At 37.8% G+C, this 230,686-nt stretch carries 204 protein-coding genes, 1 tRNA gene, 3 rRNA genes, 1 other RNA gene, 1 pseudogene and 1 other annotated feature (2 of these 211 only partly in view); of the genes and pseudogenes, 187 read left to right on the top strand and 23 right to left on the bottom strand.

Features of this window, described 5'->3' with window-relative positions; all coding sequences use genetic code 11:
* The 3 genes from putP to P0092_RS01345 all read left to right on the top strand — a co-directional run.
* Nucleotides 1–305, top strand: the 3' portion of a protein-coding gene (putP, locus tag P0092_RS01335; RefSeq protein WP_004619674.1) for a sodium/proline symporter PutP. 1,258 nt of this gene lie to the left of the window's left edge; only the last 305 of its 1,563 coding nucleotides appear in the window; its start codon lies beyond the left edge, outside the window; its stop codon occupies nt 303–305.
* A 158-nt stretch (nt 306–463) separates the two neighbouring features.
* Nucleotides 464–940: an NUDIX domain-containing protein gene (locus P0092_RS01340; RefSeq protein WP_004619676.1), complete on the top strand. Its 477-nt coding sequence runs from the start codon at nt 464–466 to the stop codon at nt 938–940.
* A gap of 226 nt (nt 941–1,166) precedes the next feature.
* A complete protein-coding gene (locus P0092_RS01345) occupies nt 1,167–3,317 on the top strand; it encodes a glycoside hydrolase family 9 protein (protein ID WP_004619679.1) in 2,151 nt (716 codons plus the stop codon).
* A 293-nt stretch (nt 3,318–3,610) separates the two neighbouring features.
* Here P0092_RS01345 and P0092_RS01350 read toward each other — a convergent pair whose 3' ends face one another.
* Nucleotides 3,611–4,198 carry a dienelactone hydrolase family protein gene (locus P0092_RS01350; RefSeq protein ID WP_004619680.1) on the bottom strand — a complete coding sequence of 196 codons (588 nt, stop codon included), beginning with the start codon at nt 4,196–4,198 and terminating at the stop codon, nt 3,611–3,613.
* Between the two features lie 114 nt (nt 4,199–4,312).
* Between P0092_RS01350 and P0092_RS01355 the strand changes: the two genes are divergently transcribed.
* Nucleotides 4,313–4,783, top strand: a complete 471-nt coding sequence (locus P0092_RS01355; RefSeq protein WP_004619683.1) for a C-GCAxxG-C-C family protein — start codon at nt 4,313–4,315, stop codon at nt 4,781–4,783.
* 31 nt (nt 4,784–4,814) lie between these two features.
* On the opposite strand, the gene P0092_RS01360 is transcribed toward P0092_RS01355, so the two are convergent.
* From P0092_RS01360 to P0092_RS01370, 3 genes are read right to left on the bottom strand one after another with little or no spacing between them, the layout of a single operon-like run.
* Entirely contained in the window at nt 4,815–6,671 is a 1,857-nt protein-coding gene (locus P0092_RS01360) for a heavy metal translocating P-type ATPase (protein ID WP_004619684.1), read from the bottom strand.
* A gap of 31 nt (nt 6,672–6,702) precedes the next feature.
* Nucleotides 6,703–6,921: a cation transporter gene (locus P0092_RS01365; RefSeq protein ID WP_004619686.1), complete on the bottom strand. Its 219-nt coding sequence runs from the start codon at nt 6,919–6,921 to the stop codon at nt 6,703–6,705.
* A 31-nt stretch (nt 6,922–6,952) separates the two neighbouring features.
* Nucleotides 6,953–7,315, bottom strand: a complete 363-nt coding sequence (locus P0092_RS01370) for an ArsR/SmtB family transcription factor (protein ID WP_004619688.1) — start codon at nt 7,313–7,315, stop codon at nt 6,953–6,955.
* Nucleotides 7,316–7,530: 215 nt separating this feature from the next.
* Here P0092_RS01370 and P0092_RS01375 point away from each other — a divergent pair, with 215 nt between their 5' ends.
* The 26 genes and pseudogenes from P0092_RS01375 to wecB all read left to right on the top strand — a co-directional run bounded on the left by P0092_RS01375 (nt 7,531) and on the right by wecB (nt 33,633).
* Nucleotides 7,531–8,349 (top strand): sporulation peptidase YabG, encoded by an 819-nt coding sequence (locus P0092_RS01375; RefSeq protein ID WP_276187043.1) that lies wholly within the window; start codon nt 7,531–7,533, stop codon nt 8,347–8,349.
* A 294-nt stretch (nt 8,350–8,643) separates the two neighbouring features.
* Nucleotides 8,644–9,642 carry a hypothetical protein gene (locus P0092_RS01380; RefSeq protein ID WP_004619691.1) on the top strand — a complete coding sequence of 333 codons (999 nt, stop codon included), beginning with the start codon at nt 8,644–8,646 and terminating at the stop codon, nt 9,640–9,642.
* Nucleotides 9,643–9,670: 28 nt separating this feature from the next.
* Nucleotides 9,671–10,270, top strand: coding sequence for a hypothetical protein (locus P0092_RS01385; RefSeq protein ID WP_004619692.1), 600 nt, complete (start codon nt 9,671–9,673; stop codon nt 10,268–10,270).
* 18 nt (nt 10,271–10,288) lie between these two features.
* Nucleotides 10,289–11,188 carry a DUF350 domain-containing protein gene (locus P0092_RS01390; RefSeq protein WP_004619695.1) on the top strand — a complete coding sequence of 300 codons (900 nt, stop codon included), beginning with the start codon at nt 10,289–10,291 and terminating at the stop codon, nt 11,186–11,188.
* Between the two features lie 400 nt (nt 11,189–11,588).
* Nucleotides 11,589–11,852, top strand: an RNA gene (gene ffs / locus P0092_RS01395) — signal recognition particle sRNA large type.
* Between the two features lie 113 nt (nt 11,853–11,965).
* A complete protein-coding gene (gene dnaX / locus P0092_RS01400; RefSeq protein WP_004619696.1) occupies nt 11,966–13,654 on the top strand; it encodes a DNA polymerase III subunit gamma/tau in 1,689 nt (562 codons plus the stop codon).
* Between the two features lie 62 nt (nt 13,655–13,716).
* Entirely contained in the window at nt 13,717–14,076 is a 360-nt protein-coding gene (locus P0092_RS01405) for a YbaB/EbfC family nucleoid-associated protein (protein ID WP_004619698.1), read from the top strand.
* Nucleotides 14,077–14,118: 42 nt separating this feature from the next.
* On the top strand, nt 14,119–14,718 hold the full coding sequence (recR, locus tag P0092_RS01410) for a recombination mediator RecR (RefSeq protein WP_004619700.1): 600 nt from the start codon (nt 14,119–14,121) through the stop codon (nt 14,716–14,718).
* 156 nt (nt 14,719–14,874) lie between these two features.
* Nucleotides 14,875–15,546: a response regulator transcription factor gene (locus tag P0092_RS01415; protein ID WP_004619703.1), complete on the top strand. Its 672-nt coding sequence runs from the start codon at nt 14,875–14,877 to the stop codon at nt 15,544–15,546.
* A complete protein-coding gene (locus P0092_RS01420) occupies nt 15,536–16,993 on the top strand; it encodes a HAMP domain-containing sensor histidine kinase (RefSeq protein ID WP_004619705.1) in 1,458 nt (485 codons plus the stop codon). The genes P0092_RS01415 and P0092_RS01420 overlap by 11 nt, the downstream gene beginning before the upstream one ends.
* Nucleotides 16,994–17,075: 82 nt before the next feature.
* Nucleotides 17,076–18,722, top strand: a complete 1,647-nt coding sequence (locus tag P0092_RS01425; protein ID WP_004619706.1) for a putative manganese-dependent inorganic diphosphatase — start codon at nt 17,076–17,078, stop codon at nt 18,720–18,722.
* Nucleotides 18,723–18,904: 182 nt separating this feature from the next.
* Nucleotides 18,905–19,591 (top strand): polyphosphate polymerase domain-containing protein, encoded by a 687-nt coding sequence (locus P0092_RS01430; protein WP_004619708.1) that lies wholly within the window; start codon nt 18,905–18,907, stop codon nt 19,589–19,591.
* Nucleotides 19,592–19,615: 24 nt separating this feature from the next.
* On the top strand, nt 19,616–20,287 hold the full coding sequence (locus P0092_RS01435; protein WP_004619709.1) for a DUF4956 domain-containing protein: 672 nt from the start codon (nt 19,616–19,618) through the stop codon (nt 20,285–20,287).
* A gap of 15 nt (nt 20,288–20,302) precedes the next feature.
* Nucleotides 20,303–22,405 carry a CotH kinase family protein gene (locus tag P0092_RS01440; protein ID WP_004619711.1) on the top strand — a complete coding sequence of 701 codons (2,103 nt, stop codon included), beginning with the start codon at nt 20,303–20,305 and terminating at the stop codon, nt 22,403–22,405.
* Nucleotides 22,406–22,558: 153 nt separating this feature from the next.
* Complete coding sequence (locus P0092_RS01445) at nt 22,559–23,863, top strand: hemolysin family protein (RefSeq protein WP_004619713.1); 1,305 nt, start codon at nt 22,559–22,561, stop codon at nt 23,861–23,863.
* Nucleotides 23,864–24,143: 280 nt separating this feature from the next.
* Entirely contained in the window at nt 24,144–24,512 is a 369-nt protein-coding gene (locus tag P0092_RS01450; protein WP_004619714.1) for a DUF2089 domain-containing protein, read from the top strand.
* A gap of 36 nt (nt 24,513–24,548) precedes the next feature.
* Entirely contained in the window at nt 24,549–25,751 is a 1,203-nt protein-coding gene (locus P0092_RS01455; protein WP_004619716.1) for a DUF4097 family beta strand repeat-containing protein, read from the top strand.
* Nucleotides 25,752–26,006: 255 nt separating this feature from the next.
* Nucleotides 26,007–27,086: a peptide chain release factor 1 gene (gene prfA / locus P0092_RS01460; protein ID WP_004619718.1), complete on the top strand. Its 1,080-nt coding sequence runs from the start codon at nt 26,007–26,009 to the stop codon at nt 27,084–27,086.
* 58 nt (nt 27,087–27,144) lie between these two features.
* Nucleotides 27,145–27,927 (top strand): ZIP family metal transporter, encoded by a 783-nt coding sequence (locus P0092_RS01465; protein ID WP_004619721.1) that lies wholly within the window; start codon nt 27,145–27,147, stop codon nt 27,925–27,927.
* 28 nt (nt 27,928–27,955) lie between these two features.
* Nucleotides 27,956–29,020: an L-threonylcarbamoyladenylate synthase gene (locus P0092_RS01470; protein WP_004619722.1), complete on the top strand. Its 1,065-nt coding sequence runs from the start codon at nt 27,956–27,958 to the stop codon at nt 29,018–29,020.
* A 20-nt stretch (nt 29,021–29,040) separates the two neighbouring features.
* Nucleotides 29,041–29,547 (top strand): low molecular weight protein arginine phosphatase, encoded by a 507-nt coding sequence (locus P0092_RS01475; RefSeq protein WP_004619724.1) that lies wholly within the window; start codon nt 29,041–29,043, stop codon nt 29,545–29,547.
* A gap of 79 nt (nt 29,548–29,626) precedes the next feature.
* Nucleotides 29,627–30,076, top strand: coding sequence for a ribose 5-phosphate isomerase B (rpiB, locus tag P0092_RS01480; protein WP_004619725.1), 450 nt, complete (start codon nt 29,627–29,629; stop codon nt 30,074–30,076).
* 10 nt (nt 30,077–30,086) lie between these two features.
* Nucleotides 30,087–30,716 carry a uracil phosphoribosyltransferase gene (upp, locus tag P0092_RS01485; RefSeq protein WP_004619727.1) on the top strand — a complete coding sequence of 210 codons (630 nt, stop codon included), beginning with the start codon at nt 30,087–30,089 and terminating at the stop codon, nt 30,714–30,716.
* Between the two features lie 60 nt (nt 30,717–30,776).
* Complete coding sequence (locus P0092_RS01490; protein WP_004619728.1) at nt 30,777–31,214, top strand: deoxycytidylate deaminase; 438 nt, start codon at nt 30,777–30,779, stop codon at nt 31,212–31,214.
* A gap of 259 nt (nt 31,215–31,473) precedes the next feature.
* Nucleotides 31,474–32,073, top strand: a pseudogene (locus tag P0092_RS01495) (MraY family glycosyltransferase); the annotation flags it as partial.
* Nucleotides 32,074–32,481: 408 nt separating this feature from the next.
* Nucleotides 32,482–33,633, top strand: a complete 1,152-nt coding sequence (wecB, locus tag P0092_RS01500) for a non-hydrolyzing UDP-N-acetylglucosamine 2-epimerase (protein ID WP_276187208.1) — start codon at nt 32,482–32,484, stop codon at nt 33,631–33,633.
* Nucleotides 33,634–33,714: 81 nt separating this feature from the next.
* Here the strand turns inward: wecB and P0092_RS01505 are convergent, their stop codons facing one another.
* Both P0092_RS01505 and P0092_RS01510 read right to left on the bottom strand, forming a co-directional pair.
* A complete protein-coding gene (locus P0092_RS01505) occupies nt 33,715–34,491 on the bottom strand; it encodes a flagellar motor protein MotB (protein WP_004619731.1) in 777 nt (258 codons plus the stop codon).
* 2 nt (nt 34,492–34,493) lie between these two features.
* On the bottom strand, nt 34,494–35,294 hold the full coding sequence (locus P0092_RS01510; protein ID WP_004619734.1) for a motility protein A: 801 nt from the start codon (nt 35,292–35,294) through the stop codon (nt 34,494–34,496).
* A gap of 395 nt (nt 35,295–35,689) precedes the next feature.
* On the opposite strand from P0092_RS01510, the gene P0092_RS01515 reads away from it, so the two are divergent.
* The 38 genes from P0092_RS01515 to argS all read left to right on the top strand — a co-directional run bounded on the left by P0092_RS01515 (nt 35,690) and on the right by argS (nt 86,470).
* Complete coding sequence (locus P0092_RS01515; protein WP_004619737.1) at nt 35,690–35,941, top strand: hypothetical protein; 252 nt, start codon at nt 35,690–35,692, stop codon at nt 35,939–35,941.
* Nucleotides 35,942–36,652 carry a F0F1 ATP synthase subunit A gene (locus tag P0092_RS01520; protein WP_004619739.1) on the top strand — a complete coding sequence of 237 codons (711 nt, stop codon included), beginning with the start codon at nt 35,942–35,944 and terminating at the stop codon, nt 36,650–36,652.
* A 14-nt stretch (nt 36,653–36,666) separates the two neighbouring features.
* On the top strand, nt 36,667–36,891 hold the full coding sequence (gene atpE / locus P0092_RS01525; protein ID WP_004619742.1) for an ATP synthase F0 subunit C: 225 nt from the start codon (nt 36,667–36,669) through the stop codon (nt 36,889–36,891).
* Nucleotides 36,892–37,038: 147 nt separating this feature from the next.
* Nucleotides 37,039–37,524 (top strand): F0F1 ATP synthase subunit B, encoded by a 486-nt coding sequence (atpF, locus tag P0092_RS01530; protein ID WP_004619744.1) that lies wholly within the window; start codon nt 37,039–37,041, stop codon nt 37,522–37,524.
* Entirely contained in the window at nt 37,524–38,051 is a 528-nt protein-coding gene (locus P0092_RS01535) for a F0F1 ATP synthase subunit delta (RefSeq protein ID WP_004619746.1), read from the top strand. Before atpF ends, P0092_RS01535 begins: the two co-directional genes overlap by 1 nt.
* A gap of 32 nt (nt 38,052–38,083) precedes the next feature.
* Entirely contained in the window at nt 38,084–39,592 is a 1,509-nt protein-coding gene (gene atpA / locus P0092_RS01540; RefSeq protein WP_199398949.1) for a F0F1 ATP synthase subunit alpha, read from the top strand.
* Between the two features lie 95 nt (nt 39,593–39,687).
* Nucleotides 39,688–40,572, top strand: coding sequence for an ATP synthase F1 subunit gamma (gene atpG / locus P0092_RS01545; RefSeq protein ID WP_004619749.1), 885 nt, complete (start codon nt 39,688–39,690; stop codon nt 40,570–40,572).
* Nucleotides 40,573–40,632: 60 nt separating this feature from the next.
* Complete coding sequence (gene atpD, locus P0092_RS01550) at nt 40,633–42,027, top strand: F0F1 ATP synthase subunit beta (protein ID WP_004619750.1); 1,395 nt, start codon at nt 40,633–40,635, stop codon at nt 42,025–42,027.
* A gap of 59 nt (nt 42,028–42,086) precedes the next feature.
* A complete protein-coding gene (locus tag P0092_RS01555) occupies nt 42,087–42,491 on the top strand; it encodes a F0F1 ATP synthase subunit epsilon (RefSeq protein WP_004619753.1) in 405 nt (134 codons plus the stop codon).
* Between the two features lie 241 nt (nt 42,492–42,732).
* Complete coding sequence (locus P0092_RS01560; RefSeq protein ID WP_276187045.1) at nt 42,733–46,770, top strand: hypothetical protein; 4,038 nt, start codon at nt 42,733–42,735, stop codon at nt 46,768–46,770.
* A gap of 158 nt (nt 46,771–46,928) precedes the next feature.
* Entirely contained in the window at nt 46,929–49,277 is a 2,349-nt protein-coding gene (locus tag P0092_RS01565) for an S-layer homology domain-containing protein (protein ID WP_004619757.1), read from the top strand.
* Between the two features lie 20 nt (nt 49,278–49,297).
* Nucleotides 49,298–51,787, top strand: a complete 2,490-nt coding sequence (locus tag P0092_RS01570) for a BslA/BslB family hydrophobin (protein ID WP_004619760.1) — start codon at nt 49,298–49,300, stop codon at nt 51,785–51,787.
* Between the two features lie 207 nt (nt 51,788–51,994).
* Nucleotides 51,995–53,242 (top strand): SGNH/GDSL hydrolase family protein, encoded by a 1,248-nt coding sequence (locus tag P0092_RS01575; protein ID WP_004619762.1) that lies wholly within the window; start codon nt 51,995–51,997, stop codon nt 53,240–53,242.
* A 321-nt stretch (nt 53,243–53,563) separates the two neighbouring features.
* A complete protein-coding gene (locus tag P0092_RS01580) occupies nt 53,564–54,922 on the top strand; it encodes a B12-binding domain-containing radical SAM protein (protein WP_004619764.1) in 1,359 nt (452 codons plus the stop codon).
* 31 nt (nt 54,923–54,953) lie between these two features.
* Complete coding sequence (locus P0092_RS01585; RefSeq protein ID WP_004619766.1) at nt 54,954–56,444, top strand: class I adenylate-forming enzyme family protein; 1,491 nt, start codon at nt 54,954–54,956, stop codon at nt 56,442–56,444.
* A gap of 32 nt (nt 56,445–56,476) precedes the next feature.
* Nucleotides 56,477–56,911, top strand: coding sequence for an acyl-CoA thioesterase (locus P0092_RS01590; protein ID WP_040758935.1), 435 nt, complete (start codon nt 56,477–56,479; stop codon nt 56,909–56,911).
* 62 nt (nt 56,912–56,973) lie between these two features.
* Nucleotides 56,974–57,372: an acyl carrier protein gene (locus P0092_RS01595; RefSeq protein WP_004619770.1), complete on the top strand. Its 399-nt coding sequence runs from the start codon at nt 56,974–56,976 to the stop codon at nt 57,370–57,372.
* Between the two features lie 74 nt (nt 57,373–57,446).
* Nucleotides 57,447–57,920: a hotdog fold domain-containing protein gene (locus P0092_RS01600; RefSeq protein ID WP_004619772.1), complete on the top strand. Its 474-nt coding sequence runs from the start codon at nt 57,447–57,449 to the stop codon at nt 57,918–57,920.
* Nucleotides 57,921–57,993: 73 nt separating this feature from the next.
* Nucleotides 57,994–58,773 (top strand): cyclase family protein, encoded by a 780-nt coding sequence (locus tag P0092_RS01605; protein ID WP_004619775.1) that lies wholly within the window; start codon nt 57,994–57,996, stop codon nt 58,771–58,773.
* 59 nt (nt 58,774–58,832) lie between these two features.
* Nucleotides 58,833–59,312, top strand: a complete 480-nt coding sequence (locus P0092_RS01610) for a 3-hydroxyacyl-ACP dehydratase FabZ family protein (protein ID WP_004619777.1) — start codon at nt 58,833–58,835, stop codon at nt 59,310–59,312.
* A 60-nt stretch (nt 59,313–59,372) separates the two neighbouring features.
* Nucleotides 59,373–60,128, top strand: coding sequence for an SDR family NAD(P)-dependent oxidoreductase (locus P0092_RS01615; RefSeq protein ID WP_004619778.1), 756 nt, complete (start codon nt 59,373–59,375; stop codon nt 60,126–60,128).
* Between the two features lie 40 nt (nt 60,129–60,168).
* On the top strand, nt 60,169–61,452 hold the full coding sequence (locus tag P0092_RS01620; protein WP_004619781.1) for a beta-ketoacyl-[acyl-carrier-protein] synthase family protein: 1,284 nt from the start codon (nt 60,169–60,171) through the stop codon (nt 61,450–61,452).
* Between the two features lie 2 nt (nt 61,453–61,454).
* Nucleotides 61,455–62,705, top strand: a complete 1,251-nt coding sequence (locus P0092_RS01625) for a beta-ketoacyl-[acyl-carrier-protein] synthase family protein (RefSeq protein ID WP_004619783.1) — start codon at nt 61,455–61,457, stop codon at nt 62,703–62,705.
* 40 nt (nt 62,706–62,745) lie between these two features.
* A complete protein-coding gene (locus P0092_RS01630; protein WP_004619785.1) occupies nt 62,746–63,387 on the top strand; it encodes a CatB-related O-acetyltransferase in 642 nt (213 codons plus the stop codon).
* Nucleotides 63,388–63,406: 19 nt separating this feature from the next.
* Nucleotides 63,407–63,943 (top strand): flavodoxin family protein, encoded by a 537-nt coding sequence (locus P0092_RS01635; RefSeq protein ID WP_004619786.1) that lies wholly within the window; start codon nt 63,407–63,409, stop codon nt 63,941–63,943.
* Nucleotides 63,944–63,961: 18 nt separating this feature from the next.
* Nucleotides 63,962–64,630, top strand: a complete 669-nt coding sequence (locus P0092_RS01640; protein ID WP_004619789.1) for a flavodoxin family protein — start codon at nt 63,962–63,964, stop codon at nt 64,628–64,630.
* Nucleotides 64,631–64,747: 117 nt separating this feature from the next.
* Entirely contained in the window at nt 64,748–66,298 is a 1,551-nt protein-coding gene (locus P0092_RS01645; protein ID WP_004619791.1) for an ABC-F family ATP-binding cassette domain-containing protein, read from the top strand.
* 99 nt (nt 66,299–66,397) lie between these two features.
* The gene (locus P0092_RS01650) at nt 66,398–68,755 is read left to right on the top strand and encodes an AMP-binding protein (protein ID WP_276187046.1); all 2,358 of its coding nucleotides are present in this window, start codon (nt 66,398–66,400) and stop codon (nt 68,753–68,755) included.
* A gap of 127 nt (nt 68,756–68,882) precedes the next feature.
* Nucleotides 68,883–73,775 (top strand): hypothetical protein, encoded by a 4,893-nt coding sequence (locus tag P0092_RS01655; RefSeq protein WP_004619795.1) that lies wholly within the window; start codon nt 68,883–68,885, stop codon nt 73,773–73,775.
* Nucleotides 73,776–73,829: 54 nt separating this feature from the next.
* The gene (locus tag P0092_RS01660) at nt 73,830–77,786 is read left to right on the top strand and encodes a fibronectin type III domain-containing protein (RefSeq protein ID WP_004619798.1); all 3,957 of its coding nucleotides are present in this window, start codon (nt 73,830–73,832) and stop codon (nt 77,784–77,786) included.
* 19 nt (nt 77,787–77,805) lie between these two features.
* On the top strand, nt 77,806–78,654 hold the full coding sequence (locus P0092_RS01665; RefSeq protein ID WP_004619800.1) for an S-layer homology domain-containing protein: 849 nt from the start codon (nt 77,806–77,808) through the stop codon (nt 78,652–78,654).
* 134 nt (nt 78,655–78,788) lie between these two features.
* Nucleotides 78,789–79,541: a YwmB family TATA-box binding protein gene (locus P0092_RS01670; protein WP_004619802.1), complete on the top strand. Its 753-nt coding sequence runs from the start codon at nt 78,789–78,791 to the stop codon at nt 79,539–79,541.
* Nucleotides 79,542–79,581: 40 nt separating this feature from the next.
* Nucleotides 79,582–80,844, top strand: coding sequence for a UDP-N-acetylglucosamine 1-carboxyvinyltransferase (gene murA, locus P0092_RS01675; protein WP_004619804.1), 1,263 nt, complete (start codon nt 79,582–79,584; stop codon nt 80,842–80,844).
* Between the two features lie 181 nt (nt 80,845–81,025).
* The gene (spoIID, locus tag P0092_RS01680; protein WP_004619806.1) at nt 81,026–82,063 is read left to right on the top strand and encodes a stage II sporulation protein D; all 1,038 of its coding nucleotides are present in this window, start codon (nt 81,026–81,028) and stop codon (nt 82,061–82,063) included.
* A 69-nt stretch (nt 82,064–82,132) separates the two neighbouring features.
* Nucleotides 82,133–82,951, top strand: coding sequence for a M23 family metallopeptidase (locus P0092_RS01685; protein ID WP_004619807.1), 819 nt, complete (start codon nt 82,133–82,135; stop codon nt 82,949–82,951).
* Between the two features lie 193 nt (nt 82,952–83,144).
* Complete coding sequence (locus P0092_RS01690) at nt 83,145–84,275, top strand: D-alanine--D-alanine ligase family protein (protein WP_004619808.1); 1,131 nt, start codon at nt 83,145–83,147, stop codon at nt 84,273–84,275.
* Between the two features lie 70 nt (nt 84,276–84,345).
* A complete protein-coding gene (locus P0092_RS01695; RefSeq protein WP_004619809.1) occupies nt 84,346–84,813 on the top strand; it encodes a YwiB family protein in 468 nt (155 codons plus the stop codon).
* The gene (gene argS / locus P0092_RS01700; RefSeq protein WP_004619810.1) at nt 84,776–86,470 is read left to right on the top strand and encodes an arginine--tRNA ligase; all 1,695 of its coding nucleotides are present in this window, start codon (nt 84,776–84,778) and stop codon (nt 86,468–86,470) included. The genes P0092_RS01695 and argS overlap by 38 nt, the downstream gene beginning before the upstream one ends.
* Before the next feature lie 81 nt (nt 86,471–86,551).
* Here argS and P0092_RS01705 read toward each other — a convergent pair whose 3' ends face one another.
* Together P0092_RS01705 and P0092_RS01710 are read right to left on the bottom strand one after the other, a co-directional pair.
* Nucleotides 86,552–87,478 carry a polysaccharide deacetylase family protein gene (locus P0092_RS01705; RefSeq protein WP_004619811.1) on the bottom strand — a complete coding sequence of 309 codons (927 nt, stop codon included), beginning with the start codon at nt 87,476–87,478 and terminating at the stop codon, nt 86,552–86,554.
* Nucleotides 87,479–87,782: 304 nt separating this feature from the next.
* The gene (locus P0092_RS01710; RefSeq protein ID WP_004619812.1) at nt 87,783–89,477 is read right to left on the bottom strand and encodes a methyl-accepting chemotaxis protein; all 1,695 of its coding nucleotides are present in this window, start codon (nt 89,475–89,477) and stop codon (nt 87,783–87,785) included.
* Between the two features lie 270 nt (nt 89,478–89,747).
* Between P0092_RS01710 and P0092_RS01715 the strand changes: the two genes are divergently transcribed.
* From P0092_RS01715 to ilvB, 16 genes are all read left to right on the top strand, one after another.
* A complete protein-coding gene (locus P0092_RS01715; RefSeq protein WP_004619813.1) occupies nt 89,748–92,471 on the top strand; it encodes an S-layer homology domain-containing protein in 2,724 nt (907 codons plus the stop codon).
* Between the two features lie 28 nt (nt 92,472–92,499).
* Nucleotides 92,500–94,110 (top strand): S-layer homology domain-containing protein, encoded by a 1,611-nt coding sequence (locus P0092_RS01720; RefSeq protein WP_004619814.1) that lies wholly within the window; start codon nt 92,500–92,502, stop codon nt 94,108–94,110.
* A gap of 26 nt (nt 94,111–94,136) precedes the next feature.
* Nucleotides 94,137–95,603, top strand: coding sequence for a S41 family peptidase (locus tag P0092_RS01725; protein WP_004619815.1), 1,467 nt, complete (start codon nt 94,137–94,139; stop codon nt 95,601–95,603).
* 177 nt (nt 95,604–95,780) lie between these two features.
* Nucleotides 95,781–97,385, top strand: a complete 1,605-nt coding sequence (locus P0092_RS01730) for a CTP synthase (protein WP_004619816.1) — start codon at nt 95,781–95,783, stop codon at nt 97,383–97,385.
* 235 nt (nt 97,386–97,620) lie between these two features.
* Nucleotides 97,621–98,307, top strand: coding sequence for a stage II sporulation protein R (spoIIR, locus tag P0092_RS01735; RefSeq protein WP_004619817.1), 687 nt, complete (start codon nt 97,621–97,623; stop codon nt 98,305–98,307).
* A gap of 142 nt (nt 98,308–98,449) precedes the next feature.
* Nucleotides 98,450–99,145: an MgtC/SapB family protein gene (locus P0092_RS01740; protein WP_004619818.1), complete on the top strand. Its 696-nt coding sequence runs from the start codon at nt 98,450–98,452 to the stop codon at nt 99,143–99,145.
* 124 nt (nt 99,146–99,269) lie between these two features.
* Nucleotides 99,270–101,996 (top strand): cation-translocating P-type ATPase, encoded by a 2,727-nt coding sequence (locus P0092_RS01745; protein ID WP_004619819.1) that lies wholly within the window; start codon nt 99,270–99,272, stop codon nt 101,994–101,996.
* Nucleotides 101,997–102,308: 312 nt separating this feature from the next.
* Nucleotides 102,309–103,256: an ABC transporter ATP-binding protein gene (locus P0092_RS01750; protein ID WP_004619820.1), complete on the top strand. Its 948-nt coding sequence runs from the start codon at nt 102,309–102,311 to the stop codon at nt 103,254–103,256.
* A 2-nt stretch (nt 103,257–103,258) separates the two neighbouring features.
* Complete coding sequence (locus tag P0092_RS01755) at nt 103,259–103,963, top strand: ABC transporter permease (RefSeq protein WP_004619821.1); 705 nt, start codon at nt 103,259–103,261, stop codon at nt 103,961–103,963.
* Nucleotides 103,964–103,968: 5 nt separating this feature from the next.
* On the top strand, nt 103,969–105,387 hold the full coding sequence (locus tag P0092_RS01760) for a GldG family protein (RefSeq protein WP_276187047.1): 1,419 nt from the start codon (nt 103,969–103,971) through the stop codon (nt 105,385–105,387).
* Between the two features lie 3 nt (nt 105,388–105,390).
* Nucleotides 105,391–106,809 carry a DUF4340 domain-containing protein gene (locus P0092_RS01765; protein ID WP_004619823.1) on the top strand — a complete coding sequence of 473 codons (1,419 nt, stop codon included), beginning with the start codon at nt 105,391–105,393 and terminating at the stop codon, nt 106,807–106,809.
* A 113-nt stretch (nt 106,810–106,922) separates the two neighbouring features.
* Nucleotides 106,923–107,945 carry a YkvI family membrane protein gene (locus P0092_RS01770; RefSeq protein WP_276187048.1) on the top strand — a complete coding sequence of 341 codons (1,023 nt, stop codon included), beginning with the start codon at nt 106,923–106,925 and terminating at the stop codon, nt 107,943–107,945.
* A gap of 99 nt (nt 107,946–108,044) precedes the next feature.
* Nucleotides 108,045–109,241 carry a DUF5711 family protein gene (locus P0092_RS01775; RefSeq protein ID WP_004619825.1) on the top strand — a complete coding sequence of 399 codons (1,197 nt, stop codon included), beginning with the start codon at nt 108,045–108,047 and terminating at the stop codon, nt 109,239–109,241.
* A 21-nt stretch (nt 109,242–109,262) separates the two neighbouring features.
* Nucleotides 109,263–109,961 (top strand): CvpA family protein, encoded by a 699-nt coding sequence (locus P0092_RS01780; protein WP_004619826.1) that lies wholly within the window; start codon nt 109,263–109,265, stop codon nt 109,959–109,961.
* Between the two features lie 261 nt (nt 109,962–110,222).
* Nucleotides 110,223–111,881, top strand: a complete 1,659-nt coding sequence (gene ilvD, locus P0092_RS01785) for a dihydroxy-acid dehydratase (RefSeq protein WP_004619827.1) — start codon at nt 110,223–110,225, stop codon at nt 111,879–111,881.
* 44 nt (nt 111,882–111,925) lie between these two features.
* The gene (gene ilvB / locus P0092_RS01790; protein ID WP_040758943.1) at nt 111,926–113,605 is read left to right on the top strand and encodes a biosynthetic-type acetolactate synthase large subunit; all 1,680 of its coding nucleotides are present in this window, start codon (nt 111,926–111,928) and stop codon (nt 113,603–113,605) included.
* A gap of 70 nt (nt 113,606–113,675) precedes the next feature.
* Here the strand turns inward: ilvB and P0092_RS01795 are convergent, their stop codons facing one another.
* On the bottom strand, nt 113,676–115,304 hold the full coding sequence (locus tag P0092_RS01795) for a DEAD/DEAH box helicase (RefSeq protein WP_004619829.1): 1,629 nt from the start codon (nt 115,302–115,304) through the stop codon (nt 113,676–113,678).
* Between the two features lie 223 nt (nt 115,305–115,527).
* Between P0092_RS01795 and rpmG the strand changes: the two genes are divergently transcribed.
* From rpmG to P0092_RS01930, 27 genes are all read left to right on the top strand, one after another.
* Nucleotides 115,528–115,677, top strand: a complete 150-nt coding sequence (gene rpmG / locus P0092_RS01800; protein WP_004619830.1) for a 50S ribosomal protein L33 — start codon at nt 115,528–115,530, stop codon at nt 115,675–115,677.
* Nucleotides 115,678–115,781: 104 nt separating this feature from the next.
* Nucleotides 115,782–116,012, top strand: a complete 231-nt coding sequence (gene secE, locus P0092_RS01805) for a preprotein translocase subunit SecE (RefSeq protein ID WP_004619831.1) — start codon at nt 115,782–115,784, stop codon at nt 116,010–116,012.
* A gap of 59 nt (nt 116,013–116,071) precedes the next feature.
* Nucleotides 116,072–116,590, top strand: a complete 519-nt coding sequence (gene nusG, locus P0092_RS01810; protein WP_031341765.1) for a transcription termination/antitermination protein NusG — start codon at nt 116,072–116,074, stop codon at nt 116,588–116,590.
* 88 nt (nt 116,591–116,678) lie between these two features.
* Nucleotides 116,679–117,104 carry a 50S ribosomal protein L11 gene (gene rplK, locus P0092_RS01815; RefSeq protein WP_004619833.1) on the top strand — a complete coding sequence of 142 codons (426 nt, stop codon included), beginning with the start codon at nt 116,679–116,681 and terminating at the stop codon, nt 117,102–117,104.
* A 113-nt stretch (nt 117,105–117,217) separates the two neighbouring features.
* A complete protein-coding gene (gene rplA, locus P0092_RS01820) occupies nt 117,218–117,910 on the top strand; it encodes a 50S ribosomal protein L1 (protein ID WP_004619834.1) in 693 nt (230 codons plus the stop codon).
* Nucleotides 117,911–117,964: 54 nt separating this feature from the next.
* Nucleotides 117,965–118,119: a sequence feature (ribosomal protein L10 leader region), on the top strand.
* 40 nt (nt 118,120–118,159) lie between these two features.
* Nucleotides 118,160–118,690, top strand: coding sequence for a 50S ribosomal protein L10 (gene rplJ, locus P0092_RS01825; RefSeq protein WP_004619835.1), 531 nt, complete (start codon nt 118,160–118,162; stop codon nt 118,688–118,690).
* Nucleotides 118,691–118,756: 66 nt separating this feature from the next.
* Complete coding sequence (gene rplL / locus P0092_RS01830) at nt 118,757–119,140, top strand: 50S ribosomal protein L7/L12 (RefSeq protein ID WP_004619836.1); 384 nt, start codon at nt 118,757–118,759, stop codon at nt 119,138–119,140.
* A 497-nt stretch (nt 119,141–119,637) separates the two neighbouring features.
* Nucleotides 119,638–123,378, top strand: a complete 3,741-nt coding sequence (gene rpoB, locus P0092_RS01835) for a DNA-directed RNA polymerase subunit beta (RefSeq protein WP_004619837.1) — start codon at nt 119,638–119,640, stop codon at nt 123,376–123,378.
* A 16-nt stretch (nt 123,379–123,394) separates the two neighbouring features.
* Nucleotides 123,395–126,892: a DNA-directed RNA polymerase subunit beta' gene (gene rpoC, locus P0092_RS01840; protein WP_004619838.1), complete on the top strand. Its 3,498-nt coding sequence runs from the start codon at nt 123,395–123,397 to the stop codon at nt 126,890–126,892.
* Nucleotides 126,893–127,479: 587 nt separating this feature from the next.
* A complete protein-coding gene (locus P0092_RS01845; protein ID WP_004619839.1) occupies nt 127,480–132,654 on the top strand; it encodes a leucine-rich repeat protein in 5,175 nt (1,724 codons plus the stop codon).
* 369 nt (nt 132,655–133,023) lie between these two features.
* Nucleotides 133,024–133,266, top strand: a complete 243-nt coding sequence (locus tag P0092_RS01850) for a ribosomal L7Ae/L30e/S12e/Gadd45 family protein (protein WP_004619840.1) — start codon at nt 133,024–133,026, stop codon at nt 133,264–133,266.
* Between the two features lie 78 nt (nt 133,267–133,344).
* Complete coding sequence (gene rpsL, locus P0092_RS01855; RefSeq protein ID WP_004619842.1) at nt 133,345–133,773, top strand: 30S ribosomal protein S12; 429 nt, start codon at nt 133,345–133,347, stop codon at nt 133,771–133,773.
* A 222-nt stretch (nt 133,774–133,995) separates the two neighbouring features.
* Nucleotides 133,996–134,466, top strand: coding sequence for a 30S ribosomal protein S7 (rpsG, locus tag P0092_RS01860; protein ID WP_004619844.1), 471 nt, complete (start codon nt 133,996–133,998; stop codon nt 134,464–134,466).
* 56 nt (nt 134,467–134,522) lie between these two features.
* Nucleotides 134,523–136,601, top strand: coding sequence for an elongation factor G (fusA, locus tag P0092_RS01865; protein ID WP_004619847.1), 2,079 nt, complete (start codon nt 134,523–134,525; stop codon nt 136,599–136,601).
* Nucleotides 136,602–136,733: 132 nt separating this feature from the next.
* Complete coding sequence (gene tuf / locus P0092_RS01870; protein ID WP_004619849.1) at nt 136,734–137,936, top strand: elongation factor Tu; 1,203 nt, start codon at nt 136,734–136,736, stop codon at nt 137,934–137,936.
* A gap of 115 nt (nt 137,937–138,051) precedes the next feature.
* Entirely contained in the window at nt 138,052–138,597 is a 546-nt protein-coding gene (locus P0092_RS01875; protein WP_040758977.1) for a D-lyxose/D-mannose family sugar isomerase, read from the top strand.
* A gap of 223 nt (nt 138,598–138,820) precedes the next feature.
* Nucleotides 138,821–140,011 carry an oxygen-binding di-iron domain-containing protein gene (locus tag P0092_RS01880; protein WP_004619854.1) on the top strand — a complete coding sequence of 397 codons (1,191 nt, stop codon included), beginning with the start codon at nt 138,821–138,823 and terminating at the stop codon, nt 140,009–140,011.
* Between the two features lie 228 nt (nt 140,012–140,239).
* Nucleotides 140,240–140,932, top strand: coding sequence for an iron-sulfur cluster assembly scaffold protein (locus tag P0092_RS01885; protein ID WP_004619858.1), 693 nt, complete (start codon nt 140,240–140,242; stop codon nt 140,930–140,932).
* Between the two features lie 21 nt (nt 140,933–140,953).
* Nucleotides 140,954–141,952, top strand: a complete 999-nt coding sequence (locus P0092_RS01890) for a GGGtGRT protein (protein WP_004619859.1) — start codon at nt 140,954–140,956, stop codon at nt 141,950–141,952.
* A gap of 272 nt (nt 141,953–142,224) precedes the next feature.
* The gene (locus tag P0092_RS01895; protein WP_004619860.1) at nt 142,225–142,683 is read left to right on the top strand and encodes a CtsR family transcriptional regulator; all 459 of its coding nucleotides are present in this window, start codon (nt 142,225–142,227) and stop codon (nt 142,681–142,683) included.
* A 42-nt stretch (nt 142,684–142,725) separates the two neighbouring features.
* Nucleotides 142,726–143,214, top strand: a complete 489-nt coding sequence (locus P0092_RS01900) for a UvrB/UvrC motif-containing protein (protein WP_004619861.1) — start codon at nt 142,726–142,728, stop codon at nt 143,212–143,214.
* Nucleotides 143,211–144,233 (top strand): protein arginine kinase, encoded by a 1,023-nt coding sequence (locus P0092_RS01905; RefSeq protein WP_004619864.1) that lies wholly within the window; start codon nt 143,211–143,213, stop codon nt 144,231–144,233. The genes P0092_RS01900 and P0092_RS01905 overlap by 4 nt, the downstream gene beginning before the upstream one ends.
* Nucleotides 144,234–144,253: 20 nt before the next feature.
* On the top strand, nt 144,254–146,686 hold the full coding sequence (locus P0092_RS01910; protein ID WP_004619865.1) for an ATP-dependent Clp protease ATP-binding subunit: 2,433 nt from the start codon (nt 144,254–144,256) through the stop codon (nt 146,684–146,686).
* Nucleotides 146,687–146,887: 201 nt separating this feature from the next.
* A complete protein-coding gene (gene ccpM, locus P0092_RS01915; protein WP_004619867.1) occupies nt 146,888–148,294 on the top strand; it encodes a Cys-rich peptide radical SAM maturase CcpM in 1,407 nt (468 codons plus the stop codon).
* Complete coding sequence (locus P0092_RS01920) at nt 148,287–149,369, top strand: TIGR04066 family peptide maturation system protein (protein WP_004619869.1); 1,083 nt, start codon at nt 148,287–148,289, stop codon at nt 149,367–149,369. The genes ccpM and P0092_RS01920 overlap by 8 nt, the downstream gene beginning before the upstream one ends.
* A 13-nt stretch (nt 149,370–149,382) precedes the next feature.
* Nucleotides 149,383–149,658 carry a hypothetical protein gene (locus P0092_RS01925; protein WP_004619871.1) on the top strand — a complete coding sequence of 92 codons (276 nt, stop codon included), beginning with the start codon at nt 149,383–149,385 and terminating at the stop codon, nt 149,656–149,658.
* A gap of 64 nt (nt 149,659–149,722) precedes the next feature.
* Nucleotides 149,723–149,920 (top strand): CLI_3235 family bacteriocin precursor, encoded by a 198-nt coding sequence (locus tag P0092_RS01930; protein WP_004619873.1) that lies wholly within the window; start codon nt 149,723–149,725, stop codon nt 149,918–149,920.
* A gap of 55 nt (nt 149,921–149,975) precedes the next feature.
* Here the strand turns inward: P0092_RS01930 and P0092_RS01935 are convergent, their stop codons facing one another.
* Nucleotides 149,976–151,238 carry a glycosyltransferase family 2 protein gene (locus P0092_RS01935; protein WP_004619875.1) on the bottom strand — a complete coding sequence of 421 codons (1,263 nt, stop codon included), beginning with the start codon at nt 151,236–151,238 and terminating at the stop codon, nt 149,976–149,978.
* A 124-nt stretch (nt 151,239–151,362) separates the two neighbouring features.
* On the opposite strand from P0092_RS01935, the gene P0092_RS01940 reads away from it, so the two are divergent.
* The 3 genes from P0092_RS01940 (at nt 151,363) to disA (ending at nt 155,895) form a co-directional block, all read left to right on the top strand.
* On the top strand, nt 151,363–153,297 hold the full coding sequence (locus P0092_RS01940; protein ID WP_004619877.1) for a glycoside hydrolase family 15 protein: 1,935 nt from the start codon (nt 151,363–151,365) through the stop codon (nt 153,295–153,297).
* Between the two features lie 36 nt (nt 153,298–153,333).
* Nucleotides 153,334–154,725 (top strand): DNA repair protein RadA, encoded by a 1,392-nt coding sequence (gene radA / locus P0092_RS01945; protein ID WP_004619879.1) that lies wholly within the window; start codon nt 153,334–153,336, stop codon nt 154,723–154,725.
* Between the two features lie 84 nt (nt 154,726–154,809).
* Entirely contained in the window at nt 154,810–155,895 is a 1,086-nt protein-coding gene (disA, locus tag P0092_RS01950) for a DNA integrity scanning diadenylate cyclase DisA (protein ID WP_004619881.1), read from the top strand.
* A 54-nt stretch (nt 155,896–155,949) separates the two neighbouring features.
* Here the strand turns inward: disA and P0092_RS01955 are convergent, their stop codons facing one another.
* A complete protein-coding gene (locus tag P0092_RS01955; RefSeq protein ID WP_004619882.1) occupies nt 155,950–156,345 on the bottom strand; it encodes a hypothetical protein in 396 nt (131 codons plus the stop codon).
* Between the two features lie 337 nt (nt 156,346–156,682).
* Here P0092_RS01955 and P0092_RS01960 point away from each other — a divergent pair, with 337 nt between their 5' ends.
* Nucleotides 156,683–157,162, top strand: coding sequence for a CarD family transcriptional regulator (locus tag P0092_RS01960; protein ID WP_004619883.1), 480 nt, complete (start codon nt 156,683–156,685; stop codon nt 157,160–157,162).
* Here P0092_RS01960 and P0092_RS01965 read toward each other — a convergent pair.
* Complete coding sequence (locus P0092_RS01965) at nt 157,134–157,337, bottom strand: hypothetical protein (protein ID WP_276187049.1); 204 nt, start codon at nt 157,335–157,337, stop codon at nt 157,134–157,136. The genes P0092_RS01960 and P0092_RS01965 overlap by 29 nt on opposite strands.
* A 10-nt stretch (nt 157,338–157,347) precedes the next feature.
* On the opposite strand from P0092_RS01965, the gene P0092_RS01970 reads away from it, so the two are divergent.
* The 3 genes from P0092_RS01970 to P0092_RS01980 are packed head-to-tail and all read left to right on the top strand — an operon-like array spanning nt 157,348 to nt 160,620.
* Nucleotides 157,348–158,226, top strand: a complete 879-nt coding sequence (locus tag P0092_RS01970) for a PIN/TRAM domain-containing protein (RefSeq protein ID WP_276187050.1) — start codon at nt 157,348–157,350, stop codon at nt 158,224–158,226.
* Nucleotides 158,227–158,254: 28 nt separating this feature from the next.
* The gene (gene ispD / locus P0092_RS01975) at nt 158,255–158,962 is read left to right on the top strand and encodes a 2-C-methyl-D-erythritol 4-phosphate cytidylyltransferase (RefSeq protein ID WP_004619897.1); all 708 of its coding nucleotides are present in this window, start codon (nt 158,255–158,257) and stop codon (nt 158,960–158,962) included.
* Nucleotides 158,963–158,985: 23 nt separating this feature from the next.
* The gene (locus P0092_RS01980) at nt 158,986–160,620 is read left to right on the top strand and encodes an ABC transporter ATP-binding protein (protein ID WP_004619904.1); all 1,635 of its coding nucleotides are present in this window, start codon (nt 158,986–158,988) and stop codon (nt 160,618–160,620) included.
* Between the two features lies 1 nt (nt 160,621).
* Here the strand turns inward: P0092_RS01980 and P0092_RS01985 are convergent, their stop codons facing one another.
* Nucleotides 160,622–160,744, bottom strand: a complete 123-nt coding sequence (locus tag P0092_RS01985; RefSeq protein WP_276187051.1) for a hypothetical protein — start codon at nt 160,742–160,744, stop codon at nt 160,622–160,624.
* 169 nt (nt 160,745–160,913) lie between these two features.
* Nucleotides 160,914–161,384: a 2-C-methyl-D-erythritol 2,4-cyclodiphosphate synthase gene (ispF, locus tag P0092_RS01990; RefSeq protein WP_004619906.1), complete on the bottom strand. Its 471-nt coding sequence runs from the start codon at nt 161,382–161,384 to the stop codon at nt 160,914–160,916.
* A 192-nt stretch (nt 161,385–161,576) separates the two neighbouring features.
* On the opposite strand from ispF, the gene proS reads away from it, so the two are divergent.
* From proS to P0092_RS02005, 3 genes are all read left to right on the top strand, one after another.
* A complete protein-coding gene (gene proS, locus P0092_RS01995; protein WP_004619907.1) occupies nt 161,577–163,013 on the top strand; it encodes a proline--tRNA ligase in 1,437 nt (478 codons plus the stop codon).
* A gap of 173 nt (nt 163,014–163,186) precedes the next feature.
* Entirely contained in the window at nt 163,187–163,972 is a 786-nt protein-coding gene (locus P0092_RS02000) for a CAP domain-containing protein (protein ID WP_004619911.1), read from the top strand.
* A gap of 66 nt (nt 163,973–164,038) precedes the next feature.
* Nucleotides 164,039–164,221 carry a hypothetical protein gene (locus P0092_RS02005; protein ID WP_040758948.1) on the top strand — a complete coding sequence of 61 codons (183 nt, stop codon included), beginning with the start codon at nt 164,039–164,041 and terminating at the stop codon, nt 164,219–164,221.
* 36 nt (nt 164,222–164,257) lie between these two features.
* Here P0092_RS02005 and P0092_RS02010 read toward each other — a convergent pair whose 3' ends face one another.
* From P0092_RS02010 to P0092_RS02025, 4 genes are all read right to left on the bottom strand, one after another.
* Nucleotides 164,258–165,169, bottom strand: coding sequence for an RluA family pseudouridine synthase (locus P0092_RS02010; RefSeq protein ID WP_004619912.1), 912 nt, complete (start codon nt 165,167–165,169; stop codon nt 164,258–164,260).
* Nucleotide 165,170: 1 nt separating this feature from the next.
* Entirely contained in the window at nt 165,171–167,603 is a 2,433-nt protein-coding gene (locus tag P0092_RS02015) for a mannose-1-phosphate guanyltransferase (RefSeq protein ID WP_040758951.1), read from the bottom strand.
* A gap of 64 nt (nt 167,604–167,667) precedes the next feature.
* Nucleotides 167,668–167,964: a hypothetical protein gene (locus P0092_RS02020; protein ID WP_004619915.1), complete on the bottom strand. Its 297-nt coding sequence runs from the start codon at nt 167,962–167,964 to the stop codon at nt 167,668–167,670.
* 73 nt (nt 167,965–168,037) lie between these two features.
* Nucleotides 168,038–168,451 (bottom strand): GtrA family protein, encoded by a 414-nt coding sequence (locus P0092_RS02025; RefSeq protein WP_004619917.1) that lies wholly within the window; start codon nt 168,449–168,451, stop codon nt 168,038–168,040.
* 156 nt (nt 168,452–168,607) lie between these two features.
* Between P0092_RS02025 and P0092_RS02030 the strand changes: the two genes are divergently transcribed.
* The 5 genes from P0092_RS02030 to P0092_RS02050 all read left to right on the top strand — a co-directional run bounded on the left by P0092_RS02030 (nt 168,608) and on the right by P0092_RS02050 (nt 173,804).
* Nucleotides 168,608–169,294, top strand: coding sequence for a DUF2238 domain-containing protein (locus tag P0092_RS02030; protein WP_004619919.1), 687 nt, complete (start codon nt 168,608–168,610; stop codon nt 169,292–169,294).
* 17 nt (nt 169,295–169,311) lie between these two features.
* Nucleotides 169,312–170,274, top strand: coding sequence for a UV DNA damage repair endonuclease UvsE (uvsE, locus tag P0092_RS02035; protein WP_004619922.1), 963 nt, complete (start codon nt 169,312–169,314; stop codon nt 170,272–170,274).
* A 120-nt stretch (nt 170,275–170,394) separates the two neighbouring features.
* Nucleotides 170,395–170,523 (top strand): hypothetical protein, encoded by a 129-nt coding sequence (locus P0092_RS02040; protein WP_004619926.1) that lies wholly within the window; start codon nt 170,395–170,397, stop codon nt 170,521–170,523.
* Between the two features lie 160 nt (nt 170,524–170,683).
* Nucleotides 170,684–172,840, top strand: coding sequence for a Tex family protein (locus tag P0092_RS02045; protein WP_004619929.1), 2,157 nt, complete (start codon nt 170,684–170,686; stop codon nt 172,838–172,840).
* A gap of 76 nt (nt 172,841–172,916) precedes the next feature.
* Nucleotides 172,917–173,804 (top strand): hypothetical protein, encoded by an 888-nt coding sequence (locus P0092_RS02050; RefSeq protein ID WP_004619932.1) that lies wholly within the window; start codon nt 172,917–172,919, stop codon nt 173,802–173,804.
* On the opposite strand, the gene P0092_RS02055 is transcribed toward P0092_RS02050, so the two are convergent.
* The 4 genes from P0092_RS02055 to P0092_RS02070 form a co-directional block, all read right to left on the bottom strand.
* Complete coding sequence (locus P0092_RS02055; RefSeq protein WP_004619934.1) at nt 173,801–174,184, bottom strand: hypothetical protein; 384 nt, start codon at nt 174,182–174,184, stop codon at nt 173,801–173,803. The genes P0092_RS02050 and P0092_RS02055 overlap by 4 nt on opposite strands.
* A gap of 51 nt (nt 174,185–174,235) precedes the next feature.
* Nucleotides 174,236–174,637 (bottom strand): hypothetical protein, encoded by a 402-nt coding sequence (locus tag P0092_RS02060; protein ID WP_004619936.1) that lies wholly within the window; start codon nt 174,635–174,637, stop codon nt 174,236–174,238.
* Nucleotides 174,638–174,673: 36 nt separating this feature from the next.
* On the bottom strand, nt 174,674–174,988 hold the full coding sequence (locus tag P0092_RS02065; protein ID WP_004619937.1) for a hypothetical protein: 315 nt from the start codon (nt 174,986–174,988) through the stop codon (nt 174,674–174,676).
* 155 nt (nt 174,989–175,143) lie between these two features.
* A complete protein-coding gene (locus P0092_RS02070) occupies nt 175,144–175,350 on the bottom strand; it encodes a hypothetical protein (protein ID WP_004619939.1) in 207 nt (68 codons plus the stop codon).
* A 172-nt stretch (nt 175,351–175,522) separates the two neighbouring features.
* Here P0092_RS02070 and P0092_RS02075 point away from each other — a divergent pair, with 172 nt between their 5' ends.
* From P0092_RS02075 to P0092_RS02085, 3 genes are all read left to right on the top strand, one after another.
* The gene (locus tag P0092_RS02075) at nt 175,523–176,398 is read left to right on the top strand and encodes an NAD(P)/FAD-dependent oxidoreductase (protein ID WP_004619942.1); all 876 of its coding nucleotides are present in this window, start codon (nt 175,523–175,525) and stop codon (nt 176,396–176,398) included.
* Between the two features lie 150 nt (nt 176,399–176,548).
* A complete protein-coding gene (locus tag P0092_RS02080) occupies nt 176,549–177,955 on the top strand; it encodes a sensor histidine kinase (protein ID WP_004619944.1) in 1,407 nt (468 codons plus the stop codon).
* Between the two features lie 150 nt (nt 177,956–178,105).
* Complete coding sequence (locus tag P0092_RS02085) at nt 178,106–178,843, top strand: GerMN domain-containing protein (RefSeq protein ID WP_004619946.1); 738 nt, start codon at nt 178,106–178,108, stop codon at nt 178,841–178,843.
* Nucleotides 178,844–178,954: 111 nt separating this feature from the next.
* Here the strand turns inward: P0092_RS02085 and P0092_RS02090 are convergent, their stop codons facing one another.
* A complete protein-coding gene (locus P0092_RS02090) occupies nt 178,955–179,170 on the bottom strand; it encodes an FmdB family zinc ribbon protein (RefSeq protein ID WP_004619948.1) in 216 nt (71 codons plus the stop codon).
* A 113-nt stretch (nt 179,171–179,283) separates the two neighbouring features.
* On the opposite strand from P0092_RS02090, the gene ku reads away from it, so the two are divergent.
* The 58 genes from ku to rpsH form a co-directional block, all read left to right on the top strand.
* Nucleotides 179,284–180,216 (top strand): non-homologous end joining protein Ku, encoded by a 933-nt coding sequence (gene ku, locus P0092_RS02095; protein WP_004619950.1) that lies wholly within the window; start codon nt 179,284–179,286, stop codon nt 180,214–180,216.
* The gene (locus tag P0092_RS02100; protein WP_004619951.1) at nt 180,213–181,187 is read left to right on the top strand and encodes an ATP-dependent DNA ligase; all 975 of its coding nucleotides are present in this window, start codon (nt 180,213–180,215) and stop codon (nt 181,185–181,187) included. Before ku ends, P0092_RS02100 begins: the two co-directional genes overlap by 4 nt.
* Nucleotides 181,187–182,098, top strand: a complete 912-nt coding sequence (ligD, locus tag P0092_RS02105) for a non-homologous end-joining DNA ligase (RefSeq protein WP_004619952.1) — start codon at nt 181,187–181,189, stop codon at nt 182,096–182,098. Before P0092_RS02100 ends, ligD begins: the two co-directional genes overlap by 1 nt.
* 117 nt (nt 182,099–182,215) lie before the next feature.
* Nucleotides 182,216–183,229 (top strand): UDP-glucose 4-epimerase GalE, encoded by a 1,014-nt coding sequence (galE, locus tag P0092_RS02110; protein WP_004619958.1) that lies wholly within the window; start codon nt 182,216–182,218, stop codon nt 183,227–183,229.
* 29 nt (nt 183,230–183,258) lie between these two features.
* Complete coding sequence (locus P0092_RS02115) at nt 183,259–184,188, top strand: nucleotidyltransferase family protein (protein ID WP_004619962.1); 930 nt, start codon at nt 183,259–183,261, stop codon at nt 184,186–184,188.
* Between the two features lie 139 nt (nt 184,189–184,327).
* Nucleotides 184,328–184,591, top strand: a complete 264-nt coding sequence (locus tag P0092_RS02120; RefSeq protein ID WP_004619965.1) for a zinc-ribbon domain containing protein — start codon at nt 184,328–184,330, stop codon at nt 184,589–184,591.
* 400 nt (nt 184,592–184,991) lie between these two features.
* Nucleotides 184,992–185,522 carry a ribosome hibernation-promoting factor, HPF/YfiA family gene (gene hpf, locus P0092_RS02125; RefSeq protein WP_004619967.1) on the top strand — a complete coding sequence of 177 codons (531 nt, stop codon included), beginning with the start codon at nt 184,992–184,994 and terminating at the stop codon, nt 185,520–185,522.
* Nucleotides 185,523–185,721: 199 nt separating this feature from the next.
* The gene (locus P0092_RS02130) at nt 185,722–187,599 is read left to right on the top strand and encodes an LTA synthase family protein (protein ID WP_004619968.1); all 1,878 of its coding nucleotides are present in this window, start codon (nt 185,722–185,724) and stop codon (nt 187,597–187,599) included.
* Nucleotides 187,600–187,617: 18 nt separating this feature from the next.
* Nucleotides 187,618–188,121, top strand: a complete 504-nt coding sequence (locus P0092_RS02135) for a shikimate kinase (RefSeq protein ID WP_004619969.1) — start codon at nt 187,618–187,620, stop codon at nt 188,119–188,121.
* Nucleotides 188,122–188,237: 116 nt separating this feature from the next.
* Nucleotides 188,238–190,589: a DNA helicase PcrA gene (gene pcrA / locus P0092_RS02140; RefSeq protein ID WP_004619970.1), complete on the top strand. Its 2,352-nt coding sequence runs from the start codon at nt 188,238–188,240 to the stop codon at nt 190,587–190,589.
* Between the two features lie 23 nt (nt 190,590–190,612).
* Entirely contained in the window at nt 190,613–191,965 is a 1,353-nt protein-coding gene (locus P0092_RS02145) for a GH1 family beta-glucosidase (protein ID WP_004619971.1), read from the top strand.
* A 105-nt stretch (nt 191,966–192,070) separates the two neighbouring features.
* Nucleotides 192,071–192,640 carry an RNA polymerase sigma factor gene (locus tag P0092_RS02150; RefSeq protein WP_040758957.1) on the top strand — a complete coding sequence of 190 codons (570 nt, stop codon included), beginning with the start codon at nt 192,071–192,073 and terminating at the stop codon, nt 192,638–192,640.
* Between the two features lie 2 nt (nt 192,641–192,642).
* A complete protein-coding gene (locus P0092_RS02155; protein ID WP_004619973.1) occupies nt 192,643–193,053 on the top strand; it encodes a zf-HC2 domain-containing protein in 411 nt (136 codons plus the stop codon).
* 21 nt (nt 193,054–193,074) lie between these two features.
* The gene (locus P0092_RS02160; protein ID WP_004619974.1) at nt 193,075–193,776 is read left to right on the top strand and encodes a DUF2953 domain-containing protein; all 702 of its coding nucleotides are present in this window, start codon (nt 193,075–193,077) and stop codon (nt 193,774–193,776) included.
* Complete coding sequence (locus P0092_RS02165) at nt 193,743–194,132, top strand: GerW family sporulation protein (protein ID WP_004619975.1); 390 nt, start codon at nt 193,743–193,745, stop codon at nt 194,130–194,132. Before P0092_RS02160 ends, P0092_RS02165 begins: the two co-directional genes overlap by 34 nt.
* Nucleotides 194,133–194,435: 303 nt before the next feature.
* Nucleotides 194,436–196,634: a X2-like carbohydrate binding domain-containing protein gene (locus tag P0092_RS02170; protein WP_004619976.1), complete on the top strand. Its 2,199-nt coding sequence runs from the start codon at nt 194,436–194,438 to the stop codon at nt 196,632–196,634.
* A gap of 188 nt (nt 196,635–196,822) precedes the next feature.
* Nucleotides 196,823–198,082 carry an ATP phosphoribosyltransferase regulatory subunit gene (gene hisZ, locus P0092_RS02175; protein ID WP_004619977.1) on the top strand — a complete coding sequence of 420 codons (1,260 nt, stop codon included), beginning with the start codon at nt 196,823–196,825 and terminating at the stop codon, nt 198,080–198,082.
* A 50-nt stretch (nt 198,083–198,132) separates the two neighbouring features.
* Nucleotides 198,133–198,777 carry an ATP phosphoribosyltransferase gene (gene hisG, locus P0092_RS02180; RefSeq protein ID WP_004619978.1) on the top strand — a complete coding sequence of 215 codons (645 nt, stop codon included), beginning with the start codon at nt 198,133–198,135 and terminating at the stop codon, nt 198,775–198,777.
* 4 nt (nt 198,778–198,781) lie between these two features.
* A complete protein-coding gene (gene hisD / locus P0092_RS02185; RefSeq protein ID WP_004619979.1) occupies nt 198,782–200,086 on the top strand; it encodes a histidinol dehydrogenase in 1,305 nt (434 codons plus the stop codon).
* Between the two features lie 36 nt (nt 200,087–200,122).
* Nucleotides 200,123–201,199: a histidinol-phosphate transaminase gene (gene hisC, locus P0092_RS02190; protein WP_004619980.1), complete on the top strand. Its 1,077-nt coding sequence runs from the start codon at nt 200,123–200,125 to the stop codon at nt 201,197–201,199.
* 61 nt (nt 201,200–201,260) lie between these two features.
* Nucleotides 201,261–201,845 carry an imidazoleglycerol-phosphate dehydratase HisB gene (gene hisB / locus P0092_RS02195; protein ID WP_004619981.1) on the top strand — a complete coding sequence of 195 codons (585 nt, stop codon included), beginning with the start codon at nt 201,261–201,263 and terminating at the stop codon, nt 201,843–201,845.
* Between the two features lie 34 nt (nt 201,846–201,879).
* Nucleotides 201,880–202,776 (top strand): phosphoribosylaminoimidazolesuccinocarboxamide synthase, encoded by an 897-nt coding sequence (locus P0092_RS02200; protein WP_004619982.1) that lies wholly within the window; start codon nt 201,880–201,882, stop codon nt 202,774–202,776.
* On the top strand, nt 202,773–203,381 hold the full coding sequence (gene hisH, locus P0092_RS02205; RefSeq protein ID WP_004619983.1) for an imidazole glycerol phosphate synthase subunit HisH: 609 nt from the start codon (nt 202,773–202,775) through the stop codon (nt 203,379–203,381). The genes P0092_RS02200 and hisH overlap by 4 nt, the downstream gene beginning before the upstream one ends.
* A 24-nt stretch (nt 203,382–203,405) precedes the next feature.
* Complete coding sequence (gene hisA / locus P0092_RS02210; RefSeq protein ID WP_004619984.1) at nt 203,406–204,116, top strand: 1-(5-phosphoribosyl)-5-[(5-phosphoribosylamino)methylideneamino]imidazole-4-carboxamide isomerase; 711 nt, start codon at nt 203,406–203,408, stop codon at nt 204,114–204,116.
* 21 nt (nt 204,117–204,137) lie between these two features.
* Nucleotides 204,138–204,899 carry an imidazole glycerol phosphate synthase subunit HisF gene (hisF, locus tag P0092_RS02215; RefSeq protein ID WP_004619985.1) on the top strand — a complete coding sequence of 254 codons (762 nt, stop codon included), beginning with the start codon at nt 204,138–204,140 and terminating at the stop codon, nt 204,897–204,899.
* A 79-nt stretch (nt 204,900–204,978) separates the two neighbouring features.
* Nucleotides 204,979–205,614: a bifunctional phosphoribosyl-AMP cyclohydrolase/phosphoribosyl-ATP diphosphatase HisIE gene (gene hisIE, locus P0092_RS02220; protein WP_004619986.1), complete on the top strand. Its 636-nt coding sequence runs from the start codon at nt 204,979–204,981 to the stop codon at nt 205,612–205,614.
* Nucleotides 205,615–207,033, top strand: a complete 1,419-nt coding sequence (locus P0092_RS02225; RefSeq protein ID WP_004619987.1) for a tetratricopeptide repeat protein — start codon at nt 205,615–205,617, stop codon at nt 207,031–207,033.
* 215 nt (nt 207,034–207,248) lie between these two features.
* On the top strand, nt 207,249–207,533 hold the full coding sequence (groES, locus tag P0092_RS02230; protein WP_004619988.1) for a co-chaperone GroES: 285 nt from the start codon (nt 207,249–207,251) through the stop codon (nt 207,531–207,533).
* 21 nt (nt 207,534–207,554) lie between these two features.
* Nucleotides 207,555–209,186, top strand: a complete 1,632-nt coding sequence (gene groL / locus P0092_RS02235) for a chaperonin GroEL (RefSeq protein WP_004619989.1) — start codon at nt 207,555–207,557, stop codon at nt 209,184–209,186.
* A gap of 169 nt (nt 209,187–209,355) precedes the next feature.
* Complete coding sequence (locus P0092_RS02240; RefSeq protein ID WP_004619990.1) at nt 209,356–209,859, top strand: DUF6106 family protein; 504 nt, start codon at nt 209,356–209,358, stop codon at nt 209,857–209,859.
* Between the two features lie 115 nt (nt 209,860–209,974).
* Nucleotides 209,975–211,477 (top strand): IMP dehydrogenase, encoded by a 1,503-nt coding sequence (locus P0092_RS02245; RefSeq protein ID WP_004619991.1) that lies wholly within the window; start codon nt 209,975–209,977, stop codon nt 211,475–211,477.
* A gap of 322 nt (nt 211,478–211,799) precedes the next feature.
* Nucleotides 211,800–212,276, top strand: coding sequence for a transcription elongation factor GreA (gene greA, locus P0092_RS02250; RefSeq protein WP_004619992.1), 477 nt, complete (start codon nt 211,800–211,802; stop codon nt 212,274–212,276).
* A 132-nt stretch (nt 212,277–212,408) separates the two neighbouring features.
* On the top strand, nt 212,409–213,908 hold the full coding sequence (gene lysS / locus P0092_RS02255; protein ID WP_004619993.1) for a lysine--tRNA ligase: 1,500 nt from the start codon (nt 212,409–212,411) through the stop codon (nt 213,906–213,908).
* A 90-nt stretch (nt 213,909–213,998) separates the two neighbouring features.
* Nucleotides 213,999–214,910 (top strand): hypothetical protein, encoded by a 912-nt coding sequence (locus tag P0092_RS02260; RefSeq protein WP_040758962.1) that lies wholly within the window; start codon nt 213,999–214,001, stop codon nt 214,908–214,910.
* Between the two features lie 39 nt (nt 214,911–214,949).
* Complete coding sequence (locus P0092_RS02265; RefSeq protein ID WP_004619997.1) at nt 214,950–215,267, top strand: STAS domain-containing protein; 318 nt, start codon at nt 214,950–214,952, stop codon at nt 215,265–215,267.
* 88 nt (nt 215,268–215,355) lie between these two features.
* Nucleotides 215,356–215,742, top strand: a complete 387-nt coding sequence (locus P0092_RS02270; RefSeq protein WP_004620003.1) for an ATP-binding protein — start codon at nt 215,356–215,358, stop codon at nt 215,740–215,742.
* Between the two features lie 2 nt (nt 215,743–215,744).
* On the top strand, nt 215,745–216,494 hold the full coding sequence (locus P0092_RS02275; RefSeq protein ID WP_004620005.1) for a SigB/SigF/SigG family RNA polymerase sigma factor: 750 nt from the start codon (nt 215,745–215,747) through the stop codon (nt 216,492–216,494).
* A gap of 69 nt (nt 216,495–216,563) precedes the next feature.
* A complete protein-coding gene (locus P0092_RS02280) occupies nt 216,564–216,998 on the top strand; it encodes an ATP-binding protein (RefSeq protein WP_004620006.1) in 435 nt (144 codons plus the stop codon).
* Between the two features lie 462 nt (nt 216,999–217,460).
* Nucleotides 217,461–218,982: ribosomal RNA gene (locus P0092_RS02285) — 16S ribosomal RNA — on the top strand.
* Between the two features lie 193 nt (nt 218,983–219,175).
* A tRNA-Ile gene (locus P0092_RS02290) sits at nt 219,176–219,252 on the top strand.
* 516 nt (nt 219,253–219,768) lie between these two features.
* Nucleotides 219,769–222,821: ribosomal RNA gene (locus tag P0092_RS02295) — 23S ribosomal RNA — on the top strand.
* 111 nt (nt 222,822–222,932) lie between these two features.
* Nucleotides 222,933–223,049, top strand: a 5S ribosomal RNA gene (rrf, locus tag P0092_RS02300).
* Together the 16S, 23S and 5S rRNA genes with 1 tRNA gene alongside form the textbook arrangement of a ribosomal RNA operon.
* 383 nt (nt 223,050–223,432) lie before the next feature.
* The gene (rpsJ, locus tag P0092_RS02305; RefSeq protein ID WP_004620876.1) at nt 223,433–223,744 is read left to right on the top strand and encodes a 30S ribosomal protein S10; all 312 of its coding nucleotides are present in this window, start codon (nt 223,433–223,435) and stop codon (nt 223,742–223,744) included.
* Between the two features lie 108 nt (nt 223,745–223,852).
* Nucleotides 223,853–224,491, top strand: a complete 639-nt coding sequence (gene rplC, locus P0092_RS02310) for a 50S ribosomal protein L3 (RefSeq protein WP_004620874.1) — start codon at nt 223,853–223,855, stop codon at nt 224,489–224,491.
* A 24-nt stretch (nt 224,492–224,515) separates the two neighbouring features.
* A complete protein-coding gene (gene rplD / locus P0092_RS02315) occupies nt 224,516–225,139 on the top strand; it encodes a 50S ribosomal protein L4 (protein ID WP_004620872.1) in 624 nt (207 codons plus the stop codon).
* Nucleotides 225,139–225,492, top strand: coding sequence for a 50S ribosomal protein L23 (gene rplW / locus P0092_RS02320; protein ID WP_004620871.1), 354 nt, complete (start codon nt 225,139–225,141; stop codon nt 225,490–225,492). Before rplD ends, rplW begins: the two co-directional genes overlap by 1 nt.
* Before the next feature lie 31 nt (nt 225,493–225,523).
* Nucleotides 225,524–226,357, top strand: coding sequence for a 50S ribosomal protein L2 (gene rplB / locus P0092_RS02325; protein ID WP_004620868.1), 834 nt, complete (start codon nt 225,524–225,526; stop codon nt 226,355–226,357).
* 84 nt (nt 226,358–226,441) lie between these two features.
* A complete protein-coding gene (gene rpsS, locus P0092_RS02330) occupies nt 226,442–226,723 on the top strand; it encodes a 30S ribosomal protein S19 (protein ID WP_004620867.1) in 282 nt (93 codons plus the stop codon).
* A gap of 184 nt (nt 226,724–226,907) precedes the next feature.
* On the top strand, nt 226,908–227,252 hold the full coding sequence (rplV, locus tag P0092_RS02335; protein ID WP_479692060.1) for a 50S ribosomal protein L22: 345 nt from the start codon (nt 226,908–226,910) through the stop codon (nt 227,250–227,252).
* A gap of 19 nt (nt 227,253–227,271) precedes the next feature.
* Nucleotides 227,272–227,940 carry a 30S ribosomal protein S3 gene (rpsC, locus tag P0092_RS02340; protein ID WP_004620862.1) on the top strand — a complete coding sequence of 223 codons (669 nt, stop codon included), beginning with the start codon at nt 227,272–227,274 and terminating at the stop codon, nt 227,938–227,940.
* On the top strand, nt 227,940–228,377 hold the full coding sequence (gene rplP / locus P0092_RS02345) for a 50S ribosomal protein L16 (RefSeq protein ID WP_004620860.1): 438 nt from the start codon (nt 227,940–227,942) through the stop codon (nt 228,375–228,377). Before rpsC ends, rplP begins: the two co-directional genes overlap by 1 nt.
* Nucleotides 228,367–228,567 carry a 50S ribosomal protein L29 gene (gene rpmC, locus P0092_RS02350; RefSeq protein ID WP_004620858.1) on the top strand — a complete coding sequence of 67 codons (201 nt, stop codon included), beginning with the start codon at nt 228,367–228,369 and terminating at the stop codon, nt 228,565–228,567. The genes rplP and rpmC overlap by 11 nt, the downstream gene beginning before the upstream one ends.
* 120 nt (nt 228,568–228,687) lie before the next feature.
* Entirely contained in the window at nt 228,688–228,945 is a 258-nt protein-coding gene (gene rpsQ, locus P0092_RS02355; RefSeq protein WP_004620855.1) for a 30S ribosomal protein S17, read from the top strand.
* Between the two features lie 43 nt (nt 228,946–228,988).
* Nucleotides 228,989–229,357, top strand: coding sequence for a 50S ribosomal protein L14 (gene rplN / locus P0092_RS02360; protein WP_004620853.1), 369 nt, complete (start codon nt 228,989–228,991; stop codon nt 229,355–229,357).
* Nucleotides 229,358–229,375: 18 nt separating this feature from the next.
* Nucleotides 229,376–229,726 carry a 50S ribosomal protein L24 gene (rplX, locus tag P0092_RS02365; RefSeq protein ID WP_004620851.1) on the top strand — a complete coding sequence of 117 codons (351 nt, stop codon included), beginning with the start codon at nt 229,376–229,378 and terminating at the stop codon, nt 229,724–229,726.
* Nucleotides 229,727–229,753: 27 nt separating this feature from the next.
* A complete protein-coding gene (gene rplE, locus P0092_RS02370) occupies nt 229,754–230,296 on the top strand; it encodes a 50S ribosomal protein L5 (RefSeq protein WP_004620849.1) in 543 nt (180 codons plus the stop codon).
* Between the two features lie 15 nt (nt 230,297–230,311).
* Entirely contained in the window at nt 230,312–230,497 is a 186-nt protein-coding gene (locus P0092_RS02375) for a type Z 30S ribosomal protein S14 (RefSeq protein ID WP_004620848.1), read from the top strand.
* A gap of 24 nt (nt 230,498–230,521) precedes the next feature.
* Nucleotides 230,522–230,686: the 5' portion of a 30S ribosomal protein S8 gene (gene rpsH, locus P0092_RS02380; protein WP_004620845.1), read on the top strand. The gene runs 234 nt beyond the window's last position; only the first 165 of its 399 coding nucleotides appear in the window; its start codon is at nt 230,522–230,524; its stop codon lies beyond the right edge, outside the window.

Consider the following 230,686-nt stretch of genomic DNA (forward strand, 5'->3'; position numbering starts at 1 on the left):
TATTTAAGGTTGTTGCATTTGCATGGGCAGGATTTGGAGCAACCTTTGGCCCTATCATGTTGTTTTCACTGTTCTGGAAGAGAACCACAAGAGCAGGTGCTATTGCCGGAATGCTTACAGGCGGAGGAATGGTTTTTGTATGGTCATTGCTTATAAAGCCAATGGGCGGGATTTTTGGTATTTATGAACTGTTTCCGGCATTCGTTCTGTCCTGTATTGCCATTGTACTGTTTTCACTTATGTCAGATGCACCTTCAAAAGAAATTCAGGATGATTTTGAACTGGCAAAGACATTGGAGTGCTAAAAAACCTCAATTAATTTAGGAAAAATGTTGTTTACGAAAAGAGACCGTTCTTATTCAAATAGACGGTCTCTTTTCATATTGCTCACTCATTCGCATATACTTTTATTTTATGATATCCTGTTAGGGACAAATTATTTAATAGCCGGAGGAACTATACAGTGGACGGAAAAAAAGATGAGAACACAAACTGGTGTCAATCCGTAGGAGGAATCGTATTAAAAGGAAATGAAGTACTCCTGGTTCGACATACGTATGGAGCAGGTAAGGGAAAACTTATTATTCCCGGCGGATACGTTAAAATCAACGAAACACCACAGGACGCATTATGCAGAGAGGTTTTAGAGGAAACTACCGTTATTGCAAAAACAACGGGGTTGGTAGGCGTACGATTTAATTTAAAAGACTGGTATGCAGTGTTTCTGATGGATTATGTTGAAGGAACACCAAATTCAGATAACAGAGAAAACAGTGAGGCTTTGTTTATGGATATACACGAAGCTGTAAAGTCTCCCGATGTACCTGACTTGACAAGAGTAATCCTGCAGGGGGTTATAGAAAACAAAGCTAATGCATTTGAAAATAAACCTTTTGTTTCTCGTGAGAAACATGGAGAATACTCATTTTACGGAATCTAATTAAATTTAACAGAGCTAAGAACAACGCACAGTAGCGTTGTTCTTTTTTTAATGTTTTATCTCAATATTTTATGCTTAAATCTGTACAAACTACAGGGTTAAATTGTATAATTAAGAAAGTAAAGTAATATTTGTATTAATTTAAATTCTACTCTTAAACACTCTTCGTTTATTGATATAATCCCAGCCTGAAGCACAAAATTAAATTTGCAATGGAGGTATTATCATGAGGAAAAAATTCCTTAAAACAACCAGTTTCATGCTAATCACGTCACTGCTGTTGTCACTCTTTATTTATGCTCCGACAACTGCAAAAGCAGCAACTTCGCCACGTGTGGGAGGCTCATTTTACAATTATGGCGAAGCTATGCAGAAGTCAATTCTCTTTTACAAAGCTAATCGACTTGGAGATTTACCGGACAACTATGTTCTGCCGTACAGAGGAGATGCTGCAATGACTGACGGCAAGGATGTAGGCCTTGACCTGACAGGTGGATGGGCAGATGCAGGAGACGGAATCAAATTTACGCACCCTATGTCATATGCTGCAGGACAATTGGGATGGGCTGTTTACGAATATCGTGACGCCTTTGAAAAGTCAGGGCAGCTGGACGATATCCTTGATGAGATAAAATGGGCTACGGACTTCTTTATAAAGGCACACCCAAGCCCGGATGTGTTGTATTACATGTGTGGCTACGAGGAATCAGACCATTCTGTATGGATACCCCATGAGATGCTGGATTACAAAACCGACAGAAAGTCCTTTAAGGTTGATCCTACGACACCGGGGTCGGATGTAGCAGGCCAAACGGCTGCAGCATTGGCTATTGCATCAATTATATTTGAGCCTACAAACCCCACGTATGCCGAAACCTGTCTGACACATGCAAAGCAGCTCTTTAAGTTTGCTGATACATACAGAGGTAAAAATCCTCTGAAATCACTATATCCGTCAGGAAGTTATGTGGATGACCTTGCTTGGGGTGCAATCTGGCTGTATATAAAAACACAGGATGCAACATATCTGGATAAGGCAAAGTCAATTCTTCCCGCCACTGTTTTAGGCGGACAACATACACACTGCTGGGATGATGTAAGTTACGGTGCAGCTTTAAAAATAGCCCAGGCAAGTCATGATGAGAGTTATGCTGCGATGGTTGAAAAGAATCTGGATTACTGGATGCCGGGAACAGGAATGAAATATACTCCTGGAGGACTGGCATGGCTTTCGCAATGGGGTTCACTCCGTTACGCAACAACTGCGGCATTTTTAGCATTTGTTTGGTCTGACGACAAAACCATAGGAACTGCTTCTAAAAAGCAGACATATCACGATTTTGCAGAAAGACAGATAAACTATGCACTTGGAGATAATCCCAGAGGAGGCAGCTACGAAGTAGGGTTCGGAGAAAATGCACCTGAACATCCTCACCACAGAACCGCTCATGGTTCTTGGACAAGTATGCTTAATGTCCCAACCTTCCACAGACATATACTTTACGGAGCGTTGGTTGGAGGGCCTTCTTCTGATGACAGCTGGAAGGATGATATCAAAGATTATACCCTCAATGAAGTAGCTACAGATTATAATGCAGGCTTTGTAGGCTGTCTGGCTAAAATGTACGGTATGTACGGAGGAAATCCTCTGGAAAACTGGCCAAAGCCCGAAGATTTCAGGTCACCTCAGGATAACCTGAACGAATATTTTACAAGAGGTTGGATTATATATGAGGGTTATGGCAAACTGAAGGTTATGTTCCAGATTAATAATCGTTCGGCTTGGCCTGCAACAATGAAGGATAAAATGTCAACCCGTTACTTTATGGATTTATCTGAAATATTTGAAGCCGGAGGAACGGTGGATGACGTTGAATTAACCCTTGAGGACAGTCAAGGAGCAAAGCTTATAGGACTGAAGCAATACAAGGATAATATATATTACTTTACCCTTGATTTTACAGGTACACAGATAATGCCGGCAGAGTGGGAAATGTGCGAAAAGGATGCAACAGTACAGATTGAATACAAAAAAGGTGTGGGTTCCAATAAAAACGACTGGTCATACCAGAACCTAAGCGGTCCGCCGGACTTTGATGCAGTATCCTTTGCAGGAATGTCAAAGTACATACCCGTATATGACAACGGTAAGCTCCTTTGGGGAGAAGAACCTGAAGGTGGAACACCTGAAATAAAGTATGGTGACATAAACGATGACGGAAACGTTGATGCAATAGACCTTGCCCTGCTTAAAAAAATAATTATGGGAAATACATCGGGCAACGTCAATTTGGCTGCCGCTGACTTTAACAAGGATGGGGATATAAATTCCATTGATTATGCGGCATTAAAGAGCTATTTACAGAGAGGCTATTAAAATAATAAAAGGGTTGTTGCAGAATAGAAAGCTTTTCTATTTTAATACCGTACTCCCGTATAAAATTGTATCAATGGTTGCTTCCAAGATATTTGCAAGAGTTTCTAGCGGCTCATCACAGGATATTTACCGTCGCTCAAATTCATCCTCCATGAATCATTGTGTCGCTAATACCTACATCGTGTAGGTATTACGGTAAAATATCCTTGTTCGCCTATAAACATCTGCAAATATCTTTAACCAAGCTTCCATTGATACAATTTATACTCACGTACATGTTTTGCGACAACCCATTATTCTATAAACTCTTTAATCAAATCAAAAGCCTTCTTTGCAGAAGCCTCATTGTAGCCGGTTGAATAAGAATCTGCAAAGCCGTGATTACCTTCTAATAAATGTACTTTAACGCCGGGCTTCTTAAAACCGCTGGCAAAAGCCCTTACGTTAAAGGCTTTCTCATGGCTTGGGAAAAGAAGCAAAGCAGGGCAAACCGGAGCTATCCCGGTGAAATCCCGTATTCTTGAGCCATAACAGCAGACGACACTGGAAAAAAGTTCTGCTTCACTGCAAAGCCATGCAATAGTAGCGCCAACACTAAAGCCTATCAAAAAGATACGATTATAGCTGCTCCCAAGTTGCTTGGCAAGGGCTATGACAATATCAGTTCCTTTGTAAAAACCTATATTGTCAGAGAAATACCTATAGGCAGTCTCTTCTTCACTATAATCAAAGGGTTGCTCCAGACCACACAAATCAGGACACACAACGTCATAGCCGTACAAAGCAAATCTATTGGCGGTATCTGTTATAAAACCGTTGACACCGTAAATTTCATGTATAAGAATTATTAAATCTTCTGAATTATTAATTATACTTAACATAATTCCTCGCCAGACTTTGTTTTCATACTAATATAATACTACTATAAAATTTGTTGACACTCAAAAGTACAAAAAGTAAACTTAAAATAAAATACAAAATTTAGGAGAGGTCATATGGAAACAAAATCAGAAAAGGCCCGGCTGCTGTTTGAAAATGGATATAACTGCTCACAGGCGGTCTTTGGAGCTTTTTGCGATGACATAGGAATAGAATTTAAAAGTGCTTTAAGAATAGCATCCTCCTTCGGTGGAGGAATGGGAAGGCTGAGAGAGGTCTGCGGTGCCGTAAGCGGTATGTTCATGGTTGCAGGCATGATATACGGATATGATGAACCAAAGGATGCTGAAGGAAAAAAAGAACATTACAAGCTCATACAGGAGCTTGCTCAAAGGTTTACAACCGTAAATGGAACAATAGTTTGCAGAGAACTGCTAGGACTGGGAAAGGGGCCGGATAACCCTATTCCCGAGGAAAGAACGGAGAGCTATTATAAAAGACGTCCCTGTTCAGAATATGTTAAGTGTGCTGCTGAAATAATGGAGCAATACATAAGTCAGAAAAAAGCGGAGGCTTTGTCAGAATGACACCTCCGCTTTTAAACTTACCTATTTAAATCTATTTAAATTTATTATCTACTCTTAAAGCACGTGCAGAGTTAAGAATAGCTATCACCGACACTCCAACATCTGCAAATACCGCCTCCCAAAGAGTTGATATTCCGAAGGCACCCATTGCCAAAACAATTGCCTTCACTCCAAGAGCAAAAACTATATTCTGATTAACTATGCGAAGGGTCTTTTTGGAAATAGCGATGGCAGTTGCTATTTTAGAAGGTTCATCATTCATAATAACCACATCAGCTGCTTCGATAGCAGCGTCAGAACCAAGTCCTCCCATTGCAATTCCTATATCTGCCCTTGAAAGAACAGGAGCATCATTTATACCGTCCCCTGCAAAAGCCAGATTGCCTTTTGCAGATTTTTCAGCAAGGAGCTTTTCAACCTTTTCAACCTTGTCTATTGGAAGAAGTTCAGTGTATACCTCATCAAGACCCAGAGTTTTGGCAACTGCTTCACCAACATCCTTAGCATCTCCCGTGAGCATTACGGTCTTATGTATACCGCATGCTTTCAGTTTTGCAATGGCTGAGGCAGAATCTTCCTTTATTTCATCTGATATAACTATATATCCTGCGTAAATATCATTTATTGTTACGTGAACAACTGTCCCAACCGTTTTATTATGAGAATAAGTTGCCCCGACTTTATCCATTAACTTGGAATTGCCGGCATATACTGTTTTCCCGTCAATAACTGCCTTGACACCATGTCCGGGTATTTCTTCAACATCTGTAATTCTGGAATTATCAATTTCAGAATTAAAAGCATTTTTTAGAGACTGAGAAATCGGATGATTTGAATAGCTTTCAGCATGGGCGGTAAGCTCCAATAATTCAGTATCTGAAATACCTACGGGATTAATATCAGTAACCTTAAAGGTTCCTTTTGTAAGGGTTCCTGTTTTATCAAAAACAACCAGTTCCGTATCTGCAAGAGCTTCCAGATAGTTTCCGCCCTTTATGAGAATCCCAAGTTTTGAGGCCCCGCCAATACCTCCGAAGAAGCCCAGAGGAATAGAAATTACAAGAGCGCAGGGACAGGAAACAACCAGAAAAGTTAATGCCCTGTAAATCCAGTCACTGAAGGTTGCTCCCGGAACAAGAAGCGGTGGCACAACTGCAAGAATGACTGCCACTATAACAACAACTGGAGTGTAATACCTTGCAAATCTGGTAATAAAATTCTCACGCTTTGCTTTTTTGTTGCTTGCATTTTCTACCAAATCAAGAATTTTAGAGACGGTGGATTCACCAAACTCTTTGGCGACTTCAATTGTAAGAAGACCATTAAGATTTATACATCCGCTCAAAACGTCGCTCCCCACATCAATCTCCCTTGGAACAGATTCCCCTGTTAATGCAGAGGTATCAACCAAAGAATGGCCTTCAATGACTTTACCGTCAAGAGGTATCTTTTCGCCGGCTTTAACAACTATAATCTCATTTATGGAAACTTCCTCAGGGTCTACCGTAACAAGCTCCCCATTCCGCTTAACATTTGCATAATCAGGGCGTATGTCCATTAATGAAGATATGGATTTTCTGGAGCGGTTAACGGCATAATCCTGAAACATTTCTCCAACTTGGTAAAAAAGCATTACGGAAACAGCTTCGGGATACTCTCCTACAAAAAATGCTCCGACTGTTGCAATACTCATTAAAAAGTTTTCATCAAATACCTGACCGTGAAATATATTCCTAATAGCTTTCCATAAAACATCTCCGCCGATTATAAAATAGGCTGTAAGAAAAAAAGCAAGATTAATATAAGGCGGAAATGATACTGCTACTGCAATTATCAAAACCAAAGCTCCCGCACCTATACGAATTAGTTCCTTTTTAGCTTTGCTCATAAAAATCTCCTTGTAAATAAAGTCACCAGTGTTACATCTTTACAATACAATCAGGCTCAATTTTTTTTATGATTTTCTGAACTGATGCCATAACATCGTCAAAACCCTCATCAACTGCATCGATAGTAAGCTTTTGCATCATAAAGTTTACAGTGGCACTATTAACGCCATCTAACTTACCAATTTCTCTTTCCATTTTAGAAGCACAGTTTGCACACCCTAAATTATTAAGTCTGTAATTTTTTTTCATAATAAATACCCCCTTGTTGTTATTCCTCAAATTATTCCTCAATATGTTCAAAACCCTGATCAATTATTGTTCTTACATGTGAATCTGACAATGAATAAAAAATAGTCTTTCCGTCACGCCTTGATTTAACCAGCTTTGCCTGCTTTAATATACGCAACTGGTGAGAAATAGCGGACTGACTCATATTCAGCAGTTGAGCAATATCGCAGACACACATTTCTGCTTGAAAAAGGACATACAGAATCTTGATTCTTGTTGTATCACCGAAAACTTTAAACAGTTCCGCAAGATCATATAACTGAGTTTCTTCAGGTAAATGTGACAGTACCTGATCTATCACATTCTCATGAAGACATATATACTCACAGCGTTCAATATCCTTTTCTGTATTCATATAACCTTCCTTTCTTAGTACAAGTTAAATGTATAACTACATACGTTCATATGAATGATTGTTCATATATAATAATATACCTTGATTTTTAGAATGTCAACCAGAAATTTTCAAAAATAAACCAATTATTTTACATAAAATTTCTTAGTAATTGATGTTGTACAAGCCCCAAATGGAATTTGGTTGCATATTATGCAATAAAAAGTTAATTTGGAGTGATTTTTTTGGCTAAATTTCATATCGGAGATATTGTTATCAGAAGGTCTTATGGCGGAGACATACTTTTTAGGGTAGTAAACATAAAAACAAACTTTAACGGATTGGAGTACTATGTACTAAGAGGTTTGTCATACAGAATCGAAGCTGATTCACAAGGGGATGACCTTGTTAAGCAGGATGCAAGGATAGCATATACAAGGGCAATAAATGAGCTTGCTCAGGTAAAAAAAAGCATTGATTCTTGCAGGCCTGTATTCAAAACATTTTTGTCGAGAATCAAGCACAGACCGGGTAGAATACTGCATATAGATTCTGCTGAGGATTTTATGAGCCAATGTTTGGACTTCTATAAGAAGAGTAAGATTAGTTGTTCCGGTAAATGGGTAAGCGAAAACAGGCAACCTTCAGTAGTAAAGCAATATCTGGAAGCATACAATCCGGATATACTGGTGCTGACGGGACATGACGGTTTGAAAAAAGGCGCAAGTAATTTACAATCCTTAGATAGCTATGCCAATTCATCATACTTTATTGAAGCTGTAAGAATAGCCAGAGCATATGAGTCCGATCCTGATAAGTTGTGTATATTTGCAGGAGCATGTCAGTCATATTATGAAGCAATTATGCAAGCGGGAGCCAATTTTGCCAGCTCTCCCAAAAGAATACTGATAAATGCTTTAGACCCTGCAATTGTTGCACAGAAAGTGTCCATTACAGACAATTCGGTTGTACTTGCATCTAAGTCAGTAATAGAATTGACAATTACAGGCAGTTCCGGTATAGGAGGAAGAGATACAAGAGGGCAGATGAGATAAATTGTCAAGAGCAGTCAGATTTATTAAATACAGTAAAAAAGAGTTTGCTAGTTAATAATATCAGCAGACTCCTTTTTTATGTATAAAAAAAATGCCCGGCGTAAAGCCGGAGCATTTTTAGGGGGTTAAAATGTATTTTGTGGGGTCAGTTATAGTTATTGCCTTATTTAGATTTTCTTATACATTTATACTAAAATAAAAAGAATATATATATTCTAAAAAGTGTTCATGATATAATACTAAAAATAATACTAATTTTACATGTAAATACATTTAAAAATGTGAGGGATAGCTGTGAAAAAAAGAATATTAGCCATACTGCTTATTTTTGCATTTGTTTCTGCTTCATTTATGGGAGTTGATGCAAAAGGTGCTCGTTCTTTCGGCAGAAGCAGCAGCAAGTCGTTTTCAAAATCTTTCAGTAGTAGTAAGAGTTCTTCATCAAGGAGCTCCGGCCTTTTTAGTTCGTCTAAAGCGAAAAGCAGCACTTCGAAAAGCAGCTCGAAAAGCTTTAGTCTATTCGGTTCGTCAAAATCCAAAAGCAGCAATTCCAGGAGTGTACCGGGCTCAAAATCTTATACCGATTCATCAAGTAAGAAAGCCAATACCTCGGGGTTTACTGCAAAGGCAGCTTCAAAAAAGAAATCCTATATGCAGGATACCTACAAGAGTCAGATTTCAAGCAAAAGTTACAAAACCTATAAGCAAAAATTAAACAGCCAACAGCAAAAGGTTTATAATGACTCTATGAAAAAAAGCTATGGCTCAAGTTCAAGGAAAATGAATTTTGAGGATGCAATGAGAACCCGATCCTCCAGAATAAATGTTTTCAACAACAGGCCTATATTTATCAATGTAAACAGATCTATGTTCGGAAGTTCTTTTTCTTACGGATATGCATATGTTGGCCCATGGGATTTGTGGTTTCTGATGAGGGCATCGGATTTGTTCTGGTATCATCATTGGAATGAAATTTCTCCTTATAGGAGTTATTTTGATCAAAGCCAGTACCAAAAATTGGAGAACAGGGTAAGCCAGTTGGAGAAACAGGGAGTACAAAGAGACCCTAACTATATGGAAGAAGGGGTTGACCCGGATTTACAGCTTTCAGAGCAATATCAGGAAAAGAATCCTGACAACGTATACTATACCGATAAGTATCCTACAAATTCATCCAGAAATACCGGAGCAGTTGTGGTAGTTATCATTATAACGTCGGTAGCGTTGATAATTGTAATAAGAAAACTGTCAAAGCCAAAACCTAAAAAGTCCCGCCAAAGCAGGATATATTAGAAATAAAACTTTAATGGAATAGGACGTGATGTCGGTGTTCGGTTTCAAAAAAAAAGATGGACAGGATATACTGAACCCATTGAACATAAATAAAAACTCAATGGTAGAATTTAAACTCAAGGAACTTGAGGAACAGGGTTTTTTTACTTTTGGTAAAATAATACAAATGGATGTAGGCCGGAGGCCTTTTACCAGATACCTTGTTTATTCCCGGTCTGAAGAGACGGAGTATGTTTTTGAGGTATACACGGGTGAAGAGGACGGCCAAATGGAAACATACCTTTACTTTCTGGATGACACTGTTCCGTTTTCAGAAGAATTTTTGGATGTTGTAGGTCAGAAGAGTATAACCACTCCTGACGGCACAGAGTATGAAAGGTGTACAATGCCGGAATATGATTACAGGATAGACGGCGTACAGGGTTCTCTGAAGGTTTATGATCTGGAATCTGAAAAAATAGAATACGAATCAGAAGTTGAGGTATGGGACTATCAGAGAGATGCAGAAGGGATTACAGAGTATCTTAACATAGAAATGCTTAAAACTAATGGAATGTTCAGAATATTTATAGGTCAGAGGTTCGAGGGGTCACTTTACAAGGTTTACCAAGGAATGGAAGAAAAATAGCTTTAGGAGGATAATAGGATGTTTGAATATTTTAGTTTTTTCTTGAAAGACTTGTCATTTAGTTTTGTTATATTAACTGTAGGCTTTATATTGGGGTGGGTTATTTACAATAATCTGGTTCTGAGAGATGTATCTCTTAAAGATGCACTGTTCACCAAGGATAATTTTGCAGCATGGATAGAGTTCATCGGTGCTTTTGTTTTTCCTGTGCTTTATCTGTCATCACATGCCATAAAGGGAGCTGCCAGCGATAATATTCTGGTTGATCTTGCGGTTTGTACAGGATATACCGTTTTCTATGTAGTAATATTGACACTTTTAAGACTTTTGTCCAAAGCAATAGTAAGTCTTATAAATGCTGAAGACAGTCACGGCAAAGTGTGTCTGAATAAAGAGATATGCGAGCAGAAAAACATCGGTGCAGCTCTGTTTTCCGTTACTCTTTCAGTTATATTTGTGTCTTTCATAAAGTATATTGATTTTATAGATATAATTGAAGGAGAAGGAGCAACCATATTAATAAAGGTTCTTCTGTTTATAGTGTTTGTCTTAATTGCATTGGTGTGCTACAGCATGGTTTTGAGAAGAAAGACTACTTTGTTTAAGGAAATATTTATAGACAATAATTCAGCTGCGGGCATTGGACTTTTGGGTTTTGTTTTTGCAGCACAGACAATTATTACAGGAATAATTGATGGATATGCAACTGACTTTGAAATAATTACAGTTGCCTTGGTAATCGCGGTTTGTCTTGCAATATACGGTATAATATCCATACTGTTCAAGAAGATTTTTACAGCCATAGTAAAGGTTGATGTATGGAATGAAATATATGAACAGAATAATGTAGGAGCAGCAGTGGGACAAGCTGCACTTTACGTTGGAATTGCCATGATAATAGTAAATTTCATAATGTAAAAGCAACATATTATCAGGAGGGACAAAGCAAGCTAAATGCATTCACATATTGTTAATATTTGTTATACAATTTTAATAATCAGTTGCAGAAATTAGTGATATAATACAAAGTGTAAAGCCATTAAAAAGCTTTTTCATTTTGTTCCTCCTTTAAACATATTGATTTTATTTTTTGTTACATAGGGCACCTATTTATCAGGAATTATTATAAATTATATACTGAGGTGCTTTTTTTCTGTCCTAAAATAAAGTGGGTATATATGAAATTAACTTACATTTAATACATAAAATGTAAAAATAATATCTCTTGATATAGGACACCATTTAAGTTATAATGTTAAAAGTGCACCGAACGTATTTGCTTTATTGGTTCGGGAACACATTAAAAAGCCAGTTTTGGTCGTACTAGACGGGGAGGCAGCGGTGCCCTGTACCTGCAATCCGCTATAGCAGGGTTGAATTCCCGTTTGAGGTTTTAGTGTGTAGTGCCTGCCCTTTACAAGTGGCAATGACAATTGGGTCTTGCGCAATAGAATTCTGTGAACCTCGTCAGATCCGGAAGGAAGCAGCGATAAGCAGTAAATTCTGTGTGCCGCTGGGTTACCTGATTAGAGCTAACTGTAAAGGTAACGGCTATATGCTTCTATCGATAACGGGTGTACGGCCATTCAATTTATAAAAAATCAAGCCTGTTCAAATGAACAGGCTTGTATTATATTGTAGGTAGAACATCTATAGTCCTTGAACTGCAGTGTACATAAAAGGAGGAGTTGGGATATGTCCTATACGGCACTCTATAGAAAGTGGAGGCCTCTTGTATTTGAAGATGTTGTTGAGCAGGAGCATGTTGTCAGAACAATTAAGAATACCGTAAAATCCGGGAGAGTAGCTCATGCTTATCTTTTTTGCGGTACAAGAGGAACAGGCAAAACCACAATGGCAAAAATATTTGCCAGAGCTATCAACTGCCTTAACCCCAAAGATGGAGACCCTTGTAATGAATGTGAGGTTTGCAGAGGAATTCTGGATGAATCAATTCTGGATGTTGTTGAAATAGATGCTGCATCAAACAATAGTGTTGACAACGTAAGAGAAATAAGGGAAGAGGTTGTCTATGCCCCCTCACAGGCAAGATATAAGGTTTATATAATAGATGAGGTGCATATGCTATCTTCGGGTGCATTTAATGCACTGCTGAAAACCCTTGAAGAGCCTCCGGGACATGTTGTATTTATATTGGCAACAACAGACCCTCATAAACTCCCTGCAACTATTCTATCAAGGTGTCAGAGATTTGATTTCAAGAAAATAACGCCTGCAGGTATTGCTGAACGAGTGAAGGTTATTGCCCGGGCAAGTGGTATACAGCTGGATGATGACGGTGCATTATTAATTGCAAGACTGGCAGACGGCGCACTAAGAGATGCTCTTAGTATTCTTGACCAGTGTATTGCAGAGGGCAACAATAATATAACCCATGAAAATGTACTTGATGCCATAGGAATAGTAAGTGATGATTTTATATCGGAAATAGTGGACAATATACAGAGTAAGAATGTTGAAGGACTTGTAGCAGATGTGGAAAAACTCTCTGCCAGCGGAAGGGATATTTTGAGGTTTGCATCAGATTTGGTGCTGTATTTCAGGAATCTTTTGATTTGTAAGCTGAGTAAAAACCCCGAAAATATTCTGGACATGGGAAACCAATACTTAGACAAGATGATTTTACAATCAGAGGTGTTTTCAAAAGAGCAACTGATTGGAATTATAAAGGAGTTGTCTTCCTTTGAAACACAGCTTAAATATGCGTTAAACCAAAGGGTTTTCCTTGAAGTTATGCTTATTTCAATTAGTGTAGGAAGTTACGGCAGGAGTGGAAGCGATAATAATCTGGCAGATAGAATAGCTAACCTTGAAAGTGCAGTTAGAACAGGGAATGTCGCTTTAGCAGGTTCTGTAAAAGATGGAAGCGGTATACCGGTTCAAACAAAGCCGGAGAGCAGCAGTTCTGTTTCCGCGGGAAAAAAGTTTGACAACCTGCCTCCTGTATCCGGCAGTTCAGCTCCGAAAGCTTCAGCTAAGGGTAAATCCTACAATGAACTGGAGGAATGGTCAAATGTACTGTCTGACCTTAAAGCCAACAGGAGAATGATGCTTTTATCATATCTTACTTCTACGAAAGCAGTAGCTGCTGATGAGTCGACGGTTCTTGTTGTATTTCCTCCGGCAGCCATCTCGCTGAAAGAGATTGTATCAAAGGCAGAACATATCGACGTCCTTGAAAATGCTTTGGAGAGTAGACTTGGGAGACGTATCCGTGTAAAGGTAGTAGATGAGGAATCTCTTGAGAGTATGGTTCAAAGTGAACCTTCCTCTGCAAAGAATTCAGAAGAAAACCCATTGGTAAAGCTGACAAGGGAAATTTCAGACAGATTGAATGTCCCGCTTGATATAATAGACGAATAGGATATAATATAAATTGATAAATTTGTAAACTATTAAATTTAAAATAACAGGAGGAAGTACAGATGGCAAGAGGTGGATTCCCAGGAGGCGGTTTCGGAGGCGGTATGGGCGGTAATATGAACAACCTGATGAAACAAGCCCAGAAGATGCAGAAGGATATGGAGAAAGCACAACAGGACTTGGAAAACAAGACTATTGAGGTTTCTGTTGGAGGTGGAGCAATAAATATAGTTGCTACCGGTAAAAAGGAAATCAAGGAAATTACTATCAAGCCTGAGGTTGTTGACCCTGATGATGTTGAAATGCTTCAGGATTTGATACTGAGTGCTGTTAATGAGGCAATAAGAAAGGCTGAAGAACTGGCTAATTCTGAAATGAGTAAAATAACTGGCGGATTAGGCGGTTTGCCGGGAATGTTTTAATAAATGCAGTCATTCAGAGCATGTCTCTGTGGAGGTTAATAAATGGAATATTATGCAGTTCCCGTTGCAAAGTTGGTAGAGGAATTTCAGAAACTTCCGGGCATTGGACACAAGTCGGCACAACGTCTGGCTTTTCACGTGATAAATATGCCTATGGAAAAGGTTCAAAAGTTGTCAGAATCCATATTGGAGGCAAAACAAAAGACCAGATACTGCTCAGTGTGCAGTAATCTTACTGATGTTGACCCTTGTCCACTGTGCAGCGGAACTTCGAGAGATAAAACGGTTATATGCGTGGTTCAAGACCCTCGTGATGTTGTGGCTATGGAGAGGACACGCGAATTCAAAGGACTTTATCATGTTCTGCATGGTGCTATTTCTCCAATGCAGGGAATTGGGCCTGAGGAAATACGTATCAAGGAATTGATTGCAAGATTGGGAAGCGGAGAAGTAACAGAAGTAATTCTTGCAACTAATCCTAATGTTGAAGGTGAAGCAACTGCAATGTATATATCAAAGCTCATTAAGCCTTTAGGAGTAAAAGCAACAAGAATAGCACATGGTATACCGGTAGGCGGCGATTTGGAGTATGCCGATGAGGTTACACTTGCAAAGGCTTTGGAAGGCCGGAGAGAGATATAGTTAAAATAAAGTATATAATGTAAAATCATGGTTAGAAGGATAAATAGAACCTCCTTCGGGCCATGATTTTTTTGTTGCCCGGTTATCAAAGTCATCTTTTTGAGGGCATAATGATGTATAATTAGTATATTGTACTATTTGTTTAGTGGAGGATTCATGTATAAAATTCTGATTGTTGATGACGAAGCGGGGATACGGGATATCATTAAAAAATATGCGGTTTTCGAGGGGCATGAGGTTGTAGAAGCAGCAGACGGAATGGAAGCGATTCAAGTATGCAGGGAAATGGAATTTGATATTATTGTGATGGATGTAATGATGCCGGAACTTGATGGCTTCTCAGCCTGTAAGGAAATCAGAAAGTTTTGTATGACTCCGGTTCTGATGCTCTCTGCCCGAGGAGAAGAATACGACAAAATCCACGGTTTTGAACTTGGGATAGACGATTATGTAGTTAAGCCTTTTTCTCCAAAAGAACTTATGATGAGAGTAAATGCCATTGTAAAAAGAAGCAGTGGTGACAAAGGAAACAAAAAGGATATTTTTACCATAGAAGGTTTAACCGTGGATTTTACGGGAAGGCTTGTATATATTGATAACGAAAAAATTGATATGTCACCCAAGGAATACGATTTGTTTTTCTATATGGTTAAAAACAGGGGAATTGCACTTACAAGAGAGAGGCTTATAACGGATGTCTGGGGATATGATTTTTTCGGAGATGACCGTACACTGGACACTCACATAAAGCTACTAAGAAAAAGTCTGGGTGATTACAGCAAAAATATAGTTACCCTAAGAGGGGTGGGCTATAGATTTGAGACGTGACAAAATTAGCATAAAGTATAAAATATTCCTTTACCTTTCAGCCTTTGTTGCAGTGATGCTCATTTTACTATGGCTGTTTCAGATAGTTTTTCTTGACGATTTCTACAAGCAGATTAAAATTCATAATATTAAATCAATGGCGGAGACTATTGAGAAGAACGTAGATAACGAGAAATTTCAGGAATTTCTTGATACATTATCCCAAGAAGAGGATGTCTGTATAAAAGTATTGGATACCAGCGGAAAAACAAAATATTCGGCAGCAGCCCGGCCGGATGGTATAATACACAAATTGCCCCCTTCTGAATTATTCAGGCTATACAACAGTGCGGAGCAAAATGGAGGTACATATCTTGAAGCATTCTCAATGAATAAGACAATGGAAAAACGTGCCCCGACAGGTTACCCCTATAATAGTGAATTTGTACCGCCGGGAAATATGATTTACGTTAAAATAGTAAATTCAGACAATGGTGCACATTTAATTGTAATGTTGAATTCAACTATAACTCCCGTAAATGCCACCGTAAATACATTGAGAATCCAGTTAATATGGGTTACCGGAATAACCTTACTACTGGCTTTGTTAATGGGGCTTTTCATTTCGAGAAAGGTTTCTGACCCTATAATCAAGATTAACAGCTCCGCAAAGGAGCTTGCAAAGGGCAATTATAAAACTTCCTTTCGGGGACGGGGATATCTGGAAATAACTGAGCTTAACGACACTCTCAATTACGCTGCAATGGAACTCTCAAAGGTGGAGGGCTTGCGCAGAGAGCTAATTGCGAATATATCTCATGATTTGAGGACTCCTCTTACAATGATTACTGGGTATGGCGAAGTTATGAGGGATCTTCCCGGAGAAAACACCCCTGAAAATGTTCAGATAATAATTGATGAAGCAAAAAGGTTGACCACACTTGTAAATGATATTCTGGATATTTCCCAGCTTCAATCAGGTACCCGTAAAATTAATGTTGAAATCTTCAATATTACTGAGAGCATTAGAAAAATACTTCAAAGGTATAATAAACTTATTGAACAGGAAGGCTACAGAATTGATTTTAAAAGTGATAAAGATATATGGGTAATTGCTGATGCGGTTAAAATATCACAGGTAATATATAATCTGATTAATAATGCCATAACATATACCGGGGTAGATAGAACGGTTACTATTACTCAAAGCAGTACTGCCAAGGGCGTAAAGGTTGAAATTACAGATACAGGAGAAGGTATAGAAGAGGAAATGCTCCCGCTTATTTGGGACAGGTACTACAAGGTTGACAAGGCTCATAAAAGAGCTGCAATGGGAACGGGGCTGGGACTTTCCATAGTAAAATCAATATTGGATATGCACGGAGCACAATACGGAGTTGAAAGCAAGCTAGGTAAAGGGAGCACTTTTTGGTTTGAGTTGACATTAAATACAAACATTGAGCCATGAGATTACATAAGCTTATTGCAGTCAAAATTCTATTAGTGTAAAATAAAACTGCAAATAACCGTAATTTGGAGGAGTGCTTTAATTGAATGATATAATATATATTACCGGACATAAAAATCCGGACACAGACTCTATATGTTCAGCTATTGCCTACGCAGAGTTGAAAAAAAGACATGCTGCCCATGCTGTACCCATTAGAATAGGAGATATAAACAAAGAAACGGAATTTGTACTGAAATATTTTGGAGTAGAGGTGCCGGAATATCGTGAAACAGTCAGAACACAGATTTCAGACTTGGATATTGACATAATAAGTCCTGTTTCGGAGGATATATCCATTAAAGCAGCTTGGAGCATAATGGTAAAGAACAATGTAAAAGTTCTCCCGGTAGCAGATGTTAAGGGTAAGCTTACAGGCATAATTACACTGTCCGATATTACCGGAAGCTATCTGGATGCCTTGGAAAACAATATTCTAAGTGCCAGCGGAACACCTTACAGAAATATAATGGATACGCTTGCAGCAAAATTGGTTTGCGGAAATGAAGAAGAGTTTAAATCTGCAGGCAAAGTTGTGATAGCAGCTATGGCGCCTGAGGATATGACTCCTTTTGTTGATAAAGGAGATATTGTTCTGGTGGGAAGCAGAAAGGACAGTCAGCTTAAAGCCATAGAGATTGGTGCAAGCAGTCTGATAATTACCTGCGGGGCAACGGCAGATGAGGAAGTTATACAGTATGCAGAGGAAAAAGGTTGCATAGTGATGGACACCTACTACGATACCTTTACTACTGCAAGGCTTATTAACCAAAGCATCCCTGTCAGTCACATTATGACAAAAGAACAACTAATCAGCTTCAATATCAATGACTATATAGACAATATCAAAGATAAAATGCTTAAAACCAGATACCGCAGTTACCCTGTGGTTGATGATAATGGTATTATCAAGGGTTTTATTTCACGTTATCATCTTATTACCCAACGTCGTAAAAAGGTAATTCTGCTTGACCATAATGAAAGAGCACAGACCATTGACGGTATAGATCAGGCGGACATACTTGAAATAATAGACCATCATAGAATAGGGGATATACAGACCGGGTACCCTATATTCTTCAAAAATGATGCGGTAGGCAGTACTTCTACATTAATTGCCAATATGTATTTTGAAAACGGTATGAACCCGTCTAAAAGTGTAGCAGGACTTTTATGTGCAGCCATTATATCCGATACTATGAAATTTAAATCCCCCACAAGCACATACGCAGACGAGTTGGCTGCAAGCAGACTTGCAAAAATAGCGGACATTAATATAGACGAATTTGCTACATCATTGTTTAAAGCAAACGCATCCCTTCAGGGAATGACTCCTCAGACAATCCTTGACTATGACTTTAAGGATTTTGTATTCAACAAATATAAAATCGGAATAGGGCAAATAAATTCCAGCGATGCAGAAGGTCTTCACAAGATAAAGGACGAATTGCTGAAGCATATGAGAACTGTTCTGGAAAACAAGGGTTACAACCTAATTTTGCTTTTGATTACAAACATAATAAAAGAAGGCTCAGAACTTCTGTTTGTAGGTGATGACCACGCCGCTCTGATGGAAAAAGCCTTTAATATAAAAACAGGGGAAAGCAGTGCATTTCTAAAAGGCGTAGTTTCCAGAAAAAAACAGGTTGTTCCCCAAATCTCAAGTACCATTCAAAGAGAATCTATTTAAAAAACCGTATTTAATAAAAGGTATCAGTACACATAAGTGTGTAACTGGTATCTTTTTTTGTTTTCAGTTTAGTAACAATTCTACTTCCAGAATTCATCCAACGTTCAGAAAACCATCACATTTAAAAGTTAATATTTTTATGTAATCTCTACACGCCAGATTAAAAAATCAGGAGGTGAAACATGGAAAAATTAAAATTAAGGCATGAAATAAAGCATGAAATTTCAATATCTGACTACATTGCCTTGCGGAATCGGCTCAAGTTTATAGCCCAAAAAGATTCAAATACAGATGAAAGAGGCAGATATAGAATCAGGAGTTTATATTTTGACAATGCCGATGATAAGGCACTTAAAGAAAAAATATTAGGCCTGAATAACAGAGAGAAATTCAGAATTCGTTATTATAATGGCGATATCCGGTACATTAAACTGGAGAAAAAAGGAAAGATAAACGGATTATGCTACAAAAGATACACTCCATTGACGGTGGGACAGTGTGAGCAAATAATAAATGGTGACATAAAGTGGATGAGATTTTCTGAAAATTCGTTATTAGTTGAATTGTATGCCAAAATGAATTTTCAACAGTTAAGACCCAGAACTCTGGTGGACTATATCAGAGAACCTTATATTTATAAACCCGGTAACGTGAGAGTTACTTTTGACAGCGGCATAACAACAGGACTCAATTCAAAGGAGCTCTTTAATCAGCAAACTGCTGCCATGAATTCTCATGCAGTTAAAAAAATAATAATGGAAGTGAAATTTGATGAGTTTCTGCCTGAAATAATCAGGGACATAATTCAGCTTGGACAGAGGCAGAATTCAGCATTCTCAAAATATGCAGCCTGTAGGATATTTGGCTAATAAAAAATCAGGAGGATTAAGTAAATGACTTTTAATGATATATTTAAATCCAATTTTGTTGAGAAGGTATCTTCTTTTTCACCCTTGGATATGGTAATCGCATTGGCGGTGTCTTTTGCACTTGGACTGTTTATATTTTATGTATACAAAAAAACCTTTAATGGGGTAATGTACTCAGCAAGCTTTGGAGTTTCACTGCTGGCAATGACGCTTATAACTACTCTAATAATATTGGCGGTAACATCCAATGTTATTCTATCCCTTGGTATGGTGGGTGCATTGTCAATTGTACGTTTCAGATCAGCTATAAAGGAACCCATGGACATAGCATTTTTGTTCTGGTCCATATCAGCAGGTATTGTCACAGGTGCAGGTCTTATACCTCTGGGCGTATTTGGCTCGTTGTTTATAGGAGTCGTTATGGTATTGTTTGTAAACAAAAAAACCACTGATAATCCCTACATCCTGGTAGTAAATTGTGCAGACGAAAAAGCGGAAAAGCAGGTTAACAGTGCTATAAGTGATAGTGTAAAAAAGCACATGGTTAAATCAAAGGCTGTTACTACAAGCGGAATTGAACTCACTCTGGAAGTCAGACTAAAAGACAGTACTACTGAGTTTGTAAACAAAATTTCAGATATTGGAGGGGTAACAAATACAGTACTTGTAAGCTATAACGGGGAGTATATGTCATAGATTTGGAGGCAGCTTATGATAACAGGCAAATATATAAATATAATTATTGCTGGTGTTCTGCTTGTGGTGATTGTTTTTACCGGAATCTTTATGACTGTTCCCGGCTTAATAGGGATAAGCGGTGATAATTCACAGCCTGAATATGTCACAAAGTTGTTTAATAAGGATAAGATAATTTCAATTGACATAAAGGCAGATAAGAAAGAATGGGAGAACATGTTGAAAAATGCCACAAGTGAAGAGTACATTCAATGTGATGCAACTATCAACGGTATTACCTATAAGTCAGTTGGAATAAGGCCTAAAGGTAATTCGAGCCTATCAATGGTAGCAAACAGCAATTCAGACAGATACAGCTTTAAACTGGAGTTTGACCACTATATAAAGGGACAAACCTGCATGGGGATGGACAAAATGGTTATAAACAATATACAGGCCGATTCCACATATATGAAGGAATACCTTTCTCTTGACATGATGTCCTACATGGGTGTTACTACGCCTTTATATGCCTACACTGATGTAAAAGTAAACGGAGAGAAGTGGGGGCTCTATCTTGCAGTTGAGGCTATGGAGGATGCCTTCGCCGAGAGAAACTATGGAGATGATTTTGGGAAACTGTACAAGCCTGAAACAATGGGGGGCAAGGGAAATGGAATGATGAAGGATTTTCCGGGAAATCAGGAGGGGCAGAAGGACACTAAACGGGAAAACGGAAATCAGCAGCAACAATCAGAAGCAGTTAAAGGTGCCACTGTACAAGGTAATGGAACGAATGACAAATCAAAAACAGCTGATACAAAAAATAATCAGAATCAGAGTGCAAATGAAGGAGGCCGCGGTTTCGGTGGGTTTGGAAATAACCAAGGCGGAGGGGCTGACCTTAAATATGTTGATGATAAAATAAGCAGTTATTCAAATATATTTGACGGGGAAATATTTAAAGGTACTGATGCAGACTATAAAAGAGTTATAAAAGCTATTAAGAATCTAAACAACGGAACAGAGCTTGAAAAATATATTAATGTTAATGAATGTCTTAAATATTTTGCAGTAAATACAGTTGTAGTTAATCTGGACAGTTATTTCAGCAATATGAAGCATAACTATTATCTTTATGAGGATAACGGGCAGCTCACAATACTTCCGTGGGATTACAATCTTGCTTTTGCAGGCTTTCAGTCCGGCTCGGCATCTGCAGCCGTAAACTTTCCCATAGACACACCCGTATCGGGTATTGAAATGTCGGAGAGGCCTATTTTGAACAAACTCCTCGAAGTTGACGAATATAAAGTGCAGTACCACAAGTATTTGCAGGAAATACTCAATGGCTATTTTAATGACGGTAAATTTGACAAAACAGTAGATGGACTGAATTCACTAATCGGGGAGTATGTTAAGAATGATGCAACGGCATTTTTTTCATATGACAAGTATACCGCCGGTACAGCTATGCTGAAAGAATTTGGCAAGCTAAGAGCAGAAAGTATTCAGGGACAACTTGACGGAAGTATTCCATCGACTACCCAAGCACAGTCAAAGGCCTCTGACAAGTTAATAGATGCATCTGCAATAAACCTTTCGGTTATGGGGACGCAAGGTGGCGGTGGCAGAATGGGTAAAGACGGTGAAAATCAACCGCAGCAAGAACAGCAACAAGGTAATAATCAAAGGCCCCGGGAAGGTGTGGATTCAGCACAGGGAAACCAGCAGCAAGGCAAGGAACAAATGCCGCAGGGAGGCATGGAACCGCCTCAAGACAACCAACAACAGGGGGGCGGTCAGGGCTTCGGGGATATGCCTGACAGGGATGTGATGATGCAGGCCATGAAGATAATACAATCTGCCAACGGAAAAGATTTGACTGAGCAACAGCTACAGCAGTTAAAAGCACTTGGAATGACTGACGAACAGATAAAATTTGTCCAGAATATGCCCTTTGGAAACGGAGAAATGAGGGAAGGAAGATTTCCGGAACAAAAAAGCAAAAATGATATAAAAATGCAGTCAGTGACACAAATATCGGTAGAGGATGCTGTAATACTGGGAGTGTGCATGGTATTTATGTCAGTAGGAATGCTGTTTGTCGCAAAATTCAGACGTAGAAAAAGCAGTTGATAAATATATCTGACTAAAATGAGAAAGCTATATAAAACAAGGTTTTTAGACTGTTTCCAAGAGTTGACACTAAATATGCTTTTTAGTATATTAGCTTTATACGAGACGGTTGCGTAAATAAACTTTGCATATATGGCGTGGAGGTTGGATTACTTGTTAACTAAAGTTTTACTGCTTGTGGTTCTTGTACTGTTAAATGCATTTTTTTCGGGATCTGAGATTGCCCTCATATCTTTGAATGACAAAATAATTAAGAAGCAGGCAGAAGAGGGAGATAAAAAAGCAAAACAGCTCTATAGCTTTCTTAGTGAGCCCAGCAGATTTTTGGCAACCATTCAGATAGGTATAACATTGGCTGGTTTTCTTGCAAGTGCATTTGCGACGGAAAGTTTTGTGGATGACTTAACAGGATTATTAGTAAAGACCGGGTTGCCGGTTGCTGAATCAGTTATCAGGAGTGTTTCACTTGTAGTGATTACCATAATTCTTTCCTATTTTACATTAGTTTTCGGTGAATTGATACCTAAGAGATTAGCGATGCAAAAGGCTGAGTTTTTGGCCAACATAGCTGTAGGTCCATTGATGTTTTTATCACGTGTTACAAATCCTTTTGTAAGATTTCTGACGGTTTCAACAAACTTCTTTATTAAGCTTTTTGGTGGAAATCCCGCAGGCGGGGACGATGAAAAAGTAACCGAGGAAGAAATCAGGATGATGATGGAAGTCGGTGAAGAAAGAGGAGTTATTCAGGATTCTGAGAAGGAAATGATAGACAACATATTCGAGTTTGATAATAAACATGTTTCTGAGATAATGACCCATCGTACCGATATAGACGGTATTCCTGTGGATTCAGACCTTGAATATGTTTTATACGTCATGAACCGTGACAAATATACCAGAGTTCCTGTTTATAGTGAAAACTTGGATAATATAGTGGGCATACTGCATGTAAAGGACTTATTGGAGTACACCCAAAATAACGCGAAGGATTTTAGTCTGGAGAAAATTACAAGAAGTGCCTACTTTGTTCCTGAATCAAAGAGAACTGACGAGTTATTCAAAGAAATGCAGAAGAACAAGGTTCATTTGGCGGTTGTAATAGATGAGTACGGCGGTACAGCAGGGATTGTTACAATAGAAGATTTACTTGAAGAAATAGTTGGAAATATTTTTGACGAATACGATATAGAACAAAAAGATATTGAATATCTTGAGAATGATACTTATGTTTTCGATGGTGCCATAAGTCTTGACAGGGTTGAGGAAGTATTGGACGAAGAGCTTCCCGTGGACGATTTTGATACCTTGGGAGGTTTTATTCTAAAACTTCTGGGCCGAATACCAAAGGTTGACGAGAAACCTGTTGTTCAATATGAAAATATAGTTTTCAGAGTAACCGAAATGGAAGGTATGAGAATAGCAAAGGTACAGGCAAGTAAAAAGGAAAATGTATAAAAAAGAGTTACCAGACTGTCTCACAATGACAATTAACCTTGTTGAGGCAGTTTTTTTATGCCTTTATTAAATAATTTAATATACATATCAAAAATATTAATAAATAAATTAAAAAAATTAAAAAATAATATTGACATTATATGAGAATGAGCATAATATATTAATATAAGATTAATAATATTAATTGACGGATTAAAAAAATTAATTAATTGTCTGGGAAAATTAACTTTGGCAAATATAAGCAAGATTTATAACTTTATTAAATTCAAGAGGTGATTTTATGGCAAGAGAAGCTATCGGCAAATGCCCGGTCTGCGGAAATGAGACTGAAGTAACAAGGATAACATGTAACAGCTGTGATACTGTTATAGAAGGGCATTTTAAACTATGCAAGTTCTGCAAACTCACAAATGATCAAAGAACATTTTTAGACGTATTCATAAAGTGCAGAGGAAATATAAAGGAAGTTGAAAAAGAGCTGGGCGTTTCATATCCCACAGTAAAGAATAAGCTGGAAGATGTAGCGGCCGCACTTGGACATAAAGGTGAACCGCAACCTGAAGTTCCGGGTAGAAAGAAGGAAATACTTGATAAGCTTAACAGCGGAGAAATTAGTGTTGAAGAAGCAATTGAACTGATGAAGGAATAACATTTTTCTATCTGAATTTTAGGAGGGATTTAAATAATGTCTATAAGTGAAGAAAAATTATTAATACTAACGATGCTTGAAGAAAAGAAAATCACAAGCGAAGAGGCTGCAAAATTGTTGGCAGCACTTGATGCAAAGGCAGAACAAGAATCTGCTAATGGATTTAAAGGTAATCAAAAGGCAAACGGCTTTACAGAAGAGGCTGCAAAAGTAAGAGATAAGGTTAATGAGTGGAAAAAAGGCTTTAAGAACAATTATAATCAGGCTGATTTTGATAATATGATTGATGATTTTGCAAATAAGGCTGAAAAAATCGGTAAAAACGTTGCTTCAACAACATTTGGAATTGTAGACAAGGTAATAGATTATGTTGGAAGTTTTGTAGATACAAATTCCTTTAATGTTTTCGGAAGCTGTCAAACGGTTCAAAAGAACTTTGAGGTATACCCTTCCGAAGATGCAACCTTTGACATATCGGGAGTAAATGGGGCAATTACAATAAAGAAGCATCTGGATTCAAAGATTGTTATTATATCAAGAATTAAAAGCTCAGCACCGGACGGAGAAGGAGTTGTTACATTTTCTGATGATCCTTCCAATATTTCAATAAAGGTTAACAGTACCGCTTTCAATGTTAGTGTATCCCATGAAATATTTATTCCTGACATTAAGTTCAAAAAAATAGCTATTCAGAATTCAAATGGTAAAATCTATATTGAAGATTCAATTTCTGAAGAAATTACAGCTGTTACAAAAAATGCACATATTGAGCTAATGGGAGTCAATAGTGACAATATTTCCGTAAACACAAAAAATGGCAGGATTCAGTTGAATTACATTATCGGAGAAACCATTGATATAAATACCTCAAATGCTGTTATAGATATAAAACACATAAAAGCAAAATCTGTTAATGCAGTTACAAAGAACGGCAGAATTAGTATAGAAAACGCCCAGAATGTTGATGGGGAAACTGATATGGATATGTACCTCAAAACCTCAAATGGAGGCATAAAGGTGAATATGAATGATATGGACAGCAGGGTTTACAAAGTTAAGGCCCATGCAACCAATGGAACTATCAACTTGTTGGTTCCGGAAATTCTATATCATAATGTTAATCGTCAGGGCACAGGCGGAAGCTTTATTGAAGCGGAAAGCAAAAATTATGAGTCCGGGCTATGCAAGGTTAATATAATCGCAGAAACCATGAACGGACAGGTAGAAATAGTAAAGTAGTATAAACCACCACCATAAACATACCTACACTTTAAAATAGATATCTTCCACCAAGATAAACAGTCTGAAAGTAAGCTTTTCAGACTGTTTATTTTTTGTAGATTAAATTAATTGTTCATGATATAATATTGAATTGCGTATGGAATTTTACTGTGTATTCAGCTAATATGCATATTAATGTATATTAGCCAATTTATATATAAAACTATTACTTGAAAGCCAAAAAATAGAAACTGTTGTTTTACGGAGGAATTTATGTTTGACAAACTTCAGGCTGCAGAAGACAGATACGAGGAGATAAGCCACAAGCTTAGTGACCCCGATGTCATTAACAACCAGGATGAGTATAAAAAATATATGAAAGAGTATTCCGATTTAGAAGAAATCGTTCAGAAGTACAGGGAATACACAAAAGTATCAAAAGAAATTGAAGAGGCAAGAGAGCTTCTTGACCAGACTTTGGATAAGGACTTTAGGGAAATGGTTCAGCAGGAGTTTCAGGAAGCTCAGGAAAAACTTGAGGTAATAAAGAGACAGTTGAAAATATTAATTGTCCCCAAAGACCCCAATGATGATAAAAACGTTATTGTTGAAATTCGTGGTGGTGCAGGCGGTGAAGAAGCAGCACTCTTTGCAGGAGTACTTTTCAGAGCCATGACAAAGTATGCCGAAAAAAAACGTTGGAAGTATGAAATTATGGACTCCAATCCTACCGAACTTGGAGGGTTCAAGGAAGTTGTGTTTTCTATAGAAGGAAAAGGTGCGTACAGCAGGCTTAAATTTGAAAGCGGTGTACACAGGGTTCAGAGAGTACCTTCTACAGAATCAAGCGGACGTATTCATACATCAACAATAACTGTTGCCGTTTTGCCGGAGGTTGAAGAAGTTGATGTGGATATCAATCCAAATGATTTAAGGATAGACACCTACAGGGCCAGCGGTGCAGGAGGACAGCATATTAACAAGACTGATTCTGCAATAAGAATAACCCATATGCCTTCAGGAATAGTCGTAAGCTGTCAGGATGAACGCTCACAGCACAAAAACAAAGATAGGGCAATGAAGATACTTCGTTCAAAACTTTACGAAATAGCTCAGGAACAGCAAATAAACGAAGTTGCTCAGGATAGAAAGAGTCAGGTCGGAACAGGTGACAGAAGTGAAAGAATCAGAACCTACAACTATCCTCAGGGTCGAGTAACCGACCATCGTATCAATCTTACACTGTACAAGCTGGAGCAGGTACTTGACGGAGATCTTGACGAACTGATAGATGCTCTCATAACTACAGACCAATCCGAGAAGCTCGGAAGCGGTGCTGATGATGAGGATTAAGAATTTCAAACAAAAAAGCAGGACAATTTAATACTATTCCACACCTAGAAGGAATAGTATGTTTAGTAGACATACTATTTTTGAAAGAGGAATTAATGTGGAACATATTTTGAAGATAACATTTATAGGCTTGATATCAGGCATTACCGGAACGGGTATTGGCGGGTTGATAGCCTTTTTTGTGGATAAAAGGATAAGTAACAGGCTGCTTAGCTCTATTTTAGAATTTTCAGCAGGACTGATGACTGCTGTAGTATGTTTTGAGCTTGTGCCGGAAGCCTTTGAAATTGCCGGCCTGAATTTGACCATAATAGGAATAGGTCTGGGAATACTGATTGTAATGATTCTTGATGATATGGTAAAAAGAATTGATAGTGTAAAAAATACAAAAGGCAACTCCGGTTTGCTTCGAGCAGGAATACTGGTATCGGTGGGTCTTGCACTCCATAACCTGCCCGAAGGTTTTGCCGTTGGTTCGGGCTTTGAAGCTTCTGTAGAACTGGGGCTTACTCTTACTGTTATAATTGCAATTCATGATGTACCCGAAGGTATTGCAATGGCACTTCCTATGAAACTAGGAGGGTTTTCAGCCAAAAAGGCTTTTTTGCTGACTGTACTTTCAGGGGTGCCAATGGGCTTGGGAGCATTTATCGGAGCGGTTCTGGGTCATGTCTCTCAGCAATTTATTGCTCTGTGCCTTGGATTTGCGGGTGGAGCAATGCTGTATGTGGTCTTTGGTGAACTTATCCCTGAATCAAAGAGGATTTACCTGGGGAGAATGTCATCGGTAGGCAATATATTGGGAATAGTATGTGGTATAATAGTAACGATGCTCAATTAGCACCAAAACCATATTAGAGGTGAAATGTTTGAAAACAAAGGTTATTAAAATAGATGCAGAAAATATAGACAAAATTGCATTAGAACCGGCTGCAGAAGCGTTAAAAGAGGGCATGACCGTGGCTTTCCCAACAGAGACTGTGTATGGGTTGGGAGCCAATGCCCTTGACGGAGCAGCTGTGAGCAAAATATTCAAGGCTAAGGGAAGGCCTTCCGATAATCCTCTTATAGTACATATAGCAGACAGGGAGAAAGTTTCGGAGCTGACTTCCTTTATCCCTGCCAAAGCAGTTGCATTAATGGACAAGCTTTGGCCCGGGCCTCTTACCCTTGTAATGAAAAAAAGCTCTGCTATTCCAAGAGAGATAACAGCAGGACTGGATACGGTTGCCATAAGAATGCCGGGACACCCTGTTGCCCTTGAACTAATAAGGCTGGCAGGAATTCCTGTTGCCGCCCCGAGTGCAAATGTTTCAGGTAAGCCGAGTCCCACTACTGCACGGCATGTGCTGGATGATCTGGAAGGGAAAATAGAAATAATAGTGGATGCAGGCAGTTCCAGTGTAGGACTTGAATCCACAGTGCTTGATGTTTCAGTAGACCCTCCTGTTCTTTTAAGGCCGGGAGGAATAACCCCACGCCAAATAGAAGAAATTATAGGACAGATAGACATTGATAAGACCATTATGGGGAAAGTTACTGCGGATAATGTGCCAAAGTCACCTGGGATGAAGTACAAGCACTATTCACCCAAGGCCCATGTTATTATAGTTGAAAGCAATGATATGGACAAGCAGACTGAAGTAGTGTGTCGTTTAGCTGAAAAGTATATAAAGGAAGACAAAAAAGTAGGAGTATGCTCTACGGACCAGACCTTTGACAGGTATAAACTCTTTGAGACCATATCCATGGGGGACAGAAATCACCCTGAAACTATTGCATCCAGCCTGTTTTCAATTTTAAGAGAGTTTGATGACAGAGAGGTGGATATTATTCTGGCAGAAGCTGTTGATCAAAATGGTGTAGGATTGGCAATAATGAATAGGATGGTAAAAGCAGCCGGATATGATATTGTCAAGGCAGACCTTGTCTAGTTTTATTTTGGAGGTTGACAATGAAGGAAAGTAACTCATTAACGGATTCTCTGAAGATAATATTCGTTTGTACCGGTAATACATGCCGAAGTTGTATGGCAGAAGGATTAATGAAAGAAGCTTTAAAGGATTTGAAGGATTCCCAGAGAATAATAACAGCCTCAAGGGGAATAAGTGCATTTGACGGTGAGCCCGCCTCAGGACACTCCATAAAGGCACTGAAAACCCTGTGGGATATTGATATATCATCTCATCAGGCAAAAATGCTCAGCGACACGGATGCTGAACAGGCGGATTTGATTCTGACAATGACACGACAGCACAGGGATATCATTAAAAGATTATGCCCCCGGAAAAAAGCTCAGATTTTTACATTAAAAGAGTATGTTTATCCTGATTTAAACCCGGACAGCAGTGCGGCTGATATTAGTGATCCATACGGAATGCCATATGGCGTATACGAGGCTTGTGCCAAGGAATTACAGGAATGTATAAAACTACTTTTAAACAAATTGAGTTTTTTTTGACATGTAATAATTTATACTATAAAATAATTAAAGATGTGATTATAGTTATAGAATGATTTTGTCAATTTATGGAGGAATTATGATTGCAATTGGAAGTGACCATGCGGGATATCTGTTAAAAGCAGATATTATAAAGTTTTTGGAGAGCAAGGGACTTGAGGTAAAGGACTTTGGTACAAACTCACCGGATTCAGTTGATTATCCTGATTATGGACGAGCTGTGGCAGAGGCTGTAGCCGGTAAAGAATGTGAAAAAGGTATTTTAATATGCGGTACCGGGATTGGCATTTCAATAGCTGCCAATAAGGTTCCGGGTGCAAGAGCTGCATTGTGTACCGACAGCTATATGGCAAAAATGTGCAAGCAGCACAATGATGCCAATATAATCGCTATAGGCGAAAGAGTTGTAGGACCGGGACTAGCTCTCGATATAATTGAAACATGGCTGGAAACAGAATTTCTTGGTGGAAGACACCAGAACAGGCTTGAAAAAATTTCAGACATTGAAAAAAAATATTTGACAAAGTGAGGAATTTATAATGGAGAATGTATTTGTTTTTGACCACCCGCTAATACAACATAAGATATCACTGCTTAGAGATAAGAACACAAATACAAAGGAATTCAGAGAATTAGTATCAGAGATAGCAATGCTTATGGGTTATGAAGTTACAAGAAATATGCCATTGAAAGAAGTGGAAATTGAGACTCCTATAGGAATGGCTAAAACCAATGTGATCTCAGGTAAGAAACTTGGAATAATTCCAATATTGAGAGCCGGATTGGGAATGGTTGACGGTATGCTGAGACTTATCCCGATGGCTAAAGTAGGACATATCGGGTTATATAGAGATCCTGAATCACTACAGCCTGTTGAATACTACTGCAAACTTCCTGTTGATGTTGAGGAGAGAGAGATTGTTGTTCTTGACCCAATGCTCGCTACAGGCGGTTCGGCATCGGCTGCAATTCAGTTTATTAAAAACAGAGGCGTAAAGAATATAAAGCTTATGTGCCTTATTGCTGCAAAAGCCGGAATTGAGAGAATGCAGAAGGATCATCCGGATGTTGAAATCTACTGTGCAGCAGTTGACGAAATTCTTAATGACCATGCTTATATTGTACCCGGACTTGGAGATGCAGGCGACAGATTATTCGGAACAAAATAATTAGACAGTTAATTTTGCGGATTGTAGCTTCAGCAAAAGTTTAACTTTAGGGGGTGCTTTATGAGACCGTCTTGGGATGAGTATTTCATGCAGATTGTGGAGCTGATTAAGACCAGGTCTACCTGTATAAGGAGACAAGTAGGCGCCGTTATCGTAAAGGATAAGAGAATACTTGCTACAGGATATAACGGTGCTCCGGTGGGCTGTAAGCACTGCTCTGAAGTTGGATGCATGCGAGAAAAGCTGAATATCCCGTCGGGGCAGCGACATGAATTATGCAGAGCAATTCACGCAGAGCAGAACGCAATTGTTCAGGCTGCATATAGCGGCACCAGCGTAAGCGGAGCTACGTTATATGTTACAAATCAGCCTTGCGTTCTGTGTGCCAAACTGGCCATTAATGCGGGCATTGTCAGAATTGTATTTAATGGTGAATATCCTGATGAACTGGCGATGACGCTGCTTAGTGAAGCCGGTATAGAGGTTGTTAGATTATAGAACTATGACCTTGGGCAGACACTTAAAACAAGATAATAAACAGAGGGGGACTGCCTCCCTCTATTTTGATGTTTGGATGGTATGTTTTTATGTGGCTTTGCCTAGGGTTGTAATACAAGAAGGTGTTTAAATGTCGAGTGTATATGAGTATTTTATTTCTTTCACCCTTGCGTTTATAGTTGCTTTTTCAGCTACTCCTGCAGTAAAAAGCCTTGCTTTTAAATTAGGGGTTGTTGATGTTCCTAAGGACAGTCGAAGGATGCATAAGAGGCCAACTGCATTGTTGGGCGGTTTGGCTATAATTGCAGGATTTTTTGTTTCAATACTATTTAGTATAGTCAGCTCCAAACTATTAAAGGTAGAAACTGCGTTGGTTTTTGACAAGCGTTTTCTAGGCTTAATAGCAGGTAGCTTAATTATTGCAGTATTGGGTTTTATAGATGATAAATATGCATTAAGCGCACAACTCAAATTTCCTATCCAGATAGCGGCAGCTCTTATAGTTGCATTTACCGGTACTAGAATTGAATTTGTAACTAATCCTTTTTCAGTCATTGGAATATCGACCTTTGGGCCATGGATTTCTTACCCGTTGACTGTGATATGGATAGTTGGTATTACAAACGCTATTAATTTTATTGATGGATTGGACGGATTGGCGGCAGGAGTATCGTCAATTGCTTCCATGTCACTATTCTTTGTTTCTGTAATGAGGGGTGATCCCGATATTCGTACAGCAGTACTGGCTGCAATTCTTGCAGGGTCTGTTCTGGGTTTCTTGCCTTATAATTTTAATCCTGCAAAGATTTTTATGGGAGATACGGGAGCAACATTTTTAGGATTTGTACTGGGAACCATATCTATTCAAGGTACATACAAGTCTTATACGGCCATAGCCATAGCCGTACCGTTGCTGGTTCTGGCACTGCCCTTGTTTGATACGCTTTTTGCCATTCTCAGAAGAGTTGCAAGCGGTAAATCACCAATGGCAGCGGACAGAGGGCATTTGCACCACAGGCTTGTTGATATGGGGCTTACCCAGAAACAATCAGTTTTGGTTATATATGTTGCAAGTGCGGCACTGGGGTTATGTGCGGTAGTACTTGACTATAAAGGGCCCGTTAGTGCCATTATATTGGTAATAGCGGTAGCTATATTCATAGTAGGCGGATCAATGTATATGAGTGAAGTGAACAGTGCAAGTAGGGCAAAAGAGGTTCACTACCTGTACAACCCGTCAAGAATGTCTATAATAGGAGGTAGAAAGTTGGACAGACTAAAGGTAATGACAATATTCGGTACAAGACCCGATGCCGTTAAAATGGCACCTCTTGTAAAGGAACTGGAAAGGTGCGATAAGATTGATTCCATTGTGTGCGTAACAGCTCAGCATAGAGAAATGCTTGATCAGGTATTGAAAATGTTTGAGATTACGCCTCAGCACGATTTGAATATAATGCAGAGCAGACAAACCTTAACAGGCATTACGACAAGGGCTCTTGAAGGCCTTGAAAAGGTTATGGAGCAGGAAAACCCTGATATAGTACTTGTTCACGGTGATACTACGACATGCTTTGTAGGAAGCCTTGCAGCTTTTTACAAGCAGATAGCTGTGGGACATGTAGAAGCAGGATTAAGAACTTTTGATAAGTATTCTCCATATCCGGAAGAAATGAATAGAAAACTTACCGGATCAATGGCAGATATTCACCTTGCACCAACTCAAACCAACAGGGAAAATCTTTTAAGAGAAGGTGTAAGTCAGGATGCAATATATGTTACAGGTAATACTGTAAATGATGCATTAAAAACAACTGTAAAAGAAGATTATACCTTCCAGTGTGAAGAACTCAGAGGGATAGACTTTAAAAATAAAAGAATCATTGCTGTTACTGCCCATAGAAGAGAAAATCTTGGGGAACCACTTCACAATATCTGTCGTGCACTTTCTTCAATTGTTGATAAATATGACGATGTTGAACTGGTTTATACAGTGCACTTAAACCCTGTTGTGCAGGAAACGGCCAAGGAGATTCTTGGAGGAAAAGAAAGAGTTCACTTGATTCCTCCACTGGATGTTCAGGATATGCATAATCTTATGGCCAGATCATACATGATAATGACAGATTCCGGCGGAATACAGGAAGAGGCGCCGACATTGGGCAAGCCGGTTCTTGTATTGAGAAAAGAAACTGAAAGGCCCGAAGCTGTTAAAGCAGGTACAGTAAGACTTGCCGGAACAGTTGAAAGCGAGATAATAGAACATGCAACAAAGCTTCTTGAAGACAAGGAAGATTATGACACAATGGCAAAGGCTGTAAACCCATACGGTGACGGACATGCTTCCGAGAGAATTGTCAAAGTACTTCTGTATCACTTCGGGTTAACAGATGAAATACCTCAGGAGTTTAGTGTTTGAATCTGAAAAATTAGGTAAATAAGTTTATTTTAAAGGGGATGTTATGGACAACATCCCCTTTTTACGTTTATTATTATTCTGCTATTTGGCTGTTGAGCCTTCTTTATCTGTGTCGGCTTCACCCTTACTGGATGAATCCCTAAGTATTACAATATCAACTCTTCTGTTCTTTGCTCTGTTAATATCCGTAGTATTCGGAACTAATGGTGAATATTCACCGTATGGTACAGGAGCAATCATCTTTGGATTAATACCGCCCTTATCAACCAGAAGCTTCAAAACATTTATTGCTCTTGCTGCAGACAATTCCCAGTTTGACGGATATAAGGCACTTTTCATTGGGATATTATCAGTATGTCCTTCCACACGTATGTGTTTGTTTGGAATCTTACTCAGAATATCCTTTCCTATTTTTATTACCGTATCTTGATCATTTGGTTCTATTATAGCACTTCCGCTTTTAAACAGTATTTTCTCATTTATAGTAACAACTATACCACGCTCCTGCATGGTTACTGATACGTTCCCTTTTAATCCTTCAGAATCCACAAGACCGCTTATTTCCTCTTGCAATGCCTCCATCTGTTGATCCTCAATCTTTGAAGGTATTACGGGAGACGGCATGGTAGCCGGAAAATCAATTAAAGAATTTCCCGAACTTCCACCTTGAACTACAGACGGCCGTTCTCCATTACCAAAGGCAGAGCTCAGTGATTGTGAGAGTTGCTGGAACTTTTCTGTGTTAACCTGACTCATGGAATACAATATTATAAAGAGTATTAGCAACAAGTTCATCAGGTCGGCATATGTTAAAAGCCAACGCTCAGCATTATCCTTGATAATTTTTTCCTTTGCCATGCTTACGCTTCAGCTCCTTCTTCCGCAGTAGCTACTGATTTATTTTTAGCACCGTTTAACTTCTCCATAAGGTTAAGGTTGAGTTTTTCCTTGATAATACGTGGATTTTCTCCTGCCTGTATGGATAAGAGACCTTCTATTATAATTTCGTTAATCATTGTTTCACGTGCCGCTTTAGCCTTTATTTTTGTACCGAAGGGCAGCCATACAAGGTTAGCGAAGGCAACACCGTACATGGTTGCAATAAAGGCACTGGATATCTTAGGCCCAAGTGCATTGGAATCCGACAAATCCTTAAGTATACTAATCATACCCATAACCGTTCCGCAAACTCCCATGGCCGGCCAGGTTCCACCCATGGCTTCAAACATCTTTGCACCTGACTCATATATCTCTTCCTGCAGTTCGGTTTCTCTTGCAAGTATGTCCTTTATTACTTCTGTTTCTATACCGTCAACAACCAGAGCCAGGCCTTTTCTTATAAGGTCATTCTTATTTGTTTGGGCATCCTGCTCAAGACTGAGAAGTCCATCTTTTCTGGCCTTCTCAGATAAATCTGCCAACTCATTAATTATATCTATTTCGTTATATTTCTTTTGAATAAATAACATGCTCAGTGTAGAAAGCATTTTCTTAACTTCTGATAAAGGAAATGCAACCAGTGTCGCACCAAAACCTCCGATAAAAACAATCAGAAACGGAGCTACCTTGAAAAGAGCGCCCAATTGGCCTCCTTCTTCCAAATAACCTGCTAAAACCCCGCCAAGACCCAGTACCAAACCTACAATGGTTGTAATATCCATAGAATGACCACTCCTGAATTTTTTGAATTTCTTTTGTGCATCTTTACTAAATTCACTAACTCTATAATGGTACATTTCGTCAAAGTACCATTGATTTACCTTTTTTACTGTGCTATTATTTAACTAATTTCTTGCCAACCATCGATTATTATCATTGTACGCAGATAAGTAACCTAAATAGATATCGTAAATTTTGGCGGAAAACTTAACAACTTTTTATGGAGATTGGCACAATAAAATAATAACATATGAGTAATAGTATAAAGTTTTTTATTAAAAGGGTTCTTATTGTATATATGGTGTCGCTTATTGCATGTTTTTTTGTAAAACATCATAGACTACCAATGATAATCATACTCACTGTCAGTGTGCTATTTTCATTGTTGAGGTTAGCTGTGCTTGAAGCTGTGCTGAAGCAATTAGGCAACGGTATCAATAAAACAGTTGCAGTTGTACTGAATTTAGTGCTATATCTATTTAACTTAGGCGTTATTAGTGTTACAATTGTCTTTGCACTGCGTATGGGAGTACATACTTTTCTGGCTGCATTGACAGGCACTTTATCGGTAATGATAGTTATAGTGCTGAATGTTGTTACGGAAACTTTGGGTATTACAAAAAATCAATTTGGACAGAAGGTGAACTAAGTGGATTTAGGCGAAAGACTTATTGAGGCGATGGAACCGCAGGAAGTATTCACTTTTAGCCTGTTCGGCAACAAAATACCTGTTACTGATGTTGTGGTTACTATGTGGATAATTATGGCAGTGATGATTACTCTTGCAATTATATTCACCCGCAAATTTACTACAGTACCCGGCAAAAAGCAGAACGTGGCTGAAATTATTGTTGAGTTTATCAACAACATAGTTAAGGATGCTATAGGCGAGCATCATTGGAAGGCATTTGCACCTTATCTGGGAACAGTAATGTTGTTTCTGATTTTTGCAAATACTGTCTCAATTTTTAATGTTATTCCTGGAGAAGGTTTTAAGCTAAGACCTCCAACCAGAAATATAAATGTAACTGCGTGTTTGGCGGTAATGTCAATCGCAGTAGTTATTTATGCCGGAATAAGGTATAAAAAAGTCAGCGGATGGTTAAAGAGTTTTGTTGAACCAATACCTTTGATTCTCCCGTTTAAGATACTTGATTACGGTATTAAGCCACTATCTTTGGCATTGCGTCTTTTTGGTAACATTCTGGGAGCATTTATAGTAATGGAACTAATCTACGCAGCAATGCCACCGATAGTACCTGCAGCGTTAAGTCTGTATTTTGACTTGTTTGATGGTATATTGCAAGCCTATGTATTTATGTTTTTGACGTCTCTGTATATTGCAGAGGTACTAGAATAAGGGGGTGAAATGGAATGGGAATAATAGCTATAGCAGCGGCAATAGCAGTATTTACAGGTATTGGCGCAGGAGTAGGTATCAGTTTGGCTACAGGAAAGGCAGTTGAAGGTATAGCAAGACAGCCTGAAGCGGCAGGACAAATCAGAAACGTAATGCTTCTGGGTGCGGTTCTTGCAGAAGCAACAGCTATATATGGTTTGGTTGTTGCATTGGTACTGGTATTCTTGAAAATGAAATAAAAGGAATATGAGTATCTGTGGAAGGTATGTTGTGTACCTTCCACAGATATAGTAGTAACAAAGAAGAATATAAAGCCCGGTGTTAAATAGACGGTGCTATTATATAAATGTGCTATAAAAATACAGGTAATAAGGAGACGCGAGTTTATGCTAACACCTGAAAAGTATACATTTCTTTTTGTTGCATTAAACCTGTTAATTTTATATTTCTTTATGAAACGAATTCTGTTCAAACCGGTAACTCAGTTTATGGAGAACAGAAAGAACTCAATAGAAACAGCGTTGAACGATGCTGAACAGGCAAAATTAGAAGCAGCTGAGTCACGCAAAAGCTACGACCAACAAATAAGAAATATCAAAGTGGATTCCGACAGGTTGGTAAACGAGGCTAAACAAAAGGCTTCACGGGAATATGAAGAGATAGTTGCTGCTGCTAAAAAAGAAGCAGAGCTTATTCTGCAAAAAGGCCGTGAGGAAGTAGAACGTGAAAGAGCCGAAATGCTCAAGCAGGTAAAACAGCAGATAGCTGTTCTTGCTATTACAGCGGCTACAAAAGTTGTTCAGCAGAATATGGATTCCGAAACAAATAAAAGTCTGGTGGAAAAATTTATTGATGAGGCAGGTGCTGCTTAATGCCACTTGTAGAAAAAAGGTATGCACAGGCACTGCTGCAATTGTCAGGGTCGGATGTTAATTCGGTAAAAGAGGAATTTGGAGACTTTACCAACCTTTACAATTCTGATAAGGACTTCAGAGACTTTTTGAATAACCCTGTTATTAAAACGGATAAGAAGCAAGCTCTCATAAGAAGCGTATTTACAGGACGCTTAAGCAAAAATATGCTCAATACGATACTGCTTCTCATTTCAAAACAGAGGACAGCTGAAATACCCGGAATATTCAGCCAATTTATGCAAATGTCAAATGAAATGGCAAATGTTCTGGATATGAAGATAATAATGGCTGAACAACTAACTGAAGTCCAATTGGAAACTATAAGAGAAAAGTTCAGAAAGAAATATAATGCAGTAGCTGTAAATTCCACTGAAATCGTAGATGCATCACTTATTGGCGGTATTAAGGTAATTATAGGTGACCAGGTTTACGACGGAAGTGTAAAAGGCAGGATAGAATCATTAACTGAGATAGTCAGTGTTTAGCTGATGGTATCGGAACATATGGGGTGAGAAACATGAGTCTTAGACCAGAAGAAATAAGCTCGATTATAAAGCAGCAGATTGAAAATTATGATACTGCTGTTAAGACTGATGATGTTGGATACGTTCTTCAGTCAGGAGATAATATTGCGAGAATATACGGACTTAAATCATGTATGTCCGGCGAGCTTTTACAATTTGAAAATAATGTATTTGGTATGGCTCTCAATCTCGAAGAAGATAACGTAGGATGTGTTGTCCTGGGAGATGACAGAGGAATAAAGGAAGGCTCAACTGTTAAAAGAACAGGAAAAACTGTTCAGGTACCGGTTGGACAAAGCCTTGTAGGGAGAGTTGTCAGTCCGCTTGGAAAACCGGTGGATGGTAAAGGTGATATTGTAGCAGAGGAATATCGCTCTGTTGATTTTACGGCTCCCGGCGTTATTGACAGAAAGAGCGTTAACAAGCCGCTTCAAACAGGTATTATGGCACTTGATGCCTTAATTCCAATTGGAAGAGGGCAAAGAGAGCTTATAATTGGAGACAGACAGACTGGTAAAACAGCTATAGCTGTAGATACCATTATCAATCAAAAAGGTAAAGATGTCATTTGTGTTTATGTAGCAATAGGTCAAAAGGCATCTACCATTACGGGTATTGTAAATACTCTGGAGAAATTCGGAGCCATGGAATACTCTATTGTTGTATCGTCAACGGCGAGCGATCCTTCATCGGTTCAGTACCTTGCACCTTATGCAGGGTGTGCTATGGCAGAGGATTTTATGTACAGATATCATAAGGATGTTTTAATCATTTATGATGATTTGTCCAAGCATGCGGTAGCCTACAGAGCAATGTCACTTCTGCTGAAAAGGCCACCGGGAAGAGAAGCTTATCCGGGAGATGTTTTCTATTTACACTCAAGACTACTTGAAAGAGCAGCTAAACTAAGCGATGAAATGGGTGGAGGTTCAATTACCGCACTGCCTATCATTGAAACACTGGCAGGAGACGTTTCAGCATATATCCCAACTAATGTTATTTCAATAACTGACGGTCAGATATATCTGGAGTCAGAATTGTTCTATTCCGGACAAAGACCTGCTGTTAACGTTGGATTATCAGTTTCCAGAGTTGGTGGTTCTGCTCAGATAAAAGCTATGAGAAAAATTGCAGGTCCTTTGAGAATAAATCTTGCACAGTTCAGGGAACTTGAAGCGTTTGCGCAGTTCGGCTCTGACCTTGATAAATCCACAAGGGATAAGCTCACTCAGGGCGAGCGTCTTGTAGAGACACTGAAGCAACCTCTGTACGCAACATTGCCGGTTGAGGAACAGGTTCTGATACTATATGGAGCTACAAATAACTATCTGATGGACTTACCTGTAAATAAGGTTAGAAAGTTCAATGAGGAATTTGTGGCATATATAAAGGAAAAGTACCCTAAGATTCTAACCAGTATTGCTGAAACAGGAGATATAAGCGATGAAATATCAAAGCTTATGAAGACTGCGGCAGATGAGTTTAAGGCTCAGTTTATTTAAAATTAATAAAAGCTTATCTAACAACAATAACACAGCAGATAAGCGTTATGATTATATTTTTGTCGTGCTGTGGGACAGAAACGGCGGTTTATCATATGGCAAACAATATGCGTGAAATTAAATCACGTATCAAAAGTATAAATCAGATGAGACAGATTACTAAGGCCATGAAGTTGATATCGGCGTCAAAACTTAAAAAAGCCAGAACACAGTTGGAAGAGACACTTCCTTACTTTAACAAGGTCAGAGAAACCATAGCCGATATTCTGGCACATAGTGCTGAGGTTGAAAGCAAGTTTTTTGACATAAGAGAAGAAAAGGAAGGCAAGAAGAAAGCATATATTGTTATGACCGGTGACAAGGGTCTGGCCGGCGGTTACAATAGTAATATTTTAAAGCTGACAGAACGTGAAATCGGTGATAACAAAGAAAATGCCTTGCTTCTGGTGGCAGGTACCACAGGAAGGTCTTACTTTACCAGAAAGGAATACCATGTCCACACTGAATTTGATTATGCAGTTCAGAATCCTACGGTGTTCAGGGCAAGGGAAATTACAGAGACTATACTTGATTTGTACAATAAACAGGAAGTTGATGAAGTTTATATAGTATATACTCAAATGATATCTGCTATATCTTTGGAGCCAAAGGTTTTAAAGCTTCTGCCAATTGAAATCGGTGCACTCCGCGAGGATGTAAAGGCCAATGAGATTGTGCTGGACCAGAAGTTTAAATATGAACCGTCAGAACAAGAAGTTCTTGATGTCCTTATTCCCAAGTATATAAAAGGTATTATGTACGGCACCTTTGTTGAAGCTTTTACAAGTGAACAGAATGCCCGTATGACTGCTATGGATAATGCAACTAAAAACGCAGATGAAATGCTGCAAAAGTTAAATCTGTATTACAACAGAGCAAGACAGGCGGCTATAACCCAGGAGATTTCTGAAATTGTTGGTGGCGCCTCGGCTTTAAAATAGAAATAGAGGACAAAATTTTACTATGAAAAAGTTCTCCTAATTTTGAAAGGAGTGTATAAAATGGCTGGAAGTTCCGGAGTCATTGTACAGGTTATAGGTCCTGTACTTGACATAAGATTTGAAAATGGTATTTTGCCTAATATATATAATGCTATTAAGATTCCTACAGATTCTGGTACTGTTACTGCGGAAGTAATGCAGCATCTTGGAAATGATACAGTCAGATGTGTTGCAATGTCTTCTACAGACGGACTTGTTAGAGGTATGAGTGCAGAAGATACGGGGGATGCAATTACTGTACCCGTTGGTAAAGAAGTTCTGGGTAGAATTTTTAATGTTTTGGGTGAGCCTGTTGACAAAGCAGGACCGGTTACACCAACTGCTTACCTTCCCATACATAGGGAAGCACCATCTTTGGAAGAGCAAAGGCCTTCTACGGAAATACTTGAGACAGGTATCAAGGTTGTAGACTTGCTGGCACCATATGCAAAGGGTGGTAAAATAGGACTTTTCGGTGGTGCCGGAGTTGGTAAGACAGTTCTCATAATGGAATTAATCAGAAATATAGCAACAGAGCACGGCGGATATTCAATATTTACCGGTGTTGGAGAAAGAACCAGAGAAGGTAATGACTTATGGCATGATATGAATGACTCTGGAGTTATTGAAAAGACTGCTATGGTTTTCGGACAGATGAATGAACCACCGGGAGCAAGAATGAGAGTTGGTCTTACAGGACTTACAATGGCTGAGTACTTCAGAGATCAAATGGGACAGGATGTTCTTCTGTTCATAGATAATATATTCAGGTTTGTTCAGGCAGGTTCGGAGGTTTCCGCGCTGTTGGGAAGAATTCCTTCAGCAGTTGGTTATCAGCCTACGTTGGCAACAGATGTCGGTGCACTCCAAGAGAGAATTGCATCAACAAACAAGGGTTCAATTACTTCCGTTCAGGCAGTATATGTTCCTGCCGATGATTTGACTGACCCTGCTCCTGCAACTACTTTTGCCCATCTTGATGCAACTACTGTTTTAAGCAGAGATATTGTTGCAATGGGTATTTATCCTGCGGTTGACCCTCTTGAATCAACTTCAAGAATACTTGACCCCAAGGTTGTAGGCGAAGAACACTATGCTGTTGCAAGAAGGGTACAGGAAATTCTTCAAAGAAATAAAGAACTTCAGGATATTATTGCTATACTTGGTATGGATGAGTTGCCGGAGGAAGATAAGTTGACGGTCTTCAGAGCCAGAAAGATTCAGAGATACTTGTCACAGCCTTTCTTTGTAGGAGAACAGTTTACAGGCTATAAAGGAAAGTATGTTCCTTTAAAGGAAACTATTAGAGGATTTAAAGAGATTATCGACGGTAAGATGGACAATATACCGGAAGCAGCTTTCTACATGAAGGGCGCTATTGAAGATGTTTACGAAGCTGCGAAGGAAATGGAATGATAATCCCCTGAGTTAATGCATTTTAAGCCGGTATATGGCTTATGGAGGTTAAAGAAGACATGGCCACATTTTTTTTAGAGGTATTAACACCTGAGAGAAAGTTTTTTTCAGGAGAGGCAGAGTGTGTAATATTTAAATCCAGTGATGGTGAGATGGGCGTTTTGGCAAAGCATGCACCCACAGTTTCAGCTGTAAGCGTCGGACCTCTTAGAATCAATGCACAGGGTAAATGGATTGAGGCAGTTGTTACTGAAGGGTTTGCAAAGATTATGCCCGACAAGGTTGTTATACTTACCGATACAGCCGAATACCCGGAGGAAATAGATATTAACAGAGCCAAGGCTGCAAAACAGCGTGCCGAGGAACGACTTCAGAAGAAACTCAGTCAATTGGAATATATGAGGTCAAAAACTGCACTTGCAAGGGCGATGGCACGTTTGAGTGCAACAAATAAAAGAAGTTAAATAGCAGAGTTCTTTTTGAGTCTATACAGGATTTTATTTTAAATCTTGTATAGACTCTTTAATTTTCAATAAAATGTCATAGCATTTACATAAAAATATAGTGTTTTTATGCTAAAAAAATATTTTTTGGAAAAATTGCTGTATTTAAACGAAATTTGTATAAAGGGAATGGGCAATTTGGGCGATATACTAAGGGAGTATTACAATAATGTAACAACAGAATAACAAGGAGGTTAAAAGTATGAAATCTAAGTTCAGAGTTCAAAGTATTTTAGTTGCAGCAGCTTTATTTTTTTCGACTACAAATGTAGCATTAGCAGATGGGATATCACCAAAGCCTGATGTGGCAAATATCACAGTTACAAATAATGCTGGCATGGCAGATACTGTTAAAGTAACTTCATTAGCAGTAGGTGATGTAGTAAGGGTTTACAGCCCCACGACTCAGATAGGTACTGCAACTGTAATGACAGGGAAGTCAGAAGCTATTGTAAGTATTCCTCAGATAGGTACAGATTCAGGTGTTATATATGTATCTGTAACTAATATCAGTAGTTTAGAGAGTGATAAGGTAGAAAAAGCATACATAGCGGAAGCAACAAGTACTGATCCTGTAGCAGATAATATTACGGTAACAAATAACGTAACAGGAAAATCAGATACAGCAAAGGTAACCGGACTTGAGGCAGGAGATGTAATAAAGGTATACGAGGATGATACAGTAACTACAACATTGGGAACAGCAACAGTTGCAGCAACAGCAACAGAAGCTACCGTTACAATCAGACAGCTGGGAGTAGAAGAAGGAAAAGTATATGTAACAGTGACATCACCGGGTAAGAAAGAAAGTACAAGAGTAGAAAAGGCATACGATGCAGAAGAAGTAACAGAGGCATTAAAAGCTGATGCGATAACAGTAACAAATAACGCAGGAAAAGCAGATACAGTAGCTGTAACCGGACTTACAGCAGGAGACATAGTAAAGGTATACAAAGACGGAACAGCTACTACAGCAGCGGGAACAGCAACAGTAGGAACAGGAAAAACAGAAGCTTTAGTTAGCATAACCCAATTAGGTACAGAAGCTGGAAAGGTATATGTAACTTTGACAAGTGCAGGTAAACTGGAAAGCACAAGAACAGAAGTAGCATATACAGAAGAAGCAACAAGTACTGCACCTGTAGCGGATAATATTACTGTAACAAACAACGTAACAGGAAAATCAGATACAGTAAAGGTAACCGGACTTGAGGCAGGAGATGTAGTAAAGGTATACAAGGACGATACAGTAACTGCAACATTGGGAACAGCAACAGTTGCAGCAACAGCAACAGAAGCTACCGTTACAATCAGACAGCTGGGCGTAGAAGAAGGAAAAGTATATGTAACAGTGACATCACCGGGTAAGAAAGAAAGTACAAGAGTAGAAAAGGCATACGATGCAGAAGAAGTAACAGAGGCATTAAAAGCTGATGCGGTAACAGTAACAAATAACGCAGGAAAAGCAGATACAGTAGCTGTAACCGGACTTACAGCAGGAGACATAGTAAAGGTATACAAGGACGGAACAGCTACTACAGCAGCGGGAACAGCAACAGTAGGAACAGGAAAAACAGAAGCTTTAGTTAGTATAACCCAATTAGGCACAGAAGCTGGAAAGGTATATGTAACTTTGACAAGTGCAGGTAAACTGGAAAGCACAAGAACAGAAGTAGCATATACAGAAGAAGCAACAAGTACTGCACCTGTAGCGGATAATATTACTGCAACAAACAACGTAACAGGAAAATCAGATACAGTAAAGGTAACCGGACTTGAGGCAGGAGATGTAGTAAAGGTATACAAGGACGATACAGTAACTGCAACATTGGGAACAGCAACAGTTGCAGCAACAGCAACAGAAGCTACCGTTATAATCAGACAGCTGGGAGTGGAAGAAGGAAAAGTATATGTAACAGTGACATCACCGGGTAAGAAAGAAAGTACAAGAGTAGAAAAGGCATACGATGCAGAAGAAGTAACAGAGGCATTAAAAGCTGATGCGATAACAGTAACAAATAACGCAGGAAAAGCAGATACAGTAGCTGTAACCGGACTTACAACAGGAGACATAGTAAAGGTATACAAGGACGGAACAGCTACTACAGCAGCGGGAACAGCAACAGTAGGAACAGGAAAAACAGAAGCTTTAGTTAGTATAACCCAATTAGGCACAGAAGCTGGAAAGGTATATGTAACTTTGACAAGTGCAGGTAAACTGGAAAGCACAAGAACAGAAGTAGCATATACAGAAGAAGCAACAAGTACTGCACCTGTAGCGGATAATATTACTGCAACAAACAACGTAACAGGAAAATCAGATACAGTAAAGGTAACCGGACTTGAGGCAGGAGATGTAGTAAAGGTATACAAGGACGATACAGTAACTGCAACATTGGGAACAGCAACAGTTGCAGCAACAGCAACAGAAGCTACCGTTACAATCAGACAGCTGGGAGTGGAAGAAGGAAAAGTATATGTAACAGTGACATCACCGGGTAAGAAAGAAAGTACAAGAGTAGAAAAGGCATACGATGCAGAAGAAGTAACAGAGGCATTAAAAGCTGATGCGGTAACAGTAACAAATAACGCAGGAAAAGCAGATACAGTAGCTGTAACCGGACTTACAGCAGGAGACATAGTAAAGGTATACAAAGACGGAACAGCTACTACAGCAGCGGGAACAGCAACAGTAGGAACAGGAAAAACAGAAGCTTTAGTTAGCATAACTCAATTAGGTACAGAAGCCGGAAAGGTATATGTAACTGTAACAAGTGCAGGTAAACTGGAAAGCACAAGAACAGAAGTAGCATATACAGAAGAAGCAACAAGTACTGCACCTGTAGCGGATAATATTACTGTAACAAACAACGTAACAGGAAAATCAGATACAGTAAAGGTAACCGGACTTGAGGCAGGAGATGTAGTAAAGGTATACAAGGACGATACAGTAACTGCAACATTGGGAACAGCAACAGTTGCAGCAACAGCAACAGAAGCTACCGTTACAATCAGACAGCTGGGCGTAGAAGAAGGAAAAGTATATGTAACAGTGACATCACCGGGTAAGAAAGAAAGTACAAGAGTAGAAAAGGCATACGATGCAGAAGAAGTAACAGAGGCATTAAAAGCTGATGCGGTAACAGTAACAAATAACGCAGGAAAAGCAGATACAGTAGCTGTAACCGGACTTACAGCAGGAGACATAGTAAAGGTATACAAAGACGGAACAGCTACTACAGCAGCGGGAACAGCAACAGTAGGAACAGGAAAAACAGAAGCTTTAGTTAGCATAACTCAATTAGGTACAGAAGCCGGAAAGGTATATGTAACTGTAACAAGTGCAGGTAAACTGGAAAGCACAAGAACAGAAGTAGCATATACAGAAGAAGCAACAAGTACTGCACCTGTAGCGGATAATATTACTGCAACAAACAACGTAACAGGAAAATCAGATACAGTAAAGGTAACCGGACTTGAGGCAGGAGATGTAGTAAAGGTATACAAGGACGATACAGTAACTGCAACATTGGGAACAGCAACAGTTGCAGCAACAGCAACAGAAGCTACCGTTACAATCAGACAGCTGGGAGTGGAAGAAGGAAAAGTATATGTAACAGTAACATCCTCAGGTAAGAAAGAAAGTACAAGAGTAGAAAAGGCATACGATGCAGAAGAAGTAACAGAGGCATTAAAAGCTGATGCGATAACAGTAACAAATAACGCAGGAAAATCAGATACAGTAGCTGTAACCGGACTTACAGCAGGAGACATAGTAAAGGTATACAAGGACGAAACAGCTACTACAGCAGCGGGAACAGCAACAGTAGCAACAGGAAAGACAGAAGCTTTAGTTAGCATAACTCAATTAGGTACAGAAGCAGGAAAGGTATATGTAACTGTAACAAGTGCGGGCAAGCTGGAAAGCACAAGAACAGAAGTAGCATATGCAGCTGAAGAGGTAACTGCTGATCCTAATGCGGATAAAGTTTTGGCCATTAATAATACCGGAAATGATTTGGTTCTTGTATATGGTTTAACAGCAGGAGATGTAGTAACTATCTATGATGCAGCAGAAGCCGGAAAAGCAATTGGTACTTCAACAGTAGCAGCTGCACAGTCACAGGTTGTAATTACAATTTCTCAACTTGGACAGGCAGGCGGAACTTTCTACTTTACAGTTACTAACTCTGGTAAGCGTGAAAGTAAAAGAATAGCAGTTACATTTACTGCTGAGTAAAGTATAGCAGTTAAAAGAAAGCTGTACACTAAGAAATTGGTGTACAGCTTTTTTTGTATTTAATGTGACATTAACATTACAAAATGTACAACCTTATAAAATCTATTCTAAAAATTGCCGATAAGGTATAATAAAAGAAATTTTTGGGGGTATATGCTTTGATTTCTAACAGGGGAAAAAAATATCATAAATTTAAACACATTTCTAAGTTAGCAATAATGCTTGCAGCAGCTATTTTGATGCAAAGCCTAGTTGTACTTAATACAGCAGCCGCTACTGTAAAATCAAATATCACTGCTTTAGTACATAATGTAAATGTGGTTACCCTCAATTGGAATGACTATTTAACTAATGAGATAAATTATTATTTGGAGCGAAGTGTTGACGGAGGGATATTTTCAACGGTCTCTTACGCTGCTGCAAATCTTACAACTTTCACAGACAGCACCGTTCAACCCGGGCATATTTATACTTACAGGGTAAAAGTTATGGATTCCACTTATACAACATATGTGTATGCTGATGAAATTTCAATTCGCACAGATGAAGTTGCAAGACCGGATTCTTTGACGCCTACAACGGTTTCATCTAATCAGATAGATTTAAAATGGACTTATCCTGCGGGTAAGATAAGCAATACTATAATAGAGCGAAGAACGGAAGGCTCTACCTCCTGGACGGAAGTATCCAGAGTTCCGGCAGGTCAGAATGCATACAGTGACAAGGCAATAGCGGCGGGTATAAAGTATTATTATAAAGTCAGGTCGTATTCAACGGAGTATATAAAATCCTCTGCTTATCCTGATGAATATGACGGAATCAGTGCGGTTTCAATGTTGCCCAGACCGTCAAACCTGTCGGGATTTGCTCTTTCAGGGTATAAAATACAGCTAAAATGGCAGGATGTATCATTTGAAACGGCATATATTATTGAAAGAAGAGCATCCAACGAAGGTGCTTTCACTGAAGTTGCAGTATTGCCACAGAATACCACCAGCTATATTGATAACGTTGCACATGAAAATTCCATATACAGCTACAGGATTAAGGCATTAACAGGTGTTACCAGTTCCGAGTATTCAGATGTTCTGAATGTGGCCAGTACATATTTAAAGCCTCCTTCATGGCTCACGGCTGTCAGTGTAGATGGTAAAAAAATCAGTTTGTCATGGCAGGATTTGACTACCAATGAAACAGGCTTTGAGATATGGAGAAAAGCTCCTGCTGAAACAGAGTATACATTGTATGATACAATGGGTAGAAATGCAAACAGTTATATTGATTTGAATGTATCTCCACAAAAAAACTATTCCTATAAGGTAAGGGCAAAAATTAATGATAATGAAGTATATTCTGATTTCTCCAATGAATCCGGTGCTTTAACAACGCCTCTGAGTCCTCCTGCAAACTTGTCATTTAACATTATAAGTAAAACAGAGGTTGAGCTTACTTGGGATGATACCAGCAGTATGGAGGCAGGCTTTATAGTAGAGAAAAAGATTGGTTTGCTGTCACAGTGGTATCAGATCTCACAGCTTGAGCCTAATGTAACAAAATATAATGATAAATGGATAAGCAGTACGGAACCTACTTTTTACAGAATTAAGGCCTTTGACAGGTCAACGGCTGTCAGCTACAGCAATGAGGTACAGTTGTCATTAGATGCTCCTGAAGTCCCCAGCAATTTGCAAACTTCCGTTCTATCAACTAATGACGTGAAGCTATCATGGAAGGACAATTCTTCTACCGAAGAAGGATTTATAATTGAGGCAAAGCAGTTGTATCTTTTCAGAGAAATAGGCAGAGTTGATTCAAATGTGACAACTTTTATATATCACGATGCTATACCCGGAAGAACAATGACATACAGAATCAGAGCTGTAAAGGGTTTGGTTCAGAGCAATCCTTCAAATGAGGTTGCCACAGTTACTTTGGTAAATAATACATACAGTGATTTGGGGTCTGTAAGCTGGGCGGCAGAGGCAATCAATAACCTTGCAAGCAGAAATGTATTCGAAGACAAAAGTAATAAATTTAACCCAAAACAGTCTATTAGCAGAGGGGAATACTGTGCCATGCTCGTTAGAAGCCTTGGCATGGAAAAAGCAGTGGCAGGAAGATTTGCCGATGTTACCGTAAAACATAAATATTATAAGGAAATTATGTTATCAGAGTACTTTGGTATAATAAGCAAGGATAAAAATAACAAGATTTACCCGGATAAGCTTATAACAAGAGAACAGGCCACGGTAATGCTTGCTTTGGCTCTGAAAATAAAGGGAACTCCATTACCTCAAAAGGACAGCAGTACTTTGAAGGAGTTTGCAGATTTTAAGTTGATTTCATATTCATCTTCCAGAAATATAGCCGCTGCATGCGGAGTAGGTATTATTTCTGGAAGAATAATTAAAGGGCGGGTTTACTTGCAGCCCTCAAATAATGTAACAAGGGCAGAAGCTGCATTAATGGTATATAAGGGATTAATTTATAATCAAGGTAATCAATAAAGAAGAGAAGGAGCAAGTTAATGAAACGATATGCAAACAAACTATCTCTGATGCTTGCAGTAATATATTTTATGGTTATTCCCCTGTCTGCATTTGCAACAACGGGAACATCATATTCCAACTACACAGGTTCATTGCTGAGCAAATGGAAAAACAACGGTGTATTGGATAAAAGTTACTCAAGTCTGGACTTAAACAAGCCTGTTGAGAAGATTGATTTTATTAAAATGCTCAACGCAATTTTGAAGACGTCAAAAAAGGCTGATATTAATTTTAGCGACGTACCAAAGAACTCATGGTATGGACAGGAGCTTGCAAAGGCTGCTGCATCCGGATTTGTTTCAGCTGAAAATAATACAAAATTCAACCCATTTGCTTATATGACCAGAGTAGAGGCGGCAGAGATGTCGGCATATGTTTTTGGACTTGAACTTAAAGATGATAAAGTACTCAGTAAAATAACTGATGGTAAGGCTCTTGAACAGAAGCAGCTGAATAATTTGGCTGCGGTGATAGAAAAAGGCGGACTTACAGAGGTTGCTGCCGGAAGATATGCACCATTGGGAGTACTTAAGCTAAAGGATGCTTTAGTTATGCTGGATAAATGCGTGGGGCAGATTGCTCTTAAATCGGGAGCCATAACTGCTAATGCATCAGGTAATATGTTTATCAGTGTGGGAGCCGTTACTCTAAAAGGTATTTCCATTGCCGGAGATTTGATTATCGGTGAGGGTGTGGGCGACGGAGTTGTTACTCTGGAGAGTGTGAAACTGTCAGGAAGGCTTATAATAAGAGGAGGAGGGCCTAACGGGGTAATTATAAAAAATTCTCAGATAGGCGGGAACCTGACCGTTGAAAAGAGTGAAGGCAATGTATATATAAGAGTGGTTGGAAATACAACTATTAAGCAGGCATATTTAAAATCGGGTTGTACCATTGAAGAAGGTTACCTGACAAGCGGAGAGGGCTTTGTAAATGTCACTGCCATGCATGGGGCTTTTGATGGACAGAATGTAACTTTAACAGGTGACTTTAAAAGTATAGTTGCGGAAAACAGTAATTTAAATATTAAATTGAGCGGCAATGCAGAAAATGTTGACCTGAATAAAGACGGTCTTGGAACTTTTTCTCTTTTATCGGGAACTGTTAAGACGATATCTGTGGGAGTATCAAAAAAACAGCTTGAATTTTTGGGCGGAAAGATTACCACCCTTAATGTTCTAAAGGATGCCAAGGGAAATAAAATAACTATAGATGGAACTACTGAAATCAACACAGCAAATATAGAAAGTACTACTGAATTTACCTTTAAAAAGGGTACAGTTACTTCTCTGATATTGAACGACACCTCTCAGAACTCATATATTAACATGATGAGCGGTTCATATATCGGAAGTCTTGTTATTATGGCAGATGCTGAAATAAAGGGCTACGGTAAAATTACTAGTGCATATTCCTATGCAAACAATGTTAAAATGGGGGTTACCCCTTCCTTTTATTCATATAAATATGTACCGGGAACAGATGACTCTTATCTGCCAATTGTTAATATTGGTGCTTCCGGTGTAGTTAATGACAGTATAACTCTTCAAGAAGGGAAGTCTGTTGATTTGTATAAAGACTTAGGCTTGTCGGTCTCACCTGATAAGAGCACAGTTGGATTCGTATCTTTGAACGGCAGTGTTGCCACTGTAACTGATAAAGGTGTAATAACAGCTATAGCAGCCGGAACGGTAAAGATATATATAACGGGTCAGTACACGGGTTTTGCCAGTGGCATAAAACGTATTGACGTAAATGTTACACCGGGTAATATAACACTTCCGGGGATTTTGGAAATAAGTCCTGTAACAGGTGAAGCGGCAACAGTAAAGGACTTTGAAATAACCTATACTTCAAGGGACGATTTTTCAAATGGTACAGTTACTTTCTGGCTGCCGGAAGGCTTCCCTGCATTTGAAACTGACCTGGTGAAGATAGGAAACGGTGCGGAAGTAACATTGAATCCGTCCCAGAGGCTTAACGTCAGAACCTTGTCCTTTACAAACCTTAATTTGAGCAAGGGACAGAAGATTGTTGTAAAGCTGAGAAATAAAACCGTACCTCAAGGAGGAGAATACATATTTAATGTTGTTGCAGATGCCGATGGCTTCGGAGCGAAACTGCCTACATCAGGTCAGGATGAACGGACTGTATTTACTTCAGATAAGCTGAAAACTCTCTTGGAGACTACAAATTACATATTATCTGCCTATGACTCTCAAGCCGGAGCTATAAGCTTCACAAAACTGTCTTTTGCAGGTTTTACGGGAGCTACAAAATGGATTATAGCCGTTCAGGACGGCAAATTTACTCAACCGGGCTATGATGATAAAGTTCCGGGAACAGAATACACTTTGGGAAGTGCTATAACCATTGCCCCAAACCAACATCTGATGCTGGCGGCAGTTGATGGAGACAGTACAGCAGGATACAAGGTTAAGGCTTTTGTTGATATTACTGTTCACTAAAGATTTTAGAGTAATAAATTGTATAGTCATATTTTTGACCAATTCAGACAGAGATGTTTGGGTTGGTCTTTTTAATCTGACAAAACTAGAGTAATATTATACAAATATTTACATATAATACATTTTGTGCTATTATAATATCTGACATATGTTAGATTAATGTTTAATGTATAAATATATAGTATTTGGAGAAGGGGGGACTGGAAGTTGATAAGGAAACTAAGTAAATTGATTTATTCGGTATTAGTTTTTTGTTTGATTTTATGCTCTTGTATTTCCTACGGAAGCACAAAAGAAGTAAATCACTGGATTAGTGCGTGGAATGTAAGTACAACTAATTTTACTCGGCTTAAATCTTTTGGATTATTTAATTATAATAATCGAACTATTAGAACAATAGTAACATCAAGTTTTAGCGGTACTAAAGAAAGAATCAAGTTTTCTAATGAGTATGGAACCGAACCGCTTAGTATTGGAGCTGTATCAGTTTCACTTGTAAATTCTGATGGAACTCTCAAGAATCAAACAAATAAATCTCTTACTTTCAATGGGAAAAAAGCAGTTAATGTAAAAAAAGGAGCTTTCGTTTGGAGTGATCCGGTTGAAATAAATATTAAGGTACTGGATAAGATAGCAGTAAGTACGTACTTTCCAAAAGGAATTAAGGAAGTAACCGGAGGTTGTGGGGGAGTGGAGACTTATTTTTCGCAAAAAGGAAATCATATTAACTCTAGCAACACAAAAAAAGATTATAAACTTGAAGTTATGAGTGGATTTCCGAATATTTGCCCGTTTTTATCGTCAATAGAAGTGAGTACTTCTGAGAGTAATGGCTCTATCTTAGCTTTTGGCGATTCAATAACTACTCTTTCTTGGCCTGAGTATTTTATCAAAGAGTTAAAGGATAATAACATAAATAATCTTTCAGTATTCAGAGAGGCTATCGCGGGAAACAGAATTTTGCATGATACGGTTAGCGACATGATGGGAATATTTGGAGTTGCAGGAATATCAAGATTTGAAAAAGCTATTACTAATCATGAAGGTGTTGGGTATGTAATTGTTTTAGAGGGAATAAATGATATAATGTCCACAGGCCCCGGTGGAACATCTCCAGCTTCTGAATTTGCAAGTGCAGATCAAATAACAGCAGGATTGCAACGATATATTGATATAGCTCATAAACATAGACTAAAAATATATGGAGCAACAATAATGCCGTTTAAAGGATATACTACATATACCGATGAAGAAGAAACCAGACGCCAAGAAGTAAATAACTGGATTAGAAACAGTGGAAAGTTTGATGCAGTAATAGACTTTGACAAAACAACTTTAGATTTTAAGAATCCTGCAAAACTAAAACTAAAATATGATTCAGGAGATCATATTCATCCAAATGATGCAGGTGGAGAAGCTATGGCGAAATCCATTGATTTAAAACTATTTAAATAGATGAGACAAAAAGTTACAAGTGCAATAGCCTTGTAACTTTTTGTCGATTAATGTACATATTTTTATAAATTTTCACTATAGTTTATTTGTTTTTTACAATTTATATAATTTATTGCACTAAATAAAGATTAATAATGATATATATTTAAATAGTATGTCTAAATATGTAATTATAAAAAAAATAATAAGGGATGACATTGAATGTATTTGGAGTATAATAATTACTAAATAGTAAAATATTTACAACAAAATGAAAGTAAGCTACTATCAGTATAAAATAAACTACTGCATTTGCAAAAGTTTTTAAGGGGGTCTACATATTTGAAAGTTCTATTAGTTCAACCGCCTGTATTTGGGTTAACAGTTAAAAGTAGAATAATTGAACCGCTTGCATTGGAGATATTGGCGGCTACAATTAAGGACGAGCATACCGTAAAAATATTGGACTTAAGAATTGAAGATAAATTTGATGACGATATATCTGATTTTAATCCTGACGTTATTGGATTTACTTGCTATATATGTCAAGTTAACTTTGTTAAAAAGTATATCAAGGCAGCAAAGAAAATTAAGCCTGATGTTAAAGTAATTGTAGGTGGAGAACAACCAACACATGCCCCAGAGGATTTCAACTGGCCTGAAGTCGACTATATTTCAATGGGAGATGGGGATTGCAGTTTTCCAAGCCTTATACAATGTATTGCTAAACAAGACAGAGATATACTTTCAATACCAGGTGTAGTTACTGTAAATAATGGTAAACTAATCTTTGGTGCAAAAAAGGAAATTATTCATGATTTAAGTGTAAGTCCAATTCCTGCTAGAGAATTGACGCAAAAATACCGTTCATTTTACAAATTTGCAGGATGGGATGATTTAGCATCGATTTCTACTTCAAGAGGATGTATGTGTCGTTGTAATTTTTGTACTATATGGAAAATAAGGGATGGTATAACAGCCCACTTCCCTATAGAGCGTGTTATTACAGAGCTTAAAATGATAAATGAAAAAAACATATATCTATGTGAGGCACATTCATTTCAAGATATAAATTACATGGAGAGGCTATATGATGAAATAGTAAAAAACAATATTCATAAAAATTATATGGCGTATGTAAGGGTAAACACAGCGGTAAAATTTATTGACCTTTTGAGGAAGTGGACAGGAATAGGGTTGAAGAGAGTTTTTATTGGCATTGAAACAGTAACAAACGATAGATTAAATGGCTTCAATAAAGCTTCAAGCAGTTCTTTAAATGAAACGGCTGTAAATCTTCTTCATGATGCAGGTATAGAGATTATGTCAAGCTTTATTGTGGATTTAGATTTCGACGAAAATGATTTTAAGGTATTGGGGGAATGGGTTAAAAAGATGAATTTAACAATGCCTGTTTATAATATTATAACTCCGCTTCCCGGGAACGACTTGTATGAAAACAATAGGGAGCTGTTAAAGGATGTTCCATATGAATACTTTGATTTTAATCATGCGTTACTGGAAACAAAACTACCTAAAGAAGAATTCTATAAGCATCTAGCACAGTTATATAGAGATACATATAGTAATGAACTATCTGATTATGTTAAAAATAAGCTTGAATACACTGAAGAAAAGATGAAAAAACGAAAGATGACAGGGGAGCTACTGGCAAGAAACATAGAAATGAATAATATATAGTTTTTTACAGACTGCAAAGGAGTCTTGAACAATGAATTCTGATATTTTAAATTTTTGGAAGGGACATGACCCCGGCAGGATAGCCTTTGAACATGATGGATACAAAATAACCTATAATAATTTAGCTGGAAATATTGCAAAAAGAGTAACTTACTTTCAGCAAATTGGAATTCGAGAATTTGATCATGTTGCCTTATCAATAAGCGATCAAATGGATTACATTGAAATGTTTTTAGCTTTATGGTGTATTAATGCGACTATTATACCTATTGATTTTCAAATAAGTCCATCAAATTTTTGGAAAATCATAAAGGAGTCAGATACACACTATCTCATTACAAATAATATTAAATATTTCAATGAGATAAAAAGATATGATTTTCAAAATCATAATTTAAAAAAAGTTGTTTTGATAGGAGAAAATAAAATTGAAGTCACCGATGTGAATTTTGATGAAAATAAAATTTCGTGGCTGGCAGAGCAAAAAAATACTGAAAACTCCGGGTTTTTTATTCTATTTACTTCAGGTACGAGCGGTGACAGTAAGGGTGTTGTTTTAAAGAAGGAGTCATTTATAAATAATGTACATAAGGTCATTTCATACACTGAACTTCAAGATACAGATATTTTGCTTATGACATTACCTTTATCATATTCTTTTGCACTATCTCAAGTTTGTGCCCATTTAATTGTTGGCGGAAAAATTATTTTAAGCGTAAACAATGTTTATAATTCTCTTACTCTATTTGATATAAAAGAGAAAAAAGTTACTAATTATTCCGCAACTCCATATTTTTATGAAACTTTAGTGAAAGAATTAGAGGCAAAAAAGGAAGCAATGGATGTAGGCAATTTGAGATTTTTTATGAATGCCGGTGGATACATAAACCCCACTATAATAGAAGAGATTGTAAAAAGGTTCTCTTCCGTTACTTTTTATAATAATTACGGTCAGACTGAAGCATGTCCCAGAATAAGTTACAACAGATTTGATATAAATACTACAGATTTTAAGGGAGTTGGGAAACCTTTAGCTGGTGTTGAAGTGAAGATATTAGGTGACGATGGAATGGAAGTTGAAAATAATACTATTGGAGAAATTGTCTATAAATCTGAGGATTTAATGCTCGGTTATTACAAAAAAAATGTTTTGGACTCAGATCAATATTTTTTATCGGGTGATTTAGGTTATATTTCTAATAGTAATCTTGTTATTGTTGGAAGAAAAGATTCAATCCTAAAAATTAATGGAAGAAAAGTATATAAAAATTATATTGAAAATTCAATTTTTGAATTGCCCTATGTTAGTAATGTAAAACTAAAAAAAGAACGGCATAGTATTTATGGTGAATATTTCTGTGCATATGTAGTACCCAAGGATTCTGATGATAATCATACAATTATAGATAAGATATATGAATTTTGCAAAAAGAATTTCAATTCATATGAAAGACCAAAGAAAATCGTGATATGTAAAGAGATTGGCTTATCAAGTAATAAAAAAGTACAGCTAAGGCTGTAGTGATACTAAAAAAGGAAGTGAATACACAGTTTATGAAAGTTGATAGTATAAAAAAGGAAAAAAATGCTTTAGTAAATGAAATAGTAAAACGTATTTATTATGCGGAAACCGATGCGGGAGGAATAGTATACTATGGAAACCTGTGCTCTTATATTGAAATGGGCTGTTCTGAATGGTTTAGAAAATTTGCAAAGCCTCTTAAAGAAATAACTTCTAAATATAAATTATTTTTTGTTATGAAGGAAGTTAACTTAATTTATTTAAAACCTATAACCTATGACAACCTGATTACCATACGAACCTGTATTAAAGATATAAAATATTATTCCATAAAGTTTTATACTGAGATTTCTGTAAATGGTGAGGTTTACTATTCAGGAGAGAATAAAATGGTACCGGTGGATATCAATACAAAAAGTCCTGTTAGAATACCAGAGGATATACTATCGCTGTTTGACAATATATAGACTTATAATATAAAAGCTTTATGCTTTTAAAATAAGATAAACAAGAAAAGGAGTATGATTATATGACTACTAAAAGTTACGAAAAAGAAGAATTGACACAGAAGGTTATGGATTTGTTGGTAAAGGCTTCTGACTTTGAAAAGGACGAAATGAGTCCTGAGAGTTTATTGTTCAAGGAACTAGCTATAGAATCAGCTGAAACTTTGGAAATAACCTTCAGAATAGAACAGGAATTTGGAATATCCATTGGCGAAGGTGAGTTTTGGAACATTGCAAATTTAATAGCTAACCAAGGTATGATTGTGGATGGTAAATTTTCTGAGGATGCAATTAAACTAATCAAGGATAATGTGTCAATTACGGATGAACAAATTGAAAAAATAAAAAGTCCCTTTGAAATTTATGACTATATTAAAATACAAGATTTAATTAACTATCTTGCAAAGAAAATCAAATTTTAAGTAAATACATAATTTATAAGATTTCCTCCTTAAAAAGGGGAAATCTTATAAATATTTGGGGGAAGTTGCTAAATATGAATTATATGAACATGGTTAAGTTTACGAATGTATCGTTAGAGGAATCTACAGCAGTTATATATTTTCAAGAGCGGGAAGAGATATTCAAGGCTGAAAACGATTGTTTAAACATAGTTCCTTATTTCGTTCTAATAGAAGCAATTTTTCAAACTGCCGGTCGTGTTGCCAGAGAATATTCCAATAATCTTTACGGGGGAATCATAGCAAGCTTTAGCGATTTTTGTTTTAGCAGGCCTATATTTACTGATGAGATGTTAACTATTAAGGCGAAGATTTTGTCTTATAATGAAAAAGCAAAGGTTTTTTATTTTCAGGTTTCACTTTATGGTGAGGATGATGTTGTTTTGCCCAATGGAATTATATTGATAAAACAAGAAAAAAGTATTTCTTCTGAATACTTGAATAGCAGTATAAACAAATCTGTTGAATTAAATATAAAAGAGTTGGGATATATAAGTACAATTAAATAACAAAATTACAGTATCACATAATTTATATCAATATAAAACAACAGAGAGGTGATTTACAATAGGAATAAAGGAATTGGACTTTAATGTAATTGAATTAGGTATTGGAATACCCTTTACTAAAGATAGTCCTACAGAAAAAATTAACTTTAAAACATCATACCTGTTTACACATAATGATGAGAGATGGAATAGCAAGCCAGATAGACAAAGCTTTTTTAAAGAAAAAATTGAAATGGATTTACATTGTATATCCCATGTGGATGCAATAAATCACAGAGCACAAAATAAGATTGGTTTTAAAGGCTCAAAATATGAAAGTGAACCATCTACTTATCAAAATGGTGCTGATACTATTCCAATAATTAGAGGAAAGGCCTTGATGCTTGACTTTCCAAAGTTTCTGAAAGTAGATATTTTAAAAGAAGAAAATGAAATTACTGTAAATTTAATTGAAAAATGCCTGAATTTTCAGGGGACTGGCATAGATGACTACAAAATAATATTAATACGGACAGGCCATATAGTGCACTGGAAAAACGGAGAATATGATAAGTATTTTGAAAAAGAAGTTGGCTTGAATGTTGAAGCAATAACATGGTTGGCAGAAAAAAATATTATTGCTGTTGGTGCAGATAATTTTGCAGTTGAAAACATACCTACTAAAGAAAACAGTTATTCAAATTTTTATCCCGGACATAAGAAGTTCCTAGGAGAGAAGGGCATTTATATAATTGAAAATTTAGATCTCGATGATTTGTCGGCAAGGAAAATAAATAGATTTTATTTTATTGCCGCCCCGATTCGATTTAAAAATGCTTCTGCGGCACTGATAAATCCTATTGCTCTTTTGTAACAGTCACAAAGATAAAGAGAAGAAGTGCTGCTTATAGAATTAAGCGAGGTGTAAAATAGGTGAGATATATTTTTATAGATAAAATTAAGAACATAGATAAGGCATCTATTGAAGGAAGTAAGTTTTTATGTCTGAATGAGGATATATTTAAAGACCACTTTCCAAATTACCCAATGCTGCCGGCTGCCTTAATGGTAGAGGCTTCTATCCAGTTGGGAAGGATATTTATTTGGAAGGAATCAGATTTCAGATACACGTTACTGCCGGTTTCTTTTGAAAAATTTAAATTTTATAATGTAATTACGCCAGGTAATATTCTCGACATATCATTGAGTATAAACAATCAGGAGAAAATTGAATACAGCATTAATAATATTATAAGTTTAAAAACAACAGGATATTACAATGAAAAAAAGTGTTTTCAAGGTGTGATTGCATTTAATATTATGTCTTTTGAAAAATTACATAACGAAAAAAAGTGCAGAGAATACCTTGACTTTCTCATATCAAATTACCAAAATGACAAGAATGTAATTTAAGAAAAGAGGTGAGTTTAGTGGGGGAATGTCGCTTATTTATATTTCCCTGCTACGCATATTATGGAAATTAGTTTCTCTGATAAGGTTGTTATTATAACAGGAGGCAGTAGGGGAATAGGTAAGGATTTGGTGAGAGCATTTGCGCAAGCCAATGCAAAGGTGTATTTTACATACCTGACTAATGGGGAAAAGGCTCAGAACGTGGTAGATGAATTTAGCAGAAGATATGCTGCGACAATTAAGGCAAACGCAGTAGACGGGAGGTCAAAGGAAGACGTTCACAATTTTATTGAAACAGTTATTACTGAAAACAAGAAGATTGATGTCTTAATCAATAGTGCAGGATATATACCAAGAGGTTTGTTTCTTAACACTTCAGAGGATGTATGGAAAAATGCAATAGAGTCTAACGTAAGCAGTATTTATAATTATTGTACCAATGTGTTGAAATATATGCTACTGGAGAAAGGCGGATGCATTATTAATATATCATCAGTTTCTGCACATTTTCCGGCAAAAGGGCAGGCAGCATATAGTGCTTCAAAAGGTGCAATTGAGTCATTAACAAAAGCTCTTGCACTAGAGTATGGGAAATATAATATAAGAGTAAATACTATTGCTCCCGGTCTTGTTGAAACGGAAGTTGTAAAAACAATCTCAAATCAGGTAAAACAGGAAATTCTGAAACGAACTCCGCTTGGAAGATTCGGAAGGGCAGAAGATGTTAGTAATACTGCTCTCTTTCTGGCAAGTGAAAATGCATCGTATATAACAGGCACGCAGCTTTTGGTTACAGGTGGAAGGCATCTGGATTAGTTTTTGAGAGATCTTATCGAGCAAGATAGGGGGAGTTTTTGTGAAAAGAAAAGTGGTAATATCCGGCGTGGAGTGCATTACGTCCTTGGGAAAAGATGTCGAGACTACATGGAGGGCTTTAACGGATGGCGTTTCAGGCATAAGTAAAATTGACAGAATTGATAATGTAGAAAAATATCAATGCCAATTTGGCGGTGAGATAAAAAAATTCAATGCTAAGAAGTCAGGATTAACTGGAACAAATACAATGTTAAGGTATAATCAATATGAATTATTTACAATATTTAAAGCTGTAACAGACTATGGTTGGCTGAGTGATTTAAAGGAAGATACCATTAACTGTCCAGTTTTCTTTGGAAATCAGTGTATAAATCTTGATGAAGAATTATTTGATACCCTAATAGCTATATCCGGCGAAAATGCCCACAGCTTGGATTTTTCAAAAATTGGAAGTAATTTGCAACGGTTTCCACCTTTAAACGGAGTTAAGCTTTTGCCAACGTTGCCTACTCATTTTACAGCAAAAAAGTATAACCTGCATGGAAGTGCAAATGTTTCTTATGCAGGGGAAAGCTCTTCCATTGAAGCTCTTTTGAGAGCAGCTGTAAATATTGAAATGGGGTATTATGAAAAAGCTATAGTTGCTTCCACTTTTAGTCCTTTTTCAGCGCATGAATTTCTTTGGCTAAGCGATTCGAATATAGCTAAGAAAACATCAATGGGCAATAGTCCTAATAAATTGATATATCCTTTTGACAGAAGGCATGATGGCATTATATTTGGAGAAGGTTCCGGGGTGATTTTAATTGAAAGTGAAGAGAACGCCCGAAAGAATGGACGAACTATACTTGCCAATATAAAGGGAGGTTCAACGAACATTTTCCCAGGAGATGACTTTTATGAACTAACAAAACATGGATTTATTAAAAATATTGAAGCAACATTAAGTGATTGCTCAATCAGAAATACAGACATTGATATTATTTATTGCAGTGCTCCATCATATCCTCAATGGGATAATGCCGAAATAGAAGCAATTGATGAAATGTGGGGAAGAGACTCAGTGCAGGTGACATCATCAAAAGCAAATATTGGGTTTCTGAGTTGTGCAGCAGGATTAATAGATTGTATATTTGCAGTACAATCAATAAATGAAAATAAATTTGCTAAAACTTTGAACTTTGAACAGTTGGATAACGATTTACATATTGACTGCAATAAGTATTTTAATGCCAAAGTAGATAACATCCAGAGATGTTTAATTAACAGTGCAGGGTCAGGAGCCCATTATAGTTCTATAATTTTAGAAAAAGGGTGTGTGTAGAATTGACAGATAAAATAGTTATAACAGGAATAAGTGCAGTTACTCCTCTTGGAAATAGCTTAGAAGAAATCACAAAAAACCTGATAAACGGGAAATCTGGAATGGGATATGTTACCCGCTATGAATTAAATGGCTTTCCTGTAAGGCATGGGGGAGTTGTTGATATTAAGGATTTAGAGACTATTGAATATCCATACAATGAAAATATACAATTTAAACTGTTTTACTATTGTTTAAAAAAGTTGAATGAAGAGTTTAAAGACAGTTACGAAGCTAACAGAATGGGTTGCATAATAGGTACAAATCCTAATATTGCAACTATTAATGATGTTCAGTTTTTAGGCGACAAATATATGAAAAAGAAACTGTCGGAATCCGAAGAAGATACTCAGGATAAAGCATATGTAAATAAAATGATTAATATAAATCCCTCTCTGCTTTTGTACTATGCAGCCAAGGATTTTAATATCAACGGGCCATGCCTTTGCAATTTTGGTACATGCTCTGCATCTACCCAAGCTATAGGGGATTCATACCGCCTTTTAAAAAGAGGAAAGATAGATCTTGCAGTATGTGGTGGAATATCCATGAATTTAGACCCTATCGCAATAGCAAGATTATGCAGGTTGAATGCATTGGAATTGACGAAGGATGATGTTACTGAAAATTGTACACCTTTTGACAAACGGAGGTCAGGGTTTACTATTGGAGAGGGAGCAATTTTATTTACTTTAGAGAGGGAAAAAGACGCAATTAAAAGAAATGCAGAAATTTTTGCAGAATTAAAGGGATACGGTGCAGCCATGGACGGGTTTTCATTGACAGACCCGCATGAGGAGGCACTTGGAATGAGTCTTTCCATGATAAGAGCTTTGGAAGATGCAAAATTGAATATTCAAGATATTGACTATTTAAATGCCCATGGAACAGCTACAAAGAAGAATGATAAATATGAAACAATTGCCATTAAAAAGGTTTTCAAAGAGTATGCAAATCAATTGAATATAAGCTCAACAAAATCCATGCATGGACATTTGTTAACTGCGGGTGGGGCTATGGAGTTACTCGTATGTATAATGGGAATTAAGAATGAATTTATTCCGCCAACTATAAACTATAAACTTGAAGATCCCGAATGTGATTTATCATATACTCCAAATGCATTAATAAATAAAAAATTATTGAATGTTTTGACCAATTCTTTTGGGCTTGGGGGAATAAATGCTTCGTTAGTTGTATCAAAGTATATATGATACGAAAGACTTAAAAAATGATTATAAGGAGACCAAATTAATGTTAGAAAAGCACATTCCAAATCCGGATATTATATATCCAAGACAAAATGATAAAAGTACATGTTACCTTAAAAATGTAGTGAAAAAGTCCAATGTTAATATAGGCGACTTTACATTTTACAATGATTTTTACAACTCTCCGGAGGAGTTTGAGAAAAATAATATTCTATATCACTACCCCATTAATGGAGACAAACTTATAATAGGTAAGTTTTGTTCCATAGCATGTGGTGCAAAGTTTATATTTAACAGTGCAAATCATACTTTGAGTTCATGTACAACGTTTCCTTTTCCTATTTTTTATGAAGAATGGGACAAAACGATTAAGGTAACAGAAGCTTGGGACAATAAGGGAGATATCGTTGTTGGAAATGATGTATGGATAGGTTTTGATGCAATTATTATGGCCGGAGTACATATAGGAGATGGGGCTATTATAGGTACAAGAGCTGTTGTAACAAAAGATGTACCACCGTATACAATAGTGGGAGGTGTTCCTGCAAAAAAAATCAGGCAAAGATTTGATGATACGATTGTAAAAGACCTGCTGGAAATTAAATGGTGGGATTGGAGTATAGAAAAAATACAGTCCAATTTAACTGCAATCAGAAAGATGGATATAGAGAAGCTTAAAAGTTAGGAAGTTAGGAGCTGGTGCAATGATAGCTACCCTTGTTTATGATGGTGATATTAAAACTCAGAATAGTGAAATAATACACAATTTATTATTAGACCTATTTTTACAAAAAAATATTGAAGTCAAACTCTTTGAAGTAAATAGAAATAACATAAGAAACTGTATGGGGTGTAATGGATGCTGGATAGTAACTCCAGGGGAATGTGTAATTGAGGATTCGTTAAACAACATAAATAAATCATATGTAAAATCTGACTTGGTTGTTTACCTTACGCCTGTCGTTTTTGGGCAATACAGTTCTGCAATAAAAAATGTGATGGACAGGTTTATTCCAAATGTTCTGCCTTTTTTTGAAGAAAAGAATGGTGCCACTGTTCATCCTAGCAGATATGAAAAATATCCTAGACAAATATTGATAGGCTATGGTGATGACATAACTGAGGAAGAGAGGGATACATTTTTCACTTTAACAAGCGGAAAATATAACAAAAACTTTGACAAAGTTTTATTAACAGCTTTAGAAAAGGATAATCAAGAAATTATAAGTCACATTTTATAGATACTGGAGGAAGTTTATTTGAGAAATATTTGTTTTATTAATGGAAGTCCAAAAGGTGAAAAGGCAAATTCCTATTTCTTTATAAAAAAGCTTCAAAACGCTATGAATGATACAAATTATAATAAATATTTTATTCATGCTGCTTCAAGTATTTATTCCGGTAAATGGGAAGGGGATTTTAATACAATGGATACAGCAGATGTTTTAATTTTTTCTTTTCCGCTTTATATTTATTGTGTACCGGGCTTATTAATGAGATTTCTTGAAGATTATTATATTCATATTAAGGGGCAGAGCAATTTTTATAAGGATATACGGGTGTATGCGGTTTTAAATTGTGCTTTTCCAGAACCGATGATAACTAATGAAGCTATTAGAGTAATAAAGAATTTCTGTTTGAGGTCAGGTCTTAAGTGGAGATTTTCTATTTCAATAGGGGCAGGAGGTTTGGTTGGAGCATCTGAAAAAATAAAGTTTATGGACAGCTTATGCACAAAGGTGTATGATTCACTGTACGAAATTAATAGGGACATTGAGACAGAGGCTACTGTAGCTGTTGAAAATAAATATGCTGCACCCAGTTCCTCAATATTATTATACGGAAGGATGGGTAAAACCAACTGGATAAAAGCCGCAATGAAAAATGGACTATCTGAAGAAGATTTGTATAAAAAACCATACTGGTAAAATAACTTGGGAATAAAAGTTCGAGAGCTTTGGTATAAATGGTAGCATCAACGGTGCAGCCTAAGAGTTATTTTCCTACAGTAAATTGACACGTTCATAGTGGGGAAAGGAATGATTATGAGTATTCTATCAGTAACTGAAATGACACAAGGGTTTGGAGATAATATTATATTTGACAATGTTTCATTTCAGTTGTCTAAGGGAGAGCATATAGGATTGATTGGGGCAAACGGAAAAGGAAAAACGACGTTTATGAGGTTGATTACCAATGAAATACTACCTGATTCGGGAACTATTTCATGGAGTCGTAAGGCAAATGTCGGATATATGGACCAAAATGTCGAGCTTAATACATTCTTAACTGTGAAAGAAGTACTGCAAAGTTCTTTTAAAAAATTATTTGTATTGGATGAAGAGCTAAAGGTACTTTATGAAAAAATGACTTATCTAAAGGGAAAGGAATTAGAACAGGTTTTAAAAAAAACCTCTTATATCCAGAGTGAACTGGATATGAGTGACTTTTACGGTATAAATTCAAAGATTGAGGCAATATCTGCAGGAATGGGAGTAAGAGATTTATTAGATAAAAATCCACGTGAATTAAGCGGAGGGCAGAGGACAAAAATACTACTTGCAAAACTCCTACTGGAAAAGCCTGATATCTTACTGCTCGATGAACCAACAAACCATTTGGATGAAAAAAATATAGTTTGGTTAAAGGGATTTCTTACAAATTATGAAAATGCTTTTATACTTATTTCCCATGATACTGAGTTTTTAAATTCGGTGGTTAATTGTATTTATCATCTGGAAAATAAAAAGCTGACCAAGTTTCCCGGAAATTATGATAAGTTCTTAATGCTATATGACCAGAAAAAAAAGAATATGATGACTCAATATTATAAACAACAGGAGGAAATACAAAAGCTTGAGGCATATATCAGAAAAAATCAAGTTCGTACTGCCACAGCAGCACAGGCTAAATCAAGAGGAAGAAAGTTGGAGAAGATTGTAAGAATAAAGTTAGATGAAAGTATACCTAATCCACATTTCCACTTTAAGTTTTCATCTAATCCCACAGATCTGATATTTGAGACTAAGAATTTGATTATCGGGTACGATAGACCTCTTACAAAACCAATGAATCTGATAATGAGAAGGAATGATAAAATTGCATTAGTTGGAGCAAATGGTATAGGTAAAACTACCCTTCTGAAAAGTCTGATGGCTATTATAACTCCAATTGCGGGAAAAATACAATTAGGTGAATTCCTGGATATCGGCTATTACAGACAGGAAATAGAATCAGAGTCTGAAATTGAAGAAATTGTCTTGAACAATGTATGGAAGGAATTTTCTGATTTTAGTATACAGGAAGTCAGAAAAATAATTTCTCAATGTGGTTTAAGTGCTAAGCATACTGAAATGAAGCTTCAGTCAATAAGCGGGGGTGAACAGGCTAAAGTAAGGCTGTGCAAGATTATAAATAAAAAAAGTAATGTATTGTTTTTGGATGAACCGACCAATCATTTGGACACAATGGCTAAGGACGAACTTAAGAGAGCTTTAATTGAATATGAAGGCAGTATAGTTTTAGTTAGCCATGAGCAGGAATTTTATAAGGATATTGTAACGAAGGTCTGGAATTGTGAGAATTTTAAAGTATAATAACCGAAAGACTTAGTACATTTTTAACAAAGGCATTATAAGGCAATAAACGGGAAGGGAAAATATAAAATGAAAATGTCACCACTAAACTTGTCATTTATGGAATTTGAGCTTTTAGATTTAAATAACAATAGTAAAAAGCCTGCAAGTAATAATCTAGTTACCCAGATACTTGAAGAACGGGCATCTAAGACTCCGGAAAGAATTGCTGCCAAGATGTGCTATGATTTTAGTGAACAAATAGAAAGCTTAAAGTTAAAGAAAATAGCTTCAAATACATATGATGAATTAAAGAATTGCTGTTTTAAGGTAAACCCGTACGTATGTAAGCTTGATGATGAACTTCTTAAATACTCATTATTAGCTGATGGAAGAAATGATATAGATGAGCTTAAACTTTTAAAGACCCATTGCTTTAATTACGTGATTATAAATAAAAATACACTTGATTTATTGCGGTGCTTTAATGGTAGAAACAGTATTTTAGGTATATATGAAAAATATAAGAACAGTAATTTGCTTTTTTTTATTTTAAATGGTGATATGGCAAAGCATTCTTGGAAGGTAACTTCTGAAAAAGAGGAATTGACCTTGAAAAATACAAATGACTTTTTGTTGCTTATAAGATTAATGTATATATCAAAATTAATTGATTTAAATTCTGTTAATTATGGAGATACGGAATTGAAACTAAATCAAGTTGAACTATTTAGAGAAGAAAAAAATACTGCTCCGAAGAGGGAAATATTTACAAACAGGGATAAACCAAAACAACAAGATAAATCAATATTGTTATTAGGCTCAACTCCGGGGTCCGCAACAATTGGAATTCTTTATATTGCGTCGTATTTGAAGCGAAATGGTATTAGTGTATATTGTAAATATAACAATTTAGACGTTGACTATAAATCTTTAAAAGCGGATCTTAAAAAATTAATAAGTGAAATAAAACCTGAGATAGTTGGGGTCAGTATAAAATGGTTTCCACATATATCTAGAGGGCTGGAAATTTGCAAAATAATAAAAGAGATTTCTTGTAATATTGAAGTAGTTGTTGGAGGGAATACATCAACCATCTATAACAAAGAATTTATTGAAAATGATTACGTTGATTATGTTGTTTGCGGGGATGGGGAAGTTCCATTGTTGAAAATCTGTAAAGGAGAAGACAGTATACCTAACTGTATATACAAAAAAAACGGCAAGATAATAAAGAATTCTATTACCTATGTTCAGAACGATAAAAATTCTAATGATATATATTTGTCTCACTTGGAAGATATTCTAATATCTAAGGATTTATTGTATAGCGTACCTTATTATTATATATATACTGGTAAAGGATGTTTAATGAATTGCTGCTACTGTGGAGGATGTCTTGAGGCACAAAAAAATCAGTTCAATAGACAAAAACCTTTTCTAAGGAATATAAGTGAAGTTAGAAAGGACTTAATTGAAGTTAAGAAGTATGCATCAACATTTTTATTTATAGATTCAATTGAAATGGATACATTAAACTATCATAGAGAATTGTGGAAGGGAATTGATTTATCTAACCATTTTTGTCATTTCTACTTTTATAAGATACCCCCTGAAGAATTTATTAGTATTTTAGCTGAAACATTTAAATATATTTATATTAATGTTGATTTATGTAGTTTTTCGGAAAGGCATAGGGGTTATTTGCATTCTTTGAATCTTGTTAAACCAATGCCTACAGATAAAGAGTTAATTGAGTTTGTGGGAAACTGTAATAACTATAAAAATATGGAGATAAGTGTTAGTTTAATATCCGGATTGCCGTATTATACCAATGATGATATGAAACAGAGTGAAGCTTTTCTTAAAAGATTAATGAGTTACCCGGTATTTAAAGGTGCTGAATGGGGGAGGTTGCATGCTCAACCGGGCGCACCAATTGTTAATAGCTGCAAAGAATATGGTATGTATTCTCAGGCGGTAGAATTTGATGATTTTTTGAAATACAGTAAATTAAATATGAGTGAAGAGATTTATCCTGATGTCTATTCTTTTAAGTTTCCATACATCAATTTTAACGAAGAGGTAGTTAATGATGAAGTGAATAAACACTATAGAGAAATGTATGCTCTTATAAAAAACAAATGTCAGCAAGTTGATGATACTGTTGTCTATCAAGCTATTACATATGAAGAGATTAACATAGAAGCACATAAAATTGCCGATATTTTAAAGGAGAATGGTGTCGGAGAAGACGATGTAGTATGTATCATTGACGAACAGTCAATTAGCCTAGTAATTGCCGTACTTGGAGTTTTAAAAGTCAGAGGTGCTTATTTGCTGGTTAATCCGGATTACTCTGAAACAGAAATACGGGATATAGCTAAAGCCAGTAACTCAAAGTTGATTTTAATTGGTACAGGCGTTCGGAAACGAAATGGATTAGGGAAGATAAATACTATTGTATATAAAATATAGGGAGCACAGCGCGTGCTTCTTTTTTTACGTTTTCATTACAACTTTGCCCGATACATAAGTAAATAGTGCCAAAATGCCGATAAATAGGTTGTAAAACTAGTATTTAACTTGCGGGGGTAATTTTACAATGAAGACTAAATTAAGGTTTGTTTCAGCTATACTTGTATTAAGCCTGATATTATCGAATTTTGTAGGGCTAATACAACCGGTTTATGCAGCACCGGATGTTCTTAACTTTTCCATAGATCAGAGCACTTTCAATGAAAATGCCGGAACGGTCAAAGCAAGCTGGAACGGACAGCTAAATGTGACGGGAACAATAACATATGAGGCACCCGCTGCCTCGGGACACAAGACAGTAAGCATAAATGTAAGTGCAGGAACGGGTACGGTACTGCTTACAGATATTAAAAAGGATTATATATATGACATAAAGGTTTCCTTAACAAATCCGTCAACTGCCTATTCAGCAGAAAAGTTTTATCTGGCAGGCGTATCTGTATATGCGGAGCAGATGAGGCAGCAATATGTGGATCACCCCGGAGGGGGAAGGGAAACAGGAGTATATCCTGCCATAAAACTATCCTGGAAGCTTCCTCTTATATATGATGGGACAAGCTCATTTGTCCCGGCCAAAGGCACAATACTTAGCAATATAGCTCCTGCTATAGACAGAATAAATTATAAATTCCATATGGAAACAAGTAAGACAAAACCAAACCTCGCAGATGTAGTAGTAAATATGAAAAATGACGGCAGCGGATACACTGCTATGGTTTCAGGGGACACAACAAGGGTTTCCGATGTAAAATGGGATAATGCACAGGGTGAATACTCCTTGTATCTGTTTGGTGTAAAAGACGGTGAAACACAGATTCCTACAATACAGCAGATAAAGGACGGAACCGCAACAATTCCTAAGGGAATCCCTGCTTCCGATATAAATTACGTACTTCCCCATCAGGAGATACGCCCTGGCTGTATTTATGTTGTCACAATGGATACACTTGTATGCGACCTGAATGGACAATATGTTTCAAAGGCATTGTCAGGTGCTACTACAAGTCCATTGACGGGAATTGTAAATTATACCTATACACCTGTAAGGTTCCAATTAACCAAGGATTCCATGGACAATATATTAATCAGAATAAACACAGTTAACCTTGGAGATGTTTCAATGCCTGAACTCAGTTACTTTGTTCAGACAAGTAATGTAGATTCGGATGATGACAGTGACTGGAAGAATATAAAGGAAATCACAAATATTTCAGGAGAATATACCATAACAAATCTTCAGGGAATCAACCCCAGAAATACAGTATATTACAGGATTGTGGTAAGGTCTGCATCGGTAGATGACAGAATTATGTCCTTGGCTATGCCATACAGGATGTTGGATGATACCTCCAAGACACCTGTACCAAAGAATGTATCGGTAATAGGAGTAAATTTATCAGACACAATACCAAGTGATACGGAAAGAACCTCAGATATTAAAATAATTTGGGATAAGCCTGCTAACTGGGACGACACGAAAAATGAAGATGTGTATTACCATTTTATGTTAAGTACAGGACAGAAGGATCTTGACCCTGCCGTGAAATACCCGCTTACAGCAAACGGCAAAGACTATGGAACAAGCAGCTATGCGGTTAAATACAGATTGGTACAGTATGTAAGTACAAAGTCAGGGTTGATAAAAGAAAATGCAAATGACAATACAAAACTTGAATATACAATAAAGGGTTTGGATCTCTTTAAGGGCTTTGAGGGGGACGGTACGGTTTCACCCATAGCTAACCCGGATGCATATCCTGATTTTCTGCTGCCTAACAAAACCTATTATTTGCAGGTTTATACAACACTTCCGGTGGACAAGGGTAATACAACCGATAGTTCTAAGATGTCAGAAAAGTCGTTGACTACAAGTTTTACAACACTTTCACTGACTAGCAGGGATGTACCTACTCCGAACAATTTTCAACTGGTTAATACAAAGGTTACCCCTGCAACATCAACAACACCTGCAAATGCTGCTATAACATTAAGATTTGAAGATCTTAAAATTGACTGGAGTAAATATACAAGCAACCACAGCACTACAAAGGACGTTGTAATATATGACCTTTACATGAGCAAGCAGCCTGACCTGAGCACATTCAAGCTTATAGGGTCAAGTAATCAAGCAGGAAGTGATGTTGAATTTAAACCTGTTATATCCGGCAATACAACATGGATAAATACGATTATAAATAAATTCAGTGATACAGGTAATATCAACTCCTTTGGATATTCATTGTCACCAAATACAATATATTACTTTATGATAAAGGTAAGGTTGAATCTTGAAAATGAGAATCCAAAGGAAAGAGAATCCGTACAGACCAATCTGCTTTCCGTAACAACTCCAAGAGGTGAACCTACAAAGCCGAATGACGATGCAAAGAAACCTGTGGCTCCCTCTGATTTTGCAATAGCCTTGGATAAAGACGGGAATCCGATGGTTTCGGGACATTCAGTGACCTTTGAGTGGACTGTAAAGGAAAATGAAGCAGCTTACAACCTTATATCCACTGCAAAAAAGGTTGCACTGGATACCCCCGATACAGATTCATCTATATTGGAAGATGCTACGTATATCAGTTATATAGCTGCATTTGGTGATAAGGACAGAAATATAGACGGAAATTCCAAAAAGCTTACTCTTGACCCAAAAGCTTCACCACTTCCGTCTAATCTGGTATATGACAGTAAGACCAAGAAATGCAGATATACCATAAATACATGGTTATATCCAAACAGGGTTTACTATTTTAGTTTAAGGTCTGAGGTAATGGAGGCAAATAAAGCAAAGTCAAGTGTATGGATATCCATACCCGTAACTACGGCATTAATCGAAAGCCCATCTATGCTGCAGACCATAAACGACTGTGAACTGAGCTTTTATTGGTTTGACACAAACCCTCAAACAACAGCAGACAGCTATACCCTAAAGATAAAAGCTGCTGCAGATAAGAACTATACTCAGCTTACAAAGGCACAGTACAACATAGTAAAAGACGGTAGCGTGTACTATGGACGACTTTACAAACTCAAGGCCAATACGCAGTATAATATACAGGTAATCAGAACGATTGATAATGCAGTATTAAGCAATACAACCCTGTCAACGAGAAATGACTATTATCAGATAGAAGTAAAATGGCAAGGAATTGCAGTAGATGATTATTCAGGGTATGAACTTGCAATTAAAACTGAGGATGATACGGATTACAAAGTTCTTAGCAACTCTGATTTGGAGCAGTATGTAGATATAACAAGGCATACATACCCGTATTATATTGAAAAAACCTTCAATAACCTTGGCACTGAATACTACACCTATACTGCCAGAATAAAATATGCGGAGATAACCTTACCAAGCGGAGCAAAGGAACACAAGCCTTTGAAGCCAAATACAAAATACTATATAAAGGTAAGAGCTTACAAAAAAGACCCTTCAAATTTAGAGGCAATTACACGTTCCAAATATATCGGGCCTGTAAATACAAGAACAGAGTTCCATCAAGGTGATTATGACGACGACGACAATAAAACAAATACAACGGCAAAATTCCTTGATATGCTGGAAAAACTGGAACAGGGATTATACTGGGATGTAAACAAGGGCAGCAGCAGTTCCATGGAAAAGGTATATGTAAAGGATGACAAGGTGGTAAACCTTCTCGAAGGCCCCGGATATTACTCATGTACAATAGATATATCCCAGTCACCTGCATATATCAATACTGATGAAGTATATATGGCTAAAAATATATTAAATGCCATGAAAACCTATAACAAGAGTGTAATCATTAAGACAAAGGATATTGAATACACTATAAGGCCTGATACCTTTGATATTAATAACATGGAGGAGTTCAAGAAGGCTAAGGCGGCAGCAGGGGCAAAGGATGTTTACCTTAAACTCGATAATATACAGACTTCGGAAATACAACCAAAGGCACCTGCAAACACTACTACAGCGTCAAAAATAAATTTAATTACAGCACAGGCCGTTGCAAGCAGAGAGACCAGTGAAAACATTAAGAACCTGATAAAAGACAAGCTTTACAATGAAGACACTGGTATAATAAAGAAAAAGCTTGATGTAATAAAAAATCCTAACAACCCTAACACAAAAGGCAGCGATGCCAGCGTTGACAAGTATTTAAACCAATTGATTGAGGAGATAAAGAGTGAATTGTCATATTTCATCAACGATACTCTTAATGGTGCCAACTATTCAACAGGGTTCTTTGCAGAGAAATATGACATAACAGGATATAATTCTCCAATGTCCATAAAAATGTCATATAAGGGAAACACCATTGCAAACCCGTATGTACTTTACGGCAATGCAGGTAACTGGCAGAAGCTGACACAGAACTTAAAGTATGATTCAGGATATGTTACCTTCTTTGCAGCAAGTCCCGGTAAATATACAGTGTTTGCCGGAAAGGATGTAACCTCTACCATAGGTGATGATAGTCCTGCTAAAGAGTATATAGCAAAGCTTGCAGGAAAATATGACCTGACACTGGTATTCTCAGGTGCGGGAGAGTCATATAATCCGGAATTGAGCGTATCAGTAAGAGAGGCTGTAACACTGTATGAGCTTGTATCCGATTCACAGGTGGACAGCACCACTGATGTAAAGGTAAAAGCAAAGAACTATAGGCTTGATAAAATAATAAATGTAAACAACCTGAACAGAAATATAACAAGACAGGAAACAGCGGCAATAATAATAAAGCTTTACTGTCAGAGAACCGGAGCAGATTACGACAGATTGAGGGCATCTTATAATAAAATAATAAAAGACGATTCAGCTATTGGAGCAAAATATGCAACACCTGTATATGCGTGTCTCAATATGAACGTCATGAGCCTTGATTCAAGTTCCAAGTTCAACCCGGCGCTGTCAATAAACAGAAAAGACATTGCGGTTGCATTTGAAAAGATGCTTGAAGCATAGATAAACTTGTATGTATACCCGCCGATAATAAATAACGGCATGTGGAGGACAAAGATGAGGACAAAAAGGATATTTGCAGCTTTAGTATTAATGATATTTTTCATAACGACATATGGTACAGTGTACGCAGCACCCATTGATGTGCCCGTACCGGCTGCACCCACACAGCTGACAATTCCCAAAAACAGTCAAGGCACAGAGCCCAGCATAGGCTATGATTCGGCAGATGGAGGAAAATCTGGCTATTATGCAGATTTTCAATGGCAGGTGCCAAACCCGGCGGGTAAGTATGTAAATATATACTTGCAGGAATCCCCAAAAGGCTACAGAGCTGCAAAACCTGCATATTTAAAGGAAAAAGATCTTCCTGCAATAACAACACCAATCAGAATGAGAGATCTTACCTCGGGAACAATATATACTGCAAGTTCAAAGGCCTATGCCACAGATGTTGACCCTATAACGGGACAAGTATACAAATCAGGGGAGTCTGACAGCTCAAACCTTGTAAAATTTATGACTGATATAAACATGCATTGTATAACGTCAGGAACCAATAAAATAAAGATAATTTGGGATGATGTCTGGAATGATGGCAAAAGAATAAATTATCAGCTTTATGTTTCAGAAAACAGGGATTTTGCCAATACTCTTCCTATTACTGTTACACAGGAGCAGATAAGTGCAACCGGGCCGGTATACGTAAATCAGACTGACGGAACACTGGAGTATGAGCATACGGTTAAAGACCCCGGAAGAGTGTATTATGTCAAGATTGTTCCTGTTGTATCAGACCAGTCAATAATTAAAACATCACAAACTAAAACAATATTGGTAAGTACATATATATTAGTAAAAACATCCAGAGTGTCAACAACAGATGACGGAACAATCTGGAGACTTGATTGGAGTCCTGTTATAACAGGTCTTTCATCCTCTAACATAACCGTTCAGTACCAGATAAACAGGTTTGAAGCGGACAATATGCCAAAGATTATTATGGTGGAAACAGGCACAACCACCTTTATTACAGTGCCCGAAGGAAAGGAAAACAGCTACATGATAAGGGCAATCGTAAAGAAGGATGGATTGCCCTATTACCCCAGCAATATTGATATAGTTTCAGATAAGGTGACATTGAAGGAGAGTGATGTTCCTGCAACGCCTTCAACACCGGAACTGGTACCTCAGTTCAAGGATTCAACAGATTCCGTTATAATTGCGTATGAAGATGTTAAGGACACAAACGGAGTAGTAACTAAAAAAGGTGAACTTGGAAAGGACACTGCAACTATCTTATGGCGGCTGCCAAAAAAGGCTGATGGTACAATAGATTCAGATGTTCTGTATGATTTATGGCTGTTGGAAGATTCAGGTGCAATAGATGCTCCTCCCGTAGAAACAAAAATACAGTCAAATTTTAAGCCCGGCAGTGCAAACCAAGTAAAGGACGAGTCCAATAATGGAAGGATTGTAGGATATAAATACAAAATTGAAAATTTGCAGCCTAACCATACCTATTATTTCAGAATAGTAGCAAAGAAAACCTTTGCAGAGGAAAAAGAGGGAATTATCCAAAACGTTGAGCATATTTCAACCCCGGCACTAAAGGTAATTGTTACACTTCCGGGAGGAATAATAGATACTCCGTTGATACCGTCAAATCCGCCTCTTCAGATAAGAAAGCAGGAAGACGGAGTCAAAGACATGATTACCGATACCGGTATAACAGTTCAATTAAAGAACAGGTGGTTTGAGCAATTTGATGCTGCTACCGGAAGATGGTCTTATATACAGGCTGACAAAACAACTATGGCAGATACACCGCCATATAATCCGCAAACAACACCGCCGGATAATAAGAACTACAGAAAAGTTGAGTATGATACGGGAGTAACTCTGTACGTTGGTTGTACCGAGTATACGCCGAGTATAGATATATCTGCAATAAATAAATATAAACTGGAAAAAGTGTCTACAACTCCAAATGACGATTTGGAGGATATGTACCTGAATGTACCTGAAAATGTACCTGTTCCGGCTTCGGGCACTCCTGTTTATGCAAAACACAACGTAGTTGTGCCTGTAAAGGATTTAAAACCTAATACCACCTACATACTGTGGGTAAGAGCATCCAGAGACGGCAATCCTCCGTTATTCTCTGATGTTTCAAACCCTATAATTTTCACTACACTGCCTACACCGGGGGATACTATAGAAAAGCCTGTAGTTCCTGACCTGAGATGTACAAATATTTCTGATACATTTGCTGATTTGGCATGGAATTACAAAGAGCAGAATACCTATTATCTGAAATATGGAAACGTAGACGACGTAACAAAGGCACAAGGCTCTTTAACAATAACGGGTGAACAGATAAAAAAATCCGGCACAGACTATGTGAGGGTGACAGGGCTGACACCGGATACCCAGTACTATTTTTGGATTCAGGCGGAAGCCTTTAATTCCGACTTGTCTGCCGGAGAAAAGTCCGAGTGGAGTGATTCGCTGCCATTAAGGACATTAAAGCTGATGCCTCCCTCAACACCAAGAGGCTTCGGAGTTAAAAATACCGCAAATGCGGTAACTAAGAACAGTGTAACCTTTGAATGGATTCAGGAACCGGGACTTACTTATATACTTGAAATTGCCGGGAAAATTGACTATTCCGATGCAAAAGTATACGAGTGCGGAAGTGCCAGTGAATTCAAGGTTGAAGGACTTACCTCAAACTTCAGGTACTTTGCAAGGCTGTACGCATATGACCCGGCTAAAAAACTTCGCTCACTGCCTACACAAAGTATCAGTGTAAGAACTTTAAGAAGTAGTGACGACTACGACTCTGATAAGGATGTTGACCATCCGATTTCAGGTGATGTCATAGAAAAAGCACCAAACATTGTAAACGGCACATGGGTAGTTAAGATAACCGGAGTAAATGCTGACAGACTTGTACAGATAATAATGACTGACAATATACTTGACTACACTGTTGACTTATCCAAGCCACCTGCACCTGCAACAAATATATCTCTTATGATATCAAAAAAGGTGTTTGACAAGTTGGAGCAGCTAAAAGAGAATATTGCCTTTAAGACGGCAGTTGTTTCATATAATCTGAAAGCAGGAATACTTTCAAATGTGACTACTGCAGATACTATGAAGGAACAGATATATACCTTTGATATTGTACTGACACCACAGAAACCTTATGCCCGCGCAAATGAACTCATACTGAGGCAACCACTGGCACAGATTGGGGTGACGCTTGACACAGGTGCAAGCATAATGACAATATCAAAATTTGCAGTACCCCTTATAATCAGTTATCCCTATACAAACTCAAAGGATTATGTTGAGGGACAGACCCTGGGGTATCAATACAACGGGACAACAAGCAGCTGGGAGCAAAAAGCTACGTCAAACAGATTTGACATAGACAACAGTAAAGGCTTTATAAGCTTCGAATCAACGGTTCCCGGGCTTTATGCACTTGCTGACAGAACGAATAATTTGTTTGATGATATATACGGACATACGTATGAAGACTCTATACTGAATGTTGCTATGGCTCATAAGCTTAAAAGCATAACAAGCCGCATGTTCAATCCTGACAAGACAGCAACAGTAGGAGAGGCGGTAAAGCTGGCATTTGACAGTCTTGAGTATAACTATGGCAGCGAGTTTATGGATTTGGCGATAAAGACGGGATTAGTAAAGAGCGGAAAATCACCTTCCGCAACTCTTACAAGGCAGGATGCTGCATGTTTGGCCGCAGTATTATATGAAATGAAAACAAATACCAGAGTTAACGGAAACAAGGACATAATCTCCATATATAAAGACTATGGCAAAATAGATAAGACAATATATAATAAAGTTGCTTTTGCCGCTGAAAACGGATTTTTGCCATATCAGTCATCTACATTATTTAACCCTACCCAGAGTGTTACGAGGGGCGAACTGATGTACATGCTGGAAAAGGCGCTGGTACTTGCAGGAGATATATAAACAAAGGACGGAGAGCTAAATGAAAAAACCCATTACCAGATACATTGCCATATTATTAGCTGCGGTAGTATTGTTTACCACGGGAGTACAGGAGGTTCAGGCACATGGTGTAAAAGTGACTACACAGAAGATTGATGGCAAATATAAGATTACTCTTTCTTCTCAGGAATCCGGGCTTGGTGTGAACATACTGGCATTCAGTATTTCAAAAGGTAAAACAATTAATATTGCCTACACATTAAAGAAGGGTGCAGCCACTTCTGCTTCAACAGAGATTGATGAGTCAATAATTCTTGCACCATTTAGAGTGATAACAACAAATTCTGATAATATAGACGGAAGACCCTTTTCTGATATTGCTAATACTGAGTTTGATGAATACATACGGAATTTACACGATGTGGGTATAACTTCAGGGTTCTCGGACGGAACCTTTCGCCCGGGAAATACACTCTCACGTGCAGAGGCAGCTGCAATGCTGTCAGTAGCTTTAAACTTAAAGCCCTATGATTCTCAAAATACCAAGCTAAAGGATGTAAACGGACATTGGGGCAGAAAGTACATAAACGCCGTTGTGAACAAGGGGATAATGGCAGGTTACTCGGACAAGACCTTCAGACCAAACAATAAAATAACTGTTGCAGAGGTTTGTACAATAATAAGCAAATCCTTCAGTTTTAAAACAAAAGCTCAGGGTACATTTGGAAAACTAAAGAAAAATCAATGGTATTCAGCTTATGTACAAAATATATTTAATTTAAAAATTTTAACTATTGAGGATAGTATATACAAAAACTTCTCCGAAAATGGAAATATTTCCAGAGGCAACTTCGCAATGATGCTCAGCAGAGCGCTTTCCACGTATTAAAAGAAACAAATTATAAGAAAACTTATCATGTATACGACTTTTTCAAAAAGGTAATAATTCTATTATCGAACTGATTTTGATTAAATTCAGTCAAAATCGGCTAGGAAATTCAATTATTATGAGGTGGAGTATATATGAGAAAGTTTTCTTTTGTTTTAGCGGCTATTTTAGTAGTCGGGACTATTATTGGATTTGCATATTACATAACAGGAAAAAGCAGCAATGGTGAAGGACAAATTTCAATTAAAGATGCATTCAATTATTCCGGTGCCAAAATGGTAGTCAATGATGTGTATTTTTTTGCCAGAGCTTCGGACAAATATAAGACTGTAAGTGAGTTATCAAAAGTTTGCGAGGATGTATTCAAGACACTTGAAGTTTCAGTGTATTCAAAAAATACAAACAGCTCTGATAATTTGGCAAAAACAGACATGCGGGGCACCACAAGGGAAGGTGTAAAAATATCTGGAATGGCAAGTATTGTTGGGAATAAGTCAGGTAATAGAGACAAATATATAACTATAGATGCAATTGAAGCCGGAGAAGGAAAAGCATTATTGCTGAGAAAGAAAATTGAAGATGTATTTAAAAAGCATAAGCTTAAAGCTGAAATAAACTCATGTATTACAGGAACATATGAAGGAAATCTCAAGGACAACCAATTAGAGAACATTTGCAAAAAAATACTTAACGAAAGTTCAGCTAAGAAAATAGATAGCTTCAAGCAGCAAAATGAAATCAGTGTATCAGCTTTTTCTCCCTTAATAGGAGATAAGTTAAGAGTTGGCGGTAAAAATGTAAACCTTGGAATAGCGTTCAGGTACAACAAACTAGAAAACAGGACATATTTATGGGTGGCAACACCTGTAGTCAATGCAGAGTATTGAACAAAAGAAAAAATACTAAAAAACGAAAGGAAGAGCTCAATTGGCTAAATATGTAATCCGTGAAGGTGTGCCTTTGAGAGGCAGAGTAAAAGTAGATGGTGCAAAAAATGCAGTTCTTCCAATAATAGCAGCGTCCCTGCTAAGCGATTCAAAAAGTGTAATAGAAGAAGTTCCCGACTTAAATGATGTCAGGATAATGTGTGATTTATTAAGGTGCTTGGGAGCAGATATTCAAAAGCAATCCGATTCCACAACCATATCCTTTGAGACCAGAGAGATTACGAACTCAACTGCACCCTATGAACTGGTAAATAAGCTTAGAGCGTCATTTCTTGTAATGGGCCCTATGCTTGCCAGAACGGGCTATGTAAGGGTTGCTTTGCCGGGAGGATGTCCCATAGGCTCAAGACCGGTTGACTTACATCTCAAAGGCTTCGCAGCCTTAGGTGCTGAGATAACTCAAGGACACGGTTATATTGAAGCCAGAAAAAATAAAAAGCTGGTGGGAAGCAAGATATATCTGGATTTTCCCAGTGTTGGTGCAACTGAAAACATTATGATGGCAGCCGTAATGGCGGAAGGTCAGACAACAATAGAGAATGCTGCAAATGAACCGGAAATAGTGGATTTGGCGAGCTATTTGAACGAAATGGGAGCAAATGTAGTAGGAGCAGGCACTGACACCATAAGGATTGAGGGTGTCACAAGCATGAAGGGTTGTACACATACGGTAATTCCAGACCGCATTGAGGCAGGTACGTTTATGATAGCTGCTGCAATTACAAATGGTGAAATAAGGATTGAAAATGTGGTACCTGATCATCTGAAACCTGTAGTTGCAAAGCTCAAAGAAACCGGACTTGAAATATCGGAGGAATTGACGGCAATTACAGTAAAAAGTACGGGAGAGCTAAAACCAATAGATGTGAAAACATTGCCATATCCGGGATTTCCCACTGATATGCAGGCTCAAATGACTTCAATGCTTTCATGTATACCGGGTACAAGCATGGTAATAGAAACTATTTTTGAGAACAGATTTATGCATATAAGTGAATTAAAGAGAATGGGTGCCAATATAAAAATAGACGGAAGAACGGCAGTAATAGAGGGCAAGTCGTGTCTTACGGGTGCATGTGTTAAAGCAACAGACCTGAGAGCAGGAGCTGCTCTGGTACTGGCGGGACTTGCGGCAGAGGGAGCAACTGAAATAGGCGAGATTCAGCACATTGACAGGGGATATTCAGGATTTGCAGAAAAGCTGAAATCTCTTGGAGCGAAAATAGAGCGGGTTGAGGAATAGAGGGTAATATTATTATATTCAATATATACTAAAAAACGGGCATGATATGGTAAGCCCGTTTTTTGCATGTTAATATATAATTGTGCCAATTCATAAAAAATCCTTTTGTGAATATATATAATCAATGGCACTGTAAAGTGTCTGCACATTTATTAGGCACATTGGGACATGGGTGGTTAAAATGAAAAAAGTTATTAGCTACATATTATTGATGGCTATTATTGTTGTGCTTGTACCATATTCAATTATCCAGATGAACGGTAAAGACGAAGGTCCGGTACAGGTTCCCGACAAAGTAAAGCCAAATAAGCAAGATACAAGTACTGTAAAACCGGATACTGCAATCACCATAAATGTTTATATACACACTCAAAAAAAAACCGTGAAAATGTATTTGGAGGACTATATAAAGGGAGTTATAGCAGCTGAAATGCCTGTTGAGTTTAACATGGAGGCCTTAAAGGCACAGGCTGTTGCTGCCAGAACGTATGCACTCGGAAGAGCTACCAGGCTCTATAGATCCTATGGTGTACATGATGACGCAGACGTATGCACAGACCATACACATTGTCAGGCATGGATAAGTAAGGAGCAAGCAATGAAAAACTGGGGACTGATGTCTTCATTTAAATACTGGAATAAAATAACCAAGGCAGTTAATGACACTCAGGGTCAGGTTATAGAGTATAACAAAGTCCTTATAAATCCATTATTCCATTCTAACAGCGGTGGACACACTGAGAATGTGGAAGATGTCTGGGGAGGAAAAAGCGAGCCATACTTAAAGGGAGTAAAAAGCATGGGTGAGGACACGTTCAGAGAGTATGAAAGCACTGTGGAGCTGTCCGAAGATGAAATGCTAAAGACCTTGAAAAAGAATAATCCCAAGATTAAGATAAATAGCGGAAGTTTGTTTGAAAATATGAAAATAAACGGATATTCCTCAGGAAACAGAGTATTAAGTATGAATATTGGCAATGTAAAAATAAAAGGAATTGATTTTCGTAAATATTTTAATCTTAAATCTACAAACTTGAAATTAAAAAAACTTGCCGGAGGTAAAATATCTATTACAACCTATGGTTATGGTCACGGAGTGGGCATGAGCCAGTGCGGTGCAAATTATATGGCTCAAAAAGGAAGCAATTACAAGGAGATTTTAAAGCACTATTATCAAGGCGTTGAAATAACAAAACTGGATTTATCCAAGAAAAATTAATTCCATTTACCTTCATGTATATTGTTGCCAATATAGGAAACAATAATTAATGGAGGTGGAATATAAAATATGAAGAAACTTATTCCAGACGAAAATAATTGGAAAAACAAGCTGTCTAGGTTTTTTAGCAGTAAGGGACTTTATGTAGTTTTGGCAGTTTGTATAATAGTTGTGGCTGCAACTGCAATAATATTAACAACTCAAAACATGCACTCTGATGTCGGCATGGACACCAGTAAAATAATACCTGGTGAAGTAGCTAATTCCAGCCAGAACGATGCATCAAAAGCAGTATCAGGCAAATTGGACAAGACTGGAGCAGCAAATCAGGCTGCGGGTGCAAAAAATGCACAAGGGGCAGCAAATGAGACTGCAAAGTCGACAACAACACCACCTAAAACAGGTGCCGCTAAAAGTGCCTCTGCAAATGCGAATGCTGTAGTTAAATTCAGCTGCAGGCCGGTAGATGGCCCTGTTATGAAAGACTTTACCCGTGACATCAATACTTTCTCAGAGTCAAAAACACTGGGAGACATAAGAGCACATGACGGTATTGACTTCAAGGTGGAGAAGCTTACACAAGTAAGGGCGGTTGCATCCGGCACAATTTCAAAGGTAGAGGATAATGCCAGTGGCATAACTGTCGAGATAACCCATTCAAACAACTTGAAAACCAGATATGCAGGATTATCCAAGCAGAATTTGGAGGATATCAGTTGTGGGCTAAAGGTAAAGGCCAATGATATAATTGGCCGTGTAGGTGACCCTATTCAGATAGAATGTGAAGATGGACCACACCTTCATTTTCAAGTTTTGAAAAACGGTAAATCAGTTGACCCGTCGCCATATTTAAGTGTACCGTCAACTGCCAAGGGACAGGGTAAATAAGAAAATAAACACTCATAATACATTACGGAAGAAGTACCGCACATCTGATATGTTGGCAGATTGTGGTACTTTTCTTTATTATATATAGTTCATGGAAATGGCTTTCCCGGGCGATTATTGTATTATTGGTACTTAAATAGTAAAATAATAAATATAATTTAATTAACTAATTAGAGTATTTGGGGGTAACCGGATGTCAAAGAAACGAGTAGCTATTATTTTTGGCGGGCAGTCATCTGAGCATGAAGTGTCAAGAGTATCAGCCCAGTCAGTAATAGAAAATATAGACAAGGAAAAATACGAAGTTGAGATTATAGGAATTACAAAGAAGGGACAGTGGCTTAAATACAACGGGCCTGTGGAAAAAATAGGAAGCGGAGAATGGGAAGCCGTTGCTCATAATAAGCTATTGGAAGGAAAGTCCTCTGAAAATGAGACAGCATCAGAAATAACCAATGTAAACTCTGCAAGACAGGTTATAGCCGGCAATACAAAAAAGCCCATTGATGTTGTATTCCCTGTACTGCATGGCTGTAACGGAGAAGATGGTACGATTCAGGGGCTTTTTGAGCTTGCAGGAATTCCTTACGTAGGCTGTGGCGTATTGGGTGCTGCTGTGGGAATGGATAAGGCATATTCAAAGATAATATTTGAAAAGGAAGGACTGCCGCAAGGTGACTATCTTGTTTTTAACAGAAAGCAGGTAAATAACCGGTTGGAGGAGGCTGTTGCTCAAGTAGAGTCAACACTTACATATCCTTGCTTTGTGAAACCGGCAAATGCCGGTTCGTCTGTTGGTGTGAACAAAGCTTCTGATAGAGAAAGTCTTGAAAAGGCTCTGATTATTGCAGCTAAAAATGACAGAAGAATTCTTGTAGAAGAATTTATTGATGGCAGGGAAATCGAGTGTGCCGTACTGGGTAATGACGAGCCTGTTGCTTCAACTGTGGGAGAGGTAGTACCTTGTAATGAATTCTATGATTATGAGGCAAAATATCAGGTAGGAGACAGCTCTAAAGTAGTGATTCCTGCGGAAAATCTGTCAACGGAAACAGTAGAGAAAATCAGAGAGTATGCCGTAAGAGCCTTCAAATGCCTTGATTGTGCCGGATTATCCAGAGTGGACTTCTTTGTTCATAAGGACACGGGAGCAATTTACATAAACGAAATTAATACCCTACCGGGTTTTACCAGTATAAGCATGTACCCCAAGCTTTGGGCTGCAAGCGGTATTCCTTATTCACAGCTCATTGACAAACTGATTGAGCTGGCATTAGAGAGATTTGAGGATACAAGAAGAGAGTATACAAATACACTGGACTAAAAAAATGTTGAAAAATTTACCGCAAATGTATATTATATTGAAAGTACAAAGGTTTCGAGGAGGAGACTTAATGAGTAAAGATGTGATAATAAATGTAAAGGGTATTCAGACAGGCGACGATAATGACCCAAACACCCTTGAACTTATCACAGAAGGTAAGTACTATCAGAAGGGCGGTAATTATTACATTACCTACAAGGAAAGTGAAGTAACCGGTATGGAAGGGACTACCACCACCTTGAAGGTGGGTGAGGGTATTGTTACCCTGATGAGGTTTGGAAAGGTTAATTCACAGTTTGTTTTTCAGAAAGGCCAGAAGCATGTTTCAAGCTATAATACGGAGTACGGGAGTTTTACAATAGGGGTTTACGCAAATAATGTAGATATAAACATAAATGAAACAGGCGGAGAAATAAGAATAGGTTATCAGATTGAAATAGACAACCAAGGTTCAGGAAGAAATGATTTTTATATGTTAATCAGGGAGGCAGGAACTGCAAATGAAAAATATAAACTCGGAAATACGCCAGCAAATTAAGGATGCGGTCATCAATTCAATAAACAAATCAGTTGAGACAGGCGAACTTCCTTCACTGGAAATAACTGATATAACAATTGAAATACCAAGAGAAAAGGGCCACGGCGATTTTTCTACAAATGTGGCAATGCAAATAACCAAAACAGCTAAAAAGGCACCAAGGCAAATAGCTGATACAATAATAAAAAATATAATTACCGATGGCACATATATAAAGAAAGTTGACTGTGCAGGCCCTGGCTTTATCAACTTTACACTGGACAACAGTTACCTTTATGAAACCATCAGTATAATAGAGCAGGAAAAGGAAAATTACGGCCGTATTGATATAGGAAACGGTAAAAAAGTCATGGTTGAGTTTGTAAGTGCAAACCCAACAGGGCCACTCCATATGGGAAATGCCAGAGGAGGAGCACTTGGAGACTGTATAGCAAGCGTTTTAGACGCTGCAGGTTATAATGTTACAAGAGAATTTTTAATAAATGACGCCGGAAACCAGATAGAAAAATTCGGTACTTCCCTTGAAGCAAGGTATATTCAGCTAATAAAAGGTGAGGATGCCATAGAGTTTCCGGAGGACGGATATCATGGTGAAGACATCGCAGAACATATGAGGGATTTTATCGCAATACATGGTGACAAATACATTAATACCGATTCCGAAGAGAGAAAGAAAATATTCGTAGACTTTGCGCTCCCAAGAAATATAGCAAGGATAAAGGAAGGCTTGGAAAGCTACGGAATACACTTTGATGTGTGGTTTTCAGAACAGACACTTCACAAAAGCGGTGAGGTAGCAGAAACAATACAGCTCCTAAAGGACAGGGATTGTACCGTAGAAAAGGAGGGAGCTCTTTGGCTCAAAGGTTCAGTTATAGGCAGTGAAAAGGACGAGGTTCTGGTAAGAAATAACGGCATTCCAACTTATTTTGCAGCAGATATTGCATATCATAGAAACAAGTTTGAAAAGAGAGGGTTTGAGTGGGTAATAAATCTCTGGGGGGCTGACCACCATGGTCATGTAGCCAGGATGAAAGCGGCTATGGCTGCAATTGGAGTTGACCCGGACAGACTTGATGTAGTACTCTTCCAGTTGGTAAGACTTTATAGAAATGGTGAGATAGCAAGGATGTCCAAAAGAACGGGCAAGTCAATATCTCTAATGGACTTGGTTGAAGAGGTAGGAAGAGACGGAGTAAGATTTTTCTTTAACACAAAAGCTTCAGGCAGCCATTTGGATTTTGACCTTGATTTGGCTGTCAAGGAGTCCAACGAAAACCCTGTTTTCTATGTGCAGTATGCACATGCCAGAATTTGCAGTATGTTCAAGCTTCTTGAAAGTGAAGGCATCAGGCTTCCTGCTGCAAGTGAAATAAAAGCTGAGCTACTTGACAAACTGGAGGAACTTGAGCTTATCAGAAAGCTTTCAGAATATCCTGACGAAGTAAGGATATCAGCTGAAACCCTTGAACCAAGCAGACTTACAAGATATGTTCACGAGGTTGCTTCAACCTTCCATAGCTTCTACAATGCATGCAGAGTAAGAGGAGAGGAAGAAGAGCTTATGAAAGCAAGGCTTGTACTAGTTAATTGTACAAGAACCGTAATAAAGAATGTTCTTGATTTGCTTAGTATAAATGCTCCTGAGAGAATGTAACAACGATATATAAAAGCCGGCCCTTCATGTTAAAAAGTGAAGTTAGCCGGCTTTTTTGATAAGTATTATTTTACATGTGGCTTACGGCAAATATGTATAAATTTTGCTGTCTGTAGGACTTAAAGCAACACCCTTTATTTTGAACAAATCACTCAGAGTGACAAAGGTATAACCCTGGCTTTGAAGCTTAGGAATTATGATATCAAGAGCTTCAGGAGTCGGATGAGGTAAAGGTTGAACATCATGCATAAGGAATATTGCTCCATCCCTTGCACCTGCAAGTATGGCATCAGCTCTTTGCTGGGCAGTAGTTGACTGAACCCAGTCATTACAAGTTACTCCCTGAACAAATGTCAAGTCGATTGCATCAAACATGGAGCCGCCGGTATTCAGATTTGGTGCACGGAAGAATTTAGGAGTAGTTCCTGAATATTTTATTATAGCGGCAGTAGTATCATCCACAGACTTCTTGATAGCTGAATAGGACATTCCGCCCATACTGTCATATGCCCATGAGTGATTTCCGATTTCGGAGCCGGAGGTTATGATTCTCTTGATTACAGAAGCTGTAGAATCATTGATTTTTTGGCCTATCATCATAAATGTAGCAGGGACATGATATTTGTCCAGTTTATCCAATACTTTTGGAGTAAGTGTTACGTCAGGGCCATCATCAAATGTCAGGGCAACAACCTTTCCTGTTATAGGCGGATTTCCTACGGGTAGAGTAATAGCACCCAACAGAAATTTTTTAAGATTAGCATAATCAATGGCGTCCACAGTCTTATCAAAGTTAGTATCAGCTGCTGCTAAGTTAGTGATTGTACCTTTACCCAAAAGGTACGCCTTTAAAGCTGCATAATCAATTGAATCCACGACTCCGTCGTTATTAACATCACCATACTTTATGGTATCTGCAGCTTTACTTACAGGGTTCATCACAAAAATAGAAGCTGCAACCAGGGACACAGCGAGAAGTCCCTTAAAAGCCTTTTTCAAATTAAACATACTTTTTGCCTCCTTTAAAATTAAAAAATGTTATGAGAAAAAAAGAACCTTTATCAATCCTCCTTTAATGTAATATTTTAAACAGTAGTTTAGACGGATTGGGGCTTTATATTAGTCTGGAATTATAATAAAAATAATATTGATAATATGATGATTATACTGTTGTACATATTATATAATAGCCTTATAGAAAATTCTAGGCAAATAACTATTATTTGTAAAAGATATTTATAAAAGAAGCTATAAAAAAATACTCCTCAGGTTTTAGCACCGGAGGAGTATTAATATGTCAGGTAAGCTTTATTTAAATTTTAAATCCTGCAACATATTTCCTGAGACTTTCAGATGACTTCTTTGAAATTTCAGAAAGCTTGACTACTTCAGAACCCTTGAACAGCATATCAGAAGTTCTAGAGGCAATGTTAGTAGTTCCTTCTGCACTTTCGTTAGCAGAGATTGTTACTTCATTAATAGCTTTTAACATATTTCCGATTGAAACCAGAAGTTCCTGAGAGGTGGAAGTGAAATCCATAACCAGATTGTCAATACGTTCTGCATCATTACTGTACTGCTCACTTGACGCAGTCTGGCTTGTATAGTCCGGAATGACGGTGCTTTCTATAAACGCAAGAATGTTTTTGGAACTGTGTACCAAATCTTCAACGGATGAAAACACTTCCTTGGTTACACCCTGTATTTCACTGACTGCTATTTTTGAATCTTCAGCAAGCTTTCTTATCTCATCGGCAACTACAGCAAAACCTCTGCCGGACTCACCTGCACGGGAGGCTTCAATGGCAGCATTTAAAGATAGTAAGTTGGTTTGAGTGGTTATCTGCATGATGGACTCTGAAAGCACTCTTATCTTTTCTATGGACTTTGCATGTTCAATAGCGGTTGTCAGCTCATTATTTGCTGATTCATATATACTATATGCATGGTCTTTTGACTTTTTGGCGGAAACCATGAGTATATCCGCACGTTTACTTATATCTTGAGCTGCAAAGGAAGTCTGCTGAGCCTTAGTTGCGATATTTTCCACGGCAGATTCTATATCTGAAGAGGTTGCATTCATTTCTTCCATAGCGGCGGCGGTTTCTTCCATGCCTGCTGACAGTTCCTCCGTGGTTGCTGAAATCTCTTCTATAGATGAATTTAAATCAGTTATACTTGCAATGGAGGTTCTAACGGAATCGTCTATTTTTCCTGACTCGCAAATAATAGTTTTAATAATTCCTGTTACAGAATTATGCAATGCATTTGCCGACTTTGCCATATGACCTATTTCGCTTGGAATTTTGAGAATTTTCTCGGGTAATGACACGCTGAAATCACCTTCTGAAAACTTATTCAGGCAATATTCAATTTGTCTGATAACTTTGGACATACTGTTTCCGATAAGATAAGATAAAGCAGCTCCCAGAAGAAGTATGATAAATACAATCAAAGCTATTTGGATAAGAATATCTCTTATTTGAGCGTCCACGACGGATTTGTCAATTCCTGTAAACCACATACCGATGATTTTACCGCTGCCGTCTTTTAAAGGTGTATAGTATGTAAAGGCATTTTTTCCTGCAACCAAGGCGACGCCGTTATATTCAATGCCTTTTGTCAGAACCTTTTCTATAACCTCCTTTGAGGCTTTAGTGCCGATAGCTCTTTTTCCATTTTCCTGTAATACATTTGTAGATACCCTTGTGTCATTTTTGAAAATTGTTGCCAGATTCCCGGTACTATTTTTAATGCTATCCACAAAATGTGTATCGTCATTGATAACATGGTTGCCTTTTAATAACGAATCTCCGGCTATTTTCCAGTCTCCCGGGTATTTCTCATCAAGAAATGAGAGAGCTAAATTTGCACTGGATTTTATATTATACTCATATTGGTCTTTAACCAATTTGGAAACCATAAAATTCATAAGTACGAATATAGCAAGAGCAAATACCAGAAGTACTGATGAGAAAGATAAAACGAGTTTAGTTTTTATTTTCATTGTACTGTCTCCTTTACTGATTTGGGGTTAGAATGCATTTTTATAAAAAAAGTTTCTACCCTATCATAGGCTAAATTTTACCACAAATAAAGCACGTCAAACATAGTTTTATATATTTATATCGGTACCATAAATATAGTACTATAGTGCTATTTTTTACATATTCTGTTAGATTATAGTTGTAATAAAACTTTAATAAAAAAATATGGTAAAAACCCGATATAATTAATATGAATAATATAACTTACTTGGAAAACAGGAGTCGGAAAAATGAATATATTCAAGCTAAAAAATAAAAAGGGAGAAAAACTTATTGCAAGGGCAGCTGCAACAATACTGAGTATTACTCTTATTGCTCAGACCTTTGTTGTAAGTGCTGCAAATGAGAAGGTTATAAATTCTTTTAATGCAGTTTCAACGGGACAAGCCGTTATAAATAATCTCAAATATAGCGATATAGTCGGTCTTGACAATAATACAAAGAATTCAATATTTCAGAACGGAGCATTGGGAATTTACATAACACCCGGAAGTAAAAAGTTTAACCCCAAGGGTTATATTTCAAAAGAAACAGCTCTTTATTTAATATATACTGCTGCAAACAAAGTCCGTGAGATAGATGAACAGGGACAGGCCCTTAACAGCGGAAGAACCGTAAAGAAAACCAATCCTCAGGAGGTACTTTTTGACGGAAGCTTGCAATTGGCGTCAAATGACGGACTTATTTCAGAGGCAGAGCTGGCTGATGCAATGCAGGCAAACCAGAATACTTTGGGCGCATCAGATTTTAAAAGAGGTGCACCGGTGCAAAGACAAGAGTTTGCCACTTGGATTGCAAAGGCATTAATGATACCACCGGAACCACAGCAACAGGAGCTTTTAAATAACTTTTCAGATTGGAAAAGCTGCAAGCCTGCAAACCTACCTTATCTGGAAGCTGTGTTACGGTCAAAAATCATGAGCGGAAACGGTTCAGGCAAATTTCTTCCCGCAGGAGGGATTACGCGGCAGCAGGCTGCAGCAATCCTCAAAAATGCAGAAGACATTATATTACCCCTAAGACGACTTGAACAAAGAAACGCAACTGTAGAAGGCATTCAACAGGGAAAGGATAATTCCAACGGAAGTACCATCGCCTACACTACAATAACTCTAAGAAATTCAGACGGACTTCTTGATGAAATCACCATATCAAAAAGTAACAGAAAGCCCGTTTCAAATACAAATGAATTAACAGGCGCTGCCGCTGCTGCATACAACTCTGAACTCCCTGTATATAAAGACGGGAAGATAACAGCTTCTGGCGATTTGAAGTCAGGAGACCGTATACAGTACATAGCAGGCACGGAGGACAAGCTAGTCAGGTACGTCCGTGTTCTCGCAAAGAATGAAGTGGCTCCCGAAGAAGTTGAAAAAGGCTTATATGCCGGAATAGTTGAGGAAAACAATCCTCAGCTGGGATTTATTACTTTGTACAATGAAGATGGTACGGGAAAAACTCCTCTGGCACTTTCCAAACTTAAAACATATAACTATGCAGACCCGAATGATATCAAGGTATTTAAGAATCATGAAGAAGCTGAACTTGATGATATTGAAGCAGGAGATACAGTCTTTATAAGGATGGATTCAAGCAATCTGGTTACCTCCGTAAGCGGTGTTGCAAATTATACAGTAAGATACGGAAAGGTAATTAATAAAAAGCTCAGCTCCATAATAGTAGAATTTGAAAAGAAGCAGCAGAAGGCCTATAGTATTGACCATGCAAATGTAATAAAGGACGGAAAGCTTGTAAAATACAGTCAGCTTAAAGACGGAGATACTGTAAAACTCCTTATAAACGAAGCACCTAATATGACAGTGTTAAAGGAAATTATGGTAGAAGGCGGCGATAAGCTCGTAGCAAATGTGTATAAGGGAAACTTTGATAATTACAACAGCATATCAAATACAATATACCTGAATGACCCGTGGACTTTCAGAAATGGTAAGTGGGTAAAGGATACTAACGGTTCAAAAGTAGTAGAGCTTGGAAACAGTTTCACGGCTTATTTTGACGGACAAAAAAAATCCCTGAAGGAGCTTACACGATTAAAAGACAACACCGTTTATATTGCAAGTGAGAAAGATTACGGAAATAATGAACTGGCTGTTATAGCTTCCTTTACAGACAGCACTGACAAGGAAGTTCCTTATGATGACAAGGTTTACTTAACCGGAACCAATAAATTTGTACTCGAAAAGAATTTTGTAAACGTTACATATAACCCTGGTACAATTGTTGTTAAAGACGGTAGGCTTGTTCAGGGAAACAGTGTGTCAACTGATGATTATGCCTATGTTCTGGCTAACAGAAACAATTCCGGAAATAACAATACTTTAGTGGCCGGCGTGGTTTCAATAGAACAGAGGACGGGAACGGAAGCAGTTCAGCTGTACAGGGGCAGAATCAGCAATATAGACGAATACAAGACTGTGACGTTGGAATCCTTTTCAAAACTTAACGGTACAAACTGGGATTATGCAAATACGCCAATGACCTTTAACTTGTCCTCCAATACACGTATTACGGATACTGACGGAATAGTAGGACAAGGAAACTTTACTGCTGAAAATATCCCAAATACCTTTAAGGGCAGGACGGTTTACATACTCAGTGACGGAACGGATGCTGTAGAAATAAGTACTGCACCATTCGGCAACTTTAATATACAAGGTACAGTGAACAGTACTGCAGGAGGAACTTTTGCAGAAGACGGTTCCGTAGTACAGGAGCCGCAATCAATCCTTTTGAAAAATTGCAGATATTACAATGCTTCAGCACACCTCTGGGTGGCTATGGGAGACAGTAACTTTAACATACTCAAAAATTCACTAATCCTCAGAAACAACAAAAAGATTAATGCTTCTGACCTTAAAAAGGGAGATTCATTGAGGATACTTAAAAAGGATAATGCAGTTACAGGAGATGCTTACATTATTATAGTTGAATAACAGGAATAGAGAGTGGAGGGTACATAAATTGCGGAACATACTTTACAAAAGAAATAACAAATACAGTATATTAACAAAAACTGCAGGATTTGTTTTATCGGCTGCCTTGACAATAGGCATGGCAGCTCCCGGAACTGCTTATGCACTCCGGGGAGACAGCGGCTACGAAGGCGGTATATCATCAGGGGAAAATCCTAATGTTACAGTAACATCAACATCAAGCAAAATCAGTTACCAGTATCAGGAGCCATTTTTTCTTACGGGAGTTCCCATAGTTCTCACCGGAACCATGACTATAAAAAAGTCACTTAAGGCTGATACCAAGACAGGTGTTCAGACCCTTACAACCACCTATGACTATAGTGTACCTAACGCAAACAACAATTCTCTGGACAGGAACATAGTAATGACAACCACCATAACCCCCAGAGCTAACGGACAGAAAACAGAGACAACAAAGCTGACAAGTGCCTCTGAGACACTAAAGCTTAACGGAACAAGTTATTTTATATCAAAAAGTAATCCTAATGATTATATGATATCAAAGGCAATAACTAATGACTATCAGCCGGCAGTAAGCTATTTTGCAGGTACGCTTATAGGCAAGAAAACCTACCATGTAGGAAACAGTAAAAGTGCAGATATAATTGTAGTGGATTCCACCTGTAATACAGTGGGCTATGACGAATACTGGAGTACCGCAGAAACCCAGACTATAAAGCAAACTATTACCAGCCGTAAAGCAGGACAATCCGCAATAGTACTGGGAAATGCAAACATAGACATATCAACTACTACAACAAAACAGTTGAAATATTATGAAAATCAACCTGAACAAATCAGCTTCGAAGGTGGTTATTATAAGACACAGTATAATGAAAACGTCTTAAAATATACGGCAAACCTCAAAGAGCTTGATAAAAGCGGAGCACCTACAAGTAAAACGGTAACATATACAAAAAGCCTTAAACTTGAGAGCTTTCCGTTTAACGACCCCTTGGTTGCACCAAATCTCAAAAAGATAAAAGGACATCCTGCTGAGGACAGCATGGCTATAATGTTTGGTCTTGAGGCATATAAGGACATAGACAGCTTTAATCCTCAGGAGTATATAAGCAGAGGCCAGTTTATTGATGCCTTTACAAAGATTGCACCTGCGGTACCTCTTGACCCCGTTTTCAAGCCTAAGACAACCAGAACTACTAGTTACAGCAGAAAGAAAACACCTGTGGTATTGCTTTTTAAGGATGTTCCTGAAAAGAGCAAATACTATTCAAGTATAAATGATGCTGCAAACAGAGGAATGGTAACAACGGGAGGTAACTTCAGGCCGGATTCAAAAATAACCATGGCAGAAGTAGTAACCATAATAATCAATTCCCTTGGATTGAAAGGACTTGCCCCCAACCCGTCACCTGTTACAAGCTTCAAGGACAACGACAAGATACCGGGTTATGCAAGGGCATCAATGTATGTTGCTGAAAAAATAGGCTTGATTCAGGAAGACAGCAAGGGATACATTTATCCTTATGCAAAAATAACACAAGCAAATGCAGCCAGAATAATGAAAACATATATTGACTATATGAATAGCGGAATACGTGAAGAATATATGGAGCGAATTATCAGTTATAAATAACAAACCTGTTTGGAGGACTTTGAAAAATGAACAAATTAAAGCGGATTACGGGAATAATCCTTGCAATATCTATATCAATAACAGTATTTACTTCAGCAGCCTTTGCAGCCGATAGTAAATCTACAGACGGAGAATACCTGCAAAGTGTAATAGACCTGATAAAGCAGAAATACAACGGAAAAATCACAGATGATGAGATTTTACAGGGAGCATTAAAGGGCATGTTTGGTACTTTGGACCAGTATTCCGCATACTATACTCCCGATGAATTTGAAGAATTCTATGGCACTCTTGAAGGAGCAGTAGAAGGAGTAGGCATCTCAATTGAACAAATTGACAAAAATCTGATAATTAATAAGGTTTTTGCAAATTCGCCTGCCAAGAAGGCAGGTGTTCTTTCAGGAGACAGGATAGCACAGGTTAACGGTGAAGCAGTTCAGGGAAAGGAATTGAAGGAAGTTGTTTCAAAGATTAAAGGTACGGCAGGAACAAAAGTCAAACTGGGATTAGTGAGACAGGGAACAAAGAACATGATAACTCTCGAAATGTCCCGGGCACAGGTTGACTTGCCGAGTGTACATTATGAAATAAGAGGAAAAATAGGATATATTCTTATAGATTCCTTCAGCCACAATACTTCAAAAGGCGTATCTGAAGCGTTAAGCACTTTTGACAGCAAAAAAATTACATCCGTAGTTCTTGATTTACGCAATAATCCGGGAGGATACCTTGAACAGGCAATATCTGTAGCACAAAACTTTGTACCAAAAGGCATAATAACTACTCTTGACTATAAAGATTCATCCATGGAAGATAAAAAGTTTTATTCTGAACTGGAAAAAATAAAATATAAAGTTGCAGTTCTGGTAAATGAAAATACAGCCAGTGCTGCGGAAATACTGACAGGGGCAATAAAGGATACAAAAGCCGGAGTAATAATAGGATGCAAAACCTATGGAAAGGCAAAGGTTCAGGAATCTCTGCCGATTCTGTCAGATGATGCGTATAAAAAATATAATGGCGGAAAAGAAAATAAGTCTGCAAATGCCTATGACTTTAATTCCTTCACTACTGATTTGTCAGGATGGGCAAAAATGACAATAGGTCTTTATTACACTCCCAACGGCAATTGTATTGACTTGAAAGGAATTGAACCTGATATACAAGTAAAGGAGTCAATACTCTCAGGAATACGTGTTAATCTCATGGAGACTTTGTCTTTAACCGTCAAGCCGTCACTGGGAACACACTATTATGATGTATTAAATGCAGAATGTGCGTTAAAGCTTTTGAAATATGATATAGGTACACCTGACTACATACTTGATGCAAAATCTGTTGAAGCCGTAAAAAAGTTCCAGAAAAGTAATAAACTCAGCAGTTCAGGTATACTGGACTTTGCCACTCAAAGGCTTCTGAACACTAAGATAAATGAAATTAAGCAAAAACAGGATGCAGTATATTTCAGAGCAGTTTCAGAAATATCAAAATAATCATTAACTGAAAAAATTAAGTAATTCAAATAAATATATTGACCTTTGTTTTGCCAAAATATAAAATATTAAAAGTATGAGTAAGATGGATAAGTATTGTCTTATTCATTAACGATTAATTATACAATGCATTTCTATATATTGTAATTATGTGAACATATCGAGAGGAGCAAAACAATGTCAGTAAAGTATATCTTCGTAACTGGTGGTGTAGTTTCCGGCTTAGGCAAAGGAATAACGGCAGCATCATTAGGAAGGCTTCTAAAAGCAAGAGGAGTACATGTAACTATTCAAAAGTTCGACCCGTATATAAATGTTGATCCCGGAACTATGAGCCCTTATCAGCATGGAGAGGTTTTTGTAACTGAAGATGGTGCGGAGACAGACCTTGATTTAGGCCATTATGAAAGGTTTATCGACGAAAATCTCAGCAAAAACAGTAATGTTACAACAGGGAAAATCTACTGGTCAGTTATCAGCAAAGAGAGAAAAGGTGATTTTCTCGGAGGTACGGTTCAAGTAATCCCACACATAACAAATGAAATAAAAGATAGAATTTACAGGGTTGGAAAATCCGAGAGAACAGATGTTGTTATTACCGAAATAGGTGGAACAGTAGGTGATATCGAGAGTCTGCCTTTCCTTGAGTCAATCAGACAGGTTGCTACAGAGGTTGGAAGAGAAAATGTAATGTATATACATGTTACATTGGTTCCATATTTGGGGAAATCAGGAGAATTGAAAACCAAGCCTACACAGCACAGTGTCAAGGAATTGAGAAGCATCGGTATACAGCCTGACGTAATAGTATGCAGAACTGAAAAGTATTTGTCTCAAGATATGAAGGACAAGCTGAGCTTGTTCTGTAATGTTCCTGAAGGTGCGGTTGTACAGAATCTTGATGCAGAGATTCTTTACGAAGTACCATTAATGCTGGAAAAGGAAGGACTTGCAAAGATAGTTTGTAAGAGGCTTGGACTTGAATGCAAAGAACCAAATCTTACTGAGTGGGAAGAAATGGTAAGAAGGCAGAAGAATCCAAAGAGCACTGTTACTATAGGTTTGGTTGGTAAATATGTTGAGCTTCATGATGCATATTTAAGTGTAGCTGAATCACTGCGTCATGGCGGCATCGGCAACGATGTTGAAGTTGATATAAGATGGGTCAACTCAGAAGAGATAGAAAACGGAGATATAAATACCTTCCTTCAGGGAGTGGATGGAATCCTTGTTCCCGGAGGTTTCGGTGACAGAGGGATAGAGGGAAAAATAAAGGCTATAACATATGCAAGAGAGAATAAAATACCTTTCTTCGGTATTTGTCTTGGAATGCAAATGGCTGTTGTAGAATTTGCAAGAAATGTTGCAGGCCTGCATGATGCAAACAGTTCTGAATTCGGAGAAACACCATACCCTGTAATCGACCTTATGCCTGATCAGCGTGATATAGATGAAATGGGCGGAACAATGAGACTTGGTGTTTATCCTTGTAAGATTATTGAAAATACAATGATAAAGAGCATTTATGAAGATGAGCTTATATATGAAAGACACAGACACAGATATGAGTTCAACAATGAGTACCGTGATACCTTTGTAAAGAGCGGTATGACACTTTCAGGTTTATCACCAAGCGGAAAGCTTGTTGAGACAATTGAAATCAAAGAACATCCATGGTTTATCGGAGTTCAGTTCCATCCTGAGTTTAAGTCAAGGCCAAACAAGCCTCATCCATTGTTTAAAGACTTTATAAGAGCTGCATACGAATATAGAAATAAATAAGTACTGATAGAAGAGGGTTGCTACACGAGGAATGAAATATTCACGGGTAGCAGCCTTATTTATTTTCTTGAAAGCATTATTTTCATTTCTTGTATAATTAACCTTATATTTGACAACAATTATTCATAGATACTTTTTTACTATTATTATGAATAACGGACATAATTTTAGTAATTTTAAAAAATATGTTAGTGCCAGATAAAAAAGGCACATTGGGGATATGGAGGGGAATCATATGAATAAGGGTTTGTCACTAAAAACAAATAATACTTTAAAGGTATGCATTACGGTAGCGATTTTGATAGTACTTTCTTTATGGTTACTATCTTACACATATGCTGAGGATGTAAATGCGGGACTGTCAGAGAATCTTGTAAGACTTCATGTAATAGCAAACAGTGATTCTAAATCGGATCAGGCGCTGAAGCTCAAGGTAAGGGATGCAATTATAGAATATATGAAGGATAAACTTTCGGCTTCACAGGATATTGATCAGACAAAAAAAATAATAAATGAAAATTTATTAAATATTGAAAATATATCAAAAGACGTAATAAAAAAGAATAATAGTGATTATTCAGTCAAGGCATCGTTGGGAAACTATAATTTTCCAACAAAGACTTATGGAGATATAGCTCTTCCTGCGGGAGAGTACCAAGCATTAAGAGTAGTTATCGGAGAGGGAACCGGAGCAAACTGGTGGTGTGTGCTTTTCCCGCCTCTTTGCTTCATAGATGCAACACACGGAACTATTCCCGATTCAGTCAAAAAGGGTCTCAAGACTTCCTTATCAGCCGAGGAGTACAAGCTCATTACCACGTCTGATGAAGAAATACCGGTAAAAATTAAATTTAAGCTGGTTGAGTTTCTTGAAGGTTCTAAAGTAAAATTGTCCGGAGTAATAAACAAAATGTTTAATTAAATCCTCCTGTACTAAAAAGCTATGTGGTGTTATTTGCTGCATGGCTTTTTATATTTTAAAGAATTAATTATTCTAATTTTATTAAGTACTGATATAATTTAATTAAAATATTAAATCACTAACATAGAAACGGCGGTAATTTATGTGGATTATAAGTTGGTTTAACAGTAACGCGGAATTTTATTTATCAATGATTATAAGGCTGGCATTAGCCTGTATGCTTGGTGGGATTATAGGTTTTGAAAGAGAGCATGTACATAGACCGGCAGGTTTCAGAACCCATATATTAGTCTGCGTCGGCTCAGCACTGGTTATGATAACTTCCGAATATATTTATTATCATTTTTCTTCCCATGTAAATACCGACCCTGCACGATTAGGCGCTCAGGTTATAAGTGGAATCGGTTTTCTTGGAGCAGGAACAATAATAAAAGAAGGAATAAGTGTAAAGGGGCTGACCACGGCAGCAAGCCTTTGGGCTGTATCCTGTGTAGGAATTGCTGTAGGAATAGGTTTCTACGGAGGAGCTTTCATTGCAACTGCCTTCATATTTCTTACACTTGGGGTGGCAAAAAAGACACAAGGCAGAATGAATGTAAAAAAAAGTACACGGCTATATGTACACACTCAAATTAAAAAAGGTGAAGTAAACGAGCTGTCAAAGATAATTGAGGAAATGGGTGGACAGCTGATAAAGACGGATTTCATAAGCAGTGAAAGAGACGGGGAAATGATACTCAGGTTTACATTAGCCCCCGGTATGCAGGCTTCGGTTGCAGAGATTATAGAAGCCATCCTTTGTAACGGCACAGTAAGGCGGGTTTACGAGGAAGTATAGAATATACCATATAAATGAACATAATATAGGTATGGACAACAAGTAAAATCTTGTACTATTTTTGTAATCCATTGAATAGACATATTCGTAGAATACAAGAAAGGTGATTTTCAAAGGTGACAAGATGAGTGTAACTGAATCCATGCTTAATTTTACGAACCCCGACAACCTTTTATCAAAGGGCCTTACTGATAAGGAGGCCAGACACAAGCTTGAAAAACACGGACCTAATCTGTTGTCGGAAAGAAAAAGAATTTCCCCGATTAAAATTCTATTTGAGCAGTTTACTGATTTAATGGTTATAATCCTTATGGTTTCAACTGTTATTTCGGGCTTTATGGGTGAGATGACGGAAGCAATCACAATAATAGCAATAATCGTAGTAAATGCCATAATGGGATTTGTGCAGGAGTACAGGACCGAGAGAACCATGGAGGCGTTAAAATCTCTTGCGGCACCCTATGCAAAGGTCATCCGAAATGAGCAGCAGGCAAGCATACCTGCAGAGGATATAGTTCCGGGAGATGTTCTTGTGCTTGAAGCGGGGGACAGGGTGGCAGCTGATGCCGCTCTACTGGAATGTAACAGTCTTTCCATTGATGAATCTCTTTTGACCGGTGAATCACTACCGGTAGAAAAACACCAGCTAAAGAACAAAAATGCTTTAATGGACCCTTTTGATAAGAAATCTTCTGTATATATGGGAACAGTTGTTACCGGAGGAAGGGGTAAAGCAGTAGTATATGCCACAGGTATGAAAACCGAAATGGGCAGCATAGCTGATATGATTCAGAATATAGAGGATGATGAAACTCCTCTGCAAAAGCGTTTAGGGCACTTGGGGAAATTTATAGCAGTGGGGTGTCTGCTTATATGTACAATAGTGTCAATTACGGGAATAATGAGGGGCGAAAAGCTCTTTAACATGCTGTTGTCAGGTATAAGTCTTGCAGTTGCAGCAGTTCCCGAAGGATTACCTGCAATAGTGACAATATCTCTTGCTCTCGGTGTTCAGAGAATGCTGAAAAGAAATGCGTTAATACGCAAGCTGCCTGCGGTTGAAACCCTTGGCTGCGCCAGCGTTATCTGCTCTGATAAAACGGGAACCCTTACAGAAAACAAAATGACAGTGAGGAAAATGTATGCCTCAGGTTATCAACTTGATATAACCGGAAATGGATATAATCTGGAAGGTAATTTCCTGATTGATAACAGGCCTGCTGACCCTTCGAAAGTTGACGGAATAAGGCTTGCCCTTGAAATAGGAGCATTATGCAATAACTCAGTAATTTCACATCCTGTTCAGGAGCATACCACGGTGGGAAAAATTAAGTCGATTTTTTCAAAACAGGAAAGCTTCAAAATTTCAGGTGATCCTACTGAAATAGCCTTAACTATAGCTGCTGCAAAGGCGGGAATAAATGAAGGCTACCTGAACAGGTCATATAAACGTATTGATGAGATACCCTTTGACTCCGAAAGAAAGTGTATGTCCATCATATGTAAAAATAACAGCAAAGAACTGCTGGTATTTACCAAGGGAGCGCCTGATGTAATTATTGATAAATGCAGTAGAATACTGTCTTCACGGGGCGTTATAAAAATGGATGAGTTGACCCGAAGGTCAATAATAAAACTAAATGATACAATGGCAAATGATGCTCTGAGAGTTATAGGGGTAGCCTACAGAAAACTTGAGACCGGTAAATATAATCCGGGTAAGACAAATATTGAAAATGAGCTTATTTTTGTGGGCTTAATGGGAATGATTGACCCTCCCAGAAAAGAAGCCGTTGAAGCAGTCCGCAAATGCAGACTGGCAGGAATTAAACCTGTTATGATAACAGGAGACCACAAGCTTACAGCGACTGCTATAGCTAAGGAGCTAAATATATATTCCTTGGGTGACCAGGTTCTAACCGGGCAGGAACTTAACGGGATGACAGAGACACAGCTTGAAAAACTGGTAGATTCCGTATCTGTTTATGCGAGAGTATCTCCAAAACATAAATTAATGATTGTAAAAGCCTTAAAAAGGACGGGACACATAGTTGCTATGACAGGTGATGGCGTTAACGATGCGCCTGCGGTAAAAGAGGCTGATATAGGTGTATCTATGGGTATAACCGGAACGGATGTAACTAAGGAAGCCTCCTCAATGATACTCCTTGATGATAATTTTGCCACAATAGTTGCGGCAGTAGAAGAAGGCCGTGTTATTTATAATAATATAAGAAAATTTATCAGGTATATGCTTGCATGTAATCTCGGAGAAGTATTAACCATGTTTCTGGGAATGCTGTTGTGGCTGCCCATACCACTAATGCCCATTCAGATTTTGTGGGTAAATCTTGTTACAGATGGGTTACCTGCCATTGCTCTTGGCCTTGACCCGCCTGAAAATGATATAATGCTTCGCAGGCCAAGGGGTGCGCATGATAATATATTCTCCCGTGGTTTGCTGAAATTGATAATAGCAAGAGGGATATTTATAGGATTAAGTACTCTGGGAGTATTTGTTACCGTCATATATTTTGTAAGTAATGTAGAGCTCGCTCGTACGGCGGCATTTATGACACTTGTACTTACTCAGTTAGTTCATGTGTTTGAATGTAAATCCGAAACGAAAAATATTTTTGAAATAGATCTCTTTAACAATATGCCTTTGGTACTGGCTAATTTATGCTCACTTGCAATGATACTTGCCGTTGTATACATACCGTCTCTTCAAGGGGTATTTGAAACAGTACCTCTTGGATTGAACGAATGGATGCTTATCGCAGCATTTTCGCTTATGGGACCTGTTCTGTCAAGTCTTATTGGGATAAACAAAAAAAATAGATACTGCTGATTATAGTTAAATAAAAAATTAAGGATATATTAAATGGGTTATGCCCAATTTAATATATCCTTTTTTAAATTTACGGAGGTATTTTCCATAGAATATTTTGTAAAAAATCCTTGAATAAAAGGAGTTTCAACCCTTTCTCATATATAATAGCTTGAAAATGGCAGAAAAAAACTATATAATTTAGCAGATACTAAATGTTACATTTAGTTCATAGTTTATTAAAAAAAATTGTGGATAATATAACATGTGTATCATATAAAACATGCCTAAAAAAGTGTTATAATGCACGGAAACAATTTAGGGGGGAAAAAAATGATTGAAATTCAGAATTTGACCAAAAGTTATGGTCAGATAAAGGCTGTAGACGATATAAGTTTTACAGTTGAGAAAGGTGAAGTACTTGGTTTTCTAGGGCCTAATGGTGCCGGAAAATCAACTACCATGAATATCATTACCGGGTTTATACCTTCAACAGAAGGAACTGTAAAAGTTAACGGATTCGATATTATGGAAAATCCTGCGGAAGTAAAAAGAAGAATAGGTTATTTGCCTGAACTGCCACCATTGTATATGGATATGACAGTATCAGAATATCTGGGTTTTGCTTCAGACTTAAAGAATGTAAGTAAAAAGCAGAAGAAGAGCCAGATGGATGATGTTATGGAACTGGTTAAATTAACCGACGTAAGAGGAAGATTGATAAAAAATCTTTCAAAAGGATACAAACAAAGAGTTGGCTTGGCTCAGGCACTTATGGGCAGTCCTGAAGTGCTTATTCTTGACGAACCTACAGTTGGTCTTGACCCAAAGCAGATAATTGAAATCAGGAAGCTTATAAAGGCGCTTGGAAAGCAGCATACCATAATACTGAGTTCACATATTCTGCCTGAAGTTAGTGCGGTATGTGAAAGAGTTGTTATCATTAACAAGGGTAAAATAGCTGCTATAGATACCCCTGAAAACCTTTCAAAGGGAATGGGTACTGTCAGCAAGCTTTCAGCTACAATCGCAGGACCTAAGAGTTCAATCATTGGATTTATTCAGGGAATTTACGGAATCAAATATGTAGAACCCCATGTAGAAAAGGATCAGGATGTTGTTGAATACATCATCGAGTCCGATAAGGAAGTTGACGTAAGACGTCCTCTTTTCTTTGCTATGGCTAAGGCTGGATATCCTATTCTAGAGTTGAAATCACTGGATCTTACTCTTGAAGACATATTCCTGCAGATTACCACACAGGAAAAGGAGGTTATATAATCATGTTTTCTATATTTAAAAAAGAATTCAAATCATATTTTACTTCGGCTACGGCTTACGTAATGATGGGCATGTTTGTTTTGGTTTCTTCAATAATATTTTATATAAACCTTGTATCACAGACAGCAGATTTTAGTTTTAATCTGAACTATATGTCTATAATATTAATAATTATAATTCCCATACTCACAATGAAGATATTGGCAGACGAAAGAAAGAGCGGTACTGAAGTGATGCTGATAACATCGCCTACAAGTTTGACAAATATTGTAGTTGGTAAATATTTTGCAGCTTTATCCGTTTTTTTGATAATGACAACTATTACGTTTATATACCCCATAATTCTTGCAGTTTTTGGACAACCTGCAATGTCTGAGATTATTGGCGGATATATAGGATTTATACTTTTAGGTGCTTCATTCCTTGCCTTTGGACTATTTGCTTCATCATTAACCGAAAGTCAGATAATAGCAGCAATAGTAAGTGTAGTTGGCTTGGTACTTATGTGGCTGCTTCAGGGAATAGCTCCGGCACTTGGTGGAGTAACAGCAAAAGTGTTAAACTGGTTCTCTCTGTTTTCAAGAACAGAAGATTTCTATGCCGGAATTCTTTCTCTTGCACCAATTGTGTACTACCTGAGTTTTTCGGCTATATTTGTATTTATTACAATCAGGATAATAGAAAAAAGACGTTGGAGTAAGGGGTGATAAAAGTGGGGAAATTCAAATTTATGAATAAAAGGTCTCTTAAATACGGGACAAATTCCATAGTTCTAATTGTTGCTGTTATTGCAATAGCAATTGTTGTAAACCTGCTTGTTGGAATGGGTAATTTCAGATTGGATTTAACTTCTGCAAAATTATACAGTATTAGTGAGCAGAGTAAGGACATTGTAAAGAAAATCAAAAAAGAAGTTACAATATATGGCTTGTTTGATAATGCTACTATTCCGGGTGGTTCGGAATATAGAGAAATTACAAATCTCATTAATGAATATAAAGATTTGGGAGTAAAGGTTAAATACGTTGACCCTGATAAAGATCCGGGAACATTAACCTCTCTTGACCCCCAAAAGACACTGGGACTTACAAAGGGCGATTTCGTTGTGAAATCAGGCAATAAGGTAAGAAGATTGGGAGCACAGGACCTTTATGGCCAAAGCAATCAACAGACAGGAAGAACTTACAGTGCAGAGCCTCTGATAACCGGAGCTATCAAGTTTGTTGCTTCAGATGTAACTCCTGTTGCATACTTTGTTGAAGGACATAATGAACTTTCCTTGAAGAATGACCTTAATCAGGTTTCAAAGATATTACAAAGTAATAACCTTGAAGTAAAGAGTCTTTCACTGCTCACAGAGAAAAATATCCCTGAGGATTGCCATCTGTTAGTATTTGCATCTCCTCAAAAGGATTTGACTGATGAGGAAAAGATTAAGCTTGACGCATATGTTAAGAAGAACGGTAAGATTATATTCTTGTTTGACTCATTAGAATCAAATGATAAGCTAACTAACTTTGAAGATTCACTGAGTTACTTTAACATAGGATTCAATTATGATAAGGTTAAGGAAAATGATTCAAACAGGCACTTGCCAAACGATGATTATGCACTTATTGCCAGCTTAACGGAAAATGACATAAACAAGGCATTTGCAGGAGCAAATTATCCTGTATTTATGCCGGATTCAAGAAGTATCAATATTTTGAAAAATCAAAAGGACTGGTTGACAAATACTCAACTTATCACAACAACAAATAAGGCTGAGTCTACCGACATAGTGGGCGGAAAAGTAAACAAGGGACCATTCAACTTAGCTGTAGCTGCAGAGGTAAGCGGAGGAAGTAAGGTGTTGGTTTTCGGTAATAGCAAATTCCTTAGTGACAAAGCTTTAGCAAGTCAGTACGGAACTTACTTCCAATACGGAACAAACTATTTCCTTACTACAGTAGTTAACTGGATGCAGGATAAAACCGATGAGCAGACTATTTCAAGCAAAGTGGTTATCCCTAAGGCATTAACCGTAACAGAAAGCCAGACTAAGGTTCTTTCTATTGTTCTAATTGGTGTACTTCCTCTTCTGATCCTTGGTTGCGGTTTGTTTGTTTGGTCCAGAAGGAGGCACTTGTAAAATATGAAGTTATATAGAAATGCAATTATATTGGTTGTAGTTCTGGGACTTCTGGTAGGAGCATATTTTTTCATTAATTACAAAAAATCCGGAACTACCGATCCGGCCGCTCAAACTACCGAGACTGACAAATCCATTAGGGTAATGGAAATGGATTCTCAGAAAATCAGTTCAATCCAGTATTCAAGTCCTGAAGGTCAGTTTACCATAAAAAGGCAAGGAGATACTTGGGTAATGGACCCTGCATATGAACTGGCATTGGATAAAAATACAGTAGACAATACTGTAAGCAGTCTGGCCGATGTAGTGGCAAACAAGGTTATTGCTGAAAAATCCGATCGTTTATCAGACTTTGGGCTTGATAAACCGTCGGTGGTTAAAGTAGTTTTATCTGACGGAAGTTCAAAGGAACTTGAAGTTGGAAATAAATCGCCTACAGGAGAAGACGTTTACGTTAAACTAAAAGGTCAGCAAAAAATATATACCGTAGGTGGATATTATGAAGATATGATAAAAGTAGGCAGAGGACATTTTGCATCAAAGCAAATACTTCCTATAGAAGCAACTGCAGTTAAGAAGTTCGGATATAAGAAAGATGGAAATCTGCAGTATTCTATAGATATTGAATCTGAGTCAGATATGAAAATATTGGCTCCGTTAAAGGAAGAAGCAGATACAACAAAGATTAGTCAGTTGGTACAGACAGTTGTACAGCTGGAAATTAAGGACATTATTGAGGAGAAGCCTGCAAATCTTGCTAAGTACGGTCTTGATAAACCTGCATATGAAATTACTTATGGTAATAAAAATACCACTAAGATAGTGTTACTGGGTGATAAGGCCGCAGCAGATGCAAACAGTTCAACTTCCTCAGGAAATATTCTATATGCAAAGTTCCCTGATGCAAATATTGTATTTACAGTGGATGTTTCAAAGTTAACATTCCTTGATGTTGGTTTAAAGGATATAATAAGCCCATTTGTTTATATACCAAACATAAACGAAGTTAACAAGGTAGAATTAAGTATTGACGGTAAAACAACAGTTTCTGAATTAAAAACTGTTGAAGGCAAGAAGGAAGAGGATAAGTTCAAGGTTGATGGTAAAGATGCAAACATGAAGGACAGCAATGACAGATCACTTTTCAAAGCCTTTTATCAGGCAATGATAGGTGTAACCTTTAACAAGTACCAAGCAGGTCTTAAACCTCAAGGAACGCCTGAGATTACTATTAAATACTATATGAAACCGGATAATAAAGTAGTAACAGTTGACTTTATCCCTAAAGATACCAACTATTATTATGCAGTAAAAGATGGTGTATATACAAACAGATTGGTTCTTAAAAACAAGTTTAATGAAGCTGAAGGAGTAAGGGATACTTTAAAGAAGCTCAAAGAAGCAGTAGATAAAGTAAAATAAAATGTAATTTGCCGGGCAACTCCCACATAGAATTATATAAAAATCTATGTTGGGAGTTGCTTTTTTTGATAAAAGGAGAGTTTTCTAATATACTCAAAGTTGCCTTTTTATATATGGCAACAATAATAGGTGCAGGATTTGCATCAGGTCAGGAAATAATACAGTTCTTTTCAATTTATTATAAAGGAGGCTTTCTTGGAATAATTCTTGCGGGAGGACTGTTTTCAATTATAGGGTATATAGTACTGAGCAAAGTTTATACTGATAGAATAAGAAGCTACGATGAATTTCTATTTCCTATGATGGGTTATTTCTTAGGAAGAGTAATGGAGTTCATCGTAATGCTGTTTATGGCCTGCGTTATGAGTGTAATGACTGCCGGGCTGGGTAATATACTAATGGATATTACCGGGCTTGATTACCGAGTCTGCGTGATTATAGGGGTCGCTGTGTGTCTTATTGCGATTTTAACAAATATAAAGGGAATTGTGATGCTAAGCTCAGTTATATCTCCGGTGCTTATTGCAGGAATAGTCTTTGTAGGCTGCTATATACTTGTATCAAAGGATACATCCGTATTTAATATATCTAATAAATTCAGTGTAATAACAAACAACTGGGTCTTTTCAGCTATACTATATGTCAGTTACAACACAATACTGTCAACGGTACTTCTGACAGGGATGCTGCCATACCTGAAGTCAAGGAAAGTCAGTGCATGGGGAGGAGTGGTAGGAGGAGGAATGTTGGGAGTCACTGCCCTAATTCTTAATTCCGCCCTTTACCTTTTCTACCCTCATTCAATTACTTCGGAAATACCGGTACTGGGAATAATACAGAATAATAGCAGACTATTATCGCAAATATACAGCGGAGTTTTGATATTGGCAATGTTTATATCAACAGTTACATCGGGATATTGTCTTGCGGACAGAATAAGCAAAAAATTGAAGCTTAATTACAAACTGGTAGCGGTAATACTATGTGCTATGACAATACCTTTGACTTCTCTTGGATTTTCAAATCTTATTTCCACATTGTACCCTGTATTCGGATATCTGGGATTATTCATGGTATTTGTAATACTATTCCAACATGTACGAGGATTATTTTCAAATAAATATTCCCGAGGTTAATTTTCTTTTTGAACAAGGGAAACTGGATAAAATCACATTGATGTGCTAAAATTTAGTCATAAGATTATAACTAAAGATGAAGTATGAGGTGAAATATATTTGAGCACTAATCCAAACCCTGAGTCAAAAGTCATAAAATTTAAGAAATCAGGTATTGTCAGTGTAATAACATTTCTATTACTTTTAATTGCCATTTCCACAACTGCTTTTATAGTTTATCTAAAAAATTCGGGCTACGATTTTTCAACAATGAGTGTAAAAGATGCGGTAGCCTTCCTGAAAGATAAATCAAACAGCAAAAAAGCAGCATCAACAGAGATTACATTCTCTCAGGATGGAAACGTAGATTGCAAATTATATGCTGGATTTACAGTAATATTATCACAAGACAGTATAAGATGGTATGACGGAAAAGGTAAACTTCTTCAGGAAAATGCATTGACTATGGCAAGGCCGGTGCTGCGAATGTCAGATAAATATATGGTAGTAGCTGATATATCGGGTAGGGACATGTTTTTTTATAAGGGCAAAAAGCAGCTTTGGTCAAAAAAACTTGATAATCAGATAATTAACTTAGATGTCAGCGATGACGGTTATTGTACTGTTGTTACACAGTCAAAGGACTTTAAATCTGCCGTTCAGGTTATAGATATAAACGGTTTGGAAAAGTATACAAAATTATGTGCTGAGGATATTGTTGTATCTGCAAAATCTATTCATGGCGGAGACGACGTATTCATAAACAAATTAACTACAGATACTGTTAAAACCGGAACCAAGCTGGAATTTAACAATATATATGATGAGAAACCCTTTGCATCAGTGAATATTACGGATACCATAATTCCATTAGCATTAATACAAGGTGATAATATAGTGGCAGTTGGACAAAATGTAATACTTTATTTGGACAAGCAGGGGAAAGAAGTTTGGCGAAAAAACGCTGAATCAATTTTCTGTGTTGTGCCTAAGGTTGATAAATACATAGTTGTTGCAGGTAAGTTTGCAACAGAAGGGGGAACTGCAGGTCAGAAGATTATTGTTTTAGATAAAAAAGGTAATGTGTTATACAGTTTTGAACAGCCGGAGAATATAATCGGAATGGATATCCGTGGAGGCAGGCTATTACTTCGTACTCAGAGAAGTGTCTATCTTTATAGCATAAAAGGTGAAAAACTGGGACAGTACTCTGCAAGAAATGAATTGAAGGATGCTTACCTTGTGGGAGATAACGAGGTTACTGTAGTTTCCGGAGGTTCAATAGAAACCGTAAAAATAGATGACAGTACGACTTAATATACTAAGGAAGGAAACAGTATGAACTGGGCAGATTTTACAGTCTTGATCATTATAGCCGTATTTACTTTTATTGGATTGAAAAATGGTTTTCTTTATTCAGTATTCAGACTATTGTCATATATTTTGTCTGTTATTTTTGCAGTTAAATTTTATCCTGTTCTCTCAGGAATACTTCAGAAGACAGTACTATTTGACAGTGTAAAAATGTCAGTAATAAGAGGGCTGATGAAGCAGCAGGAACAAACCATATCAAACGCCAAGGAGGCGACGGCACAATCAATAGTGGAAGGTTTGAAATTGCCGGGCTTTTTAAAAGATTCCATATTAACACATATACAAAACAGTAATATACTTGATTTTTCGGGTATAATAAATGCTGTTGGCTCTGAAATTGCTTCACTTGTAATGAATATTTTAAGTTTAATAATAATATACGCTCTTATTAGGTTTGGACTCATATTTGCAAAAGTTATCATAAAAACTATTGCAAGAGTACCTGTATTCCGTCAGCTTGATAAAACGGGAGGAATAGTGCTGGGTGCGGTAGAGGGAATACTTGCGGTTTATGTAATTTGTGCAATTCTTGTACTGTTCAGTGCATTTCCGAAATTCAGTTCATCTATAGACGAAATAGAAACATCCTTGTTTGCCGGACATTTTTATGAAAACAATTTTATTGTTAGTTGGATATCACCCAATGACATTAAGCAGAATTAATGTTTTTTATTTTATACACTACTCCAGTTAATGTTTTTTATCTAATTCACTCAAGCTTATAGACACACTTCCATCTTAATAGTAGAATAATGTTACTTTAAAAAAACAGTTTCTTACAATTTATATTATAATTTTATAATATGGCTAATACGCAGTCTTGGAATTTTTCCGGCTGTTTTTTGTATATTTATGCATATTAAGTAATAATATAAGGAGATTTATTAAAATATAGGATTGCTGCAAAGAAGAGGAGGATTTGATATGAGAAGCGATGTAGTGAAAAAAGGCATAGAAAAAGCACCCCATAGATCACTATTCAAAGCTATGGGATATACTGATGAAGAATTGGAAAGACCGTTAATAGGTGTTGCAAACTCAAAAAGTGAAATAATACCGGGACACATACATCTGGATAAAATAACTGAAGCGGTAAAAGCCGGAATCAGAATGGCAGGGGGAACACCAATAGAATTTGGTGCAATCGGCGTATGCGACGGTATAGCAATGGGACATACGGGAATGAAATATTCACTTGCAACCAGAGAACTAATCGCTGATTCCTGTGAAGCAATGGGAATGGCACACAGCTTCGACGGAATGGTTTTCATACCAAACTGTGATAAGATTGTGCCGGGAATGCTGATGGCTGCCGCAAGAGTAAATATTCCGTCCATAGTTATCAGCGGAGGGCCGATGCTTTCCCTTAACAAAGATGGAAAACAGCTTGATTTAAACAGTATGTTTGAAGCCGTTGGTTCTTATAAAGCAGGGACAATGACGAAGGAAGAAGTGGATGAGATTGAAAACCAAGCATGTCCGGGCTGCGGCTCATGCTCAGGGATGTTTACGGCAAACTCCATGAACTGTCTTACAGAAGTTCTTGGAATGGGGCTTACGGGAAACGGAACAATCCCTGCGGTATATGCAGAGCGTATAAGACTTGCTAAGTATGCAGGAATGAAAATCATGGAACTGGTTGAAAAAGACATTAAGCCTTCTGACATACTCACAAATGAAGCATTTGAAAATGCATTAACAGTGGATATGGCCCTTGGCTGTTCAACAAACTCCGTACTTCATCTTCCGGCCATTGCAAATGAAATCGGCATAGAGATAAACCTTGACATTATTAATGAAATCAGCTCCAGGACTCCAAACCTGTGTAAGTTAGCTCCGGCGGGGAAATATCATATACAGGATTTATACAATGCAGGCGGTGTTCAGGCTGTTATGAGTGAATTGGCTAAAAAAGATTTGCTTCATATGGACTTGATAACGGCTACAGGAAAAACAGTAGAAGAAAATATAAAAAGTGCGAAAGTAAAGGATTATGAAGTAGTAAAAAGCATAGATGCACCATACAGTACTACCGGGGGGATAGCCGTATTAAGAGGTAATATTGCACCTGACGGAGCAGTTGTGAAAAAGTCGGCTGTAGCTGAAGAAATGCTGATTCATTCAGGTCCTGCAAGAGTATTTGACAGTGAGGATGATGCAATTACAGCTATATATAACGGGAAAATAAACAAAGGTGATGTTGTAATTATCCGCTATGAAGGACCAAAGGGCGGCCCCGGTATGAGAGAAATGCTGGGCCCCACATCCGCTATTGCGGGAATGGGCTTGGACAGTGACGTTGCACTTATCACAGACGGCAGATTCTCCGGTGCCTCAAGAGGAGCTTCAATCGGACATGTATCACCGGAGGCAATGGAAGGCGGCCCTATAGCACTTGTATGTGAAGGTGACATAGTTGACATTGATATAACTTCAGGTCGTATAAATATTAAGGTATCCGATGAAGAGATGGCAAAGCGTAAAGAGTCATGGAAGGCTCCACAGCCTAAGATAACCACAGGATATCTTGGCAGATATGCCAGATTGGTTACATCTGCAAGTACAGGAGCAATACTAAAATAATTTTAGAATTTATGATTGAATAAAAAGGGGAGAGTGATGTGTGCATGAAACTGTCAGGTGCTGACGTAATTATAGAATGTTTAAAAGAGCAGGGTGTTGATACGGTTTTTGGATATCCGGGAGGTCAGGCAATAATAATTTATGATGCCTTGTACAGAGCAAGAAATGAAATACAGCACATACTTACCTCTCACGAACAAGGTGCCTCACATGCGGCGGACGGCTATGCCAGAGCAACCGGCAAGGTAGGTGTGTGTATAGCAACCTCGGGGCCCGGCGCCACAAACCTTGTAACAGGAATTGCAACAGCATACATGGATTCCGTGCCAATGGTTGCAATAACGGGACAGGTGCCTACTTCACTTTTAGGAAAGGACTCTTTTCAGGAAGTAGATATTACGGGGATAACAATGCCGGTAACCAAGCACAACTTTATAGTAAAAGATGTTACACAGCTTGCACCTACCATCAGAAAGGCCTTTGCCATTGCAAAAGAAGGCAGGCCGGGGCCTGTATTGGTGGACGTCTGCAAGGATGTTACGGCTACCCAAGTGGAATATACACCGCAAAAGCCTGCTAAAGAAGATTATCAGTCAATAAAGTTGACTGATATATCCACAGAGGATTTGGATAGGGCTATGCAAGCTATAAACGAGGCAAAAAGACCTTTTTTACTTTCAGGGGCAGGAGTCGGTATAGCCGGAGCAGAAAGGGAAATATTAGAGCTGTCTGAAACAGCATCAATTCCTGTATGTACTTCACTTATGGGAATGGGGACCTTCCCCGGCACACATCAACTATATACGGGAATGGTGGGTATGCACGGCACAAAAGCTTCTAACTATGCCGTACATAACTGTGATTTGCTTATAGTTGCAGGCTCTCGCTTCAGCGACAGAATTGTAAGCAACATAAACACCTTTGCACCGGAAGCAAAGATAATGCATATAGATATTGACCCTGCTGAAGTCAGTAAAAATGTGAGAGCAGATTACCCTCTCGTTGGTGACATAAAGAAAATACTAAAAGCTTTGCTAAAAGGTATAGTTTATAAGAGCGATACCGATTGGACAAAAAGAGTATTGGAATGGAAGGAAAAATATCCTTTAAAATATGATAAATCAGATACAGCAATTAAGCCACAATACCTTATAGAAAGAATATGCGAGCTTACTAAAGGTGATGCAATAATAACAACAGAAGTAGGACAGCACCAGATGTGGGCGGCGCAGTATTTCAAATATAATCGCTTCAGACAGTTTATATCATCGGGTGGCCTGGGAACAATGGGCTACGGACTTGGAGCCTGTATTGGAGCACAGCTTGCCAGACCTGACAAAAAAGTTATAAATATTGCAGGAGACGGAAGTTTTAGAATGAACTGCAGTGAACTCGCAACAGCAGTTGAGTATAAACTCCCAATAATAATAGCACTTTTTAACAACAAATCACTTGGAATGGTTCGTCAGTGGCAGGAGTTATTTTTTGGGGGAAGATTCAGTCAGACATCCATTGACAGAGGAACAGATTTTGCTGCACTTGCGGAAGCCTTTGGAGCAAAAGGAATAAACGTAAATTACCCGACTCAGGTAGATGAAGCTATTAATACGGCTCTAGCTGAAACCTGCCGACCGGTACTGCTGAATTTTGAAATTGACAAAGACGACAAGGTATTTCCAATAGTTCCGCCGGGAGCAGGATTAAATGAAGTGGTGGACTGTTAACATTACATTTCAAATAATAAAAAGGGTGGTATATCAGCCACCCTTTTATTTATGTATATAGAATTACAGCCTATCTGCCAAAAATTTTATTAAGAATCTTTTTAATCACAGACTGTTTATTTGTCTTGGAAGTATTGGCAGTGCTTTTACTGTTTACAACACCGGAGGTCTGAACCTTGTTAGAGGACTGAACAGGAGCGGAACGTCTCAAATCATTTGAGGGTAATCCCTGTGTTTTATTTGGCGAAACATGCCTTGAAACCGAGCGTATAGGAGGTTTTGAAATTCCTGCAGCAACTGGTGTTGTTTTGGGCGGTCTCTTGTCGGAATGTATTGCATTACCCTTGTTAATTCTTTCGGGCCTTGGCTCAGAGGAAAGAGATTTACCCGCGGGTTTTCCTTGAGTAACCGGACGTCTCGAATAATCCGGCTTTGAACGAGGTGTTTTCTGAGGGTCTTTGCTGTATGAGCTTTTCTTTTTAATATCAGTTGATTCTGAGGAAGTTGAACGGGGAGCTTTGTCCTTTAAAGAATTTGTTTTAATCCATTGCTCTGCTTCAACCAGTGCCTTGTTAAAGGTACTCTCGTCCGGCAGTTCCTCCTCCGGCACCAAAGCTCCTATATGTTCTTCAATCTCATATAAACTAATAATGTCATCACCCGTAACAAGTGAAAAAGCGCGACCATCATGTCCGGCTCTTCCTGTACGTCCGATTCTGTGTACATAGTTATCCTTGTCATTGGGGACATCGTAGTTAATTACAAGGGAAAGACCCTCGATATGAATACCCCTTGCAGCAACATCTGTTGCCACCAGAATATGAAACTTTCCCTGTTTAAATTGCTGTATGGTATTCAGTCGCTTACTCTGTGGGATATCACCGTGAAGAGCCTGAGAAGAATAACCCTTTTTGGTAAGGAAGCTCTGAACTCTGTCAACAGCTGCTTTTGTGTTACAGAAAATCATGCAGCTTTCCGGCTTTTCAACAATAAGCAGACGGTTCAACTGAGTATTCTTTTCATTATAATTAACTCTGTAATACACCTGATGGATAGTATCCACGGTCTTAGTCTGTGATTCGATTTCTATAGTAGTGGGATTTTGCATATATCTGCTGCAGATATTATGTATTTCAGGGGGCATGGTGGCGGAGAACAGAAGGGTAATCCTGTCTTTAGGCAAAGTCTTTATAATCCTTACGACCTGATCTAGAAAGCCCATATCAAGCATTCTGTCTGCTTCATCCAGAACCAGAAAACGAATATTTTTTGTTACCAGTGAACCATGGCTTATATGATCAAAAACACGTCCCGGTGTTCCCGTAACAATTGACACACCCTTTTTAAGAGTTTGAGTTTCTACATTAATATTATGTTGACCATACACGGCAGTAGTTTTATGCTTTAAATATTTTGCCATTTTGTGAATATCACTGTCCACTTGTACTGCCAGTTCTCTTGCCGGAGTCAAAATAAGTCCAAGAGGACCTTCTGCCTCAGGATCTGTCATCTGTAGCATTGAAACTCCGAAAACGGCAGTTTTTCCGCTGCCTGTCTTTGACATAACAATCAAATCTTCATTATTAAGAATATGCGGAATTGCTTTGCTCTGGACTTCGGTGGGAGTTTTAAAGCCCATGTCATCAATAGCTTTTAAAAGAGGGGCTGAGACGCCCAAATCATTAAATGTTTTGTTCATTGTAATCTTCTTTCGTTAAAATTATATTGTTAATTATAACATTTAGTTAGAGGTTGTTCTATACTCAGTGGAAAACAGAGTGTATATTAAAACACTGCTTGACTTTTTATTATATATATGTTAAATTTAATATTGCTCCTGTGTAAGTCTTTTTTTTTATGTCAAAATAGATTAAAAAGCATACATGGAGAAAATACAATTTGAGCGGCTGGAGGTGTTATTGATGAGAGTTAAGATTACGCTCGCATGTACTGATTGTAAACAGAGAAATTATTCTAACATGAAGAATAAGAAGAATGACCCAGATAGACTTGAACTTAAAAAATATTGCAAATTCTGTCACAAGCACACTGTTCATAAGGAAACAAAATAGTTTTGTGTAAGAGGGCGGCAATGTTTAATTATACGTATTTTGTGTCAACAATTACGGTATAACTGCCAATTTTATTTAAATATTATTATTGGGAAGTGATTAAAATGGCTGAAAACGAGGTTAAAAAAGTATCTCGGTTAAAAAAGAGTGGACAAGGAATTGTAAAGTTGTACAGAGAGATCAAAGCTGAGCTGAAGAAGGTTATTTGGCCAAATAGAACTCAGCTTATAAACAATACCGCGACAGTACTTATTTTCTGCCTGATTGTTGGCGCGATAATATGGGTTGCTGATTTCGGATTTACGAAGCTCGCTGAGGTTGTATTTACGAAGTAATTGGTTCACAAGAATTAGAGGGAGGACATGGGGCTCTTTTGGATGGGCCTGTTTTTGATATGTCTGAAGAAACTAAGTGGTACGTTGTTCATACTTATTCAGGGTATGAAAACAAAGTTAAAGCAAATCTTGAAAAGATAGTTGAAAACAGAAGTATGCAGGATTACATCGTTGACATTGTTGTTCCGATGGAAGAGCAGATTGAGATCAAGGATGGCAAGAAAAAGGCTACTCTTAAGAAAGTATTTCCAGGGTATGTTCTTGTCAAAATGATTATGTCGGACGAGTCTTGGTATATCGTTAGAAATACCAGAGGGGTTACCGGCTTTGTAGGACCAGGATCAAAACCAGTGCCTTTGTCTGATGACGAAGTTAAGGCAATGGGAGTTGAAGAATTTGCTCCGGAAGTAGATTACGAAGTTAATGATAATGTCAGAGTTACATCCGGACCTCTTGAAAACTTTATCGGGATTGTCGAAGAGATTAATCTTGAGAAAAAGAAGGTTAGAGTTTCTGTATCAATGTTTGGCAGAGAGACTCCTGTTGAACTTGAATTGACACAGATTCAGAAAATTTAGGCCATAAGGCAGATAAGACAGTTAAACTGTTTTGTCATTTCAATAAATCAAAATAAGCAATTGGTAAGAAATTTGGGAGGTGGAATTAATGGCAAAGAAAATTGCAGGTTACGTAAAACTTCAAATTCCTGCGGGGAAGGCAACTCCGGCTCCACCGGTTGGACCAGCATTAGGACAGCATGGCGTTAACATTATGGGTTTTTGTAAGGAATTTAACGAGAGAACAGCAAAAGACGCAGGACTTATTATTCCTGTTGTTATAACAGTATACGCTGACAGATCGTTTTCCTTCATAACAAAGACTCCTCCAGCGGCTGTTCTTCTGAAAAAGGCGTGCAAGATTGAGAGCGGCTCTGGTAAGCCAAACAAGGATAAAGTTGCGAAGATTACAATGGATGAAGTTCGTAAAATAGCTGAGCAGAAAATGCCTGATTTAAATGCAGCAAGTGTTGATGCAGCAGCAAGAATGATTGCTGGTACTGCTCGCAGCATGGGTATCGTAGTAGTTGAATAATTTTTTCAGGCGATGTACGAAAGTGCAAAGACTGCTCGTAATGCAGTTTTGACAATTCGTGGGAGGAAACTTTAGGTTTCCGACAATAATTAACCACTTAAGGAGTGTGACAAATGTTTAGAGGAAAGAAGTATCAAGAAAGCTCAAAACTTATTGATAGATTAAAGCTTTATGAACCTTCAGAGGCTCTTGAACTTACTCAGAAAACTGCTAAGGCAAAGTTTGATGAGACAATCGAAGTTCATGTTAAGCTTGGTGTTGACTCCAGACATGCAGACCAACAGGTTAGAGGTGCGGTAGTACTTCCTCACGGAACTGGTAAAAAGGTTAGAGTGTTGGTATTTGCAAAAGGAGATAAGGCAAAGGAAGCAGAACAAGCCGGAGCTGATTTTGTTGGTGCTGAAGAATTAGTAACAAAAATTCAGAACGAGAACTGGTTTGAATATGATGTAGTTGTAGCAACTCCAGACATGATGGGTGTTGTTGGTAGATTAGGTAAGGTTTTAGGTCCTAAGGGTCTTATGCCTAACCCAAAAGCAGGTACTGTAGCAATGGACGTAGCAAGAGCTATTGCCGACATTAAAGCCGGTAAGATTGAGTACAGACTTGATAAAACAAATATAATTCACTGTCCTATTGGAAAAGCATCATTTGGTAATGAGAAGCTTATGGATAATTTCCGTACTCTTCTTGGAGCTATTGTAAAGGCTAAGCCAGCTGCTGCAAAGGGTCAGTATTTGAAGAGTGTTGTTGTTACTTCAACAATGGGACCTGGTATAAAAATCAATCCATTGAGAGTTGAATAATACTTAGAAAAAAAAGGTACTTTACAAATAACTTGTTTAGTATTATTATATTATAGGAAATTGAATATTGTGCCATAGACAGTAGGTGCTCAAAGGATTCTATACCGACAGCATAATTGATGAAGATCAACCTACCGAGGTTTTATTAATAACGAATTAATTACCCTTTGTATGTCTATGCACAAACAAAGGGTTTTTTATTTATATTTTTATAGATAAACTGCTATTAAACAAAAGGAGGTGGATATTTTGCCTAGTAACAAGATTCTTGAACAGAAGAAACAAGTTGTAACAGATTTAACTGAAAAGATAAAGTCTGCGCAATCAATTGTACTTGCTGATTATAGAGGATTAACTGTTGAACAGGATACTGAACTCAGAAACGCTCTTAGAAAAGCCGGAGTTGAATATAAGGTAGTTAAGAATACATTGACAAGCCTTGCAATGAAGGAAAGCGGAATTGAGGTAGATGACTTTTTAACAGGACCAACAGCCATGGCTATCAGTTCATCTGATGCTGTAGCGCCTGCAAAAGTTCTTTCAGAGTTTGCAAAGAAATTTGAAAAACTCGAACTTAAAGTAGGTGTTGTTGAAGGTAAGGTTATAGATCTTGAAGGCGTTAAGGCTCTTGCTGAGTTACCATCACGTGAGGTGCTTATTGCAAAGGTTTTGGGTGGCTTCAATGCTCCTATATCCGGTTTTGTAAATGTATTGAACGGCAATATGAGAGGTTTGGTTGTAGCATTGAATGCTATTGCTGAACAAAAAGCAAATGCTTAATTTTATTAAGAAGCTTTAAATATTAAAAAATTATTAAAAACAAAAATTATTTGGAGGTATTATACAATGGCTAGCGAAAAGGTTGTAAAGTTAATTGAAGATGTAAAGAATTTGACAGTTTTAGAATTATCAGAACTCGTAAAGGCTCTTGAAGAAGAATTCGGAGTATCAGCAGCAGCTCCTGTAGCAGTAGCAGCAGCACCTGCAGCAGGTGGAGCAGCTCCAGCAGCAGAAGAAAAGACTGAATTCGACGTTATATTAAAGGACGTTGGAGCAGACAAAATCAAGGTTATCAAAGTTGTTAGAGAAGCAACTGGTCTTGGTTTGAAAGAAGCTAAGGATCTCGTTGATGGCGCGCCTAAGACTATCAAAGAGAATGTTTCAAAGGACGATGCAGCTGCAATTGAAGCTAAGTTCAAAGAAGTTGGAGCAACTGTTGAAATTAAATAATTTCAACTTAACAAAAAAGAGGCACTCAGTGAGCGCCTCTTTTTTTTAAATCTAAGTTAAATTAAATTAGTTTAAGTTAAATATATGCAATATGTAGAAAAAACAAAATAAAAAAACGCCATATTTAATGCGTTTTTGTGATTGACAAGCTATACATACTATGATATAATTATATACTGCATTAAAATTCTATTATCATTTCCGAATCGAAGATTCGTACTTGATGTATATAATTATAGCATATACGAATAAACAAGACAATAATTGTTAATAATATTTTAATGTTTGCTATGGGTTTATTATATGTAGGTTTTAGGAATATATACGGAGTTAGAAGTACCTGAAAAAATTACTAAAACATGTCCTAATAAATCTTTGTTTTGTTAATATTTGTAACTGCAGTTAATTTGATTTACGATTTTGCATAATATAATTCTAATTATGTGAAATTTTAAAATATTCCTAATAAAGTCATAAGTTTATGAGGTGATATAAATATGGTACAACCCGTAAAATTGGGTAGAAACACCAGGATGAGTTATTCCAAAATGCGAGAAGTACTGGAAATGCCAAATCTGATTGAGGTTCAAAAGAACTCATATCAATGGTTTTTGGATGAAGGTCTTCGTGAAGTTTTCAGAGATATTTCCCCGATTACAGATTATACTGGAAACTTAATATTGGATTTTGTGGATTATTCCCTTGATGATACGCCAAAGTATAGTGTCGAAGAATGTAAGGAAAGAGACACTACATACTCAGCCCCTCTCAAGGCGAAGGTAAGGTTAATTAACAAGGAGTCCGGAGAAGTTAAAGAGCAGGAAATCTTTATGGGTGATTTTCCTCTTATGACAGATACAGGAACCTTTATAATTAATGGTGCAGAGCGTGTAATTGTCAGCCAGTTGGTAAGGTCACCCGGTATCTACTATTCAATGAAGTTTGACCGTGTTGGTAAAAAGCTGTATTCGAACACAGTTATTCCTAACAGGGGAGCATGGCTTGAATACGAAACAGACTCAAACGATATACTTTCAGTCAGAATAGACAGGACAAGGAAGTTGCCTTTAACTGTGCTGCTTAGAGCATTGGGGTACGGTACTGACTTTGAGATTATGCAATTGTTGGGTGAAGATGAAAGACTTCTTGCAACAATACAAAAGGATAATGCAAAAACTACAGAAGAAGGCTTACTTGAAATATACAAGAGATTAAGACCTGGGGAACCGCCTACAGTTGATAGTGCAAGGTCTCTGCTTAACAGTTTGTTTTTTGATCCAAAGAGATATGATCTTGCCAAGTTTGGTAGGTTTAAGTTTAATAAAAAGTTAGCAATATCAAATCTGATCAGTGGGCAAGTTGCTGCAGAGAATATCGTATCAGCTGAGACTGGTGAGGTATTAGTAACCGAAGGTGAATTAATTGAAAGAGATAAGGCTGTAGAAGTTCAGAACTCCGGTGTAAATATAGTTTACCTTTCAGTTGAAGGTAAATCTATAAAAGTTATCGGAAACAATACTGTAGATATACATGCCTATGTTGACTTTGATATATCAGATTTAAATATAAACGAAAAAGTAAAGTATGCTGTATTGAAAGAAATTCTTGAAAATACAAGCGGCGAAGAGCAGATAAAGAAAACTCTTAAAGAGAGAATTAACGACCTGATTCCTAAGCATATCACAATTGATGATATTATTGCATCGATAAATTATATTATTAATCTTGATTATGGAATCGGTTCTATTGATGATATTGACCACTTGGGTAACAGAAGAATCCGTTCCGTCGGAGAATTGCTCCAGAATCAGTTCAGAATAGGTCTCTCAAGAATGGAAAGAGTTGTAAGAGAGAGAATGACTATACAAGATATTGATATAGTTACCCCTCAGGCATTGATAAACATAAGACCGGTTGCAGCTGCTATAAAAGAATTCTTTGGAAGCAGTCAGCTGTCACAGTTTATGGATCAGACAAATCCTCTTGCTGAGTTAACTAACAAGAGAAGATTAAGTGCCTTAGGACCCGGTGGATTGAGCAGAGAGAGAGCCGGCTTTGAAGTCCGTGACGTTCACCACTCTCACTATGGTCGTATGTGTCCTATTGAGACACCTGAAGGTCCGAACATCGGTTTGATAGGTTCATTAAGTACCTATGCAAGAGTAAACGAGTACGGATTTATAGAAGCACCGTACAGAAAAGTAGATAGGAAAAACAGAAGAGTTACAAATGAGATAGTATACCTTACAGCTGACGTAGAAGACCCATTTGTTGTTGCTCAGGCAACGGAACCACTTTCAGATGACGGAACTTTTGTTTCAAATAAGGTAGTAGCTCGTTACAGACATGAAATTTTGGAAGTTGAGAGCAATAAAATTGACTTCATGGATGTTTCGCCACAACAGATGGTATCTGTTGCTACAGCAATGATTCCGTTCCTTGAAAACGATGATGCTAACCGTGCGCTGATGGGTTCTAACATGCAACGTCAGGCGGTTCCATTGATTAAGGCTGATTCTCCTATCGTAGGTACAGGTATTGAGTTCAAGGCAGCAAGAGATTCAGGAGTTTGTGTTATTGCCAAAAATGCAGGTGTTATTGACAAGGTATCTGCCAACGAAATAGTTATTAAGACTAACAGTGGGCAAAAAGATACTTATAAACTGCTGAAATATATGCGCTCAAACCAAGGAACCTGTTTGAATCAGAGGCCTATCGTAAGAAAAGGCGAGATGATAGAAAAAGGTGAAATTATTGCTGACGGACCGTCAACAGATAATGGAGAAATAGCTCTGGGTAGAAACATTCTCATAGGATTTATGACTTGGGAAGGTTATAACTACGAGGATGCTATTCTTATAAATGAAAAACTGGTTAAAGAGGATGTATATACATCCATACACATAGAGGAATATGAAGCTGAATCAAGAGATACTAAACTGGGACCTGAAGAAATCACAAGAGATATTCCAAATGTTGGAGAGGAAGCACTAAAAGACCTTGATGACAGAGGAATTATCAGAATAGGTGCTGAGGTTCGTTCAGGAGATATCCTAGTTGGTAAGGTTACTCCAAAAGGAGAAACTGAGCTTACAGCAGAAGAACGTTTGCTAAGAGCAATATTTGGTGAAAAGGCGAGAGAAGTTCGTGATACATCCCTGAGAGTACCTCATGGAGAATCCGGTATTATTGTTGACGTTAAGGTGTTCACCCGTGAGAATGGTGATGAACTGCCACCAGGAGTAAATCAGCTTGTAAGATGTTACATCGCCCAGAAGAGAAAGATTTCTGTTGGTGATAAGATGGCGGGAAGACATGGTAACAAGGGTGTTATTTCAAGAATACTACCCGAAGAAGATATGCCGTTCTTGCCGGATGGTACACCGCTGGAGATAGTTTTGAATCCTCTCGGCGTTCCATCACGTATGAATATCGGTCAGGTGCTTGAAGTCCATCTGGGATTTGCAGCAAAAGCATTGGGCTGGAAAATTGCAACTCCTGTATTTGACGGAGCAACAGAGGAAGACATCAGGGATACTCTTATTCAAGCAGGAAAAGACCCTGATGGAAAGACAGTTCTTTATGATGGAAGAACAGGTGACCCATTTGACAACAGAGTAACAGTTGGATATATGTACTACCTTAAATTGGCTCACTTGGTTGATGATAAGATACATGCTCGTTCTACCGGACCATACTCACTTGTAACTCAGCAGCCACTTGGTGGTAAGGCTCAGTTCGGTGGTCAGAGATTCGGGGAAATGGAAGTTTGGGCTCTCGAAGCATACGGAGCTGCTTATACATTGCAGGAAATACTTACAGTTAAGTCCGATGACGTTGTAGGTAGAGTTAAGACATACGAATCCATAGTTAAGGGAGAAAACATTCCTGAACCTGGAATTCCTGAGTCCTTCAAGGTTCTTATAAAAGAACTTCAGAGTTTGGCACTTGATGTTAAGGTATATTCTGAAGAACAGGAAGAAATTGCAATAAAAGAGTATGTTGAAGATGATCTTGAAGAATTGAATGTTAACATCGAAGGCAGAGAAGACGAAGTAGTTCTGACAAATGATCTGGATACCGAATTAAGAGACGATGTTCTTGAAGAAGAGCTTGATATTGATGATCTTGATATTGGAACAATTAGTACAGGTGATAATCTTGAAGAAGAATTGACTGAAGAATTATTTGCTGATGATGAACTAAGCGATGACTTTGAAGACGACGAGGATTTTTAAGGAAGGGAGATAAGCTATGTTTGAACTGAACAATTTTGATTCTATAAAAATAGGATTAGCTTCTCCGGAAAAGGTCAGAGAATGGTCAAAAGGTGAAGTAAAAAAGCCTGAAACTATAAATTACAGAACTTTGAAGCCTGAAAGAGACGGTTTGTTCTGCGAAAGGATTTTCGGTCCTCAAAAGGACTGGGAATGTCATTGCGGTAAATACAAAAGAATTAGATATAAGGGAATAGTTTGTGACCGTTGTGGTGTTGAAGTTACAAGGTCAAAAGTAAGAAGAGAAAGAATGGGACATATTGAGCTTGCCGCTCCTGTATCACATATCTGGTACTTCAAGGGAATACCAAGCAGAATGGGTTTGATTCTTGATATGTCTCCAAGATCCCTTGAAAAGATACTGTATTTTGCATCATATGTTGTTATTGACCCGGGTCAGACACCATTGTCAAAAAAACAGGTATTAACAGAAAAGGAATATAGAGACAGCGTTGACAAGTTTGGAATGAATTTCAGAGCCGCTATGGGAGCTGAAGCTGTAAAGGAATTGCTTGCTGAGATTGATCTCGAAAGTATGTCCAAGGAGTTAAGAGCTGAACTTGCTGATTCGACAGGACAGAAGAGAATCAGAGCGGTTAAGAGACTTGAGGTTTCTGAGGCATTCAGATTGTCCGGAAACCGTCCTGAATGGATGATTCTTGATGTAGTTCCCGTAATTCCGCCTGAACTCAGACCAATGGTTCAGTTGGATGGAGGAAGATTTGCTACATCAGATTTGAATGATCTGTACAGAAGGGTTATAAACAGAAATAACAGATTAAAAAGACTCCTTGATTTAGGAGCTCCTGACATAATTGTAAGAAATGAAAAACGTATGCTTCAGGAAGCAGTTGATGCATTAATCGATAATGGTAGAAGAGGACGTCCTGTAACAGGACCCGGTAACAGACCTCTTAAATCACTTTCAGATATGCTTAAGGGTAAGCAGGGTCGTTTCCGTCAGAATCTTCTGGGTAAGCGTGTTGACTACTCAGGACGTTCAGTTATCGTTGTAGGACCTGATTTGAAAATATTCCAGTGTGGTCTGCCAAAAGAGATGGCGTTGGAACTGTTCAAGCCTTTTGTAATGAAGAAGCTTGTTAATGATGGCTTGGCACATAATATAAAAAGTGCAAAGAGAATGGTTGAAAGAGTAAGAAATGAAGTATGGGACGTTCTTGAAGAAGTAATAAAAGAGCATCCTGTGCTACTGAACCGTGCTCCTACGCTTCACAGACTTGGTATTCAGGCATTTGAACCTGTACTGGTTGAAGGAAGAGCGTTAAAGCTTCATCCTTTGGTATGTTCAGCGTACAATGCTGACTTTGACGGTGACCAGATGGCGGTGCATGTTCCTCTGTCAGCAGAAGCTCAATCAGAGGCAAGATTCCTGATGTTGTCTGCAAATAACTTGTTGGCACCTAAGGACGGTAAACCTATTACCGTACCAACACAGGATATGGTCTTGGGTAGTTACTATCTGACAATAGAAAAGCCAAATGAGCCCGGTGACGGAAAAGTATTCTGTGATATGAACGAAGTTCTTATGGCGTATCAAGAAGGTGTTCTTGGTCTTCATGCACAGATAAAGGTTCGAATTGAAAAGGAAATAAACGGTGTGAACATGAGAAAAGTTATCAGTTGTACACCGGGCAGACTTATTTTCAATGAAGCAATTCCGCAGGATCTTGGTTTTGTAGACAGAAGTGACGAGAGCAAGTTGTTTGACCTGGAAATCAATTTCCTTGTAGGTAAGAAAGAGCTTGGAAAAATTATAGACAAATGTATAAGGGTGCATGGTACTACCAAAACAGCCGTTATACTTGACAAGATAAAGGCATTGGGCTTTAAGTACTCCACAAGAGGTGCTATCACAATCAGCGTATCCGATATGGTAATACCTGAGATAAAGAAGCAATACTTGCAGGAGACTGAAAATACTATTGATAATATCGTTAAGCAGTATAAGAGAGGACTGATTTCAGATGAAGAAAGATATAACTCTGTAATCAGTACTTGGACAGAAACAGGTGAGAGTATCACTAAAGCCCTTATTGATAACCTTGACAGATTCAATCCTGTGTACATGATGTCACAGTCAGGAGCGAGAGGTAATATCAATCAGATTAAGCAGCTGGCCGGTATGAGAGGTCTGATGGCGGATACATCCGGTAAGACCATCGAGATACCGATTAAGTCAAACTTCCGTGAAGGTCTTAACGTTTTGGAATTCTTTATTTCAACTCATGGAGCCAGAAAAGGTTTGGCCGATACTGCACTTAGAACCGCTGACTCAGGTTACCTCACAAGACGTCTTGTTGACGTAAGTCAGGATGTTATAGTAAGAGAACTTGATTGCGGTACTGACAAGGGTATAGAAGTTTACGACATCAAGGACGGCGGAGAAATAATCGAACCGCTATCCGAGAGACTTGTAGGAAGATATTTAACTGAAGATATGTATGACCCTAGTACAAAGGAGTTAATAGCATCTAAAGACGAGGCTATTGACGAGAAGAAGGCTTCCATAATAGCTAAGTCAGGTGTTAAGAAGGTAAGAATCAGGTCAGTGCTTACTTGCCATTCAGAGGTTGGCGTATGTGCCAAGTGTTATGGTGCTAACCTTGCAACAGGCGGTGCGGTAAACGTTGGTGAGGCAGTTGGTATAATAGCTGCACAGTCAATCGGTGAACCGGGTACACAGTTGACAATGAGAACCTTCCATACCGGTGGTGTTGCCGGTGATGACATTACACAGGGTCTCCCTCGTGTAGAGGAATTGTTTGAAGCCAGAAAGCCAAAGGGACTTGCAATAATATCTGAAATAGCAGGTAGTGTTAAGCTTTCAGAATCTAAGAAGAAGAGAGAAGTAATTATTACTTCTGAAGACGGTGAATCCAAATCCTACCAGATACCTTATGGTTCAAGAATCAAGGTATATGACGCAGATATTGTTGAAGCCGGAGATGAATTAACCGAGGGTTCAGTAAATCCTCATGATATCCTTAAAATCAAGGGCATCAAGGGCGTTCAGGCTTATCTTCTTCAGGAAGTTCAGAGAGTTTACAGAATGCAGGGTGTTGATATCAACGATAAGCATATTGAAGTAATTGTAAGACAGATGATGAGAAAAGTTAAGATAGAAGATGCAGGAGATACCAGCTTGCTTCCGGGAGGACTCGTTGACATATTCGAGTTTGAGAAGGAAAATCAAAAGGCTCTTGATGCAGGTCTTAGCCCTGCAACTGGTGAGCGTACTCTTCTGGGTATCACAAAGGCTTCACTTGCTACCGATTCATTCTTGTCTGCCGCTTCTTTCCAGGAAACCACAAGGGTTCTTACAGAAGCTGCAATTAAGGGTAAGATTGATCCTCTTGTAGGATTAAAGGAAAATGTTATCATTGGTAAGCTAATACCTGCGGGTACCGGTATGAGCCGTTACAAGGATATAAGTATTAGCAGTGTAGTTGAATAAGCAAATAACTTTTTAATATCAAATATCATAAATGAAGCATCAGTATACTAAAACTTAGTTACTGATGCTTCATTTTATTATATATATAGAAGTTGGAGTATGTTAATAAATGTGTGTTATATTTTAGATACAGCACACATTTTTTATAAAAAATTATTTACGAATATCGACAAGCAACGACGTGATATGATACAATACTTCAAAATTAATTAATTGGAACGGTTTAAAAATTGGAACGGTTTAATTGTGAGATTTTGAGCATTAGCTGCTCTGGGACTCGGCTATACGGAATATAACTCGTCCCATGACTGTACCATTATCAGTATTTAAATTCAAAGCATATAAAGTGGGTTACTTCACCTTTATGTAATAGAAATATTAATAATCTTTAAGGAGAGATAATTATAAGAAAAAAGGAGTGAAGATATGAAAACCAGAATTAGCACTTAAGATTTTTGTCATAAAAGGTTATGCGGAATACTCAGTCAAAAAATTGTTGGAGTTGGTATTATCTGTTTTAAAATTTGCAATTTAGGTCGTTGGTTATTAAGAAAAATATTAAATAACAAAAACAACGGAGGTAGCAGATGAAAACTTTAAAGACAAAACTTAACCGGTTATTCTGTATTGTTATGGCAGTACTTTTATTACTTAACGTCATGCCATTAGGTATGCTGATTGCTTATGCCGAGGATACACAAGCCGTGGCGAGTGGCAGTTGTGGAACAAATGTAAATTGGACATTGACTGCTATAGGGGAAAGCAGTTATGCCCTTACTATCTCAGCTTCAGATGAAAATAATACTATGGCAGACTATCAAGTACCGACTAATGCTGACGGTGTACCGTGGAAGTCATATATCACCGGTATAACCAGCCTTGTTGTACAGGAAGGCGTAAAAAACTTAGGGGATCGTACATGCTATGGAGCGACATCCCTGACAAGTGTCTCTATTCCCTCTACCGTTTCAGATATAGGAAACGGTGTCTTTAGAGGTTGTACTGCTTTAACAGAAGCCTCTTTTGGAGGAGCTATCACCATGGATAAAAATGTATTTTACGGATGTACAAGTCTAAAAATAGTAAGCATTCCTGAAGGCACAACTATATTGGCCGATAATACTTTCTCAGGCTGCAATGCATTGGAGGAGCTTACACTACCTGCCACTCTAACATCTATTGGTGCAAGCGCTTTTAAGGATTGCAGCAATATCAAGACAATTAATTTCAGTGGTAATAAAGAAGAATATAAAACCCTACTGGAGAACAACAGTGCTACTGCCATCCCTCTACAATCTACTGCTATTACTGTAATCTGTAGTGATGGAAACTATGTCTACGAAGAAAAAGAAGAACCAGAGAAGTCAACGACTGGAACAACTGGTGATGTTAGCTGGAGTATGGATACAGAAACCGGTAAGTTGATTCTATCCGGTATCGGAAAAACTGCAGACTATTCCAGTGCCACAGATCCTGCGAACTCTGCGCCATGGCTGGACTATATGGATCAGATTCAGGAGGTCGTTGTAGAGGAAGGCATCACTTATTTAGGAAAGCGACTTTTTTATGGAGCCGATAACCTTATAAAAGTGACTCTTCCTGATTCTCTTACTTCTTTGGAAGAGGGAGTTTTCAGAGAATGTACCAAGCTTAAAGAAATCACTATTCCGGCTAATGTAACTACAATAGGTAGAGTGCAGTTCTACCAGTGCGTCGCTCTGGAATCATTATCAATACTTGGTAATGTAACCATACTGAAGGATAAGTCTCTATCCGGCTGTACCGCGCTGAAGTCCCTTACTCTTCCTGCAAGTTTTGTATCCATCGAAAAAGAGGCTTTAAGTAACTGCAATAGCCTTAATTCCATTCACTATGGAGGAACAAAACAAGAATACCAGACTCTGGTGCAGAGCAATAGTGCTAATACAAAGGCACTACAATCTGCCATGATTGATGTCATCTGCACTGACGGTACATATGTCTATGGCCGTATAAGCTTAGGAAATGGTTTGGAGTACTCTCTTAGCAACGGAACTTTGACTATTATAGGAGAAGGCACAATGGATGATTATACTCTAGCTTCAGAAGTACCATGGGCTGGCGAGGCTGATTCCATTAAAATAGTTGTTATCAAGGGCGGGGTAGCGAAAATAGGAGCTAACGCTTTTGCAGAAGTCAATTCCATAGAAAACGTCTTCTATATCGGTAAAGAAGAAGGTTGGAATACTTTAAAGGCAGCAAGCGGTATCAACAACGAAAAACTCTTTACCGCCCTTATTACCTACGGCCTTTCCGGAACTTGCGGTGAAAAGGTTAACTGGAAGCTTAGTGAGGATGAAACTACACTAACAATTTCAGGACAGGGCACAATGTATGCTTACAATACTACCACCACTTTAGCTCCTTGGCTCTACAGCAAAGATAATATAACTAAAGTGGTTATTAATGAGGGAGTAACCGATGTTGGAGATTATGCTTTTTATGGTTGTAAACTTATCAACTCTCTAACCTTTCCAAGCTCCGTTGAAGAACTTGGCACTTATGCTTTCGGAGGATGTATATCTCTAGAAGAAGTTGCCTTTCCGGAAGGACTGAGAGTTATTGGTGCAAAGGCATTTAATGCTTGCAGCGGACTAACTACAGTTTACATCCCGAAATCTTTGACAAATATAGACATGAAGGCATTTATCTTAAACTCTTCTCTTTCCACGGTTTACTATGCCGGTACAGAAAATCAGTTGAAAAAAGTATTAGTGAGCGAATCTGCTTCCGGGAACAATAATTTGCTGAATGCAAAATTTGTTTTTGGTAGTCCACTTCCTAGCACAGATTTCTCAGACGTAGGAAGTAGTGACTGGTATGCCGGAGCTGTAAAGTACATGGTGGAAAACGAGTTTATGACCGGAGAAAGTGGAAAATTTGGCTCAGATAATCAAATAAGAAGTACAGAAATTGTTTCGCTATTATATCAGTTGGCAGGTTCACCGGGAATGTATAGTTCTGCAATTGATTGGGCGTTGCAAAACAAGATTGATATTTATGAGACTGATGATAAGGTTACTGTGTTAAGGCTGATGGAAATTATTTATTCTGCTGCAAACTATAACGGTGTTGATGTCACTGAGGTGACAGGTAGCAACAACTTAGATGGCATCACTAATACAGGGACACTTTCACAAGAGGAATTATTGAAGTTAACTTGGGTATTTGAACAAGGTTACTTTACTGACTTGATTTCCAACAAAGGTTCTATAGACTGTAACAATTACCTGACAAGAAGCGAAGGTGCTTCAGTACTTGCTGCATATATAAAAAGCGGGGCTGCATATGCGGATCGTTATAGAAAAATTGTAACTGAAGCACGTGCTGCACTTGAGGCCAAGGGCGATGGCATATTTTATATTTTTACTCCAAAGATAGCGGTTCCAAATATTACTGCTAAAGCGGGTGATTTTACTTTGCTCGTCTTACCAGATGGACAGACTATGATGATTGATAGCGGAGTAGGAGACTGCAATGGACCTGTTATGTCTTTTGTCAGGGACATAGGACTTAAATCCCTTGATTATTTTGTACTTTCCCATCCGCATACAGACCATGTGGGCAATGCTCTTAGTGTGGCAAAATACTTTTATGACGAGGTTGGGGGGACCATTGGTACTTACCTTTACACGGGGTATAAATATAGTACTCTGGAGCCTGCGTTTGCTGCATATCTGGCAGAAAAGAATGTAAATATGAGAACTGATATAAAATCAGGGGATTATCTTAAAATCGGTGACGTTGAGATTAATATCTTCAACCCCACTGAAGAAGATCTAAAAACTACTGATGTATCGGACGAATCACTTAATAATATATCTATGGCTATGAAATTTACCTATGGTAACGCTACATACCTGACTAGTGGGGACCTTTATGTGGACAAGGAAGCTGAATTGGTACAAAAATATGGTTCTAAGCTAAAAGCCGATATTATGAAATCGAATCACCACGGTTTATATACCTCAAATTCATCCCTTTGGTCAAAAACTGTTTCTCCTAAAGTTGTGATTACGAATAATGATGATGTGGGAAGTTCTATTATTTACAGACGCCTGAGCAGAGAAGGCTCGGCATACTACAGCGTAGGAGTGGATGGACTGGTTATGATAACCATGAGTTCAAATGCAGACTATACGGTTACTAGCCAGTATGATACTATCTTACGTCAGGAATACTCCGGAGAAATTGGAAAACCGACAAATAGAATCAGTCCGGCAACTGCTATATTTGACAAAAAAGCAGGTGCAGAGCAAGACATTAAAGTAAATATGACCCTGAACGGGAACACTTTAAGTGCAATTACTAACGGCTTGACTTATCTGGAAAGGGATATTGATTATTCTTTAAGTGGTAATATCGTTACCATCAAGAAGGAATTTCTGGATTCACAATCAGTAGGGTCTATTACACTGACTTTATTGTTCAGTGCAGGGAACAGCTCAAAATTAAATATTATAATTTACGACACTACGAGTACCGGAAATACTTCTACTATAGAGCCTGAACAGTTGCAAGCACCAACAATATGGGTGGATGCAAATACAGGCAAGGCTATTGTGGATGTTAAACCAGTGCTTGATAACAATACGGATATTGCTAAGTCTGAGTTGAAGTCTGAATTATTAAACAGTGCATTAAAATTGGCAAAGGTAGACCAGGATGGAATAAAGACAGTTTCCATTAATGTGCAGAACTTAAAGGACTCCAAGGCATATGAAGTGGTACTGCCATCAGAGGTACTGATTCAGAATGAAATGACACAAAAGTTGGAAATAAAAACAAATAAAGCAAATATAGAGTTGCCGGGGAACTTCCTATATAACGCAGGCGTTTTAGTACAGTCAGACAATGTAACTATAACTATCAAAGAAGTAGAGAAAAAGATACTGTCTGACAAAACCAGTACTCTGGTTGGTGATAGACCTGCGATAGAATTAAGTATTAACGCAAACGGTAAGATGATATCCTTAAGTAATTCCAATGCACAGATAAAAGTGTCTATTCCATACACTCCTACAGAACAAGAATTAAGAAACCATGAGCATATAGTAGCATATTATATTGATGAAAATGAAAATGCAATTACTGTACCGAGTGGTAAATATAACACTGATTCGGGAGAAATTTCTTTTACAACAACAAAATTGGAGAGATTTTCTATAGGCTATGTGGAAAAGACTTTTGCCGATATTGATAGTTTCGCTTGGGCCAAGAAGGAAATAGAAGCTTTGGCTTCAAAAGGAATCATAAATGGAACCTCCAACGCTACTTATAGTCCTTCTGCTAATATAACAAGAGCTGATTATCTAGTATTGCTTATAAGGAGCTTGTCCCTCACAACAGAGGTGGATGACAATTTCGATGATGTAAATCCAGGAAATTATTATTATGAGGCGATAGGCATTGCCAAAAAGCTGGGGATTACTTCAGGAAAAGGGAATAACTTATTTAACCCGAAGGAGTCAATCACCAGACAGGAAATGTTTACATTAACTACTAAAGCTTTGAAGTTGGTAGGTAAACTTAAGGATGGGCATAGCACGGAAGTATTAGAGAACTACAAAGACCAAAGTACTATTGCCACATATGCTCTTGAAGACATAGCAGCTTTGGTAGAGGAAGGCATCATTAAAGGAGCAGGAAGTATGTTGACTCCTTTGAAGAATGCTTCTCGAGCTGAAGCAGCTGTAGTGCTTTACAAGATTTATAATCGTTAATATATTACAGAACCTCAAATAGATTGAGTTAAGTTTGACAAATTATTCTGGGAGTATCGTAAAACTGTTCAAAAATCAAGAGCGATACTCCCTTCTTTTGTATCCCTGAAACGTTGATAAGTGCTTATTATACCTTCAATTTTTTTGATGTTTTTATTATTTTTGGAATTTAAGTGTACTTTAATAGCCATATTAATAACAGCTCAAAATAATTAATTAGTCGGTTATGATATGAAAAATCCGCACCCTTGACAAAAGATAATGTAGAGTGATAAAATAATTCAGTGCATTGATTTTGTGCATTTTTTTGTGTGCAAATTCAAAACATGTCTAAATTAAAGAGAAAACCACAATTGGAGGATTAAAAAATTGTTGGATGATCTTAAACACTGTAAGAAGGCAGTTGGTGTCAAGCAATCTACCAAAGCCGTAGAAAACGGTGTCGCGTCAAATGTTATAATTGCGAGAGATTGCGAGCAGAGGGTCGTAAGAGGAATTATAGAACTTTGCGATAAAAATGCAGTTCCCGTAGTATATGTTGATTCAATGAAGCAACTGGGAAAAGCTTGTGGAATTGACGTTGACGCTGCAGTTGCGTGTATTTTAAAGTAGCTTATATTTATTTATTCTTACTAAATGGTAAGGTATATATAAAATATATAATAATTACCTTTGAAAGGAGGTGTACTAATGCCAACATTTAATCAGCTGGTTAGAAAGGGCAGAGAAGTTATCGAAAAGAAATCAACTGCTCCAGCTCTCCAGAAAGGATTTAACTCAAAGAAGAAAAAGCCTACAGATTTAAGCAGCCCTCAAAAGAGAGGTGTTTGCACTGTTGTTAAGACTTCTACACCAAAGAAGCCTAACTCAGCACTTCGTAAAGTTGCCAGAGTTCGTCTTACAAATGGTTTAGAAGTAACTGCATATATTCCTGGAATAGGACATAACCTACAGGAACATAGCGTTGTTCTTATCAGAGGCGGAAGAGTTAAAGACTTACCTGGTGTAAGGTACCATATCGTTAGAGGTACTCTTGACACTGCCGGAGTTGCCAAAAGAATGCAGAGCCGTTCAAAATACGGAGCTAAGCGTCCTAAGGCAGGTGCCGCTAAAAAGTAATAACACAGCGTGCTGACAATTTAAAATGTTAGGTGCTTAGTACGTGTTTAAATATATTTTGTATAAGAGACAATAGGTTTTTAATAAAATTATCTATAATCTGTTAAACTAGTAAGGTATATTAATGTACTTGCGCTGACGACGGTTTAAACCACGAGTACCTGTGATACTTTCTATGGGTATATCCCATATCAAATGTTATCATAAAAGGAGGGAAGTAAGGTGCCAAGAAAAGGTCATATTTCAAAAAGAGATGTTTTACCTGATCCAATGTTTGGAAGCAAAACGGTTACTAAACTGGTTAACAACGTAATGTATGATGGTAAAAAGGGTGTTGCACAGCAGATATGCTACGATGCTTTTGATATTATCAAAGAAAAAACCGGCAGAGATCCTTTAGAAGTATTCGAAGAAGCTATGGCAAACATTATGCCAGTTCTCGAAGTAAAGGCTAGAAGAGTTGGTGGAGCAACATATCAGGTTCCTATGGAAGTTAGACCTGAAAGAAGACAGACTCTGGGCTTAAGATGGCTCGTTGATTACTCTCGCAAAAGAGGCGAGCGTACTATGAGAGAAAGACTTTCAGGAGAAATACTTGACGCTATCAACAATATGGGTGGAGCTTACAAGAAGAAAGAAGATACTCATAAGATGGCTGAAGCTAACAGAGCATTTGCTCATTATAGATGGTAATAATATAATTGGATTGATAATTTATCAATCCGAACTATCGTGAAAGGAGGGTAATCATGCCCAGGCAATTTGATTTGGAACATACTAGAAATATCGGTATAATGGCTCATATTGATGCTGGTAAGACAACAACAACCGAGCGTATACTGTTTTATACAGGAAAAGTTCACAAAATCGGCGAAGTTCATGAAGGTGCTGCTACTATGGACTGGATGGAGCAGGAGCAGGAGAGAGGTATAACTATCACTTCTGCGGCTACTACCGCACAGTGGAAGGGTAACAGGATAAATATTATTGACACGCCGGGGCACGTTGACTTCACTGTTGAAGTTGAAAGATCTCTTCGTGTACTCGATGGTTCGGTAACGGTTTTCTGTGCAAAGGGCGGTGTTGAACCTCAATCTGAAACAGTTTGGAGACAAGCTGATAAGTATGGAGTTCCCCGTATGGCATATGTAAATAAAATGGATATAATGGGAGCTGATTTTTACAACGTAGTCTCTATGATGAAAGATAGATTACAGTGTAATGCAGTACCTATACAATTACCAATAGGCAGTGAAGATAGCTTTATTGGTATGGTTGATTTGGTTACTATGACTTCTCATATATTTAAAGATGATTTAGGTCAGGTAATTGAAGATCAGCCTATCCCTGACGATATGATGGAAATTTCCAAGAAATATCGTGAAATATTACTGGAATCAGTTGCTGAACAAGATGAAGAGACTATGATGAAGTACCTGGAAGGTGAAGAACTCACTTTAGAGGAAATCAAGACCGGTATCAGAAAGGCTACTATAGCTGTTAAAATGATACCTGTAACTTGTGGTTCATCATACAAGAACAAAGGCGTACAACAGATGCTTGATGCAGTTGTTGATTATATGCCATCACCACTTGACATCCCTGCTATAAAGGGTATTTCAATGGACGGTGAAGAAGAAATAGAAAGACCTGCAGATGACAGTGGTCCGTTTGCAGCGCTTGCATTTAAGATTATGACTGACCCATATGTTGGTAAGCTCTGCTTCTTCAGAGTATATTCAGGAACATTGAACTCAGGTTCTTATGTTCTTAATTCTACAAAGAACAAGAGAGAAAGAATCGGAAGAATTCTTCAAATGCATGCAAACCATAGAGAAGAAATACAGATAGTTTACTCCGGAGATATTGCAGCTGCTGTTGGTCTTAAAGATACAACAACAGGTGACACTCTTTGTGAAGAAAACAATCCTGTAATTCTTGAATCAATGGAATTCCCTGAGCCTGTTATAGAAGTTGCAATAGAACCTAAAACTAAGGCTGGACAGGAAAAGATGGGTATCGCACTCCAGAAGCTGGCTGAAGAAGATCCTACATTCAGAGTTCATACTGACGCTGAAACAGGACAAACTATCATCGGCGGTATGGGTGAACTTCATCTTGATATCATCGTTGACAGAATGATGAGAGAATTCAAGGTTGAAGCTAATGTTGGTAACCCACAGGTTTCTTACAAAGAAACTATTCGTAAGGCTGTTAAGTCTGAAATGAAATATGCAAGACAGTCCGGTGGTAAAGGTCAGTACGGTCACTGTGTAATCGAACTTGAACCAAGAGAACCGGGTGCTGGTTATGAATTCGTTAATAAAATTACCGGTGGTGCTATTCCTAAGGAATACATCGGCCCAATAGATGCAGGTATTCAGGAAGCAATGAATACAGGTGTTCTTGCAGGATACAACGTTGTTGACATTAGAGTTACTCTTATTGATGGTTCATACCACGAAGTTGACTCTTCTGAAATGGCGTTTAAGATTGCCGGTTCAATGGCATTCAAGGATGGCTGCAGAAAGGCAAATCCTGTTCTTCTTGAGCCTATTATGAAAGTTGACGTTAGCGTTCCTGAGGAGTACATGGGAGACGTTATGGGTGGACTTAACTCAAGAAGAGGACGTATCGAAGGTATGGAAGCACGTAGTGGAGCTCAGAACATCAGAGCTATGGTTCCACTATCCGAGATGTTCGGATACGCTACAGCACTTCGTTCCTCCACACAGGGTAGAGGTACATTCTCCATGCAGACAAGTCACTTCGAAGAAGTGCCTAAGAGCATTCAGGAGAAGGTTATTTCTAACAGAAGCAATGATTAATTAATAACATTGCAGGTTAATTGCAAGAGTAGACTTTATAGTGAAAGCACTGTAAAGTTTACTCCTGTTAAATAAAGTAAATTAGTATAATATTAGCGCACAGCGCTTTAATGAAAGGATGGAGATTTTAAAATGGCTAAGGCTAAATTCGAAAGAAACAAACCCCACGTTAATATCGGAACAATTGGTCACGTTGACCATGGTAAGACTTCTTTAACAGCTGCTATCACTAAGGTTCTTGGATTCCTTGGAAAAGCTGAATACAAAGCATACGATCAAATCGATGCTGCTCCAGAAGAAAGAGAAAGAGGTATTACAATCAATACCGCTCACGTTGAGTATGAAACTGATACAAGACACTACGCTCACGTTGACTGCCCAGGCCATGCCGATTATGTTAAGAACATGATCACTGGTGCTGCTCAGATGGACGGTGCTATCCTCGTTGTTTCAGCTGCTGACGGCCCAATGCCTCAGACAAGAGAACACATTCTTCTTTCACATCAGGTTGGTGTTCCTTACATCATCGTATTCTTGAACAAGTGCGATATGGTTGATGATGATGAACTTATCGAATTGGTTGAAATGGAAGTTAGAGAACTGTTGAGCACATATGATTTCCCAGGCGATGATACTCCAATCATCAGAGGTTCAGCTCTTGTTGCTCTCGAAAGCACTTCAACTGATATAAACGCTCCTGAGTATGCTCCTATCGTTGCTCTTATGGCAGAAGTTGATAAGTATATCCCAACTCCTGAAAGAGCTACTGACAAGCCATTTATCATGCCTGTAGAGGATGTTTTCTCAATCACAGGTCGTGGTACTGTTGCTACTGGTAGAGTTGAAAAGGGTATCGTTAAGGTTGGAGACGAAGTTGAAATCGTTGGTTTGATGGAAGCTCCAAAGAAAACTGTTGTAACTGGTGTTGAAATGTTCAGAAAGCTTCTTGATCAAGCTCAAGCTGGTGATAACATCGGAGCACTCTTAAGAGGCGTTCAGAGAAACGAAATCGAAAGAGGACAGGTTCTTGCTAAGCCAGGATCAATCAAGCCTCACACTTACTTTGAAGGACAGGTTTACGTTTTGACTTCTGCCGAAGGTGGAAGACATAAGCCATTCTTCAATGGTTACAGACCACAGTTCTACTTCAGAACAACTGACGTTACAGGCGTTATCGAAATTCCAGAAGGAACAGAGATGGTTATGCCTGGTGACCACATCACTATGAAAATCAAATTGATTACTCCTATCGCTATGGATGAAGGACTTAAGTTCGCTATCCGTGAAGGTGGAAGAACAGTTGGTGCTGGTAACGTTTCAAAGATTATCGAATAATTTTTGCTATATGTATAAGAGAGCATTGCAGACTTAATAGTTTGCGGTGCTTTTTTTTAGTTTCAGGGGGAACTTACGCAATTTGAATTACATGAAGAAAAGGATGGATTTTCAGATGGTAAACAAACAAGAGTTTTATGAGACTGTTAAAGCTACATTATCATTCTTCGAGAAGGCTTCAATCGTTCTGACAGATGAGGAGAAGGGGCGAATAGAAGTTGCTGACTACGGACTGAATGATTTAAAAAATACAGGACTTCAATTAATGACCTTCGTTAATACTGACAGAGTGTGTGCAAAGGAGATGGTCCTTTTCCCACACCAGACATGTCCTGAACACAGGCATCCCGAAAGGAATGGTCACCCCGGGAAGGAGGAGACTTTTAGATGCAGAAGCGGAAAGGTTTACCTTTATGTTGAAGGTGAAAAGTCTGAAAACATTCACTGTAAAGTGCCGGCAGGCAGTGAAGAGTACTACACTGTATGGCATGAAATAATATTGAAGCCGGGAGAGCAGTATACTCTTTATCCCAACACGCTTCACTGGTTTCAGGCGGGAGACGAAGGCGCAATAATATCTGAGTTTTCTACCAATTCAGATGATGCATCGGATATTTTTACGGATACAAGGATAAAAAGAATTCCTGAGGTAGAAAAATAGAATCATATGATAAGAGGGCAAAAAAAGACCCCGGAAGATTATTCTTTAAAATAAGATAGTTTCCCGGGGCCTTTGTGTTAAAATTTTACATGAATATCCTTTCAGGTATTTATTGATAAAGTGTTTAACAAGTTTGGATGAGGGTATATAATATTAGAGTATTATTCTAAATGGATAAGCAAATGATAAACTTGAAATTATATGAAAGGACGGAAAAAAATAAATGATAGAGATAAAGAAGAATATATATTGGTGTGGAATAAGAGACTGGGGACTAAGTGTTTTTCACGGGCATGAACTTTCAACCCATAGAGGATCTTCATATAATTCATATATTATAAGAGATAAGAAAACAGTACTCATTGACACTGTATGGGATCCATATAAGGAGCAATTTGTTGAGGACTTGGACAAGAGTGTAGGACTGTCAAATATAGATGCTATTGTTATTAATCATATTGAGCCTGACCATGGAGGAAGCCTCGGACTTTTGATGAGCAAAATTCCGAATACTCCTATTTATTGCACAAAAAACGGTTCTGAAATTATTAAAAAGTATTTTGAGAAAGACTGGAATTTTAATATAGTAAAAACCGGAGATACTCTGGACTTAGGAGAATATAAGCTGAACTTTGTTGACATGCAGATGATTCACTGGCCTGACAGTATGCTCGAGTACGTTGAAGGAGCAAACTTAGTTATATCAAATGATGCTTTTGGCCAGCATTATTGTGGAACAGACATGTTTAATGATCAGGTTGATACCTGTGAACTTTATCAGGAAGCTATAAAGTACTTTGCAAATATTCTTACTCCTTTCAGACCATTAATAAAGAAGAAGATAGAGCAAATTGCCTCCATGAATCTTGATATAGATATGATTGCGCCTAGTCATGGGGTTATTTGGAGAGATAATCCGTCACAGATTATCGAAAAATATGCCCAATGGGCCGACCTTAACTACAATGAAGGCTATGCAGTAATTATTTACGATACAATGTACCATACTACCAGAGCTATGGCTGAAGCAATAGGAAGAGGCTTAGAAGAGGAGGGGGTAAGCTACAGAATAATAAATGCTGCTACAAGAGACAAGAGTGACCTGAATGTTGAGATTTTTAAGGCCAATGCCGTTATTTTAGGAAGCTGTACGGTTAATAATACTGTTACAAGACCAATAGCAGCTTTGTTGGAGGAAATCAAGTCTTTAAAAATTAAGAATAAGCTTGTTGCCGGATTCGGAGCATATGGTTGGAGTGGTGAGGCACACAAGAAGATAAGCAAGGATTTAGGTGATGCTGGTTTGACAATTTGTGCAGAACCACTGGGATTCAGATACAAAATGTCAGGGCCTGAAGTTGAGCAGTGTGTTGAAATGGGACGTAACATTGCCAGACAACTTAAAGCAAAATAATATTATAAAGTAGATTTTTCGTGTTTTTTTTAACAAAATGCTACTTATAATTATCATAAATATGTTATAATAAATGCTGGTATTTTGAATATTTATATTCGAGTACCAGCTTTTGTTTTGCTTCTCTGTATGTAGAAACAGAAGTACATAATATTATCGAGGCAACAGCCTCAAACTCAATAAAGCTATGAATAAAATTTCAAATAGTTATGCGAAGGGGGAAGTCAAATGAATTACTCACATGAAGTTGAAAATATGTGTGTTGTAAAGAAGGGGCCACATCATGGTCCTGCTCCAATTCCTGAAGAAGGTAAGTGGGTAAAGGCTAAAGAAATCAGCGATATATCAGGTTTGTCACATGGTATTGGTTGGTGTGCACCTCAGCAGGGATGCTGTAAGCTCACATTGAACGTTAAAGAAGGTATTGTTGAAGAAGCTCTTGTTGAAACTCTTGGTTGCTCAGGTATGACTCACTCAGCAGCTATGGCGGCTGAAATTCTTCAAGGTAAAACTATTCTTGAATGTCTAAATACTGACTTGGTTTGTGACGCTATAAACGTTGCTATGAGAGAAATATTCAAGCAGTTGGCATATGGTAGAACTCAGTCTGCTTTCTCAGAAGGCGGTCTTCCAATCGGTGCAGGACTTGAAGACCTTGGTAAAGGCTTACGTTCACAGGTTGGTACAATATTTGCTACTAATGCTAAGGGCGTTAGATACCTTGAAATGGCTGAAGGTTACATATTGAATATCGGACTGGATAGCGATGGAGAAGTTATCGGTTACAAGTTCGTATCACTCGGAAAAATGCTTGATGCAATAAAGAAGGGTGTAGATCCTAAGGAAGCTTATGAAAAGAATATAGGTACATACGGCAGATTTGATGAAGCAGTTAAAGTAATAGATCCTAGACACGAATAATTAAAGAGAGAGGTGAATACTGTGGTTAGATTTGAAGGTTATGAAAGAAGAATAGCTCAAATAGAAAAATGTTTAGCTGAGTATGGCTTTAAGAGCCTTGAAGAAGTAAAGGACTTCTGTACTTCAAAAGGAATAGATGTAGACTCAATCGTTAGAGGTATACAGCCAATCGCATTTGAAAATGCAGTATGGGCATACACTCTCGGTTGTGGTGTTGCGCTTAAGAAGGGTATAACAAACGCTTCTCAAGCTGCTGAAGCAATCGGTATCGGATTACAGGCATTCTGTATCCCGGGTTCAGTTGCAGAATCAAGAAAAGTTGGTTTAGGCCACGGAAATCTTGCTGCAATGCTTCTTAAAGAAGAAACTAAGTGCTTCTGCTTCTTGGCAGGACACGAATCCTTTGCAGCTGCTGAAGGAGCTATTGGTATAGCTAAAACAGCTAACAAGGTTAGAAAAGAACCACTTCAGGTTATACTGAATGGTCTTGGTAAGGATGCAGCATTTATTATTTCAAGAATCAACGGATTTACATATGTTGAAACTGATTATGATTTTTCAACTAATACTCTTAACGTTGTCAGAACAAAAGCTTATTCAAACGGCGACAAGGCTAAGGTTAGAGTATATGGTGCAAATGACGTTCTTGAAGGCGTAGCTATCATGAGACACGAAAATGTTGACGTTTCCATCACCGGTAACTCAACTAACCCAACAAGATTCCAGCACTTAGTTGCAGGTACATACAAGAAGTGGGCAAATGAAAACGGTAAGACATACTTCTCAGTTGCTTCAGGCGGAGGAACAGGAAGAACATTGCATCCTGATAATATGGCTGCAGGACCTGCTTCATACGGCTTAACTGACTCAATGGGTAGAATGCACGGAGACGCTCAGTTCGCAGGTTCATCTTCAGTTCCTGCTCACGTTGAAATGATGGGTCTTATCGGCGCAGGTAACAACCCAATGGTTGGTATGACTGTTGCTGTTGCAGTTGCTATTGAAGAAAGCGCAAAGTAATTTTTTATAAATTAAGAATTTTAAAGCTGGTATAAGAGGAGCTGTCGCAATTGTTTTATTAAACATTGCACGGCTCTTTTTTTGCAATTATTTCAATTTGACCAAAAGAATATTATATATTCAAAAAGGAATTATAATATTATCTGAAAGACGATTTTAAAAGAATATTTTTTTCACAAAATTTTAGTAGAGTATTGAACAAGGTAAAAAATCGTATTATACTATAACTAAGGTCAAAGAAAGTCAAAATCAATTTAAATAGAGGTGATGTTGTGGCAAGTTTAAGTGATTTGATTGAGGCTTTTATAAAGCAAATGATGTCCGACACAAACGGGTCAATTGAACTGCAGCGTAATGAACTTGCAAACCAGTTCAATTGCGTACCTTCCCAGATTAACTATGTAATATCAACAAGATTTACCGTAGACAGAGGCTACTATGTTGAGAGCCGAAGAGGCGGTGGGGGGCATGTAAGAATAAAACGTGTTAATGTAAATATACCGGGAAATTACCTGATGCATATTATATCCTCCATGGGCTCAAGTATATCTCAGCAATCGTCAGAAGTTTTTATTAACAATTTTGTAGATTATGAGGTTATAAGCGAAAGAGAAGGATTTTTGATGAAAGCTGCTGTTAGTGATAAGATTCTTGGCGGGCTGCCAATGCCGGACAGAGATATTATCAGAGCATCATTGCTAAAAAATATGATTATGAGCTTACTGGTTTAAGAATATAGTTTAAGGGTATTGTTTTTTTAGGAGGTAATTTTTATGCTTTGCCAGAATTGTCAGCAGAGAACTGCAAACGTACATTTCACGCAGATTAAAAATAACACAAAGTTGGATATATACCTTTGTGAAGAATGTGCACAGGAAATGAGCCATCAGGAATTTGTTTCTCCTTTCGGCTTTAATGACTTGATTAGCGGATTATTTGGGGCACAACTGAAACAGGAGCCAGCCGTAAAGCTTAAATGCGAGAACTGCGGAATGGAGTATGATGAATTCCTAAAAACCTCAAGGCTGGGCTGTACCCAGTGCTATAAGGCTTTTGCAGATAAACTGGACCCTATAGTAAAAAGACTTCACGGAAATGGGGAACATCATGGAAAGGTTCCGGCAAGGGTTAGCAGCAATGTGAATATTAACAATGAAATAGATAAATTAAAACAACTTTTAAATGAAGCTGTTAAAGCTGAGAAATATGAAGAAGCAGCAAAAATCCGAGACAGGATAAAAAGTCTGGAGGTGGGAGAATGAGTAAAATACCTGCAGAAAAAGGCCCTGAATTTGATATTGCAGTTTCAAGCAGAGTAAGACTGGCAAGAAATTTTGCTGATATCCCGTTTTCAGCGAAAATGAGTACAAAGCATCAGGCTGATTTAATTAAAAGAATGCAGGAAATAATGTCAGGATTTACTGTTTATGGTAAGCTAATGTTTGCAGACATGAATACTTTACATCCTGTAGACAGAATTTCACTGATGGAAAGGCACCTTATCAGTCCGGAACTGGCTGATAGCAAAGAAAACAGCGGAGCCTTCATAAATGAGAATGAAAACGTAAGCATAATGGTAAATGAAGAAGATCACTTACGGGTTCAGTCAATTTTTCGGGGGATACAGCTTGAAAAAGCGTATAAGGTATGTGATGAAATTGACTCTCTTATAGCAGAAAAAGCGGACTACGCTTTTGATGACAAATATGGATATCTTACAAGCTGTCCCACTAATATAGGCACGGGGATGAGAGCATCGGTAATGCTGCACCTGCCTGCCTTGGTTATGACAGGCTATATGAAGTCAATATTGGAAAGCTGTAATAAGGTTGGAGTTACTGTCCGGGGAATATATGGAGAGAACAGTGAAGCGGTAGGAGATATGTTTCAAGTATCAAATCAGGTAACTTTGGGCCGAAAGGAAGAAGAGACAATTGCCAGTATTGATGGTATATGCAAGCAGATAATTGACAGAGAAAAGATGCTGAGACTTCAGCTCTACAAGAAAAATATTTATAGATTTGAGGATAGGATATTCAGGTCTTATGGAATTCTTCAAAATGCAAGAATTCTTACGTCCAAGGAGTCCTTCAAACTACTTTCTGATGTTAGACTTGGAGTGAGTATGGGAATAATTAATGATATAGATATAGCTGCGCTTAATGAAGCCATGATTTTGTCACAGCCGGCAACACTACAGAAGATGTCAGGTAAACCCCTTGAACAGGACGAAAGAGATATAAAGAGGGCGGAACTTATCAGAATAAAAATTACAAATTAAGTATACGAGAGGTGATAAAGATGTATCAACGTTTTACAGAAAAAGCAGAAAGGGCAATAGGATTTTCCCAACAGGCTGCTGTTGATTTAGGACATAATTATGTCGGTACTGAACATATACTCTTGGGTCTTGTAAAAGAAGGAACAGGTGTTGCATCCAGAGTACTTCTTGGTCAAGGAATAACAGAGGAGAAAATTCTAAAGGAGATCGAAGAACTTATTGGTAAAGGGGATGCTGAAGGTACACAGCCTGTCGGGTTTACACCCAGAACTAAAAGAGTGCTTGAGCTTGCTTTTAAAGAAGCAAGAAGGATGGGACAGGGATACATTGGAACAGAACATCTTCTTCTTGGTATTATGAAAGAGGGAGAGAGTGTTGCAGTGAGAATTATGATGGACTTAGGAGTTGATCCACAAAAGCTTCTTAACGAGCTTATTAAAATTCTTACTGAGGAGTCTCCCGGTTCCAACGGTTCAACAAAGAGCAATAGTTCAAACTCAAATACTCCTACTCTGAACCAATTCGGAAGAGATTTAACAGATATGGCTAGAGATGGGAAAATAGACCCTGTTATAGGACGTGACAAGGAAATTGAGAGAGTTATTCAGATTCTTAGCAGAAGAACCAAAAACAACCCGTGTCTTATAGGTGAGCCGGGTGTTGGTAAAACTGCTATTGCAGAAGGTCTGGCTCAAAAAATAGTTGAAGGCAATATTCCTGAGATTTTAAGTGACAAGAGAGTTGTTACCCTTGATTTATCCTCAATGGTTGCAGGTGCAAAGTACAGAGGAGAGTTTGAAGACAGACTTAAAAAGGCAATGGAAGAAATACGGAAGGCTGTAAACGTAATACTGTTCATAGATGAGCTGCATACTATTGTAGGTGCAGGAGCAGCCGAAGGTGCCATAGATGCCTCAAACATACTCAAACCATCTCTTGCAAGAGGTGAAATTCAGGTTATCGGTGCTACAACCTTAAACGAGTACAGAAAACACATTGAAAAGGACGCAGCCCTGGAAAGAAGATTTCAGCCTATAACCGTAGGAGAACCATCGAAGGAAGAGGCTGTTGAAATATTAAAGGGTGTTCGTGATAAATATGAGGCACACCATAGAGTAAAGATAACCGATGATGCAATTGAAGCGGCAGTTAAGCTTGGTGACAGATATATAACAGACAGATTTTTGCCGGATAAGGCTATTGATTTGATTGATGAGGCAGCTTCAAGAATAAGACTCAAAACCTTTACTGCTCCGCCTGATTTGAAGGAAATGGAGGAGAAGGTTGAAAAGCTTAGCAAGGAGAAGGAAGATGCCATCAGGTGTCAGGAATTTGAAAAAGCAGCAAGAATAAGAGATGATGAACAAAAGCTTAAAAATGAACTTGACAAGGTAAGAGATCAATGGCGCCAGAAGAATCAGACAAAAACAGATACGGTTACAGAAGATGACATAGCTGATATAGTTGCCAGTTGGACCGGAATACCTGTAAAGCGGTTAGCCGAGGAAGAATCTGAAAGATTACTGAAAATGGAAGAGACCCTTCATAAGAGGGTAATTGGTCAGGATGAGGCTGTTAAATCCATATCAAAGGCTATCAGAAGAGGGCGTGTTGGTCTGAAAGATCCGAAACGACCTGTTGGCTCGTTTATATTCATGGGCCCTACGGGAGTCGGTAAGACTGAGCTTTGCAAAGCGTTGGCAGAAGCAATGTTCGGGGATGAGAAGTCTATGATTCGTGTTGATATGTCAGAGTTTATGGAAAAACACAGTGTTTCAAAACTGGTTGGTTCTCCTCCGGGCTACGTTGGTTATGACGAGGGCGGGCAGCTTACTGAAAGAGTCAGGAGAAGGCCTTATTCAGTACTTCTGTTTGATGAAATAGAGAAGGCACATCCTGATATCTTCAATATACTGCTGCAAATACTGGAAGATGGCAGACTAACTGATTCACAGGGACGTGTGGTGGATTTCAGAAATACTATAATAATCATGACTTCAAATGTGGGAGCAAGAACCATTACTGAGCCTAAGAGACTTGGCTTCTCAACTTCAAACGATGAGAGCGCAAAGAATTATGAGGATATGAAGAACAATGTAATGGGCGAGCTCAAAAAGATGTTCAGACCGGAGTTTCTCAACAGAATTGATGATATTATTGTTTTCCACCCATTGAGCAAGGAAAATATAAAAGAAATTGTACGTCTCATGCTGGATGTGCTTGTAAACAGGCTAAAAGCTAATGAAATAGCAATGGAAGTGAGTGAAGAGGCTATGGGACATCTTGCTCAGAAGGGCTTTGACCCTGTGTTTGGAGCAAGACCTTTAAGACGAGCAATACAAAGCATGGTGGAGGATAAACTTGCAGAAGACATGCTGGAAGGCAAGGTAAAGGCAGGAGACAGCATCAGAATAGACTTTGACGGAGAAAACATTGTTATTAATAAGAAGTAAGGCAGACTGTTATTTCCGATTAATTAAAAAAAGAATATGGGAATATAAAACCCCTCTTTGGCGACAATAGCCAAACGAGGGGTTTTATAATGACTTGATTATTTCCGGTAGGTTTGACGTATGAATATGATGTATATACAATTATTTACATTGAAGAGATAAATTGCAATAAACCAAAATATCGGAAAGGAAGTCTGCATTATGATTGTATATAAGCTTTTAAAGACTCCGTTACAATATTATGTTTATGACAGAAATAAGAATAAAATCCTAAATATAAGCAAGGAGGAGTATGAAGAGCTTGACAGATTAAATAAAAAGCAGATTACTGAAAAAGAAGCAGTCTGTCTTAAAAAATATCAGAAGTGTGGATATTTAAAGAATAATATTGTTGAAAATATAGTTCATCCCGAAACTAAATATATAAAGCATTATCTGGAGCACAGAGTACAGTTCCTCATATTACAGGTTACACAAAGCTGCAATCTCAGGTGCGATTATTGCACATATTCAGGACAATATAACACAAGAGGTCACTCCGGCAAGTCAATGACATGGGAACTGGCGAAAAAGTCAATTGATTATCTATATCAACATTCAAATGAAATTGAAAAAGTCAGAATAAGCTTCTACGGTGGCGAGCCATTACTTGAAATTGACTTGATAAAAAAATGTGTAGAGTACGTTAAAGAAACATATCCTCACAGAATAACAAACTATGGAATTACTACTAACGGTACACTTCTTTCAGGTGAAATAGCTGACTTTCTAATAGATAATCAATTCTCTGTTACCATAAGCCTTGACGGCTCTAAAAAGGATCATGATGCCAACAGAAAGTTTGCAAATGGAGAAGGCAGCTTTGATACAATCATAAATAATATCAAAGTGATAAGTAAACATAACAAGGAATTTATTAAAAATATCAGATTTAATACTGTTTTAAATCCAAAATCAGATTATGGTACTGTGAGAAATTATTTCAGCTCGGAAGATGTGGTATGTGATGCAGGTATCGGTCTTAGTCTTATGGAGCAAATTAACCATAAAGGGGACATCTCCTTTAGCCATGAATTTATTAATATAAGAAGATATGACTACTTTCTGTTATTAATGACCATGGTAAAAAAGTTAAAAAAAGAGGTAACACCAAAGTTCATGGCTGAAATAAAATCAGGAATTGATATTGATTATACTTCCATGGAGGATATTAATAGTGTAAGTAAATCATGGCATCATTCGGGGCCGTGTATTGCAGGAGCTATGAGAATGTTTGTAAATACTGATGGTGTAATCTATCCCTGTGAAAAAGCAATTGAAACCAGTGAAGCCATGAAAATAGGCGAAATTGATAGCGGTACGGATGCGGGTAAAGCCTCAAAGGTAATGAATATAGGAAAAATCTCAGAAAGAGATTGCAAAAACTGCTGGGCTATAAACTGGTGCTCCATGTGTGCATTATATGCTGAGAAGGATGGAAAATTTGATTCAGTCACAAAAAGGAAAAATTGTGCAAAATCACTTATAGATGCACAAGAAAAGCTTCTGAACATATGTGCTTTAAAAGAATTCGGATATAAATTCGGAAGGGAGGAAATGTATGTATAAACTTCTGGTCTACCCCTTTAGTATGGAAGACAACTGTATAACAAAATATCGGGATATGCTTCGGGGCTACGAGCTTGCTAGTTTGGTATGCTTTGAGGGTGCATATGAAAACGGCAGAGATGCAGGAGAGTTTGAGGAAGTAGATACGGGTTTAATAATAACTGATGATTTTAATACGGAGATTGATAAATGCGATGTGGTACTTTTGTTGGATAAAAGTTTTAATGAATTAAAGGACGCATACATTCAAAGGATTAATACTGCCGTATCAAAAAATAAAATAGTTATGACAAATAATAAGATATACGACTTTTGCTTAAAAGAGTTTTCCGGCAATAAAAATATAAGAATACTGGACAATGTTCTGGAGACCGGATTGAATTATTTTACATATGACAAGAGAATGACACAGCCGGACATTCCTGTAATCACTGTCATGTCCATTGGAGAGAGCTGTAATAAATTTGAGGCACAGCTTGATTTAAGAAAGAAATTTCAGGATAAGGGCTACAAGATATTACAGTTTGGTACAAAGGATTATTGTGATTTGTTTGGCTTCAAAAAGCTTCCATCCTTTCTTATGTCCAAAAATATTTCATTTGATGAAAAAGTATATATGTTTAATTACTATATAAACAGAGAAGTGTTAAAAGACGATTATGATATTGTTATTATTGGTGTGGCAGGGGGAATACTCCCTGTTAACAGATATATAACCAATTACTTCGGAGAAATTTCTTTGATTGTGTCTTCTGCACTGAATATAGATATTAATATATTATGTTCATATCATAATGAAGACATTAATGTTGAAAGCTTATATGAATGCCGAAATTTCTGCAAAGGACGACTTGGGTGCTTTACGGACTACTATTATATGTCTGACAGGCAGTTCAGAATTTCTCATGACCATGATATAGAGTATTTTATGTTGGAAAGACAGCATTGCATTAATAATCTGCCGGCTATCGACAATGAAACACTGAAATTCTGTCATGTGTTGGATACAGATGTAAAGGATAATCTGCTGAATGCTTTGGTAGAAGAATTGGAAGGTAATGTGGCACTTGTATAAAAAGGAGGAGCTTATGGAAAAAAGAGAAGTAATGAATGAAATAAAAGAAACTGTATATAAGATAACAGGAATTAAAATAGAGGATGAAAATGATAATATTATCGGATGCCATCATAACTACCCTATTATATATGCAATTTATATTGTGGATGAACTTGAAAAAATATTCGGTAAGGAGATTTCAAATATATTTGCTGAAAATGATTACAACGTATGGAAATTATCAAATTTGGCAGATGCCATTATAAATATATGTGGTAATTCTTTAGAAAAGCTTCAGGCAGTTTAATTTCAAAAGGGTATATCATTTATTTATTAAATGATTACATAAAAACTTTTCAGGAGGTATTTTTATGAAAAAATTATCCAAAAGAAGTGAGTTAGTACCTAACACAGTTATGGCATTTTCGTGTTCCTGTTCCAGCAACTGTTATAGGGGATGTGTTTCAAGGTGCAGCGGTAACGGAACCGCAGAAAGTGCTATCAGCAGCAGTCTTAGTTCAAGTGAGTATGGGGTAGCATATTCTGCAATATCCAGCACATTCGGTTAATAGAGTTTCTGACCACCAAAAGGAGTACCACCCGGTACTCCTTTTACAATATTAGTTACCCATTGCTTTTCTCCAACTCGCTTATACTAATCTGCCTTGTATGGACGGTGTGGTTCCACTCCTTGTTGTTTTTTTCAATAAAGCCCTGTATGGTAATAGGTACCCAGGTCAGGCAATAGTAAGGGTAGATAACAAACCCAAGTATAACCTTCAAACTGAACTTCTTTTCTGCCAGAATAACCAACGGCCCGTAGAGGATTTCAAAGAGGCCCATCAGATACCATACCTGAACGGGAAATACATATTGTACGCTATATATGGGGAATTGCGGGTAAACCGTTTGCACCCACATCATAACAGTCATTAAACCTACAAAAATAAATCTTATGGGTTGAAACAAATATAAGGCACAGTCAAGAGAGGTAAGGTCTCCTTTAAAAAAAGCTTTTTTAAATAAAGCTCCAAGGTATTTCTGGGCGCATTCAGCATGTCCCTGCATCCATCTTTTTCGTTGGTGCCAGGACTGTTTCAGAGTAATTGGCTTTTCATCATAAACTACGGCTTCGTGTGCCCAACCAATTCTGACTCCATTTAAAGCCAGCTTCATTGTGTACTCCAAGTCTTCAGTCAGGCAGGTGGCTCCCCATTTTAAAGATTTAAGTATTGAGGTATCAATACAAAAGCCGGTTCCGCACAGCCCGCAGCTTAGCCTGAGATAGTATCTTGGCAACTGAAAAATTCTGTTTGACAGCCAGAAAGCAATGGAATAGGAGCAGGTTATCCAACTGTCATAGGGGTTTTTACTGTCAATGTAACCCTGAACCACCTTGAAGCCTTTGCACATCTGCTTGTTCATTTCCAACAGAAAGTTTGGTGATACCAGATTATCGGCATCGAAAACAGCAACGGCATCATAGCTTGTATCCATACTAAAAATTCTGCTAAACATCCATTCAAGCGCATGTCCTTTACCTCTTTTAGAGGCATCCTCACGGATATGTACTTTGGCTCCGAATTTTCGGGCAATTACAGCAGTATTGTCAGTACAATTATCAGCTATTACAAAAACATCAAATAGATTTCTGGGGTAGTTTAACTTAAAAAGACTGTCTATAATATGACCTATTACAAGTTCCTCGTTATGGGCGGCTACTACAAGAGCAAACTTTTTTTGGGGTACAATAGTTCGTGAGAGTTTTTCCTTTTTCTTAATCCAACCGAAAACAGATATTCCGAAAAAATAGCACCCTGCTATAAATACTAATATCTGTATAAGTTCGCTTATATAAAATATTAAATTAACAAATAAACTTTGCATTTTTTCCTCCAAAATAGTATTTATCAAAAAATAGTTTGTGCATAAAAGGATTAAATTATTTATATAATTTGATACTCTGTAAAATCAATATGCTATAATGAGGTAGTAAAATGCGGAGGTTTTTATGCAAAAATCATATTATAACAACGCAATCTCGGGAAATTCTTCAATGCTGGCTTGTTTTAGTGAAAGAGCAGAACTTTTAAGACTCTTTTGGCCGGATATTGATTATGTACAGCATTTAGACAAAATATTTCTGGGACTATTTGAGAAAAATAAAACAGGGAGTACGGTATGGCTTAATGACATTCGATGCGATAATCATCAGGAGTACCTTGCTGATTCCAATATAATAAAAAATACTATTACTAATTTTTTTGACGGATACAAGGTAGTACTATATGACTTTGTACATCCGGAAATGGATGTTTTGGTTCGCAGGCTTGAAATTGAGAATCTTCATAATGAAAGCAGAGAATTGGGACTAATGAGTTTTTCAGCAGCTGCAAGCAGTGATGCTGAGGTGTCATGTAGTTTGTTTGATTTCATGAATGAAGCATTGGTTCACTACAAGCCGGATAATTACATTGCCGTTACATCAGATATTCCCGCATATCAGTTTCAAATCGGGAATAATGCCAATGACGCCGCAATTAATACATACCTCTATGGCAAAGACGATATAGGAATGACGAAGGATGCAGCTATCTCATGGGATTTGGGAGTTTTTCAGCCTCATACGGTAAAGACCGTAAATGTATATATATGTGCGGCAGCTAGTCTGAAATCCTGTAAAGCACTTGCTAGAAAAGTAAAAACAGTAGGAGGACTGACGGCTTTAAGGGAGACGGGACTGTATTGGAAGGAATATTTGAAGAAAACGACTCAACTAAAGTCGGGTAACACACTTTTGGATGAGCTTTATAAAAGGTCACTTCTTGTATTCAGGTTAATGTATAACAAAAAAAGCGGTGGGTTAATGGCAGCACCGGAAATTGATGAATATTTTACGAAATGCGGTAAATATGCTTACTGTTGGGGAAGGGATGCCGCCTTTATAACAGGTGCCTTGGATATTGGGGGGCTAAACGAAAGCGTTGCCAATTTTTATAAATGGGCTACAGAGGTTCAGGATGAGGACGGCAGCTGGCAGCAGAGATATCATATGAATGGTAATTTAGGCCCTTGTTGGGGGCTTCAGGTGGATGAGACAGGGACAATTGTATGGGGAATGTTGAACCATTACAACTATACAAAAAATACAGATTTTCTGAAATCCGTATGGGATAGTGTTAAGGCAGCAGCAGATTTCCTTGTAAGGTTTATAGATAGTGAAACAGGTCTTCCAAGCCCTAGTTTTGACTTGTGGGAAGAAAGATACGGGGAACATGCATACTCTTCAGCTTCTGTATGTGCAGGGCTCAGGTCAGCTGCGGAAATAGCACGTATACTTGGAAAACCGGCAGAGGATTTTATTTTATGGGATAAAACAGCGGACGATATAAAAAAAGCAATGGTAAAAAACTTCTGGAAAGAAGACTACAGACGATTTATCAGAAGTGTCAGAGTAAAATTAAACGGCTTCGGTCAGGAACCGTCCGGCGATACTATGTTAATTACGGTAAATCAAAAGGGTTACGTGCGGGATGTAACCAAAGAGGATTGGATTGTAGATATAAGTCTTGTTGGGCTTGGCATACCCTTCGGGATTTTTGATTTGGATGATCCTATGCTGAGGGATACGGTTTCTTTAATTGAACAAGTCCTGACGGCACAAAGCGTCGGTGGTATAAAGAGATATGAAAACGACACATATATAGGCGGAAATCCATGGATTCTCACCACCCTCTGGATAGCACTGTACCATGCAAAATCAGGCAACTTTGAAAAGGCAAAGGAATATCTGATATGGGCTGCAAACGGAAAAACAGATATGGGACTTCTGCCGGAACAGGTTAACAGGGACACGGGAAAACCCGAATGGATAATTCCCCTTACTTGGTCTCATGCAATGTATGTACACGTCTATTCAGAGCTTGTAAATGCAGGCGTACTTTGACGGGCAATATAAGCAACATAATTTGAAAGTAAAAAAATGGGGTTGGTTAACATAAAAAACAAAACAGTTTTCAAATGCAGCAATTGCGGATACGAGTCCTCCAAATGGGTGGGGCGATGCCCGGAATGCGATAGCTGGAATACCTTTGAAGAAAGGGAAATTCAAAATCAAAAGAATGCCCGGTCAGCTTCGGCAAGGGTAACGAAACCTATAGTAAAGCTGACTCACGTTAAGGCCGGCAATAGTGACCGTATTGTAACGGGTATCAGTGAGTTCAATAGGGTTATGGGCGGAGGAATAGTCAAGGACTCAATAACTATCATCACTGCTAAACCCGGTGCAGGAAAGTCCACTTTGCTTTTGCAGGTTGCCGGGGACGTTGCCTCAAAAGGGCTGAAGGTGCTTTATGCCTCGGGAGAAGAAAGCGAAAGCCAGATAAAAAGCAGGGCTGACAGGATTTTTAGTAAAATCCAGGATAATGTGTGGGTATATTCGGACAATAGTATGGATAATGTACTAAGTGTTGTAGCAGAGGTAGACCCGGAGCTTCTAATAGTAGACAGTATACAGACCTTTGTGTTAGAAGGTTTTCCCGGCTCCAGAGCAGGTTCTCCTACACAGACCATGGAGTGTGCCAACGAGCTTCTGAAACTTGCAAAAGACCCTGCACGGCCCAGAGCGGTATTTCTGGTGGGGCAGATGAATAAAAGCGAGGAAATAGCGGGACTCAGGGCTCTTGAACATTTGGTGGATGCGGTGCTGATATTGGATGGGGATAATGAAGAAGAGCTCAGGGGGCTTTCAGTATCAAAAAACAGGTTTGGAAGTACATGGGAACGTGGCTATTTTTCAATGACAGAAAATGGCCTAGAATCAATAGATAACCCGTCTGAATACTTTATGACCACCAGAGATAAAAATGAAAGAGTGTCGGGAAGTGCACTTACCGTCGTAAAAGACGGCTCAAGACCCATTATAGTAGAGATAGAGAGTCTTGTATCAAAGACATATACGCCGTTTCCTTCCAGAATCGGAGAGTGTGTAAGACGAGAACAGCTCAATACGCTGATATCCATCCTTGAACAGAGGGGGAAAATATCTCTGTATGATAAGGATGTTGTCATAAAGACCACAGGGGGCTTGAAGTTCAAAGAGACTGCTGTAAACCTGTCAATAATAATGAGCATTGTATCGTCTGTTTTTGATAAGGAAATACCAAATGACGCTGCTTTCATAGCCGATGTGGGACTTACGGGAGAACTAAAAAAGGTACCCTCCCTTGAATTGAGAATCAGAGAGCTTGACAGGAGAGGATTCAGGCATGTTTATGTGGCTAAGGGTGCACTTATAAGAGCACTTGATATAAAAAATATAAAAATACATGAAGTAAAATCAATCCAAGAAGTAATAGGTATGGTTTTTAAATAATACAAATTGTTATATATATCAATTTATTGTAAAATAGTCTAGGGTAAATATAAAGAATAGAGTCAAATGGAGGAGCAATATAAAATGAGGTTGGAGAGATTAAAAAATGACAGCTTTTTAGATGTTTTAAGGATGATGGCACCGGGAACTTCACTCCGAGAGGGTCTGGAAAACATATTAAAGGCAAAAACCGGTGCCTTGATTGTAATCGGGGACTCTCCAGAGGTAATAAAGATAGTTGATGGCGGATTTACCATAAACAAACCTTATACCTCATCACACCTTTATGAACTTGCAAAAATGGACGGAGCAATAATAGTCAGTAAGGATTTAAAGGTAATTTTGTATGCAAATGCACTCCTTATACCTGATGCCAGTATAGTAACCACTGAAACAGGAACCAGACATAAAACGGCAGAAAGATTTGCAAAACAGACAGGTGAGATTGTTTTATGTATTTCCCAAAGACGAAATGTTATTACCCTTTACAAGGATAACAGGAAATATATATTAAGGGATACATCAACAATACTGACCCGTGCAAATCAGGCATTGCAGACTCTGGAGAAGTACAAAAGCGTACTTGATGCAGGAATAAAGAATTTAAATGTAATGGAATTAGAAGATATAGTTACACTCAACGATGTGGCATATGTTATTCAAAGGACTGAAATGGTAATGCGGATAGTTGACGAGATTGACAGGTATATTTGTGAGCTGGGCAATGAAGGAAGACTTATAAGCATGCAGTTAGAAGAACTTCTTCAGAATGTTGAGAACAATGTATGGCTTGTTATTGAGGATTACCAAATAAAAAAAGACGGGCAAAATACAAATGATATAATAAAACAGCTTCGCAGTTTGTCAAACGATGACCTTGTAGAACTTGCAAGCGTTACAAAACTATTAGGCTTCTCAGGAGCCGCAGTTTCGCTGGATACTGCTGTTTCACCAAGAGGCTACAGAATGTTGAGCCGTCTGCCAAAACTTCCTGTTACCATAATGAAAAATATAATTGGTGAGTTTCAGAATCTTCAGGGTGTAGTTAAGGCAAGTATAGAAGATTTGGATAAAGTTGAAGGCATCGGGGAAGTGCGGGCAAAATCCATTACAGAAGGCCTTTCGAGAATAAAGGAGCAGACTATAATGGATAAAAGGTCAATATATTAGTAAGACATGGGGAAATAAAATAAAGGGATTAACATATTTGTTAATCCCTTTTAATCATCTCAGATTATATTTGCCAAGCATCCGTATTCTGTCGTTTTCTTTTAAAATAATATCATAAAGATTTAAATCCAATGTGTTACAGATGGAAGCCAGATAAAAGAGATTTCTCCCAATATCACGTTCTATGGCATCCCTGCAATTGTCACATAAAGTACCTTCAACATGCCCATTCACAGAGTTTTTCATTTCGTCAAAGTTAGCATCGGCAGGAATATCCTGTTTGTGGGCATTGATGGTTAAACATCCACATTGAGTAACAGATTTAATAACCGCTCTGTTTACCCGGGAATTTGAATCCTGATATTTCGTAATTAAGTCTAGAATACTCCTATTTCTTACAAGCAGCTCCTGTGCAGTGTATTGAAAATCATCAACAAGTATATCCTTCATGTGATTCACCTCAGTATTTAGATGTCTGCCTTTATTATACTTTTACCTATAAATACTGTCAAACCCCAAAAAACAATATTTAACAGAATTAATTTTAACTGTTAATATATATGTTTGATTTTTGACATTAAATATTCTTTGTAGTATACTTGAATTATTGAGACAATTTTATATAAATTAATCCAAACGCACTCAACTATAGTATTAGTGCGTTTTAGTATTTTTGTTTTATATTTATTAACAGCTCGACTGAATACAGATATTTACATAGATTCATAAGAGCTTTTGGATATACAAATAGTGGAAAGGTTTGCGTTATTTTTTATGGAGGATTGCTATGTATAACGTAGGAGATAAAATTGTATATCCCATGCATGGTGCGGGTGTTATTGAATCCATAGAGGAAAAGGAAATACTTGGTAAAAAATGCAGCTATTATGTTATGAAAATACCTATTGGTGATTTGAAGGTTATGATACCTACCAATAACATTACTGATATAGGCATAAGAGGTGTAATAAGTGTTTCTGAAGCTGACAATGTCTTTAATTTTTTGAAGGACGGCCAGCATGAAATTCCATCCAATTGGAATAAACGCTATCGGGAAAACATGGTCAAGATAAAAAGCGGCGACATTTTTGAGGTAGCTGATGTTGTTAGAAGTCTTATGCAAAGAGAAAAGGAAAAAGGGCTTTCTACAGGTGAGAGAAAAATGTTGAGCAGCGCAAAACAGATACTAATAAGTGAATTGGTTCTTGTAAAAGGCATTAATCAGCATGAAGTTGAGATTAAAATCCAAGAGTACCTTTACGGCTGAGACGCCTTTGAAGGAGAATGAATGTGCTAAACAGGATTATTAAAATATCTTTTTCTATTCTAGGAGCTGTTACCGGATTTACTATTTTACATACAATTTTATCATTTAATATAAAAATCGGTGAAAATCTAAAAGTACCATTAGTGATACTGTTTTCATCCGTTTTCTGTGCCATTTTTTATTTTATGGCAGCTAAGATAATTGAAGTGCTTACGGGCTTCATTGATAAGATTGAAAAAGGCATTCAAAATGTAACAATGTCTGAGCTGGTTCTGGGAGCTGCGGGACTTATACTTGGACTCATTGTTGCAAATCTTGTAAGCATACCGATAATGAAAATTCAGATTATAGGGCTGCCCTTTGCAGTAATAATAAATATATTGTTCGGACTTATGGGAGTTATCCTTTCCCAAAGAAAGAAAAATGAGAGTATAGCAGATATTTTTAAGGAGCAGTCTTCCTCTCGTAATAAGAAACTTGTTGACACCTGCACAATTATTGACGGTAGGATTCTTGACATATTCAATACAGGGTTTTTGGAAGGTGATATTGTAATTCCTGCTTATGTCCTTGAAGAACTAAGGCATATAGCTGATTCTCAGGACGGACTGAGGAGAGCCAGAGGCAGAAGAGGATTGGATATACTTAATCTGCTTCAAAAGGAAGGTAATAGTATTGTAAAAATAGACGAAACAGATTTCCCAGATATACAGGAAGTTGATGAAAAACTTCTTAAAACGGCACAAAAGCTAAAATGCAAGCTTATAACAATTGATTACAACCTTACAAAGGTTGCTTCATTAAAGGGAATACAGGTGCTCAATATAAACGACCTTGCCAATGCAGTTAAACCCGTTGCTCTACCGGGGGAGGAAATGAATATACTGGTTGTAAAAGATGGAAAAGAAAACGGACAAGGTGTTGGGTTTTTGGAAGATGGAACTATGGTTGTTGTAGATGGGGGTAAAAAGTATCTGGGTCAGACAATTCCCGTAATGGTAACAAGTATGCTTCAGACATCTGCGGGACGAATGGTTTTTGTTAAACCCAATATAAGTGATTAACTACATAAGGATATGGAGGCATTTCGATTTGAACTCAAGTGATATATCTAAAAAAGTAACTGCTATTATAACCGCAGCAGGAAAAGGTACAAGGATGAATTCCAGTATTAACAAGCAGTATTTGGAAATAGCCGGGATACCTGTACTTGCCAGAACAATAAGTGTATTTGAGAGTTGTTCTGAGGTTGATAATATAATACTTGTTGTTAATGAGGAAGATATAAATTTTTGCAAGCATGAAATAGTGAAGAAGTTTAATTTTACAAAGGTAATTTCCCTTGTGAGCGGAGGTGCGGAACGTCAAAACTCGGTTTATAAGGGACTTTGTTCTATTAGGGATGAAAAAGCTATTGTATTGATTCATGATGGTGCAAGACCTTTTGTTTCAAATAAAAACATTGTGGATTGTATAGCTGCCGCCAAAGAATTTGGTGCCTGCGGAGTTGGGGTTCGGTCAAAGGATACTATCAAGATTTCGGATAATAACGGGTTTGTACAGTCAACCCCGGACAGGAGCAGTCTTTGGAGTATTCAAACACCCCAGGGCTTTATGTATGAGGTTATAAAGACTGCCCATGACAAAGCTGTACAGAATGACTATATCGGAACCGATGATATGGTTTTGGTTGAGAAACTGGGTTTACCGGTTAAAATTGTGGAAGGCAGCTATCAGAATATAAAAATTACTACTCCCGAGGATTTAATAATGGGAGAGTCTTTGCTGTCTTCTTTGTAAATAGTATGAAGGGAATGTGATTTATGGGGAGCTTAAAGAGTCTGCTTAAAATAATACCATTTATCAAAAAGTACCGTTTGTTTTTTTGTATAGGCATTGCAGGTACTATATTGTGTTCAGCTGTTTCTGTTCCCATACCTTACTTTATCGGGTATATACTTGATAATGTTGTGGAAGGGTCTAAGAGCTACAAGGAATTATATTACTATATTGGATTAATTGCATTGCTGTATGTGTTAAGATATGCTATTTCTTTTGCAGCACAGTATATTTTTGCAAAAGTAAGCAATGAAGTTACAAATGAAATGAGATATTCAGTAATAAGCAAGGTGTTGGATCTTCCAATGAGTTATTTATCAAATACAGAAAAGGGCTACATACAAAGCAGAATAGGGGAATGCGGTAACGTCAGTGTTGTATTTTCACCCTCAAATATAGGGCTGCTTCTTGGTCTTGTTGATGCAGTTGCGGCGGCAATAGCTATGTTTTCACTGAATTTCAAACTGGCTTTGGTTACTGTTATTCTATCCCCTGTATTTTACTTTTCCTCAAAGGCATCCGCAGGAGGATTTATGAAGGTCACTCACCAGATGATGGAATCAAATGCTGTTTTAAACGGAGAATGTTTTGAAATAATCAACGGGATTGAAGATATAAAGGTATTGAACGGAAAAGAAAATCAGTTGAAGAGGTTTAAAAGCAAGCTTGATGACCTTGTAAAGAAAAGTATAAAGCAAAGCAAATCAATATTAGTTTTTATTGAGAATATTACAATAGCTAATAACATGGGAACTCTTATAATACTGCTGATTGCGGCAATTCTTATTATTAAGGGGCAGTTTACAATAGGTCTGTATACTTCTTTTTCACTATACATAGGAAGGGTTTTTGGTGCAAGTCAAGGTTTGGCGACAGTAGGAACCACAATAAAGCCTGCGTGTCTTAGTATAGAAAGATTGTATGAGCTGTTGGATATGAAGGGCGAAAATGAAGGAAAAACAGAGATTCTAGAAAGCAATATTGATTCCATTAAAGTAGAAAATGTATCATTCAGATATAACAGCAATACTAAAAACGTTATTAATTCCTTAAATTTTGAAATAAGCAAAGGTGAAAAAGTCCTTTTACGTGGTGAAAACGGTTCCGGGAAATCTACACTCATAAAGCTTCTGGTTGGATTGTATACACCGGAGGAAGGAAAGATACTTTTTAATGATAAGGATTTATCCACTATAAATAACAAAAGCCTGAGAGATAGAATCGGTATTGTGTCCCAAAGTATATTCCTGTTCAGAGGCACTGTTCTTGATAATATATTGTACGGTCAGAACCAAAAGAAACGCGAGGATGTTGAGCTGCTGATAAAGCAACTGAATCTGGACTCGTACATAAAAAGACTCCCGAATGGCTTGGATTCAGAAATATCCCAGAATACAGCCGGTGTTTCGGGAGGACAGGCACAGGTAATTGCCTTTGTGCGGGCAATGCTTCTGAACAAAGATATTGTAATACTAGATGAGCCTATTTCAAATGTGGACGTTGAAACACGTGATATCGTACTGAATATTCTCAAAAATAATGAATTTAAAGGAATTCTCATTGTTGTGTCCCATATAGTGGATAATATGGAATTTATAAACAAAGTGATTGAATTTTAGTTTAAAAATGGGTTGTTACTGTTTTATCATTTCTACTCCCGTATAAAATTATATCAATGATTGCTTCCAAGATATTTGCAAGAGTTTCTATCGGCTCATCTTTGGATATTTTACCGTCGCTCACATTCATCGTCCATGATTCAGTGTGTCGCTAAAACCTACCTCGTGATAGGTTTTCCGGTAAAATCTCCGCGTTCGCCTATAAACATCTGCAAATATCTTTAACCAAGCTTCCATTGATATGATTTATACTCTAAAGTATAGGCTAAAACATCAGCCCATTTTCACAGCTTTTATATTGCAGTAACAACACAAAAGGCCTGTACTCCTTTGCCCTGACCAAATGCGGTCAGGCCTTCACCTGTCGTAGCTGTTATTCCTACACAGTTTTCGGGAATAGCTAGAAGTTCAGATATGGATTTGCGCATTTCTGCAATCTTAGGTGATATCTTAGGGTGGGAACACTCTATTGAAATTGATACGTGTACCACCTTAACATCAACCAGATATTTAAGAGCCTCCTTCAAATATTGGGAGCTGTCTGTAATTCCTTTTTCAAGGCACATTTCATCGCTGATTTTTCCAAGTATGTTAACGCAGGTTACACCGGATATTGCATTGGTAAGTGCATGGAGAACTACATCCGCATCACTGTTTCCATCCAGTGGTGTTACTTCATCAAAAACCACGCCTCCCAGTATAAACTTTTTAGTATTGTTTTGAAAATCAAATTTGTGACTGTCTTGGCCAATTCCAACTTTCATAGTATTCTCCATTTCTTAAAAAATGTACAAACACATTATATTATAACCGTTTACGCCCGTGCAAGTGCTATTGACATACCATGGTAAATATATTATATAATAGTAGTTAGGACTTTTTTAATTAAGTCGGCAGGCAGATTACTGAATAATAAATATAAAATTAAGTGTTTAAATACAGTACTGGAGGTAAAGATGGCTAAGGATAAAAAACTGGTAGAAGAAATAACTTCTATGAATGATGATTTCGCACAGTGGTATACCGATGTTATAAAGAAGGCTGAACTTGTAGATTACTCAAGTGTCAGAGGTTGTATGGTTATAAAGCCTTATGGCTATGCAATATGGGAAAATCTTCAGAAAGCCTTGGATACAAGATTTAAGGCTACAGGACATGAAAATGTTTACATGCCTATGTTCATACCTGAGAGCTTATTGCTAAAGGAAAAGGAGCATGTTGAAGGATTTGCACCTGAAGTTGCATGGGTAACTCACGGAGGAGATGAAAAGCTGACAGAAAGGCTTTGCGTAAGACCTACTTCTGAAACCCTGTTTTGCGAGCATTATTCAAATTCCATCCAATCCTACAGAGACTTGCCAAAGCTCTATAACCAATGGTGTTCTGTAGTAAGATGGGAAAAGACTACAAGACCGTTTTTGAGAACACTGGAATTTCTGTGGCAGGAAGGACATACTGCTCATGCTACAGCTGAGGAAGCTCAGGAAGAGACCATAAAAATGCTTAACGTATATGCTGATGTTTTGGAAAACGTACTTGCTATTCCTGTTATAAAAGGCAGAAAGACCGATAAGGAAAAATTTGCAGGAGCCCATGCTACCTACACAATTGAAAGCCTTATGCATGATGGAAAGGCTTTACAATCGGGTACATCCCATAATTTTGGTGATGGGTTTGCAAAGGCTTTTGATATTCAATATACAGATAAGAACAATCAGCTCCAATATGTACACCAGACCTCATGGGGCGTAACTACTCGTCTTATAGGTGCGATTATAATGGTACACGGAGATGACAGCGGTTTGGTTCTCCCTCCTGCAGTAGCGCCTACACAGTTGATTATAATACCTGTTTCTCAACATAAGGAAGGTGTTCTGGAGAAAGCAAATGAATTAAAAGACAGGCTTTCAGCTAAGTTCAGAGTAAAAATGGACGACAGCGACAAAATGCCGGGTTGGAAGTTCAGTGAATATGAGATGAAGGGTGTTCCTATGCGCCTTGAAATAGGTCCAAAGGATATTGAAAAGAATCAGGCTGTATTGGTTAGAAGAGATAACAGAGAGAAGATATTTGTTTCTTTGGACAATCTGGAAGAAACAGTTGAAAACACTCTTGCGGACATACAGAATTCACTCCTTGAAAAGGCCAGAGAGTTAAGGGATAAGAAGACTTATACTGCTACAACTATTGATGAGTTTGAGCAAATCATAAATACCACCCCGGGCTTTGTAAAAGGTATGTGGTGCGGCGACCGTGAGTGTGAAGACCTGGTTAAGGAAAAGACAGGTGCAACGGCAAGATGTATGCCTTTTGAGCAGGAACAACTGTCAGAGAAGTGCATGTGCTGCGGAAAACCTGCAAAATCAATGGTATACTGGGGTAAAGCATATTAATTAATAATACTAAAATAAAAAACAGGCGGACATCATATATTATGATGTCCACCTGTTTTTTTGCTTTTTCATTAATATTTCTCAATAATGTAAATAAATATGGAAAACATGTCAATACTATCAACATAAGGCTGTTTAACCAAATATAGTAAGTAAAAGCAGGAGGGGTTTCAATGAAAACAAGAAAAAAAACAGCGATAGTATTAAGTATTATGGTTTCCGCATTTACATTTTTACCTGTTAGTTTACAGTACAGGGTAGATGCATCACAAGCTTATCAACAGGTGGCTTCAGCAGCCGGAACAGTTACGGCTCAGGACGTACACTTGCGTACGGGTCCGAATACCAAATTTGAAAGTCTGTGCAAACTCAAAAAAGGTCAGAAGTTAACTGTCATGGGAAAGCTGGGAGATTGGTATGCTGTTTATGACAGTGGAAATGGAAATGTCGGAGCAGTATCATCCAAATATTTCAAAGTTACTCAGCAGAAAAAAGCCGAAGCAAAACCAAAGCAGACCGAGACAGCTAAAAAGACCGTCAAGACTGCTGCACCCAAGACGGTTGCAGCTAAGGTTATAGATGTTTCACCTGATGAAAAGAACATGCTGGATATGGTTAATAAGGCCAGAAAAGAAGAAGGGTTGAGTCCTCTGGTTTTTGATGAAGGACTTTTAGAGTTGGCTAGAATGAAGGCAACTGATATGAAAAATAATAATTACTTCAGCCATACTTCTTCATATTACGGAACTCCATTTGACATGATGAAAAAGTACGGTGTGAAATTCAGTGTAGCAGGTGAGAACCTTGCTGGAAATCAATCAATGGAAAAGGCTTTGACAGCATGGCTTAAAGAAAGCGGAAACAATCTGTACAACAAAGACTTTACCCACACAGGGATTGGTGTTGTAGAGAGTCCCACATACGGTAAGCTGTTTGTAGAAATGTTTATGAAGAAGTAAAAGCAAAAAAAGGGTTATTGCAAAATCAAATCTTTTCTAGACTTTACGTGAGTATAAATTGTATCAATGGAGGCTTGGTTAAGGATATTTGCAGTTGTTTATCGGCGAACAAGGATATTTTACCGTAAAACCTTCACAATGAATGTGAGCGACGGTAAAATATCCTATGAAGAGCCGTTAGAAACACTTGCAAATATCTTGGAAGCAATCATTGATACAATTTTATACGGGAGTACAGGTGTTAAATAAATAACTTTTCTATTTTGTAATAGCTCCTTTTTTTACTCACATTTTTTTACTCTGATTATCAGCTACCTGTATCAAGCTGAATGGCGGGTCGATGGCAATGGTTTTTTTATTCAGATAATTTAAATGTCTTGCAGAGCTTTGAAAGTCAAAAGTAAGCCTGCTGGCACAAAGAAGCTGGTATTTGGCATTATACTGTTTGTTTTCGATGTTTTTGCCGTACTTGCCGTCGCCTATTATCGGATGGCCGTAATAGGCGAGATGTGCTCTTATTTGATGGGTTCTGCCAGTAACCAGCTCTACCTCAAGCATACTAAGGGAATTCAAAGACTCCGTTACACGGTATCTGGTAATTATCTGAACGGAATTTCTGGTTTTCTCAGAGGTTATAAATACTCTGCTGAGTTTTTCATTTTTGTCCAGATAATCAACCAGTTCTGCTTTCTTTTTTTCCATTTTGCCTGATACAATACAGCTGTAGTACTTCTGTATTTCCCTGTCCTTTATTTTATCCAGCATAACTTCCAGAGTGGGATTGTTTTTAGCTACTATCACCAGTCCGCTGGTATTTCTGTCAAGTCTGTGGCATAAGGCCAGATTGGGGCCGTATATGCTTTGGAGCTTATCAATCAGTGTCGCTTCTTTTTGATTTTTATCAGGATGAACAGGAATTCCTGCTTCCTTATTTACAATCAGAAGGTTGTCATCATCATAAACCACTGAAAAACCTTCGTCATTACGGCCAAGCAGATAATCATCAATAATATAAATATCTATCTTGTCTCCGCAGCTGACAATATAGTCCTCTTTTATGCGTATTCCATTTACTTTTATATCCTTCTTTCGAAGTGCCTTGTATAACATACCTGAGGCCAGATTGGGGAAAAAATCACGCACTACCCTATCAATCTTTTTACCCTCATGGTTTTTTTCTGCTGTAATTGATCTCATATTAACTGTTTGTAATAATCCTTTCTACAATATTGTGAAATCTTATACAATGTTCTTTTGCAGCAATTGCAGAGCTTCCTTCAGAAATTATTTTAAAAGCGGGAGTATCAGCATCAGGTATTATAAGCACCCAGCCGTCTTCAAGGTATAACTTAATTCCATCCAGAAGTTCAGCTCTTTTGTCTTTATTATCATTTATTATTCTTCGCATTACCGTACCTTTTAACTCCCAAGGGCAGTAAATGCTCTTTTTATCTATGTAAATTTTAGGGATTTCCAGAAGCAGTTGGTTTAAAGTTATTCCCGATACACACATGTATTCAATTATATTAACAAGTCCTGCTATAGCGTCAAAATTAAGTACAAGTTGGTCAGAACCTGCTGAACTGCTTCTTTCACTTAAAATCTCATCCATAACCGCCTGCAGGCAATTTTTAGTTCTTTTTACAACACAACGATATCTTGAAGCAAGCCTTTCTATTACATCTGAACTTGTAATAGGTACATAGAATGTTGTTCCCGGTGATCTTTTGAAAATAATAAGAGAAATAAAGGCCTCAAACAAGTCGTCTTTTACAACAATTCCTTCTCTGCTTATTAGAGTAAGATTTTCACCGTTACTGTCAATTATAGCACCAAATTCGCAATTAGTTTCAACTAATACTGAAGTTACCGAAGGTATATCCGAAAAGTTTTCATAACACGTAGTCTGGCAGCCCATGTTTGTAAGCATTGGGCCAACAATGGATAAAACGAATTCTGATTTGGAGAATATACATATTCTGGGGCTTTGCTGCATTATAGCATTTACATTAGTTTTCTTAATGAGGTCTCTTACGTAATAGCTGCTGAAATCAGTAATATTATTCAACCTGCTGATTTGTTGGGAAGAACATCTTTTAAAATCTTCACGGAAGAAGGAGTTTTCTATTTTGCGCTCGGAGTACTTATTTATTGAAGTTCCTCGTGAATCCATAAAATCCACTCGTATTAAATTGGGATTCTCCATATCAGTCTTTATATGGATTCCGCCTTCTGCTTTTAGATAGCCAATGGAATATCTTGAGATGGGAGTAAGCAGGCTGCTCATATTGAATACTTCAATGCCTACAGAGAGTATTCCGGAAATAAAAGCGTGTTTGAACATTCGGGCGGAGTTGGAATTGGTTGAGCTGACTACAACTTTAGAGCCTGTTTTAAGGTGGGAGCCATAAGCAGCACCGAGTCTCGTAGCATATTCAGGTGAAATATCTACATTTATAATGCCTGATATTCCGTTTTCACCGAAAATTTTGCTATTATGCTTTGCACCCCAAATCATGTTTCTGTCAACTATGGCAAGAGGCTCCACAACTTTTTCCGGCCACAGCCGTATATTTGGCTTTATAATAGACCGCTCATTTATTTTACAGCCTTCACCTATAACCGAATTTTCAAATACTGAGACATAATTTTTGAGATTAACATGATTACACAGTATTGCCCCTCTTAGTTCGCTGCCATTCTCAACATAGCAATTTTCCCATAAAACACTTCTTACTACGGATACATTGTTTTTAACAATGGTGTTATTACCTATAACAGTATGGCTTCCGATAACTGAACCACTGCCTATTTTGCAGTTGGAGCCTATAACGCAGGGAGGTATAATCCGAGCACTTTTATCAATGATTGTACCGGGGCCAACCCAAACATTCTCATTAAATTGTTCCCCGATATTTATTTTTAGTTTTCCATTAAGAATATCGCAATGTGAGTTTATATATGAGTGTGTGTCTCCTATGTCACACCAGTAGTTATTAGTGACATAGCCAAAGATTTGCTTGGAGGAGGAAAGAAGAGCTGGAAATACATCCTTACTGAAATCCATTTTTTTACCCGATTCTATGTAGCTAAGAATTTCGGGCTCCAGTATATATATACCGGTGTTAACCATGTCACTGAAAATCTCACCCCAGCTGGGCTTTTCAACAAATCCCTTTACCGAGCCGTTTTCATCAGTTAAAACAACTCCATATTCCAGAGGGACATCAACCTTTGCAAGTATAAGTGTCGCAATGGATTTTTTTGATTGGTGATATTTCAGGGCTTTATCAATATCCAAATCAGTAAGAGAGTCACCGCTTATTACAATAAAGGTTTCATCCAAAAAGTCCCGGGCATTTTTTATCCCCCCTGCAGTACCTAATGGAGATTCTTCAAGGAAGTAATATATATTTACCCCGTGAGAATGTCCGCTGCCAAAGTAGTCTTTGATTATTTGAGGATGATACAACAAAGTTATACCAATGTCTGTAATACCATAACTTTTTAATAAACCAATAGTATGTTCCAATACAGGTTTGTTCATTACGGGAACCATCGGTTTTGGTAAATCACAAGTAAGGGGTCGGAGCCTGGAACCTTCACCGCCTGCCATAATAACAGCTTTCATACTATCACCCCGCATTCATGGTAATTGATACTACTAATGGGTAAAATTCACTATTATATAATATTCAGCTTTTATTGTAATAATCCTTTAATATTTTAAGGTCTTCAACTCCAAAACTTTCCTCAAGCACAGAAACTGCATTTTGTTTATTGTGAGGTTCAACTTCAACCACCACCTTTACAACTGTTGAAAGTAGAGCACCCGGGAATTTTTTGATTAACTGTTTTTCGCTTATACCGATGTGAAGTCCGAATTCAGTAGTAGTAAGGTATGCCTTTTGAATTCCGTTATCCTTTAGACTTCCCAGTACGTGTTTTGCATCTGATAAATTTGTATATAGAAAAACAAGTTCTTCCTGCATAATTTTAAAGCCTCCTTGAATTAGTTACAAATAGTATTTGTAACAATGCAAGGATTTAAGCGGGGTTTTTTTGTTAATCCTTAAAAGTAAACATTTTATTTAACAAAAAGCTTACAAGGGTATAAAAAACCATTCCCATAAGCTGAGAAATATTTTTATCAATGTGAATTTTTTCTACAAGGAGAATAACCAAGCCTAGCTGTACTGCGTAGCATCCTGCAAATACCAGTGCAAACCGTATGAACTGGCTTAAAGTAGACTTTTGGTTACCTTTAAATGTCCATAACTTATTTAAAATAAAACTATTAATAAATCCGCATACATAACCTGCACCGTTTGCAAGCTTATAGGAAACACCAAAAGCATTCTGCAGAACAAAAAGAATTATCATGGTGATAAGTGTATTAATTACGCCTACAAGACCATATTTTATCATCTGACTTATAACATTGCCGAATTTATCCTTCAAAACAGCGAAAGAGTTCATTATAATCCTCACCCTTTTTAAACATATTTGAGTATTATATAAGTATATATAATACTATGGCAAAAGCCGTAGTTGTCTAATAATTTTACCATAAAAATTGACTGAATAGCCAGGATGGTGAAAACTGAACTAATATAATTTGATTGGAGATAGAACATGTCTAAATTCATGAAAAAATTTTCACTTCTTGACACAAGGAAAAACAGGACTCCTTTTAGAAAGAATCATGTACTGCATGGAATGATGGCGGCATATTTCATAGTTTTTATAATTCTGTCAATAAAACCTGTTGATAAGTTTGAATGGTGGTATGAAAGCATTATTCCCATTATTGCAGTAGTAATGCTTGGATTTTTATACACGAAAAACAGACTTTCAAATTGGGCGTATTTCTGTATTCTGACGGTGTTGATTTTACATGCGGTAGGTGCTCATTATACCTATGCTGCCTGCCCTGTAGGAACTTTTATCAGCAGGCTTTTTGGTGTACACAGAAATTATTTTGACCGATTAGTTAATTTTATTTTTGGTCTTCTCATTTCAGTACCGGTTTTGGAAAGTATATATTACAGGCTGCGAATCAGATATATTGGAGCATGTATGCTTTCAGTGATAATAATTCTTTCCATAGCTGCAATGTATGAGCTTTTTCAGATGTTTTCAGAAATGCTTTTGTCTAACGGACATATGAATGCTGTTCTGGGATATCAGAGGGACTTATGGGATTCGCAAAAAGATATGGCATTGGCAGCACTGGGCTCACTCATTTCAATGAGTACCTGCATAATATTAAGGATTAATAAGAATCATAAAATATATATGGTAATGTACCTAAAAAAATAGTTTAAATGGAGAAACAAATGATATTCAGACTGGGATTTGTAGCAATGACACTAGACCTTGAAGACTGTTCACCGTCAGGAACGGTAACGTATGCCGTATACAGTAAGCTCAAGGATGAGGCCGCAAAACATGCAAGATTGGATAGGATGGCAAAATGTAATATTAACAATACCTTGAGAATTCTTAAAAACAGTCTTGCATTAAATATAAAGGTGTACCGCTTGACCTCAAAATTAATTCCGTTAGCTACTCACGGTGATTTGAAGGACTGGGATTATGTGTCCGACTTTCATGATGAATTTGAACGTCTTGGGGAATATATACGAATAAATAATTTCAGGATAAGTGCACACCCTGATCATTTTACAATACTCAACCCAATTAAGCCCGAAATTCTGGAATCCTCCATTCGTGATTTGGATTATCATGTAAAGCTTTTAGAGGCTATGGGCTTAAATGACTATAGATACAAACTGGTTTTACATGTGGGAGGACTGTACGGGGACAAAGAAAAGTCCATTGACAGGTTCAAGGAAAATTTCTTGAAGCTACCCGATAGAATATCGAAAAGAATAATTCTTGAAAATGACGATAAATGTTTTACGGCAGCCGATGTTCTGGGAATTTGTGAAGATTTGAAAATTCCCATGGTCTTAGATGTGCATCATCACAGATGCGTTAATTATGGAGAGGAATTGGGAGACTTACTGGACAGAATTTTCAATACCTGGAGCTTGGAGCCTGACCCGCCCAAAGTCCATTATTCCAGTCCCAAAAGCGAAAAAGAATTCAGAAGCCATGCTGATTATGTTGACTTGACTGATTTTATGGATTTCCTTCATACAGCAAAAAAAACAGACAGGGATATTGATATAATGCTGGAAGCAAAAATGAAGGACAGGGCATTACAAAGGCTTTCCGCAGAGCTTTTTGAGCTTGATGAAATAAACAGGCTGGACAAAGCGACATTTCAGATGTAGCAAATGGTACTGCAAAAAGTTGGTTTATAATTTTTATGTTGTTTGTATAAAATAATGCTGATGACTTGTAGAACAGTCATTAATATTAATGGTGAAATAACTTAAAAAGGGGTGCTGTATATGGATAAAGGTAAACCAAAAAGCAGTGACAATCAAAAGCTTACACTTGAAAACGACCAGCTTGGAGAAAACAAAGATAATAGAGAAGCAAGTCAGCAGTCATGTGACTGCAATAAAGAAAATAAGTAATCGAGAAACTGCAAAAATAAGAATCGGCAAAAATGTCGGTTCTTATTTTGTTAAGGGATGTTTCCTTTTCTTACGGGAAAAATTAATATATAATATCTATAATTGTTATTAAACAGGATAAAATTACCTATAATTTAGCATAATAGCGGAGGCAAGATATATGACAGATATAGTTGGACAGTTAACCGGGGAATTCAACTTGAAGCCTTTTCAGGTACAAAATACTGTTAAGCTAATAGATGAGGGAAATACAATTCCATTTATAGCACGTTATAGAAAGGAAGTTACCGGAGAGCTCAATGATCAGGTTTTAAGAGAACTATACGAACGATTAGTGTATTTAAGAAATCTGGAGGAACGCCGGGAGGGTGTAAGAAGGCTTATAGAGGAGCAGGGTAAACTTACCGAAGAATTAGCAAAATCCTTAGATAAAGCCGTTACGTTGCAGGAGATAGAAGATATTTACAGACCTTACAAGGTCAAAAGGAAAACACGGGCATCCGTTGCCAGAGAAAAAGGTCTAGAACCCCTAGCGACTATTATATATTCACAGCTTCCTTCTAAAACCCCGGTAAGTGAGATTGCCACAAAATATATTGATGGGGAAAAAGGTGTAAACAGTGCAGATGAAGCAATTGCAGGAGCATTGGATATAATAGCTGAAGAAATTTCTGATAATGCTGTATTCAGAAAAACTTTAAGAGAAATAATATTTAAAGACGGTCTTGTTGTGTCTTCCGGTAAAAAGGAGGAAGATTCAGTATACAGAATGTACTATGATTTCAAGGAGCCTGTTTCCAAAATAGCAAGACACCGTGTACTTGCCTTGAACAGAGGTGAAAAGGAAGATTTTCTTAATGTACGGATTGATGTCAAAGAGGATTTGTGTCTGAATTATTTGAAAGCACATACTATTAAAAAAACAAACCAAGAAATGGCCGGATATGTAGAATCAGCTGTGGAGGATTCTTTTAAAAGACTGATTTTTCCGTCTTTGGAGAGGGACATACGCAATCAGCTTACGGAGCTGTCAGAGGATCAGGCAATAAAAGTATTTTCTGAAAATCTGAGAAATCTGCTGCTGCAGCCTCCTGTCAAGGACAGGGTGGTACTTGGGCTTGACCCGGCGTACAGGACAGGCTGCAAGCTGGCGGTAGTGGACGAAACAGGCAAAGTACTGGAAACTACGGTTATTTATCCGACTCCGCCTCAAAACAAAGTAGAAGAAGCTAAAAAGAAAGTAAAGCAGCTTATCGAAAAGTACAAAGTTGACATTATTTCAATAGGTAACGGTACAGCCTCCAAGGAATCTGAGATATTTGTAGCTGAACTGCTGAAGGAAATAGAAAGAAAGGTTTACTATATGGTGGTCAGCGAGGCAGGTGCATCGGTATATTCTGCTTCAAAGCTGGGGGCTGAGGAATTTCCTGATTTTGATGTTGCCCTAAGAAGTGCTGTGTCAATAGCCAGAAGGCTTCAAGACCCTTTGGCGGAACTGGTAAAGATAGACCCAAAAGCTATCGGAGTAGGACAGTACCAGCATGACATGAACCAAAAGAGGCTTGATGAATCTCTTGGGGGAGTGGTTGAAGATTGCGTAAATAATGTAGGTGTTGATTTGAATACTGCCTCTGCACCTTTGCTTTCATATGTTTCAGGAATAAGCAGTGCAATTGCAAAGAATGTTGTTGAGTACAGAGAGGAAAACGGTAAATTTAAGGCAAGAAATGAACTAAAGAAGGTGAAGAAGTTGGGAAATAAAACTTTTGAGCAGTGTGCAGGGTTTTTGAGAATAACTGACGGCGGAAATATCCTTGACAATACATCTGTTCACCCTGAATCATATAAGGCAGCAAAGCTTCTTCTGGAGAATATGGGTTACTCTTTGGAGGATGTAAAAGATAAAAAACTGGCAGGCCTTGACACCAAGGTTGTCCAGACAGGAATGTCACAGGTTGCAGAAAAGTTGGGTATCGGGATACCAACCTTAAAGGATATTATAAATGAATTGCTGAAGCCGGGAAGAGACCCCAGGGACGAACTTCCAAAGCCTATGCTCCACTCTGATGTACTTAACATGGAGGACTTGAAAGCAGGAATGATACTGACGGGTACTGTAAGAAACGTTGCTGATTTCGGAGCTTTTGTGGATATAGGTGTTCATCAGGACGGACTTGTCCATATATCTCAACTGGCTGACAAATTTGTAAAAAACCCCATGGATGTAGTTGCTGTAGGGGATATTGTAAAAGTCAAGGTTATTGAGGTAGATGTTGAAAGAAAGAGGATATCACTGACTATGAGAGAAATAAACTAAAACTATTTATTTATGGGTTATTGTGATATTATTAAAATAAGTTTTTTATAAATAAAAGATGGAAAGAAGAATTGATATGGGGATAGTTAATAGAGCGGTACATTTGATTGCCAAAAGACCATCAGTGTTGTTGCTTACGGCACTTCTCAGTACTGTGGTTTGTGTTTTTGAATATTTTTTTATGACTCTTTTTTATGGACTCACAATGTTTAAAACGGGAAGTCCCTTTGATGACTATGTAAATATAATTCAATTTGTTATAAATACCATTTCAGTACCCGAGACAGCAGTAAAAATTATTTTGGCACTTGTTATTGCAGTCATTGCAGTGTCTTTGATTCTTGGGTTAGTATTCTCCGGATGTTTCAATATTCTTTATAATGCGGTTGAAGGAAAAGAGAAAAAGGAAGGTAGCGAATTTGTTCAGGGAGTAAAGAAATACTTTTTAAGAATGATTTCACTTAATTTATGGACTATATGTGCATTTGTTATTTTTATAATATATGCTTTGATAGCGGTTATTCCTGCGGCAATTGTAGTGGATAATTCCATAAACGGAACAATGAACCCGTTAGCGGGGATTTTTCTTTCACTCGTAACTGTGGTAGTGCTGTTTTTCAGCTATACTTTTTTCAGACAGTATATAGTATTTTGGTACCCGTCGGCTATGATTCATGATAAAAATCATTTTAAACTGGCAAAGAAAATATCAGACAGAAACTTCTGGCCTTTACTGTCCAAGTTTGTAGCCTTTGACATTATATTGGTTTTGTTCGATATTCTATACATAATTGCTAATTTTACATTGGCGAATACACAGGTGGTATCAGGGACTGTAAATACTATACTGATTGTGGTAAATATTGTATTTAAAACAATAGTATTTGCAGTATTAATTAGCTTTATTTTTTCATCATTTAAAAGTTGCAGCGATGCTTACAAGCACAAAAATGCAGTCCGTTAGAATATATCCAATAACAGATACAGGAGAATAATAAGCAGAAGTTCATCTTCTGCTTTATCTGTATATATCAATACAATAAGGCCCACAAGCAGCAGGTCATCCAAATATATTTCGTAATCAAAAACCGTAAACAGCGGACTTCCGGAACGTTCCGCCTTATCTCCGGTTCCAAGGAGCGATGAAAGAAACCCCAAAGACTTGGGGGCTTTTGCTTCACGGCTGACTGGGGGAGCGGAAGACGGTGTTTCTTCGGTCTGAATATCCACCGGCTGTTCTTCTGCTACGGGTACATTTGTATCAATTTGCTCCTGCTCGCTGTTTGCAGCAGAGTGATTTTTATTATATCTGCGGGATTGTGGGGGACGCTTTCTGTAAACCATACTATCCACTCCTAAAACCTTTGGGTATGATCAGAGAGTATATTGTTTTGCTTAAACAGAACGTCCCTCCGATTCATCCAACATCTTGGTTAAACTGCCAATTTTAATAATTTTCATACAATTCTGAAGTTTTTTTTGCCTGTTATCATTGAGGTAGGGTTTTATTGCGTTGAGCAGATTAACTCTTGGATCGTTGTTCGTGTTAAGCAAATTCATAGCCTTCTTCATTTTTCTGGCCATATCAGCTAGGTCGTCTGTATCAGCTCTTGAAGAATCTTCAGATGGGTTTTCCTTTTCTGAAGAGGTGTCATCTGATGAGGTTTCATCCTTTGAACTGTTTTGTGACATGAACATATTTAAAAGCCCTTTAACGTTGTCAGGGATACCGCTATTTGAGTCCTGCCCAAGCATTTCGGCTATCTGTTTTATCTTATCTCCCATGTCGTCACTCATCAAAATACCTCCAAGCAATTGATTATATGTACAAAACTAGGAATTTAGAAAATCATTAACCTTCTTCATTATTGCATCGCTGTCTTTGCCAAGTATTTTTTGAAGCTTATCTAAATCCTTCTGGGTAACTTTCTTTTTTATCTCTTCTTTATCAATTTTTACATTTTTGAGTTTTTCTTCGTCAAATTCGTTTATTTTTTCCATTAGCTCATCCTTGTCAAAAGATGAAAGTTTTTTTTCAAGATCCTTGGGGCTGTCTTTTTTTAGCATATCTATAGCTTTATTTACTTTAGATTGGACTAATTTGTCTTGCATCATTTCCTGAATTTTCTTACTTAAAGAATCTCCCATAAAAATACCTCCTATAACCTGTTTTAACAGTATCATTACAGTGTATGCTATATGGTTGGACTAATATGTTGGATAATAACCCATAATCTGAAATAGAAGCTTGGATATGTAACCCAAGCTTCTATTCAAAATTACTCTTAATAGCTTTGACAAAATTAATCGCAGCAGCCATCTCCGTTATTGCAAAGGTAGAATATAAGCAGGATAACAGCCAGGCATACCAACCAATCGCAATCATCATTAAAGAAATTAGAACCTCCGAAGAATCCACCATTACCACCACAGCAGCAGCAGATAATTATTAATAATATTATTATCCACCACCAGTCAAAACCATTAGAAGAACCACCAAAACATCCCATGATTTTACCTCCAAATAAAAGATTTAAGATACTGCATATTATGAATTTGCTTTAAAAGGTGTTACACATGTAATAAATAATTTTTTAAAAAATTGTTTATAAATATTTAAAAAGGGTATAGTATTTTGGTATATTGAATCATATAAAAAAGCTGTCTCTTGGAGGAAAAAGTATGGTTGATGTAATTATAATAGGCAAGGGGCCTGCGGGGATTTCTGCCGCACTTTATACAGTACGTGCGGGGCTGAGAACTTTAGTTATAGGTTTGGATAACAGCGCACTGCACAAAACAGATAGAGTGGAAAATTATTACGGCTTTGCTGAGCCGGTGTCGGGGAAATATCTTCTGGAACAGGGAGAGCAACAGGCCAGACGCCTTGGGGTAAAGTTTGTTCATAGTGAAGTAATAGCGTTAGAAAAAGCTGAGTATTTTGAAGTATATACAGCCGATGAAAACTATTCTGCCAAGGCAGTACTTATGGCTACGGGACAACAAACAAAAAAAGTAAATATAAATGGTCTGGAAGAATTTGAAGGCAGAGGGGTAAGTTATTGCACCACATGTGACGGCTTTTTCTATAGAGGGCTGAAGGTGGGCCTTGTGGGCTTTAAGGATTACGCAATGCATGAGGCTATGGAATTGGAGCCTTTAACAAAAAATATAACCATTTATACAAACGGCAATGAACTTGAGCTTACTGAAAAATATAAATTTCATGCGTCAAGATTTTCAATCAATAATAAGAAGATAAAAAGCGTAGCAGGAAATGAAGTCATTGAGGGTATAACCTTTGAAGATGGTTCGGTTGAAAAGCTTGACGGTCTATTTGTAGCTTTTGAATCAGCATCGAGTGTTGATTTCGCCAGAAAGCTCGGGGTAATAACAAAAAATAATTCAATAGTGGTTAATGAAAATCAAGGCACAAACCTAAATGGCCTTTTTGCGGCAGGAGACTGTACAGGAGGTTTCAAACAAATAGCAACTGCGGTTGGACAGGGTGCCATGGCCGGGAGAAAAATTATTGAATATATAAGAAATAATTCCTAGAAAAACGGTCGAAATACCTATGTTTTATTAATAATGCTTTGCACATTGCGTTTACCTTGTTTTAGTACATATTGAAAAAATTTACAATTAGTGATAAAATATGACCACGCCTTAAAAGTAAAATAGTATTACTTGAATAGGAGATATAGTATGTTTGTCATATTCATTTTATTGTGGATTATTTCTATTCTGATTATTTATGCCAACCCTAAAGAATACTGGGCGTGGTGTGCAAGTCTTTGCCTTTTATTTAATGGTTTTGGCGGGTTGGCGGCGGTCATAGAACAAAATTTTATTCCATTTTTACAAGGTTATGGTAATGAAGAGCTAATTATGGCCAGCCGTATACTTAAAGGTACGGCGGACATTTTTCAGCATTACTTTGCTACATACCTATTTTTGATTTTCGTTCTTCTGTTTACAAACTTTCTTGATATTCAAATAAAATCAAAAGCTAAACTGGAAATTGTAGCTGCTTTGTCTCTTCCAAGTATTCTCATGCTTTTCCTTTATCCTATCACTCCCGAGTTTAATCCTAACTATAGGGTATTATCTTGTTGGGTTTGTGTCTATACACTTCTTGGGTGTGGAATTCTCATAATAAGTATAATTAAGGAAAGGGATGACTACACAAAAACACAGAGAGTTCTCACAGCTTTATTTGTAATTCCGGCTACAATGTGCGTTCTCTGGACAAGCTATATATTGGTGGCCATGGGGTACACGAAGGTCTGGCAGATTAATGTATGGGTAATAGCTGTTGAATTTATTTTGTTTTTTGTCTTCTGTATAAAATACGGAGTATTGGGGATACATTTCAAGATAGAAAGAATTAATATTGATAACAATATAGATTCTGCTATAGGTGGAATGAGTATTGTTTCCCATGCAATAAAAAATGAAGTTTCCACTATCAGTTTATGTGTAGAAACTATAATGTGCGTGGAAAAAACAAGTCCGGGAATGGCCAATAAATTATCTATTATAAAGGATTCCTGCAAAAATCTTTTGGAGTTTACAAGAAAGCTTAATGAAATTAAGCTATATAAGATGAATTTTAAGCCTTGCCTTTTAAGTGATATTATATCAAAAGTAATAAATCAGGTTGCACCTTCTATCTGCGAAAAGGATATACGGATTATTAATGACAGTAAAATTGATATTACAGTGCTTATTGATCCCGTTCACGTATCAGAAGTTTTGAAGAATCTCATTATAAATGCTATTGAAGCTATCCATGCTGAGGGTGTTATTAAAGTAAATACAGAGTTTTTAAACAACAAAAAATTGTGTATAAAAGTTTCTGACAATGGAATAGGTATACCAAAGGATTGTATAAATAAGGTTATGACACCATTTTTCTCCACAAAAAAAGGAAAAAATAATTATGGATTGGGATTAAGCTATTGCTTTAAAGTTATGAAATCACACAACGGAAGTCTTCAGATAAAGAGCAAGGAAAATCAGGGGACTGAAATGTGCTTGGTATTTCCCGTTAATAAGGTTGTACATGTCTATAGTAAATCATTACCTCAGTCTAAAAATTATCATTCATAATTAATGCGTATTTCTCTAATGTGTATTTCCCATTAAAAAATATTGACAAGTTTAGAATACTTCGGCATGCTTGGGCATAAAAATAAGTGTGTAAGGGATGAATATTCATAAATACAACTTTTAACATTTTAATGTGAGGTGCATGAAAAAATGCGAAAACTATTATGTCTATTTATGGTATTTGGAATTATTTTAACTATGCTTGTAGGCTGTGGGGCTAAAAGTAAGGATGCTGACAGTGATGAATTGACTCCGGTCAGCAGTCTTACAATGGGTCAGGATGAGGCTGATGGCTTAAAGGATAAAACTCCGGTTCAGTTATACTTTATCAATGAACAGGGTACAAAACTTGCTGCAGAAACAAGATACATTCAAAATACGGATGCCGGTAAGGGTAATGAACACATGGCGACAGCTGTTTTAAAGGAACTTATAAGCGGCCCTGCAAAAGGCAGTCTCTTAAAAGCTTCTATTCCTAAAGAGACTAAAGTAACTACAAATGTTAAAATAAAGGACGGTGTAGCAACTGTAGACCTATCAAAGGACTTTATTGAAAAGCACCCGGGTGGCAAAAAGAATGAGCAGCTATCGCTCTATTCTATCGTAAACACGTTAACAGAAATAAAGGATATAACTTCGGTACAGTTCAGAATAAACGGAAAAGTAACTAAAGAATTCAAGGGCAGCTATCAAATAGACATAGCTTATTCAAGAGACACCCATCTTATAAGCAGCGAGCCCGGAAAAGACAGCACAATAAAAACAATAACAGAAGACAAGGATAATACCGGGGACAAAACAGCTCAACCCACAAAAGAAAATGAGACAAAAAAGTCAAGTTCGGACACTAAAACAAATGCTGATTTGGATGATGATATTCTGGAATAATTCCGGTTGGCCATCTGTTATATACAGCAAGGTATCTTTTAGGATAGTAACAGCTCCTTTAAGATACCTTGTTTTTTACAGTAATAAATCAAACATCCCCACAGGTAAAAATCAGTGATTGCAACACCCGCCGCACACATGTCTGTTTGGACAGTCTCCTCCGGAATCTTTTCTGGATTGAATAATATTTACATTCTTAAATATGGTTTCAAGTTCATTGTTTCCGCAGTCAGGGCATTTAATTTCTTTGTTTTCACGTTGGGACATTTTAGCCATTACGTTGAATTCGTTGCCGCACTTACTGCATTTAAGATCATAAAATGGCATAAAGCTACCTCCTTTGTTATTTTGTATTATATCATCTAAAAAAACGTGGATAAATAGTTGAATAAATAAAAACTTAAATACGGACAATAAATATTAATAATGGAGGACCAATTATGCATACAGTTTGGAAGGGCTCTATCAGTTTCGGTTTGGTTAATATTCCTGTAAAAATGTTTACGGCAACAGAAGACAAGGATATCCGGTTTAAATATATTCATAAGGAATGTCATAGTCCGGTAAAGTACAAAAAGGTGTGTCCCATCTGTAATAAGGAGGTTCAGCCGGATGATATTGTCCGTGGTTTTGAATATGAGCCCGGTAAATACGTTATAATGAGCGGCGAAGATTTTGAATCTCTGCAGGTAAAAAGTGAAAAAGCAGTTGAAATATTGGACTTTGTAAAATTGGAAGAAGTTGACCCTGTGTATTTTGACAAGACATATTTTCTTGCGCCTCAGGAGACAGGAGGAAAAGCCTATACACTTCTGAGAGAGGCCTTGGGACAGAAAGAAAAAATTGCTGTTGCCAAAATAACTATAAGAGACAGAGAATCACTTGCTGTTATAAGAGTATACAAAAATGTTCTGATGCTTGAAACAATATTCTATCCTGATGAAGTAAAGGATTCGTCACAGGTACCGGGCATACCTGAAAACGCCAAGACAACTCAGGCAGAACTGGACATGGCAACACAGCTTATAGATAATCTGACTACGGATTTTGACCCGTTGAAATATGTGGATACCTATAGAGAAAAGCTGGTTGAGCTAATTAATGCCAAGGTTGAAGGAAAGCAGGTAGTAGCAAGAAAAGAAGTTGAAAAGGAAAATGTGGTAAGCCTTATGGAGGCATTGAAACAAAGTATACAAATGTCAAAGGGGACTAATAAAAATGAAAAAGATAAGGACGCTGATAAAGCTGATAAAAGTGCTAAGGAGGTTAAAAACCGCAAGAAGGACCCGGTAGAGGTAGAAACCGGTGACAGTACGCCTGAGGAAAAACCAAAGAAAAGAACGAGGAAGGCCAGAGAGAAGGTTGAATCATGAACTGGATTATACCAATGGAGCCGGTAATTTGTCCTCAGGTAAAGGAGGGTTCCGGCTACATCCATGAAATAAAATGGGATGGTATAAGAGGACTGGTTTATATACAGGACGGAAACGTTAAAATCTACACAAAGAAAGGCAAAGAGAGGACAGGCTTCTATCCCGAACTGGATGTTTTTAAAAAAGGTCTTGGAGGCAAAAATGCAATATTAGATGGTGAATTTGTTGTTCTGGATGAGGACGGAGTCCCCTCATTTTATAAAAGCCTCATAAGAGAACGTGTCCGTAATAGCAGTAAATTGCAATACTACACAAGTTCATACCCTGTTTGTTATATGGTATTTGATATATTACAGTATGAGGACAATATCCTTGTGAATATGCCCTTAATTGAAAGAAAACAGTTGCTTGAAAAAAATCTAAGTTCGTTAACAGGCGATGATACTAAAATATTTTTGGCGAAGATGTACCAAGACGGTAAAGAACTGTTTGAAAAAATGAAAAAACGCAACATGGAAGGTATTGTTTCAAAAAAGACAGACAGTCTGTATATAGGCGGAAAAAAACACGAGGGATGGTTTAAGACGAAGTTTATTAAAAAAATGCTTTGTGTAGTAGGAGCAATACAGTGGAAGTCTTCGCAGCCTAACTCGTTAGTTCTGGGAATAAAACCAAGAGACAGCGAAAAGCTTGTATATGTGGGTAAAGCATCTATTGGACTTAAACAATCTGATTTAATGCTTATAAAAGAGTATAGCGGGCAGCTTGAACAGGAGGAATGTCCCTTTACAACTGATGAAATTATACAATTGGACAGGACGGGTGAAAGGTTTTCATGGCTGTATCCTGCTCTTACTTGCTGGATTAGTTTTCTGGAACTGACAAATGACGGACATTTGAGACATCCTAAAATCGAGGGGTTTGCAGTATTTCCTGTGGAAGAAGCGGACGGAAAGGTGTTGACTGATTAATGGCTGCTGTTACAGATATTATAAAAGTAGAAATTGAAAACAAAGTTATTGATATAAAAAATCCCGACAAGCTATTTTGGCCGGAAGCCGGGATTACTAAGCTTGAGTTTGTGAAAACCATGACAAAGCTTGCTCCCTTTTTAATAAAATATTCAAAAAACAGAATGCTCACATCAATACGTTATCCTCATGGTATCAACGACAAAAGCTTTTTTCAGAAGGAAAAGCCTCAGGGAACACCGGAGTGGGTGGAAACAGTGGAGTTCAATAAAAAGAACTATATTGCCTTAAATTCTGCCGCCACACTTGTATGGCTTTGCACCCAGGCGGCACTGGAGCTTCATACCAGCTTTAACGTACATGAAAGGCCGAACTATCCCTCCAGTCTTGTGTTTGACTTGGACCCGGACGATGACCTTCATTTTGAAGATGTTGCAGAGCTTGCGGACAGAATACATGAAACCTTGGAAGCTCTGGGTATAAAGGGTTTTATAAAGACCTCCGGTGCAACGGGATTGCAGATATTTGTTCCTACTGCAGCAAAGTTCAACTATGACACCGCCCGGAGCCTCAATGAATTTTTTGCACAGTATTTTGCTGAAAAGCTTAAAAACACAGTGACTATAGAAAGAATGAAGAAGAAAAGGGATGGCAAGATTTATTTTGACTGGCAGCAGATGTGGCTGGGAAAAAGCATGATAACAGCTTATTCTGCAAGGGCAGTGAAAAGTGCCGCTGTGTCGGCTCCAATACAATGGGATGAGCTCAATAGTATACGGCCGGAAATGTTTACTCTCAAAAATATGGTAAACAGACTGGAGCAAAAAGGGGATATCTTCGAACCAAGCCTGAAATGCGACAATTCACCGCAGCTGCACGAAATACTAAAGCAGATTAAAACTGTCAGGTGAAGTAAAATGTTGTTATATTAATAAATATTGTATAAAATATGGTTATGGTTAAATTAAAAGAGTATCATCGTTGTAGGGAAAAATGACAACGTAAATAAAATATATGGGGGGAGTCACATGAAAGTATTAGTAACCGGAGGGGCCGGATATATCGGTACCCATACATGTGTTGAACTGCTTGAGGCGGGCTTTGAAGTTATCGTAGCCGATAACCTTTGTAACAGTAAGGAAACAGCAATAGAAAGAGTAGAAAAAATTACAGGCAAAAATGTAAAATTCTATAAAGTTGATATTTTGGACAAAGCAGCATTAGAACAGGTATTTATAGAAAATAAACCGGATTCCGTAATTCACTTTGCAGGACTAAAGGCAGTAGGCGAATCTGTTTCAATCCCGTTGAAGTATTATCACAACAACATAACGGGCACCTTGATTTTGTGCGAATTAATGGAAAAATACCAAGTCAAGAATCTGGTTTTCAGCTCATCAGCTACCGTATACGGAGATCCTGCCAGTGTTCCTATTGCTGAGGAATTTCAGCTGTCTGTTACAAATCCATATGGCAGAACAAAACTCATGATAGAAGAAATATTAAAGGATTTATATGTGGCAGATGCGTCATGGAATATCGCTCTGCTCAGATATTTTAACCCAATCGGAGCTCATGAAAGCGGTACAATAGGAGAAGACCCCAATGGAATTCCAAATAATCTGGTACCTTATATTACACAGGTAGCAGTTGGAAAGCTAAAGGAAGTAAAGGTTTTCGGAGATGATTACAATACCGTTGACGGTACAGGGGTTAGGGATTACATACATGTTGTAGACCTTGCTAAAGGCCATATAAAGGCGTTGGAAAAGCTATCCCGTGAACACGTAGGAGTAAGGGAATATAACCTTGGAACAGGTAACGGATATAGTGTTTTACAGGTAATTAAGGCATTTTCGGAAGCTTGCGGAAAAGAAATTCCCTATAAAATTGCAGACAGAAGGCCTGGGGATATAGCAGCTTGCTACGCAAAGCCGGACAGGGCAAAGAATGAACTTGACTGGACAGCTGAAAAGGGACTCCCGGAAATGTGTGTAGATTCATGGAGATGGCAATCGCAGAATCCAGAGGGGTATAAATAATTACAATTGGGCAAGGAGATTATAGTGACATGGAAAACAACACAGCTTTAGTAATAATGGCAGCAGGTATGGGAAGCAGATATGGCGGTTTAAAACAGATTGACCCTGTAGGGCCTAATGGCGAAATAATAATGGAATACTCTATTTATGATGCCATCAGAGCCGGCTTCAACAAGGTTGTATTCATAATTAAAAAGGAAATAGAGGACACCTTTCGGGAGGTTATAGGTAAGAAAATAGAGGGAATTATAGATGTGGAGTATGTTTATCAAAAAGTAGACAATCTGCCTCAAGGCTTCAGCGTTCCCGAAGGAAGAGTGAAACCCTGGGGAACGGGACATGCGGTGCTGAGTGCAAAAAATGCAGTTAAGACTCCTTTTGCAGTTATAAATGCAGATGATTTTTATGGGGCTGAGACATACAGGCTCTTAAATGGATTTCTGACAAAAAATCAGGATGCAGATAACAAATACAAGTATTGTATGGTGGGCTTCGTTATAGAGAACACACTTACCGAAAACGGCCATGTTGCAAGAGGCGTTTGCAATGCAGACAGTCAGGGAAATCTCATTGATATTCATGAAAGAACAAAGATAGTGAAATTCGGAAATGAGACTAAATACACTGAGGACGATACAAACTGGATTAAAATACCCGAAAAGAGTATTGTGTCAATGAATACATGGGGCTTTAATCCAAGCATTTTACAGGAGCTTGAGGAGCGTTTTCCCGAATTCCTGAGAATGAACAAGGATAATCTTTTGAAAGCGGAGTATTTTCTGCCTACTGTTGTGGATAATCTTATCAAAGAAGGCAAAGCAGATGTCAAGGTACTCTCAACTGCGGATAAATGGTACGGTGTTACATACCAAGAGGATAAGCCTGTTGTAAAGAAATCTATAAGCGATATGGTAGCGGAGCATAAATATCCTAACCGCCTTTGGGATAATATAAAATAAACTGTACTTAACTTACTGCTTCAGTCAATTTTTAGGTAACTATTGTATCAATTGTATATGTATGGAAAATTAAATATTGAAAAATAGGGCCATATGTAATATAATGTAAAACAAATACCTGTGAAGTGAGGGAGATAAAATGTACACTGACAAAACCTTGGTTTGCAAAGAATGTGAAAATGAATTTATTTTTTCTGCGGGTGAACAGGAGTTCTATGCTGAAAAGGGTTTTCAAAATGAACCCACCAGATGTAAAGCTTGTAGAAGTAAGCGTGATCACTCGTCAAAAAGAGAATTATTTGAGGCTGTTTGTGCAGAATGTGGGCAAACCACAAAGGTTCCGTTCAAACCTCATTTAGATAAGCCTGTATTATGTAGCAAATGTTTTGCTAATAAAAAATAGTACATACTTAATAACATATTAATAAATAATATAATTGGGTTGACTGTAAGGATTATTTTATCTGAGAGTCAACCTGTTTTTATATTAACAATTTTAAAGATGGCCGGATAATTATCCACAGTGGAAAATTCCTTAATTATAAGTTATAAACAAGGTTATACACATTATCCACAGAAACATATACACAAAACAGGTGTTTTGTTGAATACCTGTGTAAAACTTTTGCGATTCCAAACTGAAATAAAACATATAATAAGTTAAATTGTTATAAAATTATGTTTATTAGCAAAGTTTGGGGAAGGATTTTCGTGGTATAACGTAGAATAATAGATTCATAACATGTACCGCTATTGGATATTATAAAGTAATACTTAGACAAAAATGGAGAGGGGCTGTTATTATGAATATAATTATTAGCGGAAAAAATATTGAGATTACAGAGGCACTTAGAGAAAAAGTTACAAAAAGAGTAAAGAAACTTGAAAAATTTTTTAACAGTGATACTGAAGTGCATGTAACATTGAGCGTTCAGAGAGTAAGCCAGATAGTTGAAATAACAATACCATTCAATGGGGTTACATTAAGAGCAGAAGATCAAAACGAAGATATGTATACATCTATCGATAGAGCAGTAGACCTGATAGAAAGACAGATAAGGAAGAATAAGACCCGACTGGAAAGAAGATTCCACGACAACGATTTCAGAGTAGATAACACAAAATTTATCGATGATGTTCAGGAAGAAACTGAATTCAAGGTTGTAAGGTCAAAGAGGTTTGCTGTAAAACCTATGGATGTTGAAGAGGCAATATTGCAGATGAATCTTCTGGGACATGAGTTCTTTATGTTCTACAATGCAGATTCAAGGCAGGTTAACGTAGTTTATAAGAGAAAAGACGGAAACTACGGGCTGATTGAACCGGAATTCTAGTAATACGAAAATAAAAACAGTATGTATCAGTAAGCTGAAGGGCTGCTGATGCATACTGTTTTTATTTTTACTAAAAAATGAAAAACTTCAACAAATTTACATGTATAATTTAGAAAACTTGTTTTACATTTAACCTGTAAAGTAATATAATACATACAGTCTGTATATAATTTATAAAATTTACGGGAGATTTGTATTTATGCTGGGAAAACCTTCATATGGAATAGTCATGGTAAATCGCAGGGGTTTTGGCCGTAAAACACGTATAGTTGATTATCTTACTCAGGAATGGATGTCAATATTAACTCTTGCAATACTTTTTTTTAAATCAGTAGTTCTTATGGGATTTGTGTACAGCTCGGATAAATCCATTATTGACATAGGCCGTGGTTTTAGTAATATCAGGTATATGGCTGTATGTGTAGCTTTTTTACTTATAATCGTATCCTTCAACTTTTTGGCTAAAGGAAAATGGCGATTATGGCTTCTGCTGATACTCAATTTCTTATGTTCATTTCTTTTTGTATTTGATGCAGTGTACCTTAGAGCAAACGGGAATTTTCTGTCCACTCAGTTATTGAGACAAACAGGAAATGTAAATAATCTTTGGGGCAGCATTTTTGCAATGTTCAGGCCCTGCGATATAGTATTTTTTATTGATATACCGATTCTTGCAGCAATACTTATTATTACAAGAAAGCTGTATTACTCATCGCCTTTATTTATAAGTCTGAAATCCAGACTTATTGCCTTCGCATCATTATTTACCTTGTCTATAGCCGTTATTGTGGGCAGCTATATTGCTGTTGACGTGTACGGAAACAATAAATATAATTATATATTCCATACATACTGGAGGCCTGAAGCCACCATATGCAATGCTACTCCTTTAGGATATCATGCATATGACTGCTATGTATTCTTTGCGGATTTCAAACCATATAAAATATCGGAAAAAGACAGGACAAATATTCAGAAATGGATTGACGACAAAAATGAGAATCTGCCGGACAACAACTACAAAGGCATGTACAAAGGTAAAAATCTTTTGGTGCTTCAGGTAGAGTCTCTTGAAAACTTTGTTATCGGACAGTCTGTAAAAGGACAGGAAATTACTCCTACCCTGAACAAGCTTTTGAAGAACAGCATATATTTTGACAACTATTATACTCAGGTCAATGAGGGAACAAGTTCTGATTCGGACCTGATGACTAACACCTCTGTTTTCCCGGTGCGAAAAGGAAGTACATTTTTCAGATTTCCATATACGCACTATAATTCACTGCCAAAGATAATGGAAAAGAACGGTTACTCCACAAAAGCTATTCACCCGGATGACGGAGGATACTGGAATTGGAAAGAAGGATTGACAAACATAGGTTTCCAACAGTGTATAGATGCCAAAAGCTTTAAAATGGATGAAGTTATATTTCTGGGATTAAGTGACGGGTCTTATTTCAGACAGATAAAGGATACTATTATCAAGCAAAAGCAGCCATTTTATAATTTTATGGTTACTCTTACCAGTCATTCTCCTTTTGAAATGCCTGTAGAGCACCAAAAACTAAAATTGGACAGTTACCTTGAAAATACAAGGCTTGGGGGTTACTTCCAGAGCATAAACTACACTGACAGCTGTATAGGAACTTTCCTTGATGAGCTTGATAAAGCCGGAATACTGGATAACACAGTAGTAGCTATTTATGGAGACCACGATTCAGTTCATAAGTATTTTGATGACCAAATAAAAAACATAAAGCCGTCTCAGGATTGGTGGCTTAAAAATGATAAAAAAATACCTCTTATACTGTATGAAAAAGGACAGGCACCAAAGGTTATTAACACAACAGGAGGTCAGATTGATTTAATGCCAACGCTTTTATATTCCTTTGGAATAGATAAGAGTGAATACGAATCAACTTCTTTTGGAAGAAATCTTCTAAATACACAGGAGGACTATGTTTTACTGGCTGATGGGGAATTCAGAGGGAATATAGACAGTGCTAAGCAAAAGGAACTCCTGAACGGACTTGATTATGCAGATATGGCAATAAAGACAAACTTTTTCAAAAAATAGAGGCTTTTCGGAGGGAATATGAAAAATATTATTCTTATTGGAATGCCAAGTGCGGGTAAAAGTACTGTAGGAGTTATTGTTGCAAAGCACCGGGGCATGTCGTTTATCGACACCGACGTACTGATACAGACAACACAAGGAAGGCTGCTGCAGGAAATCTTAAATAGCGATGGTACAGATGCTTTTCTTAAAATAGAAGAGTCAGCAGTAGAAACCCTAAACTGTTCTGATACAGTTATTGCAACAGGGGGAAGTGTGGTATACAGTGAGAAGGCGATGGAGCATTTAAAGAAAACAGGAATAGTAATTTATCTGTATGTAGATATGGACACTGTATACAAAAGGCTGAACAACCTTAAAACAAGAGGAGTTGTATTAAGCCCCGGGCAAAGTCTGGATGATATATATAGAAAAAGACAGCCCTTGTATGAGCGGTATGCAGATATAATAATAGATTGTTCAGAGGGTTCAATTGATTCAACAGTAGAAATGATACATGAAAAACTTGATTCCTTGTCATAAAACTTGAAATGAAATATAATTATTATGCCGGGTAGAACTTATCCGGCATTTATAATGTTAATTACTTAATCTGATAAATTATTTATAGCAATATACAGAGGTAACGGAGGGGAAAAATGGATTTATTAAGCGGCTTGAACGCAGAGCAAAAAGAAGCAGTACTTCATAATGAAGGTCCTCTTTTGATATTGGCCGGAGCAGGGTCAGGCAAAACAAGAGTTCTTACTCATAGAATAGCCTATCTTATTGAACAACATGGAGTATACCCTTCAAATATTCTGGCTATAACCTTTACAAATAAGGCAGCAAGAGAAATGAAAGAGAGAATAGCCGGACTTATAGGTGATTTGAGTAACGACATGTGGGTAGGCACCTTTCACTCCATTTGTATAAGAATACTCAGAAGGGATATTGAGAAGCTTGGCTACGACAGAAGCTTTGTAATATATGATACGCAGGACCAGCAGGTAGTAATAAAGGAATGTCTTAAAGAATTAAACTTAAACGATAAGAACTTTCCTCCTAAATCAGTCCTTGAAACAATAGGAAAGCAGAAGGATGAACTAATAGACGCGGAGCAATATGAAAAGCAGTACGCATCTGATTTTAGGATGGGTAAAATTGCAAAAGTTTACAAGCTTTATGAAAAGAAGCTCAAAGCAAATAATGCCTTGGATTTCGATGATATTATAATGAATACCATAAAGCTTTTCGAAAGGCATCCGGAAGTCCTTGAATATTATCAAAGAAGGTTCAGGTACATTCTTGTGGATGAGTATCAGGATACAAATACTGCCCAGTACACGCTGGTGCGCAAAATGTCACAGGCGCATGAAAACCTTTGCGTTGTAGGTGACGACGACCAGTCAATATATGGTTGGAGAGGCGCCAATATCAGAAATATTCTGGATTTTGAGAAGGATTTCAAGAAATGCTGTACTATTAAGCTGGAGCAGAACTACAGGTCAACACAGAACATATTGGATGCTGCAAACCATGTAATCGGTAATAACACAGGCAGAAAAAACAAGAGCCTTTGGACTGACAACAAGGGTGGAAGCAAGATAGTAATATGTGAAAATGACAATGAGCATGAAGAAGCTCTTTATACAGCAAGGGAAATACAGAGAATAATATCCGATGAAGACAGGAAATACAAGGATTTTGCAGTGCTTTACAGAATTAATGCCCAGTCCCGTGTACTGGAAGAAATGTTTATGAGGGAAGGAATACCCTATAAGATTGTTGGGGGGCAAAAGTTCTATGACAGAAAAGAAATAAAAGATATAATTGCATATATGAGGTTGGTACAAAATCCCGGGGACAATGTAAGTCTAAAAAGGGTTATTAATGTGCCTAAAAGAGGAATAGGTGATGCAACAGTTGAAAATGCAGAGGTACTGGCATACCAAACAAATGTATCCTTGTTTACGGTTATCTCAAATACAGAAGAGTTTCCTTCATTAAAAAGAGCCGCCCAAAAATTAGGAAGCTTTTCACTTATGATAAATAAATTCAGGACTATGAAAGAAAATATGTCAATATCCCAACTTTTGGATGTAGTAGTTGAAGATTCTGGGATTTTGAGGGAGTATGAGCTTGAGAATACAGTTGAAGCTCAGTCAAGAATCGAGAATATAAAAGAATTGAAATCCGTTGCTCTGGAGTTTGAAAAGCAAAGTGAGGATAATTCACTGGAAGAATTCCTTGCACATATTTCTCTGGTTTCGGACATTGACAGCCTCCAAGAGGACCAGGACTATGTGGTGCTTATGACAATGCACAGTGCAAAGGGACTGGAATTTCCTGTTGTATTTATTCCGGGTCTGGAAGAAGGAGTTTTTCCGGGTTACAGGGCAATTACCGAGGGGCCGGAACAGCTTGAAGAAGAGAGAAGGCTTTGTTATGTGGGTATAACCAGAGCCAGAGAGAAACTATATATGTCAAATGCCCGTTTCAGAACTCTTTTTGGAAATTCCAGCTACAACAGACCCTCCAGATTTTTAGCAGAGATACCTGAGGAACTTGTGGAGTATCCTTTTAAATCATCGGGAAGCTTTTCAAAGCCCAAAGAAACACAAGTATGGGGTAAGAGCTCCGGTACATCAAAATCAATTTCGGCAACAACTTCAAGTACACCTGCCGGTTCAGGTTCCTTGAAGGATTTAATAAATTCAAATCTTGTTACACGTGGATTTGGGGGCAGCTCAGCAGGTACAGCAGTAAAAAGTCCTGCCGGTCAGCAGATTAATAGCTTTGGACGCAGTATACCGATGAAACCTTCATCCGGGGGTTCCAATACATCGGATGATTTTAGTGTAGGTGATAAAGTCGAGCATAAAAAATTCGGAAAAGGAACTATTTCCAAAGCAACAGCAGACAGCGGTGATCAGGTATTGGAAATACAGTTTGAAGGTGCAGGAATGAAAAGACTAATGGCTTCTATGGCAAACTTAAAAAGATTATAAAAACAAAGGCGGGTGTTAAATTAATGGCATTCAAAAAAGGTTTTGTTTGGGGTACTGCAACAGCATCATATCAGATTGAGGGAGCTGTAAAGGAAGGTGGCAGAGGTGAGTCTGTCTGGGACGAATTCTGCAGGATGAAAGACAAAGTAGCTGACGGTGATAACGGAGACTTTGCATGTGACAGCTATCACAGGTATTCCCAAGATGTACAGCTTATGAAACAGATTGGAATTAAAGCATACAGGTTTTCTATAAGCTGGAGTAGAATATTACCTGACGGTACAGGTGAAATAAACATGGAAGGTGTAAACTACTATAATAATCTTATTAATGAGTTAATTGAAAACGACATAGAGCCTTATGTTACTTTGTTTCACTGGGACTACCCCATGGAGCTTCAATATAAGGGAGGATGGCTTAATTCTGAAAGCCCTTTATGGTTTGAAAATTATGCGGCTATATGTTCAAGACTATTTTCCGACAGAGTAAAGTATTGGGTAACCAGTAATGAATCACAATGTTACATTGGATTTGGTTATGGCACAGGCTGGCATGCACCGGGCTTCGAGCTTCCCAAGAATCAGGTGGTAAGGGCATGGCATCATAACTTAAAGGGATTAGGACTGGCTGCAAAAGCAATACGTGAAAATGCTAAGGGAGAAGTCAAAGTCGGACTTGTATCCTGTGGAGAAGTTGGAATTCCTGCATCAGATAGTGAGGCAGACCTGCAGGCTGCACGTAATGTACTTTTTGACAGAGAACGGTCTGAGGATTCAATGGACTTTGGATTTGGAGACCTTTTTGAGCCTGCAATAAAGGGGAAGTATCCCGAAAGCCTGATACCATATCTTCCGGAAGGCTGGCAGGAGGATATGAAGGATATCTGCGTTCCTCTTGATTATATAGGCATAAATGTTTATATAGGTGCAATTGTAGAAGCAAGTGACGATAAAAAGTACAGGCACCTTAAATTACCTGTTGGTATAGGCAAAACTTCCATGGAATGGTCCTTTAAACCCGAAACTCTGTACTGGGCAACCAGATTTATCTCCGAAAGGTATAACTTGCCTGTATATATTACAGAAAACGGTATGGCGAATAATGACTGGATAAGCACTGACGGAAAAATTAATGATACTCAGAGAGAAGATTATATGAATCAATATCTTTCTGCACTGTCAAAAGCTATAGATGACGGGGCGGACGTAAGAGGATATTTCTACTGGTCTCTTCTTGACAATTTTGAGTGGTCATATGGATATGCAAAAAGATTTGGCCTAGTGTACGTAGATTATAGTGATTACAGCCGTAAATTAAAACAGTCGGCATTTAGATACAAGAAAATTATCGAAACAAATGGCGAAATTTTAGTATAAAGTCAAAAAAAGATAAAGTTTCAGAAAAATTTATATTTTTCTGAAACTTTTTTTCTTTTTGTGTGTATATATAATCAAGGTACACAAAAAGGGTGTGAAAAATATTTGGACGTTTCGGATATAACCATATTGAAGGAATATAAAAAGAATAGCAGACGGGGTCTGGAACTTGTATATGACAGATACAAAAAATATGTTTATACCATAGCGTTCCATTATGCCGGTAATAAGGAAGATGCTCTGGATATAACTCAGGAGGTTTTCATAGCTGTTTTTAAATCAATGGATGGCTTTAAGGAACAGTTTTCAATGCTACCCTGGATTAAAAAAATTACAGTAAATAAGAGCCTTAATTTCTTGAGAAGTAAAAAACAAAATTTATCGCTTAATGAAACAAATGAAAACGGGGACGAACTGCAAAGTATTATCAGTTCAAATGAAACAACTGATGATACAGTCTTATACAAAGACACCAGACAAATACTTCAACAATCCATCGGCAGACTTCCTGAAAAGGAGAGAATGGTTTTGGTGTTGAGACACGTAAAGCAAATGAAATACAGTGAAATTGCAACTGTAATGAAGCTCCCGCCGGGTACTGTGAAAACACTCATACATAGAGCGAGAAAGACAATCAAGGAAAATATGGTTAGCTTGGGTATTTGGGAGGTATAAACATGAGCTGTGACAAAATAGATGCTTCATTGCTTCAGGATTATTTAGACAACACAATAGATCCACTTGAAAAAATATTTGTTCAAAATCATTTAAAAATTTGCGATAAATGCAGAAGAGAATTATCAGAATTAAAGCTTTTGCTTTATGACCTTGATGATAAAAATAATTATATAATTGACTATCCTCCGGAGTTGGAAACAATGAGAGATGATATAATTGACTCCTTTTTGGGAAAAAGGAAAAGCCCGTCAAAGAAAATTATTGAAATGCAGGTTGAAACCATCAAAACTACAGGTAAATTTATTGAGCATTTGCCGGGGGCAAAGCAAGCTCCAAAACTTCTAAAGCTAGCATCAAAAGGACTGAAAAAAGGAGTCAAGCAAGGGGTCCAAAAATTAGTTGCTAAGTAATACATGTAAATGGAGGCTCAGATGGTAGCTCTTATAATAACTCTTAAAATAATTTTATATGTGGTTTTGACTATTGTTGCCTTGGTTTTATTAATAGTTTTTGTACCTTTCAAATACTACGCAGAGGGAGCAAAGTATGAGATCACTGCTGTAAAAGGCTATGCAAACTGGCTTTTTGGTGCTGTTGCCATAAGATTTAGCTACAGTACTCAAAACGGCTTTAATACAAAATTCAGCTTGTTCGGTATTAAGAAAAGCTTTAAGAAAAAAAATGAAAGCAAGTCAGTTAAACAAGACCGGGAAAGTAAGGCAAAAGAGTCAAAGAAAAAGCCTGCATACAGTTACTTTACATATGAAGTATTTATGCAGGGATTAAAATCAGTTTTTAAAATACTAAACCATTTCAAACCAAGAAAATTCAAAATAGATGCAAAAGTAGGCTTTGAAGACCCAATGTACACAGGCTTGCTCTGTGCAATAAGCAATACATTGTTTGAAAGTTTTAATAAAGACAGCATTCGGATTCGTACAAATTTTGAAGACGAAATGCTGGAAGGCAGCTTTTTAATCGGTGGAGGAATTCAAATTTTCTATTTAATACTAGTTGGAATAGAATTTGTTTTTACAAAGCCTTTCAAAAGTATATTATTTAAAAACATTAAGTTCAAAATTAAGAGGAGGTTAAAAAAATGGCCAATAGTTTCAATTTTAGTGAAAGCATGAGTGCTATATTTGACAAGCTGGAGAATTTTTTAAAGACAAAGACAGTAGTAGGTGAACCTATAAAGATTGGTGATGTGACATTGGTACCGTTTATAAATATGAGCTTTGGGCTTGGATTAGGCGTAGGCAATGGTACTGATGAAAAAGGTATGGGGGGAGAAGGAGGCGGAGGAGGAACAGGAGCAAGAATTTCTCCAACAGCTGTTCTGGTTATTAATGGTGACAAGGTAGAACTTCTTCCTATAAAGAAGTCCGGCGGCTTGGACAAATTGATTGACATGGTACCGGGTATTGTAGAAAAAGTACAGGATAAAAAAGAAGAGGAAAACTCTAAAAAAGAACTAAAAGAAGAGTAATAACACCATAATAATCATATAACAAGTAAAACCAAAAAAACTGCTTGAAAAAGAATAAATTCAAGCAGTTTTTTTGTATTTAATAAATTATATTCAATTCCTTTCTCATACTTTTAAACAAATTAATGGTAAAATTAGATATATTCATCTCTTTATCTATACCAACCCAATCTATCTATCACTTTCCTTAGCCAAATTTAATAAGAGAGGAGGACAAGTTTGTTAAAATTTTTGTCAGGTGAATCGAAAGTGAGAATATAAACAGAATCATCTATTTAAAAGGAAGAAAGGAAGGATAAACACATGAACAAAATTTATTTAATAGTATCTTTGCTGGCTGCTATGTTCATATTTCCTATAACAGCAAATGCAGCAACAGATTCAACACATCCCGGCTTTAGAGTTGATGGAAGATTTCTTTATGACAATACGGGAGAAAAGGTAATTCTCTATGGCGTAAACAAAATGTGCATATGGACTGATAAGGATGGTGTTCCGTCTTTTTCGGAAATAGCAAAAACAGGAGCAAATTGTGTAAGAATTACATGGGGAATAGACGGTTCAGCAGAAGACTTGGATACGGTTATACGTAATTGCCGTGCCGAGCACATGATTCCTATTATTGAACTTCACGATGCCACAGGTGACTGGTCGAAGCTTCCTGCTCTTGTGAATTATTGGGTAAGACCTGATGTAGTTAATGTGTTAAAAAAGCACGAGAAGTATTTATTGGTAAACATAGGAAACGAAGTGGGGCAGAGCGTAACTGAAACTGCTTTTAAAACAGATTACGAGGCTGCTGTCAACAAAATGAGGGAAGCCGGAATTCATGTGCCGCTTATTATAGATGCCTCCAGTTATGGTCAGGACATAAATATACTGCAGGCATGCGGGCCTTATCTCATATCTGCCGATCCCGACAAAAATTTAATGTTCTCTGTACATATGTGGTGGCCATATATGTGGGGAAATACAGATCAGAAAGTCATAGATGAAATTGCTGAATCAGTGGATATAAATCTTCCTCTTCTTGTAGGCGAATTCGGACATAAGTGGGATGAAACGGAAAACGGTAAAATACCGTACCAAACAATTATGGAACAGTGCTATAAAAACCAAATCGGTTATCTTCCGTGGGAATGGGGCCCGGGAAACAACCCTCAGACCTTCTTAGATATGACCTCTGACAGTACCTTTGCTACATTGAACGACTACGGTAAGGAAGTTATGCTTACCAATAAGTACAGTGTAAAGAACATTGCCAAAAGACCGGCATCCATGTTATCCAACCTGCCTCCGGTTCTCCCTAAGGAACCTCTGCCCTATGGAAATCTGGCCTATAAAAAGCCGGTAAAAGCTACATCTGTAGAAAACACCCAAAACAATGAAAGTAATGTAACAGACGGCGATCTTGAAACAAGGTGGGCTTCACAGGTATCAGACCCAAACTGGATTTCTGTTGATCTTGGTGAGAAAAAAGAAATAAACAGACTCATTATATGCTGGGAGGCTGCATACGCAGCACAGTATAAAATTCAGGTATCAGATGATGAAAATACATGGACTGATGTGATTACTCAGTATAACGGAACAGGAAAGACAGAAGATATAAAGCTTTCATGCTCCGGCCGTTACCTTAGAATATACGGAATGCAGAGGGCAAATTATCAATGGCCTTATTCAATATGGGAGATAGGAGTATACGGCCCTGAATCAGAATTGAGTTCAGAAATATCCCCTGCAGTAGCAGTATTTGACAAGAATCCTGCCAATGCTGCAGACATAGCTGTAACACTTGATTCAAAGAGTAACACCCTTAATGCAGTATTAAACGGACCATCAGTTAAGTTAGTAGAAGGACAGGATTATATATTAGAAAATAATACAAATCTGATAATAAAAAAAGAGTTTCTGTTGGGACTGCCTTCAGGTACAACAAAACTGATTTTTGATTACAGTAACGGAGTAGACCCTGTATTGGCCATTGCCGTAGGCGATACAACACCGGGAGGCTCTGACCCAAGTCCAATAATCAGTCCCACTACTGTAAAATACGACAGAACATCATCAACGGATTTAAAGATAACTATGTCTCCTAATGGTACTACCCTAAATGCAATAATGAATGGTTCAGCAGCTCTGGTACCGGATGTTGATTATACTATTACAGGAGATACTGTAACAATTAAGAGGAGCTACCTTGCGGCCCAAACTTCTGATAGCCTAAATCTTACTTTTGACTTCAGCGGAAACGGAATAGACCCTGTACTTGAAATTACTTTTCTTAAAAACACTACTTATGGTGATGCAAACATGGACGGTGCTATAGATTCTATTGATTATGCAATACTCAAACAACATCTTTTAGGGCTAAAAACACTGGATCATGATATTTTACACTTCCTTGACCTTAATTTGGACGGTGCAACCGATTCAATTGACTTATCTATATTAAAACAGTATTTACTGGGGAAAATTACCGACCTTCCAGTGACAAAATAAAAGCTATATAAAAACCGGCTCCTAAAGGGCCGGTTTTTATATCTGGGTGATTCAAAAGGATTTTGCTATTGACTCGTGGAATAAAATAAAATATAATGAATATAATTTAGTAATTTAGCACTTTAATTAGATGAAGTAAATAAGATGGATTTTAAATTAAAATTAATATAAATGAGAGGTAGTTGCTTATGTCCAGATGGAAAATATATACCCCTGACGGTGTACAGGATATTCTGTTTGATGAATGTTACGTAAAGAGGGAAATAGAAAAAAGAATCAGAAATACATTCAGGTCTTATGGCTATTATGAGATAGAAACTCCAACCATAGAATTTTTTGATGTATTTTCATCGGAAATAGAGCATTTTCCTCAGGAATCAATGGTAAAATTCTTTGATCAAAAAGGAAGGATTCTTGTATTAAGGCCGGATATAACTGTTCCTGTTGCAAGAATAACTGCTACGAAAAACAGGGATGTGCAGCTTCCGATAAAATACTCCTATATAGGCAATGTATTCAGATTTAACGAAGTTGGAGGCGGACGCCAGAACGAGTTTACACAGGCAGGAGTTGAAATGCTTGGGGATTCATCCTCAGAAAGTGATGCAGAAATAATTGCTATGGCAATAAATACACTTAAAGCCGCAGGACTAAAGGAGTTCAAGATAGAAATCGGTCAGGTAGAATTTTTTAAAGGCTTGGCAGAAGAAGCGGGATTTTCCAGTGAGGATATAGATGCGATATCCAAACAAATTGACAAAAAGGATCTTGTTGGCGTAGAGGAGATACTTAACCGATATGAAATAAGTGCAAGATTAAAACAGCTTATATTAAAGCTGACGGGATTATTCGGATTGGCAGATGTAATACAGGAATTCAAGAACTCTTCAATAAACGAAAGAAGCCTTAAAGCAATTGAAAATATAGAAGAAGTAGTATCAATATTGTCAGATTACGGCTTATCAGAATATGTGTCAATAGATTTAGGCATGTTAAAAAGCCTCAATTATGATACCGGAATAACCTTCAGGGGTTTTACAAACGGAGTCGGGTTTCCGATACTTTCAGGGGGAAGGTACGACAACCTTACCTCCAGTTTTGGGAAGGAGTGTCCTGCCACAGGCTTTTCAGTGAGGATAAATATGCTTATGACAGCAATGGAAAACTCAGGAATTACTTTTGAAAGGCCTTCTGTGGATTCATTAATATGTTATGAAAAGACAAACCGAAAAAGGGCAATAGAAATAGCCGAAGCCCTTAGAAAACAGGACATGAAAATAGAAACTTTTGTTTTGACAGAGAATATAGACCAAGGCAAAAAATATGCTTCCTCAAAGACAATCGGAGGAATCATATATATTGGAGAAAACGATAAAATCACAGTGTACGATATGATAAACGATACTAAAGAGGAAACAAGCTTCAATGCCCTTTTAAACATTGGATAATAAAACTGTTTTTAAGTTTATAAAATAAATTTTTGTGGGGAGTAAAGAAAATGAGATATTTGACAATTGCTCTTTCAAAGGGCAGACTTACAGATATGTCGGTAGAAATATTTGAAAAGATAGGAATAGACTGTACAGAACTTAAATCATCCACCAGAAAGCTTATACTGTCCGATGAAAAAAATAAGATAAAATTTTTTCTTGCAAAGCCTGCAGATGTACCAACTTATGTAGAGTATGGGGCAGCAGATATAGGAATAGTGGGAAAGGACACTCTGCTTGAAGAGGGTAGGAACCTGTACGAGGTGCTTGATTTGGGCTTTGCAGCCTGCAAAATGGCATTGGCAGGTCCTGCGGAATTACAGGGAAAGATAGAAGAGCTGAATATAAAAAGAGTAGGCACAAAGTATCCTAATATTACAAGAAATTATTTCGAAAAAGCCAGAAGAGAAAGCGTGGAGATAATAAAACTCAACGGTTCTGTAGAGCTTGCACCTTTGGTGGGTTTATCAGAGGTTATAGTAGATTTGGTTGAAAGCGGCAGAACACTCAAGGAAAACGGCTTGGTAGTACTGGATACAATTGCAGATATCAGTGCAAGAATGGTTGTAAACAGAGTAAGCATGAAAATGGAAAACCAAAGAATACAGAAAATAATAGACGGAGTTAGAGAAGAATTATCCGCAAGGGGGTAACGTTATGCTAAACATTGTAGATTTACGAAATGACTTTGACGGGAGTATTAAAAAGGATTTATATAAGAAATTAACACAGAGAACCGGAACACAGAATGGCACAAATACAATCAGTATTGTAGCAGAAATAATTGACAACGTTAAACAAAATGGTGACAGTGCATTAAAAGAATACACAAAGAAATTCGATAAAGCACAAATAGAAACCATTAAAGTCTCGGAAGAAGATATTACAGCTGCATACAAAGAGGTTGCCCCGGAGCTGTTGGAGACTATAAAAAAATCAAAACAGAATATATGGAGCTTTCATGAAAAACAGCTTCAAAACAGCTGGATAAGTCCTAAAGAGGACGGAACTATGCTGGGACAGCTTGTAAGACCTCTTGAAAAGGTAGGCTTATATGTTCCCGGAGGAACAGCTCCACTTATATCCTCGGTATTGATGACGGCGGTTCCCGCAAAGGTAGCCGGAGTGGAAAAGCTCATAATGTGTACACCGCCTTCACAGGATGGAAGTATAAACCCTGCAATTCTGGTTGCAGCCAGAGAAGCAGGAGTGGATGAGGTATACAGAGCCGGAGGTGCACAGGCGGTGGCGGCAATGGCATACGGAACAGAAACGATACCGTCGGTGGATAAGATATGCGGCCCCGGCAATGTCTATGTTGCTACAGCCAAGAGACTGGTATTCGGAGACTGCGACATAGATATGTTTGCAGGTCCAAGCGAAATACTGGTAATAGCAGATTCCAGTGCGGTACCCGAGTACGTAGCTGCGGATCTTCTGTCACAGGCGGAGCATGACATATTGGCCTCCTCAGTGCTGGTTACAGATGATGTAAGTCTTTTGGACAGTGTAAAAACTGAGATAGAGAAGCAGCTTTTAGGCTTAAAAAGAAACGAAATAATTGAGAAATCCTTAAAGAGCTATGGCTTTGGGATATTGGTAGATAACCTAGAAGAGGCAATAGAGGTATCAAATAATATAGCACCCGAGCACTTAGAGCTATGTATAAAAGAGCCCATGAGTATACTGGGAATGATAAAAAATGCGGGAGCAATATTCGTAGGAAACTATTCGCCGGAACCCTTGGGAGACTACATGGCAGGTCCAAGTCACGTTCTTCCTACCAGTGGAACCGCAAGGTTTTCGTCACCGGTAAATGTAGACCAATTTATTAAAAAATCAAGCCTGATTTATTATAACAAACAATCACTTGAGGCGACAAACAACGATATTGTAAGGTTTGCGGAAGCTGAATTGTTGGATGCACATGCAAATGCCATAAAAGTAAGATTTAATAAATAAACTGAACTTCGTTGTATTACTGAAAGGAAGGTTACTATGATAGAAGAATTAATCAGAACGGAAATACGTTCATTTATACCATATAATGCAAATCAGCAGCCCTATAAAATAAAACTGGATGCCAACGAGAGTCCTTTCAACCTACCGTCAGCAGCCAGAAAAAAACTGGCTGAATATGTACTGGAAGATCCCCGGTTGAACATGTATCCTGATACGGATTCTATTCAATTAAGGGAAGCCTTAGGCTCATACTGGAACGTGGATAAAGAAAATATCATAGTGGGAACAGGCTCCGACCAGCTTATACAGATTATAGCAAATGTATTTGTGGAGAAGGGCGACAAGGTTCTCTATCCTGCCCCCTCCTTCGGCATGTATAAGGACTCCTGTATAGTAGCAGGAGGTAAGGCTGTGGACTATATTCTGGACCAGAGCAATAACTTTTCCTATTGTGCTGATAAAATAATACAGGCCTACGAAAGAGAAAAGCCCAAAATTATATATATATGCAGTCCTAATAATCCCACCGGCAATCTGATGCCACAGGATGAAATAATAAAAGTAGTGAAGGCATGTACAAAATCAATAGTTGTAGTGGATGAGGCATATGCAGACTTTTCCGATACAACGGTAACTCCATATATAAAGGAATATGAAAATTTGCTTATTCTGCGTACGTTTTCAAAGGCTTTCGGATTAGCAGGAATAAGGTGCGGATATTCCATAGCCTCGGAAAAGCTTACCAGGGCTGTAAATCTGGCAAGACCTCCTTATAATATCAGCTCATTGTCACAGTATGCGGCTGCACTGGTTTTATCCAATATAGATGAAATCAAAACAAACATAAAATATCTAGTAGAAGAGAGGGAACGTGTTTCCTTAAAACTGGCTGAGATAGATGGAATAAAAGTGTACGCCTCAGCAGCAAACTTTATACTGGTGAAAATTCAGAACTCCAAGGATGTTTATACAAAATTATGCGAAAGAGGTATTTTTATCAGAGCCTTTGGTTCTTCTCCCCTTTTATCAGATTGCATGAGAATAACCATAGGAACACATGAACAAAATTCCGTATTGCTTGATGAACTATGCACTATCTGCTATAATAAATAACGAACATTACAACGAAAAACATAAAAAAGGTTCGGGTTTTAAATTGAACGGAGGAACACATATGAGAGAGGGTTTGGTTACAAGAAACACAAAAGAAACTCAAATCAATGTAAAAATAAATCTGGACGGTAAAGGTGATTGTGAAGCAAACACCGGCATCGGGTTCTTTGACCACATGCTTGTATTATTTACAAAGCATGGACTTATGGATGCCTGCTATGACGTAAAAGGTGATTTGCATGTGGACTGCCATCATACCATTGAGGATACGGGTATAGCCATGGGCCTTGCAATCAGGCAGGCACTTGGAGATAAGAAGTCCATAAGAAGATATGGTACTGCCTATGTTCCAATGGACGAGGCTCTTGTACTTGTATCTCTTGATTTGAGCGACAGACCGTATCTTGTATTCGATGCTGATTTCTCACAGCCCATGGTAGGACAAATGGATACTCAAATGGTAGAGGAATTCTTCAGAGCAGTTGCATTTAACGCCGGAATTACCCTTCATATCAAAGTTCTTCACGGTTCAAACTGCCATCACATAATAGAAGCAATGTTCAAGGCATTCGGCAGGGCTATTGACGATGCAACACGATTGGACACCAGAATTGAAGGCGTCATGTCAACAAAAGGTACGTTGTAATTTAAAAAGTTAATATATACAGGAGGTAGTAAAAATGTTATTAAACAATACAGATTTCATCAAATTACCCTTATTCGTAAAAGGAAAGGTAAGAAACGTATATGATTTGGGAGATCAGCTCCTTATAGTAGTAACAGACAGAATATCAGCCTTTGACGTGGTATTTGATGAATTAATACCTAACAAGGGAACAGTCCTGAACAGTATATCAGCATTTTGGTTTGACTTTACAAAGGATGTTATCGGAAACCATGTAATAACCACCGATGTGGACAAATATCCAAAAGAACTATCGGCTTTCAAAGATGAGTTGCAGGGCCGTTCAATGCTAGTAAAGAAAGTACAGATGCTTCCGGCAGAATGTATTGTAAGAGGATATCTGGAAGGGTCAGGACTCAAGGAATATCAAAAAACAGGAACTGTATGCGGTATAAAACTTCCCGCGGGATTAAAACAGGCTGACAAACTGCCTGAACCAATATTCACACCATCCACAAAGGAATCAGAAGGTCATGATATAAATGTGTCTTTTGAAGTACTATGTGAGAAGATTGGATTAGAAATGGCACAAAAGCTAAAGGATGCAAGCTTGAAGCTTTACGAAAAAGCCAGCAAACATGCTGAAAGCAAGGGACTTATATTAGCAGATACAAAATTTGAATTCGGAATGTTAGACGGAGAACTGGTTGTAGGTGACGAAATGTTCACACCTGATTCCTCAAGATTCTGGGCAATGGATGAATACCAACCGGGAAGAGCACAGAAGAGTTTTGACAAGCAATATTTAAGGGAATACCTTGAAAGTATTACATGGGATAAACAGCCTCCTGCACCTGAGCTTCCAAAAGAAGTAATCAGAAAAACAGAGGAGAAATATGTAGAAGCCTATGAAAGAATCACCGGGAAAAAGTTTCAGGGAGATAATCTATGATAGCTATTATAGACTATGGCGTGGGTAATCTTGCCAGTGTTAACAAGGCATTGCGCTTTATAGGATTTGATTCAAAAATAACTTCTGACCATGTAGAAATACTTGCAGCTGACAAGGTTATACTGCCCGGTGTCGGTGCATTTGCTGATGCTATGAATAGTCTTGAAAAGACTGGAATGATATCAGTCATAAAGCAGGTTGCGGAAAAGGGAACACCCTTGTTGGGCATTTGTCTTGGAATGCAGCTGCTTTTTGACTACAGCACTGAAGGCGGGGAAAAAGTGGGAGGCTTGGGACTGTTAAAAGGCTCGGTAAACCAATTTCCCCTGGATATGGGACTGAAAGTTCCTCATATGGGCTGGAACAGTCTAGAAATCAGGCAGGAAAAGGGCATTTTTAGCGGAGTACGACAAAATAGCTATGTATATTTTGTACACTCATACTTTGTGACTGCTGAAAATGCCTCCGATGTTGCCGCAGTGTGCAAATACGGAATCGGGTTTGATGCCGCTGTTTGCAGGGGGAACATTATTGGAACACAGTTCCACCCTGAAAAGAGCGGAGATGTAGGACTTGAAATACTCAAAAATTTTGCTTTAGCTTAGCACCAAGGAGGCTGAAAAATTACTATGATTATTTATCCCGCAATTGACATAATAGGCGGAAAGTGCGTAAGGCTGCAGCAAGGCAGCTATAGTGATGTAACTGTTTTCGGGGACAGCCCTGTGGATATGGCAAGAAAATGGGAAAGCCTTGGAGCAGAATACTTGCATGTAGTTGATTTGGACGGTGCAAGGTCAGGTAAATCAGAAAATGCAGAGATTATAGCACAAATAGCAAAAACATTGAAAATTCCGGTTCAGATAGGCGGTGGGATAAGAACTCTTGAAACCATTGAGGCTTACCTGTCGGGAGGTTTGAGCAGAGTTATACTGGGTACCTCGGCGGTGAATAACCGTGAAATGTTGATATCGGCACTAAAAGAATATAAAGACAAAATAGCTGTAGGAATAGATGCAAAGGATGGGAAGGTTGCCATCCATGGTTGGGAAAAAACAAGTGATTTTACGGCCGTTGAGTTTGCAAAGGAAGTAGAAGCCCTTGGTACAAAAACAATTATATACACTGATATTTCAAGGGACGGTATGCTAAAAGGCCCGAATCTGCAGGCAATGAAAGAAATGGCGGACAGTGTTTCATTAAACGTAATAGCCTCCGGAGGAGTAAGCAAACTTGCAGATATAGTTGACTTGAAGCAGACGGGAGTCAGCGGAGTAATTGTAGGCAAAGCCCTTTATACCAAAAATGTAAATCTAAAAGAAGCCATAGAAGCTATATAACCAAAAGAAAAGGAGCAAATTATGCTGACCAAAAGAATAATTCCCTGTCTTGATGTACATGCAGGGAGAGTTGTTAAAGGCGTACAGTTTGTAAATATAATAGATGCCGGAGACCCGGTGGAAGCGGCTGCATTTTATGACAAAGCCGGAGCAGATGAGCTTACTTTTCTGGATATTACTGCTTCTTCAGACGCAAGGTCAATAATGCTTGATGTTGTCAGCAGGGTAGCAGAGCAAGTATTTATTCCCTTCACTGTAGGCGGTGGAATCAGAACGGCAGAGGATTTTCGCCAGATATTGAAAGCAGGAGCTGACAAAGTGGGTGTAAATTCTGCGGCACTGAAAAGACCTGAGCTGATATCAGAAGCAGCGTGGAAATTCGGAAGTCAGTGCGTAGTTCTGGCAATAGATGCAAAAAAGCGTGCTGACGGTTCGGGATGGGATACATATCTCAACGGCGGAAGAGTAAACACAGGTAAGGATGCCGTTGAATGGGCTATAGAAGCTGAAAAGCTGGGAGCCGGTGAAATCCTTTTAACAAGCATGGATAAGGACGGGACAAAAGACGGATATGATATAGCTTTAACAAGAACAATATCCGAAAATGTAAAAATCCCTGTCATAGCCTCCGGCGGAGCAGGGAAAATGGAGCATTTCAAGGATGCTTTATTAGACGGAAAAGCGGATGCGGTATTGGCAGCGTCACTATTTCATTTTAGAGAGATGGAAATCCGTGATTTAAAAGGTTACTTAAAAAATAATGGTATAGAAACCAGACTTTAAAAAATAAAAACGTTTAAAAGCTGTACAAACAAAAAATTTTTGATATGATAAATAAATGAGTGTATGGAGGCGTTCAATAATGAATAACTTAAAAAGTTCAGTTAAATTTGATGAGAAAGGTCTTGTTCCGGTAGTTACTCAGGATACTAAAACAAAAGAGGTTCTGATGGTAGCTTATATGAATGAGGAAGCCTTTGACAAGACAATAGAAACAGGAAAGGTTCATTATTACAGCCGCAGCCGCAGTAAGCTTTGGCTAAAAGGTGAGACATCAGGCCATTTTCAGCTTGTTAAGTCAATAAAGCTGGACTGTGACGGAGACACAATTTTGATAGAGGCTGAACAGATTGATGCTGCTTGCCATACAGGAAACAAGTCATGCTTTTACAGAACAATGGTTGACGGAGAATGGAAAGAAAATGAAGAAGAGAAGCCAACTGCAGCAATTCTTCATGAAGTTTACAACGTAATAGTAGACAGAAATGTTAATCCTAAAGAAGGTTCATATACTAATTATCTGTTTACAAAAGGTTTAGATAAGATATTGAAAAAAGTAGGAGAAGAGGCTGCCGAGGTTATCATTGCGGCAAAAAACAAATCAAAAGAAGAGATTAGATACGAAGTATCGGATTTAATGTACCATCTTATGGTATTACTTGTAGAGAGAGGCCTCACTCTTGAAGACATATACGGAGAATTAAAAGGAAGAAGATAAGTGAAAAATAATTTATTAAGCATCGATGAATATCGGAACAATCCGGAATTTTATTTCTATAAGGGACTGCGTTGCGCCAACAAAAGGAACATAAACGAAGCCTACAAACATCTGATAAAAGCGGCTGAGCTAAGTCCTGAGAATATGGAGTATAAATTTAACATAGCATGCTTTCTTTCTGAAATGCAAAGGCCCAAAGAAGCCAACAGGATATTCATGGATATACTTTTACACTATAACCCTACAATGTATGATTGTTATTTCGGTATGGGTTGTAACAGCTTTGAGCTTGGTGATATGAAAAAATCAGCCGAATACTTTGAAAAGTATATTTATTTTGACAGTGATGGCGAATTCAGCGAAGAAGTTTCAGAAATGATATTTTATTTAAAACTGTATAATAACATTTCCGTAGACAACAGATTTTTAAAGTTGTCTCAAACTAGCTTAAAAAATGCTAAAAAAAGCCTTTTAAATAACAAAACCGGCGAGGCGGTAAGAGAACTATATAAGGCAATAGGATTTAACCCTATGAACACCGATGCACGTAATCTGCTGGTACTTATACTTATAGAACAGCAGAATTATAAACGTGCATCAAATTTTATTGCCACAGTTACAAATATATATAGTGAAGACATTTGGGCTAACAGCCTTAAAATATATAACTTATATGGCTCCCGGAAATATTCCCGGGTAGAAAAATTATTAAAGATCCTTCCATTTAGAAGTATATATAACAGGAAGGACCTTTTATGTATTGCAACTACTTTAATAATATTTAATAAAATAGATGAATTGATTCAATTGCTGGAAACATATATTGTTGAGTACAGCGACTTATTCGTATGTTCTTTGCTGCTTATAGGATATATAGCATCAAAAAATTATGAGAAGGCAAACCCGATTATTAATAATCTGCAAACAATTAAAACGTTGGATACAGATTTTTCGGATTGGATTAAAAGGGTCAGTGAAATTTTAAAGGAAGATACTTCGGAAGTGTCTGTTTTGGATGAATATAAGGAAATATTCAGAATAATCGGGGAGCCTGAAGATTACATGTATAGTCCCTTCAGGTATTTAGAAATATTTGAAAATGCCTCGAAACCAAGGCAGAGAACTATCAGAAAGGTTCCAAAAAAGTATAATTCTGTAGTTGAGTGTGTTGTACTGCATAAGGAAATAATGTATGTTCCTGAATACGAAAAGGAAATAATACAAATATTGTATAACATAATATATCATACAGGCGAACTTTTGATAGAGAGTGAAAAAGATATAGTAGGTCTTTCTGCTGTAATTGAATACATCTATTGCAAAGAGAATTTTATTGATTTGGAAAAAGAGGAATTAATACAAAAGTATGGAATTTCTTCTATTGCGTTTAATAAGTTACTCAAAAAAATAAATTATTAGGATAAAAACTGATAATATTAATAAAATAGAGTAAATGGAAGAAATAATTAGCAATAAAACCATGAATGGACTAAATGGCAAAATATTGCTTAATTCATGATTATAAAGCGTTTGATAATATTTTATTCAATATATAATATTATAAATGTGATTAGCACTCGATGATAGTGAGTGCTAACAGTTTACAAGCATTAAATATTCAAGGAGGTAAAACAATGAAGATAAAACCATTAGGCGATAGAGTAGTTATTAAAATGCTTGAGAGCGAAGAAACTACTAAAAGTGGAATAGTATTACCGGGAAGTGCAAAGGAAAAGCCACAGGTAGCAGAGGTTGTTGCAGTAGGACCTGGAACAGTTGTAGATGGCAAAGAAATTAAGATGGAAGTTAAAGTTGGAGACAGAGTACTTACCAGCAAATATTCAGGAACAGAAGTAAAATTTGACGGTCAGGAATATACAATATTGAAGCAGAGCGATATCCTCGCAATTGTTGAATAATTATAACGGGAGGTAAGAGAAATGGCAAAGGAAATAAAATTTGGCGAAGAAGCTAGACGCGCACTTGAAAAAGGTGTTAATCAATTAGCTGACACAGTAAAAGTTACCCTTGGACCAAAGGGAAGAAATGTTGTTTTAGATAAGAAATTCGGCTCACCATTAATAACAAACGATGGTGTTACTATAGCAAAAGAAGTTGAACTTGAAGACAAGTTTGAAAATATGGGTGCACAGCTTGTTAAAGAAGTTGCTACAAAGACAAACGATGTAGCCGGTGACGGTACTACTACAGCAACTTTACTTGCACAGGCAATAATTAGAGAAGGTATGAAGAACGTTGCAGCAGGAGCAAACCCAATGATTTTAAAGAAAGGTTTGCAGAAGGCTGTTGATACAGCTGTTGCAGGAATCAAGGCAAACAGCCGTAAAATCAAAGGTAAGGAAGACATCGCAAGAGTTGCAACTATTTCCGCAAATGAGGAATTAATAGGAACTCTTATTGCTGATGCAATGGAAAAAGTAACAAATGACGGAGTTATCACTGTAGAAGAATCAAAGACTATGGGAACAAACCTTGAAGTAGTTGAAGGTATGCAGTTCGACAGAGGATACCTGTCAGCTTACATGGTTACTGATACAGATAAGATGGAAGCAGTTTTGGATGATCCATATATCCTTATAACTGACAAGAAAATAACAAACATTCAGGATATACTTCCAATACTTGAACAAATTGTTCAGCAAGGAAAGAAGCTTCTCATAATTGCAGAAGACATGGAAGGAGAAGCACTTACAACTCTTATCCTGAACAAATTAAGAGGAACCTTTACTTGTGTAGCTGTTAAGGCACCTGGATTCGGTGACAGAAGAAAAGCTATGCTTCAGGATATAGCAATATTAACAGGCGGAGAAGTTATAACTGAAGAATTGGGTCTTGACCTTAAAGAAACTCAGATAGCTCAGCTTGGTAAAGCAAGACAGGTAATTATACAAAAAGAAAATACAATAGTGGTTGATGGTGCAGGAAAAGCAGAAGACATTAAGACCAGAATTAACTCCATCAAGACTCAGATTGAAGATACTACATCAGACTTTGACAGAGAAAAACTTCAGGAAAGACTTGCAAAGCTTTCAGGCGGTGTAGCTGTAATTCAGGTTGGTGCTGCAACTGAAACTGAAATGAAAGAAAAGAAATTGAGAATTGAAGATGCTCTGGCTGCAACAAGAGCAGCAGTTGAAGAAGGTATAGTAGCCGGCGGTGGAACAGCGTTGATTAACGTTATTCCTGAAGTTGCTAAATTACTTGAAACAACTTCCGGTGACGAAAAGACAGGCGTTCAGATTATATTAAGAGCACTTGAAGAACCTGTAAGACAGATAGCAGCAAATGCAGGTCTTGAAGGATCAGTAATAGTTGATAAGATTAAGGCAAGCGAAAAGGATATCGGATTCGATGCACTTAACGAAAAATATATAAATATGATTGAAAGCGGAATAGTTGATCCTGCAAAGGTTACAAGATCAGCTCTCCAAAATGCGGCTTCTGTAGCTGCAATGGTACTTACAACAGAAAGCGTTGTAGCTGATAAGCCTGAACCGGAAGCACCGGCTATGCCAGGTGGAATGCCGGGCGGAATGGGCGGAATGTACTAAGAATAAAAAAGTTATAGAGGGTGGCTACAAAATAGTCATCCTCTATTTGTATTTAAATGGTAAAATAAAAATAATTTCACTAAATACTTGATATTATCCTGTTAATTTATTATTATTTTAACAAGCTTAAAAAATGCTTTGTTTGTTCCAATGAGGAGGGGCTTTAAAAATGGATATATTTATGGAAAAAATTGTAAAACGCAGAAAATCTGCTGTTGACTCAATAATAATTGCAGGAACAATTGTTATTGGACTAGTATTAATCATGATAGTTGGTTCAGTGAGCTTCCTACAAACCTTTATGCCGGTATTGCTTGTAGCAATCGGGTATTTAGGCTATATGCTGATTAGGAACAGAAACGTAGAATATGAATATATCGTCACAAACGGTGATTTAGATATAGATATGATAATAGCACAGAGAAAGAGAAAAAGAGTATTTAGTGGATCCTGCAAGGATTTTGAGATAGTAGCAAAAATGACAAGTGGTGAGTATAATCAAAGTTACGAAGGCATTAAAAAGCGTTTAAGTGCCGTAACATCAATGGAGTCAAACGAAGTATACTTTATATCTACAGTAAAAGACGGTGAGAAAATGCTTGTATTTTTCGAACCACATCCCAAAATGATTGAATCATTTAAGAAATATATTCCAAGAAAGGTTTTTGAATAAATTTGAAACCTAAGGCAAAGGACGTTTTAGTTCTTTGCTTTTTGAATAGAAAATATAAACGGTATTATTATATTTAAATAATTAACAAATGGCATATAAGGAGGAATTAAAAAAAATGGCTTTTTATTATAACGAACCTTCGAGGACTTTCAGTGAATACCTCTTAGTCCCAAACCTAAGTACAAAGGAATGTATACCTGACAACGTTGCTCTTAAGACACCCATAGTAAAGCACAAAGTGGGGGAAAAACCTTCTCTGGAATTAAATATACCGGTTGCTTCTGCAATAATGCAGTCTGTTTCAGATAACAACATGGCAATAGCATTAGCAAAGTGCGGAGGTATATCATTCATATACGGTTCACAAAGCATCGAAAGTCAGGCTGAAATGGTAAGGAAGGTTAAGAAATATAAAGCTGGATTTGTATTAAGTGACAGCAATCTTCGTCCTGACAATAAGCTCAGAGATGTAGTTGCAATAAAGGAAAAAACAGGTCACTCGACCATAGCTATAACAGAAGACGGAACACCTACAGGCAAACTTCTGGGAATAGTTACAAGCAGGGATTACCGTTTAAGCAGAGCCTCATTGGATGAGGAAATAAGCACCTTTATGACTCCATTTTCTCAATTAATATATGGAAATGAAAAAACGTCATTAAAAGAAGCAAATGACTTAATCTGGGAGCATAAGCTAAATTGTCTTCCGATAATAGACAACAATCAAAAATTGATGTATTTTGTATTCAGAAAAGACTATGACAGCCACAAGGAAAATCCAAACGAATTATTGGATAAGAGCAAAAGCCTTATAGTTGGCGCAGGTATCAATACACGTGATTACAAGGAAAGAGTAGCTACACTTGTTGAAGCAGGAGTAGATATTGTTTGTATTGATTCCTCCGACGGGTACAGCGAATGGCAGTCTGAGACTATTAAATGGATTAAGGCAAACTATAATGGCGATGTAAAAGTAGGTGCCGGAAATGTAGTAGACAAGGAAGGCTTCAGGTATTTAGTTGATGCAGGTGCTGACTTTATAAAGGTTGGTATCGGTGGTGGCTCAATATGTATAACAAGAGAGCAGAAAGGTATCGGGCGCGGACAGGCATCCTCCCTTATAGAGGTATCAGCGGCAAGAGACGAATACATGAAAGAGACAGGAATATACGTACCTATATGCTCAGACGGTGGTATAGTACACGATTACCATATGGTACTTGCTCTGGCAATGGGTGCTGACTTTATAATGTTAGGCAGATATTTTGCAAGATTTGACGAAAGCCCAACCAGAAAGTTGAAGGTTGGAGGAAACTTTGTTAAGGAATATTGGGGAGAAGGCTCAAACCGTGCTAGAAACTGGCAGAGATATGACATGGGAGGCGAAGCGAAGCTTGGCTTTGAAGAAGGTGTTGACTCATATGTTCCGTACGCTGGTAAATTAAAAGATAATTTGGATACTACTATTTACAAAATAAAATCTACTATGTGTAACTGCGGTGCATTATCGGTATCAGATCTCCAACAGAAAGCCAGAATTACGCTGGTATCTGCCACAAGTATCAAAGAAGGCGGAGCTCATGATGTAATTTTAAAGGACAAGGAAATATCTTCCTGATAATTGAATAAAATAATTATTAATATTATTCAAATAAGTTGAGATAATTATATAAGTATTGTAGCTTGGACCATAAAATGATATGTAAAAAAATGGATAAAACATTCTTGACATTATTATATATGTAATCTATAATTAGTTAGCAATATAACAAACCTGACATCAAAGTGCTACTGCCGTCAGGAAAATAATTTTAATTTTTATTTCATGTATATTAATATAAGTCAACAAGTTGAATAATATATTAGGAAAAGACAGTTGCATATTATTTAATAATTATAGGTCTAGCAGAAAAAATTAATGGTAAAGGAGAGGGCTTCAAATGTCAGCAAAAGAAGTCGTTTTAACTTACGAAGGCTTAAAGAAGCTGGAAGAAGAATTAGAATTTTTAAGAGGGACTAAAAGGAAAGAAGTAGCCGAAAGAATAAAACAGGCTCTTTCATTTGGTGATATATCTGAAAACTCTGAATATGATGAAGCAAAAAACGAACAGGCACAGGTTGAAGGCAGGATTGTACAACTTGAATCCATGCTCAAACATGCCAGAATAATAGATGAAGATGAAGTAAACACAGATGTTGTAAGCCTTGGATCAAAGGTAAAGATTTATGATATTGAGTTTGATGAAGAAGTAGAATACTTGATAGTTGGTTCTACAGAAGCAAACCCTCTTAAATCAAAGATTTCAAATGAATCTCCTGTAGGTGCTGCGCTAATTGGGCATTCAAAAGATGAAACAGTCGAAGTACAAGTGCCTGACGGAGTATTAAAGTTTAAGATACTGGAGATATCCAAATAAGAAACAAATACAATATGTGTTGCCACAAAAAGCAAATTTAATATATAATAATACTTACAGTTTACATTCTAATGTAAACTGTTTTTTATAAGGAAATCATTAAATACTTTAATATATAAATAGGAGGAAATAATGTCAGAAGATAATATTCAGGAAAATCAACAGAGTGAAGAGGATTTAAGCGAAATACTAAGAGTCAGACGTGCAAAGCTAAAGGATTTACAGGATAAAGACTGTGATCCTTTTAAGATAGTAAAGTACGATGTAACAAATTCAACTAAAAATATTATTGATAATTTTGAAGCACAAGAAGGTCAGACTGCGTCTATTGCCGGAAGGTTAATGTCAAAGCGCGGTATGGGTAAAGCAGGCTTCTGCGACCTTCAGGACAGGGATGGAAAAATTCAGCTCTATGTCAGAAAAGACGAAGTTGGAGATGAAGTATATGAAATGTTTAAAAAATATGACATAGGTGATATAGTTGGTGTAAAGGGAGAGATATTCAAAACTCACAAGGGAGAAATATCAATCAAGGTAAAAGAGATTACACTTTTATCAAAGTCTTTACTTCCATTGCCTGAAAAGTGGCATGGTTTAAAAGATACAGATTTAAGATACAGACAAAGATATGTAGACTTGATAGTAAACCCTGAAGTTAAAAATACCTTTATATTAAGAAGTAAAATAATTAAATCAATTAGAAAATTCCTTGATAACAGGGGATTTCTCGAAGTTGATACACCATTGCTGAACACAATACCTGGTGGGGCTACCGCAAGACCGTTTGTAACACATCACAATACATTGGACATAGATATGTACTTGAGAATTGCACCGGAACTCTACTTAAAGAGGCTTATAGTAGGTGGAATGGAAAAAGTATATGAAATGGGAAGAATGTTCAGAAATGAAGGTATGTCTGTAAAGCATAACCCTGAGTTTACAATGATGGAAGTGTATGAAGCTTACAATGATTATAAGGGAATGATGGAACTTACAGAAAACCTTATCTCAACTGTAGCGATGGAAACATTGGGTACTACTAAGATTCAGTATCAAGGACAGGATATTGATTTAACTCCACCTTGGAACAGGATGACTATGATAGAGGCAGTAAAAAAATTCTCAGGAATAGATTTTGATACAATAAAAACTGATGAAGAAGCAAAAGCAGCAGCAGAGTCCAAAAAGGTTCATGTAAAAGAAGGTATGGTTCGCGGTGAAATATTGAATCTTATGTTTGAAGAATTTGTTGAAAGCAATTTGGTTCAACCTACATTTATATACGACTACCCTGTAGAAATATCTCCTCTTACAAAAAGGAAGCCGAATTGTCCTGAATTAACAGAACGTTTCGAATTCTTCATAACAGGAAGAGAAATGGGTAATGCGTACTCTGAGTTAAACGACCCTATTGACCAAAAAGACAGATTTATCAGCCAGGTGAAAAAGAGGGATTCCGGAGACGAAGAAGCAAATATGATGGATGATGATTATGTTACGGCATTAGAATATGGAATGCCACCAACAGGCGGATTGGGAATAGGTGTTGACAGACTGATAATACTCTTGACGGATTCGGCGTCAATAAGAGACATAATGTTATTCCCTACAATGAAACCAAGAGATTAAAATAAAGTGATAACTTTTGCGTGATTAACATATGAAACAACGGATAACCTAATGGTAATTGGCGGCCTTTAATTGGTCATGGAGGTTAATTTGAAGTACACGAAAAAAGAATCAAGAGCAATAATGGAAATTCCAATAAATTCAACTAAAGAAGATATTGAAAAAAGGTATGACGTAGTATTGAAAAAGCACCGTCAAATGAAAATAGACGGTACTTTGACAAAAGAAGCTGAAGAAGACTTCCAGAAGAAAACCGATGCTTATAGAATCCTTATGGGTTATGAGGTAGAAGAGCCAAAAGTACCGAAAAAGGAAACATATGTTGATAAGGCATTTGTAAAGGCGGGCATGGATAGAAAAAAAGCAGGTAACTTTTTCTATTACTATAAGTATCATATACTGGTGACAATTATAGTTATAATAATCATAGCAGCATCGATATATTCCATTGTAACTAAAGTAAAACCAGATATAACCATAGGTGTTCTGGGTGAAGTGCATGAACAGATGACTGATACCTTTAAACAGAAAATAACAAAGAATATACCTGAAATAAAGGAAGTTGGTCTTGAAACAGTAATGCTTAGTGACAGAATTAATGACCCAAATTCATCTATGTATATACAAAAAGCAATGGTTATTTTTGCTGCTTCGAATACAGATGTATTTTTGCTAAGCAAGTATGTATTTGATCGTTATGCTTATGATGGTGCTTTTATGGCCATGGATGATGTAGCCAAGGACTTAAAAATAGATACTAAGTCCAGTGACTATCTCAAACTAAAGGTTGTAGAAGAGTGGAATTTGCCCAAGAACCCGAATGAAAAGCGGACAGTCAAATCATATAAGGATTCTGAGCCTAAGTTATATGGAATAGATGTGACAAACAGTAAATTCTTCAAGGATGTAGATGTTTTAGGCCCTGAGAAGATTCTGGCTGTTAGAGCGAAGCCCAAAAACCTTGAACTTATACAAAAGCTTGCAAAGTTATTCGCGAATTAATTTATGTTTGAAAGAAACGCTGGTAAAGGGGGTAGTAACGTGGAACATAGTGAATTGAGTGTTCAAAAAATGCTGGATGGAGGTAAATGTCAAATTATCCTTTCAGGTGAAATTGATATTCACACATCACAGAACTTTAAAAACGAGCTGAATGAGGTGGTTAAATCCTGCAATGGGGACCTCTATATAGATTGCAAGGAACTTACCTATATAGACAGCACAGGCTTAGGCATACTTGTAGGTGCACTTAAAGAGGTAAGAAAAGAAGACAATCATATATACATTTGTAATTTAAAGGACAATATAAAGAAGCTATTTCTCATTACCGGCTTGGACAAGTTGTTTAAAATAGAATAACTATATTGTTAGAGAATGGGGTACACATTAACCGTGTACCTTTTTTCTAGTTAAAAAATGTTAATACAGAGCAAAAAGGAGAACATATATGAATAATATAGAAAATGATAATGTTATAATCATTTTACCTGCTAAAAGCGAATATGTAAGTACGGCAAGATTAACTGCATCAAGTGTTTCAACCAGAGCAGGCTTTAATATTGATGAAGTTGAGGATATAAAAGTTGCTGTATCTGAAGTATGTAATATGATACTATCAAGAACACAAAACAAGATAAGTCAGTATAGAATATCCTTTGATATCAATACTGACAATATTAAAATAACATTTACGGCAGAAAACACTACACTAAACTGTTTTGAAGAATCCATAGAAAACGAATACGGACTATATATTATGAAAGCGCTTATGGATTCAGTAGAGTTGTGTAATGAAGAACATTCCATAGTAATGACAAAAAGGATTGGAGTATAGCTATGGAAAACAAAACTCAAAATATACTAAACTACGATGAAGCGCAATTGTTTTCTCTATACATAAGTACGGGAAATCAGGATTACAGAAATGAGATTGTCTCAAATTACCTTAGTCTTGCAGAGTACTTATCCAAAAAATTTTTAAACAGAGGGGTCGACTTTGACGATATATATCAGGTGGCTTGTCTTGCTTTAATAAAAGCTGTAGAAAGATTCAGTCCTGAAAAGGGAGTAAAGTTTATAAGTTTTGCAACTCCTACAATTCTAGGTGAAATAAAGAGATTTTTCAGAGATAAGAGTACAACAATAAAGATTCCCAGAAGAATATACGAATCCCGTCAGGGAGTAAACAAGGCAAGAGATGAGCTTACACAAAAGTTGAGCAGAGTGCCAAGGGCAGATGAAATAGCTGAATACATGGGAATATCTGTTGATACAGTGCTGGAAATATTAGAAGCCGGAAGTTCTTCCATAGTTAAATCCTTGGATCAGTCAATTAATCAGGAAAATGATTCTGAATTGGGTGATACTTTAGGGTACGATGAGAAAACATATGAAATGATAGATAATAAAGACTTTCTGGAAAAGGCTTTAACATCATTTAATGACATAGAAAAAGAATTTATAAAATACAGGTACATTCAGAACATGACCCAAAAACAGATAGCTGAAATACTTGGAGTTTCACAGATGTATATTTCAAGAATGGAAAAGAAAATACTCGATAAATTCAGAACTTATCTCAAGTAGGTACATCATTGTTTACACCTTAGAAATACGGGTATTATATAATATAACAAAATTTAGGCAGGTGTAATTGTGAAAGCTATTACTTATATTATTAGCAATCCTGTAGATGTATCCGATATCGTTAGTCTAATTCTTGATTACATCACGTTAGGACATTGTGTCTGTGAAGATGTAATGTTCGAAATAAAGGTTATACTTAATGAATTAATTGTAAATGCAGTACAGCATGGTAATAAGTGCAATGAGTATAAGCATACGTATGTAACCTTTAAGATAATTGACAATTTTTTATATGTGAGTGTAATGGATGAGGGCAGTGGTTTTAACCCTGCAAAAACAGCATTGATAAATAAAAATTTGGATTGTGTAAATAATTTGTATTGCGACCATGGAAGAGGTTTGGTTATAGTTAGACAACTATGTGACAAAATAAAGTTCAATAAATGCGGGAATAAAGTTTCAATTATAAAAAACCTTGACGTACAACAACCTAAAGATGTTTAAGAAAATGGAAGAATAAATTAGAACATAGGTATAAAAAACATATAAATTAAGATAATAGTCGAAAATGGTAGCTGCATGGTAAATGTATTTGTTGACAATAAAAGTGTAATTATGATATTCTAAATAAGCCGTTGCTACGGAGGAAGACATTTTTTATACAATAGATGTTAAGAGATTAATTAATTTGTAAAAAAAGTGTTGACAGTGAAGTAGAGGCGTGTTATTATAATTAAGCTGATTGCGACAAACAAACAGCAAAAACCTTACAAAGCAGTCGTAAGAAGGCTTTATGGACTTTGAAAAGTAAACAGTGATAAACATGTAAAGGAACTCGAAAAATTCCGAAATCGTAAAACGATTTCAAAATTGAGTAACTTGCGAACTTTACAACCTGGTTTTTGGAAACAAGAACTAGAAAATAAGTCAGCAAATTTTAATGAGCTAATTAAATTTTTCAAATACTAATTTGAGAGTTTGATCCTGGCTCAGGACGAACGCTGGCGGCGTGCCTAACACATGCAAGTCGAGCGGAGTTAATTGAAAGCTTGCTTTTGATTAACTTAGCGGCGGACGGGTGAGTAACGCGTGGGCAACCTGCCTGTTACAGGGGGATAACACAGGGAAACTTGTGCTAATACCGCATAACACAACGAGAAAGCATTTTCTTGTTGTCAAAGGAGCAATCCGGTAATAGATGGGCCCGCGTCCAATTAGCTAGTTGGTGATGTAACGGACCACCAAGGCGACGATTGGTAGCCGAACTGAGAGGTTGATCGGCCACATTGGGACTGAGACACGGCCCAGACTCCTACGGGAGGCAGCAGTGGGGAATATTGCACAATGGGGGAAACCCTGATGCAGCAACGCCGCGTGAAGGATGAAGGTTTTCGGATTGTAAACTTCTTTAGTCAGGGACGAAAAAATGACGGTACCTGAAGAATAAGCCACGGCTAACTACGTGCCAGCAGCCGCGGTAATACGTAGGTGGCAAGCGTTGTCCGGAATTACTGGGTGTAAAGGGCGTGTAGGCGGGAATGTAAGTCAAATGTGAAATCCCAGAGCTTAACTCTGGAGCTGCATCTGAAACTATGTTTCTTGAGTGCCGGAGAGGAAAGCGGAATTCCTAGTGTAGCGGTGAAATGCGTAGATATTAGGAGGAACACCAGTGGCGAAGGCGGCTTTCTGGACGGTAACTGACGCTGAGGCGCGAAAGCGTGGGGAGCAAACAGGATTAGATACCCTGGTAGTCCACGCTGTAAACGATGGATACTAGGTGTAGGAGGTATCGACCCCTTCTGTGCCGGAGTTAACACAATAAGTATCCCACCTGGGGAGTACGGCCGCAAGGTTGAAACTCAAAGGAATTGACGGGGGCCCGCACAAGCAGTGGAGTATGTGGTTTAATTCGAAGCAACGCGAAGAACCTTACCAAGGCTTGACATAATAGTGAATACGGTAGAGATATCGTAGTCCTTCGGGACACTATTACAGGTGGTGCATGGTTGTCGTCAGCTCGTGTCGTGAGATGTTGGGTTAAGTCCCGCAACGAGCGCAACCCCTGTTGCTAGTTGATAACATTAAGATGATCACTCTAGCGAGACTGCCGGTGATAAATCGGAGGAAGGTGGGGACGACGTCAAATCATCATGCCCCTTATGTCTTGGGCTACACACGTACTACAATGGCTATAACAGAGGGAAGCTAAGCTGCAAAGTGGAGCAAATCCCCAAAAATAGTCCCAGTTCAGATTGTGGGCTGCAACCCGCCCACATGAAGTCGGAATTGCTAGTAATGGCAGGTCAGCATACTGCCGTGAATACGTTCCCGGGCCTTGTACACACCGCCCGTCACACCATGAGAGTCTGCAACACCCGAAGTCGATAGTCTAACCGCAAGGAGGACGTCGCCGAAGGTGGGGCCGATGATTGGGGTGAAGTCGTAACAAGGTAGCCGTATCGGAAGGTGCGGCTGGATCACCTCCTTTCTAAGGAGACATGGTTCATGCAACTACGGTTGAGATGAATCAAATCTTTAGGTCGAAGATAAATGACAGAAAAGCTTGAGCGAAGCTCGCTTGACTGGTAATCATTATCTTAGAGTTTCTTTACAATCACTGTTTAGTTTTCAAAGCCCATGTAACTATTTAAAAATAGTAATATGGTACTTGTATTATTGATGGGCTCATAGCTCAGATGGTTAGAGCGCACGCCTGATAAGCGTGAGGTCGATGGTTCGATTCCATTTGAGCCCACCATGGCTTTTAAAAAAGCCGAAAATATCAGTTGACATAATAATGAAAACTGGTATAATAGAAACTCCGCGGTCAGTGTTGAAACACAAACAACTGCGAGGTTTGTACCTTGAGAACTGAATAATGTTATTCAAAGAATGCGTTTCAAACAAGAGTTTGAAATACGTTTTAAGAAGATGAGAAGACAAGAGATATATATTAAATATGTATTTTCTGAAAAAGTAATAAGGGTAACATGTGAAGAAGGAGAAATCCTTTGAAACACGTAAAGCAGTTTACGTTGGAAACATGCAACTCTTAGGAAATTAACTCATTGATAGGTTAAGACAATCACTTTAAATCAATTACAATGTAATTGACATTGAGAATCTGATCAATCGAAGATATTCGATATATAAAAACTATAGATGCGAGTAATACAAGAAAGATGAGTGCCGAGGAGCGGAGCATACATAGGTATGTGAGCACCGCAGGACACGAAATCTGACGAAGTAGGACGACGCATGTAGAGTTTTTAGAGGTCAAGCTACTAAGAGCATAGGGTGAATGCCTAGGCACCAGAAGGCGATGAAGGACGTGACAAGCTGCGAAAAGCTACGGAGAGGCGCAAATAGCCATTGACCCGTGGATATCCGAATGGGGAAACCCGGCCGAGTTAAACACTCGGTCATCGTAACATGAATACATAGTGTTACGAAGGCAGACGTTGGGAACTGAAACATCTAAGTACCAACAGGAGTAGAAATCAAAAGAGATTCCGTAAGTAGTGGCGAGCGAAAGCGGAAGAGCCCAAACCAAAAGATAGCAATATCTTTCGGGGTTGTGGACTAGCATAATGATCCTTAAGACATAGCAGAATGAGCAGCTGGAAAGCTGAGACCATAGAGGGTAAAAGTCCCGTAAGCGAAATGTTAAGAGGCAGGCTAGAATCCAGAGTACCACGAGGCACGTGAAACCTCGTGGGAAGCAGGGTGGACCACCATCCAAGGCTAAATACTAACTGGTGACCGATAGTGAAGCAGTACCGTGAGGGAAAGGTGAAAAGAACCCCGGGAGGGGAGTGAAAGAGAACCTGAAACCCTATGTTTACAAGCAGTTGAAGAGCGTTAAGGCTCGACAGCGTACTTTTTGTAGAACGGTCCGGCGAGTTATTGTATGCAGCAAGGTTAAGTACTAAAGGTACGGAGCCGAAGGGAAACCGAGTGTTAAGAGCGCGTTAAGTTGCATGCTATAGACCCGAAACCGGGTGACCTACCCATGGACAGGTTGAAGCGGGAGTAAAATCTCGTGGAGGACCGAACCACATGACCGTTGAAAAGGTCTGGGATGAGCTGTGGGTGGCGGAGAAATTCCAATCGAACTCGGAGATAGCTGGTTCTCCCCGAAATAGCTTTAGGGCTAGCCTCAAGGGAAAATCATACGGAGGTAGAGCACTGAATGGGCTAGGGGCCTTACCGGGTTACCGAACCCTATCAAACTCCGAATGCCGTAATGATGTTACTTGGGAGTCAGACTATGAGAGATAAGTCCCATGGTCAAAAGGGAAACAGCCCAGACCATCAGCTAAGGTCCCAAAATCACAGTTAAGTGGAAAAGGATGTGGGCTTGCTAAGACAACTAGGATGTTGGCTTAGAAGCAGCCACTCATTCAAAGAGTGCGTAATAGCTCACTAGTCGAGTGAGCCTGCGCCGAAAATTACCGGGGCTAAACTGTGTACCGAAGCTATGGATCAGCGTGCATCCAATAGTATCGCCTAGCAAGTAAAATAGAGCTAGGTAATTTCACCAAATGTATCATATGAAAAATGATTCAAAACATTTGGTCAAATTATCTCATAGCTAAACTGTGTACTAGGAGATAGTATTGGATGCACGAGGGTGGTAGGGGAGCTTACTGTTGTAGGTTGAAGCAAGATCGAAAGGACTTGTGGACGAAGCAGTAGTGAGAATGCCGGAATAAGTAGCGAGAGTAAAGTGAGAATCTTTACCGTCGAAAACCTAAGGTTTCCTGGGGAAGGTTCGTCCGCCCAGGGTAAGTCTGGACCTAAGCTGAGGCCGAAAGGCGTAAGTGATGGACAACAGGTTGAAATTCCTGTACTACCGTTAATCGTTATGAGAGAGGTGGGGACGCAGGAGGATAAGTCAAGCGATCAGCTGGAAAAGATCGTGCAAGCGAGGTAGATAGTCCGGTAGGCAAATCCGCCGGATGTTTCGAAGACGTGATGCGGAGGGAAAACAAGTACCGAAGTGACAGATTCCACACTGACGAGAAAAACCACTATCCAGATTAAAGGTACCAGTACCGCAAACCGACACAGGTAGGTGAGGAGAGAATCCTAAGACGAGCGGGAGAAGCGTTGTTAAGGAACTCGGCAAATTGACCCCGTAAGTTAGCGAAAAGGGGTGCCTCAAGCAATTGAGGCCGCAGAGAATAGGCCCAAGCAACTGTTTATCAAAAACACAGGTCTCTGCTAAATCGAAAGATGAAGTATAGGGGCTGACGCCTGCCCGGTGCTGGAAGGTTACGGGAATTGCTTAGGGGAAACCTGAAGGCATGAACTTAAGCCCCAGTAAACGGCGGCCGTAACTATAACGGTCCTAAGGTAGCGAAATTCCTTGTCAGGTAAGTTCTGACCCGCACGAATGGCGTAATGACTTGGGCACTGTCTCAACAACGTACCCGGCGAAATTGTAGTACTTGTGAAGATGCAAGTTACCCGCGACTAGACGGAAAGACCCCATGGAGCTTCACTGTAGCTTGATATTGGGTTTCGGTATTTTTTGTACAGGATAGGTGGGAGACTGAGAATTGGTGGCGCCAGCCATCAAGGAGTCGACGTTGGGATACCACTCTAAAAGTACTGGAACTCTAACCTGAGACCATAAGCTGGTCTAGGGACACTGTCAGGTGGGCAGTTTGACTGGGGCGGTCGCCTCCCAAAGAGTAACGGAGGCGTCCAAAGGTTACCTCAGCGCGGTTGGAAATCGCGCAACGAGTGCAAAGGCATAAGGTAGCCTGACTGTGAGAGAAACACCTCGAGCAGGTACGAAAGTAGGGCTTAGTGATCCGGTGGTATGAAAGTGGAATTGCCATCGCTCAACGGATAAAAGCTACCCTGGGGATAACAGGCTTATCTCCCCCAAGAGTCCACATCGACGGGGAGGTTTGGCACCTCGATGTCGGCTCATCGCATCCTGGAGCTGTAGCAGGTTCCAAGGGTTTGGCTGTTCGCCAATTAAAGCGGTACGCGAGCTGGGTTCAGAACGTCGTGAGACAGTTCGGTCCCTATCTGTCGCGGGCGCAGGATATTTGAGAGGATCTGTCCTTAGTACGAGAGGACCGGGATGGACGAACCTCTAGTGCACCAGTTGTCATACCAATGGCACAGCTGGGTAGCCAAGTTCGGCAGGGATAAACGCTGAAGGCATCTAAGCGTGAAACCCACCTCAAGATGAGATATCCCACTAGCAATAGGTAAGACCCCATGTAGACTACATGGTTGATAGGTCAGGAGTGTAAGCATAGTAATGTGTTAAGCTGACTGATACTAATAGGTCGAGGGTTTGACCCAAAGAAAACAGGTATTCAAAAGTAGAAGGTCTTAACCAGACAATGAGAGCTTCACATCTTCTTAGAAGAATAACATTAATCAGTTCTGAAGGTACAAAGTACCTAATAATTTTCTGGTGGAAATGACGAGATGGCCACACCCGTTCCCATACCGAACACGGCAGTTAAGCATCTCAGTGCCGATAATACTTGGCTGGAAACGGCCCGGGAAAGTAGGTCTCCGCCGGATTTATATGAAAACCTCAAGCTCATAGCTTGAGGTTTTTTTAGATTATCAAAAAAAATAAAAATTTATTTTAAAACCACTTGCAAATATAAATAATATGTAGTAAAATATTGAATGTTGTGGCGTGGCATACGATGACGCAGGAGATTGCTATTCATAGAAATAGGTAACTTTTGCTGAGAATGTCCGATTCAAGAAACCGGGCGACAAGTCACTGTACATTTTGAAGTGTAATATATATCGCTTTAAATGCCCAGGTTAAGTTTGTCCAATTAAGGATAAGAACGATCCTGGGTTTTTATATAAAACGTTATGAAACACCCGGCATAGTGTACAGACAAAACTTGTTGTACGTGACAAAATCCAACGTACGAGGAGGTTTATGTATGTCAAACAAACAGAAAATACGTATCAGACTAAAGGCGTTCGATCATCAGGTGCTTGATCAGTCAGCTGAGAAGATCGTTGAAACTGCTAAGAGGACAGGCGCAAAGGTTTCAGGACCTGTACCGCTGCCTACTGAGAAAGAGATTATTACAATCTTAAGAGCTCCACATAAATACAAGGACTCAAGAGAGCAGTTTGAAATGAGAACTCATAAGAGATTGATAGATGTAGTTCTACCAACGCCAAAGACTGTTGACGCATTAATGAGGCTGGATCTTCCAGCGGGTGTAGACATTGAGATTAAATTATAATTTCAATAATTGAAAGTAATAAATGTCAAGCTAGTCTACAATGTTAAGTGTTAGTAGTAGGTCATGTTCATAGAAAATATGAACCAATAACCATAGGAGGTAATTTTAATGAAAAAAGCAATGTTAGGTAAGAAAATTGGAATGACTCAAATATTTGATGAAAATGGTTTGGTTATACCAGTTACAGTTGTAGAAGCAGGCCCCTTAACAGTTGTTCAAAAGAAGACTGTTGAAACTGACGGATATAATGCTTTAAAAGTTGGATATCAAAAGGTTGCGGAAAAGAAACTTAGCAAACCTGCTTTAGGTCAGTTCAGCAAGACTAAGCTTGCTCCAATGAAGTATCTTAGAGAATTCAGACTGGAAGATATATCAAGCTATGAAGTGGGTCAGGAAATTAAGGCTGAGGATATGTTCCAATCTGGAGATAAAATAGACGTAAGTGGCCTTTCAAAGGGTAAAGGATTTCAGGGTACTATTAAGAGATACGGCCAAAAGGGTGGACCTAAAACTCACGGTTCAATGTACCACAGAAGAGTTGGTTCCATGAGTGCAAACACCAATCCGGCGAGAGTATTTAAGGGCAAGAAGTTACCAGGTCATATGGGTATGGACAACACTACAGTTCAAAATCTTGAAGTTGTTAGAGTTGATGCAGAAAGAAACCTTATTCTTGTAAAAGGTGCTCTTCCAGGACCTAAAGGTGGATTGCTTGTTATTAAAAGTACGGTTAAATCCGGTAAATAATAACGTGAAGGGAGGAAGTAACACATGCCAAAGGTTGATTTATATAACATGAAAGGTGAAGTAGTTGGAGATATTCAACTTTGCGATAACGTTTTCGGTGCAGAAGTAAATAATGAAGTACTTCACGCAGTAGTAGTAAATCAGTTAGCAAATAAAAGACAAGGTACTCAGTCTACAAAGACCAAGAGTGAAGTTAGAGGTGGCGGTAGGAAGCCATGGAGACAAAAGGGAACCGGTCGTGCAAGACAGGGTAGTATCCGTTCAGCACAGTGGATTAAAGGTGGTATAGTATTAGGACCTAAGCCACGTAGCTACAGATACACTATGCCAAAGAAAGTAAAGCGTATTGCTATGAAGTCAGCATTGACATCAAAGGTTTCAGGAAACGAAATTTTTGTACTGGATGCTTTGACATTGGAAGCAATTAAGACTAAGTCAATGGTAGGTGTGCTTAGCAATTTAAAAGTTGATTCAAGTGCTTTGATAGTAATTGATTCAAAGAACGAAAACATTGTTAAGTCTGCTAGAAACATACCAGGAATAAAGACAGCATATGTAAATACACTTAATGTATTTGATATATTGAAATATGATAAGTTTATTATAACTAAGGATGCTGTTGAAAAGGTTGAGGAGGTGTACGCATAATGAGATTGCCACAAGACATAATTATAAAGCCATATATAACTGAAAAAAGTAATATGGAAATAGGTGCTGGTAAGTACACTTTTGTTGTTGATGTAAAGTCAACAAAAACCGAAATCAAAAAGGCAATTGAAGCATTATTCAGCGTTAAAGTATTACAAGTTAATACTATGAACTTTGATGGTAAAGTTAAGCGCACAGGTGTTCATGAAGGACCACGTCCAGCTTGGAAAAAGGCAATCGTTAAAATCGATACCGATCCAAAGTCTGTTGAATACTTAACAAAGGGCGGTAAGACAGTATCAAATAATAAGAAATATAAAACTAGCATCGAAGAATTTGGCGTTGCTCAGTAATTAAGCCAGGTTATAAAAGGAGTGAGAAGAGATGGCATTAAAAAAGTATAGTCCTACTTCTCCATCCAGAAGGTTTATGACAGGAATGGATTATTCAGATTTATCGAAAGTTGAACCTGAAAAGTCATTACTGGAACCTCTGAAGAAAAATGGAGGAAGAAACTCATATGGTAGGATTACTGTTCGTCATCAAGGCGGCGGTAACAGACAAAAATATAGAGTTATAGATTTTAAGAGAGACAAAGATGGAATCAAAGCAAAGGTTGCTACAATCGAGTATGATCCAAACAGGACTGCAAATATTGCGCTTCTTAACTATTTAGATGGTGAAAAGAGATATATTCTTGCACCAGTGGGATTAAGTGTTGGCGATATTGTTGAATCAGGAGCATCTGCGGATATCAAGCCAGGTAACGCACTTCCTCTTACAAATATCCCTGTAGGTTCATTAATTCATAATATTGAACTTAAGCCAGGTAAGGGTGGCCAAATGGTTAGAGCTGCAGGAAACTCTGCTCAATTGATGGCTAAAGAGGGCGAATATGCTCAGGTTAGACTTCCTTCAGGTGAAGTTCGTATGGTTAGAATCAATTGTAAAGCTACAATTGGACAGGTTGGTAACCTTGAGCACGAAAACGTGTCTTTAGGTAAGGCTGGTAGAAAAAGATGGATGGGTATCAGACCTACAGTACGTGGTGTTGTTATGAACCCTTGTGACCATCCTCACGGTGGTGGAGAAGGTAAATCACCAATCGGTAGACCAAGTCCTGTTACACCTTGGGGTAAACCAACTCTTGGCTTGAAGACTAGAAAGAAGAAAAACAAGTCAGATAAGTTTATTGTTAAGAGAAGAAATCAAAAGTAATATATCGGGATATTTGGAAGTAAGAGCGGGTTAACCGCTCCGCCAAATCCTACGAGATGGCGGCGAAGGGAGGATTTTAGAATAATGAGTAGATCAGTTAAAAAGGGACCTTACGTGCTTGATTCATTACTTAAGAAGATTGAAGAAATGAATAAAGTAAATGATAAGAAAGTTATCAAGACCTGGTCAAGGGCTTCGACTATATTCCCTCAGATGGTTGGACACACAATTGCTGTTCATGATGGAAAGAAGCACGTTCCTGTATATATAACAGAAGAAATGGTTGGGCATAAGCTTGGTGAATTTGCGCCAACAAGAACATACAAGGGACATGGCGGTAACGAGAAGTCTTCTTCTCTAAGGTAAAAGAATTTTTAAACTGAAAGTTTAAGATTAGAACTGAAAGGAGGCTATTCAGTTGGAGAAAAAAGTATTGTCCAAAGAGGAGCTATTAAAGAATAAAGATCAGATTTTGGCTGAACAAAATGCTAAGCATACTAAGTCAAATAAGCCTGCACTTCTTACTAAGAAAGAGAGAAAAGTTCTCGGAATCGGTAAAGATGAAGGAAGAGCAGTTTTAAAATATGCACGTATATCATCCAGAAAGGTTAAAATCGTACTGGATTTGATAAAAAATAAGGGTATAGATGAGGCTTATGGTATCCTCAAATTTACACCTAAGGCTGCATCAGAGGTTTTGTACAAGCTTCTTAAGTCAGCAGAAGCAAATGCTGTTAACAATAATAGTTTGAATCATGATAACCTTTTTATTGCAGAAGCTTTTGCAACTCAAGGACCAACATTAAAGAGAATTATGCCACGTGCTCAAGGTAGAGCATTTAAAATTCAAAAAAGAACCAGCCATATAACATTGGTTGTAAAGGAAAGAGAATAAGCGAGAAGGAGGTTGAGTAATGGGCCAGAAAGTAAATCCTCATGGATTAAGAATTGGAATTATTAAAGATTGGGATACAAAATGGTATGCTAATGACAAATCTTTTAGCAGCTATCTTGTTGAAGACGTGAAAATAAGAAATTTCATAAAGAAGAAGCTTTATATTTCAGGCATTTCTAGAATTGAGATTGACCGTGCGGCAAATAAGGTCAAGATTAATGTAAATACTGCAAAGCCAGGACTTGTAATAGGCAAGGGTGGCCAAGGTATTGAAGAACTTAGAAAAGAAATAGAAAAAATGACAGGAAAGAGCGTTCTGATTAACATCACTGAGATTAAAGTTCCTGAAATGGATGCTCAGTTAGTTGCAGAGAACATCGCGTCACAGCTAGAAAAACGTATATCTTTCAGAAGAGCAATGAAGCAGGCTATGTCAAGAACAATGAAACTTGGTGCTAAGGGTATCAAGACTGCGTGTGCAGGTAGACTTGGTGGTGCTGAAATCGCAAGAACTGAGCATTATCATGACGGTACTATTCCACTTCAAACACTTCGTGCTGATATAGACTATGGTTTTGCCGAAGCAAACACAACTTATGGTAAAATCGGTGTCAAGGTATGGATATACAAAGGAGAAGTTCTTCCTGCTGTTAAGAGAGACAGAAAAGCGGAAGGAGGGGTTAAGTAATGTTAATGCCCAAAAGAGTAAAACATAGAAGGGTTCACAGAGGTAGAATGACCGGAAAAGCTACCAGAGGTAACTTTGTTAGCAATGGTGAGTTCGGAATTCAGGCTTTAGAACCTGCTTGGATAACAAGCAACCAGATTGAAGCTGCCAGAATAGCAATGACTCGTTTCATTAAGCGTGGCGGTAAGGTTTGGATTAAAATATTCCCTGATAAACCGGTAACAAAGAAACCTGCTGAAACTCGTATGGGTAGTGGTAAAGGTTCACCGGAGTACTGGGTTGCAGTAGTAAAACCTGGAAGAGTATTATTTGAAATTGCGGGAGTACCTGAAGAAACAGCTAGAGAGGCATTAAGACTCGCTATGCACAAGCTTCCGGTTAAATGTAAATTTGTAACCCGCGAGACAGAAATGGGTGGTGAAGCAAATGAAAGCTAGTGAAATCAGAGAAAAGGATATTGTTGAATTAAACAAGGAATTGGGCGAATTAAAGTCTGAACTCTTTAAGCTTAGATTTCAGCTTGCTACAAATCAGCTTGAGAACCCAATGAAACTTAAGGATGTTAAAAAATCCATTGCTAGAGTTAAAACAATAATAAGGGAAAAAGAGCTTAGCGATAACAAGTAATAGCTATTTGCTAAAGTAATTGAAAAACCTTAACCATAATGAATAACGTCAGTTATGTTCTTTGTAATACATCAACCGATAGTATCACAAAGACGAGTATTCGGAAGGAGGTAATTCCACTTGGTTGAAAGAGCTTTAAGAAAGACTAGGGTTGGCAAGGTTGTCAGCAATAAAATGGATAAAACTATTGTTGTTGCTATAGAAACTAGTGTAAAGCATCCGTTATACGGAAAAATTGTTAAGAGAACTTATAAGCTAAAGGCACATGATGAAGAAAACACATGCCAGATTGGTGATAAAGTTAAAGTAATGGAAACAAGACCATTGAGTAAGGAAAAGAGATGGAGACTTGTTGAAATCGTTGAAAAGGCACAATAATATATGTGCAGTCTGAGCAGAAATTTTGGAAGGAGGTACCACTATGATTCAAGTTCAGTCTAGAATGAAAGTAGCTGATAATACCGGAGCTAAAGAACTTATGTGTATAAAAGTTCTTGGCGGTTCTTGGAGAAAGTATGCTAATATAGGTGATGTTATAGTAGCTTCTGTTAAAAATGCAACACCCGGCGGTGTTGTAAAAAAAGGTGACGTAGTAAAGTGCGTTATTGTACGCTCTAAGAAAGGCGTTAGAAGACCAGACGGATCTTACATCAGATTTGATGAAAACGCTGCAGTTATAATTAAAGATGATAAGAACCCAAGAGGAACTCGTATATTTGGACCTGTTGCAAGAGAATTAAGAGATAAGGATTTCATGAAGATTCTTTCTCTTGCACCGGAAGTATTGTAAGGAAGGAGGCGGCTTAATTTGGCAAACAAAGTTCATGTAAAAAAGAGTGATACAGTTCTTGTGCTTTCAGGAAAAGATAGAGGCAAGAAGGGCAAGGTATTAAGCGTAAATCCTTCTACTAATCAAGTACTTGTTGAAGGCGTAAACATGTCAACAAAGCACAAAAAGCCTAGAGGAAAATATCAACAAGGTGGCATTATCCATCAGGAATCACATATTAACAGTTCAAATGTTATGTTGGTTTGTGACAAATGTGGAAAGCCTACCAAAGTTGCAAAGAAAATTCTCGACAACGGGCAGAAGGCTAGAGCTTGTAAGAACTGTAACGAAATTATTGATATAGTATTAGATAAAAACAAAGACGGTTAATAGCACTGCCGGAAGGAGGTATAGCAGATGGTAAGGTTAAAAGACAAATATCTTAGTGAAGCAGTTCCTGCTTTGAAAGAAAAGTTTAAATATAGCAGTAACATGCAGATTCCAAAGCTTGAAAAGATAGTTCTTAACATGGGAGTCGGAGAAGTTAAGGACAATCCAAAGGCTATGGATTCAGCAGTAAATGATATGACATTGATTACCGGACAGAAGCCGATTGTAACAAAGGCTAAGAAGTCTGTTGCGGCATTTAAGTTGAGACAGGGAATGAATATTGGCTGTAAGGTTACATTAAGAGGCGCAAGAATGTATGAATTCGTTGATAAGCTCTTTAATGTAGCCATTCCTAGAGTAAGAGACTTCAGAGGTCTTTCCAATAACTCATTTGACGGTAGAGGAAATTACTCTATGGGTGTAAAAGACCAGCTAATATTCCCTGAAATAGAGTATGACAAGGTTGATAAGTTAAGAGGAATGGATATCGTTTTTGTAACTACGGCTAAGAGTGATGAAGAAGCAAAAGAGCTTCTAAAGTTACTTGGTATGCCATTCAGCCAGAGCTAAGGAGGGATTGAAGGCATGGCAAAGAAATCTATGATTATAAAGCAACAACGTACACCCAAGTTTAGTACAAGGGCTTACAATAGATGTAAAATATGTGGAAGACCACATGCATACATTAGAAAATTTGGAATTTGCCGTTTATGCTTTAGACAGTTAGCGTACAAAGGTCAAATACCTGGCGTTAAAAAAGCAAGCTGGTAATATCATTGGAAGGAGGTTAAACATATGCAAATTACTGATGCAATAGCTGATATGTTGACCAGAATAAGAAATGCAGGTTCTGCAAAACATGAATCAGTTGATATACCCGCTTCCAACCTCAAGAGGTCTATAGCAAATATTTTGCTGGAAGAAGGATATATTAAGAATTTTGAAGAAATTAGTGACGGA

Origin of the sequence: Ruminiclostridium papyrosolvens DSM 2782, from assembly GCF_029318685.1 — a bacterium.
GTDB classification, from domain to species: Bacteria; Bacillota; Clostridia; order Acetivibrionales; family DSM-1351; genus Ruminiclostridium; species Ruminiclostridium papyrosolvens.

Coding starts and splice junctions, on each gene's coding strand:
- P0092_RS01345 (WP_004619679.1), top strand. CDS start 1,167: ATGAGGAAAAAATTCCTTAAAACAACCAGTTTCATGCTAATCACGTCA.
- P0092_RS01350 (WP_004619680.1), bottom strand. CDS start 4,198: ATGTTAAGTATAATTAATAATTCAGAAGATTTAATAATTCTTATACAT.
- P0092_RS01355 (WP_004619683.1), top strand. CDS start 4,313: ATGGAAACAAAATCAGAAAAGGCCCGGCTGCTGTTTGAAAATGGATAT.
- P0092_RS01360 (WP_004619684.1), bottom strand. CDS start 6,671: ATGAGCAAAGCTAAAAAGGAACTAATTCGTATAGGTGCGGGAGCTTTG.
- P0092_RS01365 (WP_004619686.1), bottom strand. CDS start 6,921: ATGAAAAAAAATTACAGACTTAATAATTTAGGGTGTGCAAACTGTGCT.
- P0092_RS01370 (WP_004619688.1), bottom strand. CDS start 7,315: ATGAATACAGAAAAGGATATTGAACGCTGTGAGTATATATGTCTTCAT.
- P0092_RS01385 (WP_004619692.1), top strand. CDS start 9,671: ATGTCGGTGTTCGGTTTCAAAAAAAAAGATGGACAGGATATACTGAAC.
- P0092_RS01390 (WP_004619695.1), top strand. CDS start 10,289: ATGTTTGAATATTTTAGTTTTTTCTTGAAAGACTTGTCATTTAGTTTT.
- dnaX (WP_004619696.1), top strand. CDS start 11,966: ATGTCCTATACGGCACTCTATAGAAAGTGGAGGCCTCTTGTATTTGAA.
- P0092_RS01405 (WP_004619698.1), top strand. CDS start 13,717: ATGGCAAGAGGTGGATTCCCAGGAGGCGGTTTCGGAGGCGGTATGGGC.
- recR (WP_004619700.1), top strand. CDS start 14,119: ATGGAATATTATGCAGTTCCCGTTGCAAAGTTGGTAGAGGAATTTCAG.
- P0092_RS01415 (WP_004619703.1), top strand. CDS start 14,875: ATGTATAAAATTCTGATTGTTGATGACGAAGCGGGGATACGGGATATC.
- P0092_RS01430 (WP_004619708.1), top strand. CDS start 18,905: ATGGAAAAATTAAAATTAAGGCATGAAATAAAGCATGAAATTTCAATA.
- P0092_RS01435 (WP_004619709.1), top strand. CDS start 19,616: ATGACTTTTAATGATATATTTAAATCCAATTTTGTTGAGAAGGTATCT.
- P0092_RS01440 (WP_004619711.1), top strand. CDS start 20,303: ATGATAACAGGCAAATATATAAATATAATTATTGCTGGTGTTCTGCTT.
- P0092_RS01450 (WP_004619714.1), top strand. CDS start 24,144: ATGGCAAGAGAAGCTATCGGCAAATGCCCGGTCTGCGGAAATGAGACT.
- P0092_RS01455 (WP_004619716.1), top strand. CDS start 24,549: ATGTCTATAAGTGAAGAAAAATTATTAATACTAACGATGCTTGAAGAA.
- prfA (WP_004619718.1), top strand. CDS start 26,007: ATGTTTGACAAACTTCAGGCTGCAGAAGACAGATACGAGGAGATAAGC.
- P0092_RS01465 (WP_004619721.1), top strand. CDS start 27,145: ATGTTTAGTAGACATACTATTTTTGAAAGAGGAATTAATGTGGAACAT.
- P0092_RS01475 (WP_004619724.1), top strand. CDS start 29,041: ATGAAGGAAAGTAACTCATTAACGGATTCTCTGAAGATAATATTCGTT.
- rpiB (WP_004619725.1), top strand. CDS start 29,627: ATGATTGCAATTGGAAGTGACCATGCGGGATATCTGTTAAAAGCAGAT.
- upp (WP_004619727.1), top strand. CDS start 30,087: ATGGAGAATGTATTTGTTTTTGACCACCCGCTAATACAACATAAGATA.
- P0092_RS01490 (WP_004619728.1), top strand. CDS start 30,777: ATGAGACCGTCTTGGGATGAGTATTTCATGCAGATTGTGGAGCTGATT.
- P0092_RS01505 (WP_004619731.1), bottom strand. CDS start 34,491: ATGGCAAAGGAAAAAATTATCAAGGATAATGCTGAGCGTTGGCTTTTA.
- P0092_RS01510 (WP_004619734.1), bottom strand. CDS start 35,294: ATGGATATTACAACCATTGTAGGTTTGGTACTGGGTCTTGGCGGGGTT.
- atpE (WP_004619742.1), top strand. CDS start 36,667: ATGGGAATAATAGCTATAGCAGCGGCAATAGCAGTATTTACAGGTATT.
- atpF (WP_004619744.1), top strand. CDS start 37,039: ATGCTAACACCTGAAAAGTATACATTTCTTTTTGTTGCATTAAACCTG.
- P0092_RS01535 (WP_004619746.1), top strand. CDS start 37,524: ATGCCACTTGTAGAAAAAAGGTATGCACAGGCACTGCTGCAATTGTCA.
- atpA (WP_199398949.1), top strand. CDS start 38,084: ATGAGTCTTAGACCAGAAGAAATAAGCTCGATTATAAAGCAGCAGATT.
- atpG (WP_004619749.1), top strand. CDS start 39,688: ATGGCAAACAATATGCGTGAAATTAAATCACGTATCAAAAGTATAAAT.
- atpD (WP_004619750.1), top strand. CDS start 40,633: ATGGCTGGAAGTTCCGGAGTCATTGTACAGGTTATAGGTCCTGTACTT.
- P0092_RS01555 (WP_004619753.1), top strand. CDS start 42,087: ATGGCCACATTTTTTTTAGAGGTATTAACACCTGAGAGAAAGTTTTTT.
- P0092_RS01560 (WP_276187045.1), top strand. CDS start 42,733: ATGAAATCTAAGTTCAGAGTTCAAAGTATTTTAGTTGCAGCAGCTTTA.
- P0092_RS01570 (WP_004619760.1), top strand. CDS start 49,298: ATGAAACGATATGCAAACAAACTATCTCTGATGCTTGCAGTAATATAT.
- P0092_RS01585 (WP_004619766.1), top strand. CDS start 54,954: ATGAATTCTGATATTTTAAATTTTTGGAAGGGACATGACCCCGGCAGG.
- P0092_RS01590 (WP_040758935.1), top strand. CDS start 56,477: ATGAAAGTTGATAGTATAAAAAAGGAAAAAAATGCTTTAGTAAATGAA.
- P0092_RS01595 (WP_004619770.1), top strand. CDS start 56,974: ATGACTACTAAAAGTTACGAAAAAGAAGAATTGACACAGAAGGTTATG.
- P0092_RS01600 (WP_004619772.1), top strand. CDS start 57,447: ATGAATTATATGAACATGGTTAAGTTTACGAATGTATCGTTAGAGGAA.
- P0092_RS01615 (WP_004619778.1), top strand. CDS start 59,373: ATGGAAATTAGTTTCTCTGATAAGGTTGTTATTATAACAGGAGGCAGT.
- P0092_RS01630 (WP_004619785.1), top strand. CDS start 62,746: ATGTTAGAAAAGCACATTCCAAATCCGGATATTATATATCCAAGACAA.
- P0092_RS01635 (WP_004619786.1), top strand. CDS start 63,407: ATGATAGCTACCCTTGTTTATGATGGTGATATTAAAACTCAGAATAGT.
- P0092_RS01645 (WP_004619791.1), top strand. CDS start 64,748: ATGAGTATTCTATCAGTAACTGAAATGACACAAGGGTTTGGAGATAAT.
- P0092_RS01650 (WP_276187046.1), top strand. CDS start 66,398: ATGGAATTTGAGCTTTTAGATTTAAATAACAATAGTAAAAAGCCTGCA.
- P0092_RS01655 (WP_004619795.1), top strand. CDS start 68,883: ATGAAGACTAAATTAAGGTTTGTTTCAGCTATACTTGTATTAAGCCTG.
- P0092_RS01660 (WP_004619798.1), top strand. CDS start 73,830: ATGAGGACAAAAAGGATATTTGCAGCTTTAGTATTAATGATATTTTTC.
- P0092_RS01665 (WP_004619800.1), top strand. CDS start 77,806: ATGAAAAAACCCATTACCAGATACATTGCCATATTATTAGCTGCGGTA.
- P0092_RS01670 (WP_004619802.1), top strand. CDS start 78,789: ATGAGAAAGTTTTCTTTTGTTTTAGCGGCTATTTTAGTAGTCGGGACT.
- spoIID (WP_004619806.1), top strand. CDS start 81,026: ATGAAAAAAGTTATTAGCTACATATTATTGATGGCTATTATTGTTGTG.
- P0092_RS01685 (WP_004619807.1), top strand. CDS start 82,133: ATGAAGAAACTTATTCCAGACGAAAATAATTGGAAAAACAAGCTGTCT.
- P0092_RS01690 (WP_004619808.1), top strand. CDS start 83,145: ATGTCAAAGAAACGAGTAGCTATTATTTTTGGCGGGCAGTCATCTGAG.
- P0092_RS01695 (WP_004619809.1), top strand. CDS start 84,346: ATGAGTAAAGATGTGATAATAAATGTAAAGGGTATTCAGACAGGCGAC.
- argS (WP_004619810.1), top strand. CDS start 84,776: ATGAAAAATATAAACTCGGAAATACGCCAGCAAATTAAGGATGCGGTC.
- P0092_RS01705 (WP_004619811.1), bottom strand. CDS start 87,478: ATGTTTAATTTGAAAAAGGCTTTTAAGGGACTTCTCGCTGTGTCCCTG.
- P0092_RS01710 (WP_004619812.1), bottom strand. CDS start 89,477: ATGAAAATAAAAACTAAACTCGTTTTATCTTTCTCATCAGTACTTCTG.
- P0092_RS01715 (WP_004619813.1), top strand. CDS start 89,748: ATGAATATATTCAAGCTAAAAAATAAAAAGGGAGAAAAACTTATTGCA.
- P0092_RS01725 (WP_004619815.1), top strand. CDS start 94,137: ATGAACAAATTAAAGCGGATTACGGGAATAATCCTTGCAATATCTATA.
- P0092_RS01730 (WP_004619816.1), top strand. CDS start 95,781: ATGTCAGTAAAGTATATCTTCGTAACTGGTGGTGTAGTTTCCGGCTTA.
- spoIIR (WP_004619817.1), top strand. CDS start 97,621: ATGAATAAGGGTTTGTCACTAAAAACAAATAATACTTTAAAGGTATGC.
- P0092_RS01740 (WP_004619818.1), top strand. CDS start 98,450: ATGTGGATTATAAGTTGGTTTAACAGTAACGCGGAATTTTATTTATCA.
- P0092_RS01745 (WP_004619819.1), top strand. CDS start 99,270: ATGAGTGTAACTGAATCCATGCTTAATTTTACGAACCCCGACAACCTT.
- P0092_RS01750 (WP_004619820.1), top strand. CDS start 102,309: ATGATTGAAATTCAGAATTTGACCAAAAGTTATGGTCAGATAAAGGCT.
- P0092_RS01755 (WP_004619821.1), top strand. CDS start 103,259: ATGTTTTCTATATTTAAAAAAGAATTCAAATCATATTTTACTTCGGCT.
- P0092_RS01765 (WP_004619823.1), top strand. CDS start 105,391: ATGAAGTTATATAGAAATGCAATTATATTGGTTGTAGTTCTGGGACTT.
- P0092_RS01770 (WP_276187048.1), top strand. CDS start 106,923: ATGGCAACAATAATAGGTGCAGGATTTGCATCAGGTCAGGAAATAATA.
- P0092_RS01780 (WP_004619826.1), top strand. CDS start 109,263: ATGAACTGGGCAGATTTTACAGTCTTGATCATTATAGCCGTATTTACT.
- ilvD (WP_004619827.1), top strand. CDS start 110,223: ATGAGAAGCGATGTAGTGAAAAAAGGCATAGAAAAAGCACCCCATAGA.
- ilvB (WP_040758943.1), top strand. CDS start 111,926: ATGAAACTGTCAGGTGCTGACGTAATTATAGAATGTTTAAAAGAGCAG.
- P0092_RS01795 (WP_004619829.1), bottom strand. CDS start 115,304: ATGAACAAAACATTTAATGATTTGGGCGTCTCAGCCCCTCTTTTAAAA.
- rpmG (WP_004619830.1), top strand. CDS start 115,528: ATGAGAGTTAAGATTACGCTCGCATGTACTGATTGTAAACAGAGAAAT.
- secE (WP_004619831.1), top strand. CDS start 115,782: ATGGCTGAAAACGAGGTTAAAAAAGTATCTCGGTTAAAAAAGAGTGGA.
- nusG (WP_031341765.1), top strand. CDS start 116,072: ATGTCTGAAGAAACTAAGTGGTACGTTGTTCATACTTATTCAGGGTAT.
- rplK (WP_004619833.1), top strand. CDS start 116,679: ATGGCAAAGAAAATTGCAGGTTACGTAAAACTTCAAATTCCTGCGGGG.
- rplA (WP_004619834.1), top strand. CDS start 117,218: ATGTTTAGAGGAAAGAAGTATCAAGAAAGCTCAAAACTTATTGATAGA.
- rplL (WP_004619836.1), top strand. CDS start 118,757: ATGGCTAGCGAAAAGGTTGTAAAGTTAATTGAAGATGTAAAGAATTTG.
- rpoB (WP_004619837.1), top strand. CDS start 119,638: ATGGTACAACCCGTAAAATTGGGTAGAAACACCAGGATGAGTTATTCC.
- rpoC (WP_004619838.1), top strand. CDS start 123,395: ATGTTTGAACTGAACAATTTTGATTCTATAAAAATAGGATTAGCTTCT.
- P0092_RS01845 (WP_004619839.1), top strand. CDS start 127,480: ATGAAAACTTTAAAGACAAAACTTAACCGGTTATTCTGTATTGTTATG.
- rpsL (WP_004619842.1), top strand. CDS start 133,345: ATGCCAACATTTAATCAGCTGGTTAGAAAGGGCAGAGAAGTTATCGAA.
- fusA (WP_004619847.1), top strand. CDS start 134,523: ATGCCCAGGCAATTTGATTTGGAACATACTAGAAATATCGGTATAATG.
- tuf (WP_004619849.1), top strand. CDS start 136,734: ATGGCTAAGGCTAAATTCGAAAGAAACAAACCCCACGTTAATATCGGA.
- P0092_RS01875 (WP_040758977.1), top strand. CDS start 138,052: ATGGTAAACAAACAAGAGTTTTATGAGACTGTTAAAGCTACATTATCA.
- P0092_RS01880 (WP_004619854.1), top strand. CDS start 138,821: ATGATAGAGATAAAGAAGAATATATATTGGTGTGGAATAAGAGACTGG.
- P0092_RS01885 (WP_004619858.1), top strand. CDS start 140,240: ATGAATTACTCACATGAAGTTGAAAATATGTGTGTTGTAAAGAAGGGG.
- P0092_RS01900 (WP_004619861.1), top strand. CDS start 142,726: ATGCTTTGCCAGAATTGTCAGCAGAGAACTGCAAACGTACATTTCACG.
- P0092_RS01905 (WP_004619864.1), top strand. CDS start 143,211: ATGAGTAAAATACCTGCAGAAAAAGGCCCTGAATTTGATATTGCAGTT.
- P0092_RS01910 (WP_004619865.1), top strand. CDS start 144,254: ATGTATCAACGTTTTACAGAAAAAGCAGAAAGGGCAATAGGATTTTCC.
- ccpM (WP_004619867.1), top strand. CDS start 146,888: ATGATTGTATATAAGCTTTTAAAGACTCCGTTACAATATTATGTTTAT.
- P0092_RS01920 (WP_004619869.1), top strand. CDS start 148,287: ATGTATAAACTTCTGGTCTACCCCTTTAGTATGGAAGACAACTGTATA.
- P0092_RS01925 (WP_004619871.1), top strand. CDS start 149,383: ATGGAAAAAAGAGAAGTAATGAATGAAATAAAAGAAACTGTATATAAG.
- P0092_RS01930 (WP_004619873.1), top strand. CDS start 149,723: ATGAAAAAATTATCCAAAAGAAGTGAGTTAGTACCTAACACAGTTATG.
- P0092_RS01935 (WP_004619875.1), bottom strand. CDS start 151,238: ATGCAAAGTTTATTTGTTAATTTAATATTTTATATAAGCGAACTTATA.
- P0092_RS01940 (WP_004619877.1), top strand. CDS start 151,363: ATGCAAAAATCATATTATAACAACGCAATCTCGGGAAATTCTTCAATG.
- radA (WP_004619879.1), top strand. CDS start 153,334: ATGGGGTTGGTTAACATAAAAAACAAAACAGTTTTCAAATGCAGCAAT.
- disA (WP_004619881.1), top strand. CDS start 154,810: ATGAGGTTGGAGAGATTAAAAAATGACAGCTTTTTAGATGTTTTAAGG.
- P0092_RS01955 (WP_004619882.1), bottom strand. CDS start 156,345: ATGAAGGATATACTTGTTGATGATTTTCAATACACTGCACAGGAGCTG.
- P0092_RS01960 (WP_004619883.1), top strand. CDS start 156,683: ATGTATAACGTAGGAGATAAAATTGTATATCCCATGCATGGTGCGGGT.
- P0092_RS01965 (WP_276187049.1), bottom strand. CDS start 157,337: ATGGCACAGAAAACGGATGAAAACAGTATCACTAATGGTACTTTTAGA.
- P0092_RS01970 (WP_276187050.1), top strand. CDS start 157,348: ATGGCAGCTAAGATAATTGAAGTGCTTACGGGCTTCATTGATAAGATT.
- P0092_RS01980 (WP_004619904.1), top strand. CDS start 158,986: ATGGGGAGCTTAAAGAGTCTGCTTAAAATAATACCATTTATCAAAAAG.
- ispF (WP_004619906.1), bottom strand. CDS start 161,384: ATGAAAGTTGGAATTGGCCAAGACAGTCACAAATTTGATTTTCAAAAC.
- proS (WP_004619907.1), top strand. CDS start 161,577: ATGGCTAAGGATAAAAAACTGGTAGAAGAAATAACTTCTATGAATGAT.
- P0092_RS02000 (WP_004619911.1), top strand. CDS start 163,187: ATGAAAACAAGAAAAAAAACAGCGATAGTATTAAGTATTATGGTTTCC.
- P0092_RS02005 (WP_040758948.1), top strand. CDS start 164,039: ATGGAGGCTTGGTTAAGGATATTTGCAGTTGTTTATCGGCGAACAAGG.
- P0092_RS02010 (WP_004619912.1), bottom strand. CDS start 165,169: ATGAGATCAATTACAGCAGAAAAAAACCATGAGGGTAAAAAGATTGAT.
- P0092_RS02015 (WP_040758951.1), bottom strand. CDS start 167,603: ATGAAAGCTGTTATTATGGCAGGCGGTGAAGGTTCCAGGCTCCGACCC.
- P0092_RS02020 (WP_004619915.1), bottom strand. CDS start 167,964: ATGCAGGAAGAACTTGTTTTTCTATATACAAATTTATCAGATGCAAAA.
- P0092_RS02025 (WP_004619917.1), bottom strand. CDS start 168,451: ATGAACTCTTTCGCTGTTTTGAAGGATAAATTCGGCAATGTTATAAGT.
- P0092_RS02030 (WP_004619919.1), top strand. CDS start 168,608: ATGTCTAAATTCATGAAAAAATTTTCACTTCTTGACACAAGGAAAAAC.
- uvsE (WP_004619922.1), top strand. CDS start 169,312: ATGATATTCAGACTGGGATTTGTAGCAATGACACTAGACCTTGAAGAC.
- P0092_RS02040 (WP_004619926.1), top strand. CDS start 170,395: ATGGATAAAGGTAAACCAAAAAGCAGTGACAATCAAAAGCTTACACTT.
- P0092_RS02045 (WP_004619929.1), top strand. CDS start 170,684: ATGACAGATATAGTTGGACAGTTAACCGGGGAATTCAACTTGAAGCCT.
- P0092_RS02050 (WP_004619932.1), top strand. CDS start 172,917: ATGGGGATAGTTAATAGAGCGGTACATTTGATTGCCAAAAGACCATCA.
- P0092_RS02055 (WP_004619934.1), bottom strand. CDS start 174,184: ATGGTTTACAGAAAGCGTCCCCCACAATCCCGCAGATATAATAAAAAT.
- P0092_RS02060 (WP_004619936.1), bottom strand. CDS start 174,637: ATGAGTGACGACATGGGAGATAAGATAAAACAGATAGCCGAAATGCTT.
- P0092_RS02065 (WP_004619937.1), bottom strand. CDS start 174,988: ATGGGAGATTCTTTAAGTAAGAAAATTCAGGAAATGATGCAAGACAAA.
- P0092_RS02070 (WP_004619939.1), bottom strand. CDS start 175,350: ATGGGATGTTTTGGTGGTTCTTCTAATGGTTTTGACTGGTGGTGGATA.
- P0092_RS02075 (WP_004619942.1), top strand. CDS start 175,523: ATGGTTGATGTAATTATAATAGGCAAGGGGCCTGCGGGGATTTCTGCC.
- P0092_RS02080 (WP_004619944.1), top strand. CDS start 176,549: ATGTTTGTCATATTCATTTTATTGTGGATTATTTCTATTCTGATTATT.
- P0092_RS02085 (WP_004619946.1), top strand. CDS start 178,106: ATGCGAAAACTATTATGTCTATTTATGGTATTTGGAATTATTTTAACT.
- P0092_RS02090 (WP_004619948.1), bottom strand. CDS start 179,170: ATGCCATTTTATGATCTTAAATGCAGTAAGTGCGGCAACGAATTCAAC.
- ku (WP_004619950.1), top strand. CDS start 179,284: ATGCATACAGTTTGGAAGGGCTCTATCAGTTTCGGTTTGGTTAATATT.
- P0092_RS02100 (WP_004619951.1), top strand. CDS start 180,213: ATGAACTGGATTATACCAATGGAGCCGGTAATTTGTCCTCAGGTAAAG.
- ligD (WP_004619952.1), top strand. CDS start 181,187: ATGGCTGCTGTTACAGATATTATAAAAGTAGAAATTGAAAACAAAGTT.
- galE (WP_004619958.1), top strand. CDS start 182,216: ATGAAAGTATTAGTAACCGGAGGGGCCGGATATATCGGTACCCATACA.
- P0092_RS02115 (WP_004619962.1), top strand. CDS start 183,259: ATGGAAAACAACACAGCTTTAGTAATAATGGCAGCAGGTATGGGAAGC.
- P0092_RS02120 (WP_004619965.1), top strand. CDS start 184,328: ATGTACACTGACAAAACCTTGGTTTGCAAAGAATGTGAAAATGAATTT.
- hpf (WP_004619967.1), top strand. CDS start 184,992: ATGAATATAATTATTAGCGGAAAAAATATTGAGATTACAGAGGCACTT.
- P0092_RS02130 (WP_004619968.1), top strand. CDS start 185,722: ATGCTGGGAAAACCTTCATATGGAATAGTCATGGTAAATCGCAGGGGT.
- P0092_RS02135 (WP_004619969.1), top strand. CDS start 187,618: ATGAAAAATATTATTCTTATTGGAATGCCAAGTGCGGGTAAAAGTACT.
- pcrA (WP_004619970.1), top strand. CDS start 188,238: ATGGATTTATTAAGCGGCTTGAACGCAGAGCAAAAAGAAGCAGTACTT.
- P0092_RS02145 (WP_004619971.1), top strand. CDS start 190,613: ATGGCATTCAAAAAAGGTTTTGTTTGGGGTACTGCAACAGCATCATAT.
- P0092_RS02155 (WP_004619973.1), top strand. CDS start 192,643: ATGAGCTGTGACAAAATAGATGCTTCATTGCTTCAGGATTATTTAGAC.
- P0092_RS02160 (WP_004619974.1), top strand. CDS start 193,075: ATGGTAGCTCTTATAATAACTCTTAAAATAATTTTATATGTGGTTTTG.
- P0092_RS02165 (WP_004619975.1), top strand. CDS start 193,743: ATGGCCAATAGTTTCAATTTTAGTGAAAGCATGAGTGCTATATTTGAC.
- P0092_RS02170 (WP_004619976.1), top strand. CDS start 194,436: ATGAACAAAATTTATTTAATAGTATCTTTGCTGGCTGCTATGTTCATA.
- hisZ (WP_004619977.1), top strand. CDS start 196,823: ATGTCCAGATGGAAAATATATACCCCTGACGGTGTACAGGATATTCTG.
- hisG (WP_004619978.1), top strand. CDS start 198,133: ATGAGATATTTGACAATTGCTCTTTCAAAGGGCAGACTTACAGATATG.
- hisD (WP_004619979.1), top strand. CDS start 198,782: ATGCTAAACATTGTAGATTTACGAAATGACTTTGACGGGAGTATTAAA.
- hisC (WP_004619980.1), top strand. CDS start 200,123: ATGATAGAAGAATTAATCAGAACGGAAATACGTTCATTTATACCATAT.
- hisB (WP_004619981.1), top strand. CDS start 201,261: ATGAGAGAGGGTTTGGTTACAAGAAACACAAAAGAAACTCAAATCAAT.
- P0092_RS02200 (WP_004619982.1), top strand. CDS start 201,880: ATGTTATTAAACAATACAGATTTCATCAAATTACCCTTATTCGTAAAA.
- hisH (WP_004619983.1), top strand. CDS start 202,773: ATGATAGCTATTATAGACTATGGCGTGGGTAATCTTGCCAGTGTTAAC.
- hisA (WP_004619984.1), top strand. CDS start 203,406: ATGATTATTTATCCCGCAATTGACATAATAGGCGGAAAGTGCGTAAGG.
- hisF (WP_004619985.1), top strand. CDS start 204,138: ATGCTGACCAAAAGAATAATTCCCTGTCTTGATGTACATGCAGGGAGA.
- hisIE (WP_004619986.1), top strand. CDS start 204,979: ATGAATAACTTAAAAAGTTCAGTTAAATTTGATGAGAAAGGTCTTGTT.
- groES (WP_004619988.1), top strand. CDS start 207,249: ATGAAGATAAAACCATTAGGCGATAGAGTAGTTATTAAAATGCTTGAG.
- groL (WP_004619989.1), top strand. CDS start 207,555: ATGGCAAAGGAAATAAAATTTGGCGAAGAAGCTAGACGCGCACTTGAA.
- P0092_RS02240 (WP_004619990.1), top strand. CDS start 209,356: ATGGATATATTTATGGAAAAAATTGTAAAACGCAGAAAATCTGCTGTT.
- P0092_RS02245 (WP_004619991.1), top strand. CDS start 209,975: ATGGCTTTTTATTATAACGAACCTTCGAGGACTTTCAGTGAATACCTC.
- greA (WP_004619992.1), top strand. CDS start 211,800: ATGTCAGCAAAAGAAGTCGTTTTAACTTACGAAGGCTTAAAGAAGCTG.
- lysS (WP_004619993.1), top strand. CDS start 212,409: ATGTCAGAAGATAATATTCAGGAAAATCAACAGAGTGAAGAGGATTTA.
- P0092_RS02270 (WP_004620003.1), top strand. CDS start 215,356: ATGAATAATATAGAAAATGATAATGTTATAATCATTTTACCTGCTAAA.
- P0092_RS02275 (WP_004620005.1), top strand. CDS start 215,745: ATGGAAAACAAAACTCAAAATATACTAAACTACGATGAAGCGCAATTG.
- rpsJ (WP_004620876.1), top strand. CDS start 223,433: ATGTCAAACAAACAGAAAATACGTATCAGACTAAAGGCGTTCGATCAT.
- rplC (WP_004620874.1), top strand. CDS start 223,853: ATGAAAAAAGCAATGTTAGGTAAGAAAATTGGAATGACTCAAATATTT.
- rplD (WP_004620872.1), top strand. CDS start 224,516: ATGCCAAAGGTTGATTTATATAACATGAAAGGTGAAGTAGTTGGAGAT.
- rplW (WP_004620871.1), top strand. CDS start 225,139: ATGAGATTGCCACAAGACATAATTATAAAGCCATATATAACTGAAAAA.
- rplB (WP_004620868.1), top strand. CDS start 225,524: ATGGCATTAAAAAAGTATAGTCCTACTTCTCCATCCAGAAGGTTTATG.
- rpsS (WP_004620867.1), top strand. CDS start 226,442: ATGAGTAGATCAGTTAAAAAGGGACCTTACGTGCTTGATTCATTACTT.
- rpsC (WP_004620862.1), top strand. CDS start 227,272: ATGGGCCAGAAAGTAAATCCTCATGGATTAAGAATTGGAATTATTAAA.
- rplP (WP_004620860.1), top strand. CDS start 227,940: ATGTTAATGCCCAAAAGAGTAAAACATAGAAGGGTTCACAGAGGTAGA.
- rpmC (WP_004620858.1), top strand. CDS start 228,367: ATGAAAGCTAGTGAAATCAGAGAAAAGGATATTGTTGAATTAAACAAG.
- rplN (WP_004620853.1), top strand. CDS start 228,989: ATGATTCAAGTTCAGTCTAGAATGAAAGTAGCTGATAATACCGGAGCT.
- rplE (WP_004620849.1), top strand. CDS start 229,754: ATGGTAAGGTTAAAAGACAAATATCTTAGTGAAGCAGTTCCTGCTTTG.
- P0092_RS02375 (WP_004620848.1), top strand. CDS start 230,312: ATGGCAAAGAAATCTATGATTATAAAGCAACAACGTACACCCAAGTTT.